The 225177-nt window shown below is 63.9% G+C and carries 222 protein-coding genes, 1 tRNA gene and 1 pseudogene (2 of these 224 running past the window's edge); 132 read left to right on the forward strand and 92 right to left on the reverse strand.

The window, feature by feature from the left end:
- The 3 genes from AKN83_RS16165 to ilvC form a co-directional block, all read left to right on the forward strand.
- Positions 1-614: the 3' portion of an EamA family transporter gene (locus tag AKN83_RS16165; protein ID WP_050401886.1), read on the forward strand. It extends 265 nt beyond the left edge of the window; 614 of the gene's 879 nt are visible here — the last part of the coding sequence; its start codon lies off the left edge, out of view; the stop codon is at positions 612-614.
- A gap of 7 nt (positions 615-621) precedes the next feature.
- A complete protein-coding gene (locus AKN83_RS16170; RefSeq protein WP_050401885.1) occupies positions 622-1230 on the forward strand; it encodes a LysE family translocator in 609 nt (202 codons plus the stop codon).
- A gap of 150 nt (positions 1231-1380) precedes the next feature.
- Positions 1381-2400 (forward strand): ketol-acid reductoisomerase, encoded by a 1020-nt coding sequence (gene ilvC, locus AKN83_RS16175; protein WP_050401884.1) that lies wholly within the window; start codon positions 1381-1383, stop codon positions 2398-2400.
- Positions 2401-2564: 164 nt separating this feature from the next.
- Here ilvC and AKN83_RS16180 read toward each other — a convergent pair whose 3' ends face one another.
- Together AKN83_RS16180 and AKN83_RS16185 are read right to left on the reverse strand one after the other, a co-directional pair.
- A complete protein-coding gene (locus tag AKN83_RS16180) occupies positions 2565-3671 on the reverse strand; it encodes a DUF2336 domain-containing protein (RefSeq protein ID WP_050401883.1) in 1107 nt (368 codons plus the stop codon).
- 187 nt (positions 3672-3858) lie between these two features.
- Positions 3859-4878 carry an adenylate/guanylate cyclase domain-containing protein gene (locus AKN83_RS16185; protein ID WP_050401882.1) on the reverse strand — a complete coding sequence of 340 codons (1020 nt, stop codon included), beginning with the start codon at positions 4876-4878 and terminating at the stop codon, positions 3859-3861.
- Between the two features lie 140 nt (positions 4879-5018).
- Between AKN83_RS16185 and AKN83_RS16190 the strand changes: the two genes are divergently transcribed.
- The 7 genes from AKN83_RS16190 (at position 5019) to AKN83_RS16220 (ending at position 11556) form a co-directional block, all read left to right on the forward strand.
- The gene (locus AKN83_RS16190; RefSeq protein WP_244521994.1) at positions 5019-5420 is read left to right on the forward strand and encodes a lysozyme inhibitor LprI family protein; all 402 of its coding nucleotides are present in this window, start codon (positions 5019-5021) and stop codon (positions 5418-5420) included.
- Between the two features lie 28 nt (positions 5421-5448).
- Positions 5449-5682, forward strand: a complete 234-nt coding sequence (locus AKN83_RS16195) for a hypothetical protein (RefSeq protein ID WP_050401946.1) — start codon at positions 5449-5451, stop codon at positions 5680-5682.
- A gap of 131 nt (positions 5683-5813) precedes the next feature.
- Positions 5814-6386, forward strand: a complete 573-nt coding sequence (locus tag AKN83_RS16200; protein ID WP_083992084.1) for a TetR/AcrR family transcriptional regulator — start codon at positions 5814-5816, stop codon at positions 6384-6386.
- Positions 6387-6553: 167 nt separating this feature from the next.
- The gene (locus AKN83_RS16205) at positions 6554-8266 is read left to right on the forward strand and encodes a sulfatase-like hydrolase/transferase (RefSeq protein ID WP_050401881.1); all 1713 of its coding nucleotides are present in this window, start codon (positions 6554-6556) and stop codon (positions 8264-8266) included.
- A gap of 176 nt (positions 8267-8442) precedes the next feature.
- Complete coding sequence (locus AKN83_RS16210; protein ID WP_050401880.1) at positions 8443-9621, forward strand: COG1470 family protein; 1179 nt, start codon at positions 8443-8445, stop codon at positions 9619-9621.
- Positions 9618-10604: an ABC transporter ATP-binding protein gene (locus AKN83_RS16215; protein WP_050401879.1), complete on the forward strand. Its 987-nt coding sequence runs from the start codon at positions 9618-9620 to the stop codon at positions 10602-10604. The genes AKN83_RS16210 and AKN83_RS16215 overlap by 4 nt, the downstream gene beginning before the upstream one ends.
- Positions 10594-11556, forward strand: a complete 963-nt coding sequence (locus tag AKN83_RS16220) for an ABC transporter permease (RefSeq protein WP_050401878.1) — start codon at positions 10594-10596, stop codon at positions 11554-11556. Before AKN83_RS16215 ends, AKN83_RS16220 begins: the two co-directional genes overlap by 11 nt.
- 13 nt (positions 11557-11569) lie before the next feature.
- Here the strand turns inward: AKN83_RS16220 and AKN83_RS16225 are convergent, their stop codons facing one another.
- The 3 genes from AKN83_RS16225 to AKN83_RS16235 all read right to left on the reverse strand — a co-directional run bounded on the left by AKN83_RS16225 (position 11570) and on the right by AKN83_RS16235 (position 14281).
- Complete coding sequence (locus AKN83_RS16225; RefSeq protein ID WP_050401877.1) at positions 11570-13120, reverse strand: ABC transporter permease/substrate-binding protein; 1551 nt, start codon at positions 13118-13120, stop codon at positions 11570-11572.
- On the reverse strand, positions 13117-13905 hold the full coding sequence (locus AKN83_RS16230) for an ATP-binding cassette domain-containing protein (RefSeq protein WP_050401876.1): 789 nt from the start codon (positions 13903-13905) through the stop codon (positions 13117-13119). Before AKN83_RS16230 ends, AKN83_RS16225 begins: the two co-directional genes overlap by 4 nt.
- A 160-nt stretch (positions 13906-14065) precedes the next feature.
- On the reverse strand, positions 14066-14281 hold the full coding sequence (locus AKN83_RS16235) for a hypothetical protein (protein ID WP_050401945.1): 216 nt from the start codon (positions 14279-14281) through the stop codon (positions 14066-14068).
- Positions 14282-14508: 227 nt separating this feature from the next.
- Between AKN83_RS16235 and AKN83_RS16240 the strand changes: the two genes are divergently transcribed.
- The 5 genes from AKN83_RS16240 (at position 14509) to AKN83_RS16260 (ending at position 20910) form a co-directional block, all read left to right on the forward strand.
- Positions 14509-15345, forward strand: coding sequence for a hypothetical protein (locus AKN83_RS16240; RefSeq protein ID WP_050401875.1), 837 nt, complete (start codon positions 14509-14511; stop codon positions 15343-15345).
- Positions 15346-15470: 125 nt separating this feature from the next.
- Positions 15471-16181 (forward strand): hypothetical protein, encoded by a 711-nt coding sequence (locus tag AKN83_RS16245; protein ID WP_244521995.1) that lies wholly within the window; start codon positions 15471-15473, stop codon positions 16179-16181.
- 41 nt (positions 16182-16222) lie between these two features.
- Positions 16223-16495 (forward strand): DUF3551 domain-containing protein, encoded by a 273-nt coding sequence (locus tag AKN83_RS16250; RefSeq protein WP_050401943.1) that lies wholly within the window; start codon positions 16223-16225, stop codon positions 16493-16495.
- Between the two features lie 77 nt (positions 16496-16572).
- On the forward strand, positions 16573-16842 hold the full coding sequence (locus tag AKN83_RS16255) for a DUF3551 domain-containing protein (protein ID WP_050401874.1): 270 nt from the start codon (positions 16573-16575) through the stop codon (positions 16840-16842).
- Between the two features lie 294 nt (positions 16843-17136).
- Entirely contained in the window at positions 17137-20910 is a 3774-nt protein-coding gene (locus AKN83_RS16260) for a C2 family cysteine protease (protein ID WP_063695372.1), read from the forward strand.
- Positions 20911-20943: 33 nt separating this feature from the next.
- Here AKN83_RS16260 and AKN83_RS16265 read toward each other — a convergent pair whose 3' ends face one another.
- Positions 20944-21867, reverse strand: a complete 924-nt coding sequence (locus AKN83_RS16265) for a ketopantoate reductase family protein (RefSeq protein WP_244521996.1) — start codon at positions 21865-21867, stop codon at positions 20944-20946.
- A gap of 232 nt (positions 21868-22099) precedes the next feature.
- On the opposite strand from AKN83_RS16265, the gene AKN83_RS16270 reads away from it, so the two are divergent.
- Together AKN83_RS16270 and AKN83_RS16275 are read left to right on the forward strand one after the other, a co-directional pair.
- Positions 22100-22915, forward strand: coding sequence for an ABC transporter ATP-binding protein (locus AKN83_RS16270; protein ID WP_050401871.1), 816 nt, complete (start codon positions 22100-22102; stop codon positions 22913-22915).
- Entirely contained in the window at positions 22915-23700 is a 786-nt protein-coding gene (locus tag AKN83_RS16275) for an ABC transporter permease (protein ID WP_050401870.1), read from the forward strand. The genes AKN83_RS16270 and AKN83_RS16275 overlap by 1 nt, the downstream gene beginning before the upstream one ends.
- A 39-nt stretch (positions 23701-23739) precedes the next feature.
- On the opposite strand, the gene AKN83_RS16280 is transcribed toward AKN83_RS16275, so the two are convergent.
- Together AKN83_RS16280 and AKN83_RS16285 are read right to left on the reverse strand one after the other, a co-directional pair.
- A complete protein-coding gene (locus AKN83_RS16280) occupies positions 23740-24687 on the reverse strand; it encodes a phosphatase PAP2 family protein (protein ID WP_157113410.1) in 948 nt (315 codons plus the stop codon).
- Between the two features lie 166 nt (positions 24688-24853).
- Positions 24854-25702 (reverse strand): helix-turn-helix transcriptional regulator, encoded by an 849-nt coding sequence (locus AKN83_RS16285; RefSeq protein WP_050401868.1) that lies wholly within the window; start codon positions 25700-25702, stop codon positions 24854-24856.
- A gap of 93 nt (positions 25703-25795) precedes the next feature.
- On the opposite strand from AKN83_RS16285, the gene AKN83_RS16290 reads away from it, so the two are divergent.
- Positions 25796-26680: an SDR family oxidoreductase gene (locus AKN83_RS16290; protein WP_050401867.1), complete on the forward strand. Its 885-nt coding sequence runs from the start codon at positions 25796-25798 to the stop codon at positions 26678-26680.
- A 65-nt stretch (positions 26681-26745) separates the two neighbouring features.
- Here AKN83_RS16290 and AKN83_RS16295 read toward each other — a convergent pair whose 3' ends face one another.
- A complete protein-coding gene (locus AKN83_RS16295; protein ID WP_050401866.1) occupies positions 26746-28071 on the reverse strand; it encodes a 4Fe-4S binding protein in 1326 nt (441 codons plus the stop codon).
- A gap of 405 nt (positions 28072-28476) precedes the next feature.
- On the opposite strand from AKN83_RS16295, the gene AKN83_RS16300 reads away from it, so the two are divergent.
- Complete coding sequence (locus AKN83_RS16300) at positions 28477-29502, forward strand: ABC transporter substrate-binding protein (protein ID WP_050401865.1); 1026 nt, start codon at positions 28477-28479, stop codon at positions 29500-29502.
- Positions 29503-29518: 16 nt separating this feature from the next.
- Positions 29519-30220 (forward strand): hypothetical protein, encoded by a 702-nt coding sequence (locus AKN83_RS16305; protein WP_050401864.1) that lies wholly within the window; start codon positions 29519-29521, stop codon positions 30218-30220.
- A gap of 74 nt (positions 30221-30294) precedes the next feature.
- Here the strand turns inward: AKN83_RS16305 and AKN83_RS16310 are convergent, their stop codons facing one another.
- The gene (locus AKN83_RS16310; RefSeq protein ID WP_244521997.1) at positions 30295-30861 is read right to left on the reverse strand and encodes a RidA family protein; all 567 of its coding nucleotides are present in this window, start codon (positions 30859-30861) and stop codon (positions 30295-30297) included.
- Positions 30862-31162: 301 nt separating this feature from the next.
- Here AKN83_RS16310 and AKN83_RS16315 point away from each other — a divergent pair, with 301 nt between their 5' ends.
- The 6 genes from AKN83_RS16315 (at position 31163) to AKN83_RS16340 (ending at position 36959) form a co-directional block, all read left to right on the forward strand.
- Positions 31163-32473 (forward strand): ABC transporter substrate-binding protein, encoded by a 1311-nt coding sequence (locus AKN83_RS16315; RefSeq protein ID WP_050404078.1) that lies wholly within the window; start codon positions 31163-31165, stop codon positions 32471-32473.
- Positions 32474-32494: 21 nt separating this feature from the next.
- Positions 32495-33268 carry an ABC transporter ATP-binding protein gene (locus tag AKN83_RS16320; protein WP_050404079.1) on the forward strand — a complete coding sequence of 258 codons (774 nt, stop codon included), beginning with the start codon at positions 32495-32497 and terminating at the stop codon, positions 33266-33268.
- A 5-nt stretch (positions 33269-33273) separates the two neighbouring features.
- Positions 33274-33978, forward strand: coding sequence for an ABC transporter ATP-binding protein (locus tag AKN83_RS16325; protein WP_050404088.1), 705 nt, complete (start codon positions 33274-33276; stop codon positions 33976-33978).
- 185 nt (positions 33979-34163) lie between these two features.
- Positions 34164-35045 carry a branched-chain amino acid ABC transporter permease gene (locus AKN83_RS16330; RefSeq protein WP_050404080.1) on the forward strand — a complete coding sequence of 294 codons (882 nt, stop codon included), beginning with the start codon at positions 34164-34166 and terminating at the stop codon, positions 35043-35045.
- Positions 35042-36052: a branched-chain amino acid ABC transporter permease gene (locus tag AKN83_RS16335; RefSeq protein WP_050404081.1), complete on the forward strand. Its 1011-nt coding sequence runs from the start codon at positions 35042-35044 to the stop codon at positions 36050-36052. The genes AKN83_RS16330 and AKN83_RS16335 overlap by 4 nt, the downstream gene beginning before the upstream one ends.
- Positions 36018-36959, forward strand: coding sequence for a polyphosphate kinase 2 family protein (locus tag AKN83_RS16340; protein WP_050404082.1), 942 nt, complete (start codon positions 36018-36020; stop codon positions 36957-36959). Before AKN83_RS16335 ends, AKN83_RS16340 begins: the two co-directional genes overlap by 35 nt.
- 120 nt (positions 36960-37079) lie before the next feature.
- Here AKN83_RS16340 and AKN83_RS16345 read toward each other — a convergent pair whose 3' ends face one another.
- Entirely contained in the window at positions 37080-39287 is a 2208-nt protein-coding gene (locus tag AKN83_RS16345; RefSeq protein ID WP_050404083.1) for a spermine/spermidine synthase domain-containing protein, read from the reverse strand.
- A gap of 713 nt (positions 39288-40000) precedes the next feature.
- Between AKN83_RS16345 and AKN83_RS16350 the strand changes: the two genes are divergently transcribed.
- On the forward strand, positions 40001-41563 hold the full coding sequence (locus AKN83_RS16350) for a 2-isopropylmalate synthase (protein ID WP_050404084.1): 1563 nt from the start codon (positions 40001-40003) through the stop codon (positions 41561-41563).
- Positions 41564-41696: 133 nt separating this feature from the next.
- Here AKN83_RS16350 and mobA read toward each other — a convergent pair whose 3' ends face one another.
- Positions 41697-42314, reverse strand: coding sequence for a molybdenum cofactor guanylyltransferase MobA (gene mobA, locus AKN83_RS16355; RefSeq protein ID WP_050404085.1), 618 nt, complete (start codon positions 42312-42314; stop codon positions 41697-41699).
- A complete protein-coding gene (locus tag AKN83_RS16360) occupies positions 42307-43191 on the reverse strand; it encodes a formate dehydrogenase accessory sulfurtransferase FdhD (RefSeq protein ID WP_050404086.1) in 885 nt (294 codons plus the stop codon). Before AKN83_RS16360 ends, mobA begins: the two co-directional genes overlap by 8 nt.
- A gap of 183 nt (positions 43192-43374) precedes the next feature.
- Between AKN83_RS16360 and AKN83_RS16365 the strand changes: the two genes are divergently transcribed.
- The 4 genes from AKN83_RS16365 to AKN83_RS16380 all read left to right on the forward strand — a co-directional run bounded on the left by AKN83_RS16365 (position 43375) and on the right by AKN83_RS16380 (position 50341).
- Positions 43375-44628, forward strand: a complete 1254-nt coding sequence (locus AKN83_RS16365) for a molybdopterin molybdotransferase MoeA (RefSeq protein WP_050404087.1) — start codon at positions 43375-43377, stop codon at positions 44626-44628.
- A gap of 208 nt (positions 44629-44836) precedes the next feature.
- The gene (locus AKN83_RS16370) at positions 44837-46549 is read left to right on the forward strand and encodes an NADH-ubiquinone oxidoreductase-F iron-sulfur binding region domain-containing protein (protein ID WP_063695375.1); all 1713 of its coding nucleotides are present in this window, start codon (positions 44837-44839) and stop codon (positions 46547-46549) included.
- Between the two features lie 184 nt (positions 46550-46733).
- On the forward strand, positions 46734-49493 hold the full coding sequence (fdhF, locus tag AKN83_RS16375) for a formate dehydrogenase subunit alpha (protein ID WP_050405315.1): 2760 nt from the start codon (positions 46734-46736) through the stop codon (positions 49491-49493).
- A gap of 53 nt (positions 49494-49546) precedes the next feature.
- Positions 49547-50341, forward strand: a complete 795-nt coding sequence (locus AKN83_RS16380) for a dienelactone hydrolase family protein (RefSeq protein WP_244521998.1) — start codon at positions 49547-49549, stop codon at positions 50339-50341.
- Between the two features lie 194 nt (positions 50342-50535).
- Here AKN83_RS16380 and AKN83_RS16385 read toward each other — a convergent pair whose 3' ends face one another.
- Positions 50536-51072 (reverse strand): hypothetical protein, encoded by a 537-nt coding sequence (locus AKN83_RS16385; RefSeq protein ID WP_050405129.1) that lies wholly within the window; start codon positions 51070-51072, stop codon positions 50536-50538.
- Between the two features lie 88 nt (positions 51073-51160).
- Here AKN83_RS16385 and AKN83_RS16390 point away from each other — a divergent pair, with 88 nt between their 5' ends.
- From AKN83_RS16390 to AKN83_RS16405, 4 genes are all read left to right on the forward strand, one after another.
- Positions 51161-51748, forward strand: coding sequence for an exopolysaccharide biosynthesis protein (locus tag AKN83_RS16390; RefSeq protein ID WP_050405130.1), 588 nt, complete (start codon positions 51161-51163; stop codon positions 51746-51748).
- Between the two features lie 78 nt (positions 51749-51826).
- Positions 51827-53038: an ABC transporter substrate-binding protein gene (locus AKN83_RS16395; RefSeq protein ID WP_050405131.1), complete on the forward strand. Its 1212-nt coding sequence runs from the start codon at positions 51827-51829 to the stop codon at positions 53036-53038.
- A 146-nt stretch (positions 53039-53184) separates the two neighbouring features.
- The gene (locus AKN83_RS16400; protein ID WP_050405132.1) at positions 53185-53877 is read left to right on the forward strand and encodes a glutathione S-transferase family protein; all 693 of its coding nucleotides are present in this window, start codon (positions 53185-53187) and stop codon (positions 53875-53877) included.
- A 240-nt stretch (positions 53878-54117) separates the two neighbouring features.
- Positions 54118-54645, forward strand: coding sequence for a Spy/CpxP family protein refolding chaperone (locus AKN83_RS16405; protein ID WP_050405133.1), 528 nt, complete (start codon positions 54118-54120; stop codon positions 54643-54645).
- Between the two features lie 484 nt (positions 54646-55129).
- Here AKN83_RS16405 and AKN83_RS16410 read toward each other — a convergent pair whose 3' ends face one another.
- Together AKN83_RS16410 and AKN83_RS16415 are read right to left on the reverse strand one after the other, a co-directional pair.
- Entirely contained in the window at positions 55130-55468 is a 339-nt protein-coding gene (locus tag AKN83_RS16410) for a hypothetical protein (RefSeq protein WP_063695416.1), read from the reverse strand.
- Positions 55469-55669: 201 nt separating this feature from the next.
- Positions 55670-56491 carry a Crp/Fnr family transcriptional regulator gene (locus AKN83_RS16415; RefSeq protein ID WP_083992087.1) on the reverse strand — a complete coding sequence of 274 codons (822 nt, stop codon included), beginning with the start codon at positions 56489-56491 and terminating at the stop codon, positions 55670-55672.
- A 1057-nt stretch (positions 56492-57548) separates the two neighbouring features.
- Between AKN83_RS16415 and AKN83_RS16420 the strand changes: the two genes are divergently transcribed.
- The 5 genes from AKN83_RS16420 to AKN83_RS16440 all read left to right on the forward strand — a co-directional run bounded on the left by AKN83_RS16420 (position 57549) and on the right by AKN83_RS16440 (position 61542).
- Entirely contained in the window at positions 57549-58553 is a 1005-nt protein-coding gene (locus AKN83_RS16420; protein ID WP_050405136.1) for a TRAP transporter substrate-binding protein, read from the forward strand.
- Positions 58554-58704: 151 nt separating this feature from the next.
- A complete protein-coding gene (locus AKN83_RS16425; RefSeq protein WP_050405137.1) occupies positions 58705-59277 on the forward strand; it encodes a TRAP transporter small permease in 573 nt (190 codons plus the stop codon).
- A complete protein-coding gene (locus AKN83_RS16430; protein ID WP_050405138.1) occupies positions 59277-60560 on the forward strand; it encodes a TRAP transporter large permease in 1284 nt (427 codons plus the stop codon). The genes AKN83_RS16425 and AKN83_RS16430 overlap by 1 nt, the downstream gene beginning before the upstream one ends.
- A 159-nt stretch (positions 60561-60719) precedes the next feature.
- Complete coding sequence (locus AKN83_RS16435; RefSeq protein WP_050405139.1) at positions 60720-61301, forward strand: Spy/CpxP family protein refolding chaperone; 582 nt, start codon at positions 60720-60722, stop codon at positions 61299-61301.
- Between the two features lie 165 nt (positions 61302-61466).
- Positions 61467-61542 (forward strand) — tRNA-Lys (locus tag AKN83_RS16440).
- A gap of 57 nt (positions 61543-61599) precedes the next feature.
- Here the strand turns inward: AKN83_RS16440 and AKN83_RS39655 are convergent.
- The gene (locus tag AKN83_RS39655) at positions 61600-61827 is read right to left on the reverse strand and encodes a hypothetical protein (RefSeq protein ID WP_157113412.1); all 228 of its coding nucleotides are present in this window, start codon (positions 61825-61827) and stop codon (positions 61600-61602) included.
- A gap of 381 nt (positions 61828-62208) precedes the next feature.
- Here AKN83_RS39655 and AKN83_RS16450 point away from each other — a divergent pair, with 381 nt between their 5' ends.
- Entirely contained in the window at positions 62209-63282 is a 1074-nt protein-coding gene (locus tag AKN83_RS16450; protein ID WP_430641559.1) for a flavodoxin family protein, read from the forward strand.
- A gap of 17 nt (positions 63283-63299) precedes the next feature.
- On the opposite strand, the gene AKN83_RS16455 is transcribed toward AKN83_RS16450, so the two are convergent.
- Complete coding sequence (locus AKN83_RS16455; RefSeq protein WP_050405142.1) at positions 63300-64190, reverse strand: SDR family oxidoreductase; 891 nt, start codon at positions 64188-64190, stop codon at positions 63300-63302.
- Positions 64191-64343: 153 nt separating this feature from the next.
- Positions 64344-64586: a cyclic nucleotide-binding domain-containing protein gene (locus tag AKN83_RS39660; RefSeq protein ID WP_157113413.1), complete on the reverse strand. Its 243-nt coding sequence runs from the start codon at positions 64584-64586 to the stop codon at positions 64344-64346.
- Between the two features lie 192 nt (positions 64587-64778).
- Here AKN83_RS39660 and AKN83_RS16460 point away from each other — a divergent pair, with 192 nt between their 5' ends.
- Positions 64779-67079, forward strand: coding sequence for an FdhF/YdeP family oxidoreductase (locus AKN83_RS16460; RefSeq protein WP_050405143.1), 2301 nt, complete (start codon positions 64779-64781; stop codon positions 67077-67079).
- Positions 67080-67354: 275 nt separating this feature from the next.
- Complete coding sequence (locus AKN83_RS39665) at positions 67355-67564, forward strand: hypothetical protein (protein ID WP_157113414.1); 210 nt, start codon at positions 67355-67357, stop codon at positions 67562-67564.
- A 759-nt stretch (positions 67565-68323) separates the two neighbouring features.
- Here the strand turns inward: AKN83_RS39665 and AKN83_RS16465 are convergent.
- The 3 genes from AKN83_RS16465 to AKN83_RS16475 all read right to left on the reverse strand — a co-directional run bounded on the left by AKN83_RS16465 (position 68324) and on the right by AKN83_RS16475 (position 69419).
- Positions 68324-68515, reverse strand: a complete 192-nt coding sequence (locus AKN83_RS16465; RefSeq protein WP_157113415.1) for a hypothetical protein — start codon at positions 68513-68515, stop codon at positions 68324-68326.
- A 98-nt stretch (positions 68516-68613) separates the two neighbouring features.
- A complete protein-coding gene (locus tag AKN83_RS16470) occupies positions 68614-68784 on the reverse strand; it encodes a hypothetical protein (protein WP_244521999.1) in 171 nt (56 codons plus the stop codon).
- A 113-nt stretch (positions 68785-68897) separates the two neighbouring features.
- Positions 68898-69419: a hypothetical protein gene (locus AKN83_RS16475; RefSeq protein ID WP_347336828.1), complete on the reverse strand. Its 522-nt coding sequence runs from the start codon at positions 69417-69419 to the stop codon at positions 68898-68900.
- Here AKN83_RS16475 and AKN83_RS16480 point away from each other — a divergent pair.
- The 9 genes from AKN83_RS16480 (at position 69394) to AKN83_RS16520 (ending at position 78792) form a co-directional block, all read left to right on the forward strand.
- Positions 69394-70404, forward strand: a complete 1011-nt coding sequence (locus AKN83_RS16480; RefSeq protein ID WP_050405145.1) for a chemotaxis protein CheB — start codon at positions 69394-69396, stop codon at positions 70402-70404. The genes AKN83_RS16475 and AKN83_RS16480 overlap by 26 nt on opposite strands.
- Positions 70404-70673, forward strand: coding sequence for a hypothetical protein (locus tag AKN83_RS16485; RefSeq protein ID WP_050405146.1), 270 nt, complete (start codon positions 70404-70406; stop codon positions 70671-70673). The genes AKN83_RS16480 and AKN83_RS16485 overlap by 1 nt, the downstream gene beginning before the upstream one ends.
- Positions 70674-70960: 287 nt before the next feature.
- Positions 70961-74131, forward strand: a complete 3171-nt coding sequence (locus AKN83_RS16490) for a CheR family methyltransferase (RefSeq protein ID WP_063695377.1) — start codon at positions 70961-70963, stop codon at positions 74129-74131.
- A 1-nt stretch (position 74132) separates the two neighbouring features.
- Positions 74133-74879 (forward strand): Crp/Fnr family transcriptional regulator, encoded by a 747-nt coding sequence (locus AKN83_RS16495; RefSeq protein WP_050405147.1) that lies wholly within the window; start codon positions 74133-74135, stop codon positions 74877-74879.
- 626 nt (positions 74880-75505) lie between these two features.
- Complete coding sequence (locus AKN83_RS16500; RefSeq protein ID WP_050405148.1) at positions 75506-76354, forward strand: hypothetical protein; 849 nt, start codon at positions 75506-75508, stop codon at positions 76352-76354.
- Between the two features lie 30 nt (positions 76355-76384).
- A complete protein-coding gene (locus AKN83_RS16505) occupies positions 76385-76606 on the forward strand; it encodes a hypothetical protein (RefSeq protein ID WP_050405149.1) in 222 nt (73 codons plus the stop codon).
- A 4-nt stretch (positions 76607-76610) separates the two neighbouring features.
- Positions 76611-77054, forward strand: a complete 444-nt coding sequence (locus AKN83_RS16510; protein ID WP_244522000.1) for a hypothetical protein — start codon at positions 76611-76613, stop codon at positions 77052-77054.
- Positions 77055-77176: 122 nt separating this feature from the next.
- Entirely contained in the window at positions 77177-77704 is a 528-nt protein-coding gene (locus AKN83_RS16515) for a phage holin family protein (protein WP_050405319.1), read from the forward strand.
- A 2-nt stretch (positions 77705-77706) separates the two neighbouring features.
- Positions 77707-78792 carry a YihY/virulence factor BrkB family protein gene (locus AKN83_RS16520; RefSeq protein WP_050405150.1) on the forward strand — a complete coding sequence of 362 codons (1086 nt, stop codon included), beginning with the start codon at positions 77707-77709 and terminating at the stop codon, positions 78790-78792.
- Between the two features lie 25 nt (positions 78793-78817).
- On the opposite strand, the gene AKN83_RS16525 is transcribed toward AKN83_RS16520, so the two are convergent.
- Positions 78818-80029 carry an MFS transporter gene (locus AKN83_RS16525; RefSeq protein WP_050405320.1) on the reverse strand — a complete coding sequence of 404 codons (1212 nt, stop codon included), beginning with the start codon at positions 80027-80029 and terminating at the stop codon, positions 78818-78820.
- Positions 80030-80141: 112 nt separating this feature from the next.
- Here AKN83_RS16525 and AKN83_RS16530 point away from each other — a divergent pair, with 112 nt between their 5' ends.
- The 8 genes from AKN83_RS16530 (at position 80142) to AKN83_RS16550 (ending at position 84199) form a co-directional block, all read left to right on the forward strand.
- A complete protein-coding gene (locus tag AKN83_RS16530) occupies positions 80142-80372 on the forward strand; it encodes a hypothetical protein (protein WP_050405151.1) in 231 nt (76 codons plus the stop codon).
- A 50-nt stretch (positions 80373-80422) separates the two neighbouring features.
- Positions 80423-80983, forward strand: coding sequence for a type 1 glutamine amidotransferase domain-containing protein (locus tag AKN83_RS16535; protein WP_050405152.1), 561 nt, complete (start codon positions 80423-80425; stop codon positions 80981-80983).
- A gap of 7 nt (positions 80984-80990) precedes the next feature.
- Positions 80991-81320 carry a four-helix bundle copper-binding protein gene (locus AKN83_RS41215; RefSeq protein ID WP_083992127.1) on the forward strand — a complete coding sequence of 110 codons (330 nt, stop codon included), beginning with the start codon at positions 80991-80993 and terminating at the stop codon, positions 81318-81320.
- Positions 81321-81632: 312 nt separating this feature from the next.
- Positions 81633-82106: a DUF2231 domain-containing protein gene (locus AKN83_RS16540; RefSeq protein WP_050405153.1), complete on the forward strand. Its 474-nt coding sequence runs from the start codon at positions 81633-81635 to the stop codon at positions 82104-82106.
- A gap of 50 nt (positions 82107-82156) precedes the next feature.
- The gene (locus tag AKN83_RS16545; RefSeq protein WP_244522020.1) at positions 82157-83449 is read left to right on the forward strand and encodes a PQQ-dependent sugar dehydrogenase; all 1293 of its coding nucleotides are present in this window, start codon (positions 82157-82159) and stop codon (positions 83447-83449) included.
- A 110-nt stretch (positions 83450-83559) separates the two neighbouring features.
- Positions 83560-83754: a hypothetical protein gene (locus AKN83_RS38330; RefSeq protein ID WP_083992090.1), complete on the forward strand. Its 195-nt coding sequence runs from the start codon at positions 83560-83562 to the stop codon at positions 83752-83754.
- A 49-nt stretch (positions 83755-83803) separates the two neighbouring features.
- Positions 83804-83959, forward strand: coding sequence for a hypothetical protein (locus AKN83_RS39670; RefSeq protein WP_157113416.1), 156 nt, complete (start codon positions 83804-83806; stop codon positions 83957-83959).
- 27 nt (positions 83960-83986) lie between these two features.
- A complete protein-coding gene (locus tag AKN83_RS16550; RefSeq protein ID WP_050405321.1) occupies positions 83987-84199 on the forward strand; it encodes a hypothetical protein in 213 nt (70 codons plus the stop codon).
- A 229-nt stretch (positions 84200-84428) separates the two neighbouring features.
- On the opposite strand, the gene AKN83_RS39675 is transcribed toward AKN83_RS16550, so the two are convergent.
- From AKN83_RS39675 to AKN83_RS16575, 6 genes are read right to left on the reverse strand one after another with little or no spacing between them, the layout of a single operon-like run.
- Positions 84429-84707: a CBS domain-containing protein gene (locus tag AKN83_RS39675; RefSeq protein ID WP_244522001.1), complete on the reverse strand. Its 279-nt coding sequence runs from the start codon at positions 84705-84707 to the stop codon at positions 84429-84431.
- Complete coding sequence (locus tag AKN83_RS16560; RefSeq protein WP_050405155.1) at positions 84673-85425, reverse strand: DUF72 domain-containing protein; 753 nt, start codon at positions 85423-85425, stop codon at positions 84673-84675. Before AKN83_RS16560 ends, AKN83_RS39675 begins: the two co-directional genes overlap by 35 nt.
- Before the next feature lie 36 nt (positions 85426-85461).
- Positions 85462-87249, reverse strand: a complete 1788-nt coding sequence (locus AKN83_RS16565) for a thiamine pyrophosphate-requiring protein (protein ID WP_050405156.1) — start codon at positions 87247-87249, stop codon at positions 85462-85464.
- A 57-nt stretch (positions 87250-87306) separates the two neighbouring features.
- A complete protein-coding gene (locus AKN83_RS39680) occupies positions 87307-87477 on the reverse strand; it encodes a hypothetical protein (RefSeq protein WP_157113417.1) in 171 nt (56 codons plus the stop codon).
- 53 nt (positions 87478-87530) lie between these two features.
- Positions 87531-88067, reverse strand: coding sequence for a DUF4142 domain-containing protein (locus AKN83_RS16570; RefSeq protein WP_050405157.1), 537 nt, complete (start codon positions 88065-88067; stop codon positions 87531-87533).
- 11 nt (positions 88068-88078) lie between these two features.
- The gene (locus AKN83_RS16575) at positions 88079-88567 is read right to left on the reverse strand and encodes a YciE/YciF ferroxidase family protein (protein ID WP_050405158.1); all 489 of its coding nucleotides are present in this window, start codon (positions 88565-88567) and stop codon (positions 88079-88081) included.
- A gap of 172 nt (positions 88568-88739) precedes the next feature.
- Between AKN83_RS16575 and AKN83_RS40905 the strand changes: the two genes are divergently transcribed.
- Positions 88740-89216 carry a hypothetical protein gene (locus tag AKN83_RS40905; protein ID WP_347336829.1) on the forward strand — a complete coding sequence of 159 codons (477 nt, stop codon included), beginning with the start codon at positions 88740-88742 and terminating at the stop codon, positions 89214-89216.
- A gap of 36 nt (positions 89217-89252) precedes the next feature.
- Here AKN83_RS40905 and AKN83_RS16585 read toward each other — a convergent pair whose 3' ends face one another.
- Genes AKN83_RS16585 through AKN83_RS16605 form a run of 5 tightly spaced genes read right to left on the reverse strand, consistent with a single transcriptional unit; the run spans position 89253 to position 93098 of the window.
- Entirely contained in the window at positions 89253-89528 is a 276-nt protein-coding gene (locus AKN83_RS16585) for a cytochrome C oxidase subunit IV family protein (protein WP_050405160.1), read from the reverse strand.
- Positions 89525-90169: a cytochrome c oxidase subunit 3 gene (locus AKN83_RS16590; RefSeq protein WP_050405161.1), complete on the reverse strand. Its 645-nt coding sequence runs from the start codon at positions 90167-90169 to the stop codon at positions 89525-89527. The genes AKN83_RS16585 and AKN83_RS16590 overlap by 4 nt, the downstream gene beginning before the upstream one ends.
- Complete coding sequence (gene ctaD / locus AKN83_RS16595) at positions 90162-91769, reverse strand: cytochrome c oxidase subunit I (RefSeq protein WP_050405162.1); 1608 nt, start codon at positions 91767-91769, stop codon at positions 90162-90164. Before ctaD ends, AKN83_RS16590 begins: the two co-directional genes overlap by 8 nt.
- On the reverse strand, positions 91766-92704 hold the full coding sequence (coxB, locus tag AKN83_RS16600; RefSeq protein WP_050405322.1) for a cytochrome c oxidase subunit II: 939 nt from the start codon (positions 92702-92704) through the stop codon (positions 91766-91768). The genes ctaD and coxB overlap by 4 nt, the downstream gene beginning before the upstream one ends.
- A gap of 40 nt (positions 92705-92744) precedes the next feature.
- Positions 92745-93098, reverse strand: a complete 354-nt coding sequence (locus AKN83_RS16605) for a hypothetical protein (RefSeq protein ID WP_050405163.1) — start codon at positions 93096-93098, stop codon at positions 92745-92747.
- A 115-nt stretch (positions 93099-93213) separates the two neighbouring features.
- On the opposite strand from AKN83_RS16605, the gene AKN83_RS16610 reads away from it, so the two are divergent.
- From AKN83_RS16610 to AKN83_RS16635, 6 genes are read left to right on the forward strand one after another with little or no spacing between them, the layout of a single operon-like run.
- The gene (locus AKN83_RS16610; protein WP_050405164.1) at positions 93214-93870 is read left to right on the forward strand and encodes a cytochrome c3 family protein; all 657 of its coding nucleotides are present in this window, start codon (positions 93214-93216) and stop codon (positions 93868-93870) included.
- Positions 93867-96773 carry a TAT-variant-translocated molybdopterin oxidoreductase gene (locus AKN83_RS16615; protein WP_063695378.1) on the forward strand — a complete coding sequence of 969 codons (2907 nt, stop codon included), beginning with the start codon at positions 93867-93869 and terminating at the stop codon, positions 96771-96773. Before AKN83_RS16610 ends, AKN83_RS16615 begins: the two co-directional genes overlap by 4 nt.
- Positions 96770-98125 carry an NrfD/PsrC family molybdoenzyme membrane anchor subunit gene (gene nrfD / locus AKN83_RS16620; protein ID WP_050405165.1) on the forward strand — a complete coding sequence of 452 codons (1356 nt, stop codon included), beginning with the start codon at positions 96770-96772 and terminating at the stop codon, positions 98123-98125. Before AKN83_RS16615 ends, nrfD begins: the two co-directional genes overlap by 4 nt.
- Entirely contained in the window at positions 98118-98648 is a 531-nt protein-coding gene (locus AKN83_RS16625; RefSeq protein ID WP_050405166.1) for a DUF3341 domain-containing protein, read from the forward strand. The genes nrfD and AKN83_RS16625 overlap by 8 nt, the downstream gene beginning before the upstream one ends.
- Positions 98645-99175: a c-type cytochrome gene (locus AKN83_RS16630; RefSeq protein ID WP_050405167.1), complete on the forward strand. Its 531-nt coding sequence runs from the start codon at positions 98645-98647 to the stop codon at positions 99173-99175. Before AKN83_RS16625 ends, AKN83_RS16630 begins: the two co-directional genes overlap by 4 nt.
- Positions 99176-99219: 44 nt before the next feature.
- Positions 99220-100269 (forward strand): hypothetical protein, encoded by a 1050-nt coding sequence (locus AKN83_RS16635; protein ID WP_157113418.1) that lies wholly within the window; start codon positions 99220-99222, stop codon positions 100267-100269.
- Here AKN83_RS16635 and AKN83_RS16640 read toward each other — a convergent pair.
- The 5 genes from AKN83_RS16640 to AKN83_RS16655 form a co-directional block, all read right to left on the reverse strand.
- Positions 100211-101035 (reverse strand): SCO family protein, encoded by an 825-nt coding sequence (locus AKN83_RS16640; RefSeq protein WP_050405169.1) that lies wholly within the window; start codon positions 101033-101035, stop codon positions 100211-100213. The genes AKN83_RS16635 and AKN83_RS16640 overlap by 59 nt on opposite strands.
- A gap of 403 nt (positions 101036-101438) precedes the next feature.
- On the reverse strand, positions 101439-101684 hold the full coding sequence (locus AKN83_RS39685) for a hypothetical protein (RefSeq protein ID WP_157113419.1): 246 nt from the start codon (positions 101682-101684) through the stop codon (positions 101439-101441).
- Positions 101685-101847: 163 nt separating this feature from the next.
- Complete coding sequence (locus tag AKN83_RS39690) at positions 101848-102312, reverse strand: hypothetical protein (protein ID WP_157113420.1); 465 nt, start codon at positions 102310-102312, stop codon at positions 101848-101850.
- Positions 102278-103780, reverse strand: coding sequence for a CYTH and CHAD domain-containing protein (locus AKN83_RS16650; protein ID WP_050405171.1), 1503 nt, complete (start codon positions 103778-103780; stop codon positions 102278-102280). Before AKN83_RS16650 ends, AKN83_RS39690 begins: the two co-directional genes overlap by 35 nt.
- Positions 103781-104772: 992 nt before the next feature.
- Complete coding sequence (locus AKN83_RS16655; protein WP_050405323.1) at positions 104773-105675, reverse strand: LysR family transcriptional regulator; 903 nt, start codon at positions 105673-105675, stop codon at positions 104773-104775.
- A gap of 161 nt (positions 105676-105836) precedes the next feature.
- Here AKN83_RS16655 and AKN83_RS16660 point away from each other — a divergent pair, with 161 nt between their 5' ends.
- Genes AKN83_RS16660 through AKN83_RS16680 form a run of 5 tightly spaced genes read left to right on the forward strand, consistent with a single transcriptional unit; the run spans position 105837 to position 109871 of the window.
- On the forward strand, positions 105837-106664 hold the full coding sequence (locus tag AKN83_RS16660) for a creatininase family protein (RefSeq protein WP_050405324.1): 828 nt from the start codon (positions 105837-105839) through the stop codon (positions 106662-106664).
- Between the two features lie 19 nt (positions 106665-106683).
- Entirely contained in the window at positions 106684-107109 is a 426-nt protein-coding gene (locus tag AKN83_RS16665; RefSeq protein WP_050405172.1) for a cupin domain-containing protein, read from the forward strand.
- Positions 107106-107933, forward strand: coding sequence for a cysteine hydrolase family protein (locus tag AKN83_RS16670; protein ID WP_050405173.1), 828 nt, complete (start codon positions 107106-107108; stop codon positions 107931-107933). The genes AKN83_RS16665 and AKN83_RS16670 overlap by 4 nt, the downstream gene beginning before the upstream one ends.
- Before the next feature lie 50 nt (positions 107934-107983).
- Positions 107984-109285 (forward strand): FAD-binding oxidoreductase, encoded by a 1302-nt coding sequence (locus AKN83_RS16675; protein WP_050405325.1) that lies wholly within the window; start codon positions 107984-107986, stop codon positions 109283-109285.
- Position 109286: 1 nt separating this feature from the next.
- Complete coding sequence (locus AKN83_RS16680) at positions 109287-109871, forward strand: NAD(P)H-dependent oxidoreductase (protein ID WP_050405174.1); 585 nt, start codon at positions 109287-109289, stop codon at positions 109869-109871.
- Positions 109872-109934: 63 nt separating this feature from the next.
- Here the strand turns inward: AKN83_RS16680 and AKN83_RS16685 are convergent, their stop codons facing one another.
- Positions 109935-110357, reverse strand: coding sequence for a RidA family protein (locus AKN83_RS16685; RefSeq protein WP_244522002.1), 423 nt, complete (start codon positions 110355-110357; stop codon positions 109935-109937).
- A 261-nt stretch (positions 110358-110618) separates the two neighbouring features.
- On the opposite strand from AKN83_RS16685, the gene AKN83_RS16690 reads away from it, so the two are divergent.
- The 6 genes from AKN83_RS16690 to AKN83_RS16715 all read left to right on the forward strand — a co-directional run bounded on the left by AKN83_RS16690 (position 110619) and on the right by AKN83_RS16715 (position 116169).
- Complete coding sequence (locus AKN83_RS16690) at positions 110619-111614, forward strand: ABC transporter substrate-binding protein (protein ID WP_083992128.1); 996 nt, start codon at positions 110619-110621, stop codon at positions 111612-111614.
- 8 nt (positions 111615-111622) lie between these two features.
- The gene (locus AKN83_RS16695; RefSeq protein ID WP_050405176.1) at positions 111623-112477 is read left to right on the forward strand and encodes an ABC transporter ATP-binding protein; all 855 of its coding nucleotides are present in this window, start codon (positions 111623-111625) and stop codon (positions 112475-112477) included.
- On the forward strand, positions 112474-113274 hold the full coding sequence (locus AKN83_RS16700) for an ABC transporter permease (protein WP_050405177.1): 801 nt from the start codon (positions 112474-112476) through the stop codon (positions 113272-113274). The genes AKN83_RS16695 and AKN83_RS16700 overlap by 4 nt, the downstream gene beginning before the upstream one ends.
- Before the next feature lie 5 nt (positions 113275-113279).
- Complete coding sequence (locus AKN83_RS16705) at positions 113280-114632, forward strand: amidohydrolase family protein (protein WP_244522021.1); 1353 nt, start codon at positions 113280-113282, stop codon at positions 114630-114632.
- A gap of 15 nt (positions 114633-114647) precedes the next feature.
- On the forward strand, positions 114648-115673 hold the full coding sequence (locus AKN83_RS16710) for an aromatic ring-hydroxylating dioxygenase subunit alpha (protein ID WP_050405179.1): 1026 nt from the start codon (positions 114648-114650) through the stop codon (positions 115671-115673).
- A 262-nt stretch (positions 115674-115935) separates the two neighbouring features.
- Positions 115936-116169 (forward strand): hypothetical protein, encoded by a 234-nt coding sequence (locus AKN83_RS16715; protein WP_063695379.1) that lies wholly within the window; start codon positions 115936-115938, stop codon positions 116167-116169.
- A gap of 124 nt (positions 116170-116293) precedes the next feature.
- On the opposite strand, the gene AKN83_RS39695 is transcribed toward AKN83_RS16715, so the two are convergent.
- Together AKN83_RS39695 and AKN83_RS39700 are read right to left on the reverse strand one after the other, a co-directional pair.
- Positions 116294-116521, reverse strand: coding sequence for a hypothetical protein (locus tag AKN83_RS39695; RefSeq protein ID WP_157113421.1), 228 nt, complete (start codon positions 116519-116521; stop codon positions 116294-116296).
- A gap of 124 nt (positions 116522-116645) precedes the next feature.
- Positions 116646-116828: a hypothetical protein gene (locus tag AKN83_RS39700; protein WP_050405181.1), complete on the reverse strand. Its 183-nt coding sequence runs from the start codon at positions 116826-116828 to the stop codon at positions 116646-116648.
- On the opposite strand from AKN83_RS39700, the gene AKN83_RS41220 reads away from it, so the two are divergent.
- The 3 genes from AKN83_RS41220 to pucL all read left to right on the forward strand — a co-directional run bounded on the left by AKN83_RS41220 (position 116749) and on the right by pucL (position 119102).
- On the forward strand, positions 116749-117009 hold the full coding sequence (locus AKN83_RS41220) for a hypothetical protein (protein ID WP_244522022.1): 261 nt from the start codon (positions 116749-116751) through the stop codon (positions 117007-117009). The genes AKN83_RS39700 and AKN83_RS41220 overlap by 80 nt on opposite strands.
- 90 nt (positions 117010-117099) lie before the next feature.
- Positions 117100-117981, forward strand: coding sequence for a 2-oxo-4-hydroxy-4-carboxy-5-ureidoimidazoline decarboxylase (uraD, locus tag AKN83_RS16725; protein ID WP_050405327.1), 882 nt, complete (start codon positions 117100-117102; stop codon positions 117979-117981).
- 227 nt (positions 117982-118208) lie between these two features.
- Entirely contained in the window at positions 118209-119102 is an 894-nt protein-coding gene (gene pucL / locus AKN83_RS16730; RefSeq protein WP_157113422.1) for a factor-independent urate hydroxylase, read from the forward strand.
- 49 nt (positions 119103-119151) lie between these two features.
- Here pucL and AKN83_RS16735 read toward each other — a convergent pair whose 3' ends face one another.
- Together AKN83_RS16735 and AKN83_RS16740 are read right to left on the reverse strand one after the other, a co-directional pair.
- The gene (locus AKN83_RS16735; protein WP_050405183.1) at positions 119152-121872 is read right to left on the reverse strand and encodes a molybdopterin-dependent oxidoreductase; all 2721 of its coding nucleotides are present in this window, start codon (positions 121870-121872) and stop codon (positions 119152-119154) included.
- On the reverse strand, positions 121869-122690 hold the full coding sequence (locus tag AKN83_RS16740) for an FAD binding domain-containing protein (RefSeq protein WP_050405184.1): 822 nt from the start codon (positions 122688-122690) through the stop codon (positions 121869-121871). The genes AKN83_RS16735 and AKN83_RS16740 overlap by 4 nt, the downstream gene beginning before the upstream one ends.
- A gap of 124 nt (positions 122691-122814) precedes the next feature.
- On the opposite strand from AKN83_RS16740, the gene AKN83_RS16745 reads away from it, so the two are divergent.
- Positions 122815-124167, forward strand: coding sequence for an 8-oxoguanine deaminase (locus tag AKN83_RS16745; RefSeq protein ID WP_050405185.1), 1353 nt, complete (start codon positions 122815-122817; stop codon positions 124165-124167).
- A gap of 57 nt (positions 124168-124224) precedes the next feature.
- Here AKN83_RS16745 and AKN83_RS16750 read toward each other — a convergent pair whose 3' ends face one another.
- From AKN83_RS16750 to AKN83_RS16765, 4 genes are all read right to left on the reverse strand, one after another.
- On the reverse strand, positions 124225-125301 hold the full coding sequence (locus AKN83_RS16750) for a BMP family ABC transporter substrate-binding protein (RefSeq protein WP_050405186.1): 1077 nt from the start codon (positions 125299-125301) through the stop codon (positions 124225-124227).
- Between the two features lie 70 nt (positions 125302-125371).
- Positions 125372-126289: an ABC transporter permease gene (locus AKN83_RS16755; protein WP_050405187.1), complete on the reverse strand. Its 918-nt coding sequence runs from the start codon at positions 126287-126289 to the stop codon at positions 125372-125374.
- Complete coding sequence (locus AKN83_RS16760; RefSeq protein WP_050405188.1) at positions 126276-127367, reverse strand: ABC transporter permease; 1092 nt, start codon at positions 127365-127367, stop codon at positions 126276-126278. Before AKN83_RS16760 ends, AKN83_RS16755 begins: the two co-directional genes overlap by 14 nt.
- Positions 127351-128922 carry an ABC transporter ATP-binding protein gene (locus AKN83_RS16765; protein ID WP_050405328.1) on the reverse strand — a complete coding sequence of 524 codons (1572 nt, stop codon included), beginning with the start codon at positions 128920-128922 and terminating at the stop codon, positions 127351-127353. The genes AKN83_RS16760 and AKN83_RS16765 overlap by 17 nt, the downstream gene beginning before the upstream one ends.
- 534 nt (positions 128923-129456) lie before the next feature.
- Here AKN83_RS16765 and AKN83_RS16770 point away from each other — a divergent pair.
- A complete protein-coding gene (locus tag AKN83_RS16770; RefSeq protein WP_050405189.1) occupies positions 129457-130551 on the forward strand; it encodes a hypothetical protein in 1095 nt (364 codons plus the stop codon).
- Positions 130552-130663: 112 nt separating this feature from the next.
- Here AKN83_RS16770 and AKN83_RS16775 read toward each other — a convergent pair whose 3' ends face one another.
- The 4 genes from AKN83_RS16775 to AKN83_RS39705 form a co-directional block, all read right to left on the reverse strand.
- Positions 130664-131164 carry a nucleoside deaminase gene (locus AKN83_RS16775; protein WP_050405190.1) on the reverse strand — a complete coding sequence of 167 codons (501 nt, stop codon included), beginning with the start codon at positions 131162-131164 and terminating at the stop codon, positions 130664-130666.
- A 445-nt stretch (positions 131165-131609) separates the two neighbouring features.
- Positions 131610-132950 (reverse strand): LLM class flavin-dependent oxidoreductase, encoded by a 1341-nt coding sequence (locus AKN83_RS16780; protein WP_050405191.1) that lies wholly within the window; start codon positions 132948-132950, stop codon positions 131610-131612.
- 28 nt (positions 132951-132978) lie between these two features.
- The gene (locus AKN83_RS16785) at positions 132979-133794 is read right to left on the reverse strand and encodes a class I SAM-dependent methyltransferase (protein ID WP_050405192.1); all 816 of its coding nucleotides are present in this window, start codon (positions 133792-133794) and stop codon (positions 132979-132981) included.
- Between the two features lie 175 nt (positions 133795-133969).
- Complete coding sequence (locus tag AKN83_RS39705) at positions 133970-134203, reverse strand: hypothetical protein (protein ID WP_157113423.1); 234 nt, start codon at positions 134201-134203, stop codon at positions 133970-133972.
- On the opposite strand from AKN83_RS39705, the gene AKN83_RS16790 reads away from it, so the two are divergent.
- The 5 genes from AKN83_RS16790 (at position 134202) to AKN83_RS16810 (ending at position 139465) form a co-directional block, all read left to right on the forward strand.
- Positions 134202-135638 carry an FAD-dependent oxidoreductase gene (locus AKN83_RS16790; protein WP_050405193.1) on the forward strand — a complete coding sequence of 479 codons (1437 nt, stop codon included), beginning with the start codon at positions 134202-134204 and terminating at the stop codon, positions 135636-135638. The genes AKN83_RS39705 and AKN83_RS16790 overlap by 2 nt on opposite strands.
- 110 nt (positions 135639-135748) lie before the next feature.
- A complete protein-coding gene (locus tag AKN83_RS16795) occupies positions 135749-136678 on the forward strand; it encodes a TauD/TfdA dioxygenase family protein (RefSeq protein ID WP_050405329.1) in 930 nt (309 codons plus the stop codon).
- Positions 136679-136705: 27 nt separating this feature from the next.
- Complete coding sequence (locus AKN83_RS16800) at positions 136706-137749, forward strand: ABC transporter substrate-binding protein (RefSeq protein ID WP_050405194.1); 1044 nt, start codon at positions 136706-136708, stop codon at positions 137747-137749.
- The gene (locus AKN83_RS16805; protein ID WP_050405195.1) at positions 137746-138606 is read left to right on the forward strand and encodes an ABC transporter ATP-binding protein; all 861 of its coding nucleotides are present in this window, start codon (positions 137746-137748) and stop codon (positions 138604-138606) included. Before AKN83_RS16800 ends, AKN83_RS16805 begins: the two co-directional genes overlap by 4 nt.
- On the forward strand, positions 138599-139465 hold the full coding sequence (locus tag AKN83_RS16810) for an ABC transporter permease (protein ID WP_172803562.1): 867 nt from the start codon (positions 138599-138601) through the stop codon (positions 139463-139465). The genes AKN83_RS16805 and AKN83_RS16810 overlap by 8 nt, the downstream gene beginning before the upstream one ends.
- On the opposite strand, the gene epsC is transcribed toward AKN83_RS16810, so the two are convergent.
- From epsC to AKN83_RS16825, 3 genes are read right to left on the reverse strand one after another with little or no spacing between them, the layout of a single operon-like run.
- The gene (epsC, locus tag AKN83_RS16815) at positions 139462-140427 is read right to left on the reverse strand and encodes a serine O-acetyltransferase EpsC (protein ID WP_083992092.1); all 966 of its coding nucleotides are present in this window, start codon (positions 140425-140427) and stop codon (positions 139462-139464) included. The two genes, AKN83_RS16810 and epsC, sit on opposite strands and share 4 nt — an antisense overlap.
- A gap of 18 nt (positions 140428-140445) precedes the next feature.
- Positions 140446-141018 carry a flavin reductase family protein gene (locus tag AKN83_RS16820; RefSeq protein ID WP_050405197.1) on the reverse strand — a complete coding sequence of 191 codons (573 nt, stop codon included), beginning with the start codon at positions 141016-141018 and terminating at the stop codon, positions 140446-140448.
- A gap of 39 nt (positions 141019-141057) precedes the next feature.
- On the reverse strand, positions 141058-142287 hold the full coding sequence (locus AKN83_RS16825) for an acyl-CoA dehydrogenase family protein (protein WP_050405198.1): 1230 nt from the start codon (positions 142285-142287) through the stop codon (positions 141058-141060).
- A gap of 260 nt (positions 142288-142547) precedes the next feature.
- Between AKN83_RS16825 and AKN83_RS16830 the strand changes: the two genes are divergently transcribed.
- Entirely contained in the window at positions 142548-143636 is a 1089-nt protein-coding gene (locus AKN83_RS16830) for an LLM class flavin-dependent oxidoreductase (RefSeq protein ID WP_050405199.1), read from the forward strand.
- Positions 143637-143640: 4 nt separating this feature from the next.
- Here the strand turns inward: AKN83_RS16830 and AKN83_RS16835 are convergent, their stop codons facing one another.
- Positions 143641-144981 (reverse strand): LLM class flavin-dependent oxidoreductase, encoded by a 1341-nt coding sequence (locus AKN83_RS16835; RefSeq protein WP_050405200.1) that lies wholly within the window; start codon positions 144979-144981, stop codon positions 143641-143643.
- A 314-nt stretch (positions 144982-145295) separates the two neighbouring features.
- Here AKN83_RS16835 and AKN83_RS16840 point away from each other — a divergent pair, with 314 nt between their 5' ends.
- From AKN83_RS16840 to AKN83_RS16860, 5 genes are all read left to right on the forward strand, one after another.
- The gene (locus AKN83_RS16840; RefSeq protein ID WP_063695380.1) at positions 145296-146924 is read left to right on the forward strand and encodes an FAD-dependent oxidoreductase; all 1629 of its coding nucleotides are present in this window, start codon (positions 145296-145298) and stop codon (positions 146922-146924) included.
- Positions 146921-147241: a 4Fe-4S dicluster domain-containing protein gene (locus AKN83_RS16845; protein WP_050405202.1), complete on the forward strand. Its 321-nt coding sequence runs from the start codon at positions 146921-146923 to the stop codon at positions 147239-147241. The genes AKN83_RS16840 and AKN83_RS16845 overlap by 4 nt, the downstream gene beginning before the upstream one ends.
- A 45-nt stretch (positions 147242-147286) precedes the next feature.
- Positions 147287-148408, forward strand: coding sequence for a methionine ABC transporter ATP-binding protein (locus AKN83_RS16850; protein WP_050405203.1), 1122 nt, complete (start codon positions 147287-147289; stop codon positions 148406-148408).
- On the forward strand, positions 148398-149063 hold the full coding sequence (locus tag AKN83_RS16855) for a methionine ABC transporter permease (protein ID WP_050405204.1): 666 nt from the start codon (positions 148398-148400) through the stop codon (positions 149061-149063). The genes AKN83_RS16850 and AKN83_RS16855 overlap by 11 nt, the downstream gene beginning before the upstream one ends.
- Positions 149064-149124: 61 nt before the next feature.
- The gene (locus AKN83_RS16860; protein ID WP_050405205.1) at positions 149125-149907 is read left to right on the forward strand and encodes a MetQ/NlpA family ABC transporter substrate-binding protein; all 783 of its coding nucleotides are present in this window, start codon (positions 149125-149127) and stop codon (positions 149905-149907) included.
- Positions 149908-149926: 19 nt separating this feature from the next.
- Here AKN83_RS16860 and AKN83_RS16865 read toward each other — a convergent pair whose 3' ends face one another.
- Entirely contained in the window at positions 149927-151330 is a 1404-nt protein-coding gene (locus AKN83_RS16865; protein ID WP_050405206.1) for an LLM class flavin-dependent oxidoreductase, read from the reverse strand.
- A 401-nt stretch (positions 151331-151731) separates the two neighbouring features.
- On the opposite strand from AKN83_RS16865, the gene AKN83_RS16870 reads away from it, so the two are divergent.
- Both AKN83_RS16870 and AKN83_RS16875 read left to right on the forward strand, forming a co-directional pair.
- Positions 151732-153057 carry an O-acetylhomoserine aminocarboxypropyltransferase/cysteine synthase family protein gene (locus tag AKN83_RS16870; protein WP_050405207.1) on the forward strand — a complete coding sequence of 442 codons (1326 nt, stop codon included), beginning with the start codon at positions 151732-151734 and terminating at the stop codon, positions 153055-153057.
- 34 nt (positions 153058-153091) lie between these two features.
- Complete coding sequence (locus AKN83_RS16875) at positions 153092-153889, forward strand: MetQ/NlpA family ABC transporter substrate-binding protein (RefSeq protein ID WP_050405331.1); 798 nt, start codon at positions 153092-153094, stop codon at positions 153887-153889.
- On the opposite strand, the gene AKN83_RS16880 is transcribed toward AKN83_RS16875, so the two are convergent.
- Positions 153886-155283, reverse strand: coding sequence for an FAD/NAD(P)-binding protein (locus tag AKN83_RS16880; RefSeq protein ID WP_050405208.1), 1398 nt, complete (start codon positions 155281-155283; stop codon positions 153886-153888). The two genes, AKN83_RS16875 and AKN83_RS16880, sit on opposite strands and share 4 nt — an antisense overlap.
- Positions 155284-156343: 1060 nt before the next feature.
- Between AKN83_RS16880 and AKN83_RS41225 the strand changes: the two are divergent.
- The 4 genes and pseudogenes from AKN83_RS41225 to AKN83_RS16900 all read left to right on the forward strand — a co-directional run.
- Positions 156344-156622 (forward strand): annotated as a pseudogene (locus tag AKN83_RS41225) (helix-turn-helix domain-containing protein); the annotation flags it as partial.
- A gap of 243 nt (positions 156623-156865) precedes the next feature.
- A complete protein-coding gene (locus tag AKN83_RS16890) occupies positions 156866-158116 on the forward strand; it encodes an acetyl-CoA C-acetyltransferase (protein WP_050405210.1) in 1251 nt (416 codons plus the stop codon).
- An 18-nt stretch (positions 158117-158134) separates the two neighbouring features.
- Positions 158135-158917 carry an SDR family NAD(P)-dependent oxidoreductase gene (locus AKN83_RS16895; protein WP_050405211.1) on the forward strand — a complete coding sequence of 261 codons (783 nt, stop codon included), beginning with the start codon at positions 158135-158137 and terminating at the stop codon, positions 158915-158917.
- Positions 158918-158941: 24 nt separating this feature from the next.
- Positions 158942-159709, forward strand: a complete 768-nt coding sequence (locus AKN83_RS16900; RefSeq protein WP_050405212.1) for a crotonase/enoyl-CoA hydratase family protein — start codon at positions 158942-158944, stop codon at positions 159707-159709.
- Between the two features lie 117 nt (positions 159710-159826).
- On the opposite strand, the gene AKN83_RS16905 is transcribed toward AKN83_RS16900, so the two are convergent.
- Entirely contained in the window at positions 159827-160504 is a 678-nt protein-coding gene (locus tag AKN83_RS16905) for a GntR family transcriptional regulator (RefSeq protein ID WP_050405213.1), read from the reverse strand.
- Positions 160505-160647: 143 nt separating this feature from the next.
- Here AKN83_RS16905 and AKN83_RS16910 point away from each other — a divergent pair, with 143 nt between their 5' ends.
- The 3 genes from AKN83_RS16910 to AKN83_RS16920 all read left to right on the forward strand — a co-directional run bounded on the left by AKN83_RS16910 (position 160648) and on the right by AKN83_RS16920 (position 166191).
- Entirely contained in the window at positions 160648-164049 is a 3402-nt protein-coding gene (locus AKN83_RS16910; RefSeq protein WP_050405214.1) for a molybdopterin-dependent oxidoreductase, read from the forward strand.
- A gap of 51 nt (positions 164050-164100) precedes the next feature.
- Positions 164101-165555, forward strand: a complete 1455-nt coding sequence (locus AKN83_RS16915; RefSeq protein ID WP_063695381.1) for a short-chain fatty acid transporter — start codon at positions 164101-164103, stop codon at positions 165553-165555.
- A gap of 372 nt (positions 165556-165927) precedes the next feature.
- Positions 165928-166191, forward strand: a complete 264-nt coding sequence (locus AKN83_RS16920) for a hypothetical protein (RefSeq protein WP_050405215.1) — start codon at positions 165928-165930, stop codon at positions 166189-166191.
- Positions 166192-166254: 63 nt separating this feature from the next.
- On the opposite strand, the gene AKN83_RS16925 is transcribed toward AKN83_RS16920, so the two are convergent.
- Genes AKN83_RS16925 through AKN83_RS16935 form a run of 3 tightly spaced genes read right to left on the reverse strand, consistent with a single transcriptional unit; the run spans position 166255 to position 170781 of the window.
- Positions 166255-166980 (reverse strand): formyltransferase family protein, encoded by a 726-nt coding sequence (locus tag AKN83_RS16925; RefSeq protein WP_050405332.1) that lies wholly within the window; start codon positions 166978-166980, stop codon positions 166255-166257.
- Positions 166981-167018: 38 nt separating this feature from the next.
- The gene (locus AKN83_RS16930; protein ID WP_050405216.1) at positions 167019-168377 is read right to left on the reverse strand and encodes a hypothetical protein; all 1359 of its coding nucleotides are present in this window, start codon (positions 168375-168377) and stop codon (positions 167019-167021) included.
- 58 nt (positions 168378-168435) lie between these two features.
- The gene (locus AKN83_RS16935) at positions 168436-170781 is read right to left on the reverse strand and encodes a hypothetical protein (protein ID WP_347336830.1); all 2346 of its coding nucleotides are present in this window, start codon (positions 170779-170781) and stop codon (positions 168436-168438) included.
- Between the two features lie 667 nt (positions 170782-171448).
- Here AKN83_RS16935 and AKN83_RS16940 point away from each other — a divergent pair.
- The 11 genes from AKN83_RS16940 (at position 171449) to AKN83_RS16990 (ending at position 181595) form a co-directional block, all read left to right on the forward strand.
- Positions 171449-172150 carry an RNA polymerase sigma factor gene (locus tag AKN83_RS16940; protein WP_050405218.1) on the forward strand — a complete coding sequence of 234 codons (702 nt, stop codon included), beginning with the start codon at positions 171449-171451 and terminating at the stop codon, positions 172148-172150.
- 140 nt (positions 172151-172290) lie between these two features.
- Positions 172291-173115 carry a flagellin gene (locus AKN83_RS16945; protein WP_050405219.1) on the forward strand — a complete coding sequence of 275 codons (825 nt, stop codon included), beginning with the start codon at positions 172291-172293 and terminating at the stop codon, positions 173113-173115.
- 63 nt (positions 173116-173178) lie between these two features.
- Positions 173179-174885: a flagellar filament capping protein FliD gene (gene fliD, locus AKN83_RS16950; protein WP_050405220.1), complete on the forward strand. Its 1707-nt coding sequence runs from the start codon at positions 173179-173181 to the stop codon at positions 174883-174885.
- Positions 174885-175328, forward strand: a complete 444-nt coding sequence (locus AKN83_RS16955; protein ID WP_050405221.1) for a flagellar export chaperone FliS — start codon at positions 174885-174887, stop codon at positions 175326-175328. Before fliD ends, AKN83_RS16955 begins: the two co-directional genes overlap by 1 nt.
- A gap of 94 nt (positions 175329-175422) precedes the next feature.
- Positions 175423-175956 carry a hypothetical protein gene (locus AKN83_RS41870; protein ID WP_347336831.1) on the forward strand — a complete coding sequence of 178 codons (534 nt, stop codon included), beginning with the start codon at positions 175423-175425 and terminating at the stop codon, positions 175954-175956.
- A 225-nt stretch (positions 175957-176181) separates the two neighbouring features.
- Complete coding sequence (locus AKN83_RS16965; RefSeq protein ID WP_050405222.1) at positions 176182-176853, forward strand: flagellar hook assembly protein FlgD; 672 nt, start codon at positions 176182-176184, stop codon at positions 176851-176853.
- A gap of 19 nt (positions 176854-176872) precedes the next feature.
- Positions 176873-178144 (forward strand): flagellar hook protein FlgE, encoded by a 1272-nt coding sequence (gene flgE, locus AKN83_RS16970; protein WP_050405223.1) that lies wholly within the window; start codon positions 176873-176875, stop codon positions 178142-178144.
- Positions 178144-178395: a hypothetical protein gene (locus AKN83_RS16975; RefSeq protein WP_063695419.1), complete on the forward strand. Its 252-nt coding sequence runs from the start codon at positions 178144-178146 to the stop codon at positions 178393-178395. The genes flgE and AKN83_RS16975 overlap by 1 nt, the downstream gene beginning before the upstream one ends.
- A 19-nt stretch (positions 178396-178414) precedes the next feature.
- Positions 178415-178870 carry a hypothetical protein gene (locus AKN83_RS16980; RefSeq protein WP_050405333.1) on the forward strand — a complete coding sequence of 152 codons (456 nt, stop codon included), beginning with the start codon at positions 178415-178417 and terminating at the stop codon, positions 178868-178870.
- 27 nt (positions 178871-178897) lie between these two features.
- Entirely contained in the window at positions 178898-180670 is a 1773-nt protein-coding gene (flgK, locus tag AKN83_RS16985; protein ID WP_050405225.1) for a flagellar hook-associated protein FlgK, read from the forward strand.
- Positions 180671-180686: 16 nt separating this feature from the next.
- The gene (locus AKN83_RS16990; RefSeq protein ID WP_050405226.1) at positions 180687-181595 is read left to right on the forward strand and encodes a flagellin; all 909 of its coding nucleotides are present in this window, start codon (positions 180687-180689) and stop codon (positions 181593-181595) included.
- Between the two features lie 16 nt (positions 181596-181611).
- On the opposite strand, the gene AKN83_RS16995 is transcribed toward AKN83_RS16990, so the two are convergent.
- From AKN83_RS16995 to AKN83_RS17010, 4 genes are all read right to left on the reverse strand, one after another.
- Positions 181612-182547 carry a substrate-binding periplasmic protein gene (locus AKN83_RS16995; protein ID WP_050405227.1) on the reverse strand — a complete coding sequence of 312 codons (936 nt, stop codon included), beginning with the start codon at positions 182545-182547 and terminating at the stop codon, positions 181612-181614.
- On the reverse strand, positions 182544-182837 hold the full coding sequence (locus AKN83_RS17000; protein ID WP_244522023.1) for a c-type cytochrome: 294 nt from the start codon (positions 182835-182837) through the stop codon (positions 182544-182546). The genes AKN83_RS16995 and AKN83_RS17000 overlap by 4 nt, the downstream gene beginning before the upstream one ends.
- A gap of 70 nt (positions 182838-182907) precedes the next feature.
- Positions 182908-184572, reverse strand: a complete 1665-nt coding sequence (locus AKN83_RS17005; RefSeq protein ID WP_050405334.1) for a methanol/ethanol family PQQ-dependent dehydrogenase — start codon at positions 184570-184572, stop codon at positions 182908-182910.
- Between the two features lie 228 nt (positions 184573-184800).
- Positions 184801-185046 carry a hypothetical protein gene (locus tag AKN83_RS17010; protein ID WP_244522003.1) on the reverse strand — a complete coding sequence of 82 codons (246 nt, stop codon included), beginning with the start codon at positions 185044-185046 and terminating at the stop codon, positions 184801-184803.
- A gap of 196 nt (positions 185047-185242) precedes the next feature.
- Between AKN83_RS17010 and lanM the strand changes: the two genes are divergently transcribed.
- From lanM to AKN83_RS17030, 4 genes are all read left to right on the forward strand, one after another.
- Entirely contained in the window at positions 185243-185641 is a 399-nt protein-coding gene (gene lanM, locus AKN83_RS17015; RefSeq protein ID WP_050405229.1) for a lanmodulin LanM, read from the forward strand.
- Positions 185642-185981: 340 nt separating this feature from the next.
- On the forward strand, positions 185982-186062 hold the full coding sequence (gene pqqA / locus AKN83_RS17020) for a pyrroloquinoline quinone precursor peptide PqqA (protein WP_009031067.1): 81 nt from the start codon (positions 185982-185984) through the stop codon (positions 186060-186062).
- A gap of 241 nt (positions 186063-186303) precedes the next feature.
- Positions 186304-187152: a DUF6662 family protein gene (locus tag AKN83_RS17025; protein WP_050405336.1), complete on the forward strand. Its 849-nt coding sequence runs from the start codon at positions 186304-186306 to the stop codon at positions 187150-187152.
- A 102-nt stretch (positions 187153-187254) separates the two neighbouring features.
- Complete coding sequence (locus AKN83_RS17030) at positions 187255-187491, forward strand: hypothetical protein (RefSeq protein ID WP_050405230.1); 237 nt, start codon at positions 187255-187257, stop codon at positions 187489-187491.
- 3 nt (positions 187492-187494) lie between these two features.
- Here AKN83_RS17030 and AKN83_RS17035 read toward each other — a convergent pair whose 3' ends face one another.
- The 4 genes from AKN83_RS17035 to AKN83_RS17050 are packed head-to-tail and all read right to left on the reverse strand — an operon-like array spanning position 187495 to position 190262.
- Entirely contained in the window at positions 187495-187848 is a 354-nt protein-coding gene (locus tag AKN83_RS17035) for a hypothetical protein (protein WP_050405231.1), read from the reverse strand.
- Between the two features lie 41 nt (positions 187849-187889).
- Positions 187890-188600, reverse strand: coding sequence for an ABC transporter ATP-binding protein (locus tag AKN83_RS17040; protein WP_050405232.1), 711 nt, complete (start codon positions 188598-188600; stop codon positions 187890-187892).
- Positions 188590-189327 (reverse strand): ABC transporter permease, encoded by a 738-nt coding sequence (locus AKN83_RS17045; protein ID WP_050405233.1) that lies wholly within the window; start codon positions 189325-189327, stop codon positions 188590-188592. Before AKN83_RS17045 ends, AKN83_RS17040 begins: the two co-directional genes overlap by 11 nt.
- A gap of 2 nt (positions 189328-189329) precedes the next feature.
- On the reverse strand, positions 189330-190262 hold the full coding sequence (locus AKN83_RS17050) for an ABC transporter substrate-binding protein (protein ID WP_172803577.1): 933 nt from the start codon (positions 190260-190262) through the stop codon (positions 189330-189332).
- Between the two features lie 149 nt (positions 190263-190411).
- On the opposite strand from AKN83_RS17050, the gene AKN83_RS17055 reads away from it, so the two are divergent.
- Positions 190412-190753, forward strand: a complete 342-nt coding sequence (locus tag AKN83_RS17055; RefSeq protein ID WP_430641560.1) for a hypothetical protein — start codon at positions 190412-190414, stop codon at positions 190751-190753.
- 24 nt (positions 190754-190777) lie between these two features.
- Here AKN83_RS17055 and AKN83_RS17060 read toward each other — a convergent pair whose 3' ends face one another.
- Both AKN83_RS17060 and AKN83_RS17065 read right to left on the reverse strand, forming a co-directional pair.
- Positions 190778-191602: a quinoprotein dehydrogenase-associated SoxYZ-like carrier gene (locus tag AKN83_RS17060; protein WP_050405236.1), complete on the reverse strand. Its 825-nt coding sequence runs from the start codon at positions 191600-191602 to the stop codon at positions 190778-190780.
- A 43-nt stretch (positions 191603-191645) separates the two neighbouring features.
- On the reverse strand, positions 191646-192536 hold the full coding sequence (locus AKN83_RS17065; protein ID WP_430641565.1) for a quinoprotein relay system zinc metallohydrolase 2: 891 nt from the start codon (positions 192534-192536) through the stop codon (positions 191646-191648).
- Between AKN83_RS17065 and AKN83_RS40575 the strand changes: the two genes are divergently transcribed.
- Genes AKN83_RS40575 through AKN83_RS17075 form a run of 3 tightly spaced genes read left to right on the forward strand, consistent with a single transcriptional unit; the run spans position 192456 to position 194172 of the window.
- The gene (locus AKN83_RS40575) at positions 192456-192740 is read left to right on the forward strand and encodes a hypothetical protein (RefSeq protein WP_172803549.1); all 285 of its coding nucleotides are present in this window, start codon (positions 192456-192458) and stop codon (positions 192738-192740) included. The two genes, AKN83_RS17065 and AKN83_RS40575, sit on opposite strands and share 81 nt — an antisense overlap.
- Positions 192740-193621, forward strand: coding sequence for a substrate-binding domain-containing protein (locus tag AKN83_RS17070; protein WP_050405238.1), 882 nt, complete (start codon positions 192740-192742; stop codon positions 193619-193621). Before AKN83_RS40575 ends, AKN83_RS17070 begins: the two co-directional genes overlap by 1 nt.
- Positions 193618-194172, forward strand: a complete 555-nt coding sequence (locus AKN83_RS17075) for a PQQ-dependent catabolism-associated CXXCW motif protein (protein ID WP_050405239.1) — start codon at positions 193618-193620, stop codon at positions 194170-194172. Before AKN83_RS17070 ends, AKN83_RS17075 begins: the two co-directional genes overlap by 4 nt.
- Positions 194173-194208: 36 nt before the next feature.
- On the opposite strand, the gene AKN83_RS17080 is transcribed toward AKN83_RS17075, so the two are convergent.
- From AKN83_RS17080 to AKN83_RS17105, 6 genes are all read right to left on the reverse strand, one after another.
- Positions 194209-194502, reverse strand: coding sequence for a copper-binding protein (locus AKN83_RS17080; RefSeq protein WP_050405240.1), 294 nt, complete (start codon positions 194500-194502; stop codon positions 194209-194211).
- A gap of 99 nt (positions 194503-194601) precedes the next feature.
- On the reverse strand, positions 194602-195219 hold the full coding sequence (locus AKN83_RS17085) for a hypothetical protein (protein WP_244522004.1): 618 nt from the start codon (positions 195217-195219) through the stop codon (positions 194602-194604).
- Positions 195216-196064: an ABC transporter permease gene (locus AKN83_RS17090; RefSeq protein WP_050405241.1), complete on the reverse strand. Its 849-nt coding sequence runs from the start codon at positions 196062-196064 to the stop codon at positions 195216-195218. Before AKN83_RS17090 ends, AKN83_RS17085 begins: the two co-directional genes overlap by 4 nt.
- Complete coding sequence (locus AKN83_RS17095; RefSeq protein WP_157113424.1) at positions 196061-196876, reverse strand: ABC transporter ATP-binding protein; 816 nt, start codon at positions 196874-196876, stop codon at positions 196061-196063. Before AKN83_RS17095 ends, AKN83_RS17090 begins: the two co-directional genes overlap by 4 nt.
- Positions 196873-197850 carry a YVTN family beta-propeller repeat protein gene (locus tag AKN83_RS17100; protein ID WP_050405242.1) on the reverse strand — a complete coding sequence of 326 codons (978 nt, stop codon included), beginning with the start codon at positions 197848-197850 and terminating at the stop codon, positions 196873-196875. The genes AKN83_RS17095 and AKN83_RS17100 overlap by 4 nt, the downstream gene beginning before the upstream one ends.
- A 5-nt stretch (positions 197851-197855) precedes the next feature.
- Complete coding sequence (locus AKN83_RS17105; RefSeq protein ID WP_050405243.1) at positions 197856-199037, reverse strand: ABC transporter substrate-binding protein; 1182 nt, start codon at positions 199035-199037, stop codon at positions 197856-197858.
- Between the two features lie 136 nt (positions 199038-199173).
- Here AKN83_RS17105 and AKN83_RS17110 point away from each other — a divergent pair, with 136 nt between their 5' ends.
- Entirely contained in the window at positions 199174-199689 is a 516-nt protein-coding gene (locus AKN83_RS17110; RefSeq protein WP_244522005.1) for a DUF3280 domain-containing protein, read from the forward strand.
- Positions 199690-199837: 148 nt separating this feature from the next.
- Here the strand turns inward: AKN83_RS17110 and fghA are convergent, their stop codons facing one another.
- Together fghA and AKN83_RS17120 are read right to left on the reverse strand one after the other, a co-directional pair.
- Positions 199838-200677: an S-formylglutathione hydrolase gene (gene fghA, locus AKN83_RS17115; protein ID WP_050405244.1), complete on the reverse strand. Its 840-nt coding sequence runs from the start codon at positions 200675-200677 to the stop codon at positions 199838-199840.
- Positions 200678-200707: 30 nt separating this feature from the next.
- On the reverse strand, positions 200708-201328 hold the full coding sequence (locus AKN83_RS17120) for a response regulator transcription factor (protein WP_050405245.1): 621 nt from the start codon (positions 201326-201328) through the stop codon (positions 200708-200710).
- Between the two features lie 180 nt (positions 201329-201508).
- Between AKN83_RS17120 and AKN83_RS17125 the strand changes: the two genes are divergently transcribed.
- On the forward strand, positions 201509-202873 hold the full coding sequence (locus AKN83_RS17125; protein WP_050405246.1) for a histidine kinase: 1365 nt from the start codon (positions 201509-201511) through the stop codon (positions 202871-202873).
- Here AKN83_RS17125 and AKN83_RS17130 read toward each other — a convergent pair.
- Together AKN83_RS17130 and AKN83_RS17135 are read right to left on the reverse strand one after the other, a co-directional pair.
- Complete coding sequence (locus tag AKN83_RS17130) at positions 202870-203274, reverse strand: YkvA family protein (RefSeq protein WP_050405247.1); 405 nt, start codon at positions 203272-203274, stop codon at positions 202870-202872. The two genes, AKN83_RS17125 and AKN83_RS17130, sit on opposite strands and share 4 nt — an antisense overlap.
- Before the next feature lie 29 nt (positions 203275-203303).
- Positions 203304-204278, reverse strand: a complete 975-nt coding sequence (locus tag AKN83_RS17135; protein WP_050405340.1) for a helix-turn-helix domain-containing protein — start codon at positions 204276-204278, stop codon at positions 203304-203306.
- 421 nt (positions 204279-204699) lie between these two features.
- On the opposite strand from AKN83_RS17135, the gene xoxF5 reads away from it, so the two are divergent.
- The 6 genes from xoxF5 (at position 204700) to AKN83_RS17165 (ending at position 211171) form a co-directional block, all read left to right on the forward strand.
- A complete protein-coding gene (gene xoxF5, locus AKN83_RS17140; RefSeq protein WP_050405248.1) occupies positions 204700-206502 on the forward strand; it encodes a lanthanide-dependent methanol dehydrogenase XoxF5 in 1803 nt (600 codons plus the stop codon).
- Between the two features lie 124 nt (positions 206503-206626).
- The gene (locus tag AKN83_RS17145) at positions 206627-207103 is read left to right on the forward strand and encodes a c-type cytochrome, methanol metabolism-related (protein ID WP_050405341.1); all 477 of its coding nucleotides are present in this window, start codon (positions 206627-206629) and stop codon (positions 207101-207103) included.
- A gap of 50 nt (positions 207104-207153) precedes the next feature.
- Positions 207154-208263 carry an S-(hydroxymethyl)glutathione dehydrogenase/class III alcohol dehydrogenase gene (locus AKN83_RS17150; RefSeq protein ID WP_050405342.1) on the forward strand — a complete coding sequence of 370 codons (1110 nt, stop codon included), beginning with the start codon at positions 207154-207156 and terminating at the stop codon, positions 208261-208263.
- A gap of 33 nt (positions 208264-208296) precedes the next feature.
- Positions 208297-208860, forward strand: coding sequence for an S-(hydroxymethyl)glutathione synthase (gene gfa, locus AKN83_RS17155; RefSeq protein ID WP_050405249.1), 564 nt, complete (start codon positions 208297-208299; stop codon positions 208858-208860).
- Between the two features lie 138 nt (positions 208861-208998).
- The gene (locus tag AKN83_RS17160) at positions 208999-209952 is read left to right on the forward strand and encodes a hypothetical protein (protein ID WP_050405250.1); all 954 of its coding nucleotides are present in this window, start codon (positions 208999-209001) and stop codon (positions 209950-209952) included.
- Between the two features lie 76 nt (positions 209953-210028).
- Complete coding sequence (locus AKN83_RS17165) at positions 210029-211171, forward strand: epoxide hydrolase family protein (RefSeq protein WP_050405251.1); 1143 nt, start codon at positions 210029-210031, stop codon at positions 211169-211171.
- 71 nt (positions 211172-211242) lie between these two features.
- On the opposite strand, the gene AKN83_RS17170 is transcribed toward AKN83_RS17165, so the two are convergent.
- The 7 genes from AKN83_RS17170 to AKN83_RS17200 all read right to left on the reverse strand — a co-directional run bounded on the left by AKN83_RS17170 (position 211243) and on the right by AKN83_RS17200 (position 218758).
- Positions 211243-211707: a GNAT family N-acetyltransferase gene (locus tag AKN83_RS17170; RefSeq protein WP_050405252.1), complete on the reverse strand. Its 465-nt coding sequence runs from the start codon at positions 211705-211707 to the stop codon at positions 211243-211245.
- A gap of 108 nt (positions 211708-211815) precedes the next feature.
- Entirely contained in the window at positions 211816-212853 is a 1038-nt protein-coding gene (locus tag AKN83_RS17175; protein ID WP_050405253.1) for an ABC transporter ATP-binding protein, read from the reverse strand.
- Positions 212846-213826 (reverse strand): ABC transporter ATP-binding protein, encoded by a 981-nt coding sequence (locus AKN83_RS17180; RefSeq protein WP_050405254.1) that lies wholly within the window; start codon positions 213824-213826, stop codon positions 212846-212848. Before AKN83_RS17180 ends, AKN83_RS17175 begins: the two co-directional genes overlap by 8 nt.
- On the reverse strand, positions 213823-214644 hold the full coding sequence (locus AKN83_RS17185) for an ABC transporter permease (protein ID WP_050405255.1): 822 nt from the start codon (positions 214642-214644) through the stop codon (positions 213823-213825). The genes AKN83_RS17180 and AKN83_RS17185 overlap by 4 nt, the downstream gene beginning before the upstream one ends.
- A 67-nt stretch (positions 214645-214711) precedes the next feature.
- Complete coding sequence (locus AKN83_RS17190; RefSeq protein WP_050405256.1) at positions 214712-215647, reverse strand: ABC transporter permease; 936 nt, start codon at positions 215645-215647, stop codon at positions 214712-214714.
- Between the two features lie 56 nt (positions 215648-215703).
- Positions 215704-217293, reverse strand: coding sequence for an ABC transporter substrate-binding protein (locus tag AKN83_RS17195; RefSeq protein WP_050405257.1), 1590 nt, complete (start codon positions 217291-217293; stop codon positions 215704-215706).
- A 670-nt stretch (positions 217294-217963) separates the two neighbouring features.
- A complete protein-coding gene (locus tag AKN83_RS17200; RefSeq protein WP_050405258.1) occupies positions 217964-218758 on the reverse strand; it encodes a class II aldolase/adducin family protein in 795 nt (264 codons plus the stop codon).
- Positions 218759-218944: 186 nt separating this feature from the next.
- Between AKN83_RS17200 and AKN83_RS17205 the strand changes: the two genes are divergently transcribed.
- Positions 218945-220441, forward strand: a complete 1497-nt coding sequence (locus AKN83_RS17205; protein WP_050405343.1) for a M81 family metallopeptidase — start codon at positions 218945-218947, stop codon at positions 220439-220441.
- Positions 220438-221448, forward strand: coding sequence for a glutathione S-transferase N-terminal domain-containing protein (locus tag AKN83_RS17210; RefSeq protein WP_050405259.1), 1011 nt, complete (start codon positions 220438-220440; stop codon positions 221446-221448). The genes AKN83_RS17205 and AKN83_RS17210 overlap by 4 nt, the downstream gene beginning before the upstream one ends.
- A gap of 39 nt (positions 221449-221487) precedes the next feature.
- Here AKN83_RS17210 and AKN83_RS17215 read toward each other — a convergent pair whose 3' ends face one another.
- The 3 genes from AKN83_RS17215 to AKN83_RS17225 all read right to left on the reverse strand — a co-directional run.
- Complete coding sequence (locus AKN83_RS17215; protein WP_050405260.1) at positions 221488-222120, reverse strand: 2-hydroxychromene-2-carboxylate isomerase; 633 nt, start codon at positions 222118-222120, stop codon at positions 221488-221490.
- 499 nt (positions 222121-222619) lie between these two features.
- Positions 222620-224542, reverse strand: a complete 1923-nt coding sequence (locus AKN83_RS17220; protein ID WP_050405261.1) for a flavin-containing monooxygenase — start codon at positions 224540-224542, stop codon at positions 222620-222622.
- A 9-nt stretch (positions 224543-224551) separates the two neighbouring features.
- On the reverse strand, positions 224552-225177 hold the 3' portion of the coding sequence (locus tag AKN83_RS17225) for an SDR family NAD(P)-dependent oxidoreductase (RefSeq protein WP_050405262.1). 148 nt of this gene lie beyond the right edge of the window; the window shows 626 of its 774 coding nt (coding positions 149-774); its start codon lies beyond the right edge, outside the window — the gene reads right to left on this strand; its stop codon occupies positions 224552-224554.

A 225177-nucleotide genomic window follows, 5' to 3' on the forward strand; every position in this document is an offset into this window, starting at 1 on the left:
CCAGCGTGATCGTGCAGAGCCAGGCGCTGTTCACTATCGGCTTTGCCGCAGTGCTGTTCGCCGAATTGCCGTCGCGGTTGCAGACCGTCGGCATCGGCATCGCCGCGATCGGCCTGCTGATGATCTGCGGCACCGTCGGATACGATTTCAGCGTCAACGCCTTTGCCGTCCTGATGATCTCGCCGATCTCGTTCGCGATCGGAAACCTGCTGCTGCGGCCGGCGCAGGGCGCGCGCATGTTCGACCTGTTCGCATGGCTGTGCCTGTGTGCGGCGATCCCGTTGTTCGGCCTGTCGCTGTTGACCGTGGGCACGCAGCCGATGTGGCTGGCGCTGTCGCATCTGTCGCGGGCCGGCATTGTCTCGATGCTGTTTGTCGGCACCGTTTCCACCAGCATCGCCTATTGGCTGTGGGGCCGGCTGCTCAGGGATTATCCGGCGGCCCAGGTGGTGCCGTTCGCGCTGCTGGTGCCGTTCGTCGGCTCCGCCGCCTCCAGCATCGTGTTCGGCGAGCGGTTTGGGCCGCTGCGGCTCGCCGGCATGCTCACGGTCATCGCCGGCATCGCCGTGATGCTGCTGTCGAAACGGCCAAAGGCTCTGCCGAAAGTCGCGTGAGGGCACCATGTCGCATTCGCTGCTATTCGCCTTTGTCGTGTTTGCCGTCGTGATGTTCTTCACGCCGGGCCCCAACAACATCATGCTGCTGTCGTCGGGGCTGACCTACGGCTTCCGCCGCACCGTGCCTCATATCGCCGGCATCACGGTCGGCTTCGCCTTCATGGTCGGCGCGGTCGGCGTCGGGCTCGGGGCCGTCTTCATCGCCTATCCGGTGCTGCAGACCATCCTGAAATATGGCGGCGTCGCCTACTTGGTCTATCTCGCCGCGGTCATCGCCATGGCCGAGCCGCCCTCGGCGGACAAGGACGACAGGCCCGGCCGCGGCCCGATGACCTTCTGGGGCGCGGCCATGTTCCAGTGGATCAATGCCAAGGGCTGGGTGATGGTGATCGGCACCATCACGGCCTACGCGGCGATTGCCGCCTTCCCCTGGAACATCGCGATCCAGGTCGGCCTGAGCCTGCTCCTGGGGACGGTGTCCTGCATCGTCTGGGCGCTGTTCGGCACGGCCTTGCGGCCGGTCCTGACCTCGCCCCGGGCGATCCGTGCCTTCAACGTAGTCATGGCCATCTTGCTGCTGGCCTCGCTCTACCCGGTCTTCATGGACGCATGATGCCGCACCGCGTCATGCGAGATGGGGGTTTCCCCTGAGGGGAAAAATGCTCTAGACAACGCCGGAAATTCGCGGGCGCCCGGCGGTTCTGACCTTCCGACAGCCTGATTCATCGGCCGATTTTGGCCCCCTTCAAACGAGGAAAACACGATGCGAGTTTACTACGATCGCGATGCCGACCTGAACCTGATCAAGGGCAAAAAGGTCGCCATCGTCGGCTACGGCAGCCAGGGCCACGCTCACGCGCTGAACCTGAAGGATTCCGGCGTAAAGGACGTGGCGATCGCGCTGCGCAAGGGTTCGGCCTCGGCCAAGAAGGCCGAGAACGCCGGCTTCAAGGTGATGGAAGTCGCCGAAGCCGCCAAGTGGGCCGACCTCGTCATGATGCTGACCCCGGACGAGCTGCAGGGCGACATCTATCGCGAGCACCTGCACGACAACATGAAGAAGGGTGCGGCGCTGGTCTTCGCCCACGGCCTCAACGTGCACTTCAACCTGCTCGATCCGCGCGCCGACCTCGACGTGCTGATGATCGCGCCGAAGGGTCCCGGCCACACCGTGCGTTCGGAATATCAGCGCGGCGGCGGCGTGCCCTGCCTGATCGCGATCGCCAAGGATTCTTCGGGCAATGCCCATGACCTCGGCCTGTCCTACGCCTCGGCGATCGGCGGCGGCCGCGCCGGCATCATCGAGACCACCTTCAAGGAAGAGTGCGAGACCGACCTGTTCGGCGAGCAGGTGGTGCTCTGCGGCGGCCTGGTCGAACTGATCAAGGGCGGCTACGAGACGCTAGTCGAGGCCGGCTACGCGCCGGAGATGGCCTATTTCGAGTGCCTGCACGAAGTGAAGCTGATCGTCGACCTGATCTATGAAGGCGGCATCGCCAACATGAACTACTCGATCTCCAACACCGCCGAATACGGCGAGTATGTCACCGGTCCGCGTATCGTCACGGCCGAGACCAAGGCGGAGATGAAGCGCGTGCTGGCCGACATCCAGGGCGGCAAGTTCGCCCGCGACTGGATGCTGGAGAACAAGGTCAACCAGACCTCGTTCAAGGCGACCCGCGCCAAGCTCGCCGCGCATCCGATCGAGGAAGTCGGCGCCAAGCTGCGCGACATGATGCCCTGGATTAAGAAGGGCGCGCTGGTCGACAAGAGCAAGAACTGACGGGCAAAGCCTGTCATTCCGGGGCGGTCTGCAGGACCGCGCCCGGAATCTCGCGAGTCCGGGCTCGTTGGGTTACGCCTTCGGCTGAACCTTCCTACGCATCGACAAAAAAGGGTGGGCGCCTTGCCCACCCTTTATTCTTTGTCACGAAACGCGAGCGGTGCCTAACCGGCCGCCATCGGCTGCTTCTCGATCCTGTTGTGCAACTGCCAGAATCGCACCGTGCGCTGTGCGGTCTCCAGCGACAGCCGCCGGTAATCGCGGTGCGCGACCTCGAGCGTCGCGTGGTCGATCGGATGCGGCAGCGGCCGCTTGCGCAAGATGGTTTCGACCGTCGGCCAGTTCAGCTTCGCCGAACGGCACGGGATCAGCAGCAGGTCGGAGCGGAGGCCAAGCATCAGGCGCTCGATCATCGCGATCGGCATGTCGTTGAGCACGGCGAGCGCGACCGTGACCTCGTCGAACTTGCCTTGCTCGGCGAATTTGTAGACCGCCACATCGTCGAGCTCGTTGAGCTGCTTCATCAGCTTCACCAGCTCCTCGGCGATGCCGTAGTTGCGGCGCGGGGCAGCGGCCTCTTCCTGCGCGATGTCGTTCAGCACCTGGCTGATCTCCTCGCGTGCCCTGGGCGATGCGAGCGCGAGCAGGCGGGCGCGTACGGTTTCCTTGGCGCGCTGCAGCAGGTCGCGCAGCAGCTTGGCCGGAATGTCGATGCGCAGCCCGAGGATCTCGACCAACTCGTCGTCGCGTTCGGCGCGGGCGACGATCGAGGAATAGCCGTTGTCGGAGAACTGCGCGCCGGCGTTCTTGGCAAGACGCCGGATCACCTTGTCCTCGCCGCGATCGATGATCACGTCGGTGACGGAAGCCGGCAGGTTCTCTCGGGCGGAGATCGCGAACAGATGCTCCTGGCCCTTGCTGGCGGCGATCTCGCGCAGTGCGTCGCTTGAGAGGCGGCTGGAGTGGGTCAACACGTCGCCGGCGACGCCGATGTCGTCGTCCCAGGCGAGGTGCTGAATCACCTCAAACGGCGCATAGTCGAGCGGCGCGAGCCGCTTGCTGAGCTCGGCCCGCGCACGCGTCTCGACGCGCGCGACCAAGAGGCAGAGCACGTCGTCGAACACCTTGACCTGTTCATCGTTGAGGCGGTCGCCGTCGTTCAGGAACAGATCAGTGACCTGCCGCAGCGTCTGCACGCGCTTGGCTGATGTCCCGTCCCGGACCGCATCCTCGAGTTCGGCAATAATAGATTGTGACGCCTGTTGCGCCATCGACGGGCAACCTTGTTTTCTTTGATAACGACAGTCTGCAGGATATCGATAGCGGTCTTACACCTGCGTTAAGGTGGAACCCGGTGCAAATACGGGTCCATCGCCATCCTTAACGGGCCCCGACCGGATACGATTCAATTCGCGCATTCGATGCGGCCGCCAAGCCCGGCGCGCTTTAAGGAATTGTTTACGACGATGCGCGCCCCGTGACGGCGAAGATGTCGATCGCAGCCGCGCGCCCGCGCAACTGCGTCGAGCCGAGCGGTGCAATTCCAAAATCGTGGTCCGGGGGTAGCAGGCGCAGCAGCTCGCCCGAGATCAGCAGCGGCCGTCCCGCCTCCTTGCAATGCGCCTGCAACCGCGCCGTGACGTTCACGGTGTCGCCGAAATAGGCGATCTGCCGCCGCGAGTCGCCGCACTCGCCGATGACGACCGGGCCCGCATGCATCCCGGCGCGGAATGCCGGCACCACGCCGAACTCCTTGCGATAGTGGTCGGCCCGCTTGGCGAGGCGGTCCTCGATCGCGAATACGCAGTCGAGGTAGCGCCGCGACGGTTGGCCCGAGTCGGCCGGCCACGTCACGATCACCTCATCGCCGACATAGGCATGAACCTCGCCGCCATGCGCCACGATCGGCTCGTCGATGTCGGAGAAGAAGCGGGTCAGGAGCTCCTGAACGCGCAACTCGCCCATCGCCTCCGCCAAGGTCGTCGAGCCGACCAGGTCGAGGAACAGCAGCACGCGCTCCTCGCGCACCGGCTGGCGGTAGCGTCCAAGCACGATGCTGAGCAGCGTATGGCCGCCGATCATCCGGACCAGCTCATAGATCGTCGTGACCGGGATCGACATCACCAGGCCGACGCCGATGATCTTCAGGAAGGTCTTGCGAATCCACTTGGTCTCGAGCCCGTGCGCGGAAAGCGAGATCTCGAGCACGGTCGCTGCGACCGCAACCACGATGGCCAGGATCACGGAGCGGACCACCAGTTCGACAGCCAGCGGCTGCCGCCGCAGCCAGCCGCCGCGGGCGGCGAGGTAGAGATGCGTGGCCCAGACGATCAGGGTGATGACCGCGCCTTCGAAGGCGCTGCGCAGATAGTTCGCGACGGAGGCTTCGTCGGCCTCATCGAAGGCATAGCGAAACAGCCCGCCGACGAGCAGGCCGAACACGGTCAGAACGATCACAGGCGTCACGACGCGCCGCATGGATACTCCACATCCATGAAATATCCTGCGCGGATCGGGAAGGCCAGCCGCAGCGTGGCGCGACCAGCGGGTGAACCGGATACGCCGCGATGGCACTCATGTATGGTTCGGCGGCAGGCATCGCTCGGAAGGGAAAGCGCATGAAAACGACTCTCGCGGTGACCATGTTCAGGCTAGGGCCTCTGATCACGGCCGTGTTCGTCACCGCGCTCGCATCAGCTGCGCATGCCGGCGACCAGGGCGATCCCGAGCAATCCTGCGACGGCAGCACCTACCAGATGGTCGAGTGCCTCAAGGCCAAGACCGCGCAATGGGACAAGCGGATGAACGTCGCCTATCAGCAGGCACTGAGGGATGCCTCGGGCGACAAGCAGCGCGAACAGCTGCGCAGCGCGCAGCGGTTATGGATACAGTACCGTGACGCGAACTGCCTGTATTACGACCTCGGCGAGGGCACCATCGCCCGGCTCGATGCCGGCGAATGCATGCGCAGCATGACGGAGGTCCGCGCCAAGGAACTGGAGAGCCTCGGCCATCAGTGAGCCATCTTCCGGAGTCATGACCGAAATCATGACTGACGGAAAGAGCCAGGACGAATTGACCCAGCTTGCGGAGGAGGCGCTGCGCGCCCAGCCCGGCTGCGAGACCGCGCGCGTGCCGGCGGTCGCCGCGCTGCCCGACGCGCAGATCGGACGCAACTGGGAGATTCCGAACGTCGTGCTCGGCGACAGCCTGATCAGCGACGTCGACCGCGCGGTGCTGTCGGTGCATCGCCGGCTCGGCCGCAAGTTTCATCTGGTGTGAGGCGGCCTGATCTCAGCTCGCCTGGGCCTGACGTGGCGCAGGCCGCGCGGCCATGCTGATCATCCGGAGCGCGAACACCGTGGCGAGCGGTACGAGGAACAATGCGTAGAGCGGCATAGATCGAGGCCGCCATGCAGCTGGTCGGCGAGGGCGGGCCGGAGGCGGTCCGCGTCCGCGAGGCCGCCCGCCGCGCCGCGGTCTCGCCGGGCGCGCCGTTTCGGCATTTCCCGAGCCGGGATGCCCTGATGAATGCGGTGGCCGATGAGGCACAACGCTGCTTCCGGGCCGAGATCGAGGCGGCGCTGGTCGATGCACCGCCTGGCGATCCGCTGGGCCGCTTCCGCTGCCATGGGATCTCCTATCTGCGCTGGGCGATGAAGAACCCGACCCATTTCGAGATCATCTCCAGCCGCCGCTTCTTCGACCACGACCGCTCGGCCGGGGTCTCCAGCGACAATGCGCAGTTGATCGGCTTGACCGAGCGCACGCTGGCGGAGGCATTTTCAGCCGGCCAGCTCGCGGCGCACGACCTGAAGCAGGTCCAGATTGCCGCCTGCGCCCTGGTCTATGGTTTTGCGCGGATGCATATCGACGGCCATTTGCCGCGCGGGGGCGTCATTGAGGCTGAGGCCGAGCAGATGGCCGCTGACATCGTCGACCTCTTCATCGCCGGCATTGCAAGGCCGCCTGCGGCGAAGGTCTGAGGCGCGCCGCGTCAGCGGGCGCGTTCCGGGCGGGCAAATTCATTGCGCGTTCATGACGATTCAATTACGATTTTATGACACGGCGCAGACACCGGCTGTGCGGTGTGCCTCCTGGCCATTGCCAGTCAAGGCCGTGGCATTGCGCCGGGTTGTATTGCGTCCCGCCCATGGCGCCCGCGCCTCAGCAGAACTCTTCCGTTGCCGCGCTGGCCGGCGGTCTCGCCGCGATCGGCATCTGGCGGTTGATGGCGGTCGCCGCGCCGCATCTCGGCGCGCTGATCCTCATGCTGCGGACCGAAACCGATTTCGGCTCGCGGCTGTGCTTCCTGCTCAGCTGGGGAATCCTGAACTTCCTGTTCATCGCATTGCTGCGTCGGCCGGCACTGTCGGGCGCGCTGTCGCTGACGCTGGTCGTGGTGCTGGTGCTGCTGTCGCGGTTCAAGCACGACGTGGTGCAGATGACCGCGAACTTCGTCGACCTGATGGTGATCGATCGCGACACCGCGGCGTTCCTGCTCACGATCTTTCCGAACCTGCGCTGGTCGATCATCGGCGCCGGCCTCGTCACGCTGCCTCTGATGTACGCGCTGTGGTGGCTCGATCCGTTCCGCATCCGCCGCCTGCCGGCCGCGGCTGCCTGCCTTGCCTGCACCGCGGCGCTGTCGGGCTATGCCTTCGCCTGGCCGGACGAGGCCTGGCGCGGCTATTACGACGACGGCTACCTGTCGAAATTCGCGCGCTCCGCCGTCACCGCGGCGTCCGACTTCACCGCCTACGGCTTCATGGAGTCTGATCCTTCTGCGAGCGACCAGCTCAAGATACCTCCGGTCGATGCCTGCCATCCTGCCGGGCGGCGGCCGAACATCATCATGATCCATGATGAATCGAGCTTCGACATCCGTACCGCACCCGGCGTCAAGGTCCCACCCGGCTATGGCAGCCAGTTCAAGTCCTATGACGGCGTCGAGCGCAAATTCCTCGCCGAGAGCAATGGCGGGCCAAGCTGGTTCACCGAGTACAACGTGCTGGCCGGATTGTCGTCGCGCTCGTTCGGCCGGTTCTCCTATTTCGTCACCCGCATCGCCTCGGGCCGGGTCGAACGCGGCCTGCCGCTGGCGCTGCGCCGCTGCGGCTACGACACGCTCTCGCTCTATCCGGCGTTCGGCGCCTTCATGAGCGCGCGCAGCTTCCAGACCACGACCGGCATCCAGCAGTTCTACGACGCGCATGACCTGCATGCGAAGGACGTCGAGCCCGACAGCTTCTTCTACGACAAGGCCGTGAGGTTGATGGCCGAGCAGAAGACATCAGGCACGCCGCTGTTCACCTTCGTCTATCTCGCCGCCAACCATTTCCCGTGGGAGACGAAATTCCGTCCCGACCTGCTGCCGGCATGGAAGCGGCCGGGCAACGCCCCGTCGGTCGACGAATATCTGCGCCGGCAGACGATGAGCGCGGGCGACTATGCCGGCTTCGTCGCGGCGCTAAAGAAAAAATTTCCGGCGCAGCCGTTCCTGATCGTACGCTATGGCGATCATCAGCCGGAGTTCTCGCCGCAGCTGCTCGATCCCGGGCTCGACGAGGCCGGCATCGGCAAGAAGCTGATGGACTACGATCCGCGCTACTACGCGACATATTACGCGATCGATGCCATCAATTTCGATCCGGTGAAGAGCCCGGCGGTGATGGACACGATCGATGCCGCCTATCTGCCGCTGGTGATCCAGGAAGCCGCCGGCATTCCGCTCGATCCGTCGTTCGAGGAGCAGAAGGCGATCATGCTTCGCTGCGGCGGCGCGTTCTATTCCTGCAAGGACGGCGCCGAAGCGCGCCGCTTCAACCGCATGTTGATCGACGCGGGAATCATCAAGGGACTTTAGACTAACGTCGTTAGACGAAGGTCGTCGCGCGAAACCGCGTGCATTACCTATTTGTAATTACCTCGCCGAGATTTCGTCACGATTGTTGCGATGATCTGTCGCGCCGCTGCCACGGTGTTCACCAGCGCGCAGCGTCAATTCAGCCAATCCCGCCCTTCTTGCAGGAGTGTTTGCCCATGCGAGCGCTCGATGTTGCGCGCCTTGTCGTCGCCTTCGGACTTGCTGTTCCCCTTGCCATTCCATCAGCCCACGCCGCAGAGCCGCCTCGCGACATCAAGGGGCTCTACCTGATGACGGACTATCCGGCCGTCACCATCAGGCCCGGCACCACCTCCAACATTTCGCTGCGTTTGCAGAACTACGATCTCGGTCCGCAGCGCTACAAGCTTTCGGTCGAGGGCGTGCCGAGCGGTTGGACCGCGACGCTGCTTGGCGGCGGCCAACCGGTCGCAGCGGCGATGCCGGCGCCTGACTCCAGCGTGCCGCTGCAGCTTCGGCTCGACGTGCCTGCGAACGCTTCGCTCGCCGAGCAGACCGTGACGGTGAAGGCCGAAGGGCAGGGCAGCGAGGCAACATTGCCGATCGTGGTCGCGCTCGCCAAGGAATTGCCGGCAAAGCTGACGGTAACCTCGAAGCTCCCCGAACTGCGCGGCAGCCCGAAATCGAACTTCGAGTACACGCTGACCATCAAGAACGACAGCGGCCGCAGCCTAATCGCAAGTTTCGCCGCGGCGGCACCGCAAAATTTCGAGACCTCGTTCACCGAGGCCTACGGCACACAGGAACTGTCGTCGATCCCGATCGATGCCGGGCAGTCCAAGGACATCAAGCTCAAGGTGCGGCCGCCGAGCGCGATCGACGCCGGGCATTTCCCGGTCAAGGTCACCGTCAATGCGGAGGATGCGTCGGCGCAGACCGAGGTGGCGCTCGACGTCGCCGGCCAGCCGCAGCTTCAGCTCTCCGGCCGTGACGGGCTGCTGAGCGCGCGCGCGGTCGCTGCCGAGCAGAGCGCGATCCCGGTCGTGGTCACCAACAGCGGCACCGCGCCGGCCGACAACATCGAACTCGCGGCGACGGCGCCGAGCGGTTGGAAGGTCACGTTCCAGCCTGCCAAGATCGAGCGTCTGGTGCCCGGCAAGGATACCGAGGTCCAGGCATTGGTGACGCCGAGCGACAAGTCGCTCGCCGGCGACTATCAGCTCGCGATGCGCGCCACCTCGCGCGGCGAGACGGCATCGAGCCAGTTCCGCGTCACTGTGAGCACCTCCACCGTCTGGGGCATGGCCGGAGCCGGCGTGATCGGCGTCGCGTTGCTGCTGATGCTGGGTGCCGTTGCGAGGTTCGGACGGCGATGAGCGAGCTGCAGCACACCAGCGCTGCGACACGGCGAGATGCCGTCATCGCAGCGCGCGATCTCACCAAGCGCTACGGCAGGACCAGCGTCGTCGACGCCATCAATTTCGACATCGCCAAGGGCGAGGTGTTCGGGCTGCTCGGCCCGAACGGTGCCGGCAAGACCACGACCATCCTGATGCTGCTCGGCCTCACCGAGATCTCGGCCGGCCGGGTCAGCGTGCTCGGCTTCGATCCGGCGCGGCAGCCGCTACAGGTCAAGCGGCGCGTGGGCTATCTGCCGGATGCCGTCGGCTTCTACGATCACCTGACCGCGGTGGAGAATCTCGCCTATGCCGCCAAGCTGATGGGGCTCGGGGTGGCCGAGCGGTCGCGGCGGATCGCGGCGGCGCTGACCCGGGTGCGCCTGCTCGACGTCGCCGACAAGCGGGTTGCGACCTTCTCGCGCGGCATGCGGCAGCGGCTCGGGCTTGCCGAGATCATCGTCAAGCGTGCCGAGATCGCGATCCTCGACGAGCCGACCTCGGGCCTCGACCCGCAGGCGACGATTGAATTCCTCGACCTGATCAGGGAACTGAAGGCCGAGGGCGTCACCGTGCTGCTGTCGTCGCATATGCTCGACCAGGTCCAGCGGGTCTGTGACCGCGTCGCGCTGTTCCGCGCCGGGAAGATCTCGATCATGGGGTCGGTGGCCGAGCTCTCGGTCAAGGTGCTGGGCGCGGGCTTCGTCGTCGAGGTCGAAGCCGACGGCGCCGGGATTGCACGGCGGCTGGCGGCGATCCCGGGCGTCGGCAATGTCGAGACGCTGGCGGAAGATCGCTTCCGCATGACCGCCGACCGTGATGTGCGGGCCGATGCAGCGCGCGCGGTGGTCGCGGCCAACGGGGCGTTGCGACGGCTCTCGGTCGACGAGCCGAGCCTCGAGGCGATCTACGCTCATTATTTCCAGGCCACCCCGCCAGGAGGCGTACGCGATGCGGCGTGAAGGTTCAGCATTCCAGGGCGTCGGCGCGGTCTTCGTCAAGGAGCTGTCGGACAACATCTCGAGCGTCCGCATGCTGATGCTTGAGCTTCTGATCGTGCTGACGGCGATGGCGGCGCTCTACGAGGCAATCACGGCGCTGCGCCAGAATACGGCGGAGGATCCCTTCCTGCTGTTGCGGCTGTTCACGGTGAGCCAGGCGCCGCTGCCGTCCTTTGTCGCCATCCTCGGCTTCCTGATCCCGCTGATGGCGATCGGGCTCGGCTTCGACCTGATCAACAGCGAGCACAACCGGCGCACATTGTCGCGCATCCTGGCGCAGCCGATCTATCGCGACGCTCTGCTGCTCGGCAAGTATCTCGCGGGGCTCGCGACGATCACGATCAGCCTGACCGCGTTGTGGCTGCTGGTGATCGGGCTCGGCTTGATCTTCCTCGGCGTGCCGCCGGGCGGCGAGGAGATCGCCCGCTCGCTCGCCTTCCTGGTGATCGCGGTGTTCTATGCCGGGGTCTGGCTGTCGCTCGCAATGCTGCTCTCGATCGTGTTTCGCTCGCCGGCGACTGCGGCATTGGTCGCGCTCGGCATCTGGCTGTTCCTGACCGTGCTGTGGCCGATGCTGGCGCCGGCAATCGCGCAAGCCATCGTGCCACCCGATCCGCGCTTTGCCGCGCTCGGTCTCGATACACCGGGCACCGCGATCTGGACCCAGCTGCTGCAGCGCTTCTCGCCGAACGATTTGTTCGGGGAGGCGATGCTGGCGGTGCTGTCGCCGACCACGCGGACGCTCGGCCCGGTGTTCCTCGACCAGATCCGCGGCGCGGTGATGGGCGCCCCGCTGCCGTTCGGCCAAAGCGTGATGATCGCCTGGCCGCAGACGGTCGGCCTCATCGCCTGCACCATCGTGCTGTTCGTCGCGGGCTACGTCCTGTTCCAGCGCCAGGAGGTGAGGGCCTGAGGCGAAGGACCGCTCAGCGCGGTCCGACCATCTCCCACAGCCAGCGCGCCACGGCGTCGGGCGACGATGATGCGTCGTTGCCCGACGCGCGCAGGTTCGCCTCGCGCATCGCGGCGATGCCGATCTTGCCGAGCAGCGGCCGCAGTGCCGCCTTGAGAGGCTCATCATCGCGTCGCCTTGGTGACAGCAGCACGATCGCGTCATAGGGCGGGATCGCGTGCCTGTCGTCCGCGAGCGTGACCAGGTCGTATTTCGCGATCAGTCCGTCGCTGGTGTAGCCCGCGATGACGTCGACCTCGCCGGAGGCGACCGCCGCATACATGAAATCCGGCTGCATCGTCCGTTGGGTGCGGAACGTCAGCCCATAGGCCTTCTGGATGCCGGCCCATTCCGGCCGCGAGAAGAATTCATAGTCGCCGGCGATCGACATCGTCGCGGCGCGCGAGGCGAGGTCGGCGATCGAATGGATGCCGAGCTGATCGGCGCGCTTCTTCGGCATCACCAGCGCATAGGCGTTCTCGAAGCCGAGCTCGCCGAACAGCGTGATGTCCTGCTTCGCCAGCGTGGTCGTCAATTCGCTCAGCAGCTCGGCACGGGGCCTGATGTCGGTGTGGTGGAACTGGTTCGCCCATAGCGTGCCGGAATAGTCGACATAGACGTCGATGTCGCCGGCGGCGAGCGCATCGAAGATCACGTTGGAGCCGAGGCCGGCGCGGGTCGTGGTCGGCAGCCCGGCCGCCTGCAGCCGCTGCGCCATCAGCGCCGACAGTACGTATTGCTCGGTGAAGGTCTTGGCGCCGACGACGTAGCGCGCCTGCGGCCGCCCGATCGCGGGCACCAGCGTCGCGGCGATCAGGGCGGCAATGCCGAGCCCGCCGAGCGCGGTCCGGCCGCGGCTGCGGTTGCGCAGGCCTTTCTCGATCAGCGCCAGCAATTGGTCGACGACAAGCGCGAGCACGGCGGCGGCAAAACAGCCGAACAGCACGAACACCCAGTTCTGGGTCTGCAGCCCCGCGAAAATGTAGTTGCCGAGGCTGGTCTGGCCGATCGGCGTCGACAGCGTCGCGGTGCCGATCACCCACACCGCGGCGGTGCGGATGCCCGCCATCATCACCGGCAGCGCCAGCGGCAGCTCGACCATGGTGAGCGATTGCCGCGGCGTCATGCCGACGCCCTTGGCGGCCTCCAGCACGGCCGGATCGACGCCCGATAGGCCGGTGATGGTGTTGCGCAGCACCGGCAGCATCGAATAGAGCGCGAGCGCCAGCACCGCCGGCAGGAAGCCGAAGGCGGAGAAGCTGAAGCCGAGCCACGCCGCGGTCAGCGCCGTGAGCGCCAGCAGCAGCGGATAGAACAGCGCGAGCAGCGCGAGACCGGGTACTGTCTGCACGATGCTGGCGAGCCCGAGCAGTGTGCCGCGCAGCACCGGCCGGTTGCGCGCGACGATCGCAAGCGGCAGGCTGATCAGAAGTCCGAGCGCCAGCGCGGCGACGCTGACCCGGACGTGATTGCCGAGATAGTCGGGCAGATGCGCCAGCGCCTCGCTCCAGCGTGGATCGCTCATGCTGCGCCGTCCCGCGGCAGCAATGCGCCCAGCCTTTCCGCCTGTCGCCGTGGCGTACGGAGGAGTTCGCCAACATAGGCATCGGTATTGGCCGCAAGCTCCGCCGGCGTGCCCAAAGCGAGCAGCTTGCCGCGGCGCATCACCGCGACGCGGTCGGCCAGCAGCAGTGCCTCGGTCATGTCGTGGGTGATCATGACCGTGGTCAGTCCGAGCTCGCGATGCAGTGTGCGATAATCGTCGCCGAGCGCGTCGCGGGTCAGCGGATCGAGCGCGCCGAACGGCTCGTCCATCAGCACGATGCGCGGCTTCGCAGCCAGCGCACGCGCGACGCCGACGCGTTGACGCTGCCCGCCGGAGAGTTCGTGCGGCAGGCGCTCGCGATGCTCCGCACGGTCGAGCCGCACGAGGTCGAGCAGCTCGTCGGCCCGCACCGAGATCTCGGCCTGCGGCCAGCCGAGGAGCTTTGGCGTGATGCCGATATTGTCGGCGACGGTGAGATGTGGAAACAGCCCGCCACTCTGGAAGACATAACCGATGCGGCGACGCAGCAGGATCGGGTCGATGCGGCTGACGTCTTCGCCGTCGACGGCGATCTGGCCGCGGTCAGCCTCGATCAGGCGGTTGGCGAGCCGCAGCAGCGTCGTCTTGCCGGAGCCCGAGCCGCCGACAACGGCAAGGAATTCACCCTCGGCCACGTCAAGCGAGACGTCCTCGACCGCCACCACGCGACCATTGTCAAAGCTCTTGCCGACATGCGCGTAGGCAATCAGCGGCGTTGCAGGCATTCTCTGGCCATTCCTGGGCTGTTTTCACCATCGTGAACGACAGTGATAGCCCATAAAATGGACTTTGACTTGAGGTGCACGCGCCCGCGTCACGCTTCGCAGGCTGTTCCAGTTGGGCGCACGAAGCGGGTCAGCCCCCCTCCGGGGCTGTGAGCACACATCACACTTCGTTTTTGGGGACGTATTTGCCCATGATGCACTTGTAGCTCTGCAAGCGCCAATCGTGATACGGCCCCTTGGCGAGCCACTCGGCGATGCCGATTTGGGCGTTCACAGCGCAGGCGCCCATGGTGATGCCGGATTGGTCGCTGTTGGTGACGACCTTTTCCATGCAGAGCTGAGCATTGCAAAGGATGGCGACGAGCGTAACGAGCATGATGGTCTTTGTCCGTAGGATTAACCCGGTCTGAACCGAATCATGCACGGTTCATGCCATTATCAGCGGCTTTGGTGTCACAGCCGGCAAGACCGGGAAAGTACGGCGGAGCGAATCACGCGCTCGCCGGCGCATAGCCGCACGCGCGCAGATACGCTATAGTTGCTCTCCAACTACGACGTGAGATCGGGGCAAGCGAGGAACGTTGCGCGGTCGGGGCTGCATCGATGATGACGTTACCTGAGTTGGCGGCAGGCGCTTTGGAGAAGTTTCTTGCCACGTGGGTCAGCCGCACGTTCGGTGCCTCGCAGGCCCGCTTCGGCGAATTGCTCCCGGCTGCCGCGCGCATCGCGCTGGAATGCATTGGCAACAGCGATGCGCTCTACCACAATGTCGAGCATACGATGCTGGTCACGCTGGCCGGGCATGACATCATCCGCGGTCGCGCGCTGCACACCCATGTCACCGCGGAGGATTACACCCACACGATCATCGCGTGCCTGACGCACGACATCGGCTATGTGCGCGGGCTGTTGCAGGGCGATGGACCGGATGGTTACGTCATCGATGCCTCCGGCAACAAGGTGGTGCTGCCGCGCGGCTCATCGGATGCGGGCCTGATGCCGTATCATGTCGATCGCTCCAAACTGTACGTGCTCGATCGGCTCGAGGCCGTCATTCCGCTGGACCGCGAGCGCGTCGCGCGCAACATCGAGGGCACGCGGTTTCCGGCGCCCGAAGGCCAGCAATATGACGACGAGGCGGCGATCGTTCGGGCCGCCGATTTCATCGGACAGCTCGGCGATCCCAACTACATCAGGAAAGCCAACGCGCTCTATCACGAATTCGAAGAGGTCGGCATCAACCGCCAGCTCGGCTATGAATCGCCGGCCGATATCGTCGACCGCTATCCGCAATTCTACTGGAACATGGTTGCGCCGCACATCCAGGGCGCCATCAACTGCCTGAACATGACGGCAAGCGGCCGTCAGTGGATCGCGAACCTCTACAGCAACGTCTTCCGCGCCGAGCGCGAGGTCACCCTGTCCGGCCCGCAGATCTGACGCAAGGCGCCAGCGGCGCGGGCTTTCGGCACGGCTTGTCTGCATTCCCCGGTCGATTGCCAGGCGTCCACATTTCGGCCTGCTTCATCGTTGCACAGTCCGTGGAAATCGGCGACCTTGCGCCCATGGACCTCTTCATCGACCGTGTTCTCGACCGTTTCAGCATGATCTCCCGTTTCGCTCAATTGATTGCGATTGCGATCGTGTGCTGGCCTGCGCTCGCCATTGCCGCCGGCCCGGTCTATGACGTCGATCTGTATGCGCTGATGTCGGGCACCTGCCACAATGTCAGCGTCGCGGGCCGCAGCTATAGCTGCAAGGCGGTGGCCTATTTCCACACCTTGCGCGGCCGTTCCGAGTTCACCGTGGTGCTCGACGATCCCGCCGACAAGAGCCACATCGTCTCGTTCTCCGGCGAGAGCACCGAACGCACCCAGGACAATCTGTTCGAGCTTTCGGTCGACCGCATGTTGCTGAAGTCGAGCGACCGTCCGCGTGTCGATGGCCTGCCGGTGCCGCTGGTCGAGATGTCGACGGGCTCGTGCCGTCAGGTCGGAAGCTTCATCACGCGGCAGGTGTCCTCCATCACCTGCGCCGCCACCGACCAGAGCGGCAAGAGGTACGAGCTGGCCTTCGAGTCGGACGGCTCGCCGATGACCTTGCGCCGGCTGCGGCAATCGACGCTGCCGTCGGAACGGCAGCGGGCGCGCCAGATCGCGCAGCTCGAATGCCGCCTCAAGGCGCGGGCCGCGCAGGTCCTGCCGCGGGACACCACGGCCTTCATGATCCGTTGTCTCGGTGAGGACGACGGCAAGACGGCCGGCGAACAGCGATAGCCGCGCGCCGTGCGTTGCGGACTATGCTCGAGGAGAATTCGATGCGCTTGCACCTCACCATCATCGCCGCCATCGGCATCGGCCTCACCGCGCCCGCCGCCGCGCAAATGTACGATCCGAACTATCCGGTATGCCTCGAAGTCTATGGCGGCAGGCTGACGCCCGAGTACATCGATTGCAGCTTCACGTCGCTTCCGCAATGCCAGGCAACGGCGTCCGGACGATCGGCGACATGCTCGGTCAATCCCTTTTACAAAGGTCCCAAAAAGCCGGCCTGGGAGCGGGGTCAACGACAGCGTCGGCCCGCCAACTAGCGCGCCGTCGCGTTGCTGGCACAGTTGATTAACTCCGTCGGTTGTGGGGAAACCTTCCGAGCGACAAGGAGAGACCGATGCGCCTGAAACTGTTCGCGAGCGCCGCATTTGCGGTCGCCCTGGCCGGGCCTGCCGCCGGGCAGGCCTATGATCCGAACTATCCGGTGTGCATGCACGTCTTTCAGGGGAAGTTCGGCGGAAGTTATATCGATTGCAGCTTCACCTCGATCCCGCAGTGCCAGGCGTCGGCGTCAGGCCGCGGTGCGATGTGCTCGGAGAATCCGTTCTTCGCGCCGCCGCCACCGCCGAAGCACCGGGCGCACCGCGGACGGCATCGCGCCCACTGATGCGGGCGCACCAGGCCGCTCGAACGCCTGCCGTGGCGGGTCGGGGGGGGGGGAGCCGACCCTACCGCTACCTCCGATGGTAGGCGCCGTATCAGGCAGACATTAACGACTCTTCACGATAATGCGGGTTCCCTGACTGTCGGCAAGATCGACACGCGTCTCGAATTCGGTCACAACTAGCGCGATAGTTACGCATTCTATTGCTGGATTTGTCGCGACGGACGCGCGCAACCTCCCCAGGGCAGGGCCTGGCCGACAGCAATCGTATCGCGTCAAGATTTGCGAAGGAATTCCATGACGGCAAGCTGGGTCAATTCCCTCGTCGACAGCGGCATCAAGTCCGACATGCTCAACTTTGCCGCGGACGGCGTCTTCACCGACGCTGAAGCCATCCAGTTGCTCGCGGATGTCGCCAATCGCGGGAGTGTCACCGCGAATGAGCTGAACTCGCTGCAGCTGATTGCGGCCAATCTGAACAGCGGTCTCTCCACATCGGACTATGTCTCCCATCTTTTCGTCCAGCTCGTCGATGGCAATCCGGCGAACGCCACCTGGACAGGGGGCAGCACTGCTCACATCACGCTCGGCAATCTGCAGGTCGGCACGACGTCGACGCAGATGTCTGAACTGATCGGAAAGTGGTTTCAGGGGGATGATCTTCCGGATCCGACTTTGCCGCCCGATGCAGGCGGGAGCGGCTGGACGTTGCAGGGCTACAGCGCGGTTGTCGGGCCGTTGTATTCTTCGGCGGGCGCGGCCACCGTCAACGACATCTGTCAGGGAGCAGACGGCGATTGCGAGCTGATGTCGGGATTGATCGACGTCGTCGTCTTTCATCCTCAGGTCATGAGTTCCATGATCGTGGACAATGGAAACGGCACCTATGGCGTGCGCTTCTATGTCAATGGTCAGGAGACATGGGAAACCGTCAATGACCAGTTTCCAGTCGTCAGTGGCACCGAACTTGACTATGGCCACAACTATAATGAGCAGCCCACTGCGATGTGGGTTGCCTTGGTGGAAAAGGCCTACGCGCAGCTCAGCGCAACGGGGCAGATCGGGCACCCGGCGGTCAACAGCTACAACAACATCTCTGCGGATCCCCCGACGGACGTCTTCGAGAATCTGACCGACGCGACGAGCGTCAACTATTATCTGAGCAGTTCGTCCTCTTGGTACAGCAACAAGTCCGTCTATATCGCAGCGCTCTCCAGCAACGACGATGTCATCCTCGAGATTCCCTCAACATCTCCGTACACGTACGACAGTGCCGGAAATATCCAGCTGGTCCCGGATCACGCTTTCGGCGTCGTCGGCTATGACAGCGCGACGGGCAATTTCATCGTCCGCAATCCATGGGGAAACAGCTATTCCGGTCAAAACTGGGATGTGCAGTTTGAAGTTTCGCTGACGCAGATCGCCAGTGAAGGCGGCGACTTCGTCATCGACAATTCCGGCGCCGTCGACGTCGCGCCGACGGTGGTCGCGTCCAATGTAACCGGTCGCGTGCAGACCTCGGTTGCAGCGTCGTCCATGTTCTATACGACGGGCGGTACGCTGCCCATCATCGCATATGCGCTTTGGAACTCCACGGGCAACGGCCACTTCACCGTGGGTGGAGTGGCGCAGGCGAACGGGGTCGAGATCGACGTCGCTGCCTCACAGTGGTCCAGCATTGCCTACCAGTTCGGTCCCGCGAGCGACCAGCTGTGGGTGGAGGCGTTCAACGGCGTACTCTGGAGCGCCTGGACCCAGTTCACGGCAATCCCGGAAGGGCCGGTGATGACCGTCGTAAGCGTGTCGGCAACGCACGGCCAGAGTTTTGCGGCGTCGTCGCTGTTCACCTACTACGACCCGTTTGGCCTCGCAGCCACCGAATACGATGTCTGGGACAGCGGCACCGGCGGCGGCCACTTTCTTCTGAACGGGGTGGCGCTTGCCGCCAATCAGGACAACTACATCACGGCCGCGCAGCTATCGTCATTGAGCTATCAATCCGGCTCCGGTGTCGACACGCTCTGGATCCGCGCCAACGACAGCACGGTGTGGGGGCAGTGGTCGAGCGCTTTCACCGTCACCGCGCCGGTCGACAGCGGTCCCGTCGCGGCGGTGTCGAACATTGCCGCGGCTCATGGCCAGAGCTATGCAGCCTCGTCCTTGTTCAGCTACAGCGATCCGTTCAACAGTCCTGCAACGCTGTATGACGTCTGGGACAAGGGAACAGGTGGTGGACACTTCGTTCTGAACGGGGTGGCGCTTCCCGCCAACCAGGACAATTACATCACGCCCGCCCAGCTGGCCTCGCTGAGCTATCAATCGGGCTCCGGCAGCGACACGCTCTGGATCCGCGCCAATGACGGCACGGTGTGGGGCGCGTGGTCGAGCCCCTTCACCGTCAATGCTCCCCTCGACAGCGGACCCGTCGAGACGGTGTCGAATATCGTTGCGCCGCACGGCCAGAGCTATGCGGCCTCGTCGCTGTTCACCTACAGCGATCCGTTCAACAGCGCCGCGACCGCGTACGATGTCTGGGACAGCGGCACCGTTGGCGGGAGCTTCCTCCTGAACGGCGTGGCGCTGCCCGCCCAACAGGACAATTACATCACGGCCGCCCAGCTGGCGTCGCTGACCTATCAATCCGGTTCCGGCACCGACACGCTCTGGATCCGCGCCAATGACGGTACGGTGTGGGGCGCGTGGTCGAATGCCTTCACTGTCAATGCTCCCCTCGATAGCGGGCCCGTCGAGACGGTGTCGAACATCGTCGCACCCCACGGGCAGAGCTATGCGGCTTCGTCATTGTTCACCTACAGCGATCCGTTCAACAGCGCCGCGACCGCGTACGATGTCTGGGATACCGGTACCGTCGGCGGGAGCTTCGTTCTGAACGGTGTGGCGCTGCCGACCGATCAGGACAATTACATCACGGCCGCCCAGCTGGCCCAGCTGACCTATCAATCGGGCTCCGGTATCGACAAGCTTTGGATCCGTGCCAATGACGGCACCGTGTGGGGAGCGTGGTCGAACGCCTTCACCGTCAATGCTCCCCTTGATAGCGGACCCGTTGAGACGGTCTCGAGCATCGTCGCGTCCCACGGTCAAAGCTACGCGGTCTCGTCGTTGTTCAACTACAGCGATCCGTTCAACAGCGCTGCGACCCAGTATGACGTTTACGACACTGGCACCGGTGGCGGCCACTTCGTTCTCAACGGGGTGTCGCTTGCGCCCAACCAGGACAATTACGTCACGGCAGCCCAGCTGGCGTCGCTGAGCTATCAATCCGGCTCGGGCGCGGACAGACTGTGGGTCCGCGCGAACGACGGCACCGTCTGGGGATCATGGTCAAGTGCTTTCACCGTGACCGCGCCGGTGGACACCGGTCCGGTCGTGACCCCGGCCCATTCGAGCACGCTGTCCGTTCAAGGCCAGACGTTCTCGGTGTCCTCGCTCTTCAGCTATTCGGATCCGTTCGGCAGTTCCGCGACATCGTATGACGTCTGGAACAGCGGAGGCGGCAACGGCTACTTCACGCTGAACGGTGTTACGCTCGGCGCAAATCAGGACAACGTCGTTGCAGCCTCGCAGCTCTCCCAGCTCGCGTATCACGTCGGATCGGGCACCGACACGCTCTGGATCAAGGCCAATGACGGAACCGTCTGGGGCGCCTGGTCCAGCGCCTTCACGATCAGCGATCCGTCGATCATTCCAGCCGGACAGACCCTCGAGCTTGCGTCTTCGAGCTCAGCGCAAATCTCCTTTGCGTCGAGCTCCGGGGCACTGAAGCTCGATGACCCCGGCGGCTTCTCCGGCATCGTCGCCGGCATGACCGGAGCCGACGCGATCGATTTCGCCAATATCAGTTTTGCGGCCGGGCAAACCGTGGGCTTTGCCGGCAACACCGCGGGCGGATCGATCACCGTCTCGGACGGTGTCCATGCCGCCAGCATCGCCTTGCTCGGAAACTACATGGCATCCACCTTCGTCGCTGCGAGCGATGGACATGGCGGCACGAGTATCACGGTGCATCCGGATCAGGTCGCCACGCTTGCCCCGCCGCAACATGCGTGAATGGCGCCACCGCTCCAACGTGCGGCCGTCTGCCTACGACGGCGCGCCCATCGCATAGGGTTTCAGCACCGCATAGAGGAAATCGTGCGTCGGGGTCGGCACGCCGAGCTTGCGGCCGAGCTCGACCACCTTGCCGCTCAACCACGGAAGTTCGAGCCGGTTGCCGCGCTCGAGATCGAGCGCCATCGACGCCTTCATCGCCGGCGGCGCATGGCCGATGAAGTCGAGCACCTTCGTCAGCGGCTCCGGCGGCAGCTGGATGCCGCTGGCGTGGGCGATGGCGATGATCTCCTCGCAGGCTGACACGAAATACGGGCGCAAATCGGGATCGTCGCGCAGCCTGCCGATCGGCTGTCGTGTGACCGCGGTCATGCCGGCATTGGTGGCGAGGCCGATGAATTTCATCCAGAGCTCGGTGTTGATCTGCTCGCTCAGTGTGGCATCGAACCCGGCCTTCAGGCAGAGCTCGAGCAGCGCCTTGCCGCGCGGCGTGATCCGGCCGTCGAGCTCGCCGAAGATCATCCGCATGAAGGTGCCGACCTGGTTGATCACGCCGGGCTTGATGATCGAGGCGGAGATCTGCGCCACGCCGCCCATCACGGCGTTGCGGCCCAGGATCGGGGTCAGTCGGTCGGGCGCATCGATGCCGTTCTGCAGCGGGATCACGGCGGTGTCGGGACCGACCATCGGCTTGATGTGCTCGCCGGCACTCTCGACGTCCCACAGCTTGACGCAGAACAGCACGATATCGACCGGGCCGACGCTTGCGGGGTCGTCGGTCGCCTGGGTCGGGACCAGGTGGGTTTCGCCGCGGCCGCCCTGTACCTTCAGGCCTTCGCTGCGCATGGCGGCGAGGTGCGCGCCGCGCGCGATGAAGGTGACGTCGGCGCCGGCGTGCGCCAGCGCCGCACCAAAACCGCCCCCGACGCCGCCGGCGCCGACCACTGCGATCCGCATGATTGTCTCCTTGTCCAACGCTTTGGCCCGCAGCCTCGACGAAGTCGGCGCGGTGCGCAACCCCGGTTACGCAGTGCGTAGCCCGGTTACGCAGTGCGTAGCCCGGTTACGCAGTGCGTAACCCGGCTTGCCTGAAAACTGCGTGACCGCAGCCTGCGTCTTCTTCCTGCGTTGAACTTGCCCGAGCGAACCGCTAAGCCATTTGCCTGATGTTCGGGAGGAATGCGTGGCGATGAAGGGGCCGACGGCGGTCGCGCTTGACGGGGCGACGGTGGCGTTTCGGTTGGCGGATGGACGGGTCTATACCGCGGTCGAGCAGGCCAATCTTTCGGTCGATCAAGGCGAGTTCGTCGCCATTGTCGGCCCGACCGGATGCGGAAAGTCGACGCTGCTCAACGTTACCGCAGGGCTGTTGAAACCGGCGGCCGGATCGGCGCGGATTTTCGACAAGCCGCTTGCCGGCCTCAACCGCGACGCCGGCTATCTCTTTCAGGCCGATGCGCTGTTCCCCTGGAAGACCGCGATCGACAATGTCGCGATCGGGCTCGAGATCCGGGGCACGCCGCGCAGCGATGCGCTTGCGCGCGCGCAGCAATGGCTGACCTCGGTCGGGCTCGGCGCCTTCGCGGGCCGCTATCCGCACATGCTGTCGGGCGGCCAGCGCAAGCGCGTCGCGCTCGCGCAAGTCCTGATCCGCGATCCGAAGATCCTGCTGATGGACGAGCCGTTCGGCCCGCTCGACGCCCAGACACGGCAGATCATGGGCAATCTGCTGCTGGAATTGTGGACCGCCGACCGCAAGGCGGTGCTGTTCGTCACCCACGATCTCGAGGAGGCGATCGCGCTGACCGACCGCGTCGTGATCATGTCGGCGGGCCCTTCCGCACGCATCATCGGTGACTGGCGCGTCACGCTGCCGCGGCCACGCGATATCGCCGAAGTCAGGATGGAGAAGGATTTTCATGCCCTGCACCGCGAGATCTGGGGCATGCTGAAGGACGAAGTGATGAAGGGCTATGTGCAATCGACGCAGGCGGGAGCCGCCTGATGTCGCGCGTCATTTTGCTGGCCCTGCAGGTCCTGGTCGCGGTCGCCACGCTGGCGCTCTGGCAGTTGTTTTCCACCGTGCCCGTGTTCGGCAAGGTGCTGCTGCCGCCGTTCTTCTTCTCCAATCCGGTCGATGTCTTCAGCCAAATCGTAAAGTGGTTCTCGAGCGGAGTGATCTGGAAGCATCTTGCGATCACCTTGTGGGAATCGATCCTCGCCTTCGTGATCGGTTCGGCCGGCGGCATCCTGGTCGGTTTCTGGTTCGCGCGGCAGCCGCGCGTCGCCGCGGTGTTCGATCCCTATGTGAAGATGGTCAATGCGCTGCCGCGCGTGGTGCTGGCGCCGATCTTCGCGCTGTGGTTCGGGCTCGGCGTCTGGTCCAAGGTCGCGCTCGGCGTGACCCTGGTTTTCTTCATCGTGTTCTTCAACGTCTACCAGGGCGTCAAGGAAGTGCCGACCACCGTGCTCGACAATGGCCGCATGCTCGGCATGAACGAGCGGCAGCTGATGCGCCATGTCTACTGGCCCTCGGCGCTGTCCTGGATGTTCTCCTCGCTGCACACTTCGGTCGGCTTTGCCGTGGTCGGCGCGGTGGTCGGCGAGTATCTCGGCTCGGCGGCCGGCCTCGGCTATCTGATCCAGCAGGCTGAGGGCGTGTTCGACGTCGCCGGCGTGTTCGCCGGCATGTTCGTGCTGTCGGCCTTCGTCATCCTGATCGACATGGCCGTGACGGTAGTCGAGAAGCGACTTTTGGTCTGGCGGCCGGCGGCGGCGGCGCGGGACTAGGACACTTCCGGACGCAAACTGGCGCCGCCGGATCAGGCTTCAGCGACGGCGCTGATCAGCCCGGACATATCCGACCTGGTATGATGGCGAGGCAGTCCCGCGCGCGAACAGTGTCCGCCACGAAATCCGACGCACGCCGATCAGGCACAGGACAAGGACCGCACCCGCGATCACGTCGATGAAATAATGGCCGCCGATGGTGGGCGTCGAGGCGATCACAAGCAGGTTCAGGACGAGGAACGCAGGGAACAGCACCTTCACGCCTCTGCTGGCGTAGATCAGTATGACAGCCAGCGCCGTATGGAAGGATGGAAAGGTGATCAGACCATTCACCTCAGCCAGCGGGATGTGCGTCATCTGGCCGGCGCGTAGCGCGTCGAAATCGGCGAGGTGATATGCGTCGGCGCGGGCGATCACGTCAAACTGAACCCAGGCGCTGGCGGCGGGGAATATCCACGAGATCGGAATGGCCACCAGCAGCGCCATCATGAAGAGCCAGACGAACTCGCCCATCTGTTCGAACCGGCTGCACGCGCTCAGCGAAACCAGCAGTACCGCGGTCTGCACCAGGCAGCTATCGTATGCGGTATTGAGGATGCTCTTGATCTCGGGGTGTGCGTCGACCCAATCGAAATAGGCCAGCCAGTCCAGATGCAACGCGCCATCGATCGCGGCGAGCTGGCGATCGACCAACGGGAAATTCGAGGTGACCGTCAGATAGCTCAACACCGCGGCGACCGCCGTGAAGGCGATGAGTTGTGCGCATGCGGTGGCGAGTTCGGCAATGCGTCGATCAGGCCTGAACCAGACGTAGACCAGTGCGAGCGACGCAACGATCGCGAACATGACCGGCTTGGCGGGGGCAACGGCGATCGACATTCCAGATGCGCGGAGCCATACGAGATCGATCCCGGCGATGATGGCGATGACAAGCCACAAGGCTCGTGTCTCGATGACTTGACTGGTCATTCGTTCCTCGTTTCGCAAAGCTGCATCGCACCCGCGCCTTAAAGTTGCATACCTCCAATTCTTAAAAATGAAGCGAATGCCGCGCTCGGCGCGTTCCCTGATGCCATGGTGGGCTTTCCGCGCGGGGATGGTCGGACGAGGAGCCGTCAAGCGATGGTTAACGGCTCATTGCAAACGGCAGTCATCATTTGCGATGGGTGGCCGGCGCCGCCTCCATCAGCTTACGGATCTTCTCCGTCATCTCCGGATCAACGGGATTGTAGACGATCATGCTGAGGTCGGGCCGGCCGTCGACCGCGAACGCCGAATATTCGAACTTGACCGGGCCGAGGTTCGGGTGATGGAGCTGCTTGACGCCCTCGCCATGGGTGCGCACGTCGTTGTCGCGCCACAGCGCCGCAAATTCCGGGCTGAGCCGGCAGAGCTCCTCGACGAACGGTTGCACCTCGGCGGCAGCTCCGGCGCGTGCGGCATCGACCCGGAATGCGCCGACGACGAAGCGCGCCACGCTCGCCCAGTCGTGCTGCGCGGCGCGGACGCGCGGATCCAGGAACATGAACCGCAGCACGTTGCGCTCGCGCGGCGGCAGCGATCCGTAGTCGGTCAGCATCACGGTCGCCGCCCGGTTCCAGGCGACGATATCCCAGGTCGCGGTGCGGATCAGGGCGGGGCGCGGCTCGAGCGCGTCGAGCACGCGTTGCAACCGTGGTGTCACGCCTTCGCTTTTCTTGTAGCGCACCTCAGGCGTGCGGCCGAGGCCGAGCAGGAACAGGTGCTCGCGCTCGACATCGGTCAGCATCAGCGCACGCGCGATGCGGTCGAGCACATCGGCAGATGGTGCGCCGCCGCGGCCCTGTTCGAGCCAGGTGTACCAGGTCGCCGAGATGTTGGCGCGCTGTGCCACTTCCTCGCGGCGCAGGCCCGGCGTGCGCCGCCGCTCCGGCGGAAAGCCGAACACGGCCGGATCGAGCTTGCTGCGTCGGTCCTTCAGGTAGGCGCCGAGCAGGTTCTCTTGTTCGACTGACGCGCTCATGCTGTTAGGAATTATACCATGATAAGGTCACTACTTTAACAGGATAGCGCGCAGGGCCAGACTTGTCTCCAGCAAAACCTGGAGACTTCCTCAATGCGTGTGTTTGTCACTGGTGCCACCGGATTTATCGGCACGCCTGTCGTCAAGGATCTGATCGCCGCCGGACATCAGGTTCTCGGCATGGCCCGTTCGGACGAGGGGGCGAACGCGATCTCTGCCCTTGGCTCGGAGGTTCTTCGCGGCTCGCTCGAGGATCTCGATAGCTTGCGCAAGGCGGCGGCCGCTTCGGATGCCGTCATTCACCTCGGCTTCGTTCACGACTGGTCCAATTTCGCGAAGAGCTGCCAGATCGACCGCCGCGCCATCGAAGCTCTGGGTTCTGGTCTGGCCGGATCGGACAGGCCACTGCTCGTAACCGGCGGCCTGGCGGGATTGGCCAAGCCGGGCGAGACCGCGACTGAGGACCAGACGATATCACCGGATTTCCCGTTTCCCCGCGTGTCGGAACAGACGGCCCTCTCGCTGAAGGGCGTCCGCGCGGCGGCGATGCGCCTTCCCCAGGTCCACGATCCCGTCAGGCAGGGCCTCATCACCCCCTTGATCGCGGTGTACCGCGAGAAGGGCGCGTGCGCCTATCTCGGCGACGGACAGAACCGCTGGCCGGCGGCGCATGTTCTCGACGTGGCACGTCTCTACCGGCTGGCCATCGAAAAGGCTGAGCCGAACGCGAGGTATCACGCCGTCGCGGAAGAAGGGGTCCCGATGCGCGATATTGCCGAAACGATCGGTCGGCGCCTGAAGCTGCCGGTCAAGTCCATCGCCCCGCAGGAGGCGCAGGCCTTCTTTGGCTGGCTCGGCACGTTCGCAGGATACGACATGGCGGCCTCCAGCGAGCAGACGCGCAGCAAGCTCGGATGGCAGCCGACCGGGCCGGGGTTGATTGCCGATCTCGAACAGCTGGTCTTATCCGCACAGTAGGACGCGGCGCTGAGCAAGGGAGGGCGGGGTACGGCTTCGCCTGACCCCGCCCCTGCGCATTCCGCTTACAGCGGGAAGCACCGCATATAGGCCGCGAACAGAGTCTCGTCGCTGTAGCTCACGAGCTCCGTGGCGACCGCGTCGGCCAGTTCGAGGTCGCGGTTCTGGATGCGCAGCCATGCCTGGGTGTCGGCGGTGATGGTCAGGGCCGCGTCGCCGACATGACGTCCCGGCACCACCTGCAGATCCTTGCCCTTGATCACGACCGTCATGTCCAGCGCGCTCGCGCCGGTGAAACGCAGATGGGTCGTCAAATCGAGGCCGCGCGCCCTGCCGCGCTGAAAGCCCAGCGACAGCGAGAAGATGTAGGACTGGATGCTGCCGGTATGGCGACCGGAGGTGACATGCTGGACCTTCTTGTGCGGAAAGCGCCGCGTCACCGTGTCCTCGGCGTCGGTATCCGGGATCACATAGACGAACTCGTCCTTGTCGATCAGCGGCTGCACCACCTCGGCGAAATGCGCCTCGCGATCATGGAGGAAGGGGCCGATCACGTCTTCGCCGGCCGGGCAGGCCGAGATGCAATAGGCCGCCTTGTAGCCCGGCTTGAACGACAGCGATTGCCAGATGTTCAGCGTCTCGGTGCGCGGCACGCGGGCCCGATAGTCCTTTGCATCTTTCGAATCTGCGACCTTCTCCACCCACTGCGTGAAGTTGCCGAGGAAGTCGTGATAATTGTGGGTGTGGCAGGACAAGAAATCGAAGCCGCCGTCCGGCTTGATGGCGCCGACCGGACAGGCGGCGACGCACAGCTTGCACTCGAGGCACGGATTGTAGTCGATCGGCTGGTCATAGGCGTCCACCTCGGATCCGAGCAGCACGGTGCCGAGCAGGACGAAGCTGCCGAATTTCGGGTGGATGATGCTGCGATGGATGCCCATCCGCCCGAGCCCGGCTTCCACCGCTATCGGCTTGTGCTGCACCATCATGATCCGCGGCAGGTCCATCTCCATCGGGAAGGCGGCGACCGAATTGCAGGCCGGGATGCCGTGCTCGTCGAGCGCGCGGACGATGGCGCGTGCGGTCTCGTTGACGTGGTCGTAGGTGCCGTGGAATTCCTCGTTGGCGACCGAGCGTGACGGCGAGCGCACCGGCTCGCGGTTCATGTGGCAGGCGATCGCGAGCAGGGCGCGCGTGCGGCCATAGACCTTGCGGATGAAGTCGCGCTGCGGCGCGATCGCGGCACGGTCGAACTCGATGATGCCGACGTCATCGGCGCCGCACTCGCGCGCGATGTTCTTGATGAGCTCCGATGACACCGGGACATCGCGGACCGGTTGGCTGCTGCGTGCGCGCACGGCCCTGACCGTGGGGTGATCGTCCAGGCTCATCGTGCTGATCCCTTTTAAATTGTGATCATAATATTAAGGAGCGAGCAGGATCGACGCAAGTGAATTATATGTCAGCTATCATGTAATGAAGCCGGCGCTCGACCCGCAACCCCCGTCATCGCGAGGAGCGAAGCGACGACGCAATCCATCGGTCCGCATATGCCGAGCGATGGATTGCTTCGCTCCGCTCGCAATGACGCCGAGGAGGTAGCTATCAATCCAGCAGCGTGGTGTCATCCGGCGCCTGCCGCTCCGATCGACAGCGCGGCTGCAAGACGATTCTCGGCGTTTCTCTTGTATCCGCAATGCGAGGCCGCCGCCGCAGGCTTGACCAGCACCCGGAAAGTCGCCTTCTCAAGCTGGGCCTGCTCCTCTATCTTGCCGGCCAATCGAACGGAGGACGTCATGAACAAATGGCTTGGCAAGCTTGCCGGAACGCTGCTGGCGCTGACCCTGTCCACAGGCCTTGCCGCGGCGCAAAGCAAGATCACCATCGCGGTCGGGGGCGGCGCCTGCCTGTGCTATCTGCCCACCGTGCTGGCCAAGCAGCTTGGCGAATACGACAAGGCCGGGCTTGCGGTCGAGCTGGTCGACCTCAAGGGCGGCTCGGATGCGCTCAAGGCGGTGCTCGGCGGCAGCGCCGATGTCGTCTCCGGCTATTTCGATCACTGCGTCAATCTCGCCGCCAAGAAGCAGGAGCTGCAGTCCTTCGTGGTCTATGACCGCTATCCCGGCCTCGTGCTGGTGGTCTCGCCCAAGCACACCGGCGAGATCAATTCGATCAAGGATCTGGCTGGCAAGAAGGTCGGCGTCAGCGCGCCGGGCTCCTCGACCGACTTCTTCCTGAAATACATGCTGAAGAAGAACGGCCTCGATCCGGCCGGCACTGCCGTGATCGGCGTCGGCCTCGGCGCCACCGCGGTGGCCGCGATGGAGCAGGGCCAGATCGACGCTGCGGTGATGCTCGATCCTGCCGTCACCGTGCTGCAGGGCAGCCATTCCGATCTCAAGATCCTGAGCGACACCCGCACCCAGCACGACACGCTGGCGGTGTTCGGCGGCGAATATCCCGGCGGGGCGCTCTATTCGACCGCAGCCTGGGTCAACGGCCACGAGAAGGAGGTGCAGGCGCTGACCAATGCCATCATGGCGACGCTGGTCTGGATTCATTCGCACACCGCCGAAGACATCATGGCCAAGATGCCGGACGAGATCGTCGGCAAGGACCGGGCGCAGTATCTCGCGGCGCTGAAGAATACGATCCCGATGTATTCCGAGACCGGCAAGATGGACCCCAAGGGTGCGGAGGCGGTGCTCGCCGTGTTCAGCGAGGGTTCACCCGAAGTGGCAAAGGCCGGCATCGACGTCACCAAGACCTACACCAACAAGTTCGTCGATCAGGTCAAGAAGACGACCGGAAGCGCGAAGTAGGCGCGCTGTGCCCGACATGCAAGCTCCGCTCATATGTCGCGTCACCGCGCTCGACCTGGCGTTAGAACGGCGGCCCTGGCCGTTCGCGGACCAGCGCCGCGCCGAGATCGACGCGCATTTCGCCGAGCAGCAGCGATTGAACCCGAGCCTGTGGAACGGCCGCGTCCTGCTCGGGCGCGATCCGGTGTTTGCCGACGGGCGGCTCAGCGCGAGCTACTTCGAGACCGATTTCGCAAGCTTCCTCGCCTGGCGCGATTGGGGCTTTCCCGACAAGGAGGTCTTCAACGGCTTCGGCATGGGCGCACTGCTCGCCAGCGACGGCACCTTCGTGTGTGGGGTGATGGGCGAACAGACGGCCAATGCCGGACGCATCTATTTCCCCTCCGGCACGCCCGATCTCGACGACATCAGAGGCGAGACGGTCGATATCGCCGGCAGCGTGATGCGCGAGCTTGAGGAGGAGACCGGGTTGTTGCCGTCGGATTGCCGCGGCGACGCCGATTGGCACTGCATTTACACCGGGCCTGCGCTCGCGATGATGCAGATCCTGCGCGTCGACATGCCCGGTGACGCGCTGCGTACGCGCATCGAGGCCAACCTCGCACGCCAGGAAAATCCCGAGCTTGCCGGCATCCATCTGGTGCGCAGCCGCGCCGATCTCACTGCTGCCATGCCGCGCTTCGTCACCGCGTTCATCGAAACGCAGCTGCCGGCGTAGGGCGCACTCACTCGGGGACGTTTGTGACCAGTACCATCAGTCTTTGGCGGATTCCGGCCCTGAGCAACGGCTGATCATTCGGCCACCTCAACGATCATCTCGACCTCCACGGCATTGTTGAAGGGAAGTCCGGCCATCCCGACGGCAGATCGCGCGTGCTTGCCGGCTGCGGCGCCAAATACCTCCACCATCAAGTCGGAGAATCCGTTTACGACTTTCGGTTGGTCACCAAAGCCGTCGGCCGAATTGACCATCCCGAAGACCTTGACCACGCGCTTCACCCGATCGAGACTTCCAAGTGCGACGCGCACTTTCGCCAACATGATCAGGCCAACCTGACGGGCCGTGTCGTAGCCCTCCTGCACGGTGAGGTCCTTGCCCACCTTGCCCTTGTACTTCCAGTCGGCAGCCGGCGTGTTTCCCGCAAGGAAGAGCAGATTGCCGACCCGGACTGCATCGACGTAATTGGCGACCGGAACAGGCACCGGCGGCAGCGTAATGTTCAACTCCTTCAGTTTGGCCTCGGCGGAGGGTGAATTCTGTGCCACGGCACCCGACGAGGCGGCAAGCCATGCTCCCAATCCAAGTAGGCATGCACCGAACCACGAGATGAGTCTCGTTCTGCAAAGCATATGAGTCATGTGTCGCCTCCAATGACAGCTACTTCGCGGCTCTCAGGATAAGGCAGAAACGGCGTTCCTTCTTTCCGTAGTTCTCCGGGCTGCAGGAGATCGGACCGCATTTCGTATCGCCTCGTTGAGGGCAAAGTGGATGCGGCTTTGTGCGTACACATCCTGGCGCCGCGCGTCCGTTCCGCCGAAACTTTGCGCAAGCCTGCGCCGTGGCGACGCAGCTATCGCGCTTGACATCATCGGCCGCTCCCCCTGTGATAGGGCAGCACGAAAACAAAAAATGCAGTGCACAATCTCTGGGGAGGGATTCATGCCGGTCAGGAAGACCGCCCGCTGGCTCGCGGGTCTGTCTGTCGCGCTTGCGGCGCTCGGCGTGGCCGGTGCCGCGCATTCGCAGGACAAGAAGATCAAGATCGGCGTGATCTTCGATCTGACCGGCCCGCTGGCCGGCGGCGGCTCCGAGCTGCAATATACCGGCGTCAAGATCATGCTCGACCATTACGCCCGGACCGGCGTCGAGGGATACAAGGTCGAGGCCGTCTATGCCGACGCGCAGAGCAAGCCCGACATCGCCATCAACGAAGCCGTCCGCCTGCTCGAGCAGGAAAAGGTCGACATGGTGATGGGCTTCTTCTCCTCGGCACAATGCGTGCCGGTGGCAGCGAGGGTCGACCAGATGAAGAAATTCATGTGGATCACGACCTGCATCTCATCGGGCGTGTTCGACGGCAAGAACTACAAATACGTGTTCCGGCCGCAGGCCGCCGGCAACCAGTACGGCATGATGACGACCGACTTCATCGCGCAATACTCGATGTCGAAGTTCGGCAAGGAGCCGAAGGACCTCCGCGTTGCCATCATCCATGAGGACGGCGCCTATGGCGTCGACGTCGCCAAGGGCAACGAGGCCGGCGCGAAGAAGGCCGGCTTCAACGTCGTGCTCAAGGAGGGCTATTCGGCGACCGCGCCGGACCTGTCGGCGCTGGTCACCAAGCTGAAGCGCGCCAAGCCCGACGTGATCTTCCACACCGGCTACAATCCGGACATTACGCTGTTGTTTCGCCAGGCACGCGAGCAGGGGCTGAAGTTCGGCGCCATCGTCGGCCACGGCGCCGGCTATGGCGTCTACGAGAAGCTGAAGGAAGGCCTCGGCGCCGACGCCAATTATCTCTTCAACACCGACCCGATCTCGATCTGGCTCGCCAACCAGAAGGACATGGATGCCAAGCTGCCGCCGGTCATCAAGATGGTCGGTGAGGAGTTCGACCGGCTGAAGCCCGGCGTGCCGATCCGCTCCGCCCATGTCGGCATCGGCGCGGCCAATGCCTATGTGTTCCTCGACGACGTGCTGCCGCGCGCGATCAAGAAATATGGCGGCGTCGATCCGGACGCGTTGCGCAAGGCCGCGCTCGACACCGACATTCCCGAGGGCGGTACTATGCTCGGCTACGGCGTGAAGTTCTACGGCGACGGCGAGCAGTACGCCGGGCAGAACGCGCGCTCGTTCCCGGTGGTGCTGCAATATATCGACGACAAATCCTATGTAGTGTGGCCGAAGAGCCAGATGCAGCGCGAGACCGTGCTGCCGCTGCCGGCCGGCACCACCTACAGCTACAAATAGCTCGCTTGCGAAGGGGACGCCGTGCTCGCCGTCGAAGGCCTGGTCAAGCGGTTTGGCGGTTTTCGCGCCGTCAACAACGTGTCGTTCCGCGTCGAGCAGGGCGAGATCCTCGGCCTGATCGGCCCGAACGGCTCGGGCAAGAGCACGATCTTCAACATGCTGTCGGGCACACTGCCGCCGACCGAGGGCTCGATCCTGTTCGACGGCCGCGAGATCGCAGGTCTTTCCCCGCACCGGATCATCGTCGGCGGCATCGGCCGCACCTTCCAGATCCCGCGGCCGTTCCATCGCTTGAGCATGTTCGAGAACGTCGCGCTCGCCGGCTTCTACGGCCAGGGCCGCCACAGCCGCAGCAAGGCCGAGGAGGCGGCCGAACGTGCGCTGGCGATGGTCGGCCTGCCGACCGACCGCCACAGCAGCGTCGAGGGTCTGGGCGCCGCGGGGTTGAAGAAGCTCGAGCTGGCAAAAGCGCTCGCGACCGGGCCGAAATTGTTGCTCGCGGATGAGAGCCTCGGCGGCCTCGACGAGTCCGAGATGGACCAGGCCGCCGACATGCTGCGCCGGATCCGCGACGAACTCGGCATCACCATCATCTGGGTCGAGCACATCATGGGTGTCTTGATGCGGGTGGTCGATCGCGTGATGGTGCTGGATCATGGTGAGAAGATCGCCGAGGGCCTGCCCGCGGAAGTCGCCGGCAATCCACACGTGATCGAGGTCTATCTCGGCACCGATGCGGATGCGAGCCTGGCTGCCGCCGTCGCCGAGCAGGCGCGCCGCCGGATCGGAGCGTGACCGGCATGCTGGAGCTCCGATCGATCGACGCGGGCTATGGCAGCTTCCAGGTGCTGTTCGACGTCAGCCTCGATGTGAAGGCGGGCGAGGCGGTCGGCGTGATCGGCCCGAACGGCGCCGGTAAGACCACCTTGATGCGCGTGATCTCCGGCCTGATCCGGCCGATCAGGGGCGCCATCGCGATGCAGGGCACCGACGTCGTCGCGACGCCGGCGCATCGCATCGTCAGCCTCGGGATTGCGCATGTGCCGGAAAACCGCCGGTTGTTTCCGCGGCTCACGGTGGCCGACAATCTGAAGATGGGCGCCTACATGCCCGGCGCCCGCGCGCACTACGCCGAGCGGCTGGAGTTCGTGTTCGAGCTGTTCCCGCGCATGAAGGAGCGACGTCACCAGATGGCCGGGACGATGTCGGGTGGCGAGCAGCAGATGTGCGCGATCGGCCGGGCGCTGATGTCGAACCCGAAACTGCTGCTGCTCGATGAGCCCTCGGCTGGGCTCGCGCCGGTCGTGGTGCAGCAGGTGTTCGAACTGGTCAGGCGCATCCGCTCGAGCGGGCTGACGGTCTTGATCGTCGAGCAGAACGTGCAGCAGGTGCTGCGCGTGGTCGACCGCGCCTACCTGCTGGAAGCCGGCAGCATCCGCGCCGCCGGCACCGCGGCGGAGCTCGCCGCCAGCGATACGATCAAGCAGGCGTATCTCGGGGTGTAGGGGATGATGAGATCACATCTGGCAGGCGTGTTCACGCCGTTTCCCGTCATCCTGAGGAGCGGCGTTAGCCGCGTCTCGAAGGATCGACGGCCACCAGCCGGGCCGTACATCCTTCAAGACGCCGCCTCGCGGCTCCTCAGGATAACGGGAACGCGTGACGTCGCAGTCTAGGGGGCAGAGCATCCATGCAATCCTTCCTCAACATCTTCGACATCTACCTGCTGGAAGCCGTGATCAACGGCATCCTGCTCGGCGGCGTGCTGGCGCTGCTGGCGCTCGGGCTCAACCTGATCTTCGGCGTCATCGACGTCACCTGGATCTGCTACGCGGAGCTCGTGATGATCGGCATGTACGGCATGTACTATCTCGTGCAGGTGTTTCATCTGCCGTACTGGGCCGCCGCGCCGCTGGTCATCCTGCTGGTCGCGCTGCTCGGGGCCGCGCTGCATTTCCTGGTCATCGCGCCGCTGTTGACCGCGCCGCCGATCAACCAGCTGCTCGCCACCGGCGGGGTGCTGTTCATCCTGCAGAGTTTTGCCACCGTCGCCTTTGGCATCGACTTCCGCAACCTCGGCATCCGCCTGCCCGTGCTGGCGCTCGGCGAGATGAACTTCAGCTACGCACGACTATTATCGTTCGGCGCGGCGCTGGTCGGCATGGTCGGCGTCTATCTGTTCCTGACCCGCACCTTCACCGGCACCGCGATCCGGGCCATCGCGCAGGACCGCCAGATCATGCCGCTGATGGGCGTCGATCCCAAGCGCATCTATCTCGTCACCTCGGCGATCGGCGGCGGGCTCGCCGGCCTCGCGGCGTGCCTCCTGGTGCTGCAATATGACGTGCACCCGTTCGTCGGGCTGTCGTTCGGGCCGATCACCTTCCTGATCTGCGTGCTCGGCGGCCTCGGCAATTTCATCGGCGGTTTCATCGCGGCCTTCGTGTTCGCCGAGATCATCTCGCTCGGCGGCCTGTTCTCCGATCTCGAATGGGGCTACGTGCTGGCGTTCGCCTTCTTCATCATCATGATGTTCATCCGGCCCGCGGGCCTGCTTGCGAGGCGCTCGTGAACAGGCAGGCCGCCTTCTGGATCATCGCGCTGCTTGCGCTCGTCGCGCTGCCTTTCGTGCACCGCGATCCCTATCATCTGCACGTGCTGGTGCTGATCCTGATCTGGTCGTTCGCCTATACGTCGTGGTCGATCATGGGCCGCTTCGGCCTGGTCTCGCTCGGCCATGGCGGCTTCATGGGCATCGGCGCCTATGTCACCGCGCTGCTGTGGAATCACCTCGGCGTCTCGCCCTGGATCGGGATTCCCCTGAGCATGGCGACCGCCGGTGTGCTCGCGCTGGTCGTCGCCTATCCCTGCTTCCGCTTCCGTATCACCGGGCATTATTTCGTGCTGGTGACCCTGGCACTGTCCGGCATCGTGCTGCAGGTCATCACCGCGACCCGCGACTATACCGGCGGCTCGCTCGGCTACACGCCGCAGCGCGCCCCGAGCGGCAAGTGGCTGTTCGCGCTGCAATTCGACGACAAGATCACCTGGTATCTGATCGCGCTCGCGGTCTGGGTCGCCGGCCTCGTGATCTGGCGCGCGATCGACCGCAGCATGATCCGCCATGCCATGGAGGCGATCTCGGAGGACGAGGATGCGGCAGCCGCGGCTGGCGTCAACGTCACTGCCGAGAAGCTGAAGATCACCCTGATCAGCGCGCTGATGACCGCGCTCGCGGGCGCGCTGTATTGCCAGTACCAGATGTTCATCTCGCCGGACACGGTGAGCGGCATCGCGGTCTCCCTGCAGATGGTGTTCGCGGCGATCGTCGGCGGCGTCTATGTCGCGCTGGGACCGACGGTCGGCGCCGTCATCACCATCGTGCTGGCCGAGGTGCTGCGCATCTCGTTCGGCACCAAGGCGGTCGGCTGGGACAACCTGGTCTATGGCGTGCTGCTGGTGCTCTTCATCATCTTCCTGCCCAAGGGCATTCTTGGTAGCGTGATCGACCGGATCAAATCGCCACGCAAGCCGTCGAGAGGCCATGAGCAGCAAACCGTCCCCATCGCTCGCCGATGAACTGAAACCCTATATCGCGCCGTTCCGCTTCGACGGCTCGGGCGAATTTCACCTCAAGTCGTACCCGACCGCCGAGAAGGGCGGCATCGACAAGGAAGCCGGCGGCAAGATCATCGAGGCCAACCGCACGCGGCTCAACGACTTCCAGGAGAAGCTCTACGCCCAGGACCGCTGGTCGCTGCTCTTGATCTTCCAGGGCATGGACGCCGCCGGCAAGGACAGCGCGATCAAGAGCGTGTTCGAGGGCGTCAATCCGCAGGGCTGCGAGGTCTCCTCGTTCAAGCAGCCCTCGACCAAGGAACTCGACCACGATTACATGTGGCGCGCCATGATCGCGCTGCCGGAGCGCGGCCGCATCGGCATCTTCAACCGCTCTTATTACGAGGAGTGCCTGGTCGTGCGCGTGCACGCCGAAGTGCTGGCCAAGCAGAAGATACCGAAACGTCTCGTCACCAAGAACATCTGGCGCTGGCGCTTCGAGGACATCTCGGCGATCGAGCGCTATCTGTCGCGCAACGGCACGGTGATCCTGAAGTTCTTCCTGCATGTCTCCAAGGAGGAGCAGCGCCGGCGCTTCCTCGACCGACTGGAGCAGCCGGCCAAGAACTGGAAGTTCTCGATGGCCGACGTGTCCGAACGCGCGCTATGGGCCAAGTATCAGGCCGCCTATCAGGACATGATCCACCACACCGCAACCAAGGAGGCACCGTGGCACATCGTGCCCGCCGACCACAAATGGTTCGCTCGCGTCGTGATCGGCTCGACCATCGTCAATGCGCTCGACAGGCTGGATCTGAAATTCCCCGAGGTCGACAAGGCCGACTTAAGCGAATTCAAGCGCGTCCGCGCGGCGCTGGAGGCGGAAGGCAAGGGCGCAGCGGAGAACAAGGTGGCCGCCAAGAAGTAACGGCCGAGCCGACCTGTCAAGCTGCCATGTCGAACGGCGGCAGCTGGGCAACCCCGCCGGGGGAACCCTGCCGCCTGTGCGTGCCTGACTCGCGCGCGACGTTGAGTGCAGCAGCCCTCGCTAGCCCTTCCGCGACGGCATCCACGCGGACAGCAGATAGAACCCGATCGCGACGATCAGCAGATAGCGGAAGCCGAGCAGGGTCGAGCACGACTCGGCGAGGCCGCCGATGACGGATCCCGCGATGTTGGAGCCGAACGCCTGATCGGGATTGGCTTCGTCGCGGAACGAGCGGGCGAAGATCACGCCGGCGAAGAACATCGGGCCGAGCGCCAGTGCGCACGGGATCGCGTAGCGCCAGACGATGCCGCCGCTGAGAAACGTGTCCAGCGGCACCAGCACCGAGACCGCCAGCAGCGCCAGCAGCCCGGCATAGTGCCGCGCCAGCCGGATCGACGGCACCTTGATCACGTACAGATTGGCGGCAAGGATCAGCAGCAGCGCGGTGAAGAACACCGCCGAGTTGACCAGCCAGGTGCTGCCGAACAGCAGCGCCATCTGCACCACGGCCTTGGTCTCGAGCAGCATGAAGGCCGCGCCGAGGAAGAACATCCGGTTGTTTGGCCGCCAGGCGCCCTTCGGCTTGAACAGGTAGACGAGGCCGAGCCCGAGCACGCCGAGCAGGATCATCGAGCGAACCGTCAGGTCGGGGATCAGCCTGCCGCTGACATAGAGGAACGGCCAGTCGTCGCTGGTCGATTGCCTCGCGCCTTCATTGTCGACCACCAGTCTGGCCGGCGCCAGCGGCACCCAGTCGCCGTGCGGGGCGGCTGCCTTGTCCTGCACTTTTTCCTGCGGCTTGTCGAAGCCGTCGACCGACAGGTTCTCCGGCGGAAGGCTGTTCAGCCAGAACTGGCCGCGGTCGCGGAACGCGGTGGGGATGCGCGGATTGCAACCCGCGATGATGGTGGTGAAGCCGACCGCTTCGGACGAGGTCAGCGTCTCCTTGTAGGGCAGCGGCAACACCAGCGGATCGCAGCCGAACACCTGCTTCGCCATCTCGGCGACGCGCTGCACGATCCAGCCCTGGCGATAGTAGTTGTACATCACGAAGACGCCGTCCTGCTTCAGCACGCGGCGGACGTCCTGGAACGCCGGTTCGGTGAACAGATAGCTTTCGAGACGGATGTTGGCATAGCCGCTGTGGAGGATCAGCGAGTCGACCAGCGCATACACCACCAGATCGTATTTGCGTTCGGTAGTGCGCAGGAAATGCCGGCCGTCGTCGAGATGCGGCACCACCCTCGGGTCCTGATACGGCTTGTCAGGATGGTTGTGGATGCCGATGTCCTGGATCACGGGATCGATCTCGACCGCGTCGATGCGCTCGACGCCGAAGCGCAAGGCGTGCGCGAGGTCGTTGCCGGAACCGGCCCCGATGATCATGACGTCCTTGAACGGCGCGCCGCCGCTGTGCTTTTGCAGCAGGTGGATCAGCGAATAGGACGAGCCGCGTTCGCTGAACGGCATCATTTCCTGATGGCCGATGCTGTTGACGGTGATCACGCTGTTCGATTTGTTGAGGTCGACGGCGTAATAGGGCGACCAGCGGATGTCGTGGCTGCCGGAACGATCGGTGTAGAAAGCGGTGAATCCGACCACGACGATGATCGTCACGAGGCGCAGCAGTGACAGCGCCTTGTCCTGGTAGAGCAAATAGACGATGCCGGCGCAGCTGATGCCGAACCAGACCACCGGCGGCGCCTGCGCGAACGACAGCAGCGAGAACCCGACGATGCCAGCGAGGCTGCCGCCGATATTCAGCGAATAGCCGGCGACGCGGTTGGCGTAGGCGTCGAAAGCGCGGCCGAGCGTCTGGCCGAGGCCGACGAACATCAGCGCGATCAGCACGAAGAACAGTCCGGCGATCGCCTCGATCGGCACGACGAACTTGGCGAGATCGGGGTTGCGATACTCGGTGCCGAAGAACACTTCCTGCGGCGAGGCCTGGTGGCCGACGTCGACCGCGAACTGGCCCCAGTTGGAATACAGCATCATGATCGTGACCACGGCAGCGAAGGTCACCAGGGCGAGCCCCGGGAACAGCGCAAGCCAGTTGGTGTTCCGCCGCGCGGCAAGGCAGCCGCAGGACATGCCGAGGAAGGCTGCCAGCAGCACGATGTTGGTGAAGAATTGCAGGAACACGACCTTGGCCGAGAACCAGCGGATGCAGGCCAGCTCGAGAAACAGGATCAGGAATCCGACCAGGAAGAGATTGAAGCCGGCTTGGCGCTGATTGGGCCCTTCGGCCAGGTTCGTCGCGGGCATGATCCTGATAACTCCTTAACCAACCAAAGGACGCGCCCTTAACTCCCGGTCGCCGCCGGACACTAGATGCAACCAGTTGAGCAAAGATTGACTTACCCGGCCGCGTGCGCGCCGCGATTGCCATCGACGTCACGCAAGGTAAACGTTCGCTATTTTCAGCGCGGCCTTCATCGTCGCGACGGCTCGCGCCGCCGAGTCCGCGTCCGCGCGAGTTGCTCATCGAGAGATGAGTGGACGTGAGGTGAGCACACTGGTTTGGCTGTCTCCCCCTTGCGGAGAGGGAAACCCCTCCGCCGGTGCGTTCCTGCCAGCCGGCGGGCCTCATGCGCCACGATAGGTCAACCCAGCTGACCATCTTTACCCATTGCGGCGGCTTGCCATAATCGTCTAGAACGACGGCGTCCAAGCGCTCCCGGCAACCAACCGTCAACGGTTTTGCCCGAGGATTTCGGCGCTCAACAGGGTCTGGCAATGCTGATTCGCGGCCAAATCGATCGGATTTCGGGGGAGGTGGCCCAGGCTACCGCCACGATCCCGGCCGGAACGCCCACCCTGCTTATTGGCGGCCTGTTTCTTACCTGCCCCTGAGGGCCGGCTGGGCGTTTGCGCCTGGGCACTCAGGGGTTTGTACCAGATCACCGGACCCTGATAATCGCCCAACTAATCGCTCAAAGCAGCAATGACGGGCGCCAAAGTTTAAAGGAATTTCTGACATGGCCACCGCTAACAAGTCCGAGAAGGACCGCGTCATCATTTTCGACACCACCCTGCGCGACGGCGAGCAGTGCCCCGGCGCCACCATGACTTTCGAGGAGAAGCTCGAGGTCGCCGAGTTGCTGGACGATATGGGTGTCGACGTCATCGAGGCCGGCTTCCCGATCACCTCGGAAGGCGACTTCCAGGCGGTCAGCGAGATCGCCCGCCGCTCCAAGAACTCGGTCATCGCGGGCCTGTCCCGCGCCCATCCGGCCGACATCGATCGCTGTGCCGAAGCCGTCAAGTTCGCCCGCCGCGGCCGCGTCCATACCGTGATCGCGACCTCGCCGCTGCATATGCGGGTGAAGTTGAACAAGACCCCCGAGGAGGTCATCGAGACCTCGGTTGCGATGGTCGCCCGCGCCCGCAACCAGATCGACGACGTCGAATGGTCGGCCGAGGACGGCACCCGCAGCGAGATGGACTATCTGTGCCGGATCGTCGAAGCCGTGATCAAGGCCGGCGCCACCACGGTGAACATTCCTGACACCGTCGGCTACACCGTGCCGGAGGAATACACACATTTCATGCGCACGCTGATCGAGCGTGTGCCGAACTCCGACAAGGCGATCTTCTCGGTGCACTGCCACAACGACCTCGGCATGGCGGTCGCGAATTCGCTGGCCGGCATCGTCGGCGGCGCGCGGCAGGTCGAGTGCACCGTCAACGGCATCGGCGAGCGCGCCGGCAATGCCGCGCTGGAAGAGATTGTGATGGCGATCAACGTGCGGAACGACAAGTTTCCGTACTGGAACAAGATCGACACCACGCAGTTGACCCGCGCCTCGAAGGTGGTGTCGGCCGCGACCTCGTTCCCGGTGCAGTACAACAAGGCGATCGTCGGCCGTAACGCGTTCGCGCATGAGAGCGGCATCCATCAGGACGGCGTGCTGAAGGACGCCTCGACCTACGAGATCATGCGGCCCGAGATGGTCGGCCTGAAGCAGTCCTCGCTGGTGCTCGGCAAGCATTCCGGCCGCCACGCCTTCATCCACAAGCTGGAGGAGCTGGGCTACAGGCTCGGCGCCAACCAGCTGGAAGATGCCTTTACGCGGATGAAGGCGCTGGCCGACCGCAAGAAGGACATCTACGACGAGGACATCGAGGCGCTCGTCGACCAGGAGATGGCGGCCGCGCACGACCGCATCAAGCTGACCTCGCTGACCGTGATCGCCGGCACCCATGGCCCGCAGCGCGCGACCATGAAGCTCGACGTCGACGGCCAGATCAAGATCGAGGAGGCCGAGGGCAACGGCCCGGTCGATGCCGTGTTCAACTGCATCAAGCGCCTGGTGCCGCACGAGGCCAAGCTGGAGCTCTACCAGGTCCACGCGGTGACCGAAGGCACCGATGCGCAGGCCGAGGTCTCGGTCCGTCTCGCGCACGAAGGCCGTTCGATGACCGCCCGCGCCGCCGATCCGGACACGCTGGTCGCCTCCGCCAAGGCCTATCTCGGCGCACTGAACAAGATCGTGATGAAGCGCCAGCGCGACGTCCCGGCGACCAAGGTCGCGGGCTGACGGTTCGCACAATCAACGCATTCGGAAACGCGGCGCCCCGGCGTCGCGTTTTTCGTTTGGGGTGCGGAAATCTAAATTCGCGGTCGTCGGCGCCGGCGATGTTTGTCCGGAAACAAAGTTGCAGACGGGCGCCTCATCCGCCGTCGAGCGCGGCGAGGCGATCGGCTTCGGCGATGTCTTCGACGGTGTTGGCATTGAAGAACGGATCGAGCGGCTCGGTCGGCCACTCGACCGTTGCCAGCGGATAGCGCGCGGTCCAGCGATCGATCCGGCGCACGTCTTCCTCGACCAGTGCGTGGCGCAATTCGCCCCGCAGGCGCACGCTCCACAGTCCGATGACCGGATGCACCTGGCCGCCCGATGACGCGACGGCGAGTTCGGCATTCTCCGCCGCGCGCGCCTGCTCCAGGCGTGCGACAAGATCGCGCGGCAGAAACGGACAATCGCCCGCTGCGCTGAGCACCCATTTCGCATCCGGCCGGTTGGCCGCCGTCCAGTCGAGCGCGGCGAGGATGCCGGCGAGGGGACCCGGAAAATCAGCGACATCGTCGGCGACGACGGGAAGGCCGAAGGCGGCAAAGCGCGCCGGGTCGCCGTTGGCGTTGATGATCAGCCCGCTGCATTGCGGGGCGAGGCGGTCGATCACCCGCTGCAGGATGGTGCGGCCGGCGATCATGCGCATCGGCTTGTCGCCGCCGCCCATCCGCCGCGCGAGCCCGCCGGCCAGCAGCACGCCCGGGATGTCAGTCATGGTCGGTCTCGCCCTTGCGCCTGTGCCGCATCGATTCCTCTTCGACATAGTCGAGGTTCTGGTCGTAGACGATCCGCTCCTGGCCCGACAAAGCGATGAAGCGCTTGCCGCGCGCGCGCCCGACCAAGGTCAGTCCGACCTGCCGCGCCAGATCGACGCCCCATGCGGTGAATCCGGAGCGGGAGACCAGGATCGGGATGCCCATCCGCACCGTCTTGATCACCATCTCGGACGTGAGTCGTCCGGTGGTGTAGAGGATCTTATCGGCCGGATCGACATTGTGGCGATAGATCCAGCCCGCGATCTTGTCGACGGCGTTGTGCCGGCCGACATCCTCGGTGTAGCAGACCGGCGCGCTCTCCTTGCACAGCACGCAGCCATGGATGGCACCGGCCTCCAGATAGAGCGATGGCATGGTGTTGATGGTGTGCGTCATCCGGTAGAGCCACGAGGTCCGCAATTCGGCCTTCGGCAGCGCGACCTTCTCGACGGCTTCGAGCAGGTCGCCGAACGCCGTTCCCTGGGCGCAGCCCGAGGTCTGCGTGCGCTTCTTCAGCTTTGCCTCGAAATTGGTGTGGTGCGCGGTGCGGACCACCACCACCTGAAGATCGTCGTCATATTCGACTTCGGTGACGACGTCGTCGTATTTGAGCATGTTCTGGTTCAGGAGGTAGCCGAGCGCGAGATATTCGGGATAGTCGTTGATCGTCATCATCGTGACGATCTCCTGCGCGTTGAGGTACAGCGTCAGCGGCCGCTCGACCGGTACCCTGATCTCGGTCGGCGCGCCGGTCTGATCGACGCCAGTGACGCGCTCGGTCAGGCGCGGATCGTCCGGATCAGGAACAATGATGGGAGCGGTGGTTGTCTCGGGCACTGCTAGACGTCCGGATGGGTTCACATGGCAACGCAGCTGGGGATATAAGCACGGGCGGAGACCGACTGGCCACTCTCCGCCGTCTTGCTGGAACCGCCATGGTCGGTCCGGCCGAAAGATAACGCCGCAGGTCGCGATCCGGGTCGAACAAATCTTGTCGATGGCCGAGGACTAAGAGACATCATGGCGCAGCTTTCCGACGACTGCTTCGCCTTCGGCGGACCGATGATGTCGGTCGACGACGCCGTCGCGATCATCGCCGCGCGCGTCAAGCCGGTCGGGGAGACGGAAGCCGTTGCCCTGGTCGACGCCGACGGACGCATCCTCAGCCACGATGTCGCGGCGCCGTTGCCGCTGCCGCCTTTCATGAATTCCGCCGTCGACGGTTATGCGGTCTCCGGCGCCGACCTGCCGGCGAGCGGCGAGCGCGCGCTTCCTGTCGCCGGCCGCGTGCAGGCGGGGGCACCGGCAGCGGCCGCGCAGCCCGGCCAGGCGGTGCGGATCTTCACCGGTGCGCCGATGCCTGATGGCACCGACACCGTGTTCATGCAGGAAGACGTGCGGATCGACACTGCGGGTAACGTGATCCTGCCGTCCGGCCTGAAGGTCGGCGCCAATGTACGTCCGGCCGGCGAGGACATTGCGCGCGGCCATATCGCGCTGACGTCGGGCCAGCGGTTGCGCCCGCAGGACATCGCGGTTGCCGCGGCATTCGGGCTCACCACGCTCGATGTGGTGCGGCGCCTGCGCGTCGGCGTGTTCTCCACCGGCGACGAGCTGGCCGCGCCGGGAAGTGCTCGCGCCGAAGCGCAATTGTTCGATTCCAACCGCTTCATGCTGATCGCGATGCTGCGGCGACTCGGCTGCGAGGTCGGCGATCTCGGCATCCTGCGCGACGAACGGGCCGAACTTGCTGCCGCGCTCAAGCAGGTCGCGCAACGCTACGACCTGATCCTGACCACCGGCGGCGTCTCGACCGGCGAAGAGGACCACGTCAAGGCCGGCATCGAGCAGGCGGGCTCGCTGGTGCTGTGGCGGATGGCGATCAAGCCGGGCCGACCGGTGGCGATGGGCGTGGTCGACGGCACGCCGCTGATCGGCTTGCCCGGCAATCCGGTGGCGAGTTTCGTCACCTTCGTTCACGTGGTGCGGCCAACCGTGCTGGCGCTGTCGGGCGCCGCGCCGTCGACGTTGCTGCCGATGCCGGTCCGGGCCGCCTTCAGCTACAAGAAGAAGAGCGGCCGCCGCGAATATGTCCGCGCCTCGCTGCGGCGGGCGGCGGACGGCGCGCTGGAGGCGACCAAGTTTCCCCGCGAAGGGGCTGGCCTGCTGTCGTCGCTGATCGAGACGGATGGGCTGATCGAGCTCGGCGAGGCCATCGTGCGGGTCGAGCCGGGCGATGTGGTCGGCTTTCTCGGCTACGCCGACCTGCTCTGAGATCGCAGGATGCGGGCGAGATCGCCTCTGCCGGACGCTCGCGTGATTTGGAATTCAGATCACTCGATAGGCAAACATTAACAACGACCTGCGCGGCAACCCGACGTTGCTAGAGGCGTTCTAAATCTGCTTGCCTGTGGCATGCCAGAGAATACAGTTAGTTGAACCGGCGCAATTTGCACGAAGCCGGGTTCCAAGGCGAGGTTTCATGAGCGGAGACGACGTTCACAAGGTCCGCGCGTTCGAGCATCCCGGAGCCGGCAGGAAGCGGGCGAAAGCCACGCCCAAGGGACGCCAGGTCGATCCTGCGGCCGCTCATGAGATCGAGGCGCTGCTCGCCGACCGGCCGAGGCGTCGCGACCTCTTGATCGAGTACCTGCATCTGATCCAGGACAAATACCATCAGATTTCGGCCGCGCATCTTGCCGCGCTCGCCGATGAGATGCGGCTGTCGTTCGCCGAAGTGTTCGAGACCGCGACCTTCTATGCGCATTTCGACATCGTGAAGGAAGGCGAGCCCGGCATCGCGCCGCTCACCGTGCGGGTCTGCGATTCGCTGACTTGCGCGATGCTCGGCGGCGAGCAGCTCTTGAAGGATCTTCAGAGCCGCGCCGGGCCCGGCATCCGCGTGGTGCGGGCGCCATGCGTCGGCCGCTGCGACACTGCACCTGCGGCGGAGGTCGGCCACAACTTCATCGATCATGCGACCGTCAGCAACGTGCTCGCTGCGGCGAAGAACGGCGACACCCATGTGCATCTGCCGCCTTACGTCGATTACGACGCCTACGTCGCCGACGGCGGATATAAGCTGCTGACGCGCCTGCGCTCGGGCGAGCTGCCGCGCGAGGACCTGCTGAAGGCGCTCGACGATGCCTCGCTGCGCGGTCTCGGTGGGGCCGGTTTCCCGACAGGGCGCAAGTGGCGCGCCGTGCTCGGCGAACCCGGTCCGCGGCTAATGGCTGTCAACGGCGACGAAGGCGAGCCCGGCACATTCAAGGATCGCTACTATCTCGAGACCGATCCGCATCGCTTCCTCGAGGGCATGCTGATCGGCGCGCACGTGGTCGAGGCGCCCGAGGTCTACATCTATATCCGCGACGAGTACCCGGCTTGCCGCGAGATCCTCGCGCGCGAGATCGCAAAGCTTCCGCCCGGCGGACCTGTGCTGCATCTGCGGCGCGGCGCCGGCGCCTATATCTGCGGCGAGGAATCCTCGCTGCTGGAATCGATCGAGGGCAAGCGCGGCCTGCCGCGCCACAAGCCGCCTTATCCGTTCCAGGTCGGGCTGTTCGGGCTGCCGACGCTGATCAACAACATCGAGACGTTGTGGTGGGTGCGCGACATCGTCGAGAAGGGCGCCGACTGGTGGAAGAGCCACGGCCGCAACGAGCGCCACGGCCTGCGCAGCTTCTCGGTGTCGGGACGCGTCAAGGATCCCGGCGTCAAGCTCGCGCCGGCCGGCATCACGTTGCGCGAATTGATCGACGAGTTCTGCGGCGGCATGGCCGACGGCCACACCCTGCAGGCCTATCTGCCGGGCGGCGCGTCCGGCGGCATCCTGCCGGCATCGATGGACGACATCCCGCTCGATTTCGGCACGCTGGAAAAATACGGCTGCTTCATCGGCTCGGCCGCCATCGTCGTGCTCTCGCACGCCGATGACGTCAGGGATGCCGCGCTGAACCTGATGAAGTTCTTCGAGGACGAGAGCTGCGGGCAATGCACGCCCTGCCGTGCCGGAACCGAGAAGGCGGCGCTGTTGATGCAGCAGCCGGTCTGGGACAAGGAACTGCTCGACCAATTGAGCCAGGCGATGCGCGATGCGTCGATCTGCGGGCTCGGCCAGGCGGCCTCCAATCCGTTGACGTCAGTGATCAAATATTTTCCGGACGGGTTTCGTCCGCAGCAAGCCGCCGAGTGAGCGGGCCGGGCAGGGCGAATTTCGACGAGGATTCTAAATGAGCAACGACAAGAACTCGCCGCCGCAGGGGTACGGTCACGACGCCAAGGGTGCCGCCGGAGGAAGCAACGCTCCCGATGGCCGTGTCACCGTCACGCATAGCGAGCCGATCGGCAAGATCGGCGGCACCGGCGGCGGTCCGCAGATGATCCAGTTCGAGCTCGATGGCCAGCAGGTCGAGGCGCGGGCCGGCGAGACGATCTGGCAGGTCGCCAAGCGCCAGGGCACCGAGATCCCGCATCTGTGCTATTCGCCCGCGCCGGACTATCGGCCGGACGGCAATTGCCGCGCCTGCATGGTCGAGATCGAAGGCGAGCGCGTGCTGGCGGCGTCCTGCAAGCGGACGCCTTCGGTCGGCATGAAGGTGAAGTCCGCCAGCCAGCGCGCCGTCGCGGCGCAGAAGATGGTGATGGAGCTGCTCGTCGCCGATCAGCCGGCGCGCGAGACCTCGCACGATCCGGACTCCAAATTCTGGCACTGGGCCGAGAAGACCGGCGTCACCGAAAGCCGCTTCCCGGCGTCCGAGCGATGGCACGCCGACACCAGCCACCCGGCGATGCGCGTCAATCTCGACGCCTGCATCCAGTGCGGCCTGTGCGTGCGGGCGTGCCGCGAGGTGCAGGTCAACGACGTGATCGGCATGGCCTACCGCAACCACGACGCCAAGATCGTTTTCGACTTCGACGATCCGATGGGTGAATCGACCTGCGTCGCCTGCGGAGAATGCGTCCAGGCGTGTCCGACCGGCGCGCTCATGCCGGCGGTCATGCTCGACGACAAGCAGACGCGCGTCGTCTATCCCGACCGCAAGGTGGACTCGCTGTGCCCATATTGCGGCGTCGGCTGCCAGGTCACCTACGAGGTCAAGGATGAGAAGGTGATCTACGCGGAAGGCCGCGATGGTCCCGCCAATCACAACCGGCTCTGCGTCAAGGGCCGCTTCGGCTTCGACTACATCCATCACCCGAACCGGCTGACCAAGCCGCTGGTGCGGCTGCCGGGCGTGAAGAAGGATGCTAACGACCAGGTCGATCCGGCCAATCCCTACACCCATTTCCGCGAGGCATCGTGGGAGGAGGCGCTCGATCTTGCCGCGGCGGGCCTCCGAAAAATCCGCGACGAGAAGGGCGCCAAGGCGCTTGCGGGGTTCGGCTCGGCCAAGGGCTCGAACGAGGAAGCCTATCTGTTCCAGAAGCTGGTCCGCACCGGCTTCGGCTCCAACAATGTCGATCACTGCACGCGGCTGTGTCACGCCTCGTCGGTGGCCGCCTTGTTCGAGGGACTGAGCTCCGGCGCGGTGTCGGCACCGTTCGCCGCGGCGGCCGATGCCGAGGTGATCTGGGTGATCGGCGCCAACCCGACCGTGAACCATCCGGTCGCCGCGACCTTCATCAAGAACGCCGCCAAGCGCGGCGCCAAGCTATACGTGATGGACCCGCGGCGGCAGACGCTGTCGCGCCACGCCACGCAGCATCTCGCCTTCAAGCCGGGCAGCGATGTTGCGATGCTGAACGCGATGATCCACACCATCATCACCGAAGGCCTGACCGACGAGCAGTACATCGCCGGCTATACCGAGGGCTACGACGAGCTGAAGACCAAGATCCAGGAGTTCACGCCGGAGCGGATGTCGCCGATCTGCGGCATCCCCGCCGAGACGCTGCGCGAGGTCGCGCGGGCCTATGCCCGCGCCAAATCGTCGATCATCTTCTGGGGCATGGGCATCAGCCAGCATGTCCACGGCACCGACAATGCGCGCTGCCTGATTGCGTTGGCGCTGATCACCGGCCAGGTGGGCCGCCCCGGCACCGGGCTGCATCCGTTGCGCGGCCAGAACAACGTGCAGGGCGCCTCCGACGCCGGCTTGATCCCGATGTTCCTGCCGGACTATCAGCCGGTCGACCGCGACGACATGCGCGGCGCGTTCGAGAAATTGTGGGGGCAGGAGCTCGATCCGGTGCGCGGGCTGACCGTGGTCGAGATCATGAACGCGATCCACGCCGGCGAGATCCACGGCATGTATGTCGAGGGCGAGAATCCCGCGATGTCCGATCCGGATCTGCAGCACGCGCGCGAGGCGCTGGCCAAGCTCGATCATCTCGTGGTGCAGGACCTGTTTGTCACCGAGACCGCGTTCCACGCCGACGTGATCCTGCCGGCCTCGGCGTTCGCCGAAAAATCCGGCTCCTTCACCAACACCGACCGCCGCGTGCAATTGGCGCGCGAGGTGATCAAGCCGCCGGGCGATGCGCGGCAGGATCTCTGGATCATCCAGGAGATCGCCAAGCGGATGGGACTGCCGTGGAATTATGCGGGGCCGGGCGAGGTCTTCACCGAGATGGCCGAACTGATGCCGTCGCTGAAGAACATCACCTGGGAGCGGCTGCTCCGCGAGGGCGCGGTGACCTATCCGGTCGACGATCCGGACAAGCCGGGCAACGAGATCATCTTCACCACCGGTTTCCCGACCGCGAGCGGCCGCGGCAAGATCGTGCCGGCCAAGGTGATCCCGCCGGACGAACTGCCCGACGACGAGTACCCGATGGTGCTGTCGACGGGGCGCGTGCTCGAACACTGGCACACCGGCTCGATGACGCGCCGTGCGCAGGTGCTCGACCAGATCGAGCCTGAAGCGGTCGCGTTCATGACGCCGAAGGACATGCGCAAGAAGGGGCTCGCGCCGGGTGACTTCATCCGACTCGAGACGCGCCGCGGCGCGGTCGAAGTCAAGGTGCGCGCCGACCGCGACGTGCCCGAGAACATGGTCTTCATGCCGTTCTGCTACGCGGAGGCGGCGGCGAACTTGCTGACCAACCCGGCGCTCGATCCGTTCGGTAAGATACCGGAGTTCAAGTTCTGCGCGGTCCGCGCCGAGAAGATCGATATCCGGACCGCAGCGGAATAGCCGTCCGGCCAAAACAAACGCAAAGGGCGACGCAAGCCCGCAGGGAGATCAGCATGCGAACCATCATCGTCGGAGCACTTTGCGCCATCGCAATGGTCGCGCGCGCACAAGCCGCGGTCAAGGAAGAACCGGTCACCTACACCGACGGCGAGGCCACGATGAAGGGCTTTGTCGTGTATGACGACGCGAGCCAGGCCAAGCGGCCGGGCATCGTGATGGTACACGAATGGTGGGGCATCACCCCGCACATCCATAGCGAGGCGCGCAAGTTCGCGGAGCAGGGTTACGTCGCCTTCATTGCGGACATGTACGGCGACGCCAAGACCGCCGACAACCCGAAGGACGCCGGCGCGCTCGCGGGTTCGGTGATGAAGGATGCGAAGGTGATGGAGCAGCGCTTCAACGCCGCGCGCGAGCAACTCGCCAAGCAGGCCTCGGTCAATCCGCAGCGGATCGGCGCCGTCGGCTACTGCTTCGGCGGCGCGGTGGTGCTGAACATGGCGCGCACCGGCGCCGATCTCGCCGCCGTTGCGGGCTTTCACGCCTCGCTTGGTCTCAACACGCCCGCACCGGCGCCGGGCACCGTAAAGGCGAAGATCCTGATCCTGAACGGCGCCGACGATCCGTTCGTGAAGCGCGAGCAGTACGATGCGCTGAAGAAGGATTTTGACGCAGCAAAGGCCGATTACCGGATCATCGAGTATCCCGGCGCCGTGCACGCGTTCACAAACCCCGAGGCCACCGAGCTCGGCAAGAAGTTCAACCTGCCGCTCCGATACGACGCCAAGGCCGATCAGGAATCGAAGGCCGAGGCCGCCAAGCTGTTTGCCGCAAGCCTTCAGAAATGAGCCGACGGGCCGCCGACATGGTGTTGCTGCGGTCCTCAGCGATTCCAGGGCGCCTGACGTAGCCAGGCGCCTGATCGATTTCTTTCCTCGGATACCGCTATCTTGCGCACGGCCATCGGGCGGGCGGGCTTGGAGCGGCCGCGCGGATAAGTCGCCAACCTGTTGCGTTGAACTTGCGCTGACGGCGGCCCGACTCAGCGCGCCCCGGCGCCCGGTGCCACGTTGAGCGGCGCGCCCCCGGTCGAAATCGGACCCGCCGGTTTTGGCGCCCGAACCGGCGGCCGTCTCGGCTTCGGCACCGCCTGCGCGGTCGGTGCTGCATGCGGCTGGTCGGCCGTTGCCGTGGCCTGCGGTGGTACGGGAGCCGGAGCGGGCCGCTGCAGAGCATCGACCTTCGAGGCCAGGGCCGCCAGCTGGTCGGCGATCGTCTTCATCTGCTCTTGCTGGTCCGCCACCGACTTGCTGAGTGCGCCGATATCATCCTGCAGCTTCTGCTGGGTCGCGAGGAGATCCGGCAATGCCTCCTTGTCGCCTCCTGCCACTTCGTCGCGAGGCGCAGCGTTGCCGAGAGAGGGAACCAGCGGCGCGATCTGGGGCCAGGCGTAGACGCCTCCGGCGCCTACGCAGGCGAGGACGACGACCAGCAGGAACCACGGCCAGCGGCGGCGAGCGGCGGGAATCGGGCTTGACGGCGCATGGCGCTGCCATGCCTGATCGGAATCGTGGGTCACCCATGCTTCCTAGTCTGCTTCGGCAGCTGTTGCAATCGATGCCGAGTCTGGCCACTTTGGCGGCATGACCCCCTCGTCCGGAGCCCCATTGGCGCCCACGCACACGTCCCAACTTCTTGAGGAACTCGTCGCTCAAGCACCGGACGGCCCCGTCGATCTCGAATGGCTCCTCAGCAACCTGGACAAGCGGTCGTTCGGCCTGCTCCTGCTGCTTCTGGGGCTGCTGGTGATCATTCCCGGCGTTGCGACGGTTGCGACGCTGGCGCTGCTGTTTCCGGCGGTCGAGATGATGCGTGGCCGCAGCGCGCCGTCGTTTCCGCATTTCCTGTCGAAGCGGCAGTTCGACTTCAAGCGCTTCAAGCGGTTCACCGTCCTGGTCCGTCCGATGCTGCAGGCGATCGAGCGCATCAGCCGGCCGCGCTGGGACGCGCGTCGCGACGTGATCGACCGCCTGGTCGGATTGGTCGTGTTTTTGCTGGCCTTCTCGGCGGGCTGGCCGCTGCCACTGGTGAACGTCATTCCGGGAATGGTGGTCGTCCTGATCGCGATCGCCTACCTGCAGGAGGACGGCCTGCTGCTGACGATTGCGATGGCGGCGGCGCTGATTTCTCTGGCCGGGCTCGGATGGACGCTCTGGGCATCGTTCACCGCCGTCACGGCCTGGATGGGGCTGTAAGGGGTCGACATCCCGCGCAGGCATGATCATTATCCCGCCGGACGTCGCGGCAAACAGCGACGCGAATGGGGAGAACACATGCGTTGCATCACGCTCGCGGCCGTCGCCGCGCTCAGCCTTGTTTCCACGTCGGCGATTCTTGCTGCCGACAAGAAATACGATCCCGGCGCCAGCGATACCGAAATCAAGATCGGGCAGACCATGCCCTACAGCGGTCCGGCTTCGGCGTACGGCACGCAGGGCAGGGCTGAGGCCGCATACTGGAAGATGATCAACAGCCAGGGCGGAATCAACGGCCGCAAGATCACGCTGCTGAGCATGGACGACGGCTATAGCCCGCCGAAGACGGTGGAGCAGACGCGCAAGCTCGTCGAGCAGGATGAGATCCTTGCCGACATCGGTTCACTGGGCACGCCGACCAATTCGTCGATCCAAAAATATCTGAACGGCAAGAAGATCCCGCATCTCTTGATCTCCACCGGGGCCTCGAAGTGGAACGATCCGAAGGAATTCCCCTGGACCACGCCGTTCTATCCGCCCTATGCGCAGGAAGCGAAGATCTACGCCAAGTACATCGCCAAGGAGTTGCCCAACGCGAAGATCGGCGTGATCTACCAGAACGACGACTTCGGCAAGGACTATCTGAAGGGCTTCAAGGAGGGGCTGGGCGAGAAGGCCGGCCTGATCGTCAAGGAGCTCAGCTATGAGGTGACCGATCCGACGATCGATTCCCAGATCGTTAATCTGAAGGCCAGCGGCGCCGATGTGCTGATGACGATCACGACGCCGAAGTTCGGCGCGCAGGCGATCCGCAAGGTTGCCGATCTCGGCTGGAAGCCGACGCACTTCATCGTCTCCGTCGCCAGCTCGATCGGCGGTGTGCTCGAGCCCGCAGGCCTCGAAGCATCCACCGGCCTCATGACGGCGCTGGCGACCAAGGTGGTCGGGGACCCCGCATGGGACACCGACAAGGGCGTGCAGGACTATCTCGCCTTCATGAAGCAGTGGTATCCGGAGGGCAATCCGATCGATGGCAGCAACCAGATCGGTTATCTGTCGGCGCAGTTCACGGCCATCATCCTGAAGAATTGCGGCGACGTGCTGACGCGCGAGAATCTGCTGAAGCAGGCCACGAACCTCAGCAAGGTCTCGCTGCCGCTCCTGCTGCCGGGCATCACCGTCTCGGTGTCGCCGACGGACTACTCCACCTTCGACACCTTCAAGCTCGCGAAGTTCGACGGCAAGACCTGGAAGTTCTTTGGCGAGAACATCAGCACCGCGTCGCGGTGAAGACGAGTGAGCGGCGGCCGTGCCGGCCGGCATATCGGGGACGCAGCCACCGCGGCTGCGTCCCGACCCCGGGCTTACCTGCCTGACATTTCCAGCCGACCGATCTTGAGGTAGCCTGTCGCCGGCTTGGACGTGACGGAGCTGGCATGCTCACGCTCTATTCCTATCCGCCGTTGTTCGGCGTCGCCGACAACAATGGCTACGGGCTGAAGGTCTTCGCCTTTCTGAAGCTCGCCGGCGTGCCGTTCCGGCACGAACACATTTTCGATGCCTCGAAGGCGCCGCGCCAGCAATTGCCCTATATCGTCGATGGCGATGACAGCGTCGGCGACAGCGAGACCATCCTCGCCCATGTCACCGAAAAATACGGCGTGTCGCTGGATGCGGCGCTGACGCCGGCACAACGTACGACCAATCTCCTCGTCACGCGAACGCTAGACGATCTCTACTGGGTGATGTCCTATTCGCGCTGGCAGGACGAGCGCTACTGGCCCCAGTTCCGCGATGCGCTCAAGCGCGAACACCCCGGCCTCACCGACGACGGGTTGATGAAGGCCAAGGCGTTCAACGCCCAACGCTACTACTATCAAGGCATCGGCCGCTTCGCGCCCGACGCCGCGATCGCCCGCGGGCTCGCCGATCTCGCCGCACTGGCGAATCTGATCCCGGCGCAGGGCTATGTGCATGGCGACAGGCCGACGAGCATCGATGCCGGCATCTATGGCTTCGTCGCCAACATCTATTTCTACGACATCGAAACGCCGCTGAAGACATTCGTGGTCGCGCGTGACGCGCTGGCACGACATTGCCGTGCCATTCACGGAGCGGTTGCTCCCTGACGCAGCCTGATAGCTGATCCCCGTGATGGGTATCAGACCGGCACTGGCCGTGAAGGCGCGGTGCGCTTGGACATGCAGCTACCGGAGACCAAGATTATCCGGATGTCATGCCGGCGAATGCGTCAGCAGTGAACGGGCAGACGCCCTGCCGGAATAATATTTCCTTGATGGTCGTCAACACGGGCAGCGCGCTGCATGCCATTTTTTTCCGGGGGCCACTCATTATTTAGGAGATTTCCGATGTTGAGAATAGTGACTGGAGCAACCGCACTCTTCCTTGTCGCATCGTCGATCGCTAACGCGCAAGGTCCGCAAACCGCGCCCGCGTCTTCGGAGCGCTTGAATGTAGCGGACCGCAATAATCTCACGGACATGCGGATCGATCTAACGAAGGCAGCGTTGCAACTGACCGCCGAACAAGAAAAACTTTGGCCGCCAGTGGAGAGCGCCATACGTGCCAGGGCGGAGGATCGGAAAGCGCGCGTAGCAAAAGTGCAAGAAACAGTGGGCAGGCGGGCTGACGAAAGCCGCATCGAAGCCTTGCGCAATCGTGACCCGATCGCCTTTCTGCAACGACGCTCGGAAGCTTTGGCTCAACGATCGGCCGACTTGGACAAGCTAGCCGAGGCTTGGCAGCCGCTCTACAAGACGCTCAATCCCGAGCAGAGGCAACGCGTGGCGGCACTTGCCATCTTCGTACTCCACGACATGAGCGATGTCATAGAGCGACGCAAGGCAATGATGCGGTCAGATGACGACGAAGACTAGATAAGTCGATTGCGGCAGCGAGGCTCGAAAATGAACGAGGCCGCCATCTGATGGCGGCCTCTCTTTACATAAAGATTGCAACTGCGGCGATTGCAATTGGAGATAGTCCCAGGATCAAGATGCTTACCGTATATAGTACCTCGTCAGTCATGAGACAGCTCCGCGGCTTGATGCTGAATCTTACTGCCGCGGGCGCCAGACGGACTTGAGCGGCGTCAAAAACCGGCGAAGCGATTTCGTCTCACCCTCTGCATCGAGTTTTGCTTATGCTACTCGCCACTCGGCCAAGAGCTTGTGCAGCATCTCGACCTTTAGCGCGCAAATAAAAGAGGCCGCCAACTCGGGCGGCCTCTGCCGGACGTGCTTAGTATGAAGCTCGTCCTCCGTTGCGCAAACTAATGACAATGGGTCAGGCTAGCCGTTCGCAACGTCTTTGAATGATGCCCGAGATTGCTCGATGCGGTCTTTGATGGGCGTCAAAGACTTAGAGCTGGCCGCAATTCACCTTCCGGCGCATCTGGTTAGTGGTACCTTCGATGAACCTTGCGAGCCATTCGAAACTGACGAGCAGGCTTTCCGCCTGCCTCCGTTCCAGCGATCCAGGTTCGAGCGAATCGGTTAAACGCCGTTGACGCTCGGTGCGCTCGCGGCAGGCTCTGGCCCTGTTTTCAGCGAACTCGAGTTGTTCGCGTTCGTGGCCTAGCTTTCTCTCTTCCTCGATCAGTATTCGGGTGATCGTCGCCCTAGTTTCGTCCGGTGTGTCGCGGGCCTTCAGGAGATCCAAACAATGGTCGATGTTCGCGCGTGTAATGAACTTATCCAAGGACGCGTCCCCACTAGCTTTCGTCCAAGTTACGGCAGGCTCGGGTTTCATGACGGTTCCGAGTTGATTTAGCGAAAAGTTGCGCTGTAATCCCAAGTAAACGAAAACTTACCGTCCGTGCGCCAATCGGGTCTGTATGATTTCGAACACTACTGCAGGATTTTGGACATGCCGGGAATCTAGCCACGGCCCGGAGGTAAATCACGCACTCTTTGGTGGTCCAAAGAGCTTTCTGAATTCGGTTCGCATGGTGGCGTAGCATTCGCAGGTTGCGTCCTCGAGCCCCGACCGGTTGACGATCGTCACCTGACCGCGGCGATACTGTATGAGCCCGGCTTTCTGCAGGCGGCTTGCCGCAATAGACACTCCTGAGCGTTGAACGCCCAGCATCATGGCCAGGAATTCATGAGTGAGTTGGAATGTATCAGACAATGCGTTGTCGTGAGCGATCAGCAGCCAGCGACAGCAGCGTTCCTCAAGATGATGAAGTCGATTACAAGCGGCCGTCTGCGCAAATGCCAAAAGCGCAAATCTCTCGTATTTTTCCAATGCTTCGCGGAGTTCTTGATCTTTGGCCAAACAATCCTTCATGATGCCGTGCTTGATGCGGAACGCCGAGCCCGGGACTTGAACGACCGTATCGAGCGGAGCCCTGCTGATGCCAAAGATTGTGCCGGGCTGGGTGACGCCTTCAATGCCAACCACGCCAATCTCGACAGTGCGACCATCCTCCATCGATTTAACGAGCGAGATCAGACCGCGGTTCACGAAATGCAAGTAATTGACCGGTTGATCGGCTCGATCAACTACTTCACCCCTTGCTGTGCTTACCAGCTCCAGGTCAGGTTGTAGCCGCCTCAGCGTCGCTCTCGGTAACGACAGCAGGATAAGGTTGGCGATGCTCTCGTGCGCATCAGAATCGGCCACGTTTTTCCCAGCTCCCCGGCAGCGGTGGCTCTCGGTTTCCTGACTGTACAAGGAGGGCAGCGCGACGCAACGGCCATCTTGGGTGATTGCTGACATTCACATCCCTTCAGGGAGTGGCGCGACGTGCAGACCATGCTCCTGACCGATCGCGAGGAGGGTGGTGCGGCTGCCGCGCTCGGCGCCGCAGCCTGCGACTGATATCGCGTGGCGATTCACTTGCTCAGGTGTTGCCGGTTGGACACGACGGGCAAATCAGCAAAACGCGTCAAGTCCCCGCAATGAAAATATTTCGGTTTATCGTAATGGCAATCCGGTATATGGTCTGTTCGTCTCACCCGATCGAGGGGCGCTTCGCGGTCGTCACGAACGTGGGTCGAGATGCGGTGGACGCTGATCGCGCAGTCGACGAATGCGCATGACGCGGACGGTGAAGTCGTGTGGTCCTGACGCCCTAGTGGTAGGTGTCTTTTCGCGATGCGCGTTGCGGAGACGGTGACAACAAAGCCCAGTCTCGCCGGGGAGAGCACGAAGTAAGCCGTAGCCCATCGCGCAGGGAAAGCCGGGTTGTTTCCGGTTACACCTGTGGTCCTACCCCCGAGCTTTCTACCCATTGCTCGGGGCCCATGGGTGCGATCGGCACCCGGCTTTCCCTGCGCCCTCTGTGAGGAGGCGAAAACGAAATGCAAAGCTCGGGCAAATCATGTCGCGAGAACGAGAATCTGCATCCTCATCCTCACCTGTCATTGCCCGGCGCGACCTGGCGATCCAGTACGCCGCGGCCTCTCTGCTCAAGCACCGGCGTCTCTGGAATGCTGGATCACCCGCATGCGCGGGCGATGACACCGAGTGCTCGGTGATCGTCATTGCCGTCCTTGCCACGCTGCCCGTCGGGTCCCAGCCTTCGTGCCCGGCGAACTCGCCATTGCCCAACTTCGCATTGACCGCGCCGCCATGGCCGGGCACAGCGTGCGGGCGGTGTCATTGAACGGCCGCGAGAGCCGAAGGGGATACCGCCGTATCGAATTTTGCAGTGCAGCAACGGCGCAATTAGCCCCTGCTAAAGGGGCAATGGCAATCGGCGTTGCTTGTCTGTAATGGTGCGACCGGATGTCTCGGGGCCGGTATTCGTGCTCCGCAATACGCGGGAGGAAACATGCGTAAATTCATTTTGGCCGCGGCGTCGATCGCGGCCTTGACCTTTGTCGGGCAGGCCTCGGCGCAGTCGCCGATCGTCATCAAGTTCAGCCACGTGGTGGCCTCGGATACGCCGAAGGGCAAGGCGGCAGACAAGTTCAAGGAACTCGCCGAGAAGTACACCTCCGGCAAGGTGAAGGTCGAGGTCTATCCGAACTCGACGCTCTACAAGGATAAGGAAGAGCTCGAAGCGCTGCAGCTCGGCGCGGTGCAGATGCTGGCGCCATCGAACTCGAAGTTCGGCCCGATCGGCATCAAGGAATTCGAAGTCTTCGATCTGCCCTACATCCTCCCCGACCTGAAATCGCTCCGCAAGGTCACCGACGGTCCGCTCGGCGCCCAGCTGCTCAAGAAGCTGGATTCCAAGGGCATGACCGGTCTCGCCTACTGGGACAACGGCTTCAAGCAGATGAGCGCGAACAAGAAGCTGGTCGCGCCCGCCGACTACAAGGGACTGAAATTCCGCATCCAGTCGTCGAAGGTGCTGGAGGCCCAGTTCCGCGCGCTCGGTGCGATTCCGCAGGTGATGGCGTTCTCCGACGTCTACCAGGCGCTGCAGACCGGCGTGGTCGACGGGCAGGAGAACACCTGGTCGAACATCTACACCCAGAAAATGCATGAGGTGCAGAAGTACGCGACCGTCACCAATCATGGCTACATCGGCTACGTCGTGGTCGTGAACAAGAAGTTCTGGGACGGCCTGCCGGCCGACATCCGCGACCAGCTCAACAAGGCGATGAAGGAAGCCACCGAGTTCGGCAACAACCAGTCGGCCAAGGAGAACGAGGACGCGCTCGCCGAGATCAAGAAGGCCGGCAAGACCGAGATCGTCAGCTTGACGCCGGAGCAGGACGAGGCGATGCGCAAGGCGATGATGCCGGTCTACAAGGACGTCGCCTCGCGCGTCGGCCAGCCGCTGATCGACGAATTCCTCAAGGAAACGGGCCGCAGCCCGATGAACTAAGGCGTGATCCGGAAAGGCGGACACCGGCTTTCCGATCATGCCCAACAAATCGCGGATCTGAACCGCAAATCCAACGAATGCTGCGGCCGCATGAGGCCGCGGACCGGGTGCCGTGGCCGGTTGCCGCATCAGGCCATGACAGGGGAGATCAATGCTGCTGAAAATTCTGGACCGGCTCGAGGAAATCATCATCGCGAGCCTGATGGGCGCTGCGACGCTTCTCACCTTCATCACGGTGGTGCACCGCTTCCTGGTCGACGTGCCGGTGCTCTATCCGTATCTGTTCGGCATCAACCTCGCGTGGTCGCAGGAACTGTGCATCTACATGTTCATCTGGATGGCGAAGTTCGGCGCCGCCTATGGCGTGCGCACCGGCATCCATGTCGGCGTCGACGTGCTGATCAACCGCCTCAATGATTTCTGGCGCAAGCGCACCATTACCTTCGGCCTGCTCGGCGGCGCGCTGTTCACCGCGATCGTCGGCACCATGGGCGCCAAGTTCGTGTTCGAGCTGATGCACACCGACCAGGTCTCGCCGGACATGGAGATTCCGAGCTGGATCGTCTACGCCTGCATTCCGCTCGGCTCCTATCTGATGTGCTTCCGCTTCCTCCAGGTGTGCTGGACCTATTGGAAGACCGGCGAGCTCCCGCACCATGACGCCTCCCATGTCGATGGCGTCGAGACCAGCAAGACCGCGCCCGTCGCGCTCGGAGAAGCGTGATGAGCGCCGCACTTATTTTCGGACTGCTGTTTGCCCTGATGCTGACGGGCATGCCGATCTCGATCTCGCTCGGCCTCACCGTGCTCACCTTCCTGTTCACCATGACCGAGGTGCCGATCGAGAGCGTCGGCTTGAAGCTGTTTTCGGGCCTCGACAATTTCGGCATCATGGCGATCCCGTTCTTCATCCTGGCCGGTACCTTTCTGACCCGCGGCGGCGTCGCGCGGCGCATGATCGCGTTCACCACTTCGCTGGTCGGGCATCTGCCCGGCGGCCTTGGGCTGGCCGGCGTCGCAGCCTGCGCGATGTTCGCGGCGATCTCGGGCTCGAGCGTCGCCACCGTGGTCGCGATCGGCTCGATCATGATGCCGGCGATGGTCGATCACGGCTATCCGAAGCGGTTCGGCGTCGGCGTGATCTCGACCTCGGGCGCGCTCGGCATCCTGGTGCCGCCCTCGATCATCTTGGTGCTCTACGGCGTCTCGACCAACACCTCGATCGGCGCGCTGTTCATGGCCGGGATCGTGCCGGGCGTGCTGCTCGCGCTGATGCTGGCCGCGGTGACCTTCTTCGTCGCGCAGCGCAATGGCTACCCGAAGATGCCGCGGGCGACCATCGGCCAGCAGTTCAAGGCGTTCCGCGAAAGCATCTGGGGCCTGTTGCTGATCGCGATCGTGCTCGGCGGCATCTATGGCGGCATCTTCACGCCGACCGAAGCAGCCGCAGTCGCGGCGACCTACGCCTTCTTCATCACCGTGTTCGTCTACAAGGAGCTGAAGCTCTCCGAGGTGCCGAAGGTGCTGCTGCAGGCGGCGAGCATGAGCTCGATGCTGCTCTACATCATCACCAACGCGGTGCTGTTCTCGTTCCTGATGACGCACGAACAGATCCCGCAGGAGATGGCGGCCTGGATCATCGACAAGAACTTCTCGGTCTGGATGTTCCTGCTGGTCGTCAACGTCATCCTGCTGCTCGCCGGCAACGTGATGGATCCGTCGTCGATCCTCCTGATCATGGCGCCGATCCTGTTTCCGCTGGCGACCAAGCTCGGCGTGCATCCGGTGCATCTCGGCATCCTGATGATCGTCAACACCGAGGTCGGGCTGTGCCATCCGCCTGTCGGGCTCAACCTCTACATCGCGAGCAGTATCGCCAAGATGGGCATCAGCGAGATCACGATTTCGGTCCTGCCATGGCTGTGCGCGATGCTGGTGTTCCTCGGCCTGATCACCTACGTGCCGGAGATCTCGCTGTGGCTGCCGCGGCTGCTGGGAATGATTTAGCGATAACCGGAAAACCAAAGCGCGATTCCGCGCTTTGGATGTTTCTGACCGGCAATGAAGCGGATTACATCTTGGTAAGAGAGGTTTCTCTGTCCAATCTGTAAGTTGAAGGCGAGGGGCGGCGGCAGCATCCTCAGGCAACCTTCAAAGGAGGTTCGGATGAAGAAAGTTCTGCTTGCCGGTATCGCAGCGCTCACGATTGCCGGTTCGACCGCGGTCTATGCCCAGCATCGCCCGTGGTTCCATGGCCAGACGCGGATGAGCCCCGAGGATCGGGCCGCCTTCCTCGACGCGCGCATTGCCGCGGTGCACGCCGGGCTGAAGCTGACCGCCGATCAAGAGAAGCTGTGGCCGCCGGTCGAAGCCGCGGTGCGCGACTTCGCCAAGATGCGGCTCGATCGCGCCAATGCGCGGATGGCCGCGGAGAAGTCCGATGCGGACCAGGCGCAGAAGCCGGACGATCCGGTCGCGCGGCTGCGCGAGCGCGCCGACAACATGGCCGCGACCGCGACGTCGCTGAAGAAGATCGCCGATGCCGCCGACCCGCTCTACAAGACGCTCGACGACAACCAGAAGCGGCGGCTGACCATGCTCACCCACATGGAAGGGCGCGGTTTCGGTGCCGAGGGCTGGCGTCGCCATCGTCTCGAGCGCGGCATGGACCGCTGGGAGCATGACGGCCGCGACCATCATTTCGACCGCGATAACGGTCCGGATCAGGAGCGCTCCGGCCGGCTCTGAGAGCCAGCCTCCGGCAGCCTTGCCAAGCCTATGAAAGGCCGCCGGAATTCGGCGGCCTCTCGGCTGTCAGAAAGTCGGGAAAAGTTGCGCCAGCTTGCTGGACATCGCGGAATCGCTTTGCTAAACGACGGCCTCTCTTGCGAGGGTCATTCCGGAACAAGTTCCGGGCGCATAGCTCAGTTGGTAGAGCAGCTGACTCTTAATCAGCGGGTCCCAGGTTCGAGCCCTGGTGCGCCCACCAAGCTTTTCAATAGCTTAGGTTAGCCCTCGTAGTCGTCATTCCGACAAACGGCCGCGTCTATTCCGACAAACCGGCTGCTTTTGTTCGCTCCGCGCGGCGTTTCCTGGTGCCCGAGATCAGCTGCTTTCGCGTGCGTTTTGCATAGGTCGGCAATTGCCGGGCCGACCTGTGGCGGCCGGCGGCTCGCAACTCCGCGTCGGTGAGGTCGCTTTCGGCTCCGTCGGTGAAGCCGCCATGGCGAAACGAGGTGAATGGAAGTTCGGGTCGAATGCCGGCTGCGGCCACGATGTCCTTAACGACGCTGCGCAGGTACCGCAGATCCTTGCGCTCGGTGATCCATGGTAGTGGAGTACGCGACTTGCGGTGCGCATGATCCCGCCCTGCTTGAGATGGGCATACCTGTCACGCTGTATACCGGATACGACGCAAGTAATCTGCCGGAGAAGTATGCGCATGTTCCGGTGGTGACCAAGCCACGAGATTGTGCAGAGGCTCTCGACCTCCTTTCCAGGCAGATGGCGGCCACCTAGAAGTTTACTCGTGACGCCTGGGCCGTTGCGCGGCCTTCTAGCCCCTTCCAAAGATCGCGGTCGAGGTCGCAACGCAACACAGGAACCGCCGAGTTTCCCTTGCATTGGTGCCAAGAAATTATGTTGGTCCCTTGTGATGCAACCTGATGTCCGGAAGGGCATGCCCTCCGTCAAACTTTCGCGCGAGGAATTCGAGCAGCGTTACCGCAGCCGGTTCAAGGATTCTGCGTTTGAGCCTTTGCAGCGGGAGATTAATGCGATCGTCGCCGCGGCGTGGGACGCCTATAGTCATTCGCGCAAGGCGCCTCGGACACGCAAGGCAGGGCCCAAATTCGCCGATCCAACCTACGACATCGCCGCTGACTGGCTGGCTGCGCGCCAAGCGATCGTGGCGGCTCAAGAACAACATGAATCGCTAGAGGAGCCCGCGCGAATTCTCATTGTCAACGGGTCGTCCCGCAGTGAGCACACCTGTCCTGGCGAAATGTCGAAGACGTGGCGGCTCGTCGAGCTGGCCGAGCCAGTGTTTCGACATATGGGCTTTGTCGTCGACATACTCGATCTCTCGAGACTGACCTCCGAATTCGGCAAGCACATTCATCCCTGCAAGTCGTGCGTTGCGACCGCGATGCCGCTCTGCCATTGGCCGTGTAGCTGCTACCCCAATTATTCGCTGGGACAAACCGACGACTGGATGAACGAGATCTACCCGCTTTGGGTCGCCGCGCACGGAATTCTCATCATCACACCGGTGAACTGGTACCATGCGCCGGCGGGACTGAAGGCGATGATCGACCGGCTGGTCTGCGCCGACGGAGGAAATCCCGATCCATCCTCGACGCACGGCAAGCGGGCAGACGAAGCCAAGGCGCTGGAGCTGAAGGGCTGGTCGTATCCGCGCCATCTCGCTGGACGTCACTTCGGCATCGTGGTCCATGGCGACAGCGTCGGCGCCGAAACTCTCCGGCGATCACTGTCGGACTGGTTGACCGACATGTGGCTCGTCTCGAGCGGACGCGCCGGGGAGGCGGACGGATATCTCGGCTACATGGAACCATACGCGACCTCGCACCAGGCGCTCGACAAGGATACGGCGTTCCAGCAGGAAGTCATAAATGCGGCGCACGCGCTCGGAAACGCTGTGAAACTCGCGCGTGCGGGCAGGCTGGAGGATCCCGGGGCGGAGATCAACGATCCCAACCCGAAATGAAAAGACAATCCGCCGATTTATGGTTGCCCTGATCCGCCGGCGGATCCGTAGACCTGACCCGTCGCGTAGCTGGCATCGCCCGCGGCGAGTTGGACGTAGATCGATGCGAGCTCGGCGGGCTGGCCGGGCCGACCAAGCGGCGTGTGGCCGCCGAACTTCTCGAGCTTCTCCATCGACGCACCGCCGGAGACTTGCAATGGCGTCCAGATCGGACCGGGCGCGACACCGTTGACCCGGATACCCTTCGGACCGAGCTGCTTGGCCAGCGACTTTACGTAGTTCATGGTCGCAGCCTTGGTTTGGGCATAGTCGTAGAGTTCGGGCGAGGGGTCGTAAGCCTGCTCTGAGGTCGTCCCAATGATGCATGCACCGGGCTGGAGATGCGGCAGCGCGGCCTTGATGATCCAGAACGGCGCATAGACGTTGGTCTTCATCGTCGCATCGAAATCGTCCGTTGAGACGTCGAGAATAGAGTCCCGCGACTGCTGCCGCGCCGCGTTACAGACGACAATGTCGAGGCCGCCCAAGCCCTTCACTGCGCGCGCAACCAGTTCCCGGCAGAACACTTCATTCCTGAGGTCGCCGGGGATCGCAAGTCCGCGACGGTCTGCCGCCTCGATCAGCGCAATCACGTCCTGTGCGTCCGGCTCTTCGGTCGGGAAGTAGTTGATAGCAACGTCGGCGCCTTCGCGGGCAAACGCGATTGCCGCCGCACGTCCCATGCCGGAATCGCCGCCTGTGATCAGCGCCTTTCGGCCCGCCAGCCGGCCCGATCCCTTGTAGCTCGTTTCACCGTGGTCGGGACGCGGCTCCATTTGGCCCGCCAGGCCGGGCCATGGTTGCGACTGCTTCTTGAACGGCGGTTTCGGATGGAGGTTGGTGGGATCCGTCAAGCTTTCGGCTTTCATCTGTTCGCTTTCCTGCGTGCTCGTTGGGACGATCCTTGGACATCCATCCTTGGACGTCGCCGATCTCCGTTCAGCTGGACAACATGTTGCAACGAGATTCGTTGCTGCCGTGCCGCCTCGATGTGGCTGCGGGCTGAAGGCGGCGCCGTCGGATCAGTGCGCCATGATCGTCTCGGTGGGATCGATCGTCATGTGCTCGGGCAATCGCAGATAGGCCGGGTTGAATCCGGCCAACCGGACCAGGCCATTCCAGTCAGTGATCGTGATTGTCCGTGAATGCCATTGCAGCAGGTTGCTGCGGCGGAGCACCCGGACAGTGCGGTTGGCGTGAATTGCGGACAGGCTGCTGCTATTGCCCAGCGTTGGACCGTAGTGACGACGGACCGATCGTGTCATTAACTTATGACATGTCGCGCTGGAACTCGGTCCGGCAACAACAGGTTTTCGGTCGCGTTGATTGCCGGTGCGATCGTTGGCGTAGGAACGATCGACGTCTGCATACCTTGATGGAGCAGCGAAAACCGGCCCCAGCGACCTTCCGCTGCAACATGCGCTCGCCGTCGCCGGTGCCAAGCCGGGAGGACAATCATGGCCAACAGGCGCCGATTGAGTGACGATCTCGAGGTCGAATCCTATGAAGCACCGTCCGGCGGCTGGGGATCGGTGCGATCACTCGCGACGAGCCTGACCCGCGAGCATGTTCCGATCAAGGGCAGCCGTGTCCTTCTCCATCAGAACAAGACCGGCGGTTTCATGTGCGTCAGCTGCGCCTGGGCAAAGCCCGCCGATCCGCGCGTGTTCGAGTTCTGCGAGAACGGCGCCAAAGCGACCACATGGGAGATCACGCACAAGCGCGTCACGCCCGAGTTCTTCGCAGCAAGGACGGTTACCGAGCTCGAAAGCTGGGATGATCACCATCTGGAGGCGGCCGGCCGGTTGACCCACCCGATGCGCTGGGACCCGGCCATCGACAAATACGTGCCGATCAGCTGGGAGGCGGCCTTTGCCGAGATCGGGCGTGAGCTGCGGGCGCTACACCCGGACCGCGCTGTGTTCTACACGTCCGGCCGTGCATCGCTGGAAGCGTCTTTCATGTATGGCCTGTTCGCGCGCGCCTACGGCACCAACAATCTGCCCGACAGCTCGAACATGTGTCACGAAACGAGCTCGGTTGCGCTGCCGGAAAGCATCGGGGTGCCGGTCGGCACCTGCACGCTCGACGATTTCGACAAGACCGATTGCATCTTCTTCTTCGGCCAGAACGTCGGCACGTCCAGCCCGCGCATGCTGCATCAGCTTCAGGACGCCGCCCGGCGCGGCGTGCCGATCGTCACTTTCAACCCTTTGCGCGAACGCGGACTGGAGGAGTTCGTCAACCCGCAAGCGCCCGGCGAGATGATCAGCGACAAGCCGACGCGTATCAGCTCACAATATCATCAGGTCCGGAGCGGCGGCGATACCGCTGCCATCATGGGCATCGCGAAGGCGTTGCTGGCTTGGGAGGATCGCGCCGACGCGACAAACCCCATAATCGATTGGGCTTTCGTCAACGAGCACACCCACGGCTGGGATGAATTCGCGGAAGCCGTAAATCTCTGTGAATGGTCCGAAATCGAAAGACGATCCGGTCTGCAGCGCGATGCGCTCGAAGCCGCGGCCGCGGTCTACGCGCAGGCCAATGCCGTGATGTTCATTTACGGCATGGGCCTCACGCAGCACGAGCAGGGCGTCGAAACGGTGCAGACCTTGATCAATCTGGCACTGATGCGAGGCAATATAGGCAGGCCCGGCGCCGGCATTTGCCCGGTGCGCGGTCATTCCAACGTGCAGGGGCAGCGGACCGTCGGGATCACCGAGAAGCCGTGGATGGTGCCGGTCGACAAGATCAAGCAGCAGTTCAGCATCGATGTCCCGGAGAACAAGGGCCTGACGACGGTCGAGGCCTGCGCGAAGGTGATCGACGGTTCGGTGCGGGCGATGGTGCTGCTCGGCGGCAATCTGGTCCGCGCCGTTCCGGAGCATCGGCTGGTCGAACCGGCCTGGCGCAAGCTTCGCCTGACCGTCAACATCCTGACCAAGTTGAACCGCTCGGCGCTGGTCCATGGTGAGGTGTCGTTCATCCTGCCGTGCCTCGGCCGCATTGAGTTCGACGAGCAGGCGAGCGGACGGCAGGCGGTGGCGATGGAGGATTCGACGGGCTGCATGCACGGCTCGCGTGCCCAGGTGACGCCGGCCAGCCCGCATTTGCTGTCCGAGCCGAGGATCATCGCCGAGTTGGCCAAGGCTGCGGCCCCGGGACGCTCGACTGTTCCCTGGGACGAATGGGTGTCCGACTACAGCCGGATCCGCGATGCGATCGCGGCGACCTATCCTGATATCTTCCACGACTTCAACGCACGGCTCTGGCAGCCCGGTGGCTTCCACCGGCCGCTCGCCGCGCGTAAGCGGCAATGGAAGACAAAGACAGGAAAGGCCAATTTCATCGCGCCGACCTCCCTTGTCAGCGATCCCAAGACGGAAACGAAAGATCCCGACGTGGTGCAACTGATCACGCTGCGCAGCAACGGCCAGTTCAACACGACCATCTACAGCTACGACGACCGACTCCGCGGCATCCACGGCTCGCGCCATGTGGTGCTGATGCATCCGGGAGACATCGCCCGCTTTGCGCTAAAGGAAGGCTCCGTGGTGACGCTGGCCACGGCGGCCAATGACGGCGTGACGCGCGAGGTCGGCGGTCTTCGCATCGTGGCCTATGACATTCCTCAGGGCTGTATTGCCGGCTACTATCCCGAATGCAATCCGCTGCTGCCGCTCTGGCACCACGAGAAGAAGGCAAAGACGCCAGCGGCCAAGTCGATCCCGGTGCGGGTGAGGGCGGAGGCGTAGCCTGCCTGATAACGGGCGCGCTTGCCGTATCTGGATTGCACTCAATCTTGACGTCGTCCCGGCGAAGGGGGACCGTGCTCGTTCTGCTCTCTTTTCGAGCAGAAGGCGCAGAGAAACGCCGGACGCCGGGCTCCAAGTTCCAACACGGGAATTGTATTAGGAGCTTTCCTCAATGAGGTTTACTATGTCGTCATCACCGGCCGAGGCTCTGTCCGTAGGCGTCGGTGGCTGAGAGACCACGAGCGCTCCCGCCTGCAAAGCAGAGGGAGCGCGCCATGGCGCCAGCCAATCCGATTTCTGCCGTCCGTAACTTGGCCGCGGGCGATGCGGCTATTGTCGATCATGCCCGGCTCGTCATCGCCCGCTCGCTGGAGATCCTCAGAGAGTGCCAGCCCGGAACGTTCCTTGGCGGCCAACGGTGCAAAGAGACTTCTTGCGGCGAGGCGCAACGTCCGGGCTCAGCCGAATTTGAGTCCGTGTCGTAAATCGGCTTCAGAGAGTAGACACCTCGGCCTCGCCGATGTTAGCGGCGTGGCGTCGCTCTGTTTCGCTGCTGTTCGCGGGTCCGTTGCACAATGACCTAACAAGCGAGAACGGCGAAGACCGGAAGAAGCGGCCCCAGCGAGGGGGCACAGGCTGAGGCCGCTCTTGCACTGTGCTATCCAAGAGCTACCGGCAGGGCCAGCCCTCGAACCTGTGACAACTGGCGCCGTGCGTGGCCAGTTCCTAACCGATAAGAAGACAGCTGACGCCGACGATGAGCGCGAGAAACGATAATCCCGCGATGCTCAGGAAGCCGCGGTCCAGGCCGTCCATTTTTTCCAATCTGAACATCTAGGCAGTCTGCGCCTCGGTCCTGCCGAGGGCATTTAAGTATGCATGTCAGCACGGGTGCCCTAATTCGTCGGCGTCAAAAATGGATCGGCCCCAGCGAGAGGGGCAAGCTGGGGCCGTCCTTCATTCCGTCGTCGCGCCCCGCCAGTGCCGACAATCGGGCGGACCCTCTACTAGGCTAGAAAAAATATCATAATGAAAATCCTGCCCAGCGTTTGCAGGATAGGCGTGGACGCGAGTTCCTGGAATCACAAGGATGAATCGCGTTTGAAAAGGCTGCCGCCTTTTCCCGACACCGCATCGGCGGACCAATCCGGCGTTGGACGTCCGATCAGCGGGAGAGGGCGGAATTCGCGATCCGGCCGCCACCGACAGTGGGGTGCACGGGTCGAGACGCGTCGCCGCCCGCGTCAGGGCCGTTTGGGACCGGTTGCCCGGATCCGCCGAAGCAATTTCTTGTCGGTGTCCAGGAAGCCTTCGAGATGCGAAGCGAATTGATAGCTAGGCGCCAACCTTCGCCAGGATCGCGCCAGCAGTTCGTAATCCTTGCGGGAGGTTTCGTCGCCCGACGTTGCGGCGCGTTGGTCGGCATCGTCGGCCAATAGCTGACATTTCGCAATCTCGCCGGTTGAATCGTGCAGCATCGCTGTCCTTCATAGAGGAGGATGCATCGGACAGATCAACTCGCCCGTGATCGACCTTAGCTGATGTTGAGCCTCAAGGCCCGCAGTTGCGCTGCGACGAGGCGTAACTCGTCAGCCATTTGTGCATTGCGGAGGCGGGTCTCGCTCACGGTTGAGATGTCCGCTACCAGCGCCCGCTCCGAGGCCGTCTGCTCCAGTTGCTCGATACGTCTTTCGATCTCGGTCATGACCCATCCCCCGTCCGATATCGTGACGCGGGCATCGTGAGCCGCCTTGCAAGCGTCCGCACTAACATTTGCAAAGCGCCCGCTGGATTTCCGGCACCGGACGCTCGCGGCGTTCAGGCGCGCAGGATCATGCCAGCCAGGCCTCGCGCCATTGCGCGATGGTCGAGCGGTTTTTCCCACAGCGGGACATCTGCGAACTCACTATTGATCACGATCCTGTCGTATCCCGAGGTGAACAGGATCGGTATGCCGCGCGCCTTCAGCTCGCGTGCGACGGGATAGATCATCTGCTTGCGGATATTCACGTCGAGCACGGCGCCGTCGATCACACCGCCATCGTTTACGATGCGAAGCGCATCGTCGATGTCGCCGGCAGGGCCGACGATGTCTGCACCGAGTGACCGGAGCGCACTGCTCACGTCGTCGGCGAGGAAATACTCGTCTTCAACGATCAGGACGCGACGTCCGGTCAGAAGCGCACGCTCGCGCAAATTGGCGACCAAATCAGACATATCGACCCCGGCCACGCTTCGGCGTGCAACCACAGCGAAATTGGAACATAGGACGAAAGCCTGCCTTGTTGCAAACAATGTTGGAAAGGCTAGTTCCATGGCCAACCGCGACATCATCGTCATCGGCGGCTCGGCCGGAGCGACAGCACCGCTGAAGGCCATACTCGGCCGGCTGCCGCGGGATCTTCCGGCTGCGATCTTCATCGTCTTGCACATCCCGGCTCACGGCATCGGCATTCTCTCGACGGTCGCCAGCGCGGCCGGCAAGCTGCCGGTCCGGCAGGCGGAAAGCGGCATGGTGATCGAGAACGGCCACGTCTATCTGGCGGCGCCGGACAACCATCTCCTGATCCAGGACGGCCATCTGATGCTCGGCCGCGGTCCGCGCGAGAACTTGGCGCGGCCCGCCATCGACCCGTTGTTCCGCTCGGCCGCTCTCCACTACGGGCCACGCGTGATCGGCGTGGTGCTGAGCGGGCTGTTGTCAGACGGGGCGGCAGGTCTGAATGCCGTCAAGCGCTGCGGCGGGATCGCGCTGGTCCAGGACCCGCAGGACGCCATTTCCGACGAGATGCCACTACGGGCCCTGGAAGCGACCACGGTCGATCTCTGCATCCCGGGCGTGCGGCTTGGCGACGTGCTTTCGGATCTGGTCCACGAGCGTCCAGGCGCAGTCCTGCCGATCCCGCCGGAGATCGTGCTGGAGGTGAAGATCGCCGCGGGCGAACGCATCGGCAGCGATACCCTGGTCGACATTGCGGATCCCGCGCCACTGACCTGTCCGGGATGTGGTGGCGTCCTGTCGGTCCTGAGGATGGGACACCCACTGCGGTTTCGCTGTCAGGTCGGCCACGCTTATACCGCAGACGCACTCGCCAAGGAGCAGGAGAGCCGGGTCGACGAGGCGCTTCGGGTCGCCCTGCGCATCATCGAGGAGCGTGCCGAACTGGTGCACCGGATGGCCGAGGATGGCCGCCAAAGCGGTCGCCCCGCGGTCGCGCAGATGTACGATGCGCGCGCCGCTGAATATCGTGAATATGCCGATATGATCCGCCAGGTCGTGCTACAATCGCTCGATCCGAAGCGACCGGCGCGGAAGGAACGGTGATGGCCAGCGCTGAGCATGCGAGCTGGGCCCAACAGTTGCAGTCCGAACGCGCGCTCCTGGCAAAAGCGGAGATCGACATCGAGGAGGGCTGGAGACGCGTCCGCAATCAGCAGGAGCTGCTGGATTGGCTGCAGCAGGCAGGCCACGACACCGAGCAGGCCGAACGTCTGGTCAACCTGCTCAAGCGAACCCTCGTCGAGTGGGAGCGGCACCGTACGCTGATCGTGCAGCGGGTAGCCTACCTCGAGGATCAGTTGACGTCCCACTAGCCGCTCTGGAGCCGGGACCGGATGCGAAGCCGTCCTGAATTCGCACTTCTGGTAAGGCAGCCGAAGGAACCGTCGCCGCGATCGATCATTTTCGTTGCTGACCGGGGGTGCGTTTGGGCTCGGGCGTTCGGTCCCGGATGGCGGTCGCGGGCGAGCCGGAGGCGTGCCATCGTCGAAGTTTCCAAGGCATTGGAGAATTCCTACTTATTCCATTGGGATAGCAGCAAACTCTGCTATCTACGGGGAGCCGGCGAGGCGCCAGCAAAAGAGTGAGAGCCGCTGCAATCATGGATGACGTTGGCCAACCCAAAAGCAGAGACGAAGAGCGTCAGTCCAAGGCGCCGCTGATCATCGGTGTGGGCGCGTCCGCAGGCGCCCTGGACAGCATCGAGCGGTTTTTCTCCAGGCTCAGGCTCACCCCGGACCAGGCCATCGTTCTGATCATGCAGTATCGGGATGGCATCGAGGACGCCCGGTTGCGTGCCGCGCTGCAGCGATCGGAAGGCGCCAAACTGCTCGAGATCACGGATGGTCAGGTCGCCGAGGGGGGCGCGATCCATGTTTGCCCCTCCGATATGATCACCACCATCCATGGCGACCGTTTCGCTGTCCGGCGCGCCGAGCAAGCGCGCGGCGAGCGAGCGACCATCGACAGCTTCCTGGTGACCCTGGCGGAGGAACATGCCGAGCAATCGATCGGCGTCGTGCTGGCCGGCACGGGCGGGGATGGCACCCTCGGGGTTGCAACGCTGAAGGACCACGGTGGTCTGGCGATTGCTGAGCGCATCGGGGACGGCCAGTCCGACCCGCACGAGGAAGGCAATTCGGCCGTCGCGATCGCGGACTTTGTGCTGCCGCCCGAGGACATTCCAGAGCATATCGACGTTTATGCCCGCCACTTGCGCCGGCTCGAGGAGAAACAGGGGTTCGACGAGGTGCTGGCGGCGGCCGCCAGTTCGCTCGCCCGCATTGCCGACATCCTGCGCAACAAGACCGGAAATGACTTCCACGGCTACAAGCAGAACACCTTCCTGCGCCGCGTCCAGCGCCGAATGCAAGTGGTGCAGATCGACGACATATCCGCCTACGTCGATTTCCTGAGGAACGATAAGGACGAGGCGCAGCATCTCTTCAACGACCTCCTGATCGGTGTCACCGAGTTTTTCCGGGACAAGAAGGAGTTCGATGTTCTGGAAACGCAGATCGTCCCGAAGCTATTCGAAGGCAAAGGCACGGGCCAGCAGGTGCGGGTCTGGGTGCTCGGTTGCGCCACGGGGGAGGAGGCCTACTCGATCGGCATCCTGCTGCGTGAGCATATGGCGAGCCTCGATTCCGTGCCTCAGGTGCAGATCTTCGCGACCGATATCGACGGGCGGGCCCTCGCCACCGCGCGGGTCGGGCGTTATCGCACCAGCATCGAAAACGACATGACGCCGGAGCGGCTCGCGCGCTGGTTCGTGCGCGAGGGCGACACCTATTGCGTGGTCAAGGAACTGCGCGAAATGTGCATCTTCTCGCAGCACAACGTGATCAAGGACGCACCGTTCTCCAAGCTCGACCTGGTGTCGTGCCGCAATCTCCTCATCTATCTCAATGCCGAATTGCAGAACCGTGTCATTCCGCTGTTTCACTTCGCGCTGCTGCCGGATCGCTTCCTTTTTCTTGGCAACTCCGAGAACGTCACGCGGCATCCGAAGCTATTCGCGCCGGTCGACCGCCGCGCGCGCATTTTCAAGAAGCTCGAGACCGGGACGCGGCTTCCGCCCGAATTCCCGATCACCACGGCAGCCGGGCGAGCCGCCGTCGACATCCCGCCGGTGCGCTCCATGGGCCCCGATGTCGGCCTCGAGCGGCGCGCACAACGGCTCGCAGAGCGCTATGCGCCGGCCTATGTGATTACCGACGAGAGTTTCCACATTCTGCACTTCTCCGGCCGCACCGGCCGCTACATCGAGCCGACGGCGGGCACGGCGACGCTCGACCTGCTGCAACTCGTGCATCGCGACCTCAGGCTCGAGCTGCGCACCGCACTGAGCCGGGCTGCGGAGATTAATGAGGCCGCGCATGCCGAGCAGGTGCAGCTCGGGGTCAATGGGCATCGCGTGCTGGTCGATATCACGGTCGAGCCGATTCCGGACGCGCCCGCGGGACACCGCAATTTCGTGGTTCTCTTCAAGGATGGCCCGATCCGTCCCGTCGACCATCCCGAGAACAATCGCGACGTCCTGGTCCGGACCGAGCATGTGGAGCGGCTGGAGAGCGAACTGCGGGCCACCCGCGAGCGTCTGCAAGCCACCATCGAGGAGCTCGAAAGCACCAACGAGGAGCTGAAGTCCTCCAACGAGGAATACCAGTCGCTCAATGAGGAGCTGCAGTCGGCCAACGAGGAGCTGGAGACCTCGCGCGAGGAATTGCAGTCGGTCAACGAAGAGCTGACCACGGTCAACGGCGAGCTGGCACACCGCGTGCAGGAACTGACCCGAGCCACCAGCGACCTGAAGAATTTCCTCGAGAGCACCCAGATCGCAACCGTGTTCCTGGACAACGACCTCAAAGTAATGAACTTCACCCCCGCGATCACGCAATTGCTGCATCTGGTCGAGACCGATGTCGGCCGTCCGATCGCGCATATCAAGGCGCGCATCCCCATCGAGGAGCTCTATGATGACGTCCGGCGCGTGCTTCGGACATTGGCGAGCGCCGAACGCGAGCTGACCGCGCCCGACAGCGGCACCCGCTACATCGTGCGCATCCTGCCTTACCGGAGCATCGACAATTTCATTGCCGGCGTCGTGATCACCTTCATCGATGTCACTGCGATCACGCGAGCGGAGGAACGGCAGCGGCTGCTGCTCGCCGAGCTGCAGCACCGCGTCCGCAACACGCTCGGCGTGGTGCGTTCGATCGCGCGGCGCTCGGCCGAGACCAGCACCAGCGTCGAGGACTACGCATCGCATCTTGACGGCCGTCTCAACGCCTTTGCGCGAACGCAGTCGCTGGTGACGCGCGATCCGGAAGGCGGCGTTGACCTGGAATTCCTCGTGGTCGAGGAATTGCTGGCCTATAACGCGCGGGAGGGCGAGCAACTGAGGGTCTCGGGCCCTAAGATCCGCCTGCAGCCCAAGGCGGCAGAGACGTTCGCGTTGGCGATCCACGAGCTTGCGACCAACGCCCTGAAATATGGCGCGCTCAGCCAGATGGCCGGACGGATCGAGGTGTCCTGGCGCATCGACGATGCGGCCGACACGCGGCAGCTGGTGTTCGATTGGCGCGAGCGGGGCGGCCCCGCGGTGACGCCACCGAGCCGCAGGGGATTCGGATCAGAGCTGCTGGAGCGGACGCTGGCGTTCGAGTTCAAGGCCAAGAGCACACTCGATTTCAATCCGTCGGGACTTCACTGCACGATCGCGATACCGATGAGCCCGCAGGCCATCCATACGCCGAGCATGGGGAGTTGAGATGCATTCCCCGATGCTCGAGAGGAATCTGGCGCAACCGGTGATCCGGCGGCTCAGCGCCTTGCGCCAATTGTCCGAGCGGGGGATCGCGCTTCTGCAGCAGGCGATCCAGGACGGGCTGCAGCGTGCCCGCCCGGGCGAAGACCTCGTCAGCGAGGGCGATCCGATCGACAGCGTGAGGATCATCCTGTCGGGCTGGCTCGCCCGCTACAAGACGCTGGAGGATGGCCGGCGCCAGATCGTCAATTTTGTTTTGCCGGGCGATTGCTGCGATGCCTGCGTCTATCTGCTGTCGGTGATGGATCACTCGATCGGTGCGCTCACACCGGTCACTTATGCCGTGATCGCGCGCGGGGCGTTCGAGCAGCTGCTGGCAAGCGATCGTTCGCTGGCGGAAGCCATGTGGTGCGAAACCATGGTGAACAGTGCGATCCAGCGCGAATGGACCGTCAATATCGGCCGGCGCGTGGCGCTGGAACGAATCGCGCACTTGTTGTGCGAACTCTATGAGCGGCTGCTTCCGGTCGACATGATCGAGGATGGCTCCTGTCTGTTCCCGATTACGCAAATGGACCTGGCCGATGCCACCGGCCTGTCCGTGGTCCATGTCAACAGGACGTTGCAGGAGCTGCGCGCCTCCGGACTGATTGTGCTGCGCGATCGCACCTTGACGATTACCGATCTGAAGGTCCTCAAGGATACTGCACTGTTCTCGGCCGACTATTTGCACACCAAACGGCGCGGCTAGGCGCTCTCTGCGAATTCCGTTTCCAGCCTTAACATATTTGAAGTCGCGCCAGGCTCCCTTGCATTACAGTACCCGTCCAAGACGAGGTAGGGGAGGACGCCATGCTCGACGGTGCGACCGCGGCAGTGCTTCGCGCGGTGCTCGACGAGGTCTGCGGCGACATTCCACGTTCCGACACGGCACGGCGGACTGATGTGGCATCGGGCCTGCTACGGGCGGTTCGCGAGGGACATTCGTCCATTGAAGAGCTCAGACGGGCCGGCCGCGCCGCGTTGCGCGCCATCCCAGGCATGTGGCCCCGAAGGGACATCGGCTGAACTACGAGAACTCCACTCGAACCCCGGGCTCGCAATCCGTGAGCCGGGGCTCTCTTTCGTCAATCGGTGTGCGCAGCGGGCGCCGATCGTGCACTCGATCAATAGAGCTCTATCGCTAAGAAGGCCTCCCGAAGCGAGCTTCTCGCCGCTGGAGAGCTGCCGATCCGCGTAGGAACTTTGCCTCCTCGGACAGATTGTCAGCATGAAGTGAGCGGAGGAGGCTTGCATGAACCAGCTGATTTATCTGGTGGGACTGATCGTGGTCATTCTCGCGATTCTGTCGTTCTTCGGACTGCGGTAGGGCGCACCATGGATAGCGAGCAAGGGGTTGCCGTATCTGCCGCCAACAGGACCGGGCTTCGGCTGCAGTGGAGCCCGGTTATTGCCGGCGCGCTCACCGCGGCGGCGCTAACGGCGATTTTGATCGGCTTTGGCGCTGCAGTTGGCCTGGGCGTGAGCTCGAGTTCGCCATCATGGCGTGACGCATCGGCCGCACTGGCGCTGCTGTCCGGGCTGTATTTGATCTTGCAGGCGCTGGTGAGCTTTGGCGCGGGCGGCTACATCGCCGGCAGGGCGCAACGCGTGATCGGCGCGACACCGGTCGATATGATGGAAAGCCGTGACGGGCTTCATGGCCTGACAGCTTGGGCTCTCGCTGTCATCCTGGGAGCAGCAATGGTCGCGCTGGTGGGCATGTCGACCGCGCGCCCGGTGCTACAGACGCGGCCAACAGCGACGGCCGCCGAGCCGCTCTTGAGCGCAGAGCTCGACCGTCTGTATCGCTCCACACGACGCCCAGCCAACATCGATGTTGGTTACGAGCGGGCGGAAGCCGGCCGCATCCTGCTGACCACCTCGAGCCACAGCGGTATCAGCCCCGAAGATCACAGCTATCTGATCCAGCAGGTCGCCGCCGCCACCGGTCTGGCCGCCGCCGAGGCGGAGAAGCGCGTCGACAGCGTGATCGGCGATGCCAGGATCGCCATCCAGCGCTCGCGGCGCAGCGCGGTGATCCTGGCGTTCTCGGTTGCGGCAGCGTTGTTGTTCGGCGCGGTCGCTGCGTGGGCCGCGGCCTGTGCGGGTGGCCGCCATCGCGACGGTGCCGCGCTGCCGGAATGGATGGGTGGCAGACCGACGACCGCCGTACCGATCGTCTGAAGCAGTTGAACGTCCTTCAAGGAGACAATAATGGCCACGATCTTGGTGATGGATTACACCGGCGACACGAGGCAGCAGTTCGACCCGGATGATGGCGAGCAGCTCGCTTGGGCCAATGCACGTTTCGCTGAACTGACGGCGGACGGCTATACCGCCGCTGTGCGGAGGTCCTCCGGCGAAGCCGCTCTGGTTCGCGCGCTTGATCCGGCCGCCGAGGAAACCCTGTTCTATCCCAGGCTGGTCGGCGGTTGACGCCGTGACGGCCCGTCTGCCCAGGGTGTCGCTGTCGTCTGTGTTTCGGCGCGCCGGCAGCGCGCTATGGGCGACCGCGGTCGCGATCTGGGAGCGCTGGCAGGCCTATGAGCGGATCGAAGCGCGTGGAATTGCGCTGTTGTCCGCATGGCTCTCACCGGAGCAGCGATCGCAATTCGAGAGGTACAGGCGCTTCGACGTCGTCGGCTCGGACTCGGGCAAGCGCTATCGGATTTGCTACGGGACATCGACCAACGTCTACGAGATGGATGGCCGGGATCGCGTCGTGCTCGGTTGGTGTTTCCGCCCTGTCGGTTCTCTGGTGCCCGGCGACGTGATGCTGGCCCAGAAGATCGCGCTGGAAACCAACGAGCGCGCGACGCTCATGGTGGCGCAGCCATTCCCGAGCACCCTTCCACCCCGCGCAAGTCATCGTCCGGTTCGGTAGAGCGTTCGTCCTGTGCACAAGCGATCGGGAACGCGATTGTCCTTGCGGCCGGCCCGAGCCATCGCGCTGGCGGGGTAGGGAACGTCGCTGATCCTGCCGGGTTGTCGGTTGCCGAACTTGCAATGAGTACCACCAAGGATATCGCCATGGGCGCCCCGACCCGATCGCCGTCGCTGAGCCAGATAGTCCACTCCTATCTCGGGGACTTGCGGCAGTGGATCGGGCGTCTTGTGACCGGCTACGCGGTGGCGTGTGGGGTCATGCTGGTCGGTGCGATCTCGCTGCTGATTGCGATCGGGATCGCGGTCGGCGCGGCCTTTCATGCTCTTGAGGTACGTTACGACATCTGGATTGCGTACGCTGTGGTCGGCGGCACGTTTCTTGTCCTCGGGCTCGCGGGACTTGTGGCGGGTCGTGCACTGCTGGCGCGTCCGGCACCGGAAGTGCCGCGCCCAACCCGGCAGGCCGACATGCTCAAGCGGTCGATCGCAGTGCCGGTCGCGGCGCGCCTGATCGCGGTTTCCCGGTCGGGAGCGGCGGCGGGCGTCGATCCCAAGACCCAGGCACTGGCCGCAGGCGCTGCCGTCCTGCTGATCGGCTGGTTCGCCGCATCGCGTTTCCGGCGCCGGCCCGACACCGTCCAGGACTAGCGATGGCTCCGCGCTCCAGTTGGCCGAACGACCTGATGCTCGCCGGTGCAACGGCGCTAGCGACCTTGGCTGTCTATCGGCATGTGTCTCGATCGGAGATGCCGGCCGAACGTGGGATCGACGCCGAGCCCCCGCTTGCCGAAGCGCAGGATCGCGGGCGGCTGGCTGACACGCCTCTGCAAATTCCGGCCGCCGGCTGGAAGGACATTCTGCTGCGAACCTATCAGCAGATCGACGAGGACCGGTTGCTCGCGACCGCTGCCGGTGTCGTGTTCTACGGCTTGCTGGCGATCTTTCCGGCCATCACCGCACTGGTCTCGAGCTACGGCCTGTTCGCCGATCCGTCGACGATCTCGTCCAATCTGCAAAGCCTGGCTTTGATGTTGCCGGAAGGTTCATTTGCCGTCGTCCAGGACCAGATCGCCCGCGTCTTGGCAAAGGGCACTTCGACACTCGGCCTGACCTTTGCGATCGGCCTGCTGATCGCGATCTGGAGCGCCAATGCCGGCATGAAGGCGATCTTCGATGCGCTCAACGTCGTCTATGAGGAGAAAGAGAAGCGCGGCTTCATCAAACTCAATTTGATGTCGCTCTTGTTCACGATCGCCGCCCTGATTTCGATCATGCTGATGGTCGGAGCGGTCGTCGTCGTCCCGCTTTTGCTGCAGCAGGTTGGCTTGGGCTCGCGGGCCGAACTCATCATCGGTCTCGGCCGGTGGCCGATCCTGGTGCTGCTGCTTCTCACCGCGCTTGCGGTGCTTTACCGCTATGGTCCCAGCCGAACCGAGCCGCGCTGGCAATGGCTCAGCGTCGGCGCGGTCGCCGCGGCCGCTCTATGGCTGATCGGCTCGTCGCTGCTGTCCTGGTATCTGGCGAATTTCGGCAATTATAACGCGACCTACGGCTCGCTGGGGGCCGCCATCGGCCTGATGACCTGGATGTGGATGTCCGCCATCATCGTGCTGTGCGGGGCTGAACTGAATTCCGAGATCGAGCATCAGACGGTGATTGATTCGACCGAGGGCCGCCGCAAGCCGCTGGGGGCACGCGGCGCGAGGATGGCCGACACGGTCGGCAAGGCGTCCTAACCCGATCGGTGCCGCGAAAAGCACCTCAGTACTGCTGCACTGTCGGCTGGAAGGCGACCCAGATTGCGACCGACAGCAAGCCCAGTCCGCCGAGCACCAGGAAGGCGGGGCCATAGCCGAGCCATTGCGCGACCCAGCCGCCAAGCGCAGGGCTGAGCGAAGCGCCGATGCCCTGGATCGTAATGACCGCGCCTTGCCCAAGATTGATGCGGCCGGTTCCGTTCAGCGATCGCGCCACCATTCCCGGGACCGCGACGCTTTGCAGTCCGGCTCCGACGCCGTCGAGGATTTGCACCGGCACCACGCCCCACCAGCCGGAAAGAAAGAAGGCAAGCACGCCGCGCACCGGCAGGGCCAGGAACGACAGCAGCAGGACGATCCAGTAGTTGCGGCGCTCGGCTGCGTGCATGCCGGCGATCGACGCCAGGATCATCACCGCCTGGGCGATGACGATGGTTGTTGCGACGAAGCTCGGACCGTCGGCAAGCCCGCCGGCGACCGCAGCAAGGCCGTAGAGCGGCACGATGGCCGCATTGCCGAGATGGAAAGCGGCAAGCGCAATTGCAAGCACCAGCAGCGGTCTGTGCTTGACCAGCACCGTGAAGCCGCTGGGCTGGCTTTCCGGGTCTTCCTCCTTACCGCGGGCCGCGTGGTAGTCGATGCTGCCGGGCGTGATCATCAGGACGCAGGCGATCGTGATTGCGCCAAACAGCGCGGCGAGCAGGAACACTGCCAGGTAGCCGTAGTGCCAGCCGAGATAGCCGGATGCCGCCGCGCCGATCATGTTTCCGGCATGATTAAAGGCCTGGTTGCGGCCGTTCTGTCGGTTGAAGCCGCGCTGCTTGACGATGCCGAGCGTGATGCCGGTGACCGCCGGAACGATGGCCGCACCTGCGATCGACGTCGCAACCTGGGACAGGGCCACAGCCCAGAATGTTTGCGACAAAAGGATGGTGGTGGATGCCACGACGACCGCGATGCCGGGCACGATCACCCATGCTCGCTTGTGGCTCGTGGTGTCGATGCAGCCGCCGATCGGGGTCGTAATCAGCATGCCGGCGACACTGCCGAGGGTCATTGCAGTCCCGATCAGCCCGCTGCTCCAGCCATGCAGCTGCAGGAATATCCCGACGAACGGTCCGATTCCCGATTGCATGTCCGCCATGAAGAAGTTGACGGCAAGCAGCGGCCACAGGCGTGCCGAGGGAGCGGAAGTTCGTGCTTTGCGGCGGTGCATGTTCCATGAACGCGCATAGCCGCCGAATGACACATTGCGGCTTGATAATTTCCGCAACCGAACATGCGGCAACTTGCGTAGGAACCAACGACAGCACGCACACTTGAGCCAAATGGTTCAGATCACCGTGCTGGAAACACCGATCGCGCGCGTCAAGGAAACCTGCGAGCTGACGGGCATCGCAGACAAGTTCGATCGTGCGCTTCCCGAACTCGAGACGTTCCTCGAGGAGCAGGTCGCCAAGGGCGAGGTCAGGGAAACCAGGCTGACTTTTGACGGGCTATGCTACTTGCGGCGGTTGCTGACCGGGGCGTTGTTCGAGTCATCGCACAACGGTCACTAGCTGCTGCGCGCTGATCATGAACTGGCAGAAAACTCTCAACGGAGCAGCTCATGGATTTGAACGGCAAGAAGATCGCCATCCTCGCAACGCATGGCTTTGAACAGTCGGAGCTCGAAGTGCCGCGGGATCGCCTGATCAAGGCCGGCGCAACGGTCGAAATCGTGTCTATCGCCGCCGGCGAGATCAGGGGATGGGACAAGAAGGATTGGGGGCGTCCCGTCAAGGTCGACAAGACGCTCGATCAAGCCGTGGCCGCCGATTACGAGGCGATCGTCCTGCCGGGCGGACAGATCAATCCAGACCTCCTGCGTGTCGAACCCAAGGCGCTGAAGTTCATCAAGGATATCTTCGATGCCAAGAAGATTGTCGCCGCGGTCTGTCACGCCCCTTGGCTGCTGATCGAGACCGGCATCGCCAACGGGCGCAAGATGACCTCCTACAAATCGATCAAGACCGATGTCGTGAATGCCGGCGCGACCTGGCAGGATGCCGAGGTCGTGGTGGATCAAGGCGTCGTGACCTCCCGAAATCCAGGAGATCTTGAGGCCTTCAGCGCCAAGATCATCGAGGAAGTGAAGGAAGGGCGTCATACGCGGCGCAGCGCGGCGTGAGGTGATCATGGCATTCTCGCAGGAAATGAACCGATGCATCGAGACCTGCTTGTCCTGTTACAAGACGTGTCTTGCCACCGCGATGAACCATTGCCTCGTTAGCGGAGGCAAGCATGTCGAACCTGCACATTTCCGCCTGATGATGGCATGCGCGGAGATATGCCGGACGGCAGCTCACTTTATGCTGATCAACACGCCGCACCAAAAGCATACGTGCCGCGAATGCGCCGAGATCTGCAGTGAATGTGCCGCGGATTGTGAGCGTCTTGGCGGCATGGACGAATGCGTTGCCATGTGCCGGGCGTGCGCGGAATCCTGCCGGAAAATGGCGGCTTGACCACTGGCCGTTCCTGCCTGGAATCCTGGCAGCTGTCGTCTATCTCATCAGAACGTAGACGAGGGTGATGATCGCCAGCGCAATGATTGCCGAGGTGACGATCATGCCGTAGGGACGTGCCTATCTTGCTTGCGTCGTCTCGGCGATGCCGGTTCAGCGGGACCTTCTCTGACCATGTTGGTGTCCTGCGCTTATAAGCTCTGTCCCGACGCTGCCGATGCTGCTTGGTTCCTATCGCAGCCCGGGGGCAGTGCGGCGTACTTAGGAACCTCGCTCCGAACGTGCCGTTGGACCTCTTTCGGAGCTGCGCAGATGCAAGACGTCACAGTAGTCACCGCGGATTCGGTCAATCCGGCCTCGACGGCAAGGATAGGCACGCACCCCATCCATCCTATGCTGGTGCCGTTTCCGATCGCCTGCTTTGTCGGTGCGCTGGTGACCGACATTGCGTACTGGCAAACAGCTGAGATGCAGTGGGCCAACTTTTCGGCCTGGCTGTTGTTCGCGGGGTTGATCATGGGTGGCCTTGCCGCGATTGCCGGCCTGATCGACTTCCTGAGCAATCGATTGATCCGCCGACTGGCCTATGCCTGGTTTCACATGGTCGGCAACGTGGTCGTGATGCTGCTCGCGCTGTTCAACGCGTTCGTCCACAGCCGTGATGCCTGGACCTCGGTGGTGCCGACCGGGCTGGTGCTGTCAGCGCTGACCGTCCTCGTGATGCTGTTCACGGGTTGGCTCGGTTGGGCCATGGTCTATCATCATCGGGTCGGAGTGGCGGGCTAATGCGGTTCAATCTGACAAACACCACCCAAATTGCGCTGGCGGCGGCGCTGATGGCCGGGTTGGGCCTTGGTGGCTGTAGCAAGGAGGCGGCACCCGACCCGAAGACCCAGATCGGTGCACGTCCTGACCTGCCGGCGCTGGAGCAATATCTGCTGCCGCCGATGCACGTTGCCTCGGTCGTCGGTTGGAAGCAGGGCGAGAAGCCCAAGGTGCCCGATAGCTTGCAGATCAATGCGCTCGTGACTGGTCTGCAGCACCCGCGCTCTCTCTATGTGCTTCCGAACGGCGACATCCTGGTCGTCGAGTCCAAGGCGCCGGGAACCGAGCCGATCAAGCGGCCGAAGGACTTCATCATGAAATGGGTGGAGTCGTGGGCGACCTCCGGCGGCGATACCGGCGAGAGCAATCGTATCACGTTGCTGCGCGGCGCCAAAGGCGATGGCAAGCCGGAGATGCAGAGCGTCTTTCTCGATCACCTTCATTCGCCATTCGGCGTCGCCTTGGTCGGTAACGATCTGTACGTCGCGAACACCGATGCGATCGTCCGCTATCCGTATCACGAGGGCGATACCAAGATCACCGAGCCGGGGCAGACGCTGACGCAGCTTCCGGGCGGGCCAATCGATCACCACTGGACCAAGAGCCTGGTGGCAAGCCCGGACGGTGCATTGCTCTATGTCGGCGTCGGCTCCAACAGCAACATCACCGAGAATGGGATCGAGGCGGAAAAAAATCGCGCGGCAATCCTCGAGGTCGAGCGTGCCACAGGCCGCTGGCGGATCTTTGCCAGCGGTCTGCGCAATCCCAACGGTCTGACCTTCGAACCGCAGAGCCACGCGCTATGGACCGTCGTCAATGAACGGGACGAGATCGGTCCGAATCTCGTGCCGGACTATCTGACGTCGGTGAAGGACGGCGGCTTTTACGGCTGGCCGTACAGCTATTTCGGTCAGAATGTCGATCCGCGGGTGCAGCCGCAACGGCCGGACCTTGTCGCGAAGGCCACCGTTCCGGATTATGCGTTGAGCTCGCACGTCGCGCCGCTGGGGCTTGCCTTCTCCACCGGGGACAGCCTGCCTTCGACGTACCGGGGTGGCGCCTTCGTCGGCGAGCACGGCAGCTGGAACCGGCCGCAACTCAATGGCTACAAGGTGGTCTACGTGCCCTTCGCCGACGGCCATCCAAATGGACCTGCGCAGGACGTCGTGACTGGATTTCTCAATGACGAGGAGAAATCCCGCGGCCGGCCGGTGGGTCTGGCGTTCGACAAATCCGGCGCGCTGCTCATTGCGGACGATGTCGGCAACACTGTGTGGCGCGTGAGCGCATCGGGCAGACCCTGACCGTCCGCGAGTCCTCGCATCACGCGCAATCGGTCGCGGGCGGGCCTTGAGGAACTGTCGTTTTAGGAACTCCTAGCCTTATCGGCGCTTCTGGTCTTGAGGAGATCGACATGAACAGAAAACCCGTGACGCCGGATTCCGGCCGCTCCAGCGACTGGGGCTCCCACGCGCAAACCGACAAGCCTTGGAAGGGTAATCCCGAAAAGGAGCAGCGCGCCGGACATGAGAAGCGCTCTGGGGGCAACAAGCATCCCGGGGATGAGAAGCCGGATCTGGAAAACTGGCATGAGTCGAACACGCACTGATCGGCAGTATGACGGCTGGGCTCGAGGATCGTGACCAGGAGCGAGACCAATGGATATGGGTCTGGAAATCATCTACGGCGTCGGAGCGCTCGTGCTGCTGACCGCCCTGATCTTCGCAGTGCTGCAACATCGCTTCCGCAACCGGCGGTCAGTTCAGACCGCCGACAAGGTTGTCCGGGAGAGATACGAGCGGAATGAGACGTAACGCAGCGGTTTGATTGAGGAGGACATCATGGGCTTGGCTCAGTATGCGGTGATTGCGGCCGGCGAGGAATGGGGCGTTCTGCACGACGGCAACGTCAATGGCGGATACGCCACCAAGGAGGCCGCGTTCGAATCCGCCGCTGCCGCTGCGGCACTGGCGATCAGAATGGGACATGAGGTCCATGTCAGCGTGCCCGGACGCGAAGAGGGCGAGGCTGCCCTGACCAAGCGGGCAAGCTGATCGTTGCGCTAGGCTCGGCGCTATGCGCTCTCGCAACCAGCAGGATCCAGTCCAGGACGCATAAGCCGCCTAGTCCGAACTGACATAATTAGCGCGCCAGAGCAGCGCTATGACGATCAGCGTGGCAAATCCGCCGGCGATCAGAAACCACGAGATGTACTCGGCCATTGGCCTGCCTTGGTGGACCCCGCTCCGCGAGCGAGGGCGCGCGGAGCGAAGCCACGAATGTTCAAAGTTGCGCGTGCTGGGTAGTCGGGCGTGAGATCTGGCTCAGTGCCATGCCAATGCCGTCGTTCGCTTGCACCCGAGCAATATCGCCAAGCGCGATAATGCCGACGAGGCGCTTGTCCCGGTTAAGCACGGGCAGGCGGCGGACCTGGATCGCTCCCATGTTCTGCGCGATGTCCTCGATCTCCTGATCCTCAAAGCAGTATTTCACTTCTGCGGCCAATGCGGGTTGGAACTGTTCGTTCCTATTGCGCCGGCCGGCGCGGAAGCGCGGAGCCAAGCATGTCGCAGAGCCTCCTGGCATCAGCCGGCGCCGCGCTTTTCTGGTCGTTGTCGAAATAGACATAGACGTCGTATCCCTGCCGTTTCCAGCCGCGGATGCGCTTCGCCCAGTGTGAGAGCTCGCCCGGCTTGTAGTGCCCGCTGTAGCGGCCTCCCGGACCATGGCCGCGCACATAGGCGAAATCGGCAGTCCGTTTCCAGGGGGCCGGGGCATCGTGATGGTCGGAAATGCAGAGCGCGATGTTGCGTGTCGCCAGCAGCTTCAGGATGCGCGGCTCGTACCAGCTAGGATGACGAAATTCGAAGGCATATCGCCGCCGGCGTTTCAACAGCTTGAGGAACGACGCCAGACGATCGGCGTCGATCGCAAAGTTCGGCGGCAGCTGGAACAGAATCGGACCGGCCTTGCCACGCAGCAGCGACAGACGGTCTTCGAGCAGTTCAAGACTATTGACCGAGCGTTCGGAGAGGCGCTTCCAATGTGTGATAAATCTCGACGCCTTCCAGGCGAAGACGAAATCCCTATCGGTCGCATCCCGCCAGCCCGCCACCGCCTTTTTCGTCGGCGTGCGATAGAACACGCCGTTCAGCTCCGTGGTTGTGAACTGCGTCGCGTAGTAATCGAGCTGTCGCTTCAGCGGCAGTCCCTTCGGAAAGAACGGACCGCGCCAGGACGGATAGTGCCAGCCGGATGTGCCGATCAAGATGCGTGCCATGCGATGCTCCGAGCGTCGGTGCCTCAGTGGCCCGCCTCACTCCTTGCCCGGAAGGATCGTTTCCAGGACTTGCCGAGCGGCACCGCGGATCACGCCAACCTCGTTAGGATCGCCCTTGGCCAATGCAATGGAGAAGTTCTTGGCTTGCTCCAGCGTGATGTGCGGCGGGAGTGGCGGGACCTCGGGATCGGTTTTCACCTCCAGCACCACAGGCACATCGCTCGCCAGGGCCTGCTCCCAGGCTAGTCCGACGAGATCGGGTCGATCGACATAGATGCCGCGCAGGCCGATCATCTCGGCAAAGTGGGAATAGGAGACATCAGGGATGCGCTGCGACGCCTCGAACTTCGGATCGGCATTGATGATCCGTTGCTCCCAGGTGACCTGATTGAGATCTTCATTGTTGAACACGCAAACGATCCAGCGGTGGTCTTTCCACTGCCGCCAGTATTTCGCGACCGTGATCAATTCGGCCATGTTGTTCATTTGCATCGCGCCGTCGCCGACCAGCGCGATCACTGGACGGTCGGGCGCCGCATATTTGGCGGCGATCGCATAGGGGACTGCGGCTCCCATTGAGGCCAGGCCGCCCGACAGCGAAGCGTTGATGCCACGCCGCATCTTGAGATCGCGCGCGAACCAGTTGGCGCAGGAGCCAGAGTCGCTGGTGATGATGGCGCGATCGGGGATCCGGGGCGACAGCTCCCACGTGACGCGCTGCGGATTGACCGGCTTGGCGGGTTGCCGCGCGCGGTCCTCAAGCGTCGTCCACCATTCGCGGACATTTCCCTCGATCGACTTGCGCCAGCCGTCCGGGTTCTTTTGCGTCAGCCGCGGCAGCAAGGCGCGTAGAGTTTCGGTGGCATCCCCGACAAGGCCAACTTCCATCGGGAAGCGGATCGACAGCATCCCGGCATCGATGTCGATCTGAACGCCGCGGGCGCTGCCTTCCTTGGGCAGGAACTCGGAGTAGGGGAAAGCGGAGCCGACCATTAGCAGCGTGTCGCATTCCATCATCAGGTCGTAGCTTGGCTCGGTGCCCAAAAGTCCGATCGAGCCAGTGACCCAGGGAAGATCGTCGGGGAGCACGGCCTTGCCAAGCAGTGCCTTGGCGCAGCCCGCTTGCAGCCGCTCCGCAACCGCGATGACCTCGTCGGTAGCGCCGAGTGCGCCGGCGCCGACCAGCATGGCAACCTTCTTTCCGGCATTGAGGATATCGGCGGCGCGGTCGAGCTCGGCCTCAAGCGGGATGACGCGCGGCGGGGCGTAACCGATGCCGGAGCGCAGCGTGCCATGGGCGCGCGGCGGATCCCGGTAAGCCTCCTCTTGAAGGTCGTTCGGAAGGATGACCGCCGTCACGGTACGCCGGGCCAACGCGATGCGCGCCGCGCGGTCGATCAGATGGCGGACCTGAGCAGGCGCAGAGGCCTGCGCGACATAGGCCCCGGCTACGTCCTTGAACATCGAGACAAGGTCGAGCTCCTGCTGATATTGGCCGCCAAGCGCGTTACGCGCCTGCTGACCGACCAGCGCGAGGACCGGTTGGTGATCCAGCAGCGCGTCATAGAGACCGGTCGTGAGATGTGATGCCCCTGGCCCAGATGTCGCAATGCATACGCCGAGGCGCCCGGAGAATTTCGCATAAGCCGAGGCCATGAACGCGGCCATCTCCTCGTGCCGCGCCTGGATGAACTCGATCCGGCCGTCTGCTCGATTGAGCGCACCGAACACGCCATTAATGCCGTCGCCGGGGTAGCCGAAGATATGCCGCACGCCCCAATCGTGCAGGCGATGGACGATGAAATCGCTGACGGTCTGGGACATGCGGACCTACCTGGGCACTGACGTTCGGAATTGAACGGCTCCGCCGGCCGGCTGTTCCTATCCGAGAAAGCCCGGCTTCAGCGCCGGTAGACCAAAGCCGAAGATCAGCGCGGCGACCGCGAAGGCCGCGATCACAGCGGAGAATGCCATGTCGGCAATGGCCGTGTTGGTGAGGCGCGACAGCAGGCCGGCGCCGAACTGCCTCATGAAGCCGGAATAGCAAGGCAATCCGTGATCGCGCCGTTCGTTCCAGGCGATGCCGCAAGCGACCAGATCGGCGACTACTTCCGGTTCTTGTCCAAGTCCTGCGCCATTGCGAGATGATGCTGAAGGGCCGGCAAGGTCTTGCCGGCCCAATCCTTCAGCTTCGGATCGTCACCGCCCTTGGCATAACGTTCGAACAGCGAGATCGCGTCCTTATGAGCGCTGACCTGCATCGGATCATACTCGCTGGCGAAATCGTCCGCCTTGGTGTCGCGCAGCACGTCGAGCTTTTTCTGCGACTTGTCGTCGAGACCGGCCGGCAACGCGGACCTCATCTCGCCGGTGACCATTGCCTTCAACTCGGTACTGGTCTTGGTATGGTCTGTCATCATCTGTTCGGCGAACTTCTTCTCGGCAGTATTGCCCTTTTGCTGGGCAATTTTGGCCGCTTCGATCTCCAGCATGTCACTCAAGGCCACTTCCTTGATGAAATCTTCCGTCTTGGGCGCGACGCCGAGCACGGAGTTGACACCGGTCTTCTCACCGACCGATTGGGCCATGGCGGGCATCGTCAGCCCGCAACCGATGGCAATAGCCAAGATAGTTCGCTTCATCGCGCGTCTCCTCAGGCCGCTTCGGCGTTGATAGCACTGACGGCGAGCTTGGTAAGCGTCTCGTCGGTCTTCTTTTCCTCGGCCAGCGTCTGGTCGATGAGCTTGACGGCATCCTTCATGCTGAGCTTGGTGGCCCATGCCTTCAGTGTGCCGTAACGGGCTATTTCATAATGCTCCACCGCCTGAGCCGCCGACAGCAGGCCCGCATCGAGCGCCGGCGTGTCAGCGTACTCCTCCATGATCTCCTTGCCTTCCTCGAGGATGCCCTCGATCGCATCGCACTTCTTGCCGCGGGCCGGCTTGCCCATCAGATCGAAGATCTGCTCGAGCCGCTCGATCTGTCCTTCGGTCTCATCGTGGTGCTTCTCGAAAGCTGCGCGCAAATCGTCGGATTCGGCGGCTTTGGCCATGCCCGGCAGCGCCTTGAGGATCTGCTTTTCGGCGTAGTAGATGTCCTTGAGGGTGTCGAGGAAGAGGGCGCTGAGGTCTTTCTCCGGCATCGGTCGCTCCGTGAGTGCGGGTTGATCTGTACCCACAACAGGCATCCTGCAGCGTCGTTCCTACAGCCACGGTTCGTGCGTGGACGGACGACTGCGCGCTTTGACGCAAGGCTCGCAAGGAACGAAGCGTCGGCGTATCCGTTTGCCGCCATCGTTCCAATCAAGGGCGTCCATGCCGATCACGGTGCGGCCGACGAAGCCGGATATTGCCATCGCGCGCGTTATCTCGCGCAATACAGCGCCGCCGACCGAGCGCGCTGCCTCGATCCTGACATGGGCGGCTGACGAGCATGTTCTGGTCACGGCTTTGGCCGCATCGGTCTCCCGCATCTGCTCAAATCGGTATTCAACCATGAGCGGCCAGATCGGCTCACCCTCCTTCGGCATCTGCACGGCGTTCCAACCTCCGGCAGGGCGGAGGACTCATTTCCGTCCGGACACGCAATTCAGGTCGGCGCCATCAGTTCCGCGGCGAGCCAGCTTCCCGAGGGCGAGGATCATCCGGGCTCTGAGCGCCTGTCTGATATCGACCCGCGTGCTGTTGCTCGCGCACTGGGCCAGCGACGTCATCGTGGGATCGGCGATTGAGGTGGTGCTCGAGCGGCTGATCCGGTGCGCGACCGGCTACGGTGCGGGCGAGTCAGTCTAACGCGCCCGATATGGTGCTTTGGAGCCATGAGCTGCCTCACGTCCGGGTCAGGAAGTCCATCAAGCCGAGCCAGAGCAGGATGCCTAGCCAGAATAAACCGGCACCGGCGAACAGCAATGTCAGGGCATCCCGATATCGCAGTTCCATGAAGATCGCGGCGACCAGGGCCGCCTTGGTGATGCCGATCCCGATCGCCACGACGGCGTTCGCCGCTCCGAGCGGCGCATAGGCCATCGTCACGGTCAGCGCGAGCAGGCCGAGCAAGCCGAGCCAGGCCGCGACGAGCTGGAGTGAGGGGCGGGATTGCGTCATGAGGCCGATCTCCCCGGCAGGTAGATCAACGCGAACAGGAAGATCCAGACGATATCGACGAAGTGCCAGTACAGCGCCACGCTGTGCAGTGCAGCGCGGCGCCGGGTCGAAGGGGCGGCGCGGCAAAGCAGCGCCAGGACCGCTAACAGGCCAATCCCGATGATCATGTGAAGGGCATGGATCGCGGTTGCGATGAAGTAGAAGATGAAGAACAGCTGGACGCCGTTGGCGAGGCTGCCGGTGAAACGAAAATCGATGCCCGGCACGAGATGCTCGTCATATTCGCGGTGATACTCGATGCCCTTCAGCAGGATGAAGGCAAGCCCGAGGCAGATCGCGCCGGTGAGCAAACCGGCCGTCAGCCGCCGCGTTTCCGCGGAGAATATCTCGACGGCCCAGGCGACCAGGAAACTCGAGGTGAGCAGGATCGCGGTGTTGGCCGTTCCGATCACGATCTCGGTGTGCCGGCTACCGGTGACGAAACCCTGCGGATAGGCGTGCCGGTAGACGAAATAGGCGAGCAGCAGCCCGCCGAACAGCAGCACCTCGGTCGCGATGAAGACCCACATGCCGAGCTCGGCCGTCTCGTCGCGATGGCTGGCTGAGGTGAATTGCGGGGCGACCGCGGGGCTGTCAGGCATTCTGCGGCTTCGCCTCGAACTTGCGAGAATATTGATAAGGCGCGCGTGTCACGACCGGCTGGACATCGAAATTGTGCTCGGGCGGCGGTGACGATGTCTGCCATTCGAGTCCCGGTGCGTCCCACGGGTTGGCGGGGGCACGTGCGCCGAAGAACACGGAATAGCCGAGGTAGAACAGCGGCAGCAGGTAGGCGGCAGCCAGGATGGTGGCGCCGCCCGAAGACAGCACGTTCCAGACCTGGAATTCGGGCGGATAGACGTGGTAGCGCCGCGGCATGCCCTCGGCGCCGAGCACGAATTGCGGGAAGAAGGTCAGATTGAAGCCGAGGAAGATCAGAATTGCGGCGGCTCTCGCCCAGTATTCCGAATAAAGCCGGCCCGTGATCTTCGGCCACCAATAGTGCAGCCCGCCGAAATAGGCGGTCACCATGCCGCCGACCATGATGTAGTGGAAATGTGCAACCACGAAATAGGTATCGGTGGCGTGCACGTCGAAGGCCAGGCAGGCGAGGAACAGGCCGGTGAGCCCGCCGATCGTGAACAGCCCGATGAAGGCCAGCGCATACAGCATCGGCGCGTCGAACCGCAACGAGCCTTTGTGCAGCGTGGCAGTCCAGTTGAACACCTTGATCGCCGAGGGCACCGCGACGACGAAGCTCATGAAGGAGAACACGAGGCTCGCGAGCAGGGATTGTCCGGTCACGAACATGTGGTGGCCCCAGACCAGGAAGCCGAGCGCCGCGATCGCAAGGCTTGCCCAGGCCACGAATTTGTAGCCGAACACCTGCTTGCGGGAGAAACATGAGACCAGCTCGTTGATCACGCCCATGCCGGGCAGGATCATGATGTAGACCGCCGGGTGCGAGTAGAACCAGAACAAGTGCTGGAACAGCAGCGGATCACCGCCGATGCGCGGATCGAAGAAGCCGACGCCGAAGAAGCGTTCGACCGCGATCAGCACCAGCGTGATCGCCAGCACCGGGGTGGCGAGGACGAGGATTACCGACGTCGCGTAGAGCGACCACAGGAACAGCGGCAGCCGATACCAGGTCAGTCCCGGCGCGCGCAGCCGATGAATGGTGACGATGAAGTTCAGTCCGGTCAGGATCGACGAGAATCCAGCAATGAACACGCCGGCGGCGGCGACCATGACGTAGCTGTTGGAATAGAGCGTCGCGAATGGGGTGTAGAAGGTCCAGCCGGTGTCGATGCCGCCGGCCAGGATTGCAAACAGCGTCACGCTGCCACCCAGCATGAAGATGTACCAGCTCATGAGGTTGAGCCGCGGGAAGGCAAGATCGCGGGCGCCGATCATCAGCGGTACGATGAAGTTGCCGAGCGTGTTGGGGATCGAGGGGATCAGGAAGAACCACACCATGATGATGCCGTGCATGGTGAACAGGCGGTTGTAGATGTCGTCGCTGACGAGATCGGCCTGCGGCGTTGCGAGCTCGATCCGCATCGCGGTCGCCGCCGCGCCGCCGATGAAGAAGAACATCGTGAGACTGGCGAAATAGAGGATCGCGATCCGCTTGTGGTCGGTGGTGAAGAACCACGAACGAAGCGTGTAGTCGGCGGTAAGATAGTTGGGTTCGGTCATGGCTGTCGACCCAGCGATTTGATGTAGAGGACCAGGCGCAGCAGCTGATCCTCGGTGACCTTGCCCTCGAAGGACGGCATCAGCGGCTCGTAGCCCGCGGCGATCTGGCTGCGGGGCAGCAGGATGGAATCGCGGATATATTTATCGTCGGCGATTACGGTGCTGCCGTCGGACAACGGCACCGGGCGTCCGTAGACCCCTTCCAGCTGCGGAGCATGGATCTTGCTGCCCGCGCTGTGACAGCCGCTGCACCCGAGCTGCCGAAACAACGCGCCGCCTTCGTCTGCGAGAGAGCTTGTGGGCGTCTGCTGGCTGAGCCAAGCGGCGAAATCGGCTTGCTCCATCACCACGACCTCGCCGGTCATTCCGGAATGCGCGGTGCCGCAATATTCGGCGCAGAAGAGGTGATAATGCCCGATCCTCTGGGCCGTGATCTCGAGGTCCTGGTAGCGGCCGGGAACGACGTCGTGCTTCAGACGCAGTGCGGGAATGAAGAAGCTATGAATGACGTCCTGCGAAGCCATCACCAGGCGGATCGGACGGTCGACCGGCATATGCAATGCATTGATCTCGGATTGACCGCCGGAGTGCTGGACCTTCCACATCCACTGCTTGGCAACGACGAAAGCGGTCAGCTCATCGGGTGGCCGGCGGTAGATTTCAAAGTAAACGGTGGCCCCCCAGACGAACAGCGCGAGAAAGCAGAGCAACGATGCTGTGGTCCAGCTGACCTCCCAGTACCAGCTCTTGGCCTCGTCGTTCTCGCGGTCAATCTCATTGCCGGCGCGATAGCGCACGCAGAACAGCGCCAGCAGGAAGAACAGCAGTCCCAGCACGAGCGCACTGGCGATCAAGAGACCGGCAAACAGCAGATCGACGTCGCCGCCTTCCGGAGACACGCCGGGGTGCCAGAACGGAATCCATTGGCGCCACATGCTCAGGTCACCGTCGGCGACCGGGCGGAAAGATCGCAAATCATGGGGTAGGCCATCCCGGCAGGCCCTTTCGCAGCAGCATTTCAGTGGCGCGCTTGACCGGCACACGCACGATCCCGCGGTCGCGATCGACCCAGCCATAGGTATCGGTCATCTCGGCGTCCTCACGGCGCACGCGCGCAAGTTCGTCGGATGGCGCGATTTCGAGTGGAGGAGCGTTTGAGCTCAGCGCCGGCCGCGCGGTGGGGCTGGCGTGGTGCAGCGATTGCGGAAAGATCAGCGGCATGACGAGCGGAACAATCAGCACGAAAGCGCCGAGACCGACCCCGATCCAGACGATGGCGTTGATCGCGATGTCCGACCGTTCGAAGTCGAAGCCGCTCGTCTGAACCATGTTCCGGGTCCTTGCGTTGGAGGTCAATGCGGAACAGGTCGCGGCGTTCCTCAGCTAGGAACCAATCGACAGGGGCGAGATTGACGATTAGTCCCCGCCAGCTGGTCGGCCACGGATGGCTCAGCTCTTTTCACCCGCCGCCGATACCTGGATGCGGCTGTTCCTCGTCGGAAGTCTTTCGCTGATGGCCGGTGGCACGGTTGGCATCATTGGTTTTGCGCGGTCAGCCTACATGACCTCGACCGACGTCCGCCCGCAGCAGCCGCTGCCGTTCAGCCACCGTCACCACGCGGGCGAGCTCGGGATCGATTGTCGCTACTGCCACAGCAATGTCGAGAGCGGCCCCCAAGCCGGCCTGCCGCCGACGGAAACCTGCATGACCTGTCATTCGCAGATCTGGACCAACGCCTCCATGCTGGAACCGGTCAGGCAAAGCCTTGCGCACCGCACGCCGATCCAATGGACGCGGGTCGCCAAGTTGCCTGACTATGTCTATTTTCGTCACGACATCCACATCGCCAAAGGCGTCGGATGCGCAGATTGTCATGGCCGCATCGATCAAATGGCGCTGACTTATCGCGCCAGGCCACTCACGATGGAGTTCTGCCTGGATTGTCATCGCGATCCCGCGCCCAAGCTGCGGCCGCCGGAGCACATCACCGACATGGCGTGGACGCCGCCGACGGATGCTCGCGCCAAGGGCGAGGCGATCGCGGCACATGAAAAGATCCGCTTCGGCGAGCTCACCCACTGCACGGTGTGTCACCGATGACGCGCAATGTTCGAGCGCACCGCAATCAAGCCGCACCGCCGGAAGGCGGGCCACGCCAATGGTCCGGTATCGAGGAACTGTCTGACAATCCCGCGTTCCAGGCCTTCGTCGATGCGGAATATCCGGCCGCGCAGACGTTCTCGCCGACCGCCCGGCGCGAGTTTCTCAAGCTGATGGGCGCCTCCTTCGCATTGGCCGGGCTCACCGGCTGCGAGAAGAGCCCGTTCGTGGCGGGGCTACCCTATGTCGACCAACCTGATGACGTGACGATCGGCGTACCGCGCCGCTATGCCACTGCGGTCGTCCTCGACGGCTATGCGCAGCCGGTGATCGCCACGACCTATTCGGGCCGGCCGACCAAGCTGGACGGCAATCCCGACCACCCCGTGACCGGGGGGCGCAGCGACATCTTCATGCAAAGCGCCGTGCTCGGGCTCTATGATCCCGACCGTGCGCAGGCTCCGACCCGCCGCGGCGAACCGGTCAGTTGGCAGGATGTGGTTGCGGCGACCGGCGTTCTTCGCGAGGAATGGGGCAAGGACGGAGGAGAGGGGCTGCGGCTGCTGGTCGGCCCGATCACTTCACCGACCCTGTTGCGGCAGCTCGACGCCTTGCTGAAGCAATTTCCCAAAGCGCGGGTTCATCTCCATGGTCCTGCTGCGCAATCTCCGCAGCAATCGCTCGCCATGGCTGCTTATGGAAAGCGTGTAGACCTTCATTATGCGCTGGAGCAATGCGACGTCATTGTCAGCTTCGACGATGATTTCCTAGGCCCCGGCCTCGATCAGGTGCGCAATGCGCGGGGTTGGGCAGCCTCCCGGCATCGCTTTGCTGATCGTCCGGGCAATCGCCTGTTTATGGCGGAGAGCGTGCCGTCGGCCACCGGAGCGATGGCAGGAAGCCGGCTGATCGCCGACGCCTCGCGCATGCCCGCTCTCGCTGAGGCGTTGGCGAATGCACTTGGCGTTTCCGGCGCTGTCGCGGGCGACATCACGGGACGCGAGCGCGACTGGATCAAGCGCGCAGCCGATGCCTGCGGCAACGCGCGTGGCAAGTCCTTGATCGTCGCCGGCTCGGTCGGGGGGCAGGCGGGCGCCATCTGGGCGGCCAGGATCAATGACGCTCTTGGCAATGCCGGGCAGACATTGAGGTTCACTGCCCCAATCGCTGGCCCGGTCGGCACCGGGACGCTTGTCGAACTTGTCTCCGACATCAGCGCTGGAAAAGTCCATTCCCTGGTCGTGATCGACTGCAATGCGGCTTATAGCGCGCCCGGCGAACTCAAAGCGGCGGAGGCGTTGCAGCGGGTGAGAACCTCGCTGCATCTCGGCTCGCAGCGCGACGAGACCGGTGCGCTCTGCGAATGGCAACTCCCGATGGCGCATGCGCTGGAGAGCTGGAGCGACGCGCGCGCCGTCGACGGGACGGCGACCATCATCCAGCCGGTGATCGCGCCGTTCTACGACGTAAGAACCATCCATCAGTTCATCGCGATGCTGCTCGGCGAAATCGATCCAGCACCCGATGCCGCCGTCCGCCAAACCTGGCAGGCCACGTTTGGCGACACGTTCTCGACGCAGTGGAAGCAGGCGCTCCATGATGGGTTCGTTCAGGGGGCAGCAGGCTTTGTGGATGCGAGGGCCGTCAGCGAAGCGGTCACCGCGCCGCCGGCGGACGGTGCAGTCGACATCGTGTTTCGGCTCGATCCGACCGTTTGGGACGGCCAGTTCGCCAATGTCGGATGGCTGCAGGAATTGCCGAAGCCCCTCACGACAGTCACCTGGAGCAACGTCGTCGCGATCGCCCCCGATCTGGCGAAGCGCATCCCGGTCGCCAACGGCGATCACGTGGAGGTCCGGATCGGTGACCGCAGCGTCACAGGTCCGGCCTGGATCATGCCGGGCCAAGCCGGCAATACGGTTGCACTCTATCTGGGCTACGGCCGGACGCGGGCGGGGCGGGTTGGTGACGGCCTTGGTTACGACGCCTACCAGGTGCAGCCGTCCGATCGGCCGTGGCTCGCCAAGGGCAGCCTGCACCGGGTCGATGGCACCGAAACGCTCGCGGTGACGCAGCTGCATCACCGCATGGAAGGTTTTGACTTCGTCCGTGAGGCGAACCCCGGGGAGGTCGCGAAGCAGCCGGCCTCCGAGCACGCGAGCTTCTATCCGCAATGGTCGTCCTCGGAGAACGCCTGGGGCATGGTGATCGATCTGGACGCCTGTATCGGCTGCAATGCCTGCGTGGCCGCCTGCACGGCCGAGAACAACGTTCCGATCGTGGGGGCCGAACAGGTCAAGGTCGGCCGCGAGATGCACTGGCTCCGGATCGCCCGCTACTATGCCGGCAGCATCGAGGAGCCCCGAAGCCATTTCCAGCCGGTGCCTTGCATGCATTGCGAGGACGCACCTTGCGAGATGGGATGTCCGGTGCATGCGACCACGCACAGCCCGGAAGGGCTCAACCAGATGGTCTATAATCGCTGCATCGGCACCAGGACCTGCTCGAGCTACTGCCCCTACAAGGTGCGGCGTTTCAACTTCTTCGATTATCGGGCGCCGGCCGATTCCCCGACCCAGGCTGCACACAATCCGGACGTGACGGTGCGCTCGCGCGGCGTGATGGAGAAGTGCACGTATTGCGTCCAGCGCATCGAGGCGGCCCACGTCACGGCGGACAAGGAGAGCCGTCCGCTCCGCGACGGCGAGGTCGTCACCGCCTGCCAGCAGGCCTGCCCGACCAAGGCGATCGTGTTCGGCGACACCAAGGATCCCAATTCCGAGGTGGCGCGGCTGAAGCGCGATGGCCGGCACTACGTCTTGCTGGAAGAGCTCGGCACGCGGCCCCGCACCACCTATCTGGCGCGCTGGCGCGATTACGGCTCTGGGAGCGGGCAGGGATGAGCGATCATTCCGACATCTTGCCGAGGCGCCAGAGCATCGGCGGCATCGCCGACCAGCTCACCGGCATTCCGCTGCATTTCCCCGCGGAACGCCGCTGGCTTATCGCGATGGCCTTCGCGAGCGCGTTGCTGTTGCTGCTGATAATCTCGGTGACCGCGCTGTTCACACGCGGCGTCGGCATCTGGGGCATCAACATTCCCGTCAACTGGGCGTTTGCGATCCACAATTACGTCTGGTGGCTCGGCATCGGCCATGCCGGCACGCTGATCTCGGCGTTGCTGCTCCTGACCGGCAGCGAGTGGCGCAACTCGCTCAACCGCTTCGCCGAGACCATGACGCTGTTCGCGGTGATCTGCGCCGGCATCTACCCGGTCCTGCACCTTGGCCGGCCCTGGTATGTCTACTGGATGTTTCCCTATCCCGCGACGATGGGCGTCTGGCCGCAGTTTCGCAGCCCGCTGGAGTGGGACATCTGGGCGGTGCTGACCTATCTGACGGTCTCCCTGGTGTTCTGGTACACCGGGTTGATCCCGGACCTCGCCGCCGCGCGAGACCGCGCAACCGGGCGCGGCTGGCAGATCTTCTTCGGCATCACCTCGCTCGGCTGGCGCGGCTCCGCCATACATTGGCTGCGCTGGTCGCAGGCCTATCGCCTGACCGCGGCGCTCGCCGTGCCCTTGGTCGTGTCCGTGCACAGCGAGGTGTCGCTGCTGTTTGCGGCCGGGCAGATCCCGGGATGGCACTCGACGATCTTCCCTCCGTATTTCGTCCTCGGTGCCGCGTTTTCAGGCTTTGCCGTGGTCGCCATCATCGCGGTCGCGCTGCGCTCGTGGTTCGGGCTACGAAACCTGGTCACCGACGATCATCTCGATGTGCTCGGCAAGGTCCTGCTCGCGACGGGGTTGATGACCGGTTACGGCTACGTTTTCGAAGTGTTCGATGCGCTCTACTCAGGCGAGGCGCACGAGATGCGGACGCTGCTCGATCGCGTCGCCGGCGTCTACGCCTGGACTTACTGGGGCGCCGTGCTGTTCAACTTCGTGCCGCTGCAGGCGCTTTGGTGGCGAGGCGTGCGACGCACCGGTTGGGCGCTGCTCCTGATCTCGATCTCGGTTGCGATAGGGATGTGGCTGGAGCGGGACATGATCCTGGTCACCAGCCTCTATCGCGACTTCCTGGTGTCGTCGTGGGGCAAGTTCACCCCGACCTTCTGGGACTGGTCGACCTATCTCGGCACGATCGGCCTGTTCCTCGTGCCATTCCTGATCGCCGTGCGGCTGATCCCGATGATCTCGATCTTCGAGTCCAAGGAGCTGCTGCACGAAGAGAAGCAGGAGGCGCACCATGGCTGAGCGAAGCTACGGCATGCTCGGGGAGTTCGATAGCCCGGAGGGATTGCTGGCTGCGGCAAAGCAGGCGCGTGCTGCCGGCTATTGCGAGCTCGATGCCTTCACGCCGTTTCCGATCGAGGGACTGGCGCGCATCCTGAGGATTCCGTGCCCATGGATCTCCCTGGTCGGCATAATCGGGGCTTTTTCAGGGGCTGGTACGGCGCTATTGATGCAGATGTTCACTAACTATGACTATCCCCTGAATGTCGGCGGCCGGCCGCTCTACGCATTGTCGGCTTTTGCGGTGGTCACGTTTGAGCTGACTATCCTGTTCTCCGCGCTCGCCATGCTGGTCGCCATGCTCTGGCAGAACGGCCTGCCGCGGCTCAATTATCCGGTCTTCGCGGCGCCGCGCTTTCACCTCGCCAGCAAGGATCGCTTCTTCCTCTGCATCAAGAGCCAGGATCCGATGTTCGATGACCGGGGCACCGCGGCATTCCTGACCGACGCGGGCGCAGCGTCCGTGGAGCGCGTGCCGCCATGATCAGATTGGCGCTCATCGCCGTGCTCGCCTTGTCGCTCACAGCCTGCGACCAAAACATGGATGTGCAGCCGAAATACAGCGGATACTCCCGCGCGCCGCTGTTCCGTGGCAGCGTGTCGCGTCCTCCGCCAGCCAATATCGTGGCGCGCGGCGACCTCGAGCGGGAGAGGGCGGTCGCAACCAAACCTGCGCTGTCGGCTGCTCTGCTGGATCGTGGCCGGCAGCGGTTTGCGATCTTCTGCTCGCCGTGCCACGGCGCAGGCGGGGACGGCGATGGCATTATCGTTCATCGTGGGATGCCACACCCGACCAGCTACCATGTCGACCGGTTGGTGACGGCTGACGATCAACACTTCTTTGATGTGATCACCAACGGCTACGGCGCGATGTACTCCTACGCCGCGCGTGTGCCGCCTGAGGACCGCTGGGCCATCGCGGCCTATATCCGCGCCCTGCAGCTCAGCCGCCGCGCCGCGATCGAAGATGTGCCGGCGGACGCGCGCGCCAGTCTCACGGGGCAGCCATGAGCATGGGTCGCGACATCAGGTCGATCGTGCTCCTCGTTACGGGATTGATCCTCGCGGCCGGCTTCATCCTCGACGGCCGCTCCACGGCCGCGGCCTATCTCGTGGCCTGGGTGACGTGGGGCGCGGTTCCGATCGGAGCGCTCGCGTTGTGGATGACGGGCTACCTGGTTCGTCGCGTCTGGACCGAGGCACTCTACGCGCAATTCGTCGCGGCGACGGCAACGTTGCCGGTGATCGGCGTGGCCTCGCTGCCGGTCCTGCTTTTCATCAGGCAGCTCTATCCGGCGGCAGCCGATCCGTCCGCCTTGCCGTCATTCAAGGCTTACTATCTTGCGCCCTGGTTCTTCATATCGCGGGGCGTGCTCTATCTCGGGCTCTGGATCGGGTTCGCAGTGTGGCTGCGCCGGGCGTGGCGCAACGACGACGCCATGGTACGCGCCGCGTCGGCGGGGTTGGTCGTCTACGCCTTGACCGTCTCGCTCGCCGGCGTCGACTGGATGGAATCGCTCGAGCCGGACTTTCATTCCTCGATCTACGGCCTTCTTTTCCTTAGCTTTACGCTGCTTAGCGGCTGTTCGTTCGTGCTCGGCGTCAGCCTGCTCTCAGGACGCAGGATCGGCCGGAGTGCGGGCTATAGCGGGCTGCTGCTCTCGCTGATCCTCCTCTGGGGTTACCTGCATGCCATGCAGTACATCGTGATCTGGTCGGGCAACATCCCGGACGAGGTGTCTTGGTATCAGGCCCGGTCGGAGCAGGGGTGGCAATATTTGCTCGCTGCTGTCGCCCTCGGACAGTTCGTCCTGCCGTTCTTCACGCTGCTGAGCGCGACGGTTCGCTCCAGCCCCCGCGCGCTGATGAAACTCTGCGGGCTGACCCTGCTGATGCGCTGGTGTGAGGCAACGCTTCTGATCCTGCCGGCGGTTCACAATATTGCACCGCTGACGACGGCGCTGATGCTGCTTGCCGCAGTGCTCTTCACTGGATCACTGCTGTGGCTGGCTTTCGACAGGGCGCTGGCCAATGACGGCCGCCTCGTCAGCCAGGCTTGGGGGAGACGCCACCCCGCCGGATCAGAAGCGCCACCAGCACGATGAGGGCGGCCGTTGTAATCACGACGGCGCCTGCTAGCACCCGCCAGATTGCGAGGGTGTAGACGCCCGTTGCGGGATCGAAGCCGTAGCAGAGCAGGTGGATTTGATCGGACCAGCTACCGATATGGCCGCGGCCGGCCTCGACCAGCGCAAGCCGCAGGCTGCCGGGATCGATGGCGAGGCCGGACAGCGAGCGCGAAATGCGGCCATCGGGCGTCACCACGAATGCCGCGATGGGGTGCGCGAACTGGTCGCGCTGGCTGTCGTAGCTCGTCCGAATGCCGAAGGCCGCCAGTAGCGCGTTCACGGCCGAAGGGGTTCCGCGCAAGAATGTCGCATGATTTGCCACTTCGCCGCGAGTAGTGACCTGCTTTGCCTTCATGGCCCGGGCGTCGCCAGCCGTGTCCTTTGGATCAAGGCCGAGCACCAGCAGCCGGAAATCGAGCCCAGGCCGCAATCCGGTATCAGCCAAAGCATTCGAGACGATCGACAGCAGCGGACCGCAAAGTGTCGCGCAGGTGTAATCGGCATTGATCCAAACGATCGGGGTCGTTTGCAGCCATGCCCGAAGAGGCCGGGTCTGATCCTGCTCGTTCGCAAGGGGCACCTGGAGCGGCAATTGGTTGCCCAGGGTGGACGTAGCTCCGACATGCTCCAATTGATCCCGGTTGAGCGCGGCGTGCGCGCACGGCGCGGGGCTCACGAGAGCAACCAGCAGTCCCATCCAGATCGAGAAGACAGAGGAGCTGGTCTGTTGAAAGCGCGTCATAGCTGAACCGGGGACATCCGCAAGGCAAGTGCGGCGCGTTGACAATGGTTCCTGAAGACCTGCGCTTTGGCAAGGCTCGCGGTCCCGCGTTCCGCGTCCGTCCGCGGCGGCGCCCCTCGCTACGGTCCATTGGCCGTGTTCCGCTCGTAACCTAGGTTGTGGTTGCAACCCTCGTCTGCGTAAGCTGCGGCGCAATGGTGAGCGCGGACGCTCCCGCAGACGGAAGATTTCCGGCAGGCCGATTCGGTCGCATGGCGCTGTTTGCCGCAATCGCGGGCAATGCAGTGGCCGCGCGAGCTGCGAGCAAAGGCCTCCGGGGTAGACGGGCAGCGAGGCCTCGCTTCTGAGGCGCGGCAGTGGTGAGAACCTGCGGATCGCCGGATTTGCCGGGCGAGCGCTGATCTTACATCCGATGATGCCGCTTACGATGCTTGTGTGCGGTCATGCCGGAGCCGCCGCTTTTCATTTTCGTATCGCTGGCCGTCGCGCCCGGATTCGCGGAGCCTGGACTGCTGCTCGCGCCTTGGCCGCTCGCATTTGCCGGAGAGTTTCCTCCGCCGCCACCAGCGCCGCCGCCGCCCTGAGCGGATGCAGTTGCGATCGATCCAATAACAAGTGCAGCGGCTAAGATGACGTTGGTAAATCTCATTGGGTTTCCTCCGACTGAACGTGAGGCGAACCCGTGAGATTTCGAGTCGTTCCAAACGGGCTATTCTGTTGTCGCGATCGGACAAGGGCGCGAAGTGCTGGGTACACGACAGTGTGCGAGTCGCGGCCGCCGATAGCGCCTCGCTGTCTGGAAACGTAACGTGCTATCCGCCGGGATGCTTGTCGATGTTCTGTTTCGCCAAGGCAATCGCTTCCTGACGGCCCTGATAGGTCATCGTTCGAATCGTCTGACCTCCCGAGAGAGAGGTGATTTCGACCAGAGAACCACCGCCTGGCTGCTCGATGACGACCAGTCGATGACCGCGGTACAGAAGCTCGTCTGTCACAATCTGCTCCCGCTCAATTGAGCCAAGCGCTAATGGAGCAATCCCGGTTCGGAGCTGCGCGCCAAAGATCGACGTGCAATACTGCTTGGCGGACGGTGCCGGATGTGAACAACGGGGATTGCGCTCGCTTGTTCCTTTTCCGATTCGTCTCTCCTCGCGGCTTCCCTCATTCTTGTTTCGCAGCGTCGAGGCCGTACTGGGGCCACCTGAAGGCTCTCCAAGCGCTGCACCCGCGGCCAAATTCGGTTTAGCGGGGCTCAACGCCCAAAGGATGCAGGCCATGAAGCGCTTTCGTGGCGACCTTCATAAGGTCATGGGTGGCCTCGCGCTCTTGGCCGACGACGAGGCCCGATGTGAAGGCTTGGGCGCGGCGGTTCGCGGGCGGCGCCGTTAACGCGGCCTCCATCGCCAGCTTGCGATGGGCCACGAAATCGTTCAGCGATCCTAAAGCGGATTGTATCCGCTTCAGCCGATTGGAGAGATGTGCGAGCGCCTTCCGATCCGCATCCCTATAGAGGCTCCCAAAGAAGTCTACGGCATAGCGGATCTTCTTGATCTTGATCCGCAGTTTGTGCCGCTGTTTCGCATCGAGATCGTTCAGCCGCTTGCCCTGCTTTCGCGCCTTCCTGATTCGGCGATCGAGAACGTCCTTCGCATAGGCGCCGATCGATTGATCATTCGATGCGCGGGACCGTCCCGTTTCGATCCACTCGACCGTATCTATCAGCAGGTGGCGGTAGCGGGGGGAATCAATCGCGTCACGCGCGCGTCGGAAAGCTGCGATGCGTTGCTGTGAAAATTTCTTGCGGATTGCACGTGCGCCGCGTCTCGGTGCGTCATGCCTCGCGATTGGCTGAATGCGTTCCCCGACAAATACGTCGATCTCTCGCGCCGGTGCGAGTTCTGTCGTGAGCCATTTGAGCCCCGCCTTGACCCGCGCAGTATCTGTGTGCGGCAAGATATCATCGAAGAGGGAGATGGCAGCTCGTAGCCGCCGCAGGCCAACGCGCATCTGATGCACGCCCTCGGAATCCATGTTCCGCACCGGATCGCTGTTCGCGGTGATGTGACGAACCGTCGAGTGCGCAATCACGCGGAATGCATCGCGCGGCGCAAATTCGCGTTCGAGTTGGATCGGCTCGGCATGCTGCGCGCCCTCAATATGTCCGGCGACAAGCTGGAAGCCGCGCTCCGCCTTCGAACTCGGATCAAGTTCAGCGCCAGCCCTGCGTTCGATACTGCGCGCCAGTCGAAAAAGATCGGCCAGATGTCCAGACTTCAGCTCCAGTTCGACCTCGGCAATGGGCCGCGAGCGCCGTCTGGCGTTAACCTGGCCACGATCGACAGCGACTTCAATTTGGCTCTTCCGAACTCGTCTTATCTGCGCCGTGCGGTGGACGCTGGTTCGAAAGACCGGCCGTAACTTGCGAGCAAGCTTTCCGTCAGCCAAGTCTTCGAGAGGCGTGGTCTTTGCCTTCTTGAGGTCAGGCCTTTTATCGGCGAGCTCACATTCCCATTCGCCCCGCGTTACGGCCGCGCCCGTGACCTTCAGGGTCTGCATGTAACGATCGCCGGTCTTGCGGACGCGAAGTGTTAGACCGTGTCGTCTAAGCTTATTCTTCTTCGTGTCATAATAGGTCGACACAAGTACTCGTTCGGATAGGTCGCCGGCCAGCCGACCGCCGTTGCGCAAGATGGAGGACAATTTGCGCGGCGCAACGCGGAATTTCAGTTCGGTTTCAGCATTCATCGGCAAGGAATCCGTTGCTGACGTAAGCGGCGCAACAGCTAGAAGTTCCACACTTGGGGCGCGTGCGCCTGATGTCGACTAATGAACCAGGGGGTGGGAACGCCCTCCAAATAGCCGGCCCGATAGGATCGCATCGAACCATCACTTCCAGGGGTGTGGCGCCGATATTGACTGCGACGGCTAACGCCATTCCGGGGATGACTTCCATGCGTCCGAACCGGTCCGATGCCGCTTCGCAGGGCTCGGGCGCTAACTCGGACCAACGCAACTTGACGGCCGGCTATCTTGGGAGCTCTTCGACAGGTCAGTTACGGCTGCCGATCTAAGATTGGCGTGACGCGGGACATCCTCGGGCTGTGCGTTGCGAGGGGCGGGTCACCCATATGCTGGCAATCGGGGTGTCGGCGGTAGACTCAGTCAAGCGGGAATGACTCAGATCCCCACCTGAATCGACAAGGGCCACTTGGCCATAGATTCTTTGATTTGCATAAGGCTCGTTGTGCGAAGCTGGGGCGCAGTGCCAAATGCCTGGTCCTGAAAGGTATTTGTCGGCAAGAAATGCAGCTATTTCCTTGTCCAAGCATCGCAAGCCATTGATATCGAGCCCTGGTGCGCCCACCCATCAAATCAAATGGTTGGCAGCCCTCCGCGAGATCAAAGCTCGAATCTGTCAGGGGGGCTTTGACGGAACGGGGCCCGTTTCGTTGTCTCCGACCTTACAAGCTCCCGTCGAAAACAGGCGAGCGAGCTTCTCCATCGCACTCTCTGCCAGCCGCAGATCGGTCCAGAATGCGCTCCCAACCTCTTTCAGGGCGTGGCCTGTGAAGGTTGCGGGCCAGGGCCAAGCGCACCACCGCAGAGCCCCCTGGAGGTTCGTGAACCGTCGGGTGCTCATTGATCCCCGCGTCGATCGCCGGACCAGCGCGGCGGATCGGATCGCCCTCGCGCTGGCCGGTCCAGATCGCGCGGATCCGCTCGGCTCGGCTGGATTTTTACAAGATGGTACTCAGCATCATTGCCTTGAGCATTTCGGCGAGGACACTCGCAATGGCGCTGGTGCCACGCTCGTGACCGATCAGCATCAGCGCCTGAGCGTCATTGGTGAGTTCGCGGACCGGAACGTAAGCGAGCCGGCCCGCCCTGCGTTCGAACTCGATGTCGAAGGGGGTGAGGAATGTGATGCCGTTGTCCAGAATTGCGGCGTGCCTCATGATCTCGATGGAATTTGTCTCGATGATCGGTCGAAGATCCAGCGCTGCCCTCGTGAAAGCGGCATCGAGGTAGGGTCGTATCGCGCTGCTGCTGTCGGCAATGATGATCGGGTAGTCGACACAATCGTTGAGACGAATACTTGCCCGTTTCGCCAATGGATGGTCCGGAGCCATCACCCCGCCAAGCCTGGCAACCGCGCGCGCCAGCAACTTCAGGTTCGCATCTTTGGCGAAATCGAAGCCGATCCCGAGATCGGCCTCTCCGTTTGCGACCGCGGATTGGATTTCTGCCCCGGTATTGAAGAGCGTCAGGTTCAGCTTGACGCGCGGGTTGGCGAGGCGGAATTCTTTCACCGTGCCCGGCACGAGGTTGGAGGCGAGCCCGCTCATCATCGCGACTGTAATCTCTCCGCGGCGCAGTCCCTTGAGTTCCTCGATCTTTGCCTGAGCCCGCGTCAACTCCTTCAGCGTTTGCCGGATGTGCCCGATCAGGACTTCGCCCGCGGCGGTCAGGATCAACTTCTTTGGCAGACGCTGGAAGATCGGGGTACCCAGTTGCGTTTCGAGGGCGAGGATCTGGCGACTGATGGCGGAGGCTGCGACGTTGAGGTGGTTTGCCGCCTTGCGGATCGATCCGGTCCGCGCAACCTCGTCGATGTAGCTCAGGAGGCGGCTATGCAGCATCGTCACCGATCCGAAAGATGATATGCCGACCATGGCGCGCCGTTGCCCAAAAGGCAACGGGGTTGCCGAATCTAAGCGCTTTGAAGTGATGGATGCACGTGCAAGATCCTCGGTCGGTGGTCCACGCATATGCGGGGTTGGCCACCGGCTCGGGTCTTGCGATGGCAGTGAAATCTCGTTGGTGGTGGGATCTCTCGACAGGTGACTTCGCCGAACTCGATGGCGAACGAGCCGTCGCGATCCTTCCGGTTGGCGCCGTCGAGCAGCATGGGCCGCATCTGCCGGTCAAGGTCGATGCGGCGATCGGATGGGGGATCGTGACCCGTGCGGTCGAGTTGATGCATCCCGATTGTCCCGCGCTCGTGCTTCCGCCATTGCCGTATGGCAAGTCCGACGAGCATCTGGCGTTTCCGGGCACGCTGACGCTCTCGCATGAGACGCTTGCAAAAGTATGGTGCGAGATCGGCGAGTCAGTGCACCGCGCCGGGGTCCGCAAGATCCTGTTCCTGAACTCGCACGGCGGCCAGCCGCAGCTGCTCGAGATCGTCTGCCGCGACCTTCGCGTCCGCTTCGGCATGTTTGCGGCGACGACGATGTGGCCGCAATTGATCGACATGACCGATTTGTTCGACGCGGACGAGATCCGCCACGGGATTCACGGCGGCCAGATCGAAACCAGTGTGATGCTGCATCTGGCGCCGGAGACCGTGGCGATGAGCCGGGCCGAAAACTTCGAGCCCGCGACGACGCGGGTCGCGCGCGATTTCGAGATGCTTGGACTGGAAGGCGTCGTCAAATTCGGCTGGCAGACCCAAGATCTTCATCCCAAGGGCGCCTGCGGCGACGCCACCAGGGCAACCGCCGGGCTCGGCAAGATGGTGGTCGAGCGCGCGGCCGCGCGCCTGGTGACGCTCGTGGACGAGATCGCCCGGTATCCGCTGGCGGCGGTTGCGACCCGCACCGCATTTGATCAGCCCGAGCAGATCTGAACACGACAGGAACCGACGCATGGCATTCGGTATCGCGCAACTTGCCCAGACCAAGGCCTTTCGCATCTCGCCGAACGACACGAATTATTTCGCAATCCTGTTCGATCATGCGACTGACGGAATAGACAATATCTTCGTCATCGAGATCTTCCGGCCCGGCGGCGCCACGCCGCCGAACGAGCACGCGATCGCGCACGAATTCTTCCACGTCTTGCATGGCGAAGGACTCGCCAGCTGCGACGGCAGGACGGTGCCGATCCGGAAGGGCGATTCGCTGCTGCTGCATCCGGGCTCCCAGCATGTGATCGAGAATACCGGTGCCGGCAAGCTCTACACGCTCACGGTGATGACGCCGAATGAGGGGTTTGCGGAACTGATCCGTGGCGGCGAGCCGGTGGAGCTCGATGCGGAGGATATCCGCGTCCTGCAGGGACACCAGTCATGAACTTTGCTTCCCGCCATGACCCGGCCGCCGAACCGCTCACGCCGCTGGGTTCGAGCGAGCGCAACCTCTGGCTGGTGTCGGACAGCCGCGCCGATTTGGTACGACAGCCTGTTCCGCCGCGCCCGGTTGCGCTGCGGGCCGATGGCAAGGTGATTTCAATCGACCTTGCGCGCAGCGCAATCATCATCGTCGATATGCAGAACGATTTCTGCCACCCGGACGGCTGGCTGGCCCATATCGGGGTCGACATAGCGCCGGCGCGTGCACCCATCGAGCCGCTGCGGCGTCTGCTGCCGGTGCTGCGCGATTGTCGAATGCCGGTGATCTGGGTCAACTGGGGTAATCGGCCGGACCGTCTCAATCTCAGCCCGGCGCTGCTGCACGTCTACAAGCCGAGCGGCGCCGGCATCGGCCTCGGCGACGCGTTGCCGCGCGCCGGGGCACGCGTGCTGGAGCGTGGCAGCTGGTCTGCGGCCGTGGTCGAGGAACTCGCCGTCGCGACCTCCGATATCGAGGTCGCGAAATACCGGATGTCGGGTTTCCAGGATACCGAGCTCGACAGCATTCTGCGCAATCTCGGCGTCACGACGCTGATGTTTGCGGGCGTCAACGCCGACCAGTGCGTGTTGTGCACGCTGCAGGACGCAAATTTCCGCGGCTACGACTGCCTCCTGCTGCAGGATTGCACGGCCACGACGTCGCCGGATTATTGCCTCGCCGCCACCCTCTACAACGTCCGCCAGTGCTTTGGCTTCGTCGTCAGGTCGAACGAGATCCTGGCCGAACTCGCCAGTGCGCAATCCAGCCAGGACGAAACGTCGTGAGCGAGCTTTCCGCCAGCGCGCTGGACCTGCTAGTTGCCGATCTCGGCGACATGACGGTGATCCGTGACCACAAGGTGGTGCGGCGCCGCTCGCGCGACTTCTTCTGGTACAGCCCCATCCTGAATGATCTGCTGAATGACAAATCGGCGGACCTGATTGTCGTCCCGCGCGACGAGAACGAAGTCATCCGGCTCGCTGCGGCCTGTGCGCGCCATCGCGTGCCGCTGACGGTCCGCGCCGGTGGCACTGGAAACTATGGTCAGGCGGTGCCACTCAAAGGCGGGGTGCTGCTGGATATCATGGCGCTGTCGGCCATTGAATGGACGGCGCCCGGAACGATACGTGCTGGCGCGGGCGCGAAGCTCAGCGCCATCGACGCCGACCTGCAGCCGACGGGCTGGGAACTGCGCATGCATCCGTCCACCAAGCGCACGGCGACGATCGGTGGCTTCGTTGCCGGCGGTTCCGGCGGCATCGGATCCGTGACGTATGGTGGATTGCGCGAGCCGGGCAATATCCAGGCAGCCCGCATCGTCTCCGTCGAGGAAACGCCCCGGGTCATCGAACTGCGCGGCGAGGCGGCACAAAAGATCAACCGTGCCTATGGCACCACGGGAATCATCACGGCACTGGAAATGCCGCTGGCTCCGGCCTGGCGCTGGATCGACGTCGTCGTCTGCTTCGACGACTTCCTGGATGCGGTGGCGGTCGGATACGAGGCAGCTCTTGCCGATGGCATCACGAAGAAGTTGCTGTCGCCGATCAGCTGGCCGCTCCCGTCCTACTTCGGTGCGTTGAGACCTTGCGTAGCCGACGGACAGAGCATCCTGATCGCGATGATCGCCGAGCCGTCGCTCGAAAGCTTCAAATCGTTGCTTGGTCGTCGCGGGACCATCTCGCTGGAGACCCTGACCGATGACAGCCCGGGCCAGGTGCCGCTCTACGAATACACCTGGAATCACACCACGCTGCAGGTCCTGAAGTCCGACCGCACCGTCACCTATCTGCAATGTCTCTATCCGCATGATGGCCTGATGGAGAAAGTTGCCGAGATGGAGGCGCTGTTTCCGGATGAGGTGCTGCAACATCTCGAGTTCATCCGCTTTGGCGGCCGGGTCACCTGCAGCGGCCTGCCGGTCGTGCGCTACCGCGGCGCTGAGCGACTGAACGAGATCATCCGGATGCACGAGCAGCGCGGCGTTTTCATCGCCAATCCGCACGTCTACACGGTCGAGGACGGCAGTCGCTACAAGCGTGCCGACGCGGATCAACTGGGCTTCAAGCGCGAGGTCGATCCGCACAATCTGCTCAATCCCGGCAAGATGCGAAGTTTCGTCGCTGCCGGGTCGTGATATGCGCGTTCTCTATGTCTACTGCCATCCGCTTGCCGACAGCTTCCACGCCGCGATCCGCGGGGAGGCGCTGGCCGGGCTCGCCGAAGCCGGCCATGCCGTTGATCTGCTCGATCTCTATGCGGAGGGATTCGATCCGGTCCTGACGGCTGAACGTCGGCGCGACTACCACGACCCCGTGCGCAACCGGTACAGCAATCAGGCCTACGCCGACCGCCTGATGGCGGCCGACGCGATCGTGGTGCAGTTTCCGACCTGGTCGTTCGGGCCGCCAGCCATGCTCAAGGGCTGGTTCGATCGAATGTTCGGCCCCGGCATCGCGCTCGATCTGTCCGATCCCGCGCGGGCACAGCCGATGCTGCATCACGTCCGCCGCATCTGCGGCATCGCAACCTATGGCCGCCCGCGCTGGCAGGCGATTGCGATGGCCGATCCGCCGCGCAAGCTCATCAAGCGATATCTGCCGTGGTTCACCGGGGCAAGGGCGACGACGCGCTATCATGCGCTCTATCACATGAACGTTGCCACGCCGGCCAAACGCGCGCGCTTTCTGGCCAAGGTCAGACGCGAAATGCGCCGGTTCTAGAGCTAGGTCCGTCCGGGACGGCTTTCTTGACGCGAGCGGAAATGCATTCGGCTGGAAAGCTCGCTAGCTCGGGTCCGGCGCGGCAGCGACCGCTTCGATCTCGACCAGGAATTCCGGCCGGCTGAAGCCGGACACGATCATCAGGGTCGAGGACGGCGGCGTCCCGGGAAATAGCCGGTCGCGTGACCGCATGTAGCCCTGCATGTGCTCGCGCGCCGTCACATAGGCGTTGAGCCGGACGATGTCCGCCAGCGTCATCCGATCTTCGGCGAGGATCGCTGCGATGTTCGCAAAACAGAGATCGGCCTGTGCCTCGCTGTCCGGCGGAACAGTCCCGTCGCTGCCGGCGCCGAGCTGCCCGGACGTGAACACCAGGCGATGTCCGGCCGGCACGGCAACGCCGTGGCTGTATCGTGCGAACGGGGGACGAATTGCAGGAGGGGAAAGCGCGCGCAAGCTCATCACCACAGGCTCAAAATTTGTCATTGCTGCTGCCAGCTTAGGCCACGGCGTTGCCGCCGGCATGCCGAAATTTGGCTGATCGGCGCCGACATTTGGTGCCTGTTGCTCAACAAATCGGCGTTGCCGGAAAAGCAACAGATCGCTCGAATCAAAATGCTTTCGGGCGACAGTCGACGCGTGCATCCTGAGTTCATCGAGGGTGCGATCCGCGCGAGCGGGTTGCCGTCCAGACAATATTGAAATCATCCGCAGCTGGCATTCACCGGACGGTTAAGGGTAGCCATGATGGCCATGACGATTGCCTCCCGAACGTTTGCTTCCGCCCTGGTGGGGAGCGCCTTGCTTGTGCTGTCGCTCGCTCCCGCTCGGGCTGCCGACAAGGTCACCTTCCTCACCAGTTGGTTCGCGCAGGCCGAGCATGGCGGCTTCTATCAGGCGAAGGCGACCGGTCTCTACGACAAGGCCGGCCTCGACGTGACCATCAAGATGGGCGGTCCCCAGGTCAACGGCACGCAGCTTCTGCTCGCGGGCGATGCGGATTTCATCATGGGCTACGACATCCAGGTGATGAAAGGGCGCGAGCAGAACCTGCCGCTCGTGACTGTCGCATCGTCGTTCCAGTTCGACCTGCAGGGAATCATGACCCATGACGACGTGCCGGACCTTGCAGCGCTGAAGGGCAGGCCGATCTTGATCGCGGGATCCTCGCGCGTGACGTTCTGGCCATGGCTGAGGGCGAAATACGGTTACAGCGACGACCAGATCCGGCCATACACGTTCAACCTCCAGCCGTTCTTCGCCGACAAGACCATGGCACAGCAGGCCTACCCGTCATCCGAGCCGTATCAAGCGCAGGAGCAGAAGGAGAAAGTGAAGTTCTTCCTGCTGGCAGATGGCGGCTATCCACCCTACGGCTCGACAATCGTGACGACCGAGCGAATGGTCGCCGAAAAGCCGGACGTGGTGGCTCGCTTCGTCAAGGCTTCGCTCGAAGGTTGGCGCGACTATCTGCAGAATCCTGCTCCGGCGAACGGCCTGATCAAGGCTGACAATCCCAAGATGACCGACGGGCAGATCGCGTTTGCGATCGAGAAGCTCAAGCAGAGCAAAGCGGTCGACGGCGGCGACGCAGCGAAGCTTGGCATCGGCATCATCACCGCCGAGCGCTACAAGCAAGTCTACGACTTCCTGGTGGCCGGCGAGCTGCTCGATCCTAAGACCGCTTGGCAAAAGTCGTTTGACGACCGTTTCGTCAAGGATCTCAGGATTGGCGTGAAATAGGAGCGGCCATGAACGTTCTGCCGCCGCCCTGCGCGTTCGATCACGACACCGGGCCCAGGACGACCTCCGAAGGCCGTCCGCCCGTCGTCGAGGTGCTCTCGGCGGAGAAGCTGTTTCCGAACCGCACGCGGGGCCTTGCGCCGATCGACCTTACGATCGCGGACGGCGAGTTCCTGACGCTGATCGGCCCCTCCGGCTGCGGCAAGAGTACCTTGCTCAAGCTGATCGCCAACTTGATCGAGCCAACCGACGGTCGGCTGTTGTGGTGGCGCGGCGACCACGGCCAGGTCGGGCAAGAGGGAAGACGGCTCGCCTTCGTGTTCCAGGAGCCGACCCTGATGCCCTGGGCGCGCGTCGAAGCCAATGTCCGGCTGCCGCTTGAGCTTGCCGACATGCCCAGGGTGGAGGCGGCCCCGCTGGTCGAGGATGCGATCGCGCGGGTCGGCTTGTCAGCGTTCGGTCAACACTACCCGCGGCAGCTGTCGGGCGGAATGAGGATGCGGGTGTCGATCGCCAGGGCGCTCGTGACGCAGCCAAACCTCCTCCTGATGGACGAGCCCTTCGGCGCACTCGACGAGTTCACGCGCAACAAGTTGGACGACGATCTCGTTCGGCTGTGGTGGGACCGCAAGCTCACGACAGTGTTCGTCACCCATTCGATCTATGAGGCCGTGTTTCTCTCGACCCGGATCATCGTGATGGCTGCCGGTCCCGGCCGCATCTTCCGCACCATGACAATCGACGAGCCGCAGCCGCGTGGGGTCGGGTTTCGCGACAGCCCGAAATTCGCTGCCTATTGCCGGGAGCTCTCGACCTGGCTCGCTGAAGCTTCGCTGCCGCGGTCGAGCGGGGGCGAAGCATGAAGCCGCTGCTGCAATCGGACGCCTTCGTCCGGGTCGCGGCTCCGGTCGCCGTCGGGATCGTGCTGTTCGGCTTGTGGGAGGGCAGTTTCCGCCTGGCCTCCGTTCCGGTGTACCTGTTTCCCAAGCCGAGTGATATCTTCATAAGCCTCGTGCAGCACGGTCCGTCGCTGCTGCGGGCCCTGCTGGTGACATTGCGGGTGACGCTGCAGGCCTTCGTTGCTGCGACCGTGATTGGCACCCTGATCGCATTCATGTTCGTGCAGAGCCGGGCGATCGAGGTCAGCCTGTTTCCCTATGCGGTGCTGTTGCAGGTCACGCCGGTGGTCGCGATTGCGCCGCTGATCATCATCCTCGTGAAGAATACCCAGATATCGCTGACGATCTGCGCGACCCTGGTCGCGCTGTTCCCGATCATCTCGAACACGACGCTAGGTCTGCGCAGTGTCGATCCGGGCCTTGCAAACTACTTTCGGATGAACCGGGCGAGCCGATTGAAGACCCTGATCAAGCTTCGCATACCCGGTGCGTTACCCTACTTTTTCGGCGGGCTGCGCATCTCGAGCGGCCTCGCGCTGATCGGCGCAGTGGTCGCCGAATTCGTGGCAGGCACGGGAGGGCGCTCTTCGGGCCTCGCCTATGAGATCCTCGATGCCGGTTTCACGCTCGATATTCCCCGCATGTTCGCGGCACTGTTCCTGATCACGCTGACCGGCGTCTTGCTGTTCACCGTCATGGCGGCGCTTTCGCGGCTTGCGTTATCGAATTGGCATGAAAGCGAGATCCGGGCCGAGACATGACATCAATGCTGATCGAGAATGCCACCGGGATCTTCACGGGCCTGCCGGGCGAGGCGATGCGAACGACCGGCGCGATCCGGATCCGCAATGGCGTGATCGTTGCAATCGGCGCACTGCAGTCCGAGCCTGACGAGCGCAGGCTCGACGCAAGGGGCTGCGTGATCTATCCGGGTCTCGTATCGACCCATCACCATATGTTCCAGAGCGTGCTGAAAGGTGTTCGCGAAGGCATCAATCTTCCGCTCGCAGGGTGGCTGCGCTCGGTACCGTACCGCTTCTGGTCCGCGATCGACGAAGAGGCCCTGGCGGTCGCTGCGCGGATTGCACTCGCCGAGCTGCTTCTCTCGGGCACCTCCACGGTCGCCGATCACCACTATCTCTTCAGCGACACGTTTCGCTTCGATCCGGCGCAGGTGATTTTCGACGTTGCGCGCGACTTCGGCATTCGCCTCGTGTTCTGCCGCGGAGGCGCGACCGTCAGCCGCCATTTCGATACCGATCAGTTTGTGCCGATGCCGGTCGAAACGCTGGATCGGATGCTGCAATCGGTCGAGGCCTGTGCGCAGCGCTTCCACGATCCGTCGCCGGCCAGCCTGACCCACGTCGCACTGGCGCCGACCACGCCGACCTGGTCGCTGGATCCGGGCCAGTTGCGCGAAGTGATCGCCGCCGCGCGGCGCATGAAGCTGCGGCTGCACAGCCATCTTTCGGAAACGTCTGACTATGTCGATTTCTGCTTGTCGGTTCATGGCAAGCGGCCAGTCCATTGGCTCGCAGAGCACGACTGGCTCGGCGAGGACGTCTGGTTCGCGCATCTGGTCCATCTCGATCCAGAGGAGGTGGCGATCCTGGCCCGCTCCGGCACTGGCATGGCGCATTGTCCGCAGTCTAATTGCCGCCTCGGTTCCGGTATTGCGCCGGCGGACGCGATGGCCCGGCTGGGCGGCGCGGTGTCGCTCGGTGTGGATGGCGCGGCCTCCAATGAGGCGGCTGACATGATCAGTGAGATGCACAGTTGCTGGCACACGCATCGCGCCGTGAAGGGGGCCGACGCGGTGACCGCGGAAGACGTCGTGCATTGGGCCACGGCGGGCGGTGCGCGCGTGCTGGGCCTGCCGCGCGTCGGTACGCTGGCGCCGGGCCAGCAGGCCGATATCGCCATCTTCAGCCTGGACCAGCCGCGCCACTTCGGCATGCATGATCCCATGATCGCGCCGGTGACGTGTGGCGGCTCGGCGCACGTTCGCCATTTGCTGGTCGGCGGTCGCCTGGTCGTCGAGGACGGTGCGATTCCCGGCCTCGACATGCAAAAGCTGAAATTCGATGCGGCCCGCGTTGTCTCGCGTCTGGCTGCCTGAACCGCGGAGGAAATGATGCTCGCTACCAAGCAACCCGTGCTGCGCCGCTTCTGGTACGCAACGATGCCTCTCGACCATCTGAGGGCAGGTCCACAGCCCTTCACTCTGCTGGGGGAGCCGATCGTGCTGTTCCTGGATGCCAATGGCGCGCCGGCCGCGCTCGAGGATCGCTGCTGCCATCGTACCGCCAAGCTGTCGAAAGGCTGGTGCAACAATGGGAATATCGTCTGCGGCTATCACGGCTGGGAGTACGACCGTGACGGCAAGCTGGTCATGGTCCCGCAGTTTCCCTTCGAGCAGCCGATCCCCGATGCCAGGGCGCGCTCGTTCCGGGCCAGCGCACGATACGGTTATGTCTGGGTCGCCCTCGATGAGCCGTTGAGCGGCATTCCCGACATTCCCGAAGAGGGCAAAACGGGCTATCGCCGCATCCATCAGTTTTACGAGAAGTGGGACACGGCGGCGCTCCGCCTGATGGAAAACTCGTTCGACAACGCCCATTTCGCGTTTGTGCACAAGGGGACGTTCGGCGACATCAATCAGCCGAAGCCCGAGAAGTACGAGATCACCGAAACCGAGGATGGTTTCGACGCCGAGACCATCATCACCATCCGCAATCCGCCGAACGCTTTCCGGATCAGCGGAACGACCGATCCAACCACAAGGCGTCATCAGCGCAACAAGTGGTTCATGCCGTTCTGCCGCCGCCTCGACATGGAGTATCCGTCCGGCATTCGTCACATCATCTTCAATTGCGCGACGCCGATCTCCGACGGCCAGATCCAGGTCGTGCAGTTGCTTTTCCGCAACGATACCGAAGCCGATTGCTCCACCCAGGAACTGATCGATTGGGACGCCGCCATCATTGCGGAGGATCGCGAGATGCTCGAATCGACTGATCCTGACGCGATCGTCGACATGAGCCGGAAGCTCGAAATGCACATGCCTTCCGATCGGCCCGGGATGATCATGCGAAAGCGCCTGTTCGCGTTGCTGGACGAGCACAACGAAAAGGAGCAGCCGAGGGAGAGGGTCGCTTGAACCGAGATGAACTTCCGCCGCTGAGATCTGGAAAGCCTACGTTGCTTCGATGGGCAGTTGCGCTTTCCGGGCCGTCCGCCCGGTGCAGCGGTCGCCCGTTCGGTGCAATCATTTGCGATGGGGCCGGTCGCGTTGTGACGGAAGCGAGCGCTGCGATTTCCCACGAATCCGCGGGATTAATCCATCGGCAGTATTGGCCGTACACGGCCTACGACGCTTAGAACTCAGACCGATCGATGCATCTGGGACTTGGAGCGGTTCTGTGAGATACACCGCGGGTGTTGTCCGGTCGGTGCTCACTGAGGAGTGCCTTCAGGAGATCCGGCTCTGGCCGGGATGCGAGGCTGTGGCGGAGGTCGGGGTACTTCGAGACCCCAGCGGCGGCTTCTCGGTGCATGTCGTGCATTACGGCACCGCAAAGAAGTGGCTCGCCGATCGCGCCATTCGTTGCATCACGCGTGAGAAGCTGCGGTGGTATCACCTCGAAATGGAATAGCCGTTGCGGGCGGCGAAGCCAAGCTGATGATGGGCTCCAGTCCGGCAAGGCGTCTGTCGCGACTTCGGCCTGACCGACAGGGCCAGGCCGAAGATGTCTTGGCGCGCCACAGTCTGGAGTTGGTCTAATGTCCGGCCGGAGCCGAATAGCCGCCGGCGTAATACGAGGGCACGGGGCTGCTGATCCTGGGTGGCTGCCAAGCCGCGTAGGCGTCGGCAGGCCGGGACTGCGATTGCTGGGTCGGCACAACATGCGCCTTGCGGTGACGTTCCGCGGCAGTAGCGCCTTGCGAGATCGATCCGAGCAGCAGACCAGCTAGAACGGTGCAGACAACGCGAGTGTTTTTCTTCATTTGGTTCTCCCTTGGGCGTCCGGCCGGAGGAATCGTCGGCCTTGTTTCTGGCAAATAGTGGCGGCGCCGGCGTTGCTTAGCCCGGCTGCAATCACGAAGTGGTGCGCAAAATAATTGGGCGCGACTAAATTTTTGGCAGGGGGTATCGTGCGGCGATGTCGATCAGCCGCACACACAACATGCGAGAAGCACAGCCGATGAAGACGATGATCCTGCTTGTCACGCTGCTGGCCGCTTCCGCCGCGGCCGCAGAGACGCGGACAACGCCCAAGGCAGCCCCAAGGGCCGCAACCGCACCTGCGGACATCTGCGCTCCTATTGGTCGCACCGCGAAAGGCGAACTGGTCTATTCGATGAAATGTCAGGATGTACCGGTAGCCGCAGCGCCGGAGGCCGAGTCCAGAGCCGCTGCGCCGCCACCGGAACCAGAAGTGCAACGGTCTGGATTGTTTGGTTGGTCCTACGACCGGCGGAAGCAAGGGGACTAGTGCGTTGCAGCAGGGGTGTGCATTGCACGGGATGATCTCCGGTGCATCGCGCCGCGAACCCATCCATCGAATGAACGAGTGGACGAAGTCATGACGACGTTGATCGGTCTCAACAATGCGAGCCGGAATGATTTTGTCGCGGCTCTTGCCAACGTCTTCGAGCATTCGCCGTGGATTGCCGAGCAGGTCGCGATGGATCGGCCCTATGCCGGCATCGCTCAATTGTTCACGGCGATGAAAGCCGCGGTCGAGCGGGCGCCGGCCGAACTGCAACTGGCCTTGATCAAGGCGCATCCCGATCTCGCCGACAAGACGCAACGTGCGGCAGGCCTCACCGACGACTCCTTTGCCGAGCAGAATGGTGCGGGACTAGACCGCCTGTCGGATGCTGAATACGAAGCGTTTCAGCGTGTCAACAATTCTTATCGCGCCAAGTTCGGCTTTCCCTACATCGTCTGTGTGCGCCGCCACACCAAGGATTCCATTCTGCGCAATTTCGAGCGACGCCTGCCGAATGACATCGCCGTCGAAATTACGAACTCGGTGGAAGAAATCTTTCGAATCGCGGCACTGCGGCTCGATCAGACCGTAACGGCCGACGACAGGCTTGCCGTTCACGGGCGCCTCTCGACCCACGTGCTGGATACCCATAGTGGCAGGCCAGCCGCCGGGGTCGCCGTCGAGCTGGTCGAACTCTCGGAACTTGGTGTGAGCCGCATCGTGACGCGTGCCTCGACAAACGCCGACGGGCGGACCGATCACCCCTTGATTGGCGGACGGCCCGTTCCGGCCGGGACATACGAGTTGCGGTTCAACGTCGGCGACTATTTCGCCGGGCGCGGCGTACCCCTGTCCGATCCGCCGTTCCTGGACAGGATACCCTTGCGCTTTTCGGTCAGCGAACCCGAAGGTCACCTCCACGTACCGCTGCTTGTCACACCATGGAGCTACGCGACCTATCGCGGCAGCTAGAAGGTGTCGGGCGAAATGGAAGCCGGTCCACGCAAAGAGCGTTCGTCGAGGCGCGAATCTGACGTCCCGTAACCGCTCTGGGGCGAGGTCGCAGGCGGTGGACGGTTGCCGAAAGGCGCGGCATGCATGGTGAAGATTCCGGCAGCGATCGCCCGCGCCGTGGATGCCGCCCGGTCCAGTGCGCGGCAAGGGCTTGCCGATGGCACGAACGTTGCTCGATACTGGCCATGACCGGCGGCCGGCGCCGCCGCCGTAACGCCATTGCTGGAGACTGTGACGTGCCGCTGATCAAGAACCGATATGGCAAGGGCCGGGTCCGTGTGATGCGGATTCACCGCGATGGAGACCGGCAGGAGGTTAGTCAGCTGAGCATCAAGGCGATGCTTGAAGGCGATTTCGCTCGCACCTTTACCCACGCCGACAACAGGATGACGGTCTCGACCGACACCATCAAGAACATCGTCAACGTGGTGGCGCGCGAGAACACCGGTCTCTGTACCGAGGAGTTCTGCCAGGTGCTGGCGAGGAAATATCTCGACACCTATCCGCAGATTTCATCCGTCGCGATTGCGTCGCACGAGACCAAATGGAGCCGACTGAGTTTTGACGGCAAGCCACATCCACACAGCTTCGTGCTCGACGCCAACGGTCGTCCGACGGTTGAAGTTGCGATGACCCGCGGCGGCGCGCCGTCACTGGTTTCGGGTATCGACGGGTTCGCGTTCATGAAGTCGACCCAATCGGGCTGGGAAAACTACGTCAAGGATCGCTACACTACGATCCCGGAGACTGCGGATCGCATCTGCGCGACCAGCATGGTCGCGTCATGGGCTTGGGCCGCAAAGCCCGATAGTTATCCGGCCGCGAATTCGCTTATCCTCGCTACGGTGCTGAAGGTCTTCTCGACAACCTACAGCAGGAGCGTGCAGGACAGTCTGTACCGGATGGGCGAGGCGGCATTGGCCGCAGTTCCTGAGATATCCGAGATCAGCATGGCCTGCCCGAACATGCACTTCATCCCGATGAATCTTTCGGCCTTCGGCCTGGACAACAACAACGACGTGTTTCTGCCCACCGATGAGCCTCATGGCCAGATTGAATGTACGGTAGGGCGGCGATAGCCAGGGCCGGTTTTTCGGAAGAGCGCTTCGCACCTTTCCGGATCATGCGTTAGCCGAATTTCTTGAGCAGTTCCGGAAACAGCCGGTCCGGCTTGAAGGGAACGTCGGTAAAGCGGATGCCGGTCGCGTCGGCGATGGCGTTGCCGAGCGCGGCGGCGACGGGATTGTAGGGGCTCTCGCTCATCGATTTAGCGCCCATCGGGCCGATGCTGTCGGAGGTGTCGGCGAAATGGACCTCGGTGCGCGGCACGTCGGCGAAAGAGGGGACGTGATAATCCCGGAATTTCGGATTGATCACGCGGCCTTCGTCGTCGATCAGCAGCTCCTCGTAGAGTGCTGCGCCGAGCGATTGCGCGACGCCGCCCTCGACCTGGCCGCGGCATTGCATCGGGTTGGCGACCCGGCCGGCGTCCGCGGCCTGTACGCTCTTCAGGATTTTGAGCGCGCCGGTGCCCTTGTTCACGGCGACGCGAAACCCTTGCACGTTGAAGGCAACCGAACGCGGCGTGCCCGCCGACGTCCCGCTTGCTTGCAGGGTCTGACCAGCGGCGCGTGCCGATCGTGCAAGCTCGGCATAGGGCAGTCGATGCTGGCCGCAGACAGCGTGACCGGCTTCCAGGATCCAGCTGCCCGGATCACTCCCGGTCATCTGGCCTGCCAGCGCCTTCAGTTCGCGCGCCAGGTTTTCTGCGGCCGCTTGCGTGGCGCTGCCGGCCACGAAAATCCCGGCGCTGCCATAAGCGCCGGTGTCGTGGCCGCCATGAGCGGTGTCGGACTGCCTCAGGCGGATGCGATCGACCGACGTGGCGAGCGCGGTGGCCGCGATCTGGCGGTGGACCGTGCTGGTGCCGTTGCCGAATTCGGCGGTGCCGACGGTTAGCTCAAAGCGCTCGTCGTCGCAAAGCCTGATGCTGCAATCAGCGACGTGGCCGGCAGGCGGCACGGTGTCGATCATGGTCAGTGCGATGCCATTGCCGATCAGCCAGTCGGTGGAGAGCTGCGGGGAGGGGATTTCCTCCGCCATTGCGCGCTCAACCAGATCGAGACACTGGTCGAGACCATATGAACCATATCTCACATCGTGATATTCGGAGCCAGGCGGCGAGAGCATGGGGTCGCCTGGCTTCACCATATTGCGACGGCGCATTTCGTAGGGTGAGATGCCGAGCTGCCTGGCTAATTCGTCAATCGCGGCCTCGACGGCGATCAGCGTCTGGGGCAGTCCATAGCCACGGAAGGCGCCCGCCGGCAACGTGTTGGTATAGCAGGCGATCGCGTCGACCTTCTTGTTGGGACAGTTGTAGACGCTGATGGATTCGCTGACTGCATGGAATAGCACCGGCCCCGCATGATTGCCGTAGGCGCCGGTGTTCGAGAGCACGTCGAGCTGCAGCGCGGTCAGTCTGCCATCCTTGTCTGCCCCGGCCTTCACGGTGACGCGCATCGGATGCCGCGTCGAGGTCGCAACGAACTGCTCCTCGCGCGTGAGTTCGAGCTTGACTGGCCGCCCCGTGCGAAGCGCGGCAAGCACGAGGATGTCCTCGACCAGCATCTCCTGCTTGCCGCCAAAGCCGCCTCCGACGCGCTCGCAGAACACCCGGACCTTGTCGGGCGGCAACTTGAAAAGGCCGGCCAACGCGCGGCGGGTGAGGAATGGGACCTGCGTGCTGGAGCGAATGTTGAGAATGCCAGAGGCGTCAAGCCACGCCAGTCCGCCATGGGTCTCCAGTGCCGCATGCTGGACGCGCTGGGTGGTGAACGTGCCTTCATAGCTGACGGCCGCCTCTGCCAGTCCGCGCGCGACGTCGCCAAATTCACCATGCGTTTCCGCGACGATGTTGCGCGCGGCGTTGGCGACGCGGTGCATGCTCGTCTTGTCGCCGTGAATCAGCGGGGCGCCGTCGGCGATCGCCGCGGCCGGATCGAACACGGCGGGGAGTATCTCGTAGTCGACCTTGAGGCGGCGGCATGCTTCCTCTGCGGCGGCTTCGCTGTCCGCAACCACGGCGGCGACTTTCTGGCCGACAAAGCGAACGATCGTGTCGAGCACCCTGGTGTCATCTGGATCCATCCAGTCGCGCTCGTGTCGGGCGGTCGAGAACAGGCCGTCAGGCGCATCTTCATGCGTCAGCACCGCGTGGACGCCAGCGACCCTCAAGGCGTCCGTCTTGTCGATCCCGATGATTCGTGCGTGGGCGTGAGGAGAACGCAGGAGCTTGATGTGCCGCAAGCCGTCGATCGTCGTATCGAAGGTGTAGGGCGCGGCACCGCGTACGATGAGGGGACCCGCGGGCGCCGGCAGGCTGCGGCCGAAGGCGGTACCGGTCGTCGCGTCCTCGATATTGATCCTGCCGTCGAGCGCATCCTGGATCACACGATAGCCGGTACAGCGGCAGATATTGCCCTTCAGCGCGGCATCCAGGTCCTGCCTTTGCGCCTGGTTCAGCGAAGCGCAGGTCAGGATCATGCCGGCGGTGCAGAAGCCGCATTGGAATCCTTGCGCATCGAGAAACGCGCGCTGGAGCGGATGCGTTCCGTTCACGCCGGCGAAGCCCTCGATGGTGGTCACCGCGTGACCGTCGGCGCGGAATGCCGGGATCAGGCAGCTGTGGACCGGGTCGCCGTCGAGCAGCACGGTACAGGCGCCGCAGTCCCCGGCATCGCAGCCCTTCTTGACGCCGAGATGACCGAGCTCACGCAGGAATGTGCGCAGGCATTGCCCGGGACGCGGCGGATTCGAGAACGTCTTGCCGTTGACCTCGAACGTCATGGGCGTGCCTGCAATTCGTCGCGAATCTCTTCGGCAAGCCGCAGCGTCATGTGCTTGCGCCACAGCGGTCTGCCATGGACGTCGGCGTGGTAAAAGCCGTCCGCAATGCGACGCAGGATCGTGTCGCGCAGTTCGTCGGCACGAGGAATGGCAGCAAACGACATTTGTACGGGCCGGATCGTCGCGGCGGTGACGGTCAGCGTGAAGGCGCCGTCATGCGCGACAGTGCCGATCAGAACTGCGGCAGAGCGGCCGACCGGCGTCAGCGAAATCTGGCGGAAGGCCGAACGCCGCTTCAGGGCGGCGATCGGGATATCGATCTGCCGCAGCAGGTCGCCGGGCGCGAGCACGTTTGCATGATCGCCGGTCACGAAGTCGATGACCGGGATGGTTCGCTCTCCGCCGCGGGCTGCCCAGATCGTGCAAACGCCATCCAGTGCCGAGGTCAGCGAAATCATCGGTCCGGCCGGAAGCGACATGCAGATGTTGCCGCCGACGGTCGCGGTCTTCCAGATCTTGAACGAGGCGAGAAAGGCACGGCAGCACTGGTTGATCAGCGGTGCGGCCATCCAGTCCGGCGAGCAGGCCAGGACATCGAGCTGCGCGACCGTGCAGGTCGCCGCAATGGTGAGGTGTGTGTCGCCGATCGTGAGCGCCGGCCAGTTCAGGTCGGTGAGATCGATCAGGCGGGTGAGATGCACCTGGGGTTCGGAGAACAGCCAGGTGCCGCCCGCGAGCCAGGCATCACCTGCCGTCCAAACGGGCAGTTGCGTCCGCGACAGCGGATGGACGACCTCGGTAACGGTGTTCAAGTCCATGGATGCGTCAACGCTTTCAACATGAGACATCATTGACTAAGAAGTCTTGCAAGAGCAACGCCAAGTGCCGCGGGACCCGGGACGTCCCTGCAGGCGAGCGGCGGGCGGTCGCCGGGAGACGAAAATGACGGATCAAATGCAGCCGATCTGGATCAAGGATCCCCTCGCGGTTCTGGCTGACGGAGCCGAACGCGGCGTTGTCGTCCAGGGCGGCAAGGTCGTCGAATGCGTGGGGCGCGGGCAGGAGCCGTCGACTGCGAATGTCGCGGTCTACGACGCGGGCAACCATGTCGTGCTGCCCGGCCTGATCAACACTCACCATCATTTCTACCAGACGCTGACAAGGGCGTTGCCTGCTGCGATGGATCGCGAGCTGTTTCCCTGGCTGCAGGCGCTCTATCCGGTGTGGGCGCAACTGACCCCGCAATCGCTCGAGCTCGGCGTCAGCGTCGCGATGTCCGAGCTGCTGTTGTCGGGTTGCACCACGACCACCGATCATCACTACGTGTTTCCGGCCGGCCTCGAGGAGGCGATCGATATCGAGGTCGCGGTGGCGAGGCGGCTGGGTATCCGTGTGCTGCTCACGCGCGGCTCCATGAACCTGTCGCAGCGCGACGGCGGATTGCCGCCGGACAGTGTGGTGCAGGACGAAGATGCGATCCTTGCCGACAGCGAGCGGCTGGTGTCGAAGCATCACGAGCGCGGCGAGGAGGCGATGGTGCAGATCGCGCTAGCGCCGTGCTCGCCGTTCTCGGTAACGACGTCGCTGATGCGCGCGACCGCCGATCTCGCCGGCAAGCTCGACGTCCGGCTACACACGCATCTTGCCGAGACCGAGGACGAGAACAGGTTTTGCCAGCAGACGTATGGTTGTCGTCCGCTCGATTACCTCGAGCAATGCGGCTGGTTGAATGCCCGGAGCTGGCTGGCCCACGGCATCTTCTTCGACGCTGTGGAGATGAGGCGGCTGGCTGCGGCCGGAACCAGCGTCAGCCATTGTGCCTGCAGCAACCAGATCCTGGCCTCAGGTTGCTGTCCTGTCTGCGAGATGGAGGAGGCCGGGGTGGCGATCGGCCTCGGCGTTGACGGCTCGGCGTCGAACGACGGGTCGAACCTGATGCAGGAGGTCCGCGCCGCATTCCTGCTGCAACGCGCCCGCTACGGCGTCGCGAAGGTCAGCCACAGGGATGCATTGCGATGGGCGACGAAGGGCTCGGCCGCCTGCGTCGGTCGCCTCGAACTCGGCGAGATCGCGATCGGCAAGGCGGCTGACCTCGCGCTGTTCAAGCTTGATGAGCTGCGCTTTTCCGGTTCCGGCGACCCGCTCGCCGCGCTCGTGCTCTGCGGTGCGCACCGTGCCGATCGTGTGATGGTCGGCGGCAGATGGGTCGTGATCGATGGAGCGATTCCCGGGCTCGATGTCGGGGACCTGATCCGCCGCCACAGCGCTGCCGCGCTTGCGATGCGTGCAGGATAGAGTCAAGGCAATGGCCCGGGCTATATCGCCCGGGCCCTGTTTTCGCCGGTCGCAGCCTTACTTCCCGGGGATCTTGTCGTCGATCCCCTTGACGTAGAAGTTCATGCCGAGGATCTGGCCATCCTGGAGATGATCGCCGCCCTTGCATTCGACTTCCTTGCCGTCCTGCGCGACGACGGGACACTTGAATGGATGCGACTTGCCGGCGGTGATGGCCGCTTGGGTGTCCTCCGCCATCTTCTTCACGTCGTCAGGCATGTTGGTGTAGGGAGCCATCTCGAACATCTTGGTATCAAGGCCTCCCCAGGTGTCCTCGGACTTCCAGGTGCCGGCGAGTTCAGCCTTGACGCGCTCGATGTAGTAGGGCGCCCAGGTGTCGAGGATCGAGGTGAGCTGCGCCTTGGGACCAAATTTGATCATTTCGGAGTCCTGGCCGAACGCGAGCTTGCCGCGTTCGCCCGCCACCTGCATTGCTGCCGGGCTGTCAGTGTGCTGCATGATCATATCGGCGCCCTGGTCGAGCAGTGCTTTGGCCGCGTCAGCTTCCTTGCCCGGATCGAACCAGGAGTTCACCCAGATAATCTTGACCTTGATGTTCGGGTTGACCGTCTGGGCGCCCAGCATCGTCGCGTTGATGCCCGACACGACTTCCGGAATCGGGAACGAGCCGATGTAGCCGAGCACGCCGGCCTTCGACATCTTGGCCGCGATCTGACCCTGAATGTAGCGGCCCTGGTACCACCGCGCCGAATAGGTCGACATGTTCTTGTCGCGCTTGTATCCGGAGCAATGCTCGAAATGGACGTTGGGATACTTCTTCGCGACCTTCAGCGTCGGATCCATGTAGCCGAACGAGGTGGTGAAGATCAGCTTGTTGCCGGCGCGCACGAGCTGCTCGATCGCGCGTTCAGCGTCCGGTCCTTCCGGAACGTTCTCGAGGAACGTGGTTTCGATCTTGTCGCCCAGCTCCTTCACAAGGGCTTGCCGCGCCAGTTCGTGCTGATAGGTCCAGCCGAGGTCGCCGACCGGTCCGAGATAGATAAAGCCGACCTTCAGCTTGTCGGCGGCCCAAGCGCCGCCGTTGATGCATCCGGCCATGAGAAGCGCTGCGGCCGCGAATAATGCTCTCTTCATCTCAATCTCCAAACGGGGAAACCATAGTCCGGAACGTGGGCGCCCCATCGCGGCACGTACCGACATCGAGTTAGCGGTCCGGCACGAATACGGTTCCGAGCGCAGCGGGCGCCGTCGAGCCGCCGGTGCGTGCGCGAGAGAGCAGAACCAGGACGATGATGGTCGCGAGATAGGGCAGCGACGACATGAACTGCGACGGAATTCCGATGCCGGCACCTTGCGCGTGCAGCTGAAGAATGGTGACGGCGCCAAACAGGTAGGCTCCGACGACCAGCCGGGCCGGCCGCCAGCTGGCGAACACTGTCAGCGCCAGCGCGATCCACCCGCGTCCCGCCGTCATCCCGGGAATGAAGAAGGGCGTGTAGGCGAGCGGCAGATAGGCTCCGGCAAGCCCGGCGCATGCGCCTCCGAACATGACCGCGTAGAGCCGGATCCGCAGCACCGGATAACCCAGCGCATGGGCGGAGACGTGGTTGTCGCCGCAGGCGCGCAGGATCAACCCGGCCCGGGTCCGGTACAGGAACCACCAGACGCCGACCACCAGGGCGATCGAAAGATAGACAAAGGCGTCCTCTCCGAACAGGATTCGTCCCGCGAGCGGAATGTCGGTGAGGCCGGGGATGTAGAGATGCGGCGCAGGCGTGATGCGTTCGCCAACGAAGCCGGCGCCGATCAGGCCGGACAATCCGATTCCGAGGATGGTCAGCGCAAGGCCCGTCGCGACCTGATTGACTGCGAGCCCGAGCGCCATCAGGGCAAAGATCAATGACATCAGGATGCCGGCGACGACCCCGCAGAATGCGCCGAAGATGATCGAACCGGACAGCCAGGCGGCGCCGAAGCCGCAGGCGGCGCCGACGATCATCATGCCTTCGACGCCGAGGTTGAGCACGCCCGAGCGCTCGGTCACGAGTTCGCCGGTGGCCGCGAGCAACAGCGGCGTGGAGGCCGCCAGCACCGACAGGATGATCGCCTCAACGAGCTCCACTTTGCACCTTTGGTGATGTGGAAATGAGCCGAAAGCGGTAGAGGATCAGGGAATCGCAGGCGAGCACGTAGAACAGCAGGATGCCCTGAAACACCTTGGTGACGTCCAACGGGATTTTCATCGCGATCTGGGCCTGCTCGCCGCCGATAAAGGTCAATGCGAGGAAAAGTCCTGCAATTAGTATTCCAATTGGATTCAGTCGGCCGAGGAAGGCGACGATGATCGCGGTAAAGCCGTAGCCTGGCGAAATGCCGGGCTGCAGGTGGCCGACCGGGCCGGCCACCTCGATGATGCCGGCGAGTCCGGCCAGTGCGCCGGAGATAGCAAAGGTCAGCAGCACCAGCTGGTTGGCGTTGAACCCGCCGAACCGCGCGGCTCGCGGTGCGGCCCCGACGACGCGGATCTCGAAGCCCTTGATGGTCCTGCCGAGCAGCACCGCGCCGGCGGCCACCACGAGCAGTGCGACGATCGAGCCGAGATGCAGCCGGCCGCCTTCGATCAGCGTCGGCACGGTCGCCACCGGATCGAACTCGGCCGTGGTCGGGAAGTTGAAGCCTTGCGGGTCGCGCCACGGTCCGCGCACGAGATAGTCGAGGAGGAGATCGGCGACATAGACCAGCATCAGCGACGTTAGGATTTCGCTGGCACCGAACCGTACCTTGCAGATCGCGGGAATTAGCGCGTAGAGCGCGCCCGCGATCGCACCGAGCGCGAGCATCGCCGGCAATACCCAGTGGCCGGCATCGGTGCCCTGGGTCTTCACCGCGAGCCAGCTTCCGGCGACCGCGCCGATCAGGAACTGGCCCTCGGCGCCGATATTCCAGGCGTTGGCGAGGTAGCACAACGACAGGCCGATCGCGATCATGACCAGCGGCGTTGCCTTGACCGCGATTTCCTGCAGGGAGTAGCCGTCGGTGAGAGGATCGATGAAGTAGACGGCGAGCGCGGAAATCGGGTTCTTGCCGAGTATCGCGAACAGAATGCACAAGGTGACGATGGTCAGCCCGATCGCGATCAGCGGCGAGATCAGCGCGATTATGGTCGAGCGCTCGGCCCGCTTCTCAAGCACGAGCCGCATGGGGTGCCTCCGGCGCTTCAATGCTGCTGCCGCCCATCAACAGGCCCAGTCGTTCACGGCTGGTCTCCGCGGTCGGCACCGGGGCCGACAGGCGGCCATGGAACATGACCGCGATCCGGTCGGCGATCTCGGCGAGCTCGTCGAGGTCCTGGCTCGTGACCAGCACGGCAGCGCCCCGCGCGGCGAGATCAAGCAGCGCCTGCCGGATCACGGCGGCCGCGCCGGCATCGACGCCCCAGGTGGGCTGGTTGACGACGAGCACCACCGGATCGCGCAAAATTTCGCGACCGACGATGAATTTCTGCAGGTTGCCGCCCGACAGGCTCGCCGCTTCCGGATCGCGCTTGGCCTTGCGCACGTCGAAAGTCTCGGTCGTGCGGTCGACGGTCTTCAAGGTCGCGGCGGTGTTCACGAAGCCATGAAGCACCATGTTGCCGATGGCGTGGCCGGTGAGGAGGGCATTTTCCGAGAGCCGCATGCGCGGCGCCGTTCCGTGACCGAGCCGTTCCTCCGGGATGAAGGCCGCGCCCAGCTTGCGGCGCCTGGTGATCGACAGGTGTCCCGCCGCCTGTCCGTCGATCACGATCGTGCCGGGGTCTTTCGCCGGCCGCTCGCCGGAAAGGGCGGCGAACAACTCGTCCTGCCCGTTACCGGCGACACCGGCGATGCCTAGAATTTCACCACCGCGGAGCTCGAACGAGATATGCTCGAGCCGTACGCCGTGCGGATCGTCGGGCGCGAGGCTGAGATCGTTGACCAGCAGACGGGGCAGGGTGATCTGGCGGCTCGCCGCCGCCTTCACTTCCATGATCTCGCCGCCGACCATCATGCGCGCTAGCGATGCCGCGGTTTCGGCCTTGGGATTGCAGGTTTCAACCTTGCGCCCGCCGCGCAGGATCGTTGCGGTGTCGCAGAGCCGCTTCACCTCTTCCAGCTTGTGGCTGATGTAGAGAATCGCGCGGCCTTCGGCCCTGAGGCGATCGAGTACGACGAAGAGCTGGTCGGCCTCCTGTGGTGTCAGCACGGCGGTTGGCTCGTCGAGGATCAGAAATTGCGGATTCTGCATCAGCGCGCGCACGATCTCGATGCGTTGCCGTTCGCCGACCGAGAGTTGCCAGACCTCGCGCCTCGGATCGAGCGGCAGACCGTATGTTCGGGACACCTGCTCGAGGCGCGCCGACATATCCTTGAACGGCTCCTTGCCGTCGAGGCCGAGCGCAACGTTCTCGGCGACCGTCAGATTGTCGAACAGCGAGAAATGCTGGAACACCATGCCGATGCCGTGTGCGCGCGCATCCGATGGTCCGGACAGTACGATCGTTCTGCCCTGCCAGCGGATATCGCCCTCGCTCGGCTGGATCAGGCCGTAGATCATCTTGACCAGAGTGGATTTTCCGGCGCCGTTCTCGCCGAGCAATGCATGGATCTCTTGCGGCCGAATATCGAGATCGATCTTGTCGTTGGCGAGAAACGAACCGTAGCGCTTGGTGAGGCCGATCGTCTGCAGAAGCGGCGTCGCATCTGTGTGCTGCGCGGCAGATGTCGTTGCTAGCATCCCGGGATATCGCATGCGTGAGGAGAGCAGGCCGCAATAGTGGGCCAGTTTCGACGCACGCGTAAGTAGGGAAAAAGCGCCACTGCCTGCTCAAGCATTCGGCAAAACTGAGCCATTTCCGCAAATCTACGGAGCCTTCGGCCTCGCTCACCCAGGAGAGAAATGTTGCAAAAATGCGACTGTCGACCCAATTCGAATTGGGGGCAGTCAACGATGACGCGAAGTTGAGCAGGGCGCCGTTGCGCGCTTCCGACGGACTTTGCGCGCGCATGCCACGCTTTCCGCGGTGCGCGGAAATGTCGCGATAATCAAGCAATGATGGGCACAATATGAAATTTCCGGGTGCGATTGACAGCAGATCCGGCGGCCATCAACCCGCCTAAAATCCGTCAGGCTGCGCCGATCTCGCGGAGGCTGTTGATCAAACACGCGTCAGCACGTGGAAAAACTTCAGGCTTCCCGTTCGCCCCGAAGCTGCGCAACGCTCTCGTGGAAGCATGAACTCCTTGCGCTTCACTCTGGGGGTCTTTCACGATGTTCAACATTCGCCGAATTCTGTCGGCCGCTATACTGGCTTTGGGGTTGGTACCGGCCGCCAATCTCGCGAGCGCCGCTGACCTGCCGGTCAAGGCGCCCAAGCCGCCCGCCGACCTGCCGTTTTTCTTGGTCATTGATGATCGCGTGACCTACTCCTACATTTTCTCCGGCACCGATCCCGGTGTATTTTCCGTCCGTCCTGACGGCAGCATCAATGGAAAGACCGCCAAGCAGGTCTATTCGTTCACGCACTTCGACATCTGGGCCTACGGCCAGAACTTCTTCACTATCTCGATGTACAAGTCGGACCACAACGACCCGGCATCGCCGTGTTCGAATGTCGGTGTGACCATCACCGGAGCTCCGGCGACCTGCGCCGGCGCCACCGAGATTTATGGCCTGTTCCGTTCGACCTTCGGCTGGAATCAGATCTTCAACACCAAGGCGTTCAGCATGGGGCCGCTGAACAACATCTCGTTCGAAGTCGGCATGGACGCCAACACCGAGAACAACTTCCTCGCGCCCGCCAAGCGCGACGTCGTCGCCGGTCTGCAGTTCGAGTTCAACCTTCCCTACAAGGGTTACATCAACGTGTCGCCGTTGATGTATTACGAGTTCGCCAATCATAACGCGTTCGACCAGTGCGGTCTGTTTGGCCCCGGCGTGCCCGGCGTGACCTGCCTGACCGACGGCAATACCAAGTTCAAGCCGACCTGGGCCGTCGAAGTGAACTACTACATGGATCTCGGCTTCCTGCCCGAGAACATGCAGTACTTCTCGATCAGCGGCCGCGCCGGCTGGTACGGCAAGAAGGGCACCGAGAACGAGCCGATGGCGTTCAATCCGGTCACCAACGTCAACACGGCGGTGGAGCTCAACTCCGAGCCGATCCGTCTGACCTTCGACGCGAGCAAGGCGTTCTGGGGTCCGAAGTATTCCCACTTCGTGGATGTCTGGGTCGCCTACCGCTACTGGCAGAACAAGTTCGGCCTCGACCACGCCAAGAGCACCGTCTGTAACGTCGCCCCGGGCGTCAGCAACCATTCCTGCACCGAGGAATCGCTCTATTCCGGCATCTCGGTGAAATTCTGATCCACCCGACCCGTTCCACGGGTGGATCGCCTCGTGGCGCCGCGACACACCGCGGCGCCACTTTCCCCCTTTCCTGCACGGCGGGATGCCGGCCGGCGGGATCGTTGCGCGACTATCGGGTCCAGATGCCCTCGTGCACGATCGCGGCTTCGTCCTCAAGCAACGGACCGACGACCTCGGTCTTGCGTTGACCGCTGTCGAATACGTTGCGACAGGGCAGATCGAGCGTCGGATTGTCGGGGTGATTGCCAGTCAGTTCGCGCAGGCGTTGCTCGCTCAGTCCGTAGACCACGCGGCCGATGCCCGCCCAGTAAATCGCGCCGGCGCACATGGCACAAGGCTCGGCGGATGAGTACAGCGTCGCGCGCGCCCGGACAGCCGCGGGCAACGTCGTGCATGCGAGGGTCGACAGCATTCGCTCGGCATGGGCCGTGCCGTCGCGCGACGGCATGAAGCCATTCTCCACCTCGAGCAGGACGTTGCCATCGCGATCGACGAGGACGGCTCCGAAGGGGTGATTGCCATTGCCGATCGCACGGCGCGCAACCGCGAACGAGTGCCTGAGAAAGCTCTCGTCGTCTCGCGAATGGCTCGGGCGGTCCGTCTCGCTCATACGCAATCTCCTTGCCGTCATGTTTCCGCGCGGTGGCCAGACGGGCCGACCTTCGCCATCATCACGGAGGACGTGGTTTGGGACGACGATCGAGACGCGCGCGAAGTCAGGTCTACACCATTCTCGTGGCCTCGTCCGATCCGTGACGTCTTTGCCGGGCCTCCGGCACGAGAATCATAACCAGCGCCAGGACGACGTGAATCGGAGCCCTATCGGGAGCGCTATGCGGAAGATTGAAGCAATTGCCGTAAGTCCGCCGCGCAGTAAAGGCGGTTGCGTTTCCAGCGGCTCGACCCGCGAGGCGTCATCCTTCCGGGCAGCCCGAAACCACTATCGCCCAATTCCGACAGGACGAAATCCAACTGGAGATCCGATGCAGCGGTCGCGGTCGACGGCTAAACGCGTCGCGTGCGCCGATTCTCTCCGATTGGCGAACGTCAGCCGATCACGCGATCGCTTGGATGGTGCTGGAGAAGGCGCTTGGCGGCCGGTGCAGGCCATAATGGTCGCGCAGTGTCGTGCCGGCGTAGTCGTCGCGGAACAGGCCCCGCCTGCGCAGGATCGGGACGACCTGTTCGGCAAACACGTCGAAGCCACCGGGCAGCCAGGGCGGCATGACGTTGAAGCCGTCGGCGGCGCCGTTCTCGAACCAGGTCTGGATGTTGTCGGCGATCTTCTCCGGCGGGCCTGCAATCACCCAGTGGCCACGGGCGCCGGCCAGGCGCTGGACAAGTTGGCGGATCGTCGGCTTCTCGCGATCGACGATGTCGACCACCAGCTTGAAGCGGCTGGCCACGCCGCGCGCAGCGCTGGTGTCGATCAGATGGCGCGGGAACCGGCCGTCGAGGTCGAACCCGGACAGATCGAGCCCGATCATCTGGCGAAGCTGGGTCAGCGAATATTCCGGCTGGATCAGTTCATTGAACTCGTCCTGCAGCCGATCCGCCTCAGTTTGCGTACTGGCGATGAAGGGACTGATGCCCGGGAGGACCTTGATCTGATCGGGACTGCGATCGTAGGCACGGGCTTGTCGCTTGATATCGGCGTAGAACTCCTGGGCGCTCGCCAGGGTCTGATGTGCCGTGAAAATAGCTTCGGCAAAGCGTGCGGCAAAGGCGCGGCCATCGTCGGACGAGCCAGCCTGCACATAGACCGGCCGTCCCTGCGGTGTCCGCGAGATATTGAGCGGGCCGCGGACGCGAAAGTGCTTACCGGCGTGGTTGATGGCGTGGATCTTGTCAGTGTCGGCGAAGACGCCGGCGACGGGATCGTTGATCAGTGCGTCGTCTTCCCAGCTGTCCCACAGTTTGGTGATGACATCGAGATACTCGCGCGCCCGCTCGTAGCGTTCATGATGCGGAGGATGCTCGGGCAGGCCGAAGTTCTGTGCCGCCTGCGCCGTGCTCGTCGTCACGATGTTCCAGCCGGCCCGGCCGCCGCTGAGATGATCGAGCGAGGCGAACAGACGCGCGAGGTTGTAAGGCTCGGTGTAGGTCGTCGACGCGGTTGCGATCAGGCCGATGCGTCGGGTCGCGACCGCGATGGCGGCCAGCCAGGTGATCGGCTCGAAGCGGAAGCGCTGCGCGTAGCGAACGTTATCGGCGAGCGCCGGCCCATCGGCAAAGAAGATAGCGTCGAACTTGTGCGCCTCGGCCTTCTGCGCCAGCTCCTGGTAGTAGGTGACGTCGAGGATCCGCTCCGCGGCGGAGCCCTTGTAGCGCCAGGCCGCCTCGTGATGGCCACCCGGGTAAATAAAGAGATTGAGAGACAGCTGTCGATCGCTCATGCCTGCGGCTCGCGGAATGTTGGGGTGGTCAGTTGCCGGTTGACGGCTTGTGTGCAAACGCGAAACGCAGGTAGCGCTCCAGAGGTAGCCCTTCCGGTGTTCGTTTCGTTTCGACGAGGCGGGCAAACACGCCGCGGATCTGTTCGCGTTCAGACGCTGAGAACGCCTCGAGGAAGTTGCCGAAGGCGCTGGCTTCCGACCATCGGAGCAGCGAATTGACGTTCTCATGCACCTCGGTCAGCGTGCGCAGCTCGCTGCGGTAGCCGGCAAAGCCGGCGGCGGCGAACAGCGATCTGAGTCCATCGTCGGTCAGACCGAGCACCGGATTGGAATCCTGGCGATGATCGGCGAACCGGGCCTCGGCGATGGCCTGGCGCAGCAGCACGCGGGACTGATGCGGACGGGACGGGTCCTGCACGTTGAGCCCGAGGCGGCCGCCGGGCTTGAGCACACGATGGATTTCCTGCAAGGCGCCGCGCTTGTCGGCAATCCAATGGAAGACGCTGTTGAGATAGACCGCATCGAACTGGCCGTCGTCGAAGCCTGCGAGGTCTTCGGCCCGGCCGGTGTGGAATTGCAGATGATCCGACTGCCGAAGTCGCGCGATCTCGATGCGGCCGGGGAGCGGATCGATGCCGATCACCCGCCCATTCGGTCCGACCAGGCCGGCGACGAATTCGGCAAGCCGGCCGGTGCCCGTCCCGATATCGAGCACATGCTCGCCGGTCCTGATCGCCAATGGTCCGATCAGGAACTTGCCGTGACGGAACTGAACCAGCCCCGCCTCGTCATAGGAGCGAGCCAGCTCAGGCGTATCGTGTTCGAGGCTGATGACACCACTCATCTGCGGCGTGTCCTATCGTTCATGATGGCAACGCTATGTGCACTTCGGCGTGCTAGCGACGTTCGGACTCTACGTCGGTGATCGCAAGCCTGTCGATGAAATGAACTTGCATTGTTGCGTCGAATGCCAGCATGAAGCTTGTGAGTTGATCGACGATCATAGACGAGTGCCTCCGTCACGAAGAAATCAGCGGCTCGTTCGTGCCGTTCTTGCGTGTCGGGCGCTCCAGCTGTTCCGGTCTTGCGCGCTGAAACGGCGGAGAAAGCGACGATCGTCGCAAATATTTCAACGGCTGCGTCGGCCGCGAAGCGATCATTGCTCGCCGCGGAAAACAAAGCTGGTTTCGTTTCATTGACTGGCGATCGATCGCTTTTACGATTTGCATTGTCAAAGCGAGGCCGATCGTCATGCCGCAGTCCGACCCCGACAGTGTTGCTCGTGAGGCCTTGCGCCTGATCGGACCCGATCCGCAAAACTGGGTGCCCGATCTGGACGGGATCGATCATAATGTGGTCGTCGTCGGCGGTGGACAATCCGGCTCGGCGTTTGCGTTCGCGCTTCGGCGGGCAGGGATCGGCAAGGTCTCGGTGATCGATGCTGCGGCCGGCGTGGCTGAGTCGGGCGTGTGGCTGACGAGTGCACGCATGCACAAGCTTCGGACGCCGAAGTCCCTGCCGGGTCCGGAGCTTGGTCTGGCCGGTCTCGGGTTCCAGGCGTGGTATGAGGCGCGCTACGGTGCAGCCGCCTATGATGCGCTCGACCGCATTCTGCGGTTCGATTGGGCGGCCTATCTCGATTGGTACCGCAGGGTCACCGGTGTAGCGGTTCGTTACGCGACGCGGCTGGTCCGGATTGAGCCGGCGGGGGAGCATCTGCGGCTGCATCTGAAGCAGGGCGGTCGCATCACGGTCGAGACTGCGCGAAAACTTGTGCTTGCGACCGGCTTTGCAGGAAGTGGCGGCGCCGTCATTCCTGATGCGCTGCGCGATCTGCCGAAACACATTCATGCTCATACCTCCGAGAGGATCGACTTCAGGTCGCTCCGAGGCCGATCGGTGGCGGTGATTGGAAGCGCCGCGTCGGCGTTCGATGCCGCTGCCGTCGCGCTGGAAGCCGGAGCGCGCGACGTCCACCTCTATGCGCGGCGCGAGACGCTGGCCTCGCTTCCGGTGATCCGGATCCGCGGCTATCCGGGCGCCTACGACAATTACGGGGCTTTGCCGGATGCCCTGCGCTGGCAGCAGGCGATCCGCTTCCGCGAAGCAGGTTCGACCCCGCCGCCAGATGCGATCTCGCGCGCCGTCGCGTTTCCCAATTTCCATCTCCATCTCGGCGCGCCGTGGCAAGCTGTGCGGCTCGAGGGCGGGCGTCCCGTCGCGGTGACGCCGCAGGGCGAATTCGGTTTCGACTTTGCCATCGCCGGTACCGGATATGCCGTGGATCTCGGCGCGCAGACCGAGCTTCGCGACTTTGCGGATGAGATCCTGCTGTGGCGCGACCGCTTCACGCCGCGTGACCAGGACAAGGATGAGACTCTCGCGGCGTATCCCTATCTGGGATCGGGCCATGAATATCTGGAGAGGGAGCCCGGTCGCGCACCGTTCCTGAAGAATATCCATGTCTTCAACCCGGCAGCCTTCGTCAGCTTCGGCCTGCCGGTCGGCGATGTCCCGAGCTTCAAGCGCGACATTCCCGCTGTCGTGGCGCGGATCAGTCGCGATCTGTTCCTGGCCGATCTGGCGGCGCACGAGGCGCGCATCAATGGACCGATCGCCGACGATTTTGCTGCCGAGCTTTATGCTCGGGCGGTCTGGCGCCCACCGGAGCACGTCGCGGCCGAGTAGAGCCACACCATCAAGCAGGTTTGCAGAGCCGGTTTGTTTGTCTCCGCCGTCGTTACCGCGACCGGCGCATGGCGGAGCCTTGTCTGGAGCATCGCGGTGAGAGCACGATCATGAGCAACACGACTGTCATCGATAACGTCATTCCGCGCGCTGATATCGTCAAGCGTGCGGCGCGGCTTGGAGCAGAGATCCGAAATGTCCGGCTGTCGGGTGACCTGTCCGACGAAGTTATCCGCGCCATCAACCAGGTGCTGCTCGAGCACAAGGTGATCTTCTTCCGCGACCAGCAGCATCTCGACGATTCCGAGCAGGAACGCTTTGCGGTGCGGCTCGGCAGACTGGTGCCGCATCCGACGGTCGGCGCGATCAAGGGGACGTCGTCGATCCTGGAGCTGGATTCGGGACGCGGCGGCGGCCGAGCCGACCAATGGCACACCGACGTGACGTTCGTCGATGCCTATCCGAAGATCTCGGTGCTGCGCGGGGTGGTGATTCCGCCCTATGGCGGCGACACCATCTGGTCGAATACGGCCGCGGCGTATCTCGACCTGCCGGCGCCGCTGCAGCGGCTCGCCGACGAGCTTTGGGCCGTGCACAGCAACGCCTATGACTATGCCGTCAAGGCGCGGGCAAGCGAGGCCGACCGCAAGCATTTCGATGAAGTGTTCACCGGCACGATTTACGAGACCGATCATCCCGTCGTGCGCGTTCACCCCGAGACCGGTGAGCGGACGCTGGTGCTCGGCAATTTCGTGCAGCGCTTCGTCGGTCTGCCGAAATACGACGGCCAGAAGCTGTTCGACCTGTTCCAGTCGCATATCACGGCGCCGGAGAACACGGTGCGCTGGAGCTGGAAGGCCAGCGACGTCGCGATCTGGGATAATCGCGCGACCCAGCACTATGCGGTCAACGACTATGGTGATCAGCACCGCGTGGTGCGCCGTGCCACGATCGACGGCGAAGTTCCGGTATCGATCGACGGTCGCCACAGCGTGACGCGCATCAAGGCGCCGAAGCAGCAGGCCGCGAAGGCGGCATGATCTAGCCGGATCGAGGGAGTTGCGAACATGAATGCATTGATCCGAATCCTGCGCGCCCGGCGTTTCGCCGCGCGGTTCGTGCTGGCCGGCGCCGTGGCAGTCGGGCTGGCGGCCCCGGTCCTTGCCGAGCCGCCGCTCGAAAAGACCGAGATTCGCTACCAGGGTTGGGCCGGTCAGGTAACGTTCGCCGAGCTCGCCGAAGACCTCGGCTATCTCGCGCCGCTGAAGCTGAAATGGGTCGGCAACACCATCAGCGGGCCGCAGGACATCCAGACCGTCGTCACCGGCGATACCGATATCGGCGGTGCGTTCTATGGCGCAATCCTCAAGCTGATCGCGGCGAAGGCACCGATCAAGGCGGTGATCGGCTATTACGGCTCCGACGCCAACACCTATCAGGGCTACTTCGTCAAGGACGACAGCCCGATCAAGACGGCGCGCGACCTGATCGGCAAGAAGGTTGCGGTCAATACGCTGGGCGCCCACCTCGAATTCGTGCTCCGCGAATATCTGGCGCGGAACGGCCTCAGCGCCGGCGAGGCGAGGCAGGTGACGTTGGTGGCGATACCGCCGGTGACGGGTGAGCAGGCGTTGCGCCAGGGGCAGGTCGAGGTGAGTACGCTCAGCGGCGTGCTGCGCGACAAGGCGCTGGAGCGGGGCGGCATCCATTCGCTGTTCAACGATATCGATCTGTTCGGCCAGTTCACCGGCGGCGCCTATGTGCTGCGGGACAAGTTCATCAGGGACAATCCCAATGCGTCGCGCAAGCTGGTCGAAGGCATCTCGCGCGCGATCCAGTGGGCACAGGCCACGCCGCCGGAAGAAGTGCGGGCCCGGTTCGAAAAGATCATCGCGGAACGCAAGCGCAACGAGGATGGCTCGACGATCAAGTACTGGAAGAGCACCGGTGTCGCGAGCAAAGGCGGTGTGATCTCAGACGCCGAGATCCAGGTGTGGATCGATTGGCTCGTGAAGGACGGGCTGTTCAAACCGGGGCAGATCAGGGCGTCCGACACCTACACGAATGAGTTCAACTATTTCCGTCCCGGCAAGACGGCGGAGGCGCGATGAGCCCGGTCAAGATCCGCTTCGAGCAGGTCCGCAAGGAATTCATCACGCGGGGCGAAGGCGGCCGCCCGGCGGGTTGCTTCACTGCACTGGAAGACATCACGCTCGATGTGCGTGCTGGCGAATTCCTCGCTCTCGTCGGACCGAGCGGCTGCGGTAAATCGACCTTGCTCGATCTGCTGGGCGGACTGACGGCGCCGACCAGCGGCCTTATCTTGCTCGATGGCCGGCCGATCGGCGGTCCGGGACGAGATCGCGGCATCGTGTTCCAGCAATACGCGCTGTTTCCTTGGCGGACCGCAGCGCAGAATGTCGAGTTTGGGCTCGACATCGCCGGCCTGAAGGCCGGGCAGCGGCGCGAGGTCGCGCGGCATTTCCTCGATCTGGTCGGGCTGTCCGGCTTTGCCGATCGCTATCCGCACGAGCTTTCCGGCGGCATGAAGCAGCGCGTCGCGATCGCGCGGAGCCTCGCCTACGATCCGGAAGTCCTGCTGATGGACGAACCGTTCGCTGCGCTCGATGCACAGACGCGTGAGACGCTGCAGGGCGAGCTGCTGCGGATCTGGCGCGCCACCGGCAAGACCATCGTCTTCATCACCCATGCCATCGACGAGGCGGTCGTGCTCGGTCAGCGCGTCGCGGTGATGACATCGCGCCCGGGCCGGATCAAGCAGGTGATCGAAATCCCCGACGTGCTGCGCAGCGAGGCCGAGGATGTGCGTTCGCTGCCGGAGTTCGGCCGCGTCAGGCATGAGGTCTGGACCCTGCTGCGCGAGGAAGTGCAGAACGCCCAGCAGGGACAGTTGTCGGGCGACGCGCGGCGCGCCGGTCGCGAGGTGGAGGAGGAGGCGCATGTCTAGTCTGGAGATGTTGACCCTGCTGGAGCTCGGCTATGGCCGGCGCGAGACCGGCGCGGACCGCCACGCATCGGCGGCAGTTCGGATGCGCGTCGCCCTTCGCCGGCTGGCCACCGCGGGTCGCCGTTCGCTGCTGCTGATTGCTCTGCTGGCCGCCTGGGAGGCGGTGCCGCGGCTCGGGCTGATCGATGCCGTGTTCTTGCCGCCATTCTCGGAGGTGATCGCGGCCGGCTGGCAGCTTGCGCAAACCGGCGAACTCTACGACGACGTCTCCGCCAGCCTGCTGCGCGCCCTGAGCGGATTTCTGATCTCGGTTGTCTTGATTGTCCCGCTCGGCCTCGTCGTCGGCTGGTACACTCGGCTCGGCGATCTCCTGAACCAGTTCATCGAGATCTGCCGTAACACGGCGCCGCTGGCGCTGCTGCCCGTGTTCATTCTGCTGCTCGGGATCGGCGAATTGTCCAAGATCACGATGGTGATCTACAGCTGCGCCTGGCCACTGCTGCTCAACACCATTGCTGCGGTGAAGCAGGTCGATCCGCTGCTGATCAAGTCGGCGCGGACCATGGGCGCTACGCCGCAGCAGCTGTTCCGCAAGGTGATCCTGCCGGCCGCGCTTCCAACCATCTTCGTCGGCATTCGCCTCGCCAGCGCATCGGCCATGCTGGTGCTGGTGGCGTCCGAAATGGTCGGCGCCAAGGCCGGCCTCGGCTATCTCATCATCAACAGCCAGTACAGCTTCCTGATCCCACAGATGTATTTCGGCATTTTCGGAATCACGGTGATCGGTCTGGCCTTCAATGCCGTTCTCGAGGCGATCGAACGGCATTTCATGCGCTGGAAGCAGCCGGCGGCTGGTTAGGAGGAGGGGTTGCCGCCGCCCGGCGTGTTCCGCGCGGTGGCCTGGGTCACCACGCTGTTCGGCGGGACATCCCTGGTCAGCCAGACATTGCCGCCGACGGTCGAACCGCGGCCGATCGTGATGCGGCCCAGGATGGTGGCGCCGGCATAGATGACCACGTCGTCCGCGACGATCGGATGACGGGCGTCGCCCTTGATCAGGCTGCCTTCGTCGTCGGTCGGGAAATGGCGCGCGCCGAGCGTGACGGCCTGGTAGATGCGGACATTGTCGCCGATGATCGCCGTTTCCCCGATTACGACGCCGGTGCCGTGATCGATGAAGAAGCCCGCGCCGATGCTGGCGCCGGGATGAATATCGATGCCGGTCCGGGTATGCGCGATCTCCGCCATCAGGCGAGCCACCAGCCGCGCCCCGAGCCGGTACAGCAGATGGGCGAGGCGGTGGTGGATGATCGCGGTCATGCCGGGATAGCCGATCAGGATCTCAGGAAAATTTCGCGCCGCCGGATCGCCGACGAAGGCCGCGCGCAGATCGTTGACGAGAAGCCCGCGCACCTGCGGCAATTGCGCAGCGAACGCGCGCGTCAGTTCGACGGCGTCATGGCGCTGGAAGCCCGGCTCGAGCTCGTCGCCGACGAACAGCGCCGCGCGGTGGATTTGCGCGTTGAGCGAATCCAGCGCGATGCTCAAGGTGTTGCCGACAAAATAGTCGATGTTCTCGCCGTCGAGATCCGATTGGCCGTAGTGCCGCGGGAACAGCGCCTCGGTCAGGCCGTCCAGGATCGCTTCCAGCGCATCGCGCGATGGGGCGCGGCGCGGATCGCCGTCCCGCCTGATGCTGTGGGTCTCTTCCCTGGAGACGCGCAGTTCGGCAACGATCCGGTCGAGCTGCCAGCGGCCCGGCGGGCTGCCGGCAACGCCGGCCGACGATGGTGGCGACTGTGGCGGCATTTCGCGCTTCATGGCGTGCCTCTCCTTGTCCTAGCGGACGTGGGCCAGCGGGATACTGACTTCAGCAAGCAGATCGAGGTCGGCCTCGTGATCGATCTGCACATATCGTCCGTTCCAGTAGGTGAGGCCGGACAGGCGGTGCGAGACGTCCATGCTGGACAGCCGACCTACGATGATGCCGTGGGAGTGCCGTTCGATGATCTCCTCGACCTGGCATTCGACCGTGGCCAGCGAATGTTGTAGCAGCGGGACGCCGGAAGCACCCGGGATCCAGTCCGTTCCGTCGAAACGCCGTCTGCCTTTCAGGCGGCTGTTGCTGAACCGCTCCGCCAGCGCCTGCTGGTCCGAGCCGAGGATGTTGACGCCGAATAGCCGGTGGCGGGCGATCGGCTCAAAAGAGGAGGCCTGCCGGTTGATGCTGACCAGGAGCCGAGGTGGCGAGGCGCTCAGCGACGTCAGCGAGGTGACAGTCATCCCGGTGATGTCATCACCGCTTCCCGCCGTGATGACGCAAACGCCACCGGCGAGGCGGCGCATCACCAGCCGAAACTGCAGCTCGATCTCGTGATCCGCGTCGACCAAATGGATGTCCGGCTTGCTCATCGGGTCTCTCCCTTTTGCCGCCGCCGGATCCGCTTCCGATCAGAAGAAGCCCTTGGCGGGTAGCGGCGTGCCGCTGATCTCATATTGCCCGATCGAGCGGGCCTTGAAGGTGTTCGGGTTGTGCGACGCCAGGGTCCGCGCGTTGCGCCAGTGGCGGTCGAAATTGGTCGCCTTCTTGGTGGCGGACGCGCCGCCGACATCGAACAGCAGGCTGCCGCTGCGGATCGCGAGCTCATCGGCGACGATCTTGGCTTTTGCCGAGAGCAACGCGGCCCTGTGCGCGGCGTCGACTGCACCGGCATCGCCGGCGTCGAACGCATCGGTGGCGGCGTCGAGCGCCTCCGCCGCCGCGAGCACGACGGTCTCGGCCGCAAATGCGCCGCTGGCGATCTGGCCGACGGTCTGCTGCAGCAACGGGTCGTCCGCCGGGACCTCGCTCGGCGCGTAGTAGAACGTGCGCTTGCGCGACCGCACCAATTCGGCTGCGTCCTGCAACACCGCGCGCGCGATACCGGCGTTGATCGCGGTCAGGAACAGTTGCGCGAATGTGTTGGCGTAGGGAATGCCGTAGCCGGTGTCAGGGGCGTCGAACACCACCTCCTGGCGCTTGACGCGCACGTTGCGGAAGTGCGTGGTGCCGGTTGCGGTCAGCCGCTGGCCGAGCCCGTCCCAATCGTCGATCAGCTCGATCCCCTCGCGGTTGACCGGGATCAGCACCGCCGCATTGGCGCCGGCCGTATCGGCCGTGCGCACCAGCACATAGTCCGAATAGAGCGTGCCGGTGCTGTAGTATTTGGTGCCGTTGAGCAGATAGTCGTCGCCATCGGCGGTCAGTGTGGTGTTCGGCGTGACATTGCCGACTTTCGGGGTATCGAGTTCGGTGGCTGCGAGCCCGATGATCGCGCCGTCGGCGACGGCCTTCTGCCATTGCCGGTGCTGTTCGTCCTGGGGACGACGCACCAGCCGTTCGACCACGCTGAAATGGTTGCGCAGGATATGCGCGACGTTGGCGTCGGCGGCGCCGAGCCGGATCACGAGTTCGAACAGCGTGCGGATCGACGCGCCCGCGCCGCCGACATCCACCGGAAGCCGCAATGCGCCGAGACGCGCATTGCGAATGAGATCGACCTCGGCGAATGGCAGGATACGTTCGCGCTCGCGCTGACCTGCCGCCTCGGCGATACGGCTCAGCAGCGCATCGATGTCGGGGGATTGGCTATCCAGGCGATCGGACGGCTGCAGGGAGCTGGCGGATACGGGCTTGTTCATGGATCTCGGCCTGGAATGATGATCTTGCTCTGTTGCGCATTCGATTGTGGTCGAACCGGCATCGTTAAGATGCCGCAAACTGTCCCACGATTTTTCGCCAACAGAAATAGAGCGGTATTTCAATTGTCGTGAGGTTTGGAGTTTTCTGATTTGTCTGCGCGGGTGGCGCGGCAAGGAAAATCTTTTGATGTGACGTTGCTTGATCTCTGGCCGCGTCTTGGTGAAAAGCGGAGCAACAAGGCGCAATTCGGAGATCGCCAATGACGATACGACCACTTCGCTTCGGCATCTGGGCGCTGGTGCACGGCTCGCGCGCTGCCTATCAGGATCCCGAGGAGCCCTATGATGCATCATGGGAGCGCAATCGCGACCTCGTGATCGCGGCCGAGGCCCTCGGCTACGATTCCACGCTCATCGCACAGCACACCATCAATCCCCATCAGGAGGATCTTGATCAGCTCGAAGCCTGGAGCGCCGCCGCCGCACTTGCCGCGCTGACCAGCCGGATCGAGATCATCGCCGCCATCAAGCCCTACCTCTATCATCCGGTGGTGCTGGCGAAGCTTGCGCTCGGGATCGAGAACATCAGCCGCGGCCGCTTCGCGATCAATCTGGTCAATGCCTGGAACCGGCCCGAGCTCGACAAGGCCGGCATCGGCTTCGCGGAGCATGACGCCCGCTACGCCTACGGCCGGGAGTGGATCAACGTGGTGTCGCGTCTGATGCAGGGCGAGCGGCTGACCTACAAGGGTGAGCATTTCGATATCAGGGACTACGTGTTGCGGCCGGGCAGCCTCTATCGGCCGCGACCGTTGATCTATGTCGGGGGCGAATCCGAGCCTGCGCGTGCCCTGGTCGCCGATCACGGCGATGTCTGGTTCATCAATGGACAGCCGCTTGACGACGTCGCCGGCCTGATTGCCGACGTGGCCGCGCGGCCGCGGGCCACGGCTCCGCTTCGCTTCGGGCTCTCCGCTTTCGTGATTGCGCGCCCGACCCGGGCCGAGGCGGAGGTGGCTTACGAGCGGCTGCTCGATCTCTCCAGAAAGGATGCGCCGATCAAGGCGATCCAGAAGCAGAACACCGATCCCAAGGTCGTGATGATGCAGACCATGCAGAAATCTGCGCGGGTTGGCAGCAATGGCGGGACGGCCGCGGGCTTGGTCGGGAGCTATGACGAGGTGGCGGCTCGCATCCAGGCTTTCCAGGCCGCCGGCATCGAGCTCTTCATGTTGCAATTCCAGCCGTTCGAGGCCGAGATGGAGCGCTTTGCCAAGGAGATCATTCCACGCGTTCGTGCACAGGCACCCGCCGCCGACAGGCTGTCACGTCCGGCCGGCGCGCGCTGATGAGTCAGGCGCTCGTGGCGGTCGGCGGTTGTCGCGCAAAACGGCTCACCGGCCGCGGCAACCCAAAATGCTCGCGCAGGGTGGCCCCCGCGTAATCGCGCCGGAACAGCGCCCGTTGCTGCAGGATCGGCACCACGGTGTCGACAAACACCTCCAAGCCAGTGGGCAATACGTCCGGCATCAGGTTGAAGCCGTCGGCCGCGCCAGCCTTGAACCAGGCTTCGATGTCGTCGGCGATCTGCTCGGGCGTGCCGACGATGATCCGGTGGCCGACACCGCCACCGAGCGCGCGCAGCAACTGACGGACCGTGAGATTGCCGCGGCGCGCGATGTTCACCGTTCCCTGGAACATGGTGTGGTTGGCGTTGGCCGGAAGCGGCAGCGGATCGGGCAGGGGCTTGTCGAGATCGAGAACTGTCGGGTCGACCTGCAATGTGCCGGCCAGTCGCGCAAGGCTGTATTCGATCGGAACCAATTCCCAGAGCTCGTCTTGCCGTCGCTTGGCTTCCGCTTCGGTGCTGCCGATGACCGTCGCGAGTCCCGGCAGAATCACGATGGAGCTTCCGGCGCGGCCGTATGCGGCAGCCCTGGCACGCAGATCGCGCGCATAGGCGACGCCTTCGTCGACGGTTTGTGCCAGCGTGAACACCGCTTCGGCCTGTGCGGCGGCGAGGTCGCGGCCGTCGCTGGATCCGCCGGCCTGAACGGTGACGGGGCGTCCCTGCGGCGAACGCGGCACGTTGAGTGGGCCGGCCACGCTGTAATGGGTGCCGCGATGCCCGATCGGGTGGACCTTCGTCGTGTCGACGAAGCGCGCCGCCTCCTTGTCGCCGACGAAGGCATCGTCTTGCCAGCTGTCCCACAACGCATGGACGACTTCGGCGAACTCCTTGGCGCGGTCGTAGCGCGCCTTGTGCTCGAGTACGGTCGGGAGGCCGAAGTTGCGGCTGGCTGCGGCGTCCGCCGTGGTCACGGCATTCCAGCCGGCGCGGCCGCCGCTCGCCAGGTCCAGCGTCGCGAAACGGCGCGCGATATTGTACGGCTCATTGTAGGTCGTCGATGCCGTCGCGATCAGCCCGATATGGCTGGTTGCGGCCGCGACGCTTGCCAGCACGATGGTCGGCTCCAGCGACATGAACGAGCGGTAGTCGATGCGGTCGGTGATGGCGGGCGTGTCGGCGAGGAAGATCGCATCGAGCTTGCCGCGTTCCGCGATCTGCGCGACGCGCACGTAGTGGCCGACGTCGAAGCAGGCGCGCGGGTCGCTGTCGGGCAGCCGCCAGGCCGACGCATAGACGCCGGAATGCAGAAGATTGACGTTGAGGTGAAGCTGACGATGGGACATGGCGGCTGTATCTGCGATGATGCTTGCCGCTAGATATCCGCATGATGCGCGCGCGAAAATGCATCGCGGCCCCGAGCGGGCAAAAAGAAATATCCGTCCCCGCCGGCGCGCCTTGTGCGCAAGCTCGTGTCGCGTTGTTCGTCGCTGACGCAACATCCGGCATGCGACGACACGAATCTTCTTTGTCCAGCAAGGTGGGTGAAAGCTTCGTCCAACTCTGTGCAAATATCTGAAATTGCCAGTCGGGCTGGCGCGCGCGACGATGTCTGACGGCGCGCCTCGCGCCGCGCCCAATCCGCCCGGAGCTTTCCATCATGCCGAACCCAACTCATCGCGCCGAACGCGTGTCCGCGCCTGAAGGCTCGGTCGCGTTCGAGGCCGACGTCCTGGTGATCGGCGGCGGCCCGGCGGGGACCTGGGCTGCGGTCGGCGCTGCCGAGCGCGGCGCGCGGGTGGTGCTCGCCGACAAGGGATTTTGCGGCACCTCGGGCGCCACCGCCGCGGCGGGAACGGGCGTCTGGTATGTCGATCCGGATCCGGCGTTGCGTGAGGCCGCGATGGCCAATCGCGAGAAGATGGGCGGCTATCTCCAGGATCGCCGCTGGATGGCGCGCGTGCTCGACAGCACCTATCAGCACAGCAATCGCCTCGCCGATTGGGGATATCCCTATCCGGTCGACGACCGCGGCAGGTCGCAGCGCAACTCGCTGCAGGGCCCCGAATACATGCGCCTGATGCGCAAGCGCACCAAGCAGGCCGGCGTCACCATTCTTGACCACAGCCCGGCGCTCGAACTGCTCGTCGACGACGACGGGGCCGTCGCCGGCGCCAGCGGCGTGCGGCGGCAGAAGCAGGATCGCTGGACGGTGCGGGCCAAGGCGGTCGTGATCGCCACCGGCGGCTGCGCATTCCTCAGCAAGACGCTCGGATCGAACGTCTTGACCGGCGACGGCTATCTGATGGCGGCGGAGGTCGGTGCCGAATTCAGCAGCATGGAGTTCTCCAACCCCTACGCGATCTCGCCGGCGTTCGGCTCGGTGACCAAGACGTTGTTCTACGGCTGGGCCAGCTTCACCTATGACGACGGCAGCGTGGTGCCCGGCGCGGCGTCGAAGGGCGGGCGATCGGCGATTGCGCGGGCCCTGCTCGAGGGTCCGGTCTATGCCCGGTTGGACAAGGCGGATGATGAAGTGCGGCGTCATATGCGCGTATCGCAGCCGAATTTCTTTCTGCCGTTCGATCGCACCGGGATCGATCCCTTCAGTGACCGCTTTCCGGTCACGCTGCGGCTGGAGGGGACCGTCAGGGGTACCGGCGGCCTTCGTATCGTCGACGACAGTTGCGCCACCAGCGTGCCGGGGCTCTATGCCGCCGGCGACGCGGCGGCGCGCGAACTGATCTGCGGCGGCTTCACCGGCGGCGGCAGCCACAACGCCGCCTGGGCGATGTCATCGGGCGCCTGGGCAGGGCAGGGCGCCGCTGACTATGCCACCCAGGTCGGATCGGCTGCCGGGCGCAAATTGTCGTCCGCGGGCACCCTGGCATTTCGAAGCCGGCCGCGCCGTGCATTCGCGCCGGCTGCGCTGACCAGGGCCGTTCAGGCCGAGGTCTTCCCGTACGAGCTGAACTACTTCCGCGAGGCATCGCGATTGCAGGGCGCGCTCGGGCGCCTCGACGCCGCATGGCGCGATGTGTCGGAAGCGGACGCCGCCGGCGCGTCCGACATCGTGCAGGCGCGCGAGGCTGCAGCGATGCTGGCGACCGCGCGGTGGATGTACCGCAGCGCGCTTGCCCGTCAGGAAAGCCGCGGCATGCATCGCCGGGACGACTTCCCCGACCAGGACAGCCGGCAGCGGCATTATGTGACGACCGGTGGCCTCGACGAGATCTGGACCTCGGCCCGGCCCCATGCCGACGCCAGTTATGCGGAGGCTGCGGAGTGATCGAGGTTGTCGACGGCGAGCGCTGTACGTCCTGCGATATCTGTGTCAACGTCTGCCCCACCAACGTGTTTGACAAGACGGACGGAATTCCGGTAATCGCGCGGCAAGGCGATTGCCAGACCTGCTTCCTCTGCGAGCTTTATTGTCCCGAGGATGCGCTCTATGTTTCGCCCTTTGCGGATCAGGCGCAGCCGATCGACCTCGTTGCGCTCAAGCAAACGGACAGGATGGGCAGCTATCGCCGGGCCGTGGGCTGGACCGATGAGACCAGCGAGCGTCGCGGCGTCGACCGCAGCTATCTGCTCTTTGGTCACTGAGGCGCCGCGCGCGTCGCGACCAAGACGACCTTATGGACTGACTGAATGAATGTGCATCAATCCCTGACGGGGGAACCTGTCGAGACGCTGTCGCCATTGGCGCATCCGCGCACCGCGGCCGATGCCATGGTCCGGTTCGAGCAGGTCGCGAAAGCCTACCCGGCCTACCGTGACAAGCCGAGCGTGCAGGCGCTGAAGGACATCGACTTCGCAATTCCGCGTGGCTCGATCACCGGTGTGATCGGGCGTTCCGGCGCCGGCAAGTCCAGCCTGGTGCGGCTGATCAACGGGCTGGAGAAACCATCGAGCGGCCGTGTCGTCGTCGACGGCCGCGATATCTCCGGACTTTCGGGCCGCGATCTGCGCCTGGCGCAGCGCTCGATCGGCATGATTTTCCAGCATTTCAATTTGCTCTCGTCGCGCACGGCCGCCGACAATATCGCGCTGCCGCTCGAGATTGCGGGCTGGTCGCGGCGCGACATTGCGCTCCGCGTCGCGGAGCTGCTCGAACTGGTCGGCATCGCCGACAAATATGATCGCTACCCGTCCGAGCTGTCGGGCGGCCAGAAGCAACGCATCGGCATCGCCCGTGCGCTGGCGACGCGACCGAACGTGCTGCTGTCGGACGAGGCGACGTCAGCGCTCGATCCGCAAACGACCCGTTCGATCCTCGATCTCCTCGCCAACATCAATCGCGAGCTTGGCGTCACCATCGTCCTAATCACCCACGAAATGTCGGTGGTGCGTCAACTCGCCAAGGAAGTCGTGGTGATCGACGGCGGTCATATCGTCGAGCGCGGTCACGTCGCCGACATCTTCACGCATCCCGCGCATCCCGTCACGCAGGCATTCCTCTCCGAGGTGATCGGCGACAGCGTCCCGGTGTCGCTTGCGAGCCGCCTGCAGCCACGACCGGTTGCCGGCGGTCGCGCTGTCATTCGCGTCCAGGTCCGCGGTGCCGATGCCGGCGACACCATCGTCGCCCGCCTTGCGCGCGAGCTCGCGATCGACGTCGCGCTGTTGTCGGCCCGGATCGATGAGATCGGCGGTCAACATGTCGGCTCGCTGTCGCTGGGCATTCCCGGCGGCGAGGCCGTGGCCGACAAGGCGGCGCGGTATCTCTCCCAGAACAACCTCCCGGCGGAGCGTCTCGGCTATGTCGCGTGAACTCATCAACCTGATCATTCAGGCTACCGGCGAGAGCCTGTTCATGGTGTCGATCGCCGCCTTGATCGCCACCGCGTTCGGGCTTCCGATCGGCGTCTTCCTGGCCACCAGCCGCAAAGGGGAGTTGTTCGCTGCGCCGGCGGTCAACGGCGTGCTTGGCATCATCGTCAATGCGACACGCTCGACGCCGTTCATCATCCTCGTGGTCGCCATCATCCCGTTCACGCGCCTGATCGCGGGCACCTCCATCGGCTCGGGCGCGGCGATCGTGCCGTTGACCATCGCCGCGATGCCATTCATCGCGCGATTGGTTGAGGCGGCGATCCGTGAGGTCGACGCCGGTTTGATCGAGACCGCGTCCTCGTTTGGCGCCAGCCCACTGCAAATCGTGCTCAAGGTCCTTATCCCGGAAGCGCTGCCGGGCCTCGTGCTTGCGCTGACACTCGCGGTCGTCAGCCTGCTCGGCTATTCGGCGATGGTCGGAGCGGTCGGCGGCGGCGGACTCGGCGACCTCGGCATCCGCTACGGCTACCAGCGCTTCATGCCCGAAATGATGCTCGCGGTCGTCGTCGTCCTGATCGCGCTGGTGCAGACGGTGCAGACGGCCGGAGATTTTCTGGCTCGCCGCGTCAACCGCCGCCTGCGCCATCGCTGAAACTCGTCACGATCTGTTCGGCGCTCTTTTTTCAATACTGACAATTCCTGTGGAGACCCAAATGTCCTTTCGTTCCATTCTTGCGTTCGCCAGCGTGCTCACGCTCTGGTCGGCGTCCGCCGTGGCGGAGACCATCAAGATCGGCGTGACGCCCGGGCCGCATGCGCAAATCCTCGAGGCCGTGAAGCCGATCGCGGCAAAGAACGGGCTCGACATCCAGCTTGTCGAATTCTCCGACTATGTGGTGCCGAACGCTGCGCTCGACGCCGGCGATATCCAGGCCAATTCGTTCCAGAACCAGCCTTATCTGGACAACCAGAAGGCTGATCGCGGTTACAAGATCGAGTCGGCGGGGCTGACGGTCAACTTTCCAATCGGCATCTATTCCAAGAAGCACAAGAGCTGGACGGAGATTCCGGACGGCGGCAAGATCTCGATCCCGAATGATCCGACCAATGGCGGCCGAGCCCTGCTGCTGCTGCGTGACAAGGGTGCGATCAAGTTGAAGGACGGCGTCGGGTTCAAGCCGACAGTCCTGGATGTCACGGACAACCCGAAGAAGCTCAAATTCGTCGAGGTCGATGCGGCCCAGGCGCCTCGTGCGCTCGACGATGTCGATGCCGCAGTGATCAACACGAACTATGCGACTCAGGCCGGACTCGATCCGGTCAAGGACCCGATTCTGCGCGAGGACCCGAAGGGGCCGTACGTCAACCTGATCGCGGTTCGCGCCGCGGACAAGGACAAGCCGTGGGTCAAGATCCTCGTGGACAGCTATCACACGGCTGAGGTCAAGGAATTTGTCCTGACCAAATTCAAGGGCGCCGTGCTGCCGAGCTGGTAGCCGCGGCCGGGCCCCGACCTTATTCGGCAGCGTCGGAGCGAACTGCGTTCGAGGGCAGGTGCCGATAGCCCGCGCCGGGATGCGTGGCATGAAGGCGCGGCCCGCGTTCGGGGAACAGCTTTTCCCGCAGCGTGCCTTCGCGATAGGCCGTCTTGTACACGCCGCGTGATTGCAGTTCCGGCGCCACGAGGTCGACGAAGGCGTCGAGCGATTCGGGCGCGACGAGGCGGAACAGGTTGAAGCCGTCGACATCGGTGTCGTCCGCCCAGGCGATCAGCTCGTCCGCGACATCCTGCGGCGAGCCGACCACGAAGGGGGACCGCGCGCCGACGCGGCTCAGCGTCGCAAGGTCGCCGACCCTGACCGGGCGGTCGCTCCGCACGGTGAAGTTCTCCACCATCGACTGGATCGCGTTGCTCTCGACATACTTCACCGCCTGGTCGGGGCGATAGGTCGAGAAATCAATGCCGGTCCAGCCCGAGAGCAGCGCGAGCTGCCCGGTCTGGTCGACATGTGCGGCATATTCGGCGAGCAGATCTTCCGCTTCTGCCCGGGTCGGCGCGACGATCACGGTCGCGCCGGCAAACAGACGGATATCATAGGGATCGCGCCCGAACTCCTTTGCGGCGCTCCTGATGTCGCGGACCGCGCGGGCGAGAATTGGCCTGGTCTGCCCGTTGAGGAAGATGGCCTCCGCATGCCGTGCCGCGAAGGCGCGGCCGCGTTTCGAGGTGCCGGCCTGATACAGCAGCGGCGTGCGCTGCGGGGAGGGCTCCGCAAGGTGAATGCCGTCGACCCTGTAGTGCGGCCCTTCATGGTGGACGCGATGGATCTTGGAAGGATCGGTGAAGATCCGAGCCGCGCGGTCCCGGCGCACCGCGTCGTCCTCCCAGCTGCCTTCCCATAGCTTATAGCTGGCAGCGAGGAATTCTTCCGCCGCCTCGTAGCGTTCGTCATGGGCGCGGTTGGCGTCGAGGCCCATGCCGCGGGCGCCGCTGTCGAGATAGCCGGTCACGATGTTCCAGCCGATCCGTCCGTTGGTGAGATGATCGAGCGTCGAGAAGCGTCGCGCGAGCTGGTAAGGGTGTTCATAGGTGAGGTTGGACGTGATGCCGAAACCGAGATGCCTGGTGACCAGCGCCATGGCGGAGACCAGCAGGGTCGGTTCCGCATTCGGCAATTGAACAGCGTGGCGGAGCGCTGTGTCCGGATTGCCGCCGTAGACGTCATAGATGCCGAAGACGTCAGCCAGGAAGATGCCGTCCAGCAGTCCTCGCTCGGCGGTCTTCGCATAATTGACCCAGTAATCGAGCGAGTTGTAGTCGAGTGAGGTGTCGCGCGGATGCGACCACAGGCCGGCCCAGTTGTGGCTTGGCGCCATCATGTTGAATGCGTTGAAGCGAAGCTCTTTCGATTTTGCCATCGACCTGTCCCGACAGTGATCGTGTCGCGACACCGTAACAGTTTGCCTGCGTGACTTTGTTTTCTATTCGAGCGTTCTGCGCAAAAATCCTGCTGCAGCGTAATTATCGGACAGCACATTACGCTCATCGATGCGTGCGGGCCGGGTCTATGCGTTCATGCAGCTCGGATCGCCGGCGGTCACTGCACTGTGCGATCCGCGATCTCGCGCGCCGGTACCGGCCGCCCGCATGCGAAACAAATCCGTCGTGCGGGATGTTCCGTCGGAAAAATTCGGGATGTCGTCCGCGAGACGTCAGCACGTCCATCGCTATTTTCCTGGACATCTCGACAGCAGCAAAGTCGCTGCGCATCATTTCGCGACTTGCAGCGCGTGGTTCACCGATCTCAGGAGAGTTTGAAATGCCGGTCGAAACGAAGAATCTCGAGACGCTCGCCCTGCATGGCGGGTCCTACCGGTCCGATCCCACGACCGGTGCGGTGGCGGTTCCGATCTATCAGACCACCTCGTTCCAGTTCGAGAACACCGACCATGCCTCCCGGCTGTTCGCGCTGGAGGCGATCGGGCAGATCTACACAAGGATCAAGAATCCGACGGCGGACGCCTTCGAGGAACGGCTGGCGGCGTTGGAAGGCGGCGTCGGCGCGCTCGCGGTGGCCTCGGGCCAGACCGCCTCGGCGTTTGCAATCTTCAATATCGCCCAGGCCGGCGACAACATCATCTCTTCGACCGATCTCTATGGCGGCACCTGGACGCTGCTGTCGCAAACCTTGAAGCAGTTCGGCATCGAGGTGCGGTTCGTCGATCCGGCCGATCCGGAGAACTTCCGTCGCGCCACCGATGCGAAGACCCGCGCCTATTTTGCCGAAACCCTGCCCAATCCCAAGCTCAACGTGTTCCCGATCAGGGAGGTGGCCGATATCGGCCGCTCGCTCGGCGTGCCGCTGATCCTCGACAACACGGCGGTGCCGTTGATCGCGCGTCCGTTCGAGCATGGTGCCGCCATCGTGGTCTACTCGACGACGAAGTATATCGGCGGCCACGGTACGTCGATCGGCGGCGCGATCATCGACGGCGGCAATTTCGACTGGGCGGCGCATGCCGAGCGCTTTCCGCTGCTGACGCAGCCGGACGCCGCCTATCACGGCGCGATCTGGACGGAGGCGGCCAAGCCGCTCGGTCCGATCGCCTACATCCTGCGCGCGCGTGTCAAGCTGCTGCGCGATCTCGGCGCTGCGATCGCGCCGCAGAACGCCTTCCAGTTCATCCAGGGGCTCGAGACGCTGCCGCTGCGGCTGCGCCAGCACAATGAGAATGCCATCAAGGTGGCGGAATTCCTGGCCCGGCACCCCAGCGTTTCCCATGTGATCTTCCCGGGACTGCAGGATGGCGAGAATCGCCGCCGCGCCGACACCTATCTGAAAGGCGGCTATGGCGCGCTGGTCGGCTTCGAGTTGAAGGGGGGCGTCGAGGCCGGTCGCCGCTTCATCGATGCGCTGAAGCTGTTCTATCATGTCGCCAATATCGGCGATGCGCGGTCGCTCGCGATCCATCCAGCCTCGACCACCCACCAGCAGCTTACCGGCGAGGAGCAAATCGCGGCCGGCGTCACGCCCGGCTATGTGCGGCTTTCGGTCGGGATCGAGCACCCTGACGACATCATCGCCGACCTCGTTCAGGCATTGGCTCAGGCCGAGGCAGGCAGCAGCGCCCGCAAGGCGGCGTGATCAAACTTGGCACAATCGAAACAGGATCGAGATGATGAAGACATTGTTGCGCCTGGCGCAAGCGGCGGGCGTTGTCCTTGCCCTGACGGCGAGCGCCGTCGCCGACGAACCACTCAAGATCGCGACCAGCGCCGGTCCGGTCGGCCAGCTTGCAGCGTTTGCCGCCAAATTGGCCAAGGAGAAGGGGCAGGACGTCAAGGTCGTCGAACTGTCCGATTGGGTCGCCTTGAACGAGGTGGTCAACAGCGGCGACGTTGACGCCAACCTGTTTCAGCATGGCACTTATCTTGCGATCCAGAACAAGCAGCGCGGCTTCAATCTGGTCCAGGTCGACAAGGTCGGCGTGATCGCACCGGTCGGGCTGTTCTCGAAGAAGATCAAGTCACTCGACGAGATCAAATCCGGCGACAGCGTCGCGATCCCGAACGAGCCGCTCAACGGTGCGCGCGGATTGATCCTGCTCGAGCGGGCCGGCCTGATCAAGCTGACGCCGGGTAAGGGCTTTGCGGTGAGCCGCTTCGACATCATCGAGAACCCGAAGAATCTGAAGATCGTCGAGCTCGATCCGGCGCAGACCTATCGCTCGCTCGACGACGTGACGCTCGCACTCGTCAACATCACCTATTTGATCCCGGCGGGCGGCGATCCGAAATCGGCGCTGCTGATCGATCGCACGGTGGATGACGGGCTGGTGCTGCGCTTCACGGCGCGGCCGGACAAGAAGGATGATCCGCGCCTCAAAGCCTTCATCCAGGTCTTCGACTCGCCCGAGGTGAAGAAATTCATCGAGGACAAGCTGCCGGCATTCATTCCGGCCGGCTTCAGCAGCTAGGCGCGCGTCAGTTCACGGCGGAGCGGGGGCTGCCCTGTTTCCTCGGTACGCGAGAGCAGGGCAGCGAGTTCGGCGCACTGATTGCGGATGTCGGGAATCGCAATGATCTCCCAGAACGCCGCGCGGGTCAGCGGACCCACCGCGAACAGGCGGCGCGACGGGACGCCTTCACGATCGACGATTGCGCAATCGGGATCGGTCTCGATGCCGATGCAGAGCGGGTCGACGCAGGCGAGGCCCCGTTGAAACAGGCTGCGTACGGCCGGATTGGGCGTGGCACGTGGATCCTTCACGATGCCGGTGCAGTCGACGACGGCACCGACTTGCAACTGCCCGGTTTCGGCGTCCCCGCGCAGGCGATATGTGACCGCAGCGCCGGCACCGTTCGGTTCGATTTGGATCACCTTTGCCGCAATCAGGCTGAGCTGTCCATGATAGAGCGCGCCGGTGATGCGGGCCTCGACTTCCGGCGCCATCCGGTGCCGATGCACGTCCCACCAGGCTCGCGCATGCTCGAGAAAGCGGCGCTTCGACGTCAAGGGGAGCTCACGCCATAGCCGTTGAGTGTAGGGCCTGAGCCCGTCGATTATACCACGCCAGTCGCCGCCCTCGGCGGCATGCCGCTCGACACGTGCACGGAGCCAGCGCGTCAATTGACTGACGCTGGCACCGAACGGAACGTCAGTTTCGGCGATACGAACGGGATCGACCCGACGATGCGGCTTGGCGAGCAGGCCGCGTCGCGACATCGCAATGATAGGCCCGCGGTGTCCATCACGCAGCAACGAGAGGACGTAGTCGACCATCGTGAGGCCGGTGCCGAGGATCAGGACGGTCGCGTCGGCATCGACGGGAGCGGCCGACGGCGGCGTCCAGGGATCTGCGTGCCCAGGGTTGCTGGCGCGCATGTCGTGCCCGGTGGCAAGCACGACGGTATCGCCGACAAGGCTGCGGCCGTCGTCCAGCGCGACAGTCGCCCGGTCCGAGTCCTCACTGACATCGACGCAGGTCCCGCGCACGATCGTGAGTCGTTGCCCGTCTGCGCAATTGGGCGCTCCTTGCTCCAGCAGACTGGCGATGTAGTCCCCGTAGACCCGCCGGGGAACAAAGCAATAGGGGTCAGGACAGAGCGGCACCTCGTCCTGGTGTGAGAGCAGCCAACGCCAGAAATGATCCGGCTGGTCCGGTAGCGCGCTCATATTCGCAACGCGAACGTTGAGCAGATGATCGGGATTTCCGGTGTGGTACGCGATGCCGCGACCGATATCCGGACGCTGTTCGATCAACGTGACGCGGAGATCGCACGATGATTGATGCAGCAATTGATACGCCAGCAGGACGCCGCTGGCGCCTCCGCCAACGATGATGACATGCCGTCCAGCAGCATCAGTCATGCTGTCCTCCACCGACCAGTCGATTGCACGAGGCGTGCAGAGCCAACGATCAACGTTCGCAAACGTGGACAGGCGGCCACGGCGAGATCGGTGGTCGCATGTGTCTTCGGCAAGTGTCGCGCGTCAGCCGAAACGCAGCGCGCCCTGCGCGGTCGGCTCAACTAGCCATGCGGCCCGAACAGGAAGATCTCGCGTGGATCGCGCTGCCCATCGGGATTTGCGGCGCGGGCGAGCTTCCTGCGCCACCGCTGCAGTTGTCGGGTCATGTGACCGAGGGTGCGGAGCCAAGAGGATGCGAGACGCATAAAACCTCCGTCGAATAGTCGTCTCTCCAAAATAGCACGTCTTTGCCTGGCTCGAACGCGAACCATGATCGATGCGTCCAGTTTGCAATCAATAGGTCGAACCATGCCGGTTCTATGGAATGCTCGCTTCGCCCGTCGATCCGGCAAAGGAAATTCATTCTCAATGCGATCGCTGATCAGCGACCGCATTTCGGTATCTGAGCGGTGCTTGCGGAGTGGGAGCGGCATGGGCGCGCCACGTCGAACGAGGAAGGCTGACGTGCCGCACGCCCCATCGTTGCGTCTCGGCGCTCGCAGCCGGCTTTCGTGCCGCGCATCACCACCCAGCATCGGCTCGACGCCAGGCACGGCGGACCGGCAGCTGCTGTTCCGATAAATCGGCCCCGAGCGGCTTGAGCGATGCGCGAGGTGCGACCCGAGCGCGGGGCGCCCTGCGGCGAGGACGGTTGACAGGGCGGAGCGCCCACTTTAATCACCTGACTAATTAATCAATTAATTAAGGTCTGAAACCCTAGGGAAAGAATCCGCCTGATGCTGGCCGGCCGTCGATATCCGAAGCTGCTTGCCCCGTGTGGTCGCGGCTTCACCGGGCTGGAAGAGAAGGCGCCTGCCGTCAGATCCTGCAGTGCAACTCCGTTCGCGCGCGCCGCTCGGCGTTGCGCGCTCGACAGCGATGCCGCGGATCGGCGCGTCCTGCCCGAACCCGGGCGGGCTTCATTCACCCGAACGCAAAAATGAGGAGTGAGGCGTAAACGATGGGACGTCGATCTGAAGTACTGATGGCGCAAGACACCGCCGGCACCGACAACCGGCGCGTGATACAGGTGGTATCGCGCGCATTCGACATCGTGCGTTGCTTCGAAGGTCGAAGCATACGCCTGGGCAATCGCGAAATCGCCGATCGCTGCGGTCTTCCCCGATCGACGGTCTCCCGTCTCACCTTGACCCTCACCCAGATCGGCCAATTGATCTACCTGCCGCAAGAACAGAAATACGCTCTCGGTCCGCACGCCGGCGCGCCCAGCGTCCCGTTGTTTGCAGAGGAGGGCGGCAAGCCTGCCCGCGCCGATGGGCGGGAGCGCGAGCCGACGCAGCCGTCCATGCTGATCAACGCGCGCTACTTCGAAGATCAGCGCAAGCCGGTTTCCGCGCCGCTTTCGGTCACGCCGCACCGCTGACGCCTCGGCTTGTTCCGGGGTAGAAAGCGCAGCGGAAACGGTCGGGACCAATCGGCACGAGCCCACAGTCAAAGAAACATCCAAGGTAGAGGGAAACGCATGTCTGAAGCATACATCATTGACGCGGTCCGCACGCCGCGCGGCATCGGCAAGCCAGGCAAGGGCGCGCTGTCGCACCTGCATCCGCAGCAGCTGGCAGCAACGGTGCTGCGCGCGCTCAAGGAGCGCAACAAGCTCGACACCTCGACCGTCGACGACATCATCTGGTCGACCTCGACCCAGGAAGGCAAGCAGGGCGGCGATCTCGGACGCATGTCGGCGCTCGCCGCCGGCTACGACATCAGCGCCAGCGGCACGACGCTGGATCGCTTCTGCGGCGGCGGCATCACGTCGGTGAACCTCGCGGCAGCGTCTGTCATGTCGGGGATGGAGGATTGCGTCATCGCCGGCGGCACCGAGATGATGAGCTATCAGCAGACCCTCGCGGCCGAGCGCTCCAAGGCGGGGCAGGCGCCGCGGATGATGGGTTCGGGCAATCCGGCGCTCGACGAGATCCATCCGCAGTCGCACCAGGGCGTGTGCGGCGACGCCATCGCCACGCGTGAGGGGATCAGCCGCGAAGCCTGCGATGCGCTGGCGCTGACGAGCCAGCAGCGCGCCAAGCGGGCGATCGATGAAGGCCGCTTCGCCAAGTCGGTGATCCCCGTCCTCAACGACGACGGCAGCGTCGCCCTCGGCCGTGAAGAATTCCCGCGCCCCGAGACCACGGCCGAAGGCCTTGCTTCGCTGAAGCCGAGCTTCGAGCAGCTTGCCGATTTCGACCTCGGCAACGGCACGACGTTCAAGAAGCAGATCCAGCGCCGCTACCCGGGCCTCGAGTGGAAGGGCGTACATCATGCCGGCAACAGCTCGGGCGTGGTGGACGGCGCCGCCGCGGTGCTGATCACGTCGAAGCAATATGCCGAGAAGCACGGCCTCAAGCCGCGCGGCCGCATCGTGGCCTACGCCAACCAGGGTGACGATCCGACGCTGATGCTCAACGCGCCGGTTCCGGCGGCCAAGAAGGTCCTCGCCAAGGCCGGCCTGACCAACGATGACATCGACGTCTGGGAGATCAACGAGGCCTTCGCGGTGGTCGCCGAGAAGTTCATCCGCGACCTCGACCTTGATCGCGAGAAGGTCAACATCAATGGCGGCTCGATCGCGCTCGGCCACCCGATCGGTGCCACCGGCTCGATCCTGATCGGCACCGCGCTCGACGAGCTCGAGCGCAGCGGCGGGCGTTATGGCCTGGTCACCATGTGCGCCGCCGGCGGCATGGCGCCCGCCATCATCATCGAACGCATCTGATCGCGAAAGGATAACGCCATGAAACTCGATTCATCGGTCGCCGCCGTCGTCACCGGCGGCGCGTCGGGCCTCGGCGCGGCCACCGCGCGCGCGCTTGCCGCGCAGGGCGTGAAGGTCGCGATCTTCGACTTCAACGAAGAGAAGGGCGAAACCATCGCCAAGGAGATCGGCGGCGTGTTCTGCAAGGTCGACGTCACCTCCGACGAGCAGGTCGACGCGGGCTTCGCCAAGGCCCGCGCGGCACACGGCCAGGAGCGCATCCTGGTGAACTGCGCCGGCACCGGCAACGCGGTGAAGACCGCAGGCCGGGACAAGAAGACCGGCGAGCCCACCCACTTCCCGATCGATGCCTTCAACCGCATCATCCAGATCAACCTCGTCGGCACCTTCCGCTGCATCGCCAAGTCGGCGCAGGGCATGTTGTCGCTGTCTCCGCTGGAGCACGGCGAGCGCGGCGCGGTCGTCAACACGGCCTCCGTCGCGGCCGAAGATGGCCAGATGGGGCAGGCGGCCTATTCGGCCTCGAAGGCCGGCGTCGTCGGCATGACCCTGCCGATCGCGCGCGACCTGATGGCCGAGGGCATCCGCGTCAACACCATCCTGCCGGGCATCTTCAACACGCCGCTGCTGCAGGGGGCGCCTGAGAACGTCAAGGCCGCGCTCAGCGCGTCGGTGCCGTTCCCGAAGCGTCTCGGCATGCCGGAGGAGTATGCGCATCTGGCGCTGACCATGATCACCAATGGCTACTTCAACGGTGAAGATGTCCGTCTCGACGGTGCGATCCGCATGGCCCCGCGCTAACCCAACCCGCAGGAGACCAAAGCGATGTCCGAAGAAACGCCGGTCCTCACTGAAGTCCGCGGACCTATTCTGATCATCACGCTGAACCGGCCGGAAGCCAAGAATGCCGCCAACCTCGCCCTCTCCAAGGGCGTGGCCGCGGCGATCGACCGGCTCGACGCCGACGAGGCCCTCAGCGTCGGCATCATCACCGGTGCCGGCGGCACATTCTGCTCGGGCATGGACCTCAAGGGGTTCCTGAAGGGCGAGCGGCCGTCGATTCCCGGCCGCGGCTTCGCCGGCCTCACCGAGGCGCCGCCGAAGAAGCCGCTGATCGCGGCGGTGGATGGCTACGCGCTCGCCGGCGGGATGGAGATCGCGCTGGCGTGCGACATGATCGTCGCCAACCGCAACGCCAAGTTCGGAATCCCCGAGGTGAAGCGCGGGTTGGCCGCGGCGGCGGGCGGGCTGATCCGCATGCCGCGCCAGATGCCGTTCCGCGTGGCGATGGAGTTCGCCTTGACCGGGGAGTTCTTCGGCGCACAGCGCGCCTACGAGCTCGGCATCATCAATCGCGTGACCGACGGGCCGGCGCTCGACGCCGCGCTCGAGCTTGCGGCGGCGATCGGCGCCAACGGTCCGCTTGCCGTCAAGGCATCGAAGCAGGTGATCGTCGAATCCCGGCTCTGGCCGGAAGACCAGATGTGGAAGAAGCAGCAGGAGATCGTCGGTCCTGTCTTCGTCTCCGAAGATGCTCGCGAGGGTGCAGCTGCCTTCGCAGAAAAACGCGCCCCGAACTGGAAGGGCAAGTAAGGCGTTGCTTGTTTCGGTAACGGGTCGAACTAGAATCTAGAGCTTCAGTTCTGGTTCGATCAGAACCGAAATGCTCTGGCCTGGCACTGCGACGAGCTGTCTGGCTCGCTCCGCGAGTCAGCCCCGCGCCTGCCTCAGCGGCTCGCGCGCATGCTCCTTCGAGCGCATCAAGGCGTCGACGAAGATCGGCTCCCAGGAGCGGATGTGGCTGCGGAGCAGGGTCGGCAGCGCCTCCGTCTCGCCGGCGAGCGCGAGATCGATCAGCCGGTAGTGCTCGGGCACCGAGGCCTGCTGCCGCTCGAGCCCGGCGCGTGAGCTGATGCCGTAGAGCCGCATCTTGTCGCGCAGGCTCATGACCATGTCGGTCAACAGCTCGTTGCCGGCGGCCGCGATGAACTCGCGATGATAGTTGCGGTCAGCTTCCAGATAGAGCTGGACGTCGTCGGTCTCGACGGCCCTCGCGATCTGGTCGGCCCAGCCGCGCACGACCGGCAGATCCCTTGGCGGATTGGCGGCGACCAGCACGGCGGCGTGCAGCTCCAGCACCTCGCGCATGTCGAACAGATTGCGCAGTTCGGTCAGCGTCGGCTCCACCACCTTGAAGCCGCGGTTGCGCATCGGCTCAACCAGGCCGCCGCGGCTGAGCTCGAGCAGCGCTTCGCGAACCGGTGTCGAGGAGACGCCGAGGCTCGCTGCCAGACTCGGCACCGAATACATCGTCCCAGGGAGGCTCTGCCCGGAAATGATCTCGGCGCGCACCCGCTGCAGCACCTGTTCGCGCAAATTCTGGTCCATGGGTGGTTCGCGGCGCCTCTCGCTCCGAGCTCCGATTCGTCGCTGATTATTACTTAGCCTTGACGGGGCCGGTAGCGTATGACGTAAATGTGTAACGCACTACTAAAATGCGTCACAACGACTGACTTGATGATGAGACGGCGGTGAAACAGCGACTACCCGGCTATTGCACGCTTTGTCGCTCGCGCTGCGGTGCTATCACCGTGGTCGAAGACGGACGTCTCGTCGGTGTGGAGGTATTTAATAACCACCCGACCGGCGGCGCGCTCTGTGCCAAGGGTCGGGCCGCCCCCGAAATCGTCGCCAGCCCGCGCCGCCTGACCGTGCCGCTGAAGCGGACCCGGCCGCGCGATGCCGCCGATCCCGGCTGGGTCGAGGTGTCCTGGGATGAGGCTTTGGCCGAGATCGCCGACCGGCTCGGCAGGATCCGCACCGAGAGTGGCGCCGAGGCGGTTGCGTTCGGCGTCACCACGCCGAGCGGCACGCCGATGGTTGACAGTTTCGAGTGGGTCGAGCGCTTCATCCGCGGCTTCGGCAGTCCGAACCTGATCTACGCGGTCGAGATCTGCGGGTGGCACAAGGACTACGCGCACGCGCTGACCTTCGGCCGCGGCATCGGCTTTCCCGATTACGACAATGCCGATGCGATCATCCTGTGGGGCCACAATCCCGCGCGAACCTGGCTTGCGCAGGCGACGCGGATTGCGGACGCGCGGCGGCGCGGCGCGAAGGTCGTCGTCGTCGATCCCAAGCCGAACGGCTCAGGTCAGCAGGCCGATCTCTGGCTGCGCATCCGCCCGGGCGCCGATGGCGCCCTTGCGATGGGCGCGATCCGTCATCTCGTCGCGACCGGCAGCTTCGATGCGGATTTCGTCGACCAATGGACCAATGGATCGTTGCTGGTCGATCGCGCGACGGGGCGCTTCCTGCGCGCCGACGCGTTGTGGCCGGATGGCGCGCCTGGGGCTTTTGTCCGTCTCGATGCGTCGGGCACACCGGTGGCTTGCGACACTCGCTATGCACCGGAGCGCGGCGGCCGGCTGCGCGGCGCGTTGTCAATCCGTTCGCGCGACGGCCGGATGATCTCGGCGGCAACCGCGTTCGAATTGCTGGCCGAGCGCGCCGCGCCCTATACGCCGTCGCGCGTGGCGGAACTGACCTGGCTTGATGTCGCGGACATCGACGCCTTCAATGCGCTGCTCGCCGCCCGGCCGCGGCTCGCCTATCATTCCTGGACCGGCGTCGGTCAGCACACCAACGCGACCGCGATCGAGCGTGCGATCGCATCGCTCTACGCGTTGACCGGCGCCTGCGATCGGCCCGGCGGCAATCGCTGGCCGGTGCCGCCGCCGACGCGTCCGCTCAACGACTACAATATCCTGCCGCCGGAGCAACAGGCCAAGGCGCTCGGCATCGCCGACTTGCCGCTCGGCCCCCCGACGAAGGGCTGGATCACGGCGCGCGATTTCAGCCGTGCCGTGCTCGAGGGCGAGCCTTACCGGGTGCGCGCGCTGGTCGCCTTCGGCACCAACTTCGTCGTCTCGCAGGGCCATTCCGAGCGCAACAAGGCTGCACTGAACGCACTGGAATTCCAGGTTCATGTCGACATGTTCATGAATCCGACCGCGGAGAGCGCCGATTTCGTTCTGCCGGCCAGCACGCCATGGGAGCGCGACGCGCTCAAGATCGGGTTCGAGATCACGCAGGAAGCCGTCGAGACGGTGCAGTTCCGCCCGCGGATGGTCGAGCCGATCGGTGAAGTGAAGGCCGATTACGAGATCGCTGCCGCACTCGCGCTCAAGCTCGGCATGGGGGACTTGTTCTTCGGTGGCGACATCAAGGCCGGCTGGAATTATCAACTGGCGCCGCTCGGCATTGGTGTCGAGGATCTGCGCGACCATCCGGAAGGACGCCGCTTCCCACAGGTCTTCCGCGATGAAAAATACGCCGTCACGCGTGACGACGGCACGGCGGCGGGCTTTGCGACGCCGACACGCCGTGTCGAGATCTATTCGGAGCTGATGCTGCGGCACGGGCATGACGCGTTGCCCGATCATGTCGAACCGGTCGGCAGCCCGCTCACGACTGCCGCGGACGAACGCTTTCCGCTCGTGCTCTCCACCGCCAAGAGCGGCTGGTTCGTGCACTCCTCCTGGCGGCATGTCGCCTCGCTGCGGCGGAAGTCGCCCGATCCGGCCGTCGAGATCAGCCCGCAACTCGCCGCGCGGCGCGGACTTGTGGAAGGCGACTGGGCCGTGGTGGAGACACAAGGCGGTGCCGTGCGCCTGAAGGTGCGCCTCAATGCGGCGCTCGACGATCGTGTCGTCGTCGCCGAATTCGGCTGGTGGGAAGATTGCCCGCCGCTCGGCCGTGACCGCTCGGCTGCGGCCGGCACCCTTACGCGCAACATCAACGCGGTGCTGCACGACGATGCGCGCGATCCGGTCAGCGGCTCCGTTCCGCTGCGCGCGATCGCCTGCGATATCAGGCGGGACGACATGGCCAGCCGCGGCGTCTGGAGCGGCCAGCGGCGGTTCGTGGTTGGCGAGCGCCGGACCGAGGCCGACAACGTCGTGGCGCTCAGCCTGCGGCCGCTTGACGATGGCCCGCTGCCCGATTTCCTGCCGGGCCAGCATGTGATGGTCTCACTGCCGGCCGCTGCGGAGGTGCGGGCCTATTCGCTGACCGGATCGGGCAACGTGCCGCAAGCGCTATCGATTGCGGTGAAGGGGCGCTTCTTCAACGAGGCGCGGGGCGGCGATGCGCCGTTCTTCATGCCGGATCGTCTGCATGGTCTGGCGGTTGGCGACGAGGTTCTGCTGGAGCCGCCGGGCGGCATCTTCACGCCGCCACTGAAGGGGTTGCGGCCGCTGGTCTTCCTCGCCGCCGGCATCGGCATCACGCCGTTCATCAGCCATCTCGAGACGCTGCAACTCACGGCGCAACAGGATCGCGTTGCCGAAGTCCTGCTGCTGCACGGCTGCCGCAGCAGCCGCGAGCATCCGTTCGCCCGGCGGCTCGCGGAACTGGAAGCCTCTACGCCGGCGCTGACGCGGGTGACGTTCTATTCGGTCCCGCTCGCGCAGGACGCGGTCGCTTCGCCGTCGTTACGCAGGGGCCGTCTCGATCTCGACCGGGTCAAGCCGCTGCTGGCACGGCGCCCGCTGGTCTACATCTGCGGCTCACCGGATTTCGTCACGGCGCAGATCGAGGCTGCCGTGGCGCTCGGTATCCCGCGGTTCGACGTCTTCGCCGAAAGCTTCGTGTCGCCGCCGTCGGTGCCGCGCGACCTTGCGCCGCGAACCATCCGGCTTGCGGGCAGCAAGCAGAGTTTTTCGTGGGGACCGGAGCAGGGGACGCTGCTCGATGCCGCAAGTGCGGCGGGTGTGGTGCTGCCGAGCGGCTGCCGTGTCGGGCAATGCGAAAGCTGCGCGGTCGAGGTGGTCGATGGGGAGTTCACCCATCTCGGCCCTGTCGACATGAACGAGGGGCAGTGCCTCACTTGCCAGGCTGTGCCGCTCACCGACCTCACGCTCGCGCTTTGATGACCAAACAAGATTGAAGGCCAACCGCATCACCGGAAGGGGATCAGATTGATGACGAATGCAACGCACGACCAAACCGTGAGCCTGCGAAAACCTGTCGCCGACAACATCATGGCGCGATTTTCGCAGGCCCTCGTGGCGTTCGCCGAGCGCTGGTTTCCGGATGCGTATGTCTTCGTCCTGATCGCCGTGATCGCGGTTGCCGCAGGCGCGATCCTGCATGGCGGCTCGCCGCTCGCCGTCAGCCGCGCATTTGGGGATGGGTTCTGGAATCTGATTCCGTTCACGATGCAGATGGCGCTGGTTGCGGTCGGCGGCTACGTCGTGGCGATGTCGCCGCCGGTCGCGGCCGTGCTGGCGCGGCTCGCGAGCGTGCCGAAGACCGGGCGCGGCGCGGTGGTGTTCGTCGGGATGCTCAGCATCTTCCTCTCGCTGCTGAACTGGGGTTTGAGCCTGATCTTCTCCGGCTTGCTGGTGCGGGAGATCGCGCGGCGCACGGACATCCGGCTCGATTATCGGGCGGCGGGCGCCGCCGGCTATCTCGGGCTCGGCTGCGGCTTCACTCTCGGCATCACGTCGTCGGCCGCACAGCTCCAGGCCAATGCCGGCAGCATTCCGGCATCGCTATTGCCGATCACCGGCGTGATCGGCTTCTCGGAAACCATCCTGACCTGGCAGAACATGGTCACCGTCGTGATGGTGAGCGTTGTGTCGGCGGCGATCTGCTACTTCACGACACCGGCGCCGGAGCAAGCCAAGACGGCGGAAGATCTCGGTGTTGCGCTCGGCGATGATCGGATCGAGGCCAGGAAGCCGGCCCGTCCGGGCGACTGGCTGGAGTTCAGTCCGCTGCTGACGATCCTGATCGCGCTGCTTGCCGCCGGCTGGCTGTGGCAGACCTTCCAGTCGGGCAATCCGCTGATCACGCTGTCGGGGCTCAACACCTACAATTTCGTCTTTCTCATTCTCGGCATCGTGCTGCACTGGCGGCCGCGCAGCCTGATCGAATCCTTTTCCAAGGCGATGCCGAGCGTCTCCGGCGTGCTGCTGCAGTTTCCGTTCTACGCCGGCATCGCGCAGATCCTGACCAAGGTGCCGAACAGCAGCGGCACCACGCTGTCGGACACCATCGCGCACTGGTTCGTCGGCGCCTCCAGCAATTCAACCGTGTTCTCGTTCCTGGTCGGAATCTATTCGGCATTGCTCGGCTTCTTCGTGCCGTCGGCCGGCGGCAAGTGGATCATCGAGGCGCCCTACATCATGAAGGCGGCCAACGATATCGGCGCGCATCTCGGCTGGACCGTCATGGTCTACAACATCGCCGAGACGCTGCCGAACTTCATCAACCCGTTCTGGATGCTGCCGCTGCTCGGCATCCTCGGCCTGAAGTCGAAGGACCTGATCGGTTACACCTCGGTGCAGTTCTTCATCCACTTCCCGATCGTGATGCTGCTGGCCGCGATCCTCATGGCGACTTTCACCTATCACCCGCCGATCCTGCCCTGAGCGAGTGCGGCCGGGCATCAGGAGCGCCGTGCCCGGCCAGCATCTCGCCGATTCAAGCGTCCGCATCCGGTGTCACCAAAACTGTGCTGTTTTTTCTGTCCGCACGAACGAGGCATTGCGCCGGGCCGCCATCTTTGGATGGCCATTTTATTGACCCAGGCGCGATTCAGCCGGATATTCATCCCCGACAATTCGTGTTGTTCGAGATCACCGCCATGAGACGTAACCACCGCAGCCTGATGTCTGACATGCGAAGCCGCATGCAGCGTCGCTGCGTCTCGGCGGCGACCGGCGTCTGTTGTTGATCGCTTAAGAAAAATCCAAGCACCCGACAATCAGACAGGAGCGCCGTCATCCGGCGATCGAGCACGCATGTCCCAGGCCCAAATCTCCGACGCCCAAACGTCTCAAGCCAAAACGTCCCAAGCTTACGTCATCGAGATATCGGAACGAACGGCGGGTATCGTCGTCAGCGACGCCAGAGGCTTCTGCTTCTTCTCCTCGGATCGCGCCTTCGATGGTCTCGATGGCGGCTATTTCGGCTCCGCGCGCGCCGCAGAGCGTGCGGTGAGGGCACTGTTGCGGCAGCGTCGCCCGGCCCGCGGCCAGCCTCCATCGACCTCACGCAATTTCTGACTAGCGATATCTGAAAGGCAACCTTGCCGCTTGGCCAGAAATGCCAAGACCGGCGCACACCATTCAGGACGCGGCCGCGAGCGGCGGCGAGGCCGCTTGTGGTGCCTCGGAAGCCTGCGTGGCAGTCGTCGCGAGCTGGAAGCGGATGCCGTGCAGGGAGACGGTCAGCGGGATGGCACGGAAGTCGTCGTGGAAGGCGCGGATCCGGCGGGCCAGCTCGCCGGCGCTGATGCCGGCGGGAAGCTCGCACATGTCGCGGTACATCTGCCGGGTGCTCTTGATGCCGCACCAGGCGATTTCCAGTTCCCTTGGCGGCGCGGGATCGCGGGCGAGATCGCGCGACATCCGCCAGAACAGATGGGCAAGCCGCACATAGGCGATCTGCTCCAGCCCGCGCACGCTGATCTTGTCGGGAATGATGAAGGACTCGACCCCGACGATCGGGCCGGAATCGACGCGCGCGGCCATCACATGGGCGGTCGCGCCGAACGTGCGCGCACCGTCATAGAGTGCGAAATGCGCCGGCGCCCAGCCCGGATATTGCGGCGGGCCGGGGTGGAAATTGTAGGCGCCGTGGCCGAGCGCCGCCAGGATGCGTTCAGGCACGATGATGCTGGTGGTGAACGCCAACAGCCGGGCCTCGCGCAACACTTCGGGCTCGATTGCTGCGAGGTCCTCGGCCGTCACCGCGCAGCGGAACGACAGCGCCGGATTGTGTGCCTTCAACAGCTCGGTGAGCGCGAATTGCTGGCTGGCGACGCCGGTGAGAAGGATGATGGTCTTCATGATATCGATGTCCTTCTCTTGCCTGCTGGTTGTGCCGTTGATCAGCCGCGCTGTCCGGCCATGACGAGGACGCTGCCGACATCGCGGGATTGCCCCACTGCGCGGAACAGATCGGCCGGCAATGCCTGCCACGGGGCAATCTCGATGATCCGGTTGTTCGCGCTGGCGGCTGCCGATTTCGCCGCGCGGATATCGTCCTGCCAGGGGCAGAGCGCGAGCTCGAGCCGGCCGAATCCGCCGCAATCGGCGGCGAACGCGCCGGTGACCGCCTCGATGCTGGCCGCCATTTCGCGCGCGTCGCTGGTCGCGATATCGCGCAGGATCACGGTGATCGCGTCGTTCGAGGCTGCCGGCGACTCGATCACGATCATGGCGTCGCGGCCGCCGCTGCGGCTGGCGCGCCGCGCCGCCCGCATCGTGACGCCGAATTCGGCATCGGGCCCGAGGTCGCTGTTGTCGGTCGGCAGATGGTGGACGACCGTGGTGTGGCGGGGCGTGCCGGCATCCTCGGCGGGGGCATGGTACGAGCGCGGCAGCCAGGCGGTGTCGAGCGCCATCTGCGACGATGTCAGGCTCCAGGCCTGGTCGAGCAGGTAGCCCTCCCAGACCGCAGGGTATGCTATCGCGAGATGATGCCAGTTGTTTAGCAACGCCTCGGCGGCCGCGGTACGGCCGAGATAAAGGGTGCGTGCCGACATCTCCCACCGGTTCCACTTGTGGAGCGCGATGTCGCACCCGAGGGACGACGGCAGCAATGGCGGCTCGCTGAGTGTCGCATCGGCCTCGATGAACAGCAGCGGCTCGCGGTGCTCCTGCCACATCCGCAGCATGAAGGCGGACTTCTCGGACGCGCGCATGTGCTGGCCGTCCGCGGTGTCGATCGGCACGATGTCGCTGGCGATCTCGAATTCGGCCAGCTTTTCGCGCAGCGCGCTGGCGTGATCCTCGCCGCAGGCGCGGGGATAGCAGGAGACTACGCGCAGGGCTGCGTCGGATCGGGCACCTTGCGCGGGCGCGATCGGGCGCCAGTTGAGGCCGCCCCACCACATCTCGTGCGGGCCATCGAAGCTCGGGCCGATGGTTCCGAAGTCCGTCAGCTTGGACTTCAGGAAATCGAACGCGGGATTTTCGCCGAAGGGGACCACGACCGCGCAATCGGCGCGGAGCGATCGGTAGAGGATTTCGGCGGCGGGGCCGCTCGGCGGCTCGACGAGGATGATGACGCCATGGTCCCGCCCGGGCAAGGAGCCGGCCTGATGAACGGTTGCGCGTCCGAGCCGTTCGGACAGCCATGCGAGCCGCCGGCGCTGTGCCGCGCTCATCCGGATGCCGTTCGCAGCCAGTAATTGGTCGAAATCCGTCGGCAAGCCGTCCGCTTGCACCGTGTCAGCCGAAATCATGCCCGCGCTACCCCTCGTTAACCTTGTACGGGCGGGGCGGCCAGATCAGGCGGACAAATCAGTGGTCGTTGGTGACCTGCGCAGCGCTGGCGTTGCGCCAGGTCAGCGTGGCCGAGGGGGCTCGGTTACCGTCGCGGTCCTCGACGGCAAGGATGCGGTCATGGTCGAGGGCGGTCAGCGCGACGGTGTAGATCGCGACATCGTCCTTGAAGCCATCGACCGGGATCAGCAGCATGCCGTTCTCGGTGGTGGCACGGAACTGACGGCCGCTCCGCTCGAGGCCGGCATCGATCAGCCGTTCCTCGGCGATCGCCTTCACGTTCGAACCCTCCGCAGCCTTCGCGGTGCTCTCGCCGTACTGGACCGTGATGCCGTAGAGCATCCCGGCGCGGCTGAGCTTTGCCAGCGGCAGCGCGATGGTCGCAACCGCCATGCGGCGCGACAATGGAATCCGCAGGCGGAGGTCGCCAAGCCCGGTATGATAGACGCTGACGGCTTCCAGCGAGGCCTGGCCGTCTGGCCCGAACAGGCCGACCTGCAGCGTCCCGCATTGCGCCTCGCCGAACACGTTCGCGGGCAGGCGATTGGCGCCGAACAATGTGTAGAGGTAGGCATGCGCGGGTGACAGCGCGGCGAAGCTGCCGGCCAGCCACATCGGCGGCGCCGGAGCCGCACAGGCGGCGGCGAGGCCGCGCGCGACGATGTAGTCATTGACGAAGCCGGCGTCGAGCAGCGGCGCCAGCGCCTGGGTGCCGAGGTTGACGTCGTGCTTGATGCCGCCGAGCAGCACGAGTTCATCATCGTCGGGCAGCAGCAGGAGACGGCCGAGCACGGCGGCGGCCCAGCGTGCCGCAACGATGGGATCCGCGTCGGGCTGCAATGCATAGCGCGGTGCCAGCTCGCGGGCGCGCGACGCATAGGCCAACGTCCCGGATTGCACCTCGTTCGCCAGCGCCAGCTGCGCGGCCGGGCGCTGATCGCCCTCGCGCAACACCTCTCCGCCGCGATAGTCGCGTGCCGATCCCTCGTCGGAGCAGCAAAGCTGCTCCAGCAATGCGACGTTACGGATTAGCATGCGCTTGACGTGCGGCGTGACGATGCGATCCGAGATCAGGCCTTCCGCGGTGTCGTCATCGGCGATGTCGTCGAAGGCGTCATCGAGCGTCAGCAGATAGGCGCCATGCAGGCGGATGCGAATGCCCTCGCGATCGAAGATGCGCCGCAGCGACTTCTGCACGCTGGCGGAATAGCCGAGGTCGACGAGGATCAGATCGGTGCAGCCGTCGAAATCCGCGATCTTTGTGCGAAGATAAGCCAGCAGGCGCGCGCGGACGCGGGCGGCGATGTCGGTGATTTCGCGCGGATCCATCAGGTCGGGCAGGGCGTCGGCGAGCTCGCGGCCGCTCGCAATGCCGTCGGGAAATTGCGCGAAGAACTTCATCACGGCAGGAGGCTGCACCTTGACGATATCGACGAAAGTCGCCGCGTCGATCTTGACGACACGGCTCAGCAGCTCGCTGAGCGGTTCGAGCGTATCGGCCGACCCCACCAGGCTGACGCGCCGATTGATCTCGACATAGGCGCCGGTCTCGCCATGGCTTGCCTGCCAGACGCGATACGGCAGCAGACCGTCGCGGCCGAGGAAACCGATCGCGACGCGCGCGCCCTCGCGCGTCAGTGCCGCGCGCCGCGCTTCGATGAAGGCGTCGAACGCCGCCATCACCGGGCCGAGCACGGTGACGCCGAGATTGAAAGCGGGCGAATGCTCTGCGCTGCGTGCGGTCACAGCGCGCCGCAGTGTGCGGGCGCCGCAATCGAGCCGCGACGGCTGGTCGGGACACAGCAGTTCGAAGATCGACGTCTCACGCTGGAACTTCGACGCCAACGGCGCGCTGGCCTGTGGATAGTAGCGCGGACGGATGCCGTGACGGCGGGCGCCCTTGATATCGGCGTTGTGATTGTCGCCGATATGGAACGAGCTTGCCGCATCGATGCCTTGCTCGGCGAGATAGGCCTCGAACAGCGCTTCACTCTTGCCAGAGCCGTGATCGCAGGATGCGTAGAGGAAGTCCCAGGTCAGTCCCGGGCTGCAGGCGCGCAGCAGCTGCGCGAGCTGGTCGCTGCTCCAGTAGGTGTCGGAGATGAAGCCGACGCGAAAGCCGCTGCGCCTCATGTCCATATATTGCTCGAGCATTTCCGGGTTGGCGCGGCACAGCTCGAGCTCGGCTTCGAACTCGAGCTGCGCGAGTTCACCCAACGCATCGCGGCCCAGGCCGAACAGCCTGAACGGAAAGTACTTATAGATGTCGGCGATACGCACTTCAGTGGAGCCGCTGCGCTCCAGCGCCAGCTTGCGCGCGCGCGCCTCCGCCTGGATACGATGCTGAACGAAACTGACGGACATGCTTGGAAATTTTTCAGCAATGCGAGAATGCTGAAAAACCCTTTCAAACACGCCATCCGGCGTCGTGCAGGCGCGCAACAGAAACGTATCGAAAACATCGAATGAACATGCAGAAACATTCTGCGCTCGACGCGTTGCGTCGACCGTCATGATCGTCATGCGCAAAATTCCCGCCAGTTCTGATGCGTTGAACGGCTGCATGAGACAAATCAGGCGCGATGATTCAAAAAAGTTGATGCGAGATTCCAAAACCCGCGCTTCGCGACTGACAGATTCAAAAAATCCGATAACGTCGAAATGGTGATTCGGAAAAAATTGCCTAGCCGCAATCGTCGAGTGCAAGATGGCGACCAACGGCGACGGATCAATCGCATGCTCCGCGCATGCATGTGTTCGCGTGGCGTTAGTTGATGTGACAACAGCGTTTTCCGGCGCGACGAAATCTTCCGCGGGCATGCAAGGCGATGCTGAACGACTGCTCCAGACTTCGTAGAATTGCGGCCCGCGCCTTCGCGCAGCGGCAGCTTTTGCCGGGCGGTCGGCAAAAAGATCCAGCTAAGCATTTGAAAAATAACGAAAAAAATTCGCCTGGTTTGTCTGCCCTCTCCGTTCAACGCTCAGAAGCCGCATGCGATGTGTGCTTGCGGCGTTGGTTGGAGAGCGGCGGATGAGTTACGCGCTTGATGTGATGGCAGCGGTCGAGGTTGAGGCCACGACGGCCGCGGCTGCGCCGGCCGAAGCGACTGCTCCCTGGAGCAACGTCCCCACGGTAGCCGATGCGGGCCCGCTCGATACCGTCGAGATCCAGGACGAGGACAAGGAGCTGCTCGACCGTCTCGCCGCCGGCGACGAGGCGGCGTTTCGTGCGCTCGTCGAACGCCATGTCGATCGCGCCTACGCGATCGCGCTGCGCATCGTCGGCAATGCCGCAGATGCAGAGGATGTAGTGCAGGACACGATGCTGAAGGTGTGGACGCATCGCGGCCGCTGGCAGCACGGCCGCGCCAAGTTCTCGACCTGGCTCTATCGCGTCGTCAGCAACCGTTGCATCGATCTGCGCCGCAAGCCGCGCACCGAGAATGTCGATGTCGTGCCCGAGGTCGCCGACACGCAACTCGACGCCTCGACCGTCATCGAGCGCAACGAGATCGGCAATCTCCTCGAGCTCGCGATGCAGCGGCTGCCCGAGCAGCAGCGCGTCGCGGTGATCCTTTCCTACCACGAGAACATGAGCAACGGCGAGATCGCCGAGGTGATGGATACGACCGTCGCCGCGGTCGAGTCGCTGTTGAAGCGCGGGCGGCAACAGCTGCGCGAGATGCTCAAGCGGCACGAGCGCGACCTGCGCGGCGCGTTCACCGACTCTTAACCATAAATTTCGGCTTCTGAAGATTTCGCGCCTGACCACCGGCGGCCGACCCGTTTGATCGGGCGGACGGGGGCTGGATCCGCGTCACCTCACTTTCTCACGATGCGGCATGCCATGCCCCATCAGCACAGGAGCTACTCATGCCGGCAATTTCCACCAACACGGCCGCCAACTCCGCGGTCCGTTACCTCAACATCAACTCGATGCAGGAGACCAGTGCGCTGTCGAAGCTGTCGAGCGGCTCGCGCATCACCTCCGCTTCCGACGACGCGGCCGGCCTTGCGATCTCGACCCGCATCTCCTCGGACATCACGACGCTGCAGCAGGCTGCCACCAACGCGGCGCAGGCGACCTCGATCCTGCAGACGGCCGACGGCGGCGCCTCCAACATCTCGGACATCCTGGCCCGCATGAAGTCGCTGGCCTCCGAGTCCGCCTCCGGCACCGTGGCTGACTCCAGCCGCGCCTACATCAACTCGGAATTCACGCAGCTCAAGGGCGAAATCGACTCGATCGCCTCCGGCACCCGCTACAGCAGCCAGAGCCTTCTCGACGGTTCGAGCGTGTTCTCCTCGGGCGTCTCGGTGCTGGTCGGCTCGACCTCGGCCGACACCATCACGATCACCCTGACCAGCCTAACGGCGTCCTCGCTCGGCGTGACCTCGCTCGACGTCTCCAGCCTGTCGAGCGCCACCAGCGCGATGTCGGCCCTCGACAGCGCGATCGACACCGTGTCGTCCGCCCGCGCCGAGATCGGTGCCCAGGAATCGCGCTTCAACTTCAGCGCCGACTCGATCTCGACCCAGACCCAGAACCTGCAGTCCGCCAATTCGGCGATCAAGGACGTCGATATCGCTTCCGAGCAGGCGACGCTGTCGTCCGCTGAAGTGAAGACCCAGGCGGCGGTGTCGGCGGAAACCGCCGCCAACCAGATGCCGCAGTACCTGCTGAAGCTGCTCGGCTAATTCGAGCGATAGATCGGGCCGGCATCTTGCCGGCCCGATCCTCACGACGGCGGAGGTGTCGACATGACGGTTAGCAGCGCCACCTCGAGCACATCAGCTACGACATCGTCGAGTTCCGCCAGCTCTGCCAGCACGGTGACCACGACCGGCACGACCAATTCGGCCAGTATCGACTGGACCGCCCTGATCGATGCCGAAGTCAATGCCAAGCTCGCGGCGGCGACCACGATCACCACCAAGATTACCGCGAACCAGGCCAAGGTCACGGCCTACCAATCCTTGCAGACCGAGCTGTCGACACTGGCAACCGGCTTGTCGTCGCTCAGCACGTCGATCATCAACTCGATCGCCACCAACGTGTTCGCCACACGCTCGGCGACGATTTCGTCCACCGGCGACGTCAGTGCCTCCTCGGCGCTGTCGATGAGCGTCAACAGCGGTTCGGCGACCGGCAATCACACGCTCCAGATCACCCAGCTCGCAACCGCGCAGAAGGTGATCGGTTCCTCGCAGTCGAGCACCTCGACGGCGCTCGGCCTCTCCGGCACGTTTTCGCTCGGCCTCGCCGGCGGCAGCAGCACGGCGATCTCGATCACCAGCGGCATGTCGATGCAGGATATCGTCGACACCATCAACGCCCAGACCTCGAGCACCAACGTCCAGGCTTCCATCGTCCAGGTGTCGAGCGGGTCCTATGAGATGGTGCTGACGGGGACCGAGGACGCCGCAAACATCACCTATTCGTCGACATCCGGCGATGACATCCTGAACAAGCTCGGCGTCACCGACACAACGGGGGCTTTCACCGACGTGTTGCAGAAGGCGCAATCCGCCGAATTCACCCTCGACGGCATCGCGCTCACGCGCAGCACCAACGATATTTCCGACGTGCTCTCGGGCGTCACGTTCGACCTGCTGCAGCCGACGCCGAGCGGCACCAGCCTGAACATCAGCATCTCGACCGACACCAGCCAGATCACGTCGGCGCTGCAGACCTTCGTCACCAACTACAATGCGTTTCGCGACCAGGTGATCGCGCAGTCGGCGCAGAACTCCGACGGCACGGCCTCATCGAGCGCGGTGCTGTTCGGCGACAGCACGATGCGCGATATCATGACGCAGCTTCAGCAGGTGCTCAGCGGCTCCGTCGGCAGCATGACGATGGCCGACCTCGGCCTGTCGTTCAACCAGAACAACGAGCTGCAGCTCGATACCGGTACGCTGTCGACCGTGCTGACGCAAAACCTGGCCGGCGTCACCAAGCTGCTGTCCGCGCAGACGACGACCTCGTCCAGCCAGCTCAACGTCGTCAACACCGGCACGTCGCCGCAATCGTTCACGCTCGATGTGACGGTGGATTCGACCGGCACGCTGACCGGCGCCTCGGTCGGCGGCGACAGTTCCGGCTTTTCGGTGGTCGGCGACTCCATCATCGGCAATTCGGGCACGATCTACGCCGGCATGGCATTCACCTACACCGGCTCGACCTCGCAATCGATCACCGTCACGTCATCGTCCGGGCTTGCGGCGCAACTTTATCAGCTCGCGCAAACCAACTCCGGGACCAGCGGTCAGCTACAGACCATGATCACCAACCTGCAATCGCGCGATACCGACCTGCAGTCCCAGGTCAGTGATATCCAGAGCAATGCCGCGACGTTCAAGGCGCAGCTGCAGCTTCAATACGCCAATTATCAGGCCGCCATCGAAAGCGCGAACAACACGCTGGGCTACCTGAGTGCTCTCCTGAACGCATCATCGAGTAAATAATGACCCAGAATGCCACGGCCTACCTTGCGCACAATGCCTATCGATCCGCCGCGGTGGCGGTTCCGCCGCTGAAGGCGGTGGTGATGCTGTACGACGGCGCCATCACGTTGCTGCAGAAGGCGCTGGATGCGCACGAGGCGAAGCGCTTCGAGGAAGGGCATACCTATCTGACGCGGGCGACCGCGATCCTGCGCGGACTGAGCCACCATCTCGATGTCACGCGCGGGGGCGCGATGGCCGATCGCCTGTTCCGGACCTACAACGCCCTGATCATGGCCTGCCTGCGCTCCTACGGCCGGCCGCACGCCCGGGAGAATTTCCGGCGCATCATTGCCAGCCTGACGGAACTGCGCGACGCTTGGAAGTTCGTCGAGGCGACCGCCGGCAAGGCCGGCAAGGCCAAGACGCTCGACAAGACGCTCGAATCAGCCGCCGGCCGCTGAGCGGGCGAATCGGCCGGCGAACCCGTTTCGCCGGGACGGGCAGGGCGCTCGGGCGGATGTCCTGTTGGGGAAAAAAGGCCGCTCGGTGAGCACCATGCTGGACCTGACGCACCGGCGGCGGAAATTGATTTCCGCCGTTCCGCGAATGCTTTATGACAGCCTTGGCGACGAGGCTGGATCTGCGCACGGGATGGACGTTGCGACATTCGAAGACCTGATCGACCGGCTGGGGGAGGATCTGTCCCGCTGGCCCGATGATCAACGTCTTGCTGCCGTCCAGCTGCTCGCATCCTCGGCCGAGGCGCGGTCGCTTTATGAGCAGGCAAGCGCGGTCCGCCGGGCGCTCACGGCGCCGCCGGTTCGCGCGCCCAAGGGCTTGGTCGACCGCATCGTGACCGCGGCGGCGAAACTGCCGCAGCAGGAACTGGCCCAAGAACTATCCCAAGAACCGGCCTCGGAGCCAACCGCGCCCGAGGAGGAGCCGAACGACGCGCAGGCTCAAGGCGATTCCGCGCAGCAAGGCAAGGTGCTGCCTGCGCTGTTGCTGGCCCTCTGCCTGCTGCCCGCGCTGGCGCCGCCGGCACTGATGCTCGGCGAGCCCGATCTGCCAATCAGGCTCTCGCTGTAAGCTCTTCCCATTGCTTTGCAGCGCACCGCGCCCCGCCGCGGCGGGCGCGCTTGCGTGCTGCGCGGGGCGGCCGATCGGCAAAATCTGCCGATTAATCAAATGATTCCGCGCGGATGAATCCGCGCCTGAAATCGCCGCGTCATCCGTTTTATCTGCGAACGACTTCACGATTCCAACGTTTCACCGCGTTCCGTCGCCCTAACCCGCGACGAAGAGAGCCTTGTCATGACTGTTTCTTCGGCAACCTCTGCTGCTGCCTCCGCCGCCTCGAACTCGTCGTCGAGTTCGTCAAGCAGCGCGTCGATGGGGATGAGCTCGACCGATTTCCTCAATCTGCTCGTCAGCGAACTGCAAAACCAGGACCCGCTGAACGCCACCAGCACGACCGACTTCATTAATCAGCTCACCTCCTACGCCAACTTCACCGAGCAGCAGTCGACCAACGCCAGCATGACGTCGCTCGCGAGCTCGTTCTCGAGCCTCGTGACGCTCAACTCGGTCAACTATATCGGCCACACCGTCGAGGCGAAGACCGACACGGCGAAGCTGACCAACGGCTCCGCGACCTTCGGCTACTCGCTCACGTCGGCTGCCTCCAACGTCGCAATCGCGATCCAGGACTCCTCCGGCAACACGGTGTGGAGCGGCAAGGGGACCGGAACGGCGGGCTCGAACACTTTCACCTGGAACGGCCAGACCACGAGCGGCGCCCAGCTCGGCAATGGCGGCCAGTACACGATCAAGGTGACCGCGACCGACTCCGCCGGAAACTCGCTGCTCAGCTACACCACGATGACGGGAACGGTGACCGGGATCGATGCCTCCGGCTCGACGCCCTCGCTGCTCGTGAATGGTGTTCCCGTCAGCGCGGCCAACATCATCGGCGTCACGTCCTGATTGCCTCCGGAGTATTATCATGAGTCTCACTGGTGCACTTTCCTCGGCGATCTCGGCGCTCAATTCGCAGAGCCAGTCGCTGGCAATGATTTCCGACAACATCTCGAACGCCGATACCACGGGCTACAAGACCACGTCGGCGATGTTCGAAGATCTGGTGACGGCGTCGAGCAGCGCCACCTCGTACACGTCCGGCGGCGTCAACGTGTCGGGCCGCGCCAACATCAGCCAGCAGGGATTGCTGGCCGCGACCACCAACGCGACCGACGTCGCGATCCAGGGCAGCGGCTTCTTCGTCACCACCAATGCGACGGCGGGCGGCACCACCTCCTATACGCGTAACGGTGCGTTCACCACCGACAACGCAGGCTATCTCGTCAACAACGGCAACTATCTCGAAGGCTGGCGCACCGACGCTCAAGGCAACATCCTCGGCAATGCGTCGGCCGCGAGTCTTGGGCCGATCAACACGCAGGTCGCCGCCACCAGCGGCAGTGCTACGACCAAGGCGACGATCGCAGCGAACCTGCCGTCGGATGCGGCGACCGGCGCCACCTTCACCAGCTCCATGACGGCCTACGACTCGCTCGGAACGGCGAATTCGATCCAGATCACCTGGACCAAGACCGGCGCCAACGCCTGGACCGCAAGCTTTGGAAATCCAACGCTTGCCTCGAATTCGAGCACGACGACGGGAACCACGAGCAGCGGCACAGTGGCCATCACCTTTAATAGTGATGGTTCGCTCGCTTCGACCAATCCAAGCCCGCCGGCGATCTCGGTGACGGGCTGGACCGACGGGGCCGCCAACAGCAGCATCGCGCTCAATCTCGGTACCGTCGGCAAGACTGACGGCCTGACCCAGTACGCCTCGGGTGAGACGACCCCGGCAGTCGACCTGACCGGCATTACGGCCGACGGTCTACCCTACGGCAAGCTGAGCAGCATCGCGATCGGAAAAGGCGGCGTCGTCGACGCGACCTATTCCAACGGGCAGACGATCGCGATCTACAAGATCGCGGTTGCGACCTTCAGCGACCCCAACGGGCTGAACGCGGCCAGCGACGGCATGTATTCCGCGACGGCAGCATCCGGCAACGCCACGTTGCAGACCTCGGGGACCAACGGGGCCGGCACGGTCTACGGCGGCGAACTGGAATCGAGCACCACCGATACCAGCGGGCAGTTTTCCAACATGATCTCGGCGCAGCAGGCCTATTCGGCGGCGTCGCAGGTCATCACCACCGTCAACAAGATGTTCGACACGCTGATTTCGGCGGTGTCGCGATGATGACCGCAGCAAAGAATGACCGCTTGCTGGTCAGGCTTCAGCGGCTGAAGGCGAAGGCTGCCTCGGTTCAGTCGAACGATCGGGCGCAACTCACCGCGTTGCTCGACGACGTCGGCACATTGCGTGACCTGCTGATGCGCGAATGCGCGCGGATCGACCAGGAACTCAACCGGGCCTCGGTCCGGGTAACGGCAATCACCGCGTATGGGCGCAGTGCGCAATCGGTTCGCGCCCTGCGCCGCGGACACTAGCTTGAACGGGAGCGATGACATGACACCGGAACGCAACATCAAGATCAATCCCGCGGGCAATGACGAGCGCGCCAGGTCGTTGATCGCACTGATCGACAATCTGATCGAGATCGTGAACGAGGAGAACGTCGAGCTCGCGAAGGGCCTGCCGGCCTCCCGGCTGAAACAGGTCGACGAGAAGAACCGCCTCGCCACGCTGTTCGAGCAGTGCGTGGCGGAGGCCGTCGGCAAGACCGCCAATCTCAACGTCCAGGATCGCGCCCTGCGCGAGCAGCTGATGGACCGGATCCTGAAGCTGCGGGTCGCGATGGACGAGAACGTGATGCGGCTGCGCGCGGCGATCGACGCCAGCAACCGCAGGATCGAGGCGATCATGCAGGCGATCCGCGAGCAGATCGCCAACGTATCGCCCTATGGGGCTGGCGGCCGCAGAGTCACATCCGCGATGTCCTATGGCACCAACGTGCGGGCCTGAACGGGCCATCGCTGGAGGGAGCTGGCCGTGTCGTCGCTCGACATCGCACGAAGCATCGCATTCAGCGGCCTGTCTGCCACGCAGGTGCAGATCAGCGTGGCGTCGGCCAATATCTCCAATGCCGACACGAAGGGCTACACCGAGAAGACCGCAAATCAGAGCAGCAGCGTCACCTCTGGCGTCGGCACCGGCGTCACGATCTCGGGGATCACCAGCGCGGTCGACAAGCTGCTCCTGAAGTCGCTGGTCGGGGCCGATTCCGATCTCGGCGCCGCCGACACCAACAACAGCTATCTGACCGAGCTCCAGCAGCTCTACGGCAGCACGTCGAGCGGCGACAGTTCCACGACGGGCACGTCGCTGGCCAACACGATCGCTGCATTCGAGTCGGCGTTGTCCTCGCTCGCCAGCACGCCGAGCAGCGCGTCGCTGCAATCGAACGCCGTGAGCGCGCTCGCTGCGGTCACCAATCAACTGCAGCAGACCTCGAGCGGCATCCAGAAACTGCGCTCCAATGCCGATCAGGATATCGCTTCGTCGGTCACCGACATCAATTCCGACCTGCAGCAGATCTCCGACCTCAACAAGCAGATCAAGCAGGAAGCCGCCGCCGGCCAGTCGACCGCCGATCTCGAGGATCAGCGCAACAGCGCGCTGCAGGACCTCGCGTCGCAGATGAATGTGAGTTATTTCACCAATTCGAGCGGAGATCTGCAGGTCTATACCGGTTCCGGGCAAGCGCTGGTCGACAGTACGGCGCACCCGCTGGGCTATACGGCGGCGCCCGGCGTCACGGCGTCGACGACGTATGTCGCGGGATCGGCGACGAGCGGCTTCAGCGGCATCACGGTCAACGGGGTCGACATCACCTCGCAGATCTCCTCCGGCAGGGTCAGCGCCCTGATCACCCTGCGCGACCAGACCTTGCCGGCCGCGCAGTCGCAGCTTGACGAGCTTGCTCAGCAGCTGGCCTCGAGCGTGAATGCTGTATCGAACCAGGGCTCATCGGTGCCGCCGCCGACAAGTCTGTCCGGTACGGCGACTGTCAGCAATTCGACATCGTTCGCGGGCACCGGCACGGTACGTATCGCAGTCGCCGACAAGAGCGGCAATCTCGTATCGTATCAGGATATAGACCTATCGGCATATTCGACGGTGGGGGCTCTTGCCGCCAAGATCAACACCATCCCGGGCGTGTCGGCATCGGTCGATGGCAACGGACATTTGTCGATCTCGGCGACCGGGTCCGGCAATGGCATTGCCATCAACCAGATGACGAGTTCGGTCGGCGGTGAGGGATTTTCCCGGTATTTCGGGCTCAATGACCTGATCACGGGGACCAGCGCGTCCAACATCGGGGTGCGCAGCGACATCCTCAGCGGCACCGCGGCCCTGCCGACGGCGACGCTCGATGCGTCATCCACGCTCACGGTCGGAAATTCGGTGCTGTCGGCGGGCTCGGCGACGGTGGTGAACGCGCTGTCGAGCGCGCTGGCGGGGTCGACCAGCTTCGCGATGGCGGGTGGTCTCGGCGCCACGACCGGCTCCTTCACCGACTATGCGGCAGCGATCGTTGCCAACGTCGCCGGCAAGGCCAGCCAGGCATCGGCAACCTACACGTCCAAGCAAACCGCACAGTCGACCTATGCGAATTCGCTGTCGTCGCAGTCGGGCGTCAACATCGACCATGAAAGCGCGAATCTGAGTGCGTTGCAGAACAAGTACGCTGCCGCATCCCAGATCATTACGACCATCAATTCCATGTTCTCGGCGCTGATGACCGCGATGGGCACAGCCTGAGTGTGAGGGCGTTGTCATGATGATGCGTGTTGCCACCTTCGCGCAATCGGAGCAGATGATATCAAGCGCGTTGCGCGTGCAGTCGGTGATGGCCAACGAGCAGGTCCAGGAGTCCTCCGGGCTGCAATCCGAGGATTTCGGCGGCTACGGTTCCGGCGCCGGGCGCGTGATCAATCTGCAGGTCTCGGTAACGCGCGCCCAGTCCTATATCGATGCCGGCAATCTCGCCGACAACAAGGTGCAGGCGATGTATTCGGCGGTTGGTTCGGTGACCGATATCATCACGCAGCTGCGGACCCAGCTCAGCGCCGCCACGACCGGCAGCAGCACGGCGACGGCATCGGTGATCAACTATGCCCAGCAGGCGATCTCGCAGATGCAGGGGCTGCTCAATACTCAGTATGACGGCGAATATGTCTTCAGCGGCGCCCGCACCGACACCGCGCCCGTTGATCTGTCGAGCTACGACACCGGCACGGGCTCGCTGACGACATCGGACACCAGCTACTACAAGGGCGACAGCGAGATCGCGTCGGTACGTGTTTCGGATAGCCAGTCGGTTTCTTACGGAGTCACCGCCGACAATCCTGCCTTCGAGCAGGTCCTGCGGCTGCTGAAATACGTCGGCAACAGCACGACGTTGTCGTCGAGCGTTATCTCGCAGGCGCTCAACCTCGCCAGCACTGCGCTGGATGCAACGTCGACGGTGCAGGCAAAGCTCTCGACCGCGGCATCGCAGATCGAGACCGCCAGCACGGACCAGAGCGACTACCAGAATTTCGCCAAGACCCTGTCGACCAACCTGACCGGCGTCGACGTCGCGGCGGTGACGGCGCAGCTCTCGACCTATCAGGCGCAGCTGACGGCGTCCTATTCGGCGATCGCCAAGATCCAGAGCATGAACCTGGCGAGCTACCTGCGATAGCAGGCCGTCGCCGGCGTCATCGGTTCAGGATCTTCAGCCAGACATCGCCGAGGATGATCGGCTCGCGCGGAGCGAGCCAGGTGAGGCCTGCGGCCTTGCCAAGCTCGGCGATGGCGCCTTTGGCCTGCAGGTCGGACAGCACCTTGTTGACGGCCTCCAGGAGTGCCTTGTCGGTCTCGAGCGCGACGTAACCGCGGTTGGCGCCGATCGGATAGTAATAGCCGGAGGCGGTGATCCTGGTGTCGGGATGAGCAGCGCGGTAGGCGTCGAACCGGCGCAGGTCGAGCAGGGTGGCGTCGAATTCACCGCGCTCCAGCTCTCCCAACAGGTCGCTGCGCCCGGGGACGAGGTGGGTGATGTCTTCGATCAGCTTTCCCTTGTCGAAGGTCATCAGGATGGCGTCGCCCAGCGTGCCGCTTTCGATCGCGAGGCGCAGGCCGGCGAGATCGCCGATGTCGGCGATCTTGCGGTCCTTGAGGCGCTCCTTGGCCTTGGGGCCGAGCACGACGGTCATCGGCGAATAGATATAGGGCTGGCTTGGCGCCAGCACCCCGATCGGGATCCGCCGGCGGCGGTCGTCGCGGGTGGCACCGTCGAAGTCCGGCAGCTTGGCCGTCGCGACGCCCGGGGCCTTCAGGGAGTCCGAGGTGAGCGCGTATCCGCCGACCAGCGCGCACCGTCCGTCCGACAGCAGCGCGTTGGCTTCCAGCGCGGGGCTCGAATCCTCGTCGAGCTTGCTCTCGAACCATTGGATCTTGAGCGGCCGCCCGAGCCGCTCGGCGATCACTTGCGCGAGCGCGACATCGAAGCCGGCATCCGGCTTGCCGCGAAGATGCGCCGACAACGGGGGCAGATCCTCATCGAGGCATACTTTGAGCGGCGCGTCGGCGGCCTGCGCCGCCGCAATGGCGAGAAGCCAAGCCGTCGCCGCGCCCGCTACCAGGGCTCTCATTGGCTCCTCCGGCTCGACAGGAAGGCCCAGACGTCGGCGATCTCCTGCTCGCTCAGGATGTCGGCCCAGGGTGGCATCTTGCCGTTCTTGCCTTGCTTCACGGTGGTCACGAAGCGGGTCTTGTCGCCGGGAAACGCGCGCAGGTCCGGCGTGATGGTGCCGGAGTTGACCATGTTGGGCCCATGGCAATGCGAGCAGTTCTTGGCGTAGGTGACCTTGCCCTGGTCGGTCTGACCCTCAAGGTCGATTGCACTGGCTTGCTGTGCGGCTGCCGGGATCAACGTGATCAAGGTTGCCGCGACGGCGGCGAAGATCGCCGCCGTCAACAGGGTTACTCGTTCAGTCACGTGTGCTCCGCGCTCAGTTCTTGACCGCGAACACCCACAGCGAGCCGCCGGGTGGGACCTTGGCGAGCCGCTCGTCGCCCGAGAACAGCGAATAGACGCCGCCATAGCCCGAGGTGACGGCAACATATTGCACGCCGTCCTGCTGCCAGGTTACCGGTTGTCCTTCGATGCCCGAGCCGGTCTGGAACTGCCAGAGCTTCTTGCCGTTGTCGGCGTCGAACGCCTCGAACTCGCCGGTCAACTGACCGGAGAACACCACGCCGCCGGCCGTGGAGAGCACGCCGGAGAAGCGCGGAATATCGCTCGGCGCTTCCCACTTCGCCTTGCCAGTCATCGGATCGATCGCCTTGAGATGGCCGCGCGGTCCGGTGCCCCATTCCCAGGGATCGGTGAGGTCCATGCCGAGATACCACTCGCCCTGCTTGAACGTCACCGGTTCGGCCTTGTACTTGCCGCCGAAGGCGAGCGTGTTGGCGTAGGCGAGGCCGGTCTGCGGATTGAACGACATCGGCTCCCAGTTCTTGCCGCCGAGGATCGACGGGTAGACCGTAACCTTCTTGCCGTCACGCGCATCCTTGGCAACGTCGGTCTCGATCGGGCGTCCGGTCTTCAGGTCCACTCCGGTGGCCCAGTTGACGTTGACATAGGGATTGGCCGCGAGCAGCTTGCCGTTGGTGCGGTCGAGCACGTAGAAGAAGCCGTTTCGGTTGGCGTCCATCAGCACCTTGGTCGGCTTGCCCTCGACATTCATGTCGGCGAGCACCATCTCGGCCACCGAGTCATAGTCGAACGGATTGTTCGGCGAGAACTGGTAGTGCCATTTGATCTTCCCGGTCTTCGGATCGAGCGCGAGAACCGAGCAGGTGTAGAGGTTGTCGCCAGGACGCACCGCCGAGTTGAACGGTCCGGGATTGCCGATGCCCCAATACACGGTGTTCAGTTCGGCATCGTAGGAGCCGGTGATCCAGGTCGATCCGCCGCCCAGTTTCCAGGTGTCGCCCTTCCAGGTGTCGCCACCGGGCTCGTCGGGAGTGGGGATCGAGTAGGTACGCCAGAGCTTCTTGCCGGTTGCCGGATCCCAGCCGTCGATGAAGCCGCGGGTGCCGAATTCGGCGCCGGAGATGCCGGTGATCACCACGCCGTCGGCGACCAGAGGCGCCACCGTCATCGAGTAGCCTTCCTTGATGTCCGCAGCCTTTTCGCGCCACAGCTCCTTGCCGGTCTTGGCATCGAGCGCGATCACATTGGCATCGAGGGTGGTGCGGAACAGCTTGCCGTCATACAAGGCCGCGCCGCGATTGATGATGCCGCAGCAGACGATACGCGGCGTCTCGGCGGGATACTCGACCTTCGTCTTCCAGATCTGCTTGCCGGTCTTGGCGTCGATCGCAATCGTGGCGTTGTGCGTGGTGACGTAAAGGACGCCCTGGTAGACGAGCGGCTGCGATTCCTCGCTGCGGTCGTCGTTCAAGCTGTAATTCCAGACCGGGACCAGATTCTTGACGGTGTCCTTGTTGATCTGGTTCAGCGTCGAAAAGCGCTGAAGGTTGTAACCCATTCCATAATTGAGAACGTTCGATGTATCGGTCGCACCCTTGACCAACTGCTCGTTGGTCTGAGCGCTTGCACCATACGATGCAAGAATCACGAGGCTTGCGGCCAGCGCAATGCGTCTCATCATATCCTCCCAATGAACCTTTTTCCGCACGCCTATTCCTGACGTTGCGGACGGAACCATCCCCCTGAAACCAAAACGGGTCAATACGAAAACGTGAACGAACCCCATCGGCCTCGAGAGGCCGGTCGAAAGCCTCAGGTTTTCGCTGATGCGTCCGTAGCTTACCGTCGCGTGGCATACGCAACGCCATGGGCGACCCGCCGCTATGCCGCAGCGCGAACGGTTCGATCAGCTCGATGGCGCGCGCGGACAGGCACTCGGACGTGGCCTGGTGCCCCGCTTGTCCGGCGGCACGTTGCAATTGTCGATGCGCTGCTCATCGGTCCATTTGCGTCCGAGCCGCTCCTTGCCGGTGAGCGTGCGCTGCTGGGTAACCTCCGCCGATGGGGCGGGGGCCCGGTCCTGCGCGGACACGGGCGCGGTCAGACCGAGCGCAACGAGGCAGCCCAACGTGGTCCTGCAAACATGGCTCATGGTCACCTCGCGCGTTCTGGTGCATTGCGATCGGCACGGCGCCACAGATGATCCGTGAGGCCATCCGTTTCCACCCGAAACCCGACAGGCGATCGCCGCTCAGACCAACTGTAGGAACTGCGCCGAAGCTGCTATGGTGGGCTTCGAAGGACCTGCTCCGTAACCTCGGCGGAGCCGCACTGAAGGGAGACCAGTGATGATTTCGCGCCGCTCGCTTGCCTTGACCTTGGCCATGGCCGTCCTGTCAGGTCCCGCCTTGGCGGCATCGGGCGGACGCGGCGCGCTCAAGATGCTCGATCCCGACAATGACGGCACGGTCGACCTTGCCGAGGCCAAGAAAGCTGCCGCCGATCTGTTCGCGAAGCTCGATCCCGATCACGACGGCACGCTCGATGTGCGCGAACTGCGCGGACGGCTGACTGCGAAAGAGCTCAAGATGGCGGATCCGGATCACGACGGCACCCTGACGCTCGACGAATATCTCGCGGTGGTCGAGCAGCGGTTCAAGGCCGCCGATCCCGACAATGACGGGACGCTGGATGCGAAGGAGTTGAAGTCGCGCGCCGGCCGGGCGCTGCTGCGCCTGCTCAAATAGGTCCGTGCCTGTGGGCTGTGCTGCGCGGACTCCGGCGACGGGCGCCGGATTCCGCGCACAACAAAAAAAGTTGCGATTTCGCTCTTGGGCAAGACGCCGCCGGCGCGATCGGGTCTGCTTATCGGTGCGTCGCCGCCCGGCAGGCGGAAAATGCCTGACAGAACAGTGTCGGGGTTTCCCAGTCGTATCAAAGCCGGGCGGACGTCAGCGAGCCGTCGTCCGTTTCGGCATGTCCAGCAGCGAAGTCGGTCCTTACCCGGCCGGCTTGCAGCCTGGAACAGCCAGCCCTAGCTTGCCGCGCGGCGCGACGCTTGCGCCAACTTATACTTGGGAGAAGGAAATGGCCTGGAAAACACCGAAGATCGTCGAAGTGCCGGTCGGCATGGAAATCAACATGTACGCCTGCGCAGCGCGCAAGTAATCCGAGACAAGTAACGCGAGGCAGCCTGCCCGGCCCGAGCAGCTTGCTGCATCGAGCCGCGGCAGGCGTCTTCGCGGCCGCGATGCTGCCGCGCGAATTTCCCGCAGGTCCCTCCCACGACAGGTTGAGATCGAGACCACCGGCACGATTGGCGGGCCGTCCTGCTTTGGCCTACAGTGCGGCTTAAGGCGGTGGTCCGGGGACGATGAGTTTCGAAATCAGGCGAGGGCGTTGGGTGGGCGTGCTGGGCGCGGCGATTGCCGGCGTCGCGGCCGTGCTGCCGCTCGGCGCCTACGCCGAGGGCTTTGATACCGAGCACATCTTCGGCTTCATGATCGGCTCCGATGTGGGCGACGTCGGCGAGCGGGAATTTCAGAGCCAGACCACCGGACGCTTCGCCAAGGACGGCGGCCGCTATCGTGCGCTCAATCAGGAGATGGAGCTCGAGCTCGTTCCGGCGCCGAACTTTCGTGTCGAGCTCGGCACGTCCTTCGGCGCTTACGATATCAATCGCGTTCCGGGCTTTGACGATCGCCGCCAGTTGTCGTGGCAAAGCGTGTCGGTCGATTTTCGTTATCGCTTTCTCAATCGTGAGGCGACGCCCTTCGGCATGACGGTCGCGCTGGAGACGCGCGCCGGCCGCGTCGATGAAACGACGGCTGCGGCAGTCCGCAGCTACGGCACCGAACTCACGGTGGCGTTCGACCGCGAGGTGATTCCGAATCTGGCTGTGGCGGCCCTGAACGTCAGCTATGAGCCGGAATGGACGCGGATGCCGCGCACCGGCACCGCAGAGCAGGATGCCACGATCGGCATCGCGTTTGGCCTGATGGCCAAGGTGCGGCCGGATATCCTGATCGGGGGCGAAGCGCGCTATTTCAGGAAGTATGACGGGATCGGCCTGGATGAACTGTCCGGGCAGGCGCTGTTCATCGGTCCCACCGCCTATTTCCAGCTCTCGGAGCGTTCGCGCCTGACTGCGACCTGGAGCGTGCAGGCCTGGGGGCAGCGGGCCGGCAGCAATGCCGCCGTCGACCTGGTCAATTTCGAGCGCCACCAGGCGCGGCTGGTGTACGGTCTGAATTTCTAGAGCCGGGTTCCCAGCGCCTTTCACGGGCCTGTGAAACTCAGGCCTGGCTGATTACGTATTTCCTCGTGTTATCTATTTCGTGAGCACGCTTAGGGATCGCGCATGAATCCGATTGATCTGATCGTCACCGTATGTGCCGTGCTGTCGCCGGCCACCTGCGAGGAGCAGCATCTGGTGTTCAACTGGAACGGTTCGCTGCAGCAATGCGCCATGGCCGCACCGCCCTACATCGCGCAATGGGTCGGCGAGCATCCGAAATGGACCGCGGTGCGATGGCGCTGCGAATATCCGCACGCCAACGATCGCGCCGGTTCGGACGGCAAGCCGACGGTGGGCTAGCTGCTATTTGCTGCAATCCTTCAGGTCCTTGTCGGATACCGAAAACACGGCGTCGGCCTTGATCTCGATATCGCGAACCAAGCACTGCCGGGCGCCGCTGTAGCCGACCTTGGCATCGTAGCGGCCGGGCTCTACGCCGGTGATGCGCAGGCGCTCGTCGTGGTCGACTTCCTTATCCTTGTCGTTGAGCGTCTGGTTCGGACCCCACTCGTTCTTGCCCGCCGGCGACAGCTCGAAGCTTGAAATCGTGGCGCTGGTCAGATTCCACAACCGAATGCCCTTGCCCTTGCTTTGGGCGAGCACTGTGGCCGGCAGCACAAGCAACGCAACACCAACAGCAATCAACGCACGCGGCATCCAACCTCTCCCTTACGCTTTCGTCCAAGGATGACGGCGTCTCACATATTTGCAAGGTCCAACTGTGAAAGCTGACGCTTGATTTCGCCGATCTCCGGCTCGCTGCGCGTTGCGCGCGGCACGGCAATGGTCTCGACGTGAAGGATTCGGGCCGGTCGCGGCGACAGGAAGAAAAGTCGGTCGCCGAGGCGGACTGCGTCGTCGAGATCGTGGGTGACCAGCAGCGTCATCATCTTCCGGCTGGCGACCAGCGTGGCGACCTGGTCGCGTAACCGTCCCGCGAGGGCATTGTCGAGCGAGGCCAGCGGCTCGTCGAGAATCAGGAAATCCGGCTCGATCGCAAAGGCGCGGGCGAGCGCGACGCGGCGCGCCAGGCCGAGCGACAACTCGCCGGGAAAATGGTTGCGATGTGCGCTCAAGTCGAGCACCTCGAACAGCGCCGACAGCGTGCCGTCATCGGCGTCAGGTGCGGCGATCCGCACATTCGCCTCCACAGTGCGCCAGGGCAACAGCCGCGGCTCCTGGAACACCATGCCAAGGCGCATGCCGGGCGAGCGTGTGACGTGGCCCTGATAGTTGCCATCGAGCCCGGCGAGGATCCTAAGCAGGGTGCTCTTGCCGCAACCCGACGGACCGAACAGCACGCCAACCTCGCCGGCGTTGAGCGTGAAGGTGACGTTGTCGAGCACGTCGTGCCGCTTTCCGGCCGCGCTTGCAAAGCTCTTTCCTGTAATCTTGACCTCAAGCTGCACGGAGCCGCCACCGCGTTAGCCTGGTTTCAAACGGCTGCACCATCAAGGTCTCGATGACGAGCACGACCCCGGCAAAGCTCAGCGAGTAGGCGAGCAGCAGCGGGATGTCGAACAGCTGGAAGGCGACGCCGATCTCGAAGCCGACGCCGTTGGGCCGGCCGAGATATTCGGCGACCAGCACGATCTTCCAGACCAGCGACAGCCCGGAGCGCGCGGCGGCCGCGATGTAGGGCGCAAGCTGCGGCAGGACCACATGCCGGAAGGCGCGGCCGCGCGGCAAGGCAAACGCGGTTGCCATCTCGTCGAGCGCAGGGTCGAGCGCGCGGGCGCCCTCGCGCAAGGTGACGACGGCGGTCGGCAGCTTGTTGATGGCGATGGCCGCGATCGCAGCGACCTCGGTCAGCCCGGCCCAGATATAGGCCAGCACGATGACGACCAGCGCGGGCAGATTGAGCAGCAGGATCAGCCAGGGGTCGCCAAGGCGGTTGGCGAGCGACACGCGGCCCATCAGATAACCGATCGCCGAGCCGAGCGCCATCGCGAGGGTGAAGGCCAGCGCGACGCGCGCCAGCGTCGCGCCGAGATTGACGAACAGCGCACCCGATCGCGCTTCGGCCACGAGCACCGACAGCACCGCCGGCGGTGCCGGCAGCTTCGCATCGCCGATCAGGAGCGAGGCGAGCCACCAGGTCGCGATGAACAGCACGAAGGACAGGAGGCGCAACACCGCTAGTCTCCCGGGATCGCTTGATAGAACGTGCCGGGATCGAGCTCGGTCGCGGTGCCGACGAGATCGCGGCCGCCGAGCTGGGCCAGCACCCGGTAGAGTAAGCGCGCATCCGCCTCTTCGTCGGGGATCGGACGGCGCGGGATGCCCTCGCGGTAGCGGTCGCGATAGGCGTGCAGCGTTGCCGCATCCTGCGCGCCGGTCAGCGGCGCGATCGTGTCCCATTCGGCATCCGAGGTCGCCAGAATCTCCTTCGCGGCACGCGTCACGGCGATGAAGCGGGCCACCAGATCCTTGTTGGCGTTGGCCCAGGCCTCGTCGAACACATAGCCGATCATCGCGATGCGGCCCTTGCTGCCGAGCTTTTGCAGGATCTCTTCCATGCCGGCGAGCCGGCGAAAGCCTTTGGCCTCCAGCGCAGCGCAGAAATTCCAGTAGTTGAGCGTCGCGTCCATCTCGCCGCCGAGGGCCTTGGCGGCGAGCAGCGGCGGCGCGCCGTAGACGATGGTCGCCTGCGACTTCAGGTCGACGCCGTCCTGCTTCAATGCGGCCTGCAGCAGCAGCCAGTTCTTGTCGATCGCGCCGCCGGCAACGGCAAGCTTGCGCCCCTTGAGATCGGCGAGCGTCTTGAGCGTCGAGTCGGCCGGCACCATCACGGCGCCGAGCGCGCTCGAATAGGGATAGAACTGCAGCCTGGCGCCGAGCGAACGTTCGCGCGACACCCAGGGCCAGTCCGACACCATCACGTCGGCCGAGCCGGAGCGCAACGCGATCTTGCCGGCCTCGGGGCTGGCCAGCTCGACGATATCGATCGACAGGTTGGCCTTCTTGTCGAGACCATGGGAGCGGATGACGGCCAGTTCCCAAGCCAGCGTTCCGGTCTTCTGCGCTGCAACGCGGATGGTCTCCGCGTTGCACGAGGTGCCGAACTGCATGACCGCCAGAATTGCCGCAGCCAACACCGTGCGTACAGAGATGATCATCGTTTGTTGAGCCACTTCCCCGAATGTTTTCTTTTCTGATCAACACCCATAGCATAGCTTGCGGCAAGAGAAGAGGAAGCACGACCATGGCAGGAGCTGGCATGCTACGACCGATTGTCGCCGTCCTGGTGCTTGGCGGGACGGCCATCGGCGTGCGGGCCCAGGAGACCAACGACTATCCGACCTCGGCGCGGGCTGAATATGTATTCGGCTGCATGAAGGCCAACGGCGAATCCCGCCAGTCGATCGAACAATGTTCCTGCTCGATCGACGTGGTCGCCTCGATCATCCCCTATGATCGCTACGTCACCGCCGAAACCGTGCTGAGCATGTCCCAGGTGCGCGGCAATCTGGGTGGCCAGTTCCGCTCGTCCGAGCAGGCGGCGAACGCTCTCAGCGACCTCAGACGGGCGCAGGCCGAGGCCGAAGTGAGGTGCTTCTAACCCCTATCGTGCGGCGCGAACGCGTCAGGTCCCGGGATTCTCGACCTTCCATTCGTGGTCGAAGACGTGGCCGTCAGTGTCCTTGGCCTCGGCGCGGACGTGCTTGGCCCCATTCGAAACGTAGGTGAAGCGGATGTTGGGGTCCTCTGAAATCGAGATTCCGCCTTCCATCGTGAGCACCGGACTGTCGTCCTGCCAGATGTGCAGCTCATTGATGAAGAAGGCCGGGATATAGAGCTGCGTGACCTGGTCCATCTGCAGGCCCGAATTGTTCGGGTGCCCGATCATGATCTGGGCCTCCCGCGTGCTCGTCGCCGGCCCCTGTTCGGACGTCGCGAATTGCCGGTAGCGCATCTGGCCGAGCCGGTTCTTCGCTTCCTCGACATTCTTGCCGGCCGGCGCGGAGCAGCCGCCGGATGCTTTCACATACACCTTGCTGACATAGAGTTTGCCGTCGCTGAGCTCTGCGACGGCGTGCACATTGGTGTAGTTGTTGACACGGACGCGGGTCGAGATCTCGGTGACGTTGGCGTCCGGCCCCAGCGTGAACTTCGCGGCCATCGGCGCCGGGTTCTCGTCGATCACAAGCGTGATGGCGACGACGCGGCGGCTGTCGCCTGGCTGCAGCTTGGTGCGCAACGTCACCGGAACGATTGCCGCGTCTTCCGCGCGCGCCGGCATCTCGATGCCGATGACATCGTTGCCGTCATTCATTGGACGATTGCTGAAGATGTCCTGGACGAGGCCCGGCCAGGGATCATAGCTCTCGGCTGCCGGCGCAGCCGGTATCCCCAGCGCGATCGCGAGCAGGCTGGCGATGCAAAGCAGGCGGGCGCGAGGTCCAGTCATGTTCGCGAGATCCTATGCAGCCACGTCACTATAGGACGAACAGCTACTCCCATTCAATTTCCGAGAATGCTGCAGTTGCGTTGCGCGCGTTGTAATCGTCGAACAATTGCCAGCGTGACCGCTCGGCCGCCGCGGCGTGCGCCGCCGCAGCCGTGATCGGTTTGCCGCCTGCAATCAGCGCGCGGACGTCCGAGGCAAGCGTCTGAAGATAACGCCGCTCGTCGGCCAGCGCTGCAGGCCACGCACTCACGGGTCCGTGACCGGGAACCACGCGCTCGGCGGGAATAGCCTGGAGGCCGTCGAGCGCGTGCAGCCAGCCCTTGAGGCTGCCGTCGATCACCGGAATATGGTCGAGGAACACCAGATCGCCGGCGAACAGGGTGCCGGTGCGTTCATCGAACACCGTGAGGTCGTTGTCGCTGTGCGCGGGTGGCCATGCCTTCAAAGTGAGGGTCCGTCCGCCGAGGTCGAGCTTCAGCGTGTCCGCGACCAGCACGGTCGGCGGAATGATCTTTACTTCGTCGATCAACGCATCGCCCATGGTCCGGCGAAAGCCGTCGAGATAGAATTGCCCGCGTGCCGCGAGCGCTTGCGGCAGGGCCTTGTGGCCGACGAAGCTGGTCTCGTCGGCCACGAAGGCCGCGTTGCCGAAGCTATGGTCCGGATGCGCGTGGGTGTTGATGACGTAGCGGATCGGCTTGTCGCTATGGCTGCGCACCGCGGCGAGCAATTGCCGCCCTTCGCGGGCGCTGCCGCCGGTGTCGATGACGGCAATGGCGCTGTCGCCGACCACGAAGCCGACATTGGCGATGGCGCCTTCGTTGTCGCGTGTCATCAAGGAGGTCGCCCCGATGTGAACGAATATTCCGGGGGCGACTTCGCTCACAGGCAATTCCGCCTGTTGAGCCCGCGCTATGGTCGGCGCCCAAAGCATCAGGAGCAGCGCAAGCACCGAACCGCCATGAGCCATGTTTCCGCCTCAGTTTCTCCGGGACGCGCGATCGATGTCGCCGCGCTCCCGTTTGCGCTGCAACAAGCAACGCGGCACCGTCGCGATCATTATCCCTGTTGCACGTCATGGTGCGTCGGGCAATTGGTGGATGGCGGCAATCTGCCCGATCAAGAGGAGATCGCGTAATGAGAGTTATCGGATGCCGTCCTGTTCTGCTCGCGCTTGCCGGCTTCATCGTCTGTCTCGCCGGCCGCGACGTCGCACGTGCGCAGGTCAGCGAGCAGGGCGAACTCTCCATCGAGCTGGTCGATCCCAAGGTGCTGCGCATCTGCGCCGATCCGCGCAACCTGCCGTTCTCGAATGACAAGGGCGAGGGCTTTGAAAACAAGATCGGCGAGCTGTTCGCCGAGAAGCTGCAGAAGAGGCTCGATTACATGTATTTCCCGCAGGCGACGGGCTTCGTGCGGGTCACGCTCGGCTCGCATCGCTGCGACGTGATCATGGGCTTTCCACAAGGTGACGACCTCGCGCAGGGGACCAATCCGTATTACCGCACGGCCTATGCAATCGTCGCCAAGCGGGGCAGTGGATTGGATGAGGTCACGACGCTCGAGGATGAGCGGCTGAAGGGCAAGCATATCGGCATCGTCGCCGGAACGCCGCCGGCGACGAACATGGCCATCAACGGCCTGATGACCAATGCGAAGCCTTATCCGCTGATGATCGACACGCGCTACGATTCCTCGGCCGAGGCGATGATGAACGACCTCGAAAAGGGCGAGATCGACGCCGGCATCCTGTGGGGGCCGATGGCCGGTTTCTACGCCAAGAGGGCGAACCCGCCGCTGCATGTCACGCCGCTGCTCAAGGAGACCACAGGACCCAAGCTGGTCTATCGCATCGGCATGGGCGTGCGGGCGTCCGACCAGAACTGGAAGCGGCAGCTCAATCGCCTGATCCAGGAGAACCAGCCGGCGATCAACAAGATTCTGCTCGACTTCGGCGTTCCGCTGCTCGACGAGAACGACCGTCCGATCGGGCCGGAGACCGCGACCAAATCGCCATGACCAGGCTCGCGGCCATGCTTGCGGTGATATTGCTCGCCGCTTCGCCTGTCTGCGCGCAGGACCATCCTGCAGAGCCCGACGGTTACCGAACCGAGGATTATCGCGCGCCAGTGCCGATCACGCTTGCCGGTGCGCGGGTGCTCGCGACCGCGGAAGCGGAAGCGATCTGGCGGGACAAGTCCGGCGCCTTCGTCGACGTGCTGCCGCGCGCGCCGAAGCCCAATCTGCCGGCCGGCACGGTATGGCGCGAGCGGCCGCATCGCGACATTCCCGGCAGCATCTGGCTGCCCGACACCGGCTACGGCAAGCTCGCCGCATCGACCGAGGACTATCTGCGACGCGGGCTGGCCCGCGCCTCCGGCGACGATCAGACCCGGTTGCTGGTGATCTACTGCCAGGAGAATTGCTGGATGTCGTGGAACGCGGCCAAGCGCGTGCTGTCGTACGGCTACCGCAATGTGGCGTGGTATCCGGAAGGAACCGACGGGTGGGAACGCGCCAATCTGCCGCTGGCGGATGCGGAGCCCGAGCCGCGCGAGGGCGAGCGGTGAGCCCGTCCTCACACGGCTGCGAAGCGCTCCAGCGAACTACTTCTGCTTGTCGAGCTTGTTGATGGTCTTGCCGTCGCCGTCCGCGGTGGTGAACGTTACCTTGTCACCAGCGTGAAGCTCCTCCAGCGACTGTCCCTTGGGCACCTTGTATTCCTGAATCGCGCCGCCGGCAGCGCCAACGGTGCCGCTCTGCGTCTGCTGGATCGAGATGGTTCCACTCAGTCGGTCAATCTTGGTGACCATTCCCGACATGGATTGCTGGGCCAAAGCCGCTGTGGTGATCAGGCTCGCGGCGGCGAGGCTGGTCATGACGATCTTGGCTGCTCTCATCGAGGTCTCCCAACTTCAGATATAGTTGGAGACAACGAGCGGGCGGGGCAGTTTGTTCCGGCGGCCTGTTGATGATCGCCGGGACGATCAGCCGCAGACCTAATCCAGCTCCTGCTGGATGGTGCGGCTCAACGCGAACAGCCGCTGGTCGATGATGGTCGGGACCTCGCAGACGAATTTCACCACGCGTCCGCGGTCCTCGAATATCCGGGTCTCCCAGACCAGCTGATTGCCGAGCTCGTCGACCTTGGCCTGGTCCGGCGGCGTGGCGTCCTGCAGCGCTTGCAGCTTGATCGTGTCGTCGCGGATCTTTTCCGCGGCCTCGCGCTGCTTGCGCATCACGCGCTCCAGCCCGTTCATGACCGAGGCCCGCTGGCCGTTGAGCGTATCGAACAGCCCGGCGAACAGCAGCTTTCCCGCATTGGCCTTGTCGGCTGCGGCGGCCGACAGGAACTCGGTGATCTCCTTCTGTGCATCCTCGAGCGGAACGCGGCGCGCCGCGAGCTTGGTCGCAAGTTGGCTGATCTTCGGATTGTCCCGCCATTTGGTCTCGGCATCGCCGAGCGGCGGCCCGGCCCAGACCGCGGCGAGCGAGATCTCGGGTACCTTGGCTTGTTGGCAGGGCCAGTCCGGGTAACGCGGGTCGGCGGCGAACGCGACCTGGTTCGACACAACCATCGCAAGCAGCGCGCCGAGGGCTGGCCGAAAGCCCGTCATGCCTCGCCTCCGCCGGGTCCGCGGCGCACCAGACCGCGCGACGGATCGTAGGCCAGGATCGCGCCGATCATGAACACCACCGTGCAGCCGCCGACCACCGCAAGCGAAACCCAGTTCATCTTGCCGTACAGCGCAAACCGGATCAGCTCCACCGCATGCGTGAACGGATTGCACTGGCAAACATAATACAGCATCGGGCTGCCTTCCTGCACGCGCCAGAGCGGGTAGAGGGCTGACGATGCGAAGAACATCGGGAAGATGACAAAGTTCATCACCCCGGCAAAATTCTCCAGCTGCTTGATGCTGGCCGAGATCAGCATGCCCAGTGCGCCGAGCATCAGGCCCGACAGCACCAGCGCTGGCAGCACGGTGAGGTAGCCGATGGTCGGCGGCGTGATGTCCCAGAACCATGCAATCAGCAGGAAGGCGTAGACCTGCAGCAGCGACACCGCAGTACCGGCGAGCAACTTGCAGAACAGCAGATAGCCGCGCGGCAGCGGGCTGACCAGCAGCGTGCGCATGTTACCCATCTCGCGGTCATAGACCATCGACAGCGAGGACTGCATGCCGTTGAACAGCTGGATCATCGCCATCAGACCGGGCGCGATATAGACCTCGTAGAGGATGTAGGTCTCATAGGGCGGGATGATCGAGATGCCGAGCACCTGACGGAAGCCGGCCGCGAAGATGAACAGCCAGACCAGCGGCCTGACCAGCGCCGAGACGAAGCGCTCGCGCTGGTGCAGGAAGCGCAGCGCCTCGCGCCAGACGATGCCGTTCAGGCAGACGATGTATTCCGACACCGAGAAGCCGCTTCGCTCAGGCGTGACCGTCGTGCTGCTCATGTTGGCGCTTTTCCGGTGAGGGTTGCCGTTCCGGTCACGCGCATGAAGGCGGTGTTGACGTCCTGGGCGCCGGCGTCGGCGATCACGCGCGACATCGGCCCGTGCGCCAGCATCCGGCCCTGATGCAGCACGACCAGGTCGTCGCCCGGCATGATCTCGTCGAACAGATGCGTCGCCCAGAGCACGCCGATGCCCTGTTCAGCAACGAGTTGCCGGACATGATCGAGAATGTCGGCGCGCGCCTTGACGTCGAGGCCGACGGTGGCCTCGTCGAGCAGCAGCAGCCTGGGACGGTGCAGCAGCGCGCGGGCGATCTCGAGCCGCCGCATCTGGCCGCCCGAGAGGTCGCGCACCTTGCTGGCCGCGCGGTCGGCGAGCCCGATGCGGCCGAGCACCTCGGCGCTGCGCAGCCGCGCCTCGCGCCGCGAGATGCCGTGCAACGCGGCGTGATAGAGCAGGTTCTGCGTCAGCGACAGATCGAGGTCGAGCGTGCGCGGCTGGAACACGACACCCATCAATCGCAGCGCCTCGCCCGGCGTCCGGCTGATGTCATGCCCGAAGATCTTGATCTGGCCGTTCTGGATGCCGAACAGTCGCGTCACCAGCGAAAACAACGTGCTCTTGCCGGCGCCATTGAGACCCAGCAACGCGGTGAAGCTCGCAGGCTCAACCGTGAAATTGACGTCGATCAGGGCGCGCCGCGGGCCGTAGCTGTGGCTGACATTGCCGATCGACAGCGCCGGCTGCACGACCGCTACGGGGCTTGCATCCGGCGAGGGCTGGCTCGCGATATGGGCGTCGGTTGCGGTCATGGCTGCGCGATCGTGATCCCCCAGGGCAGTTCGCCGACCTGAATGGTCTTGATCACCTTCTGGGATGCGACGTCGATCACCGAGACATCGTTGGAGACGCCGTTGGTGACCATCAGATATTTCTCGTCCGGGGTGAAATCCATGTGCCAGACGCGCTGGCCGACGAGGAGATATTTGAGCACCTTGTGGGTCGTGCCGTCGACCACCGCGACGCGGTTGGCAGGGCCGAGCGCAACGAACGCGGTCTTGCCGTCCTTGGTCATGCCGATGCCGACGGGCTGGATCGCCTCGTTGCGCAGCCCCGGGATGTCGAAGGTGATCTTGCCGGTCACCTCGCGCTTGACCGGATCGATGATCGACACCGTGCCACCGATCTCGGAAGAGACCCACAGTTCGGAGCCGTCGCGCTTGAACTGGGCAAAGCGCGGCCGTGAATCGACCAGCACATTGGCGACGATCTGGCGCGTCGTGGTGTCGATGAAATGCGCCATGTTGGTGGTTTCGGACGTGTTGATCAGGATCTTGCCGTCCGGGCTGATCGTCATGCCCTCGGGCTCGACGCCGACCTGGATGTCGCCGAGCCGGGCGCGCTTCTCCAGATCGATCACGGTGACCGTGTTGTCGTTCTCGTTGGCGACATACATGGTCTTGCCGGCGGCATCCTGGGTGAACAATTCCGGGTCGGGGCCGGAGGGCAGGGTGTCGACGATCTCCTGGGTCTTGGTATCGATCACCTGGATCGTGTCGTCGTCGCCGACAGCGACCATCACGAACTTGCCGTCGCGCGAGAACTCGATGCCGCGCGGCCGCTGGCCGACCTTGATGGTTTTGGTCACCGTCCAGCTGTTGGTGTCGATCACCGTGACGGTGTTGCCTTTCTCGTTGGAGACGTAGGCAACGAAGGCGGACGCCGGTGTCGCGGCAAGCCAAACGAGCATCCCGGTCAACAGGCAGCGGCGCCACATGTGCTTCATCTCCCTCACTGCAGCTTGCACTTCGTTTCAGGCCGGTCAACTCCGAGGGTGTCGAGCTCGGAGACCTGATGCAGGAAACCTTCCTGCGGCGAGACCGAAACGACCATACGACCATCGGCCAGCAGGATCGGCTGGCGAAGCTGCAGATTCCAGTCTCGCAGGGTCAATCGCGTGCCCTTGAAGGCGGCGATCGAGAAATTCTTGCCCTTGAGGAAGGCGATGACCTTCCCGGGATCCCCCGAATTGGTGCGGGACGTGGCTTCCCCGATCATGCGCGCAGCGGTCCAGGCCTGCATGTCGAGCGCCGTCATGCGGCGCATGTTCAGCTTGACGAAGCGGTTCTGGATCTGGACCGCGCCCCATTGATCATGCGCGGCGTCCCAGCTGGTCGGCACCAGGCCGGCCGAGCCCGCCACAGGGCGCGGGTCCCAGGTCCGGTAAGGCAGGTAGTTCGCGAACACCTGGCTCTCGTCTGCGGCGACCAGCACGTCATAGGCCGGCGCCTGCTGCGTGAATACTGGCATCTGTCGCTGGATCAGCGTCACGCCAGAGTCGGTGCGGCGCGCGCCGCCGGTGTCCTCGAATGTCCGTTCCTGAACGATCTTGGCGCCGAAGCGCGTGGCGGCGCGGCGCAGCGCGTCGGCGTAGAGCTTGTCCTGATCGTGCGAGCCGGTCACCAGCAGCCAGCGCTTCCATTGCTTCCACACCAGGTATTGGCCCAGCGCGTCCGCCAGCATCGAGCGGGTCGGTGCGACATGGATGACATTGGCGCGGCAGTCCTGCTCGCGCAGCCGATCGTCGATCGCGCCCGCATTGAGCAGCACGGTGCCGCGGTCGCGCAGCGCGTCGGCGACCTTGAGCAGGGCATCGGCGGGGAGGTCGGTGATGATATAATCGTTGCGGCCGGCGAGATCGGTCGCGACCTTGGCGACATCGTCGTTGTCCTTGACCTTCACGTCGTCGAGCACGAAGCGCTGGTTGAGGAATTTCCCGGTCGTGTTGTTATCTTCGATCGCAAGGCGCGCACCGGCGATGCCGTCATTGTCGGCCGGTTGCTCGACCAGCGAGAGCGTCGATTTGACCCCGACATGGCCGAGATAGCCGATATGGATCTCGACGGGATCAGCCGCCAGCGCTCCGGTCGCCACCATGCTGAGCGCGATCGTGCCGATCAGCCGTCGGAACATAACTCCTCCCGCAGTCATTCTTCATCGAGCATGGCGTTGTCGGGCCATGCGTTGACATGCAAGATGCCGGAATTAGCCTGGCTTGCAACCCCGCTTTTTGTCGTTGCGAGATTACAAATTCGACTGGTTCACAATCATGAGATCAGTGTTCGCCTTCGTCATCTCTTTGCTGCTGATGTCTGCGCTGGCACACGCCGAACCGCCCAAGCTCGCGGTGTTCGACCTCGAGATGATCGACACCAGCCTTCAAGGGGAGGTGGACGGACCGCGGGCCGACGAACAGGCGCGACTGCTCCGGACCGGCAATCAGGTGCGCAAGGAGCTTGCAGATTCCGGCAAGTTCCGCGTGCTCGATATCGCGCCCGTCAATGCTGCGGCGCACGGCAGCAATCTTCAGGCCTGCGGTGGCTGCGACGTCAAGCTGGCCGGCGAGCTCGGCGCCGATCTCGTGATGACCGGCGTGGTGCAGAAGGTCTCCAACCTGATCCTCAACATCAATCTCTACCTGCGCGATGTGCATAGCGGGCAGTTGGTGGCGGCGGCGAGCGCCGATATGCGCGGCAACACCGACGAATCCTGGTCGCGCGCCACCGACTACCTCGTGCGCAACCGCCTGCTCGCGCCGAATTACGGCGTGCCGCAGGCACGATGAGCGGCGGGTGCCCGGATGATTTCGGAATATTAGAATAATAACCCTGAGTTGCCTGACGTGTCAACACTTCTGGTTGACCGCCGCCGGCTACTGTGCATGGGGTTGTTTTCGATATTTTGGTGTCATGCCGCCTTGGCACGGGAAAGCATCACGCATTCAGCCGCGCGGCGTGCCAGCGCAGATGATCGGCCATGAAGGTCGAGATGAAGTAATAGCTGTGGTCGTAGCCGGGTTGACGCCGCAGGGTCAGGGGAATGTTGGCCTTGTCGCAGGCGGCCTTCAGGAGCTCGGGCCGCAGCTGTTCGCTGAGGAATCCGTCGGCATCGCCGTAATCGACCAGCAGATCGGAAAAGCGCGCGCCATCTTCGATCAGCGCAACCGCATCATGCTTGCGCCAGGCCTGCTTGTTGCCGCCGAGATAGCCGCCCAGTGCCTTGTTGCCCCACGGCACCTGCGATGGCGCCACGATTGGCGCAAACGCGCTCGCCGCGCGATACCGATCGGGATGGCGCAGCGCCACCGTCAGCGCGCCATGGCCGCCCATGGAGTGACCGAGAATCGATTGCCGCGTCATATCGACCGGGAATTGCGCGGCGAGCAGTTTTGGTAATTCCTCGGTGACATAGCTCCACATCCGGTAATTGGTCGCGAACGGCTGCTCGGTCGCATCGACGTAGAAGCCGGCGCCGAGGCCAAAATCGTAGGAATTGGCGGGATCGCCGGGAACGCCTTCGCCGCGCGGGCTGGTGTCCGGCGCGACGAAGATCAGGCCGAGCTCGGCGCATGCCTGCCGGAATTCACCTTTCTCGGTGACATTGGCGTGCGTGCAGGTCAGCCCCGACAGATAGGTGACGACGGGCAGCTTGGCGCCGGCCGCATGGTCGGGGACGAATACCGAGAAGGTCATGTCCGTCTTGGTCTCGCGGCTTGGATGCCGATAAACGCCTTGCGTGCCGCCATGCGACTTGTTCTGGGAAACCGTCTGCATTGTTGCATTCCTCTGTATTGGAGTGCGACGTCAGGCGACGCCGCTCTCGATCGCGAGGCGCACCAGCTCTGCCGAGGTGCGTACGCCAAGCTTCTGGCGCATGATCGATGACGTGTTCGCGACCGTCTTGTATGACGAATGCACCAGCCAGGCGATCTCCGACAGGCTCTTGCCGGAACTGAGCAGGCGCAGGATCTCCATCTCGCGCGACGTGAGCCTGGAAAGCGGATTCTGCGCAAAGCCTGGCCGCGCGAAGGCGACATTGCGTGCGATCGCCGGCGGCAGATAGACGCCACCTTTGCCGACCTCGCGCACCGCCTCCACCAGATCGTTGGGATCGCCGGTCTTCGAGACGTAACCCTTGGCGCCGATGTCGATGGCGCGGGCGGCGAACACCGGGTCGTCGTTCATGCTGAACATGATGAGACGCGCGGATGCATCGTGCGTCAGGATGCGGCGCGCCAACTCGAAGCCGGACACGGTCGGCAAGTTGATGTCGATCACGCAGAGATCGGGCTTCTCCGCGACGAACGCCCGCTCGCCGCTCTCGGCATCCGCGGCTTCCAGCAGGGTGATCTCGGGATCGTCGGCGAACACGGTGCGACACCCGGAAGCAACGATGGGATGATCATCAACGATCAGAATGCGCATGGCGTTGTTCCGGCGACCTGCTTCGACGAGCTCATCGTCACATCGATTTGCACGAAGACACCTCGGTTCCGACCGCTTGTGCACCTCGCACGGGATTGCGATAGGGTGCGATTAGATAGCCGGGCAAATTTGGCTGTCAACGATCCTCTCGGAGGAGGGATCGCGGTCGGGGGCAACGTCATGTGGCAAAAGCTATCCTTGCGCGCACGGATCAACCTGCTGCTGGCGTTGATTCTGGCGCTTGGGCTCGGCATCAATATTGCGCGCCTCGTGCTCGAAGCGGGGCCGCGCGTCCAGGCCGAGGACCAGAGCGTGATCCGGCTGGCGCGCGAGTTTGTCGCGACGATGGTGGCCGGTCTCGACGAAGCGCCCGATCCCGATGCGCGGCTCGATCAGATCGTGCAGGACCTGAGCCGACTGCGTCATGTCAGCATCACGCGGCATGATGACGCGACCGCAAGATCCCCCGAGCGCCCGCAGGATACCAGTGAACCGCGCGCCGCGCCGGAGTGGTTCGTCGCACTCGTCCATCCCGAACAGACCTCGGTGCGGGTGCCGGTCTCGGTCCACGGCAAGCCGCAATCGCTTGTCATCACCTCGCATCCGGACGACGAAATCGCCGAGATCTGGGACGGCATCGTCACCCAGCTCGAGATCGGCTCTGCGATCGCGGTGGCCCTGCTGCTGGTCACCATGTTGGTGGTCGGCCGCGCACTTGCACCGCTGGAAGCGCTGTCGCAGGTCATGACCAGCATCGAGGCCGGGGACTACGATGCACGCGTCGAGCCCGGCGGATCGCCCGAATTGGCCGCGATCTGTGCCAAACTGAACCATCTCGCGACGACCCTTGGCGAGGCCGTGGACAGCAAGCGGCAGCTCGCCGAGCGTGCGGTCTCGCTGCAGGATTCCGAACGCAAGGAGATCGCGCGCGAATTGCACGATGAGTTCGGGCCCTATCTGTTCGCGCTGCGCGCGCATGCCGGCGCGCTGACCCGGCTGTCGGAGGTCGAGAAGCCCGATCCCTCTGCACTGCGCAAGCACGGCAACGCAATCCTCGAGCAGGTCAACGCGCTCCAGCAGTTCACCCGCCGCATTCTGGAGCGACTGCGGCCGGTCGGTCTGGCCGAGCTCGGGCTCGCCGAAGCGCTCGGCGCGCTGGTGCGGATGTGGAGTGAGACGCATCCGGAGGTGGAGATCGAAAGCCGTATATCGCCTGATCTCGGCGAGACCGGCGAGATGGCCGATCTGACGATCTATCGCATCGTCCAGGAAGCGCTCACCAACGTGTTCCGCCACGCCGGCGCGACAGCGGTCGACATCACGATCGAGCCTGCGGAACGGCAGGCCGGTATGCGCGGCAGCCGCGGCTGCGCGCTGGTGCGGGTCCGCGACAACGGCCGCGGCCTGCTCAGGGATCACCGGCTCGGCCGCGGTTTGACCGGCATGCAGGAGCGGATCCTCGCGCTCGGAGGCGCGCTCAAGATCAATTCCAGCGATGACGGCGTGACGGTCGAGGCACTGGTGCCAACGGCCGCGCTGGTTTAGCGCGCGGTACGTGGCCAGTATGCGAAGACGGTCCATACCAGCACGAGCGCGCCGGCGATCCAGAGCACGATGATCGCGATCAGGCCCGCTCGGCTGGTCGGGCGCTGCAATAGAGCGTTGGCATTGGCGCGGCATTCGGTCATCACCTCGTCCGGAACAAGCGAGATCGCAAGCCAGATGCCGAGCGGCAGCAGCATCAGATCGTCGAGATAGCCGATGACCGGGATGAAATCCGGGATCAGGTCGATCGGCGACAGCGCATAGGCCGCGATGGCGACGGCGAGGGCCTTTGCGTACCACGGTACGCGCGGATCACGCGCCGCGAGATACAGCGCAACGCTGTCGCGCTTGAGGTTGCGCGCCCAGCCTTTGATCGAGGAAAGCTTGATGGCGGAGAGCATGGCGTGGCGCCTGCACGCCAGGCGAAGCGCTATTCCAGTACCACATCGACCGGCATGCCACCGTGCAGACCCCTGTGCACGGAGGAGGGCGCGATGCCAAAATACTTCCGGAATACGCGGCTGAAATGCGATGAACTCGAGAAGCCCCAGGAGAAAGCGACGTCCGTGATGGTCTTGCCGTTCTGGGATTCCAGCTCCTGCCGGCAGTTCTGCAGCCGGGCCTTCCAGATGTAGTCGCTGACCGTCATGCCGCGATCGCTGAACAGCATGTGCAGATAACGCTTCGAGCAGCCGAGCGCCGCGGAAATGCGGTCGATGCAGAGATCCGGATCGCGCAGATGCTCGCGGATGAAGCCCTGGGCCCGCACATAGGTCGCCTCGGCGCTGCCGCGGTCGAACATCGCGCCGGTCTCGCGCAGCGGCAGCAAGAGCAGGTCGATCAGCGCGTCGGCCACGCCGACGGCATTGACCGGGGTCAGCGTCGGCGCCTCGCCGAACGCGGCATGGACGAAATCATAGGCGATGCGGCCGGTGCCGTTGCGTGCCGAGAGCTTGCATGGCGCCATCTTGGAGAGCTGGAAGCCGCGCTCCTTGAGCAGGTCCTTCGGAACGATAACAACCTCATGACGCGTCAGGGACGGGCTGATGATCGTATGCGGACACGACACGTCGTAGGCGAAGCAGTCGCCCGGCATGATGTCGAAGTGCAGACCGTCCTGCTCGAAATGCGAGACACCGTGCGTTTGGAACACGATCTTGATGTAGGGGTGTTCGCTGAGCCTGATGCGCGAGACGGTATGCGCGATGCGATGCTGACTTGCCTCGATCTGGCACAGCTTCAGCCGCGATACGGTGGTGAAATTGATCCGGCCCTCGAGCGAGGATCCTTCCAGCGCATCGACGTCGAACTGACCGCAAAGGTCAGTGAGCGCGTCCGACCAGCGCTGGATCTGCCGTTTGGGTGTCAATCCGTTCGTGCTGAGTGAATGGACTGTGTCGGTCATCTTTCCAGCCACCGATTCGATCCCCAACGTGACTGCCCACCGCGCCTAATTCTGGTCCGGGATGATGCGCCTTCTCCCTGACTCTGAACAGTTTCGGGAGGCGGCGGGAATTCTTCCCGATCAAAGCCGGGGCGATCCTCCGACTTAGTTCTGGGCGCGTCAAGCGCAACCTTAGCACGCGTCAAGCTGGCGCTCGCATTGCGCCGGCTGCGATTGATGCTCTGCAACATGAAGCAAGCTTTTCCACCTGCTCGGGAGCGGCTGCAAAAATCTGACCTAGCTTCGCTTTTGAGCAAACGGCTCTTCTCTATTGGGCAAGTCAGCTGGGTTCGATCGGACTACGAATGAGGTACCAAAATGGAAGAAGTGGGGCCGCCTCGGCGGAAACCCTTGAGCTCTTGAACCTGGGAGGAAATCCACGATGCGCAAGCTGCTTTACGCGACCAGCCTTGGGGCAATGGCGGTATTTGCCGCCGGAGCTGCCAACGCCAATGACGAACTCCAGAAGATGTCGCAGAACCCGAAAGACTGGGTGATGCCGACGGGCGATTACACCAATCAGCGCTTTTCGAAGCTGAATCAAATCAACGCCTCGAACGTCGGAAAGTTGCAGGTAGCATGGACGTTTTCGACCGGCGTGCTGCGCGGTCACGAAGGCGGCCCGCTGATCATCGGCAACATGATGTACGTGCATACGCCATTCCCGAACAAGGTCTACGCTATTGACCTTTCCAAGGACAACCAGATCGTCTGGAAGTACGAGCCCAAGCAGGATCCGAACGTCATTCCGGTGATGTGCTGCGACACCGTCAACCGTGGCGTCGCCTATGGTGACGGCAAGATTTTCCTGCACCAGGCCGATACCACGCTGGTTGCGCTCGATGCCAAGACCGGCAAGGTGGAGTGGAGCGTCAAGAACGGCGATCCGAGCAAGGGATCGACCGGCACCTCCGCACCGATGGTGATCAAGGACAAGGTCCTGATCGGCATCTCCGGTGGCGAGTTCGGCGTTCAGGCCCACATGAGCGCCTACGACATCAAGACCGGCAAGCTGGTCTGGCGCGGCTTCTCGGAAGGTCCGGATGACCAGATACTGGTCGATGACAAGACCACCGAGCTTGGCAAGCCGATCGGCAAGGACTCGAGCCTGAAGACGTGGCAAGGCGATCAGTGGAAGATCGGCGGCGGCGCGACCTGGGGCTGGATCTCCTACGATCCCGAACTGAACCTCGTGTACTACGGATCGGGCAACCCCTCGACCTGGAATCCGAAGCAGCGCCCCGGCGACAACAAATGGTCGATGACGATCTGGGCGCGGAACCCGGATACCGGCGTTGCCAAGTGGGTCTATCAGATGACGCCCCATGACGAATGGGACTATGACGGCGTCAACGAGATGATCCTGTCGGATCAGAACATCGACGGCAAGGCGCGCAAGCTGCTGACGCATTTCGATCGTAACGGCCTCGGCTACACGCTCGATCGCGCCACCGGCGAACTGCTGGTTGCCGACAAGTATGATCCGAAGGTGAACTGGACCTCCGGTGTCGACATGAACAAGAGCTCGCCGACCTATGGTCGTCCGAAGGTTCTTGACGCAGCGTCGACCGACAAGGCCGGCGAAGACCACAACGTCAAGGGCATCTGCCCCGCAGCGCTGGGGTCGAAGGACGAGCAGCCGGCGGCCTACTCGCCGGACACGCAGCTGTTCTATGTGCCGACCAACCACGTCTGCATGGACTACGAGCCGTTCAAGGTCAGTTACACCGCAGGTCAGCCCTATGTGGGCGCGACCCTGTCGATGTATCCGCCTCCCGGCGAGACCAACATGGGCAACTTCATCGCCTGGGACGGCAAGACCGGCAAGATCGTCTGGTCGAACAAGGAGCAGTTCTCGGTCTGGTCGGGTGCGCTCGCGACCGCCGGCGGCGTGGTGTTCTACGGCACGCTGGAAGGCTACCTGAAGGCAGTCGACGCCAAGACGGGCAAGGAGCTCTACAAGTTCAAGACTCCGTCCGGCATCATCGGCAACGTCACCACCTATGAAAACGGCGGCAAGCAGTACATCGCCGTGCTGTCGGGTGTTGGCGGTTGGGCAGGCATCGGCCTCGCGGCTGGTCTGACTGATCCGACGGCCGGTCTCGGTGCAGTCGGCGGCTATGCGGCGCTGAGCAACTACACCGCGCTCGGCGGGACGCTCACCGTGTTCTCGCTGCCGCAGTGAGCTGAGCAACCCTCGTTCCGGCGCATGGAGCGGTCTCCATGCGCCGGTCCGTCTTCAATCCGCATGCGAGGATATGCTTTTGCGTAAGATCTGGTCTGTGACTGCCGCGATCTTCGTCGTGGCAATGGGAGGAGTTGCCTCCGCCGAGGACGTAGGTGATCCGACCGCCGTCAAGTCGGAGGACGGCAAGTATCTCGACAAGGATGGAAACCCGACGTTTAAGGTCGCGTCCGACGGTACGGTGGATTGGTACACCTACTCCGGCTACCGCCGTTATCATTCGGAATGCCACGTCTGTCACGGACCCGACGGCATGGGCTCGACTTACGCGCCGGCATTGAAGGATTCGCTGAAGACCATGAGCTATGCCGACTTCATGGGCGTGGTCGCGAGCGGGCGCAAGAACGTGTCGACGTCGCAGGAAAACGTCATGCCGGCATTCGGCGATAATCCGAACGTTGCCTGCTACATGGACGACCTCTATGTGTACCTGCGCGCCCGCGCCAATGATGCGGTTGGGCGTGTTCGACCGGCCAAGCACGAAGACAAGTCGGAAGCCTATGGCAAGGCGGAAGACGCCTGCATGGGTAACAAGAACTGAGCCTGTCCGGCGCGAATGAGAAACCTGTTTGATGTTTTGTGGAGACCAAGATGAAGACCCGCGCCGCAGTCGCATTTGAAGCCAAGAAGCCGCTTGAGATCGTCGAGCTCGACCTGGAAGGCCCCAAGGCCGGCGAGGTCCTTGTCGAGATCAAGGCGACGGGAATCTGCCATACCGACGCCTACACGCTCGACGGCTTCGACAGCGAAGGCATCTTCCCCTCGGTGCTCGGGCACGAAGGCGCCGGCATTGTTCGCGAGGTCGGCGCCGGCGTGACGTCGGTGAAGCCTGGCGATCACGTGATCCCGCTCTACACGCCCGAATGCCGCCAGTGCAAAAGCTGTCTCAGCCAGAAGACCAATCTTTGCACCGCGATCCGCGCGACGCAGGGCAAGGGCGTGATGCCCGACGGCACCTCGCGCTTCAGCTACAAGGGCAAGACGGTCTTCCACTATATGGGCTGCTCGACCTTCTCGAACTTCACCGTGCTGCCTGAGATCGCGGTGGCGAAGATCCGCGAGGACGCGCCGTTCGACAAGAGCTGCTACATCGGCTGCGGCGTCACCACCGGCGTCGGTGCCGTCGTCAATACCGCCAAGGTGACGCCGGGCTCCAACGTCGTGGTGTTCGGCCTCGGCGGCATCGGCCTCAATGTGATCCAGGGCGCCAAGATGGTGGGCGCCGACAAGATCATCGGCGTCGACATCAACGATTCCAAGGACAATTGGGGCCGCCAGTTCGGCATGACGCATTTCGTCAATCCGACCAAGGTGAGCGGCGATATCGTGCAGCATTTGGTGGGCCTGACCGACGGCGGCGCCGACTACACCTTCGACTGCACCGGCAACACCAACGTGATGCGCCAGGCGCTGGAAGCCTGCCACCGCGGCTGGGGCGTGTCGGTCGTGATCGGCGTCGCGGAATCCGGCAAGGAGATCGCAACCCGGCCGTTCCAGCTCGTCACCGGACGGGTCTGGAAAGGCACTGCGTTCGGCGGCGCGCGCGGTCGCACCGACGTGCCCAAGATCGTCGACTGGTACATGAACGGAAAGATCCAGATCGATCCGATGATCACCCACGTGCTGAAGCTCGACGAGATCAATAAGGGCTTCGACCTGATGCACGAGGGCAAATCGATCCGTTCGGTCGTCGTGTTCTGAAATCAAAACACCAAGCACTAGGAGGATAGGTCAATGACTGTTCATATCCACCCGTCAGTCGACAATGGCGTCAAGCAAGGCTCCGGCAATTTTGCCGGCGGCACGCTGGTCTGCAAATGCGCGGACAAGAAGGTCAAGGTCGGAATCAAGGGCGACGTCGCCCACAACCACGCCTGCGGCTGCACCAAGTGCTGGAAGCCGGCCGGCGCCACCTTCTCGGTGGTGGCGGTCGTTCCGCGCGAGAACGTCACCGTGCTGGAGAACGGCGACAAGCTGAAGATCGTGGATAGCGCGGCGGTGATCCAGCGCCATGCCTGCACCGGATGCGGCACGCACATGTATGGCCGGATCGAGAACAAGGGCCATCCGTTCTACGGCCTCGACTTCATCCATCCCGAACTGTTCCAGGAGCCCGGCTCGGCGGCTCCGGGATTTGCCGCCTTCGTGTCGTCGGTGATCGAGTCGGGCGTCAAGCCGGCGGATATGGCCGGGATCAGGTCGCGGCTCAAGGAGCTTGGGCTCGAGCCCTATGACTGCCTGTCGCCGGCGCTGATGGACGCCATTGCCACCCACGTGGCGAAATCCAAGGCAGCCTGACCAACAAGGCAGCCTGACAAGGGCGGCATGACGTCCGCCCTGACGAGATTCGGCGCCGGCAGAGGGTCTGCTGGCGACGGATATGCTGGTAGTACCCGTGACCTTGAACCTTGCATGCCCTGCGGGCGACCACAGGGCATGCATTTTGTTTTCCGCCTTGCCCTTGTCCTGTCCCCGATCCTGATCCTGTCGCCGGCCCGCGCCGCGTCGCCGGAGGACCGCTACATCGCCGCGCGTGACGCCGCGATCGCCAAATTCGCCAAGCTGTCGAACGACAACAAGATCAACGAGGCCGTGGACAAGGCCGAGGCTGCCGCGCGCGACGACCTGAAAGGGCAACTGATCGCCATCCTGTCGCAGCCCGCCCGACCGGGCTTTGCGCCCGCGCAGCTCAATCTCGACACACTATATAGGGGCGATATGGGGTTCGGCATGCTGGACGGCCTCCGCTTCGATGCCGACAAGGGCAGGGACGGCGGCAAGATCGGCGAAAAGCGCGCCGACGGCAGCTTCGTCGAGCCGAAAGCCCATATCATCGTCACCTCCGAAGCCCTGTTCACGCGCTGGCTGCACGAGCACAAGACGTGGTGGGACAAGGGCAGCAAGAACGTGCCGCAGCAGATCGAACCGGCCCTGAAGTTCGAGGGCCTGTACACGCAAGCGATTTCGACCGACGCAGCGGTGATCAACTTCAACGAGTTGCCGGTCGTCAAACCGGCCTCAGCCACCCTGACTTATGGTTTCCTGGCCGGCCGCACCCAGGACACGGCCCCAGAGGCCGCCGACGAGGTATTTGTCGCCGCACTTGCCAACGGCAAATTCTACATCGCCTATGGCGAGATCGAACCCGCCGTGAAGGTACCGGCCTGTACGGCGATCCGGACCGATTACAACAAGAAGGCCGACGAAGCGGCCGAGAAGCTCGAGCGCAAGCAGATCACCAGGGCGGCCTATGACAAGCTCGGCGACCTGCGCCAGCAGGGCGAGGACGCATTCAAGCGCTGCTTCGTTCAGCATGCCCCGGAGCAGCCGGCATTCGCCGAAGCCACCAAGCAGGCGCAGGCGCTGCTGGAGACGGCGCTCGGCAAATAACCTCACATCGCGGTTTGATCGGCTGGTGGTCCGACCTTATCTTTCCCGGGCAGCCTTCGAGCCCCGGGGAGACGCCATGACTACCGCCATCAGCCCGTTTCGCATCGCCGTCAGCGACGACGTCCTCGAGGATCTCCGCACCCGGCTGCGCCGAACCCGCTGGCCCGAGGCCGAGCTGGTCGACGACTGGAGCCAGGGCGCGCCGCTGCAATGGATCAAGGACGTCTGCAACTATTGGGCGGAGAGGTATGATTGGCGGCAGCGCGAGGCGCGGCTCAACCGTTTCAGCCAGTTCACGACCGAGATCGACGGGCTCGATATCCACTTCATCCATGTTCGCTCAAGGCATCCGGAGGCGAGGCCGCTGATCATCACTCATGGCTGGCCGGGATCGGTGGTCGAATTCCACAAGGTGATCGAACCGCTGACCGATCCGACGGCGCATGGCGGCGTTGCTGCCGACGCCTTCCATGTGGTGTGCCCGTCATTGCCGGGCTTCGGCTTCTCGGCCAAGCCGACTGCGACAGGCTGGGGCGTCGATCGCATCGCGAAGGCGTGGGCCATCCTGATGGAGCGGCTGGGCTACTCCAGGTACTTCGCGCAGGGCGGCGATTGGGGCTCCGCGGTCACGACCGCGATCGGCGGACAGGATGCGGCACACTGTGCCGGCATCCACATCACGCTTGCGATGTCGACCCGGCCCAATGTCGAGGGGCAGCCGACGCCGGAGGAAACCCGTGCACTCAACGGCATCAAATACTATGCCGACTGGGATTCCGGCTATTCCAAGCAGCAATCCACCAGGCCGCAGACGCTCGGTTACGCGCTGACGGATTCGCCGAGCGGGCAGGCGGCCTGGATCCTGGAAAAGTTCTGGGCCTGGACCGACTGCGACGGGCATCCTGAAAATATCCTCAGCCGTGACGAACTGCTCGACAATGTCATGCTGTACTGGGTGACCGCGACGGCCGCATCATCGGCACGGCTCTATTGGGAAAGCTTTGGGCCCGGCAAGCGAACCCCGCACAAGGTGACCGTGCCGACCGGTGTTGCCGTATTCCCCAAGGAGATCGTCACGCCGGTCCGCAAATGGATGGAGACGAATTTCACCAACATCCAGCATTGGCGCGAGATGCCGAAGGGGGGACATTTCTCCGCGTTCGAGCAGCCCGAACTGTTCGTCGGCGAGGTGCGGGAGTTCTTCGGCAAGCTTCGTTAGCGGTGTCGTCGGCCGCGTAGGATGGGTAGAGTGAAGCGAAACCCATACCTACGGACCAGAACTGCGACGAACTACAGCAATCCCCGATAAATCCCCGGCGCTGAGCCTTCGATGGCCACCGCGCCGACAGCCTTCGAGTAGAATTCTGCCGGCCCGACGCCGCCGATGATGGCGTAGCCGAAGCCCTGGTGCTTCATGTCCTCGAGACAGGCGAACAACAGTGCCTTGCCGATGCCGCCCTGCTGCGCCTTCGGCGCGACGCCGGTCGGACCGAAGAAGTTGCGACAGGCCGCGTCATAGCAGGCGAACCCCGCGATCTTCTTCTGTTGGATCGCGATGAAGCAGGAGGCCGGTTGGCGGCTGAACGCGACCTCGGTTTCGCTGGCCCATGCCTCGCTGAATGTTTCCCGTACCCAGGTCACGACCTTGTGCTTTTCGGGCGCGAGCGCCCGGCGCATGACAATTCCGGCCTTATGCAATCGATCATAGGCAGGCCGGGGATCGGGCAGGGCGTACAGCTTGACGAGCATGTCCATCCGGCGAGCTTAGTTGAAAACGCGCCGCCGGCAAATCGCGGGGAGGGGGAGCTGGGGGCTAGCTGCGCAGCGGGTGTTTGGGCTTCGCACGCCCGGAATGACGATACGTCAGGGATGGCCGCGTTCGGCCGCTGGGAATGCTGCCTGAGCGGCAATCTCGCCAGCTCGCCAGCACCGCACCGCGTGCCCGTCGGTACGCGTTTGCAGCGCAGGCCCGGGCTCGCGCCGGCATACCGCTTCGGCGTAGCGGCAGCGCGGACTGAATGCGCATCCGTCCGGCGGATTGAGCGGATTGGGCAACTCGCCCCTTGTCGTCGCGAGCGGCGCGCGGCGCAGCGGGTCGGGAATGGCGGCGATCAGGGTTTGCGTATACGGGTGCGCCGGCCCTTCGAAGATCTCGCGCCAGCCCCCTGTCTCCACAATGTGGCCGAGATACATGACCGCGACCCGATCGCTCATGTGCTCGACGACGCCGAGGTCGTGGCTGATCATGATGTAGGAGAGGCCGAGACTCTCCTTCAGTTCCAGCAGCAGATTGATGATCTGGGCACGGATCGAGACATCGAGCGCCGAGACCGGTTCGTCGCAGATGACGATCTTGGGATTGAGGATCAGCGCGCGGGCGATGCCGATGCGCTGGCGCTGGCCACCTGAGAATTCATGCGGGTAGCGGCCGGCCTGCTCGGGTCGCAGGCCGACATGTTTGAGCATCGCCGCAACCCGTTCGTCGATTTCGCTCTTCGCCGTCACGCCATGCAGGCGCAGCGGGTCTTCGAGCGTGCGGCGAACGGTCTGGCGCGGATTGAGCGAGGCGTAGGGATCCTGAAACACCATCTGGGCGGTACGGGCCAGCAGCTTTCGATCGACCGATCGCTGGCCCGTCACGACGTTGCCGTCGAGCACGATCCGGCCTCGCGTCGGCGTCAGCAGCCCAAGCAGCGAAAGCGCGACGGTGGACTTGCCGCAGCCGGATTCGCCGACCAGGCCGAGGCACTCACCGCGCTTCAGTTCCAGATCGATGCCGTCGACTGCGCGCAGAAGCCGCCGGCCGCCGCCCAAGAGGCCGCCGCCGAGCGGAAAATGAACCGCGAGATCTTCGACGCTGAGGATGACATCGTCGCCGGGCCTCGTTGCGGGCTCATGCATGGTGATGGCACCTCACGAGGCCGCCTGCGTCCAGCCATGTCGTCTCAGGTGCGGTGGCACGGCAGATCTCGGTTGCCCGTGCGCAACGCGGATTGAAGCGGCAGCCGCTCGGAAAGTCTGTGATCGCCGGGACGACGCCGGCGATTTCCCTGAGCCGCGACCGGCCGAGTGCTGCGCGGCTCCCCAGCCGTGGCAGCGAGTCGACCAGGCCTTGCGTGTAGGGATGCGCGCAGGCGCGGAAGATGTCGTCCGAGCCGCGTTCCTCGACGATGCGTCCGGCATACATGACGCCGACGCGGCGGCAGACGTTGGCGACGAGGCCTAGATCGTGGCTGATCATCAGGATCGCCGTGCCGCGCTCGGCGCACAGGTTGCGCATCAGCTCGATGATCTCCGCCTGCACTGTGACATCGAGCGCGGTGGTCGGCTCGTCGGCGATCAGAAGATCCGGATCGCATGCCAGCGCGATAGCGATCATCACGCGCTGGCGCATGCCGCCCGAAAGCTGGTGCGGGTAGTCCTTCACCCGCCGCTCCGGTGCCGGAACACGCACGTTCGCCAGCGCCTCGACGGCCAACTGATCTGCCTCGCGCCAGCTCTTGCCCTTGTGCAGCACGAACATCTCCGCGATCTGCCGGCCGACCGGCGAGACCGGATTGAGCGCCGTCATCGGCTCCTGGAAGATCATGGCGATGCGATTGCCGCGCAGCGCGCGCTGCTCGGCCGCGGAAAGTCCCTGAATCTCGCGGCCCTCGAAACGTATCGCTCCGGCGGCGACCGAGAGCGGCCGGCGCAGCAGGCCGATCAAGGCGAGCGCCGTGATGCTCTTGCCGCAGCCGGATTCGCCGACAAGGCCGAATGTCTCGCCGCGATCGATGCGGAATGAAACACCCTCGACCGCCGCAACATGCTTGGCGCCGTCGTCGAGATCGATTCGCAAGTCCTCGACTTCGATCAGCGGAGCGGCCGTCATGAGCGCCGGCTCCGCGACTGGGGATCGAGCACGTCACGCAAGCCGTCGCCCAGCAGATTGAGGCCGAGCACCGTCAGGAATATCGCAAGGCCCGGGAAGACGGACAGCCACGGCGCCGTGGTGATCTGGTCGCGCGCCTCCGACAGCATGCTGCCCCAGCTTGGATAGGGCGGACGGATGCCGAGGCCCAGAAATGAAAGCGAGGCCTCGGCTAGGACCGCGCCGCCCATGCCGAGCGTGCCGATGACGATGATGGGGCCGACCATGTTCGGCAGCAGCTGCGTGATCATGATGCGCAGATCGCCATACCCGAGCACTCTTGCGGCCTGCACATAGCCCTGGCTCTTCAGCGACAGCGTCGAGGCGCGTGCGATCCGGCAGGTGAACGACCAGTTGGTCAATCCGAGCGCGATCAGGAGGCTGGTCAGGCCGGGCCCAAGCACCGCCATGATGGCGAGTGCGAAGATCAGTGAGGGGATGGCGAGCATCAGATTGGTCAGCCCGTTGACGAAATCGTCCCACCAGCCGCCCCAATAGCCCGCAGTCAGGCCCAGCGTCACACCGATGACGCTGTTGACGAGCTGCGAGACGATGCCGACCGTCAGCGAGATCCGCGCGCCGTGGACGACGCGGGAATAGATATCGCGGCCCTGCGCATCGGTGCCGAACCACCAGGTCCAGCTCGGCGGTTCTTCCGCATTCATGAGGTTGGCGCCCATGACCGGATCGGTATGGGCGAGCCACGGTGCGAACAGGCCGACGAAGATCGCAAGCGCGAACAGCACCCCGCCGATGATTGCACTGGTCCCAAGCCTCATCGCGGCCGCTCCGCGGGGGCAGGCTGCACGATCGAACGGGCGCTGACGTGATGAGACCGGCCGCCGCTCATGCGTATCTGATCCTGGGGTCGATCACGCCATAGAGCAGATCAACCAATGTATTGACGGTGAGGAAGAACAGCACCACCACGAGAATGGTGCCCTGGACGGCGGGAATATCGCGCTGCAGGACGCTGTCGACCAGCAAGGAGCCGATGCCGGGCCAGGAAAACAGTTTCTCGACGACGACGGCCTGGCCCATCACGACGCCGAATTGCAGGCCGATCGCGGTCAGAATGATGACGAGGGCATTGCGCATCACGTGCCACGTCACGACCCGGGTCTCGCTCATGCCCTTGGAGCGTGCGGTGCGGACGAAATCTGCGGTCATGATCTCGAGTACCGCGGCCCGCGTCGTCCGCGCCAGCAGCGCCATTGGCGAGACGCCGAGCGTTACGGCAGGCAGGAGCAGATATTTGAGGCTGCCATCGCCATAGCCGAAACTCGGCAGCCAGCCGAGCTTCAATGCAAACAGATACATCAGCAGCAGCCCGAGCCAGAATTTGGCCATCGAGAGGCCCGACACCGCCAGCACCATCGAGATCGTGTCGACAATGCTGCCCGGCCTCAGCGCGGCGATGAAGCCGAGCGGTACGCCGACGGCAATCGCAAACGCCAGGGCTGCGAAGATCAGCTGCAGCGTCGGCCACATCCGTTTGGCGACCATGGTCGTGACCGGCTCGCGGGTCCGGAACGAGGTCCCGAAATCACCCGTCGTGAGCTTGGCGACATAGGAGCCGAAACGCACATAGACGGGATCGTCGAGCCCGAGCTGCTTCTTCATGCGTTCCACGACCTGTGGGTCGGTCGGGCCTCGGCCGTCATCGCCCATGCTCGACACGATGCTGCCCGGAACGACGCTGAACAACACGAAGATCAACAGCACGACGGCCAGCACGGTCGGAATGGTTTGCAGGACTCGACGGATCGCGAAGGACAGCATGGGGCGCTCTCCTCACTCCCTCGATCGTTTGTCGCGATGGAGGAGCATGGCACCTGTCACTGCGCGGGCGAGGTCTCGTCGACCCAGAGGTCTTCGACATTCTGATGGGTCAGCTCGGTTGCATCCAGCTGAATTCCCTTGAGCCAGGGCTGCACCGCCATGACAGCCTTGTTGTAGTTGAAGAACCAGATCGGCGCTTCCTCCTGCAGCAGCGCATTGGCCTTTTGCAGCAGCTGGACGCGCTTTGTGGCATCGTCGGTCTGGCCGGCGTCATCGATGATCTTGTCGAAGTCCGGGTTCTTGAAGGTCGTGTAGTTGCAGGCCGATTGCGGCGTCGCCGAATGGAAGCATTTGAGCGCTGCCTGCGGATCCGGGCCGGTGGCCTGGGAATAGATGAAGGCCTGGAAGTCGCCCTTGCGGATGACCTCTGCCAGCACCGCTGTCTCGATCTGCTTGACCTTCACCTTGATGCCCGCCTTGTCCAGCATCGGGATCGCGGCTTCGACGATCGGCAGGCCCCAGCTTTCGTTCTGGCTGGTGGTCCATTCGAATTCAAAGCCGTTGGGATAACCCGCATCCGCGAGCAATTGCTTCGCCTTCGCTGGATCGTAGGGATAGGGCTTCATGGTTTTGTCGTATGCCGGCGAGGTCAAAGGCAGCCAACTCGTGGCGCGATAGGCCTTGCCCTTGACCAGCTTGCTGATGATCAGATCGGCATCGATCGCATAGTTGACGGCCTGCCGAACCCGCTTGTCGGAGAACGGCTTGAACGTCGGATTCATCCCCATGTAGCGGGTGAAGACCTCGGCGACCTCGACGATGGTGCCCTTGAGGTTGGGATCGGCCTGATAGGCGACGTATTGCGCCGGCCCCAGCACCGAGGTGTCGATTTCCTTGTTGCGGAAGGCGACATCGCGCGCCGCGGCTTCGCCCATCAGCGATATCACGACCTTGTCGGCATATGGCTTGCCGGGCTTGTAGAACCGGTCCCAGCGTTCCAGCACGATGCGCGATCCCGGCACGTGCTCGACGAACTTGAACGGACCAAGACCGATCGGCTTCTGGAGGAAGCTTTCCTTTCCGCCCTCGTCGGCGGGGTAGATCGAGGTCAACGCGGTGAAGAAATAGAAGGCGGGATCGACCTTCTCGGTCAGCTTCATTTCGAGGGTGAAGTCGTCGATCTTCTTCAGGCCGGAGATTTCCTTGGCCTGGCCTTTCTCTACCTCGGCCGCGCCCTCGATCAGGCGGACGAAACGGGCGCCGGGATAGGCCTTGGTGCCGTCCATGATGCGGTTGTAGGACCAGATGATGTCGTCGGCCGTCATCTTGCGGCCGTTGTGGAAATAGGCGTCGTCGCGTAGCTTGAACGTATAGATGAGACCGCCGCCCGAGACGGTGACCTCCTTGGCAAGTTCCAGCACCGGCTTGCCCTCGGTCGAGTCCCAGATGTAGAGCGAGCGGTGCAGGGCCTTGGCGTAGATCTCGTCCTGGGCGCGCGGTGTGGTGTGGATGTCCATGCTGGTGAAGCTGGAGCCATAGGGCGCCGTCATGCGAATGGTCCCGCCCTTGCGCGGTGTCTGGGCCTCCGCTGTGGCGGCGAGCGCGAGCCCGAGGCCGACCGCGATCGCAAACATCTTGAACTTCATGCTTCCCCCAACGCTACAGACGCGTTCCGATCAGCGAGTTGACCATCGGCAGTACGTCAAGCGCAAGGGTCCTCGTGTCATGTCGGGGGTGACCGGCACCAAATATTTCCGTCGGCTCGGTGCGAAGGGCAGGATCAACGAAACGCCGCAGGTTGCACGCATCTGGTCCGAAGGACCGCGTCGCTCACCGGTCACCATGTGAGCGCGCCGGAAATCCCGCTTTGCAACTTTTGCGAGTGTGCAAACGCTTACGATTGAAAGGGTTTCGGCTTTCGTCCCGAAATCGTGCAGCCAGGTTCGGGGCGATCGGCACCCGGCTCGAGGGCGGAACGAAAAGCAAGACTCGGGCAAATGATGTCGCGAGAATGCGATGCTGTGGCCCCAACTGCACCTGTCATCGACGGGTCGAGCCGGGCGATGACACCGAGATGAACTACGCAATGACCGTACATCGTAGCGCGCGAGACCCATCCTCATCGTCGTCCCGGCGAAGGCCGCGACCCATAACCATAAGTGCTGATGCCGTGCACCGCCGGGACGACGAGTTCCGTCAACAATATTTCCGCGGCGTATGGGTCCCGCCTTCGGGACGACGGGGGGAAAGTCGCCTGTCCGATTCCCCCGGCGGCATCGCGGAAGATGTGTTACGACGCAACGTCGATCTCAATCCTCACTCCCGGTACGACGGATCGGCGCGATCGAGCTTGCGCAGCAGCGCGGGCCAGGCCAGCTCGCCATTGCGGGCGGCGCGGCCGGGCTTGGGCAGCATCCGCTCATAGGTGTCTTCGAGGATGTTTTGCGGCGGATAGATCAACTTGGTGTTGCAGGACAGCGCCATCACCTGGGTCTGGCAGGCGCGCTCGAGGCGGAACAGCACGTTGAACGCGGCCGGCACGGTGCGGCCGACGACGAGCAGGCCATGGTTGCGCAGGATCATCGCTTCGTTGTCGCCGAGGTCGCGCACCAGGCGCTCGCGCTCATCGACATTGTCGGCAATGCCTTCGAAGTCGTGATAGGCGATGTGCAGGAAGCGCATCGAGGTCTGCGCCAGCGGCAGCAGGCCGCATTCCATCGCGGACACCGCCATGCCGGCCGGGGTGTGGGTGTGCGCGACGCAATCCATGTCGTGCTTGGCCATGTGGATGGCGCTGTGAATGACGAAGCCGGCGACATTGACGTCGTAGTCGGTGGCGTTGAGCAGCGTGTTGCCCTCGACGTCGACCTTGATCAGGCTTGAGGCGTCGATCTCCTCGTACAGCATGCCGTAGGCGTTGATCAGGAACTGGTCGGTGGTGCCGGGCACGCGGCAGGAAATGTGGTTCGCGATCATCTCGGTCATGCCGTACATCGCCGTGAGGCGATAGCAGGCGGCGAGATCGACACGGGCTTGCCATTCCTCGGCGCTCACTTGCTCGCGAACGGATTTCACGACCTTGATCGCGGGCGAGCTGACGGGGGGATTCATGGCGTTCTCTCCTTGAGATGTCTGCGAGGCCGGGGCCCGATTGTTGCGCGGACCATAGCAGAATCGGTGACGCGGCAAGCGGCGGCGCGTCTGCTTATTTGCAGGTCTGGCGGGCAAAAACCGAATGCGGCATTGGCGCGCCGCACCTTCGATGTCAGGATGCGGAAAACAGTCGAGGCGCACAAGATGAGCGAACGCAAGATTCGTATTGCCGTCCTGCATTTTTCCCACGAAACCGTCTCGTTCCTGCCGAACGAGACCACGCTCGACGACTTCATCTATCCGGGCTCGCCGGCGAAGGGCGAGGCGCTGCTGCAGTTCGATCCCAAGAACTATATGGGCGGCTTCGTGCAGGTGGCGCGCGAGTTTTCCGAAGTCGAACTGGTCGGCATCGAATCCCCGCTCTGGCCGAAGACCTACACTGGGTCGGGCTGGGTCACCCAGGAGGCCTACCGGACCTTCACCGGCAGGATGATTGCCGGGCTCAAGGAGGACGGGCCGTTCGACGGGGTCTATCTGTGCCTGCATGGCGCGATGGCCGTGCGCGACGTGCCGCGGCCGGAGGCCGATCTGGCGCGGCAGGTGCGCGAGGTGGTCGGTCGCTCCGCCTTCATCGCCGCGACCTTCGATCCTCACGGCAATGAGGACGAGGCCTTCCTCGAGCAGGCGGACATGGCGTTCGCGGTCAAATATTTCCCGCACTATGATGCGCATCTGCAGGGCGAACGGGCGGCGCGCATGCTGGTGCGGGCGATCCGCGGCGACTACAGACCGGCGCATAAGACGATCAAGGTTCCCGTGATCTCGCCCACCGTGCTGCAATGGACCGGGGCGCGTCCGTGGATGGATCTCGTGCAGCGCGCGCTGGTGTGGGAGGGCCGCGAGGTCGACGTCTACGTCAATATCTTCTTCGGCTTCCCGTTCGCCGATGTTCCCGATGTCGGCATGACCGTGCAGGTTCTGACCAACGACAACCCGAAGCTCGCCGAGCAAATCGCGCGCGATCTCGCCGGCACGATCTGGCGGCTGCGCGAAGCTCTGTTGCGATCGACGAAACTCCACAGCATTGCCGAGGGCGTTGCGCTGGCAAAGCAGGCCGTCGCCGATGGCAACACGCCGGTGGTGCTGGCCGATCACAGCGACCGCTCGGGATCGGCGACGTGGCTGCTGCGCGAGATCATCGCGCAGGACCTCGCCAACACTGTCATCGCGACCATTGCCGATGCCAGGGCAACGGCAAGCCTGAAGGCGGCCGGCGCCAAGACCGGCGATGCCTTCGACATGGAGATCGGTGGCCGCGCTGACGAGTCGGCGGGCGATCCGGTCCGGATCCAGGGCACCATCTCGGCGGCGGGTGACGGCTACGGGAAGTTCTGGGTCTGCGTGCGCTTCGGCCGCAACAATGTGCTGATACTCTCCACCTACCTGGTGCAGGTCATGGAGCCGTTCTCTCTGAAGACGCTGGTGCCGGACATCGGCAGCTTCGATGTGATGGTGATCAAGTCGCGGGTGCATTTCCGGCGCGGCTTCGACGACAATGGCTTTGCCAGGACGATCCTGCTGGTCGAACCGGACCAGCCGTTCCTCGGCACGACGCGGCTGGACAAGCTGCCTTACCGGAATGTCGATCTCACGCGGTTCTACCCGTACGGCAATCCCGCGTTTTCGGAGGCGTCGTCATGACGGAAGGCCGCTATCGCCTGATCGGTTCGACTGCGTCGCCCTATGCGATCAAACTGCGGGCGCTGATGCGCTACCGGCGGATCCCGCACGACTGGGTGATCATGACCAAGGCGTTGCGCGCGGCGACAGCGCATCTGAAACCGATGCTGATTCCGGTGCTGCAATATCCCGACGGCAGCTATCGCGGCGAGACCACGACGCTGGCCTATGATCTGGAAGCGCGTCACCGGGGACGTTCGGTGATACCGGAGGACAAGGCCACAGCCTTCGTCTGCGATCTGCTCGAGGACCTCGCCGACGAATGGGCGGTGAAGCCGCTGTTTCTGTATCGCTGGTGGGATCCGGAAGATCAGGCCTATGTCTCGCGCTGGGCGGGCGAGGAGTGGTCGACGTCCGATGCCGCGGCCGGCAGCCGCGAGGAGATCGAGGAATTCCGGCAGCGGCAGATTTCGCGCATGGTCATCCTCGGTGCGACCGAAGAGAACAGGCCGTTGCTGGAGGAGAGCTATCGGCGGACTCTCGCAGCGTTCGAGCCGCATGTCGGCATGACGAATTATCTGTTCGGCAGCCGGCCGTCGCTGGCGGATTTCGCCTGGTTCGGCCAGCTCAGCGAGATGGCGACCGATCCGACCCCGATGCGGATCATGCGCGAGCGCGCGCCGTTCACCGATCATTGGGTGCGACGGCTCGATGATGCCTCGGGTGTCGAGGGCACCTGGTATCCGCGCGAGCAGGCGCTCGGCGGGTTCGCCGAAGCGCTACTGCGGATTGCGGGGGAGCTCTATCTGCCGTTCCTGGCCGCCAACGCGGACGCGTTCGCGAAGGGCCTCGAGCGGCTCGAGATCAATGTCTGGGGACTGCCTTATGCGCTGGCGCCGTTCAAATATCAGGTCAAGTGCCTGCAGCAGCTGCGCGACAAATTTGCCGCGCTCGATGCCGGAGATCGCGCGGCGTTGAAGGCCGTGCTTGAACGCACGGGATGCTGGGCGATCCTGTATGGAAGCTGATCGATCGAGGACGGTAACTAGGTTCAAAACCGCGAGAACTTAAGTCCGGCGCCCGCTCCCGAGTGCGGCGGCGACCGATTCCGGATGCCTGATCCGCTCGATCAGCATGTCGATGCGATCGCCGCCCCAGAACAGCTCGCCGTTAAAAACCATGCTGGGCACGCCGAACACGCCGAGCGCTTCGGCCTCGTCGATGATGCGATCGTGTTCCGCGCGGGCAGGGCCGCGAACATAGGCCTCGAAGGCGTCGGCGGAGCCGCCGATCGCGGAGATCACGCCGGCGATCTCGGACAGATCGTCGATCTCCAGCTCGTGGTTCCAAAATTTCCGGAACACCGTGTCATGGTAAGGCCGGAACAGCCCATGGCGCTGCGCGAACAGCATCCCGGCGCTTGAATAGAATGCGTCGTAGATCCGGCGCGGCCCCTTCATGGTCAGTCCCTGCGCATTCGCGAACCGTCGCGCATCCATGTAGGAGTAACGCACCTTGCGCCAGAAATGCGGCGTGCGCTCCTCGACCGTGCCCATGAACTCGGGAATTCGAAGTGTGTAGGGCAGCCATTCCAGCTCGACGCCAATGGTGTCTTCGAGCTCGAACAGCCGCTTGTTGGCGACATAGGCGTAGGGAGATTTGTAGTCCGTATAGATGCGTACGCGCGGCTTTTCGGTCATCGTTCCTCACCTGTCGGGACGATTGTTTCCGATCCGGCGCGGTCGCGCAATGCGGTGCGACGAGGGAGAGGAGGCGCGCAAACGAATGGGCCCCGGTGCATTCAAGCATCGCGGGGCCCTGCTACTTCGTTTTAGCGAAGAATCTCTGGTGTAGACCAGTGGTGTTTCTGGACCTGAGAGCGCTTGGCCTTTGCGCTCTCGTCCTGCGGATATGTTCAGATTGTCGGCGGCACACGCGGCTAGCAGCTGCTGTTCGCCTCAACGTGCACCGAGACCTTGCCGAGCAAGGTCGCTGGCTTTCGCCGGTGGCGTCATGCTCCTCTCCAAGGGTGGGCCGACGGACCTCTGTCCGCTTCTGCTGCCTGGCGGCCGATCCCATAATCGTCCGTCAATTCCTGCGACGCGAGGAGCAGACGCTCCTACACCCCGACAGGTGCAGCCAGTGAAATGCTGCGGCAGTTATGGTCCGCTGTCAAGTTAACGAGCGGGGTAATTCAGGTCAGCTTTCCTGTCGCGCCTTGGTTTTACGATACTGCGTGAGGTCCGGATCGTGCGTCATTTTCCAATAGTCGACAAACCGCCACGGCATAGCCGAGAACACCCGGCCGCTGCTATTGCGGTAGTACGTCGTCATGCCCGGATGCGTCCAGATCAGCTGCTCATGCTCGGCGTCGACACTGCGGATATATTCGTCGTGTGCGTCGGGATGCACATCAATCGCGGCGATGTCGTTCTCGATCATCTCGACGAGGCAGGCGGATATGTAGCGGCTCTGGCATTCCGACTGGAAGATCACGCTGCCGCCATGCGCAGGCCCCGAGTTGGGGCCGAGCATCAGAAACAAATTGGGGAAGTCAGGCACGGTGAGGCCGAGATATGCGGTCGGATTGTCGTTACGCCACGTCTGCTTGAGGTTCTTGCCGTCACGCCCGGTAATGTTGAGACGCGCCGCCATCTCCGAGACCTTGAAGCCGGTCGAGATCACGACGACGTCGTGCCGCCGCGATGTGCCGTCGCTTGTGACGATGCCGTTCGCCGCGAAATGGTCGATCTTGTCGGTGACCAGCTCGACGTTGGGACGGGTCAGCGTCTTGAACCAGTTGTTGTCGAGCAGGATGCGCTTGCCGTAGGGCGGATAGGTCGGCATGCACTTCTCGATCAGGTCGGGACGATCCTTAAGCTCGGAGAGGATGAAGTCGGCCAATTCCTGGCGATGCCGGTCGTTGCTCTTGTTGACGGCGCGCTCCGGATGCGGCCACGTCGGATCCTTGCGCAGGAACGGCAGCAGTCCGTCGCCGTAACGCCAGAACATGTTGAAGCGATACCACTGTACGTAGAACGGCAGATGGGCGAGCAGCCACTGCGCGCCTTCGGTGATCGGATCGGAATAACCCCTGACCGGCCGCGCCCACTGCGCTGTGCGCTGGTAGACGGTGACCGAGGCGACGCGATCCGCGATCGAGGGCACCAGCTGCATCGCGGTCGCGCCGGTGCCGATCACGGCAATATGCTTGCCGTCGAGCTTGATGTCGTCGGACCACAGCGCCGAGTGAATCTTAAGGCCCTTGAAATCCTCGTCGCCGGTGAAGCGGGCAGGCAAGGGATCATTGAGCTGGCCGATCGCGCTGACCAGGGCGGTGGACTCGAAGGTCTCCTCGCCGTTCGCGGTTTTCAGCGTCGAGATCCAGCGCCGCTTGCCCTCGTCCCAACGCGAGGCGACCAGTTCGGTCGAAAGGCGGACGTGCTTGCGGATGTCGTATTCGCGGACGACCTTGAGGAGGTAGTCCAGCAATTCCTGGCGCTGTGCAAAATAGCGGGTCCAGGGATTGCGAGCGCCGAACGAGAACGAATAGGAGTGGTTCGGCGTGTCGACGCCGCAGCCGGGATAGCGGTTGACGTACCAGGTGCCGCCGATCTCGTCCTGCATCTCGACGATGGTGTAGGGAATGCCGAGCCGCCCGAGCGCAACGCCGAGCGCGATCGCGCAGACCCCGGCGCCGACGATCAGCACGTGCTGCTGCACAAGCCTCGCCTCGGAGGGGCGCTCGCGCCAGCGTGCGTCGCGGGGAACGAACCCCATCTCTTCCCGCATCAGCGGAGCATATTCCGGCGCGACATTCTCGCCGATCGTCGCGCGCATCATCCGCAGCATCAGCTCATCGCCGGGATCGGTGATGACGGGCTTCGGCGTGCCATTCGCGAACAGGTTCAGGACGGCCGCGCGGATCTCGTCCTGGATCTCCTTTGGCACGCCGGCGTCGGGATCGGGGATCAGGCGGACGTCGCGCTTCGGCTTGTACGGCGGCTCGAGCCATTTCTCGTCGCCGGTCATGTGCACCAGCACCATCAGCAGCACGCGGATGTCGCCTTCGGCGATGGCGGAGGACAGATCGAGGTGTTGGCGCGGAAGCTCGATATTCATGTGTTATCCTCAGCTCGCCGGTGCTTCCGGCAGGCCGCCATAGGCGGCCCAGGTAGTGCCGACGATGTAGCCGGCATCGACCGGCAGGTTGATGCCGGTTACGCCGCTGCTCTGCGGCGAGAGCAGCCAGGCGATCGCCTGCGCCACTTCCACCGGCTCAACCAGCCGGTTCATCGCAGTCGGCCGCGCCAGCAGATCCTTGTTCAGGGCGCCCGACGCTATGCCGGCTTCGAGCGCTGCGGTGCGGGTGAAGCCGGGCGACACCGCGTTGACGCGGACGCCGGAACGTCCCCATTCGGCGGCGAGCGTCTGTGTGATCTGGATGACGCCAGCCTTCGCCGCGGTATAGGCGTGGATTGGACCCGACGTCATGCCGGCCACCGAGGCGACGTTGACAATCGCGCCGTGCCGCCGCTTCGCCATTTCGATGCCGACGCTGCGCGCGACCAGAAACGTGCCGCGCAGGTCGATATTGATCTCGCGGTCCCATTGCTCCATCCGCACCCGCTCGATCCTGTGCATCTTGCCGAACACGCCCGCCGCGTTGACGAGGCCCGTGATCGGGCCGTGTGCCTTCTCGATATCGGCAATGCCGGCGACGACAGCGCTTTCGCTTGCGACGTCGAACGGCGCCG

The sequence above is a fragment of the Bradyrhizobium embrapense genome (assembly GCF_001189235.2).
Classification (GTDB): domain Bacteria; phylum Pseudomonadota; class Alphaproteobacteria; order Rhizobiales; family Xanthobacteraceae; genus Bradyrhizobium; species Bradyrhizobium embrapense.

Excerpts from the sequence above, each read along its gene's own strand:
- AKN83_RS16870 (WP_050405207.1), top strand. The coding sequence starts at position 151,732 with ATGCCGGTCGAAACGAAGAATCTCGAGACGCTCGCCCTGCATGGCGGG.
- AKN83_RS16265 (WP_244521996.1), bottom strand. The coding sequence starts at position 21,867 with ATGCGGATCGCAGTGGTCGGCGCCGGCGGCGTCGGGGGCGGTTTTGGT.
- AKN83_RS16590 (WP_050405161.1), bottom strand. The coding sequence starts at position 90,169 with ATGCCTGACAGCCCCGCGGTCGCCCCGCAATTCACCTCAGCCAGCCAT.
- uraD (WP_050405327.1), top strand. The coding sequence starts at position 117,100 with ATGACGACGTTGATCGGTCTCAACAATGCGAGCCGGAATGATTTTGTC.
- AKN83_RS17180 (WP_050405254.1), bottom strand. The coding sequence starts at position 213,826 with ATGACGGCCGCTCCGCTGATCGAAGTCGAGGACTTGCGAATCGATCTC.
- AKN83_RS17080 (WP_050405240.1), bottom strand. The coding sequence starts at position 194,502 with ATGAGAGCAGCCAAGATCGTCATGACCAGCCTCGCCGCCGCGAGCCTG.
- AKN83_RS16365 (WP_050404087.1), top strand. The coding sequence starts at position 43,375 with ATGGCGCAGCTTTCCGACGACTGCTTCGCCTTCGGCGGACCGATGATG.
- AKN83_RS16370 (WP_063695375.1), top strand. The coding sequence starts at position 44,837 with ATGAGCGGAGACGACGTTCACAAGGTCCGCGCGTTCGAGCATCCCGGA.
- AKN83_RS17175 (WP_050405253.1), bottom strand. The coding sequence starts at position 212,853 with ATGCATGAGCCCGCAACGAGGCCCGGCGACGATGTCATCCTCAGCGTC.
- AKN83_RS16230 (WP_050401876.1), bottom strand. The coding sequence starts at position 13,905 with ATGCCTGCAACGCCGCTGATTGCCTACGCGCATGTCGGCAAGAGCTTT.
- AKN83_RS16380 (WP_244521998.1), top strand. The coding sequence starts at position 49,547 with ATGCGAACCATCATCGTCGGAGCACTTTGCGCCATCGCAATGGTCGCG.
- AKN83_RS16430 (WP_050405138.1), top strand. The coding sequence starts at position 59,277 with ATGAGCGCCGCACTTATTTTCGGACTGCTGTTTGCCCTGATGCTGACG.
- AKN83_RS16940 (WP_050405218.1), top strand. The coding sequence starts at position 171,449 with ATGAGTTACGCGCTTGATGTGATGGCAGCGGTCGAGGTTGAGGCCACG.
- AKN83_RS16650 (WP_050405171.1), bottom strand. The coding sequence starts at position 103,780 with ATGAATGCTGAAACCGAACTGAAATTCCGCGTTGCGCCGCGCAAATTG.
- AKN83_RS16890 (WP_050405210.1), top strand. The coding sequence starts at position 156,866 with ATGTCTGAAGCATACATCATTGACGCGGTCCGCACGCCGCGCGGCATC.
- AKN83_RS16825 (WP_050405198.1), bottom strand. The coding sequence starts at position 142,287 with ATGAACAAGCCCGTATCCGCCAGCTCCCTGCAGCCGTCCGATCGCCTG.
- AKN83_RS16340 (WP_050404082.1), top strand. The coding sequence starts at position 36,018 with ATGAGCAGCAAACCGTCCCCATCGCTCGCCGATGAACTGAAACCCTAT.
- AKN83_RS16915 (WP_063695381.1), top strand. The coding sequence starts at position 164,101 with ATGACGAATGCAACGCACGACCAAACCGTGAGCCTGCGAAAACCTGTC.
- AKN83_RS16690 (WP_083992128.1), top strand. The coding sequence starts at position 110,619 with ATGGCCATGACGATTGCCTCCCGAACGTTTGCTTCCGCCCTGGTGGGG.
- AKN83_RS16495 (WP_050405147.1), top strand. The coding sequence starts at position 74,133 with ATGCATTCCCCGATGCTCGAGAGGAATCTGGCGCAACCGGTGATCCGG.
- AKN83_RS16485 (WP_050405146.1), top strand. The coding sequence starts at position 70,404 with ATGGCCAGCGCTGAGCATGCGAGCTGGGCCCAACAGTTGCAGTCCGAA.
- gfa (WP_050405249.1), top strand. The coding sequence starts at position 208,297 with ATGACTGTTCATATCCACCCGTCAGTCGACAATGGCGTCAAGCAAGGC.
- AKN83_RS16345 (WP_050404083.1), bottom strand. The coding sequence starts at position 39,287 with ATGCCCGCGACGAACCTGGCCGAAGGGCCCAATCAGCGCCAAGCCGGC.
- AKN83_RS17030 (WP_050405230.1), top strand. The coding sequence starts at position 187,255 with ATGAATCCGATTGATCTGATCGTCACCGTATGTGCCGTGCTGTCGCCG.
- AKN83_RS16680 (WP_050405174.1), top strand. The coding sequence starts at position 109,287 with ATGCGCGTTCTCTATGTCTACTGCCATCCGCTTGCCGACAGCTTCCAC.
- AKN83_RS16805 (WP_050405195.1), top strand. The coding sequence starts at position 137,746 with ATGAGCCCGGTCAAGATCCGCTTCGAGCAGGTCCGCAAGGAATTCATC.
- AKN83_RS16290 (WP_050401867.1), top strand. The coding sequence starts at position 25,796 with ATGCGTGTGTTTGTCACTGGTGCCACCGGATTTATCGGCACGCCTGTC.
- AKN83_RS17145 (WP_050405341.1), top strand. The coding sequence starts at position 206,627 with ATGGGAGGAGTTGCCTCCGCCGAGGACGTAGGTGATCCGACCGCCGTC.
- AKN83_RS16800 (WP_050405194.1), top strand. The coding sequence starts at position 136,706 with ATGAATGCATTGATCCGAATCCTGCGCGCCCGGCGTTTCGCCGCGCGG.
- AKN83_RS16170 (WP_050401885.1), top strand. The coding sequence starts at position 622 with ATGTCGCATTCGCTGCTATTCGCCTTTGTCGTGTTTGCCGTCGTGATG.
- AKN83_RS16675 (WP_050405325.1), top strand. The coding sequence starts at position 107,984 with ATGACGGTGATCCGTGACCACAAGGTGGTGCGGCGCCGCTCGCGCGAC.
- AKN83_RS17095 (WP_157113424.1), bottom strand. The coding sequence starts at position 196,876 with ATGACCGCAACCGACGCCCATATCGCGAGCCAGCCCTCGCCGGATGCA.
- AKN83_RS17100 (WP_050405242.1), bottom strand. The coding sequence starts at position 197,850 with ATGAAGCACATGTGGCGCCGCTGCCTGTTGACCGGGATGCTCGTTTGG.
- AKN83_RS16515 (WP_050405319.1), top strand. The coding sequence starts at position 77,177 with ATGAGTACCACCAAGGATATCGCCATGGGCGCCCCGACCCGATCGCCG.
- AKN83_RS39670 (WP_157113416.1), top strand. The coding sequence starts at position 83,804 with ATGGATATGGGTCTGGAAATCATCTACGGCGTCGGAGCGCTCGTGCTG.
- AKN83_RS16505 (WP_050405149.1), top strand. The coding sequence starts at position 76,385 with ATGGCCACGATCTTGGTGATGGATTACACCGGCGACACGAGGCAGCAG.
- AKN83_RS39700 (WP_050405181.1), bottom strand. The coding sequence starts at position 116,828 with ATGTCCGCAGGTGCGGTTGCGGCCCTTGGGGCTGCCTTGGGCGTTGTC.
- AKN83_RS16535 (WP_050405152.1), top strand. The coding sequence starts at position 80,423 with ATGGATTTGAACGGCAAGAAGATCGCCATCCTCGCAACGCATGGCTTT.
- AKN83_RS16980 (WP_050405333.1), top strand. The coding sequence starts at position 178,415 with ATGACACCGGAACGCAACATCAAGATCAATCCCGCGGGCAATGACGAG.
- AKN83_RS16210 (WP_050401880.1), top strand. The coding sequence starts at position 8,443 with ATGCGAGCGCTCGATGTTGCGCGCCTTGTCGTCGCCTTCGGACTTGCT.
- AKN83_RS16490 (WP_063695377.1), top strand. The coding sequence starts at position 70,961 with ATGGATGACGTTGGCCAACCCAAAAGCAGAGACGAAGAGCGTCAGTCC.
- AKN83_RS16920 (WP_050405215.1), top strand. The coding sequence starts at position 165,928 with ATGTCCCAGGCCCAAATCTCCGACGCCCAAACGTCTCAAGCCAAAACG.
- AKN83_RS39660 (WP_157113413.1), bottom strand. The coding sequence starts at position 64,586 with ATGACACGATCGGTCCGTCGTCACTACGGTCCAACGCTGGGCAATAGC.
- AKN83_RS16670 (WP_050405173.1), top strand. The coding sequence starts at position 107,106 with ATGAACTTTGCTTCCCGCCATGACCCGGCCGCCGAACCGCTCACGCCG.
- AKN83_RS17085 (WP_244522004.1), bottom strand. The coding sequence starts at position 195,219 with ATGACGGGCTTTCGGCCAGCCCTCGGCGCGCTGCTTGCGATGGTTGTG.
- AKN83_RS39665 (WP_157113414.1), top strand. The coding sequence starts at position 67,355 with ATGGCGCCAGCCAATCCGATTTCTGCCGTCCGTAACTTGGCCGCGGGC.
- AKN83_RS16550 (WP_050405321.1), top strand. The coding sequence starts at position 83,987 with ATGGGCTTGGCTCAGTATGCGGTGATTGCGGCCGGCGAGGAATGGGGC.
- AKN83_RS16830 (WP_050405199.1), top strand. The coding sequence starts at position 142,548 with ATGACGATACGACCACTTCGCTTCGGCATCTGGGCGCTGGTGCACGGC.
- AKN83_RS16285 (WP_050401868.1), bottom strand. The coding sequence starts at position 25,702 with ATGAGCGCGTCAGTCGAACAAGAGAACCTGCTCGGCGCCTACCTGAAG.
- AKN83_RS16405 (WP_050405133.1), top strand. The coding sequence starts at position 54,118 with ATGTTGAGAATAGTGACTGGAGCAACCGCACTCTTCCTTGTCGCATCG.
- AKN83_RS16235 (WP_050401945.1), bottom strand. The coding sequence starts at position 14,281 with ATGCTCGTTACGCTCGTCGCCATCCTTTGCAATGCTCAGCTCTGCATG.
- AKN83_RS17135 (WP_050405340.1), bottom strand. The coding sequence starts at position 204,278 with ATGACCGACACAGTCCATTCACTCAGCACGAACGGATTGACACCCAAA.
- AKN83_RS16975 (WP_063695419.1), top strand. The coding sequence starts at position 178,144 with ATGACCGCAGCAAAGAATGACCGCTTGCTGGTCAGGCTTCAGCGGCTG.
- AKN83_RS16955 (WP_050405221.1), top strand. The coding sequence starts at position 174,885 with ATGACCCAGAATGCCACGGCCTACCTTGCGCACAATGCCTATCGATCC.
- AKN83_RS16625 (WP_050405166.1), top strand. The coding sequence starts at position 98,118 with ATGGCTGAGCGAAGCTACGGCATGCTCGGGGAGTTCGATAGCCCGGAG.
- AKN83_RS17065 (WP_430641565.1), bottom strand. The coding sequence starts at position 192,536 with ATGCTTTGGGCGCCGACCATAGCGCGGGCTCAACAGGCGGAATTGCCT.
- AKN83_RS16500 (WP_050405148.1), top strand. The coding sequence starts at position 75,506 with ATGGATAGCGAGCAAGGGGTTGCCGTATCTGCCGCCAACAGGACCGGG.
- AKN83_RS17185 (WP_050405255.1), bottom strand. The coding sequence starts at position 214,644 with ATGAGGCTTGGGACCAGTGCAATCATCGGCGGGGTGCTGTTCGCGCTT.
- AKN83_RS39690 (WP_157113420.1), bottom strand. The coding sequence starts at position 102,312 with ATGGCCTGCATCCTTTGGGCGTTGAGCCCCGCTAAACCGAATTTGGCC.
- AKN83_RS16350 (WP_050404084.1), top strand. The coding sequence starts at position 40,001 with ATGGCCACCGCTAACAAGTCCGAGAAGGACCGCGTCATCATTTTCGAC.
- AKN83_RS17035 (WP_050405231.1), bottom strand. The coding sequence starts at position 187,848 with ATGCCGCGTGCGTTGATTGCTGTTGGTGTTGCGTTGCTTGTGCTGCCG.
- AKN83_RS16545 (WP_244522020.1), top strand. The coding sequence starts at position 82,157 with ATGGCCGGGTTGGGCCTTGGTGGCTGTAGCAAGGAGGCGGCACCCGAC.
- AKN83_RS16905 (WP_050405213.1), bottom strand. The coding sequence starts at position 160,504 with ATGGACCAGAATTTGCGCGAACAGGTGCTGCAGCGGGTGCGCGCCGAG.
- AKN83_RS16795 (WP_050405329.1), top strand. The coding sequence starts at position 135,749 with ATGAGCAACACGACTGTCATCGATAACGTCATTCCGCGCGCTGATATC.
- mobA (WP_050404085.1), bottom strand. The coding sequence starts at position 42,314 with ATGACTGACATCCCGGGCGTGCTGCTGGCCGGCGGGCTCGCGCGGCGG.
- AKN83_RS16260 (WP_063695372.1), top strand. The coding sequence starts at position 17,137 with ATGACGGCAAGCTGGGTCAATTCCCTCGTCGACAGCGGCATCAAGTCC.
- AKN83_RS16750 (WP_050405186.1), bottom strand. The coding sequence starts at position 125,301 with ATGAAGAGAGCATTATTCGCGGCCGCAGCGCTTCTCATGGCCGGATGC.
- epsC (WP_083992092.1), bottom strand. The coding sequence starts at position 140,427 with ATGAAGCGCGAAATGCCGCCACAGTCGCCACCATCGTCGGCCGGCGTT.
- AKN83_RS16900 (WP_050405212.1), top strand. The coding sequence starts at position 158,942 with ATGTCCGAAGAAACGCCGGTCCTCACTGAAGTCCGCGGACCTATTCTG.
- AKN83_RS16760 (WP_050405188.1), bottom strand. The coding sequence starts at position 127,367 with ATGCGGCTCGTGCTTGAGAAGCGGGCCGAGCGCTCGACCATAATCGCG.
- AKN83_RS16415 (WP_083992087.1), bottom strand. The coding sequence starts at position 56,491 with ATGTCAGCAATCACCCAAGATGGCCGTTGCGTCGCGCTGCCCTCCTTG.
- AKN83_RS17195 (WP_050405257.1), bottom strand. The coding sequence starts at position 217,293 with ATGAAGTTCAAGATGTTTGCGATCGCGGTCGGCCTCGGGCTCGCGCTC.
- AKN83_RS16190 (WP_244521994.1), top strand. The coding sequence starts at position 5,019 with ATGAAAACGACTCTCGCGGTGACCATGTTCAGGCTAGGGCCTCTGATC.
- AKN83_RS17170 (WP_050405252.1), bottom strand. The coding sequence starts at position 211,707 with ATGGACATGCTCGTCAAGCTGTACGCCCTGCCCGATCCCCGGCCTGCC.
- AKN83_RS16775 (WP_050405190.1), bottom strand. The coding sequence starts at position 131,164 with ATGAGCGAGACGGACCGCCCGAGCCATTCGCGAGACGACGAGAGCTTT.
- AKN83_RS16225 (WP_050401877.1), bottom strand. The coding sequence starts at position 13,120 with ATGAGCGATCCACGCTGGAGCGAGGCGCTGGCGCATCTGCCCGACTAT.
- AKN83_RS16935 (WP_347336830.1), bottom strand. The coding sequence starts at position 170,781 with ATGTCCGTCAGTTTCGTTCAGCATCGTATCCAGGCGGAGGCGCGCGCG.
- pucL (WP_157113422.1), top strand. The coding sequence starts at position 118,209 with ATGACCGGCGGCCGGCGCCGCCGCCGTAACGCCATTGCTGGAGACTGT.
- AKN83_RS39705 (WP_157113423.1), bottom strand. The coding sequence starts at position 134,203 with ATGACGATCGGCCTCGCTTTGACAATGCAAATCGTAAAAGCGATCGAT.
- AKN83_RS16610 (WP_050405164.1), top strand. The coding sequence starts at position 93,214 with ATGGCTCAGCTCTTTTCACCCGCCGCCGATACCTGGATGCGGCTGTTC.
- fliD (WP_050405220.1), top strand. The coding sequence starts at position 173,179 with ATGACGGTTAGCAGCGCCACCTCGAGCACATCAGCTACGACATCGTCG.
- AKN83_RS16300 (WP_050401865.1), top strand. The coding sequence starts at position 28,477 with ATGAACAAATGGCTTGGCAAGCTTGCCGGAACGCTGCTGGCGCTGACC.
- AKN83_RS17055 (WP_430641560.1), top strand. The coding sequence starts at position 190,412 with ATGCTACGACCGATTGTCGCCGTCCTGGTGCTTGGCGGGACGGCCATC.
- AKN83_RS16325 (WP_050404088.1), top strand. The coding sequence starts at position 33,274 with ATGCTGGAGCTCCGATCGATCGACGCGGGCTATGGCAGCTTCCAGGTG.
- AKN83_RS16585 (WP_050405160.1), bottom strand. The coding sequence starts at position 89,528 with ATGACGCAATCCCGCCCCTCACTCCAGCTCGTCGCGGCCTGGCTCGGC.
- AKN83_RS17010 (WP_244522003.1), bottom strand. The coding sequence starts at position 185,046 with ATGAGCCATGTTTGCAGGACCACGTTGGGCTGCCTCGTTGCGCTCGGT.
- AKN83_RS16220 (WP_050401878.1), top strand. The coding sequence starts at position 10,594 with ATGCGGCGTGAAGGTTCAGCATTCCAGGGCGTCGGCGCGGTCTTCGTC.
- AKN83_RS16765 (WP_050405328.1), bottom strand. The coding sequence starts at position 128,922 with ATGCTAGCAACGACATCTGCCGCGCAGCACACAGATGCGACGCCGCTT.
- AKN83_RS16945 (WP_050405219.1), top strand. The coding sequence starts at position 172,291 with ATGCCGGCAATTTCCACCAACACGGCCGCCAACTCCGCGGTCCGTTAC.
- AKN83_RS40905 (WP_347336829.1), top strand. The coding sequence starts at position 88,740 with ATGCCGATCACGGTGCGGCCGACGAAGCCGGATATTGCCATCGCGCGC.
- coxB (WP_050405322.1), bottom strand. The coding sequence starts at position 92,704 with ATGTGGCGCCAATGGATTCCGTTCTGGCACCCCGGCGTGTCTCCGGAA.
- AKN83_RS16420 (WP_050405136.1), top strand. The coding sequence starts at position 57,549 with ATGCGTAAATTCATTTTGGCCGCGGCGTCGATCGCGGCCTTGACCTTT.
- AKN83_RS17005 (WP_050405334.1), bottom strand. The coding sequence starts at position 184,572 with ATGAGACGCATTGCGCTGGCCGCAAGCCTCGTGATTCTTGCATCGTAT.
- AKN83_RS16250 (WP_050401943.1), top strand. The coding sequence starts at position 16,223 with ATGCGCTTGCACCTCACCATCATCGCCGCCATCGGCATCGGCCTCACC.
- AKN83_RS17160 (WP_050405250.1), top strand. The coding sequence starts at position 208,999 with ATGCATTTTGTTTTCCGCCTTGCCCTTGTCCTGTCCCCGATCCTGATC.
- AKN83_RS17090 (WP_050405241.1), bottom strand. The coding sequence starts at position 196,064 with ATGAGCAGCACGACGGTCACGCCTGAGCGAAGCGGCTTCTCGGTGTCG.
- AKN83_RS17060 (WP_050405236.1), bottom strand. The coding sequence starts at position 191,602 with ATGACTGGACCTCGCGCCCGCCTGCTTTGCATCGCCAGCCTGCTCGCG.
- AKN83_RS17070 (WP_050405238.1), top strand. The coding sequence starts at position 192,740 with ATGAGAGTTATCGGATGCCGTCCTGTTCTGCTCGCGCTTGCCGGCTTC.
- AKN83_RS17120 (WP_050405245.1), bottom strand. The coding sequence starts at position 201,328 with ATGCGCATTCTGATCGTTGATGATCATCCCATCGTTGCTTCCGGGTGT.
- AKN83_RS16785 (WP_050405192.1), bottom strand. The coding sequence starts at position 133,794 with ATGAGTGGTGTCATCAGCCTCGAACACGATACGCCTGAGCTGGCTCGC.
- fdhF (WP_050405315.1), top strand. The coding sequence starts at position 46,734 with ATGATCCAGTTCGAGCTCGATGGCCAGCAGGTCGAGGCGCGGGCCGGC.
- AKN83_RS16480 (WP_050405145.1), top strand. The coding sequence starts at position 69,394 with ATGGCCAACCGCGACATCATCGTCATCGGCGGCTCGGCCGGAGCGACA.
- AKN83_RS16965 (WP_050405222.1), top strand. The coding sequence starts at position 176,182 with ATGACTGTTTCTTCGGCAACCTCTGCTGCTGCCTCCGCCGCCTCGAAC.
- ctaD (WP_050405162.1), bottom strand. The coding sequence starts at position 91,769 with ATGACCGAACCCAACTATCTTACCGCCGACTACACGCTTCGTTCGTGG.
- AKN83_RS16820 (WP_050405197.1), bottom strand. The coding sequence starts at position 141,018 with ATGAGCAAGCCGGACATCCATTTGGTCGACGCGGATCACGAGATCGAG.
- AKN83_RS17130 (WP_050405247.1), bottom strand. The coding sequence starts at position 203,274 with ATGCTCTCCGCCATCAAGCTTTCCTCGATCAAAGGCTGGGCGCGCAAC.
- AKN83_RS16660 (WP_050405324.1), top strand. The coding sequence starts at position 105,837 with ATGGCAGTGAAATCTCGTTGGTGGTGGGATCTCTCGACAGGTGACTTC.
- AKN83_RS16560 (WP_050405155.1), bottom strand. The coding sequence starts at position 85,425 with ATGGCACGCATCTTGATCGGCACATCCGGCTGGCACTATCCGTCCTGG.
- AKN83_RS16565 (WP_050405156.1), bottom strand. The coding sequence starts at position 87,249 with ATGTCCCAGACCGTCAGCGATTTCATCGTCCATCGCCTGCACGATTGG.
- AKN83_RS17215 (WP_050405260.1), bottom strand. The coding sequence starts at position 222,120 with ATGACCGAAAAGCCGCGCGTACGCATCTATACGGACTACAAATCTCCC.
- AKN83_RS17150 (WP_050405342.1), top strand. The coding sequence starts at position 207,154 with ATGAAGACCCGCGCCGCAGTCGCATTTGAAGCCAAGAAGCCGCTTGAG.
- AKN83_RS16395 (WP_050405131.1), top strand. The coding sequence starts at position 51,827 with ATGCGTTGCATCACGCTCGCGGCCGTCGCCGCGCTCAGCCTTGTTTCC.
- AKN83_RS16880 (WP_050405208.1), bottom strand. The coding sequence starts at position 155,283 with ATGACTGATGCTGCTGGACGGCATGTCATCATCGTTGGCGGAGGCGCC.
- AKN83_RS16400 (WP_050405132.1), top strand. The coding sequence starts at position 53,185 with ATGCTCACGCTCTATTCCTATCCGCCGTTGTTCGGCGTCGCCGACAAC.
- AKN83_RS16895 (WP_050405211.1), top strand. The coding sequence starts at position 158,135 with ATGAAACTCGATTCATCGGTCGCCGCCGTCGTCACCGGCGGCGCGTCG.
- AKN83_RS17190 (WP_050405256.1), bottom strand. The coding sequence starts at position 215,647 with ATGCTGTCCTTCGCGATCCGTCGAGTCCTGCAAACCATTCCGACCGTG.
- AKN83_RS16185 (WP_050401882.1), bottom strand. The coding sequence starts at position 4,878 with ATGCGGCGCGTCGTGACGCCTGTGATCGTTCTGACCGTGTTCGGCCTG.
- AKN83_RS16475 (WP_347336828.1), bottom strand. The coding sequence starts at position 69,419 with ATGACGATGATGTCGCGGTTGGCCATGGAACTAGCCTTTCCAACATTG.
- fghA (WP_050405244.1), bottom strand. The coding sequence starts at position 200,677 with ATGCAGACGGTTTCCCAGAACAAGTCGCATGGCGGCACGCAAGGCGTT.
- AKN83_RS16275 (WP_050401870.1), top strand. The coding sequence starts at position 22,915 with ATGTCGCGCGTCATTTTGCTGGCCCTGCAGGTCCTGGTCGCGGTCGCC.
- AKN83_RS16930 (WP_050405216.1), bottom strand. The coding sequence starts at position 168,377 with ATGATTTCGGCTGACACGGTGCAAGCGGACGGCTTGCCGACGGATTTC.
- AKN83_RS17165 (WP_050405251.1), top strand. The coding sequence starts at position 210,029 with ATGACTACCGCCATCAGCCCGTTTCGCATCGCCGTCAGCGACGACGTC.
- AKN83_RS17125 (WP_050405246.1), top strand. The coding sequence starts at position 201,509 with ATGTGGCAAAAGCTATCCTTGCGCGCACGGATCAACCTGCTGCTGGCG.
- AKN83_RS16195 (WP_050401946.1), top strand. The coding sequence starts at position 5,449 with ATGACTGACGGAAAGAGCCAGGACGAATTGACCCAGCTTGCGGAGGAG.
- AKN83_RS16810 (WP_172803562.1), top strand. The coding sequence starts at position 138,599 with ATGTCTAGTCTGGAGATGTTGACCCTGCTGGAGCTCGGCTATGGCCGG.
- AKN83_RS16790 (WP_050405193.1), top strand. The coding sequence starts at position 134,202 with ATGCCGCAGTCCGACCCCGACAGTGTTGCTCGTGAGGCCTTGCGCCTG.
- AKN83_RS16780 (WP_050405191.1), bottom strand. The coding sequence starts at position 132,950 with ATGAGCGATCGACAGCTGTCTCTCAATCTCTTTATTTACCCGGGTGGC.
- ilvC (WP_050401884.1), top strand. The coding sequence starts at position 1,381 with ATGCGAGTTTACTACGATCGCGATGCCGACCTGAACCTGATCAAGGGC.
- AKN83_RS16240 (WP_050401875.1), top strand. The coding sequence starts at position 14,509 with ATGATGACGTTACCTGAGTTGGCGGCAGGCGCTTTGGAGAAGTTTCTT.
- AKN83_RS16570 (WP_050405157.1), bottom strand. The coding sequence starts at position 88,067 with ATGAAGCGAACTATCTTGGCTATTGCCATCGGTTGCGGGCTGACGATG.
- AKN83_RS17075 (WP_050405239.1), top strand. The coding sequence starts at position 193,618 with ATGACCAGGCTCGCGGCCATGCTTGCGGTGATATTGCTCGCCGCTTCG.
- AKN83_RS16425 (WP_050405137.1), top strand. The coding sequence starts at position 58,705 with ATGCTGCTGAAAATTCTGGACCGGCTCGAGGAAATCATCATCGCGAGC.
- AKN83_RS16665 (WP_050405172.1), top strand. The coding sequence starts at position 106,684 with ATGGCATTCGGTATCGCGCAACTTGCCCAGACCAAGGCCTTTCGCATC.
- AKN83_RS16205 (WP_050401881.1), top strand. The coding sequence starts at position 6,554 with ATGGCGCCCGCGCCTCAGCAGAACTCTTCCGTTGCCGCGCTGGCCGGC.
- AKN83_RS16655 (WP_050405323.1), bottom strand. The coding sequence starts at position 105,675 with ATGCTGCATAGCCGCCTCCTGAGCTACATCGACGAGGTTGCGCGGACC.
- lanM (WP_050405229.1), top strand. The coding sequence starts at position 185,243 with ATGATTTCGCGCCGCTCGCTTGCCTTGACCTTGGCCATGGCCGTCCTG.
- AKN83_RS41870 (WP_347336831.1), top strand. The coding sequence starts at position 175,423 with ATGCTGGACCTGACGCACCGGCGGCGGAAATTGATTTCCGCCGTTCCG.
- flgE (WP_050405223.1), top strand. The coding sequence starts at position 176,873 with ATGAGTCTCACTGGTGCACTTTCCTCGGCGATCTCGGCGCTCAATTCG.
- AKN83_RS16615 (WP_063695378.1), top strand. The coding sequence starts at position 93,867 with ATGACGCGCAATGTTCGAGCGCACCGCAATCAAGCCGCACCGCCGGAA.
- AKN83_RS16215 (WP_050401879.1), top strand. The coding sequence starts at position 9,618 with ATGAGCGAGCTGCAGCACACCAGCGCTGCGACACGGCGAGATGCCGTC.
- AKN83_RS17200 (WP_050405258.1), bottom strand. The coding sequence starts at position 218,758 with ATGAATCCCCCCGTCAGCTCGCCCGCGATCAAGGTCGTGAAATCCGTT.
- AKN83_RS16575 (WP_050405158.1), bottom strand. The coding sequence starts at position 88,567 with ATGCCGGAGAAAGACCTCAGCGCCCTCTTCCTCGACACCCTCAAGGAC.
- AKN83_RS39685 (WP_157113419.1), bottom strand. The coding sequence starts at position 101,684 with ATGAGATTTACCAACGTCATCTTAGCCGCTGCACTTGTTATTGGATCG.
- pqqA (WP_009031067.1), top strand. The coding sequence starts at position 185,982 with ATGGCCTGGAAAACACCGAAGATCGTCGAAGTGCCGGTCGGCATGGAA.
- AKN83_RS16435 (WP_050405139.1), top strand. The coding sequence starts at position 60,720 with ATGAAGAAAGTTCTGCTTGCCGGTATCGCAGCGCTCACGATTGCCGGT.
- AKN83_RS16520 (WP_050405150.1), top strand. The coding sequence starts at position 77,707 with ATGGCTCCGCGCTCCAGTTGGCCGAACGACCTGATGCTCGCCGGTGCA.
- AKN83_RS16630 (WP_050405167.1), top strand. The coding sequence starts at position 98,645 with ATGATCAGATTGGCGCTCATCGCCGTGCTCGCCTTGTCGCTCACAGCC.
- AKN83_RS16525 (WP_050405320.1), bottom strand. The coding sequence starts at position 80,029 with ATGCACCGCCGCAAAGCACGAACTTCCGCTCCCTCGGCACGCCTGTGG.
- AKN83_RS16470 (WP_244521999.1), bottom strand. The coding sequence starts at position 68,784 with ATGACCGAGATCGAAAGACGTATCGAGCAACTGGAGCAGACGGCCTCG.
- AKN83_RS16700 (WP_050405177.1), top strand. The coding sequence starts at position 112,474 with ATGAAGCCGCTGCTGCAATCGGACGCCTTCGTCCGGGTCGCGGCTCCG.
- AKN83_RS16695 (WP_050405176.1), top strand. The coding sequence starts at position 111,623 with ATGAACGTTCTGCCGCCGCCCTGCGCGTTCGATCACGACACCGGGCCC.
- AKN83_RS16860 (WP_050405205.1), top strand. The coding sequence starts at position 149,125 with ATGTCCTTTCGTTCCATTCTTGCGTTCGCCAGCGTGCTCACGCTCTGG.
- AKN83_RS16605 (WP_050405163.1), bottom strand. The coding sequence starts at position 93,098 with ATGGTTCAGACGAGCGGCTTCGACTTCGAACGGTCGGACATCGCGATC.
- AKN83_RS16295 (WP_050401866.1), bottom strand. The coding sequence starts at position 28,071 with ATGAGCCTGGACGATCACCCCACGGTCAGGGCCGTGCGCGCACGCAGC.
- AKN83_RS16745 (WP_050405185.1), top strand. The coding sequence starts at position 122,815 with ATGACGGATCAAATGCAGCCGATCTGGATCAAGGATCCCCTCGCGGTT.
- AKN83_RS16540 (WP_050405153.1), top strand. The coding sequence starts at position 81,633 with ATGCAAGACGTCACAGTAGTCACCGCGGATTCGGTCAATCCGGCCTCG.
- AKN83_RS17210 (WP_050405259.1), top strand. The coding sequence starts at position 220,438 with ATGACGGAAGGCCGCTATCGCCTGATCGGTTCGACTGCGTCGCCCTAT.
- AKN83_RS16310 (WP_244521997.1), bottom strand. The coding sequence starts at position 30,861 with ATGACTCATATGCTTTGCAGAACGAGACTCATCTCGTGGTTCGGTGCA.
- AKN83_RS16770 (WP_050405189.1), top strand. The coding sequence starts at position 129,457 with ATGTTCAACATTCGCCGAATTCTGTCGGCCGCTATACTGGCTTTGGGG.
- AKN83_RS16530 (WP_050405151.1), top strand. The coding sequence starts at position 80,142 with ATGGTTCAGATCACCGTGCTGGAAACACCGATCGCGCGCGTCAAGGAA.
- AKN83_RS41215 (WP_083992127.1), top strand. The coding sequence starts at position 80,991 with ATGGCATTCTCGCAGGAAATGAACCGATGCATCGAGACCTGCTTGTCC.
- AKN83_RS16685 (WP_244522002.1), bottom strand. The coding sequence starts at position 110,357 with ATGACAAATTTTGAGCCTGTGGTGATGAGCTTGCGCGCGCTTTCCCCT.
- AKN83_RS16740 (WP_050405184.1), bottom strand. The coding sequence starts at position 122,690 with ATGGACTTGAACACCGTTACCGAGGTCGTCCATCCGCTGTCGCGGACG.
- AKN83_RS16865 (WP_050405206.1), bottom strand. The coding sequence starts at position 151,330 with ATGGCAAAATCGAAAGAGCTTCGCTTCAACGCATTCAACATGATGGCG.
- AKN83_RS16200 (WP_083992084.1), top strand. The coding sequence starts at position 5,814 with ATGCAGCTGGTCGGCGAGGGCGGGCCGGAGGCGGTCCGCGTCCGCGAG.
- AKN83_RS17220 (WP_050405261.1), bottom strand. The coding sequence starts at position 224,542 with ATGAATATCGAGCTTCCGCGCCAACACCTCGATCTGTCCTCCGCCATC.
- AKN83_RS38330 (WP_083992090.1), top strand. The coding sequence starts at position 83,560 with ATGAACAGAAAACCCGTGACGCCGGATTCCGGCCGCTCCAGCGACTGG.
- AKN83_RS16990 (WP_050405226.1), top strand. The coding sequence starts at position 180,687 with ATGATGATGCGTGTTGCCACCTTCGCGCAATCGGAGCAGATGATATCA.
- AKN83_RS16270 (WP_050401871.1), top strand. The coding sequence starts at position 22,100 with ATGAAGGGGCCGACGGCGGTCGCGCTTGACGGGGCGACGGTGGCGTTT.
- AKN83_RS16735 (WP_050405183.1), bottom strand. The coding sequence starts at position 121,872 with ATGACGTTCGAGGTCAACGGCAAGACGTTCTCGAATCCGCCGCGTCCC.
- AKN83_RS16305 (WP_050401864.1), top strand. The coding sequence starts at position 29,519 with ATGCAAGCTCCGCTCATATGTCGCGTCACCGCGCTCGACCTGGCGTTA.
- AKN83_RS17050 (WP_172803577.1), bottom strand. The coding sequence starts at position 190,262 with ATGCAGTTCGGCACCTCGTGCAACGCGGAGACCATCCGCGTTGCAGCG.
- AKN83_RS16450 (WP_430641559.1), top strand. The coding sequence starts at position 62,209 with ATGCAACCTGATGTCCGGAAGGGCATGCCCTCCGTCAAACTTTCGCGC.
- AKN83_RS17110 (WP_244522005.1), top strand. The coding sequence starts at position 199,174 with ATGAGATCAGTGTTCGCCTTCGTCATCTCTTTGCTGCTGATGTCTGCG.
- AKN83_RS39695 (WP_157113421.1), bottom strand. The coding sequence starts at position 116,521 with ATGAAGAAAAACACTCGCGTTGTCTGCACCGTTCTAGCTGGTCTGCTG.
- AKN83_RS17205 (WP_050405343.1), top strand. The coding sequence starts at position 218,945 with ATGAGCGAACGCAAGATTCGTATTGCCGTCCTGCATTTTTCCCACGAA.
- nrfD (WP_050405165.1), top strand. The coding sequence starts at position 96,770 with ATGAGCGATCATTCCGACATCTTGCCGAGGCGCCAGAGCATCGGCGGC.
- AKN83_RS16255 (WP_050401874.1), top strand. The coding sequence starts at position 16,573 with ATGCGCCTGAAACTGTTCGCGAGCGCCGCATTTGCGGTCGCCCTGGCC.
- AKN83_RS16835 (WP_050405200.1), bottom strand. The coding sequence starts at position 144,981 with ATGTCCCATCGTCAGCTTCACCTCAACGTCAATCTTCTGCATTCCGGC.
- AKN83_RS16180 (WP_050401883.1), bottom strand. The coding sequence starts at position 3,671 with ATGGCGCAACAGGCGTCACAATCTATTATTGCCGAACTCGAGGATGCG.
- AKN83_RS16705 (WP_244522021.1), top strand. The coding sequence starts at position 113,280 with ATGCTGATCGAGAATGCCACCGGGATCTTCACGGGCCTGCCGGGCGAG.
- AKN83_RS16710 (WP_050405179.1), top strand. The coding sequence starts at position 114,648 with ATGCTCGCTACCAAGCAACCCGTGCTGCGCCGCTTCTGGTACGCAACG.
- AKN83_RS16855 (WP_050405204.1), top strand. The coding sequence starts at position 148,398 with ATGTCGCGTGAACTCATCAACCTGATCATTCAGGCTACCGGCGAGAGC.
- xoxF5 (WP_050405248.1), top strand. The coding sequence starts at position 204,700 with ATGCGCAAGCTGCTTTACGCGACCAGCCTTGGGGCAATGGCGGTATTT.
- AKN83_RS16245 (WP_244521995.1), top strand. The coding sequence starts at position 15,471 with ATGGACCTCTTCATCGACCGTGTTCTCGACCGTTTCAGCATGATCTCC.
- AKN83_RS16330 (WP_050404080.1), top strand. The coding sequence starts at position 34,164 with ATGCAATCCTTCCTCAACATCTTCGACATCTACCTGCTGGAAGCCGTG.
- AKN83_RS16850 (WP_050405203.1), top strand. The coding sequence starts at position 147,287 with ATGAATGTGCATCAATCCCTGACGGGGGAACCTGTCGAGACGCTGTCG.
- AKN83_RS16875 (WP_050405331.1), top strand. The coding sequence starts at position 153,092 with ATGAAGACATTGTTGCGCCTGGCGCAAGCGGCGGGCGTTGTCCTTGCC.
- AKN83_RS16455 (WP_050405142.1), bottom strand. The coding sequence starts at position 64,190 with ATGAAAGCCGAAAGCTTGACGGATCCCACCAACCTCCATCCGAAACCG.
- AKN83_RS16640 (WP_050405169.1), bottom strand. The coding sequence starts at position 101,035 with ATGACGCGCTTTCAACAGACCAGCTCCTCTGTCTTCTCGATCTGGATG.
- AKN83_RS17105 (WP_050405243.1), bottom strand. The coding sequence starts at position 199,037 with ATGTTCCGACGGCTGATCGGCACGATCGCGCTCAGCATGGTGGCGACC.
- AKN83_RS16840 (WP_063695380.1), top strand. The coding sequence starts at position 145,296 with ATGCCGAACCCAACTCATCGCGCCGAACGCGTGTCCGCGCCTGAAGGC.
- AKN83_RS16460 (WP_050405143.1), top strand. The coding sequence starts at position 64,779 with ATGGCCAACAGGCGCCGATTGAGTGACGATCTCGAGGTCGAATCCTAT.
- AKN83_RS16995 (WP_050405227.1), bottom strand. The coding sequence starts at position 182,547 with ATGAGAGCCCTGGTAGCGGGCGCGGCGACGGCTTGGCTTCTCGCCATT.
- AKN83_RS16315 (WP_050404078.1), top strand. The coding sequence starts at position 31,163 with ATGCCGGTCAGGAAGACCGCCCGCTGGCTCGCGGGTCTGTCTGTCGCG.